199 protein-coding genes and 1 other RNA gene (2 of these 200 only partly in view) are annotated in these 230,686 nt (G+C 39.1%); 121 read left to right on the top strand and 79 right to left on the bottom strand.

What is annotated here, in order from left to right:
• A protein-coding gene (locus FBD94_RS17145; protein WP_136881112.1) for a hypothetical protein crosses the window boundary here: on the top strand, window positions 1-284 show its 3' portion. It extends 148 nt beyond the left edge of the window; 284 of the gene's 432 nt are visible here — the last part of the coding sequence; the start codon falls outside the window, past its left edge; it ends in the stop codon at window positions 282-284.
• Here FBD94_RS17145 and FBD94_RS17140 read toward each other — a convergent pair.
• From FBD94_RS17140 to FBD94_RS17100, 9 genes are all read right to left on the bottom strand, one after another.
• A complete protein-coding gene (locus FBD94_RS17140; protein ID WP_136881111.1) occupies window positions 281-1,234 on the bottom strand; it encodes a glycosyltransferase family 2 protein in 954 nt (317 codons plus the stop codon). The two genes, FBD94_RS17145 and FBD94_RS17140, sit on opposite strands and share 4 nt — an antisense overlap.
• Window positions 1,235-1,320: 86 nt before the next feature.
• Window positions 1,321-2,313, bottom strand: a complete 993-nt coding sequence (locus FBD94_RS17135) for a UbiA family prenyltransferase (protein ID WP_136881110.1) — start codon at window positions 2,311-2,313, stop codon at window positions 1,321-1,323.
• Window positions 2,306-3,472 carry a glycosyltransferase family 4 protein gene (locus FBD94_RS17130; RefSeq protein WP_136881109.1) on the bottom strand — a complete coding sequence of 389 codons (1,167 nt, stop codon included), beginning with the start codon at window positions 3,470-3,472 and terminating at the stop codon, window positions 2,306-2,308. The genes FBD94_RS17135 and FBD94_RS17130 overlap by 8 nt, the downstream gene beginning before the upstream one ends.
• Complete coding sequence (locus tag FBD94_RS17125) at window positions 3,469-4,539, bottom strand: prenyltransferase/squalene oxidase repeat-containing protein (protein WP_136881108.1); 1,071 nt, start codon at window positions 4,537-4,539, stop codon at window positions 3,469-3,471. Before FBD94_RS17125 ends, FBD94_RS17130 begins: the two co-directional genes overlap by 4 nt.
• On the bottom strand, window positions 4,536-6,287 hold the full coding sequence (locus tag FBD94_RS17120) for an ABC transporter ATP-binding protein (protein WP_235884531.1): 1,752 nt from the start codon (window positions 6,285-6,287) through the stop codon (window positions 4,536-4,538). Before FBD94_RS17120 ends, FBD94_RS17125 begins: the two co-directional genes overlap by 4 nt.
• A 191-nt stretch (window positions 6,288-6,478) precedes the next feature.
• Window positions 6,479-7,294, bottom strand: a complete 816-nt coding sequence (locus FBD94_RS17115; RefSeq protein ID WP_136881106.1) for a methyltransferase, TIGR04325 family — start codon at window positions 7,292-7,294, stop codon at window positions 6,479-6,481.
• A gap of 8 nt (window positions 7,295-7,302) precedes the next feature.
• Window positions 7,303-8,400, bottom strand: coding sequence for a DegT/DnrJ/EryC1/StrS family aminotransferase (locus FBD94_RS17110; protein WP_136881105.1), 1,098 nt, complete (start codon window positions 8,398-8,400; stop codon window positions 7,303-7,305).
• Window positions 8,375-8,749 carry a sugar 3,4-ketoisomerase gene (locus tag FBD94_RS17105; protein WP_131608673.1) on the bottom strand — a complete coding sequence of 125 codons (375 nt, stop codon included), beginning with the start codon at window positions 8,747-8,749 and terminating at the stop codon, window positions 8,375-8,377. The genes FBD94_RS17110 and FBD94_RS17105 overlap by 26 nt, the downstream gene beginning before the upstream one ends.
• Window positions 8,737-9,609, bottom strand: coding sequence for a beta-1,6-N-acetylglucosaminyltransferase (locus FBD94_RS17100; protein WP_136881104.1), 873 nt, complete (start codon window positions 9,607-9,609; stop codon window positions 8,737-8,739). Before FBD94_RS17100 ends, FBD94_RS17105 begins: the two co-directional genes overlap by 13 nt.
• A 344-nt stretch (window positions 9,610-9,953) precedes the next feature.
• Between FBD94_RS17100 and FBD94_RS17095 the strand changes: the two genes are divergently transcribed.
• Together FBD94_RS17095 and FBD94_RS17090 are read left to right on the top strand one after the other, a co-directional pair.
• Window positions 9,954-10,865, top strand: a complete 912-nt coding sequence (locus tag FBD94_RS17095) for a glycosyltransferase family 2 protein (protein ID WP_136881103.1) — start codon at window positions 9,954-9,956, stop codon at window positions 10,863-10,865.
• 7 nt (window positions 10,866-10,872) lie between these two features.
• Window positions 10,873-12,045, top strand: coding sequence for a glycosyltransferase family 2 protein (locus tag FBD94_RS17090; protein ID WP_136881102.1), 1,173 nt, complete (start codon window positions 10,873-10,875; stop codon window positions 12,043-12,045).
• Here FBD94_RS17090 and FBD94_RS17085 read toward each other — a convergent pair.
• From FBD94_RS17085 to FBD94_RS17045, 9 genes are all read right to left on the bottom strand, one after another.
• A complete protein-coding gene (locus FBD94_RS17085) occupies window positions 12,040-12,828 on the bottom strand; it encodes an FkbM family methyltransferase (RefSeq protein WP_136881101.1) in 789 nt (262 codons plus the stop codon). The two genes, FBD94_RS17090 and FBD94_RS17085, sit on opposite strands and share 6 nt — an antisense overlap.
• Before the next feature lie 3 nt (window positions 12,829-12,831).
• Window positions 12,832-13,665: a cupin-like domain-containing protein gene (locus tag FBD94_RS17080; RefSeq protein ID WP_131608668.1), complete on the bottom strand. Its 834-nt coding sequence runs from the start codon at window positions 13,663-13,665 to the stop codon at window positions 12,832-12,834.
• A 72-nt stretch (window positions 13,666-13,737) separates the two neighbouring features.
• The gene (locus tag FBD94_RS17075) at window positions 13,738-14,418 is read right to left on the bottom strand and encodes a 4'-phosphopantetheinyl transferase family protein (RefSeq protein ID WP_169472338.1); all 681 of its coding nucleotides are present in this window, start codon (window positions 14,416-14,418) and stop codon (window positions 13,738-13,740) included.
• Between the two features lie 26 nt (window positions 14,419-14,444).
• Complete coding sequence (locus tag FBD94_RS17070; RefSeq protein WP_136881099.1) at window positions 14,445-18,476, bottom strand: non-ribosomal peptide synthetase; 4,032 nt, start codon at window positions 18,474-18,476, stop codon at window positions 14,445-14,447.
• Between the two features lie 5 nt (window positions 18,477-18,481).
• Window positions 18,482-25,108 carry a polyketide synthase gene (locus FBD94_RS17065; RefSeq protein ID WP_136881098.1) on the bottom strand — a complete coding sequence of 2,209 codons (6,627 nt, stop codon included), beginning with the start codon at window positions 25,106-25,108 and terminating at the stop codon, window positions 18,482-18,484.
• Window positions 25,109-25,327: 219 nt separating this feature from the next.
• Entirely contained in the window at window positions 25,328-25,489 is a 162-nt protein-coding gene (locus FBD94_RS17060; protein WP_225874691.1) for a hypothetical protein, read from the bottom strand.
• Window positions 25,490-25,751: 262 nt separating this feature from the next.
• Window positions 25,752-26,309: a hypothetical protein gene (locus FBD94_RS17055; protein WP_136881097.1), complete on the bottom strand. Its 558-nt coding sequence runs from the start codon at window positions 26,307-26,309 to the stop codon at window positions 25,752-25,754.
• 329 nt (window positions 26,310-26,638) lie between these two features.
• Window positions 26,639-26,890, bottom strand: coding sequence for a hypothetical protein (locus FBD94_RS17050; protein ID WP_131608663.1), 252 nt, complete (start codon window positions 26,888-26,890; stop codon window positions 26,639-26,641).
• Between the two features lie 67 nt (window positions 26,891-26,957).
• Entirely contained in the window at window positions 26,958-29,138 is a 2,181-nt protein-coding gene (locus tag FBD94_RS17045) for a S46 family peptidase (RefSeq protein WP_136881096.1), read from the bottom strand.
• 190 nt (window positions 29,139-29,328) lie between these two features.
• On the opposite strand from FBD94_RS17045, the gene FBD94_RS17040 reads away from it, so the two are divergent.
• From FBD94_RS17040 to FBD94_RS17025, 3 genes are all read left to right on the top strand, one after another.
• Window positions 29,329-29,817, top strand: coding sequence for a GAF domain-containing protein (locus FBD94_RS17040; protein ID WP_136881095.1), 489 nt, complete (start codon window positions 29,329-29,331; stop codon window positions 29,815-29,817).
• A 780-nt stretch (window positions 29,818-30,597) separates the two neighbouring features.
• Window positions 30,598-30,885, top strand: coding sequence for a putative quinol monooxygenase (locus tag FBD94_RS17030; RefSeq protein WP_131608659.1), 288 nt, complete (start codon window positions 30,598-30,600; stop codon window positions 30,883-30,885).
• A 20-nt stretch (window positions 30,886-30,905) separates the two neighbouring features.
• Window positions 30,906-31,871 (top strand): cyclase family protein, encoded by a 966-nt coding sequence (locus FBD94_RS17025; protein ID WP_131608658.1) that lies wholly within the window; start codon window positions 30,906-30,908, stop codon window positions 31,869-31,871.
• A gap of 129 nt (window positions 31,872-32,000) precedes the next feature.
• Here FBD94_RS17025 and FBD94_RS25980 read toward each other — a convergent pair whose 3' ends face one another.
• The 7 genes from FBD94_RS25980 to pepE (FBD94_RS16995) form a co-directional block, all read right to left on the bottom strand.
• A complete protein-coding gene (locus tag FBD94_RS25980) occupies window positions 32,001-32,174 on the bottom strand; it encodes a hypothetical protein (protein WP_169472337.1) in 174 nt (57 codons plus the stop codon).
• 146 nt (window positions 32,175-32,320) lie between these two features.
• A complete protein-coding gene (locus FBD94_RS17020; protein WP_136881094.1) occupies window positions 32,321-32,866 on the bottom strand; it encodes a C40 family peptidase in 546 nt (181 codons plus the stop codon).
• Entirely contained in the window at window positions 32,785-33,156 is a 372-nt protein-coding gene (locus FBD94_RS17015) for a DUF4175 domain-containing protein (protein WP_136881093.1), read from the bottom strand. The genes FBD94_RS17020 and FBD94_RS17015 overlap by 82 nt, the downstream gene beginning before the upstream one ends.
• 72 nt (window positions 33,157-33,228) lie before the next feature.
• Window positions 33,229-33,876 carry a DUF6266 family protein gene (locus FBD94_RS17010; protein WP_136881092.1) on the bottom strand — a complete coding sequence of 216 codons (648 nt, stop codon included), beginning with the start codon at window positions 33,874-33,876 and terminating at the stop codon, window positions 33,229-33,231.
• Between the two features lie 168 nt (window positions 33,877-34,044).
• Window positions 34,045-34,500 (bottom strand): helix-turn-helix domain-containing protein, encoded by a 456-nt coding sequence (locus FBD94_RS17005; RefSeq protein WP_131608653.1) that lies wholly within the window; start codon window positions 34,498-34,500, stop codon window positions 34,045-34,047.
• Between the two features lies 1 nt (window position 34,501).
• Entirely contained in the window at window positions 34,502-34,834 is a 333-nt protein-coding gene (locus FBD94_RS17000) for a type II toxin-antitoxin system HigB family toxin (protein WP_131608652.1), read from the bottom strand.
• A 313-nt stretch (window positions 34,835-35,147) separates the two neighbouring features.
• Window positions 35,148-35,870: a dipeptidase PepE gene (gene pepE, locus FBD94_RS16995; RefSeq protein WP_131608651.1), complete on the bottom strand. Its 723-nt coding sequence runs from the start codon at window positions 35,868-35,870 to the stop codon at window positions 35,148-35,150.
• 70 nt (window positions 35,871-35,940) lie between these two features.
• Here pepE (FBD94_RS16995) and FBD94_RS16990 point away from each other — a divergent pair, with 70 nt between their 5' ends.
• Window positions 35,941-39,417, top strand: a complete 3,477-nt coding sequence (locus FBD94_RS16990) for a gliding motility-associated C-terminal domain-containing protein (RefSeq protein ID WP_136881091.1) — start codon at window positions 35,941-35,943, stop codon at window positions 39,415-39,417.
• A gap of 45 nt (window positions 39,418-39,462) precedes the next feature.
• Here FBD94_RS16990 and FBD94_RS16985 read toward each other — a convergent pair whose 3' ends face one another.
• The 7 genes from FBD94_RS16985 to FBD94_RS16955 are packed head-to-tail and all read right to left on the bottom strand — an operon-like array spanning window position 39,463 to window position 44,563.
• Window positions 39,463-40,146 carry a lycopene cyclase domain-containing protein gene (locus tag FBD94_RS16985; protein ID WP_136881090.1) on the bottom strand — a complete coding sequence of 228 codons (684 nt, stop codon included), beginning with the start codon at window positions 40,144-40,146 and terminating at the stop codon, window positions 39,463-39,465.
• Entirely contained in the window at window positions 40,146-40,601 is a 456-nt protein-coding gene (locus FBD94_RS16980) for a sterol desaturase family protein (RefSeq protein WP_131608648.1), read from the bottom strand. The genes FBD94_RS16985 and FBD94_RS16980 overlap by 1 nt, the downstream gene beginning before the upstream one ends.
• 2 nt (window positions 40,602-40,603) lie before the next feature.
• Window positions 40,604-41,071 carry an SRPBCC family protein gene (locus FBD94_RS16975; protein WP_136881089.1) on the bottom strand — a complete coding sequence of 156 codons (468 nt, stop codon included), beginning with the start codon at window positions 41,069-41,071 and terminating at the stop codon, window positions 40,604-40,606.
• 10 nt (window positions 41,072-41,081) lie between these two features.
• Window positions 41,082-41,540 (bottom strand): hypothetical protein, encoded by a 459-nt coding sequence (locus FBD94_RS16970; RefSeq protein ID WP_205945247.1) that lies wholly within the window; start codon window positions 41,538-41,540, stop codon window positions 41,082-41,084.
• Window positions 41,537-42,373 (bottom strand): phytoene/squalene synthase family protein, encoded by an 837-nt coding sequence (locus tag FBD94_RS16965; protein ID WP_136881088.1) that lies wholly within the window; start codon window positions 42,371-42,373, stop codon window positions 41,537-41,539. The genes FBD94_RS16970 and FBD94_RS16965 overlap by 4 nt, the downstream gene beginning before the upstream one ends.
• Window positions 42,357-43,865: a phytoene desaturase family protein gene (locus tag FBD94_RS16960; RefSeq protein WP_136881087.1), complete on the bottom strand. Its 1,509-nt coding sequence runs from the start codon at window positions 43,863-43,865 to the stop codon at window positions 42,357-42,359. The genes FBD94_RS16965 and FBD94_RS16960 overlap by 17 nt, the downstream gene beginning before the upstream one ends.
• Window positions 43,866-43,891: 26 nt before the next feature.
• A complete protein-coding gene (locus FBD94_RS16955) occupies window positions 43,892-44,563 on the bottom strand; it encodes a MarR family winged helix-turn-helix transcriptional regulator (protein ID WP_131608644.1) in 672 nt (223 codons plus the stop codon).
• A gap of 80 nt (window positions 44,564-44,643) precedes the next feature.
• Here FBD94_RS16955 and FBD94_RS16950 point away from each other — a divergent pair, with 80 nt between their 5' ends.
• On the top strand, window positions 44,644-46,062 hold the full coding sequence (locus FBD94_RS16950; protein ID WP_136881086.1) for an SDR family oxidoreductase: 1,419 nt from the start codon (window positions 44,644-44,646) through the stop codon (window positions 46,060-46,062).
• On the opposite strand, the gene FBD94_RS16945 is transcribed toward FBD94_RS16950, so the two are convergent.
• Both FBD94_RS16945 and FBD94_RS16940 read right to left on the bottom strand, forming a co-directional pair.
• Window positions 46,063-46,566, bottom strand: coding sequence for an LLM class flavin-dependent oxidoreductase (locus FBD94_RS16945; protein WP_235884529.1), 504 nt, complete (start codon window positions 46,564-46,566; stop codon window positions 46,063-46,065).
• Entirely contained in the window at window positions 46,556-47,764 is a 1,209-nt protein-coding gene (locus tag FBD94_RS16940) for an MFS transporter (RefSeq protein ID WP_131608639.1), read from the bottom strand. Before FBD94_RS16940 ends, FBD94_RS16945 begins: the two co-directional genes overlap by 11 nt.
• Window positions 47,765-47,837: 73 nt before the next feature.
• On the opposite strand from FBD94_RS16940, the gene FBD94_RS16935 reads away from it, so the two are divergent.
• The gene (locus tag FBD94_RS16935; protein ID WP_136881085.1) at window positions 47,838-48,134 is read left to right on the top strand and encodes a hypothetical protein; all 297 of its coding nucleotides are present in this window, start codon (window positions 47,838-47,840) and stop codon (window positions 48,132-48,134) included.
• A 196-nt stretch (window positions 48,135-48,330) separates the two neighbouring features.
• Complete coding sequence (locus tag FBD94_RS16930; RefSeq protein ID WP_136881084.1) at window positions 48,331-48,705, top strand: nuclear transport factor 2 family protein; 375 nt, start codon at window positions 48,331-48,333, stop codon at window positions 48,703-48,705.
• Window positions 48,706-48,726: 21 nt separating this feature from the next.
• On the opposite strand, the gene FBD94_RS16925 is transcribed toward FBD94_RS16930, so the two are convergent.
• Window positions 48,727-49,314 (bottom strand): DinB family protein, encoded by a 588-nt coding sequence (locus FBD94_RS16925; protein WP_136881083.1) that lies wholly within the window; start codon window positions 49,312-49,314, stop codon window positions 48,727-48,729.
• A gap of 128 nt (window positions 49,315-49,442) precedes the next feature.
• Between FBD94_RS16925 and FBD94_RS16920 the strand changes: the two genes are divergently transcribed.
• The 4 genes from FBD94_RS16920 (at window position 49,443) to FBD94_RS16905 (ending at window position 51,587) form a co-directional block, all read left to right on the top strand.
• Entirely contained in the window at window positions 49,443-49,994 is a 552-nt protein-coding gene (locus FBD94_RS16920; RefSeq protein WP_131608635.1) for a GNAT family N-acetyltransferase, read from the top strand.
• A 14-nt stretch (window positions 49,995-50,008) separates the two neighbouring features.
• Window positions 50,009-50,470, top strand: a complete 462-nt coding sequence (locus FBD94_RS16915; RefSeq protein WP_136881082.1) for an NUDIX domain-containing protein — start codon at window positions 50,009-50,011, stop codon at window positions 50,468-50,470.
• A 224-nt stretch (window positions 50,471-50,694) separates the two neighbouring features.
• Complete coding sequence (locus FBD94_RS16910) at window positions 50,695-51,261, top strand: hypothetical protein (protein WP_131608633.1); 567 nt, start codon at window positions 50,695-50,697, stop codon at window positions 51,259-51,261.
• Between the two features lie 2 nt (window positions 51,262-51,263).
• Entirely contained in the window at window positions 51,264-51,587 is a 324-nt protein-coding gene (locus tag FBD94_RS16905; protein ID WP_136881081.1) for a helix-turn-helix domain-containing protein, read from the top strand.
• A 40-nt stretch (window positions 51,588-51,627) separates the two neighbouring features.
• Here the strand turns inward: FBD94_RS16905 and pepE (FBD94_RS16900) are convergent, their stop codons facing one another.
• Window positions 51,628-52,185: a dipeptidase PepE gene (gene pepE, locus FBD94_RS16900; RefSeq protein ID WP_136881080.1), complete on the bottom strand. Its 558-nt coding sequence runs from the start codon at window positions 52,183-52,185 to the stop codon at window positions 51,628-51,630.
• A gap of 196 nt (window positions 52,186-52,381) precedes the next feature.
• Here pepE (FBD94_RS16900) and FBD94_RS16895 point away from each other — a divergent pair, with 196 nt between their 5' ends.
• The 7 genes from FBD94_RS16895 (at window position 52,382) to FBD94_RS16865 (ending at window position 60,122) form a co-directional block, all read left to right on the top strand.
• Window positions 52,382-52,906, top strand: coding sequence for an RNA polymerase sigma factor (locus FBD94_RS16895; protein ID WP_131608630.1), 525 nt, complete (start codon window positions 52,382-52,384; stop codon window positions 52,904-52,906).
• A gap of 88 nt (window positions 52,907-52,994) precedes the next feature.
• Window positions 52,995-53,939: a YihY/virulence factor BrkB family protein gene (locus tag FBD94_RS16890; RefSeq protein WP_131608629.1), complete on the top strand. Its 945-nt coding sequence runs from the start codon at window positions 52,995-52,997 to the stop codon at window positions 53,937-53,939.
• Window positions 53,940-54,112: 173 nt separating this feature from the next.
• The gene (locus FBD94_RS16885) at window positions 54,113-54,760 is read left to right on the top strand and encodes a hypothetical protein (protein WP_136881079.1); all 648 of its coding nucleotides are present in this window, start codon (window positions 54,113-54,115) and stop codon (window positions 54,758-54,760) included.
• Window positions 54,761-54,821: 61 nt separating this feature from the next.
• Window positions 54,822-55,478, top strand: a complete 657-nt coding sequence (locus tag FBD94_RS16880) for a DUF4142 domain-containing protein (protein ID WP_136881078.1) — start codon at window positions 54,822-54,824, stop codon at window positions 55,476-55,478.
• A gap of 662 nt (window positions 55,479-56,140) precedes the next feature.
• Window positions 56,141-57,019, top strand: a complete 879-nt coding sequence (locus FBD94_RS16875; protein WP_136881077.1) for a sugar phosphate isomerase/epimerase family protein — start codon at window positions 56,141-56,143, stop codon at window positions 57,017-57,019.
• A gap of 11 nt (window positions 57,020-57,030) precedes the next feature.
• Entirely contained in the window at window positions 57,031-59,712 is a 2,682-nt protein-coding gene (locus FBD94_RS16870; protein WP_136881076.1) for a PQQ-dependent sugar dehydrogenase, read from the top strand.
• A 101-nt stretch (window positions 59,713-59,813) separates the two neighbouring features.
• Window positions 59,814-60,122, top strand: coding sequence for a hypothetical protein (locus tag FBD94_RS16865; protein ID WP_136881075.1), 309 nt, complete (start codon window positions 59,814-59,816; stop codon window positions 60,120-60,122).
• 18 nt (window positions 60,123-60,140) lie between these two features.
• On the opposite strand, the gene FBD94_RS16860 is transcribed toward FBD94_RS16865, so the two are convergent.
• The 9 genes from FBD94_RS16860 to FBD94_RS16820 form a co-directional block, all read right to left on the bottom strand.
• Entirely contained in the window at window positions 60,141-60,857 is a 717-nt protein-coding gene (locus FBD94_RS16860; RefSeq protein WP_136881074.1) for a hypothetical protein, read from the bottom strand.
• Window positions 60,841-61,428 (bottom strand): hypothetical protein, encoded by a 588-nt coding sequence (locus FBD94_RS16855; protein ID WP_136881073.1) that lies wholly within the window; start codon window positions 61,426-61,428, stop codon window positions 60,841-60,843. The genes FBD94_RS16860 and FBD94_RS16855 overlap by 17 nt, the downstream gene beginning before the upstream one ends.
• A gap of 34 nt (window positions 61,429-61,462) precedes the next feature.
• A complete protein-coding gene (locus tag FBD94_RS16850; protein WP_136881072.1) occupies window positions 61,463-62,233 on the bottom strand; it encodes a LuxR C-terminal-related transcriptional regulator in 771 nt (256 codons plus the stop codon).
• A gap of 94 nt (window positions 62,234-62,327) precedes the next feature.
• A complete protein-coding gene (locus FBD94_RS16845; RefSeq protein WP_136881071.1) occupies window positions 62,328-63,896 on the bottom strand; it encodes a lipase family protein in 1,569 nt (522 codons plus the stop codon).
• 65 nt (window positions 63,897-63,961) lie between these two features.
• Window positions 63,962-64,981, bottom strand: a complete 1,020-nt coding sequence (locus FBD94_RS16840) for a hypothetical protein (protein WP_136881070.1) — start codon at window positions 64,979-64,981, stop codon at window positions 63,962-63,964.
• Window positions 64,978-66,516 carry an MFS transporter gene (locus FBD94_RS16835; RefSeq protein ID WP_136881069.1) on the bottom strand — a complete coding sequence of 513 codons (1,539 nt, stop codon included), beginning with the start codon at window positions 66,514-66,516 and terminating at the stop codon, window positions 64,978-64,980. Before FBD94_RS16835 ends, FBD94_RS16840 begins: the two co-directional genes overlap by 4 nt.
• 18 nt (window positions 66,517-66,534) lie before the next feature.
• Entirely contained in the window at window positions 66,535-68,550 is a 2,016-nt protein-coding gene (locus FBD94_RS16830; protein WP_136881068.1) for a hypothetical protein, read from the bottom strand.
• Window positions 68,547-69,590, bottom strand: coding sequence for a S8 family peptidase (locus tag FBD94_RS16825; RefSeq protein WP_136881067.1), 1,044 nt, complete (start codon window positions 69,588-69,590; stop codon window positions 68,547-68,549). The genes FBD94_RS16830 and FBD94_RS16825 overlap by 4 nt, the downstream gene beginning before the upstream one ends.
• Window position 69,591: 1 nt before the next feature.
• Window positions 69,592-70,764: a hypothetical protein gene (locus FBD94_RS16820; protein ID WP_136881066.1), complete on the bottom strand. Its 1,173-nt coding sequence runs from the start codon at window positions 70,762-70,764 to the stop codon at window positions 69,592-69,594.
• A 203-nt stretch (window positions 70,765-70,967) separates the two neighbouring features.
• On the opposite strand from FBD94_RS16820, the gene FBD94_RS16815 reads away from it, so the two are divergent.
• The 4 genes from FBD94_RS16815 to FBD94_RS16800 all read left to right on the top strand — a co-directional run bounded on the left by FBD94_RS16815 (window position 70,968) and on the right by FBD94_RS16800 (window position 73,829).
• Entirely contained in the window at window positions 70,968-71,651 is a 684-nt protein-coding gene (locus FBD94_RS16815; RefSeq protein WP_136881065.1) for a hypothetical protein, read from the top strand.
• 23 nt (window positions 71,652-71,674) lie between these two features.
• A complete protein-coding gene (locus tag FBD94_RS16810; protein WP_136881064.1) occupies window positions 71,675-72,568 on the top strand; it encodes a hypothetical protein in 894 nt (297 codons plus the stop codon).
• Window positions 72,569-72,595: 27 nt separating this feature from the next.
• The gene (locus FBD94_RS16805) at window positions 72,596-72,940 is read left to right on the top strand and encodes a hypothetical protein (protein WP_136881063.1); all 345 of its coding nucleotides are present in this window, start codon (window positions 72,596-72,598) and stop codon (window positions 72,938-72,940) included.
• Between the two features lie 448 nt (window positions 72,941-73,388).
• Window positions 73,389-73,829 (top strand): hypothetical protein, encoded by a 441-nt coding sequence (locus FBD94_RS16800; protein ID WP_136881062.1) that lies wholly within the window; start codon window positions 73,389-73,391, stop codon window positions 73,827-73,829.
• Here FBD94_RS16800 and FBD94_RS16795 read toward each other — a convergent pair.
• Entirely contained in the window at window positions 73,819-74,079 is a 261-nt protein-coding gene (locus FBD94_RS16795; RefSeq protein ID WP_131608611.1) for a hypothetical protein, read from the bottom strand. The two genes, FBD94_RS16800 and FBD94_RS16795, sit on opposite strands and share 11 nt — an antisense overlap.
• A 17-nt stretch (window positions 74,080-74,096) precedes the next feature.
• Window positions 74,097-74,738: a DUF6266 family protein gene (locus FBD94_RS16790; protein WP_136881061.1), complete on the bottom strand. Its 642-nt coding sequence runs from the start codon at window positions 74,736-74,738 to the stop codon at window positions 74,097-74,099.
• Window positions 74,739-75,096: 358 nt separating this feature from the next.
• On the opposite strand from FBD94_RS16790, the gene FBD94_RS16785 reads away from it, so the two are divergent.
• From FBD94_RS16785 to FBD94_RS16765, 5 genes are all read left to right on the top strand, one after another.
• The gene (locus FBD94_RS16785) at window positions 75,097-75,768 is read left to right on the top strand and encodes a Crp/Fnr family transcriptional regulator (protein ID WP_136881060.1); all 672 of its coding nucleotides are present in this window, start codon (window positions 75,097-75,099) and stop codon (window positions 75,766-75,768) included.
• A 2-nt stretch (window positions 75,769-75,770) separates the two neighbouring features.
• Window positions 75,771-76,406 carry a hypothetical protein gene (locus FBD94_RS16780; RefSeq protein ID WP_136881059.1) on the top strand — a complete coding sequence of 212 codons (636 nt, stop codon included), beginning with the start codon at window positions 75,771-75,773 and terminating at the stop codon, window positions 76,404-76,406.
• Between the two features lie 100 nt (window positions 76,407-76,506).
• Window positions 76,507-77,235: an ImuA family protein gene (locus FBD94_RS16775; protein WP_136881058.1), complete on the top strand. Its 729-nt coding sequence runs from the start codon at window positions 76,507-76,509 to the stop codon at window positions 77,233-77,235.
• A gap of 2 nt (window positions 77,236-77,237) precedes the next feature.
• On the top strand, window positions 77,238-78,746 hold the full coding sequence (locus FBD94_RS16770) for a Y-family DNA polymerase (protein WP_136881057.1): 1,509 nt from the start codon (window positions 77,238-77,240) through the stop codon (window positions 78,744-78,746).
• 6 nt (window positions 78,747-78,752) lie between these two features.
• Complete coding sequence (locus FBD94_RS16765; RefSeq protein WP_136881056.1) at window positions 78,753-81,869, top strand: error-prone DNA polymerase; 3,117 nt, start codon at window positions 78,753-78,755, stop codon at window positions 81,867-81,869.
• A 318-nt stretch (window positions 81,870-82,187) separates the two neighbouring features.
• On the opposite strand, the gene FBD94_RS16760 is transcribed toward FBD94_RS16765, so the two are convergent.
• Together FBD94_RS16760 and FBD94_RS16755 are read right to left on the bottom strand one after the other, a co-directional pair.
• Entirely contained in the window at window positions 82,188-83,273 is a 1,086-nt protein-coding gene (locus FBD94_RS16760) for an HNH endonuclease (RefSeq protein ID WP_136881055.1), read from the bottom strand.
• Between the two features lie 62 nt (window positions 83,274-83,335).
• Window positions 83,336-84,457 (bottom strand): AbiH family protein, encoded by a 1,122-nt coding sequence (locus FBD94_RS16755; RefSeq protein ID WP_136881054.1) that lies wholly within the window; start codon window positions 84,455-84,457, stop codon window positions 83,336-83,338.
• 391 nt (window positions 84,458-84,848) lie between these two features.
• On the opposite strand from FBD94_RS16755, the gene FBD94_RS16750 reads away from it, so the two are divergent.
• Both FBD94_RS16750 and FBD94_RS16745 read left to right on the top strand, forming a co-directional pair.
• Window positions 84,849-85,859, top strand: a complete 1,011-nt coding sequence (locus tag FBD94_RS16750) for a hypothetical protein (protein WP_136881053.1) — start codon at window positions 84,849-84,851, stop codon at window positions 85,857-85,859.
• Between the two features lie 10 nt (window positions 85,860-85,869).
• Entirely contained in the window at window positions 85,870-86,202 is a 333-nt protein-coding gene (locus FBD94_RS16745) for a nucleotide pyrophosphohydrolase (protein WP_136881052.1), read from the top strand.
• 154 nt (window positions 86,203-86,356) lie between these two features.
• Here FBD94_RS16745 and FBD94_RS16740 read toward each other — a convergent pair whose 3' ends face one another.
• Both FBD94_RS16740 and FBD94_RS16735 read right to left on the bottom strand, forming a co-directional pair.
• Entirely contained in the window at window positions 86,357-90,892 is a 4,536-nt protein-coding gene (locus FBD94_RS16740; RefSeq protein WP_136881051.1) for a restriction endonuclease, read from the bottom strand.
• A 119-nt stretch (window positions 90,893-91,011) separates the two neighbouring features.
• Entirely contained in the window at window positions 91,012-92,133 is a 1,122-nt protein-coding gene (locus FBD94_RS16735) for a PD-(D/E)XK nuclease family protein (RefSeq protein ID WP_136881050.1), read from the bottom strand.
• Between the two features lie 177 nt (window positions 92,134-92,310).
• Here FBD94_RS16735 and FBD94_RS16730 point away from each other — a divergent pair, with 177 nt between their 5' ends.
• The 7 genes from FBD94_RS16730 to FBD94_RS16700 all read left to right on the top strand — a co-directional run bounded on the left by FBD94_RS16730 (window position 92,311) and on the right by FBD94_RS16700 (window position 99,740).
• Entirely contained in the window at window positions 92,311-93,501 is a 1,191-nt protein-coding gene (locus FBD94_RS16730) for a hypothetical protein (protein ID WP_136881049.1), read from the top strand.
• A 1-nt stretch (window position 93,502) separates the two neighbouring features.
• Window positions 93,503-95,782, top strand: a complete 2,280-nt coding sequence (locus tag FBD94_RS16725; RefSeq protein WP_136881048.1) for a hypothetical protein — start codon at window positions 93,503-93,505, stop codon at window positions 95,780-95,782.
• Between the two features lie 446 nt (window positions 95,783-96,228).
• Window positions 96,229-96,474, top strand: coding sequence for a hypothetical protein (locus tag FBD94_RS16720; RefSeq protein ID WP_136881047.1), 246 nt, complete (start codon window positions 96,229-96,231; stop codon window positions 96,472-96,474).
• Between the two features lie 284 nt (window positions 96,475-96,758).
• Entirely contained in the window at window positions 96,759-97,265 is a 507-nt protein-coding gene (locus FBD94_RS16715; RefSeq protein WP_136881046.1) for a hypothetical protein, read from the top strand.
• A gap of 43 nt (window positions 97,266-97,308) precedes the next feature.
• Window positions 97,309-97,893 carry a hypothetical protein gene (locus tag FBD94_RS16710; protein ID WP_136881045.1) on the top strand — a complete coding sequence of 195 codons (585 nt, stop codon included), beginning with the start codon at window positions 97,309-97,311 and terminating at the stop codon, window positions 97,891-97,893.
• 139 nt (window positions 97,894-98,032) lie between these two features.
• Window positions 98,033-99,166: a DUF3800 domain-containing protein gene (locus FBD94_RS16705; protein WP_136881165.1), complete on the top strand. Its 1,134-nt coding sequence runs from the start codon at window positions 98,033-98,035 to the stop codon at window positions 99,164-99,166.
• 196 nt (window positions 99,167-99,362) lie between these two features.
• A complete protein-coding gene (locus FBD94_RS16700; RefSeq protein ID WP_136881044.1) occupies window positions 99,363-99,740 on the top strand; it encodes a ribosomal maturation YjgA family protein in 378 nt (125 codons plus the stop codon).
• On the opposite strand, the gene FBD94_RS16695 is transcribed toward FBD94_RS16700, so the two are convergent.
• Window positions 99,723-100,439: a DUF2071 domain-containing protein gene (locus FBD94_RS16695; protein ID WP_136881043.1), complete on the bottom strand. Its 717-nt coding sequence runs from the start codon at window positions 100,437-100,439 to the stop codon at window positions 99,723-99,725. The two genes, FBD94_RS16700 and FBD94_RS16695, sit on opposite strands and share 18 nt — an antisense overlap.
• A 75-nt stretch (window positions 100,440-100,514) precedes the next feature.
• Here FBD94_RS16695 and FBD94_RS16690 point away from each other — a divergent pair, with 75 nt between their 5' ends.
• The 4 genes from FBD94_RS16690 (at window position 100,515) to FBD94_RS26470 (ending at window position 104,009) form a co-directional block, all read left to right on the top strand.
• Window positions 100,515-100,943: a secondary thiamine-phosphate synthase enzyme YjbQ gene (locus FBD94_RS16690; RefSeq protein WP_136881042.1), complete on the top strand. Its 429-nt coding sequence runs from the start codon at window positions 100,515-100,517 to the stop codon at window positions 100,941-100,943.
• 248 nt (window positions 100,944-101,191) lie between these two features.
• Window positions 101,192-102,727 carry a hypothetical protein gene (locus FBD94_RS16685; RefSeq protein WP_136881041.1) on the top strand — a complete coding sequence of 512 codons (1,536 nt, stop codon included), beginning with the start codon at window positions 101,192-101,194 and terminating at the stop codon, window positions 102,725-102,727.
• 139 nt (window positions 102,728-102,866) lie between these two features.
• Window positions 102,867-103,613: a tetratricopeptide repeat protein gene (locus tag FBD94_RS16680; protein WP_136881040.1), complete on the top strand. Its 747-nt coding sequence runs from the start codon at window positions 102,867-102,869 to the stop codon at window positions 103,611-103,613.
• Between the two features lie 36 nt (window positions 103,614-103,649).
• Complete coding sequence (locus FBD94_RS26470; protein WP_136881039.1) at window positions 103,650-104,009, top strand: ribosomal maturation YjgA family protein; 360 nt, start codon at window positions 103,650-103,652, stop codon at window positions 104,007-104,009.
• A 249-nt stretch (window positions 104,010-104,258) separates the two neighbouring features.
• On the opposite strand, the gene FBD94_RS16670 is transcribed toward FBD94_RS26470, so the two are convergent.
• From FBD94_RS16670 to FBD94_RS16660, 3 genes are all read right to left on the bottom strand, one after another.
• The gene (locus tag FBD94_RS16670) at window positions 104,259-104,918 is read right to left on the bottom strand and encodes a hypothetical protein (protein WP_136881038.1); all 660 of its coding nucleotides are present in this window, start codon (window positions 104,916-104,918) and stop codon (window positions 104,259-104,261) included.
• Window positions 104,919-105,030: 112 nt separating this feature from the next.
• Window positions 105,031-106,356, bottom strand: a complete 1,326-nt coding sequence (locus tag FBD94_RS16665; RefSeq protein WP_136881037.1) for an SWIM zinc finger family protein — start codon at window positions 106,354-106,356, stop codon at window positions 105,031-105,033.
• A 7-nt stretch (window positions 106,357-106,363) separates the two neighbouring features.
• Complete coding sequence (locus FBD94_RS16660) at window positions 106,364-109,462, bottom strand: DUF6493 family protein (RefSeq protein WP_136881036.1); 3,099 nt, start codon at window positions 109,460-109,462, stop codon at window positions 106,364-106,366.
• A gap of 315 nt (window positions 109,463-109,777) precedes the next feature.
• Here FBD94_RS16660 and FBD94_RS16655 point away from each other — a divergent pair, with 315 nt between their 5' ends.
• A complete protein-coding gene (locus FBD94_RS16655; protein WP_136881035.1) occupies window positions 109,778-110,551 on the top strand; it encodes a hypothetical protein in 774 nt (257 codons plus the stop codon).
• Window positions 110,552-110,884: 333 nt separating this feature from the next.
• Here FBD94_RS16655 and FBD94_RS16650 read toward each other — a convergent pair whose 3' ends face one another.
• Entirely contained in the window at window positions 110,885-111,910 is a 1,026-nt protein-coding gene (locus tag FBD94_RS16650; protein ID WP_136881034.1) for a PAS domain-containing protein, read from the bottom strand.
• A gap of 108 nt (window positions 111,911-112,018) precedes the next feature.
• Between FBD94_RS16650 and FBD94_RS25975 the strand changes: the two genes are divergently transcribed.
• The gene (locus FBD94_RS25975; protein WP_169472336.1) at window positions 112,019-112,891 is read left to right on the top strand and encodes a TonB-dependent receptor plug domain-containing protein; all 873 of its coding nucleotides are present in this window, start codon (window positions 112,019-112,021) and stop codon (window positions 112,889-112,891) included.
• 11 nt (window positions 112,892-112,902) lie between these two features.
• Complete coding sequence (locus FBD94_RS26465) at window positions 112,903-113,289, top strand: ribosomal maturation YjgA family protein (RefSeq protein WP_136881033.1); 387 nt, start codon at window positions 112,903-112,905, stop codon at window positions 113,287-113,289.
• On the opposite strand, the gene FBD94_RS16635 is transcribed toward FBD94_RS26465, so the two are convergent.
• Window positions 113,272-113,988 carry a DUF2071 domain-containing protein gene (locus FBD94_RS16635; protein ID WP_136881032.1) on the bottom strand — a complete coding sequence of 239 codons (717 nt, stop codon included), beginning with the start codon at window positions 113,986-113,988 and terminating at the stop codon, window positions 113,272-113,274. The two genes, FBD94_RS26465 and FBD94_RS16635, sit on opposite strands and share 18 nt — an antisense overlap.
• A 75-nt stretch (window positions 113,989-114,063) precedes the next feature.
• On the opposite strand from FBD94_RS16635, the gene FBD94_RS16630 reads away from it, so the two are divergent.
• Window positions 114,064-114,492, top strand: coding sequence for a secondary thiamine-phosphate synthase enzyme YjbQ (locus FBD94_RS16630; RefSeq protein ID WP_136881031.1), 429 nt, complete (start codon window positions 114,064-114,066; stop codon window positions 114,490-114,492).
• 156 nt (window positions 114,493-114,648) lie between these two features.
• The gene (locus FBD94_RS16625) at window positions 114,649-115,218 is read left to right on the top strand and encodes a dihydrofolate reductase family protein (RefSeq protein ID WP_136881030.1); all 570 of its coding nucleotides are present in this window, start codon (window positions 114,649-114,651) and stop codon (window positions 115,216-115,218) included.
• A 3-nt stretch (window positions 115,219-115,221) separates the two neighbouring features.
• Here the strand turns inward: FBD94_RS16625 and FBD94_RS16620 are convergent, their stop codons facing one another.
• Window positions 115,222-116,409: a type 2 periplasmic-binding domain-containing protein gene (locus FBD94_RS16620; RefSeq protein ID WP_136881029.1), complete on the bottom strand. Its 1,188-nt coding sequence runs from the start codon at window positions 116,407-116,409 to the stop codon at window positions 115,222-115,224.
• 133 nt (window positions 116,410-116,542) lie between these two features.
• Between FBD94_RS16620 and FBD94_RS16615 the strand changes: the two genes are divergently transcribed.
• The 42 genes from FBD94_RS16615 to FBD94_RS16420 all read left to right on the top strand — a co-directional run bounded on the left by FBD94_RS16615 (window position 116,543) and on the right by FBD94_RS16420 (window position 177,409).
• Window positions 116,543-117,364, top strand: a complete 822-nt coding sequence (locus FBD94_RS16615) for an alpha/beta fold hydrolase (RefSeq protein ID WP_131608592.1) — start codon at window positions 116,543-116,545, stop codon at window positions 117,362-117,364.
• A 283-nt stretch (window positions 117,365-117,647) separates the two neighbouring features.
• Window positions 117,648-117,995, top strand: coding sequence for a helix-turn-helix domain-containing protein (locus FBD94_RS16610; RefSeq protein WP_136881028.1), 348 nt, complete (start codon window positions 117,648-117,650; stop codon window positions 117,993-117,995).
• Window positions 117,995-119,278, top strand: coding sequence for a type II toxin-antitoxin system HipA family toxin (locus tag FBD94_RS16605; protein WP_136881027.1), 1,284 nt, complete (start codon window positions 117,995-117,997; stop codon window positions 119,276-119,278). The genes FBD94_RS16610 and FBD94_RS16605 overlap by 1 nt, the downstream gene beginning before the upstream one ends.
• Before the next feature lie 12 nt (window positions 119,279-119,290).
• Window positions 119,291-119,572 carry a DUF6929 family protein gene (locus tag FBD94_RS26135; protein ID WP_205945901.1) on the top strand — a complete coding sequence of 94 codons (282 nt, stop codon included), beginning with the start codon at window positions 119,291-119,293 and terminating at the stop codon, window positions 119,570-119,572.
• Window positions 119,514-120,122, top strand: a complete 609-nt coding sequence (locus FBD94_RS26130) for a DUF6929 family protein (RefSeq protein WP_394347792.1) — start codon at window positions 119,514-119,516, stop codon at window positions 120,120-120,122. Before FBD94_RS26135 ends, FBD94_RS26130 begins: the two co-directional genes overlap by 59 nt.
• A gap of 21 nt (window positions 120,123-120,143) precedes the next feature.
• Window positions 120,144-120,758, top strand: coding sequence for an RNA polymerase sigma factor (locus FBD94_RS16595; RefSeq protein ID WP_136881026.1), 615 nt, complete (start codon window positions 120,144-120,146; stop codon window positions 120,756-120,758).
• A gap of 99 nt (window positions 120,759-120,857) precedes the next feature.
• A complete protein-coding gene (locus FBD94_RS16590; RefSeq protein ID WP_136881025.1) occupies window positions 120,858-122,021 on the top strand; it encodes a FecR family protein in 1,164 nt (387 codons plus the stop codon).
• A gap of 215 nt (window positions 122,022-122,236) precedes the next feature.
• Window positions 122,237-125,887 (top strand): SusC/RagA family TonB-linked outer membrane protein, encoded by a 3,651-nt coding sequence (locus tag FBD94_RS16585; protein ID WP_136881024.1) that lies wholly within the window; start codon window positions 122,237-122,239, stop codon window positions 125,885-125,887.
• Between the two features lie 19 nt (window positions 125,888-125,906).
• Window positions 125,907-127,400: a RagB/SusD family nutrient uptake outer membrane protein gene (locus tag FBD94_RS16580; RefSeq protein ID WP_136881023.1), complete on the top strand. Its 1,494-nt coding sequence runs from the start codon at window positions 125,907-125,909 to the stop codon at window positions 127,398-127,400.
• A gap of 102 nt (window positions 127,401-127,502) precedes the next feature.
• Window positions 127,503-128,438, top strand: coding sequence for an ABC transporter ATP-binding protein (locus tag FBD94_RS16575; RefSeq protein ID WP_136881022.1), 936 nt, complete (start codon window positions 127,503-127,505; stop codon window positions 128,436-128,438).
• Complete coding sequence (locus FBD94_RS16570) at window positions 128,438-131,260, top strand: Gldg family protein (protein WP_136881021.1); 2,823 nt, start codon at window positions 128,438-128,440, stop codon at window positions 131,258-131,260. The genes FBD94_RS16575 and FBD94_RS16570 overlap by 1 nt, the downstream gene beginning before the upstream one ends.
• A gap of 11 nt (window positions 131,261-131,271) precedes the next feature.
• The gene (locus FBD94_RS16565; protein ID WP_136881020.1) at window positions 131,272-132,603 is read left to right on the top strand and encodes a MutS-related protein; all 1,332 of its coding nucleotides are present in this window, start codon (window positions 131,272-131,274) and stop codon (window positions 132,601-132,603) included.
• Window positions 132,600-133,919 carry a MutS-related protein gene (locus tag FBD94_RS16560; protein ID WP_136881019.1) on the top strand — a complete coding sequence of 440 codons (1,320 nt, stop codon included), beginning with the start codon at window positions 132,600-132,602 and terminating at the stop codon, window positions 133,917-133,919. The genes FBD94_RS16565 and FBD94_RS16560 overlap by 4 nt, the downstream gene beginning before the upstream one ends.
• 22 nt (window positions 133,920-133,941) lie before the next feature.
• Window positions 133,942-135,078 (top strand): TlpA disulfide reductase family protein, encoded by a 1,137-nt coding sequence (locus FBD94_RS16555; RefSeq protein WP_136881018.1) that lies wholly within the window; start codon window positions 133,942-133,944, stop codon window positions 135,076-135,078.
• A 232-nt stretch (window positions 135,079-135,310) separates the two neighbouring features.
• Complete coding sequence (locus tag FBD94_RS16550; RefSeq protein WP_205945899.1) at window positions 135,311-135,475, top strand: hypothetical protein; 165 nt, start codon at window positions 135,311-135,313, stop codon at window positions 135,473-135,475.
• Window positions 135,476-135,488: 13 nt separating this feature from the next.
• Window positions 135,489-135,644: a hypothetical protein gene (locus FBD94_RS25970; RefSeq protein ID WP_169472335.1), complete on the top strand. Its 156-nt coding sequence runs from the start codon at window positions 135,489-135,491 to the stop codon at window positions 135,642-135,644.
• 86 nt (window positions 135,645-135,730) lie between these two features.
• Complete coding sequence (locus tag FBD94_RS16545; RefSeq protein WP_136881016.1) at window positions 135,731-136,306, top strand: RNA polymerase sigma-70 factor; 576 nt, start codon at window positions 135,731-135,733, stop codon at window positions 136,304-136,306.
• Window positions 136,307-136,401: 95 nt separating this feature from the next.
• Window positions 136,402-137,592 (top strand): FecR family protein, encoded by a 1,191-nt coding sequence (locus FBD94_RS16540; protein ID WP_136881015.1) that lies wholly within the window; start codon window positions 136,402-136,404, stop codon window positions 137,590-137,592.
• 319 nt (window positions 137,593-137,911) lie between these two features.
• Window positions 137,912-141,220 (top strand): TonB-dependent receptor, encoded by a 3,309-nt coding sequence (locus FBD94_RS16535; protein ID WP_169472334.1) that lies wholly within the window; start codon window positions 137,912-137,914, stop codon window positions 141,218-141,220.
• A 20-nt stretch (window positions 141,221-141,240) separates the two neighbouring features.
• Entirely contained in the window at window positions 141,241-142,842 is a 1,602-nt protein-coding gene (locus FBD94_RS16530; RefSeq protein ID WP_136881013.1) for a RagB/SusD family nutrient uptake outer membrane protein, read from the top strand.
• Window positions 142,843-142,876: 34 nt separating this feature from the next.
• Entirely contained in the window at window positions 142,877-144,382 is a 1,506-nt protein-coding gene (locus FBD94_RS16525; protein WP_136881012.1) for a TlpA disulfide reductase family protein, read from the top strand.
• A 465-nt stretch (window positions 144,383-144,847) separates the two neighbouring features.
• Window positions 144,848-145,048, top strand: coding sequence for a hypothetical protein (locus tag FBD94_RS16520; RefSeq protein ID WP_136881011.1), 201 nt, complete (start codon window positions 144,848-144,850; stop codon window positions 145,046-145,048).
• Between the two features lie 283 nt (window positions 145,049-145,331).
• Window positions 145,332-145,895 (top strand): RNA polymerase sigma factor, encoded by a 564-nt coding sequence (locus FBD94_RS16515; RefSeq protein ID WP_136881010.1) that lies wholly within the window; start codon window positions 145,332-145,334, stop codon window positions 145,893-145,895.
• Between the two features lie 108 nt (window positions 145,896-146,003).
• Window positions 146,004-147,173, top strand: coding sequence for a FecR family protein (locus FBD94_RS16510; protein ID WP_136881009.1), 1,170 nt, complete (start codon window positions 146,004-146,006; stop codon window positions 147,171-147,173).
• Between the two features lie 36 nt (window positions 147,174-147,209).
• A complete protein-coding gene (locus FBD94_RS16505) occupies window positions 147,210-150,749 on the top strand; it encodes a TonB-dependent receptor (protein WP_235884523.1) in 3,540 nt (1,179 codons plus the stop codon).
• A gap of 10 nt (window positions 150,750-150,759) precedes the next feature.
• Entirely contained in the window at window positions 150,760-152,676 is a 1,917-nt protein-coding gene (locus tag FBD94_RS16500; RefSeq protein ID WP_136881008.1) for a RagB/SusD family nutrient uptake outer membrane protein, read from the top strand.
• Window positions 152,677-152,702: 26 nt separating this feature from the next.
• Window positions 152,703-153,893 carry a DUF5000 domain-containing lipoprotein gene (locus FBD94_RS16495; RefSeq protein WP_136881007.1) on the top strand — a complete coding sequence of 397 codons (1,191 nt, stop codon included), beginning with the start codon at window positions 152,703-152,705 and terminating at the stop codon, window positions 153,891-153,893.
• 28 nt (window positions 153,894-153,921) lie between these two features.
• Entirely contained in the window at window positions 153,922-155,121 is a 1,200-nt protein-coding gene (locus FBD94_RS16490) for a DUF4998 domain-containing protein (RefSeq protein ID WP_169472333.1), read from the top strand.
• Between the two features lie 11 nt (window positions 155,122-155,132).
• A complete protein-coding gene (locus FBD94_RS16485; RefSeq protein WP_235884520.1) occupies window positions 155,133-157,358 on the top strand; it encodes an alpha-galactosidase in 2,226 nt (741 codons plus the stop codon).
• Between the two features lie 165 nt (window positions 157,359-157,523).
• The gene (locus FBD94_RS16480) at window positions 157,524-158,450 is read left to right on the top strand and encodes an NPP1 family protein (protein ID WP_136881005.1); all 927 of its coding nucleotides are present in this window, start codon (window positions 157,524-157,526) and stop codon (window positions 158,448-158,450) included.
• A gap of 125 nt (window positions 158,451-158,575) precedes the next feature.
• Entirely contained in the window at window positions 158,576-159,460 is an 885-nt protein-coding gene (locus FBD94_RS16475; protein ID WP_136881004.1) for a sugar phosphate isomerase/epimerase family protein, read from the top strand.
• Window positions 159,461-159,465: 5 nt separating this feature from the next.
• Window positions 159,466-162,129 (top strand): PQQ-dependent sugar dehydrogenase, encoded by a 2,664-nt coding sequence (locus tag FBD94_RS16470; protein ID WP_136881003.1) that lies wholly within the window; start codon window positions 159,466-159,468, stop codon window positions 162,127-162,129.
• Window positions 162,130-162,421: 292 nt separating this feature from the next.
• Window positions 162,422-163,228, top strand: a complete 807-nt coding sequence (locus FBD94_RS16465; RefSeq protein WP_136881002.1) for a helix-turn-helix domain-containing protein — start codon at window positions 162,422-162,424, stop codon at window positions 163,226-163,228.
• 155 nt (window positions 163,229-163,383) lie between these two features.
• Window positions 163,384-164,358, top strand: a complete 975-nt coding sequence (locus tag FBD94_RS16460; protein ID WP_136881001.1) for an NADP-dependent oxidoreductase — start codon at window positions 163,384-163,386, stop codon at window positions 164,356-164,358.
• A 400-nt stretch (window positions 164,359-164,758) separates the two neighbouring features.
• Window positions 164,759-165,274 (top strand): RNA polymerase sigma-70 factor, encoded by a 516-nt coding sequence (locus FBD94_RS16455; RefSeq protein ID WP_235884518.1) that lies wholly within the window; start codon window positions 164,759-164,761, stop codon window positions 165,272-165,274.
• Between the two features lie 102 nt (window positions 165,275-165,376).
• A complete protein-coding gene (locus FBD94_RS16450; RefSeq protein ID WP_136881000.1) occupies window positions 165,377-166,501 on the top strand; it encodes a FecR family protein in 1,125 nt (374 codons plus the stop codon).
• Window positions 166,502-166,856: 355 nt separating this feature from the next.
• The gene (locus tag FBD94_RS16445) at window positions 166,857-170,297 is read left to right on the top strand and encodes a SusC/RagA family TonB-linked outer membrane protein (RefSeq protein ID WP_169472332.1); all 3,441 of its coding nucleotides are present in this window, start codon (window positions 166,857-166,859) and stop codon (window positions 170,295-170,297) included.
• Between the two features lie 20 nt (window positions 170,298-170,317).
• The gene (locus FBD94_RS16440) at window positions 170,318-171,931 is read left to right on the top strand and encodes a SusD/RagB family nutrient-binding outer membrane lipoprotein (RefSeq protein ID WP_136880998.1); all 1,614 of its coding nucleotides are present in this window, start codon (window positions 170,318-170,320) and stop codon (window positions 171,929-171,931) included.
• Window positions 171,932-171,949: 18 nt separating this feature from the next.
• Window positions 171,950-172,456 carry a DUF1735 domain-containing protein gene (locus FBD94_RS16435; RefSeq protein ID WP_169472331.1) on the top strand — a complete coding sequence of 169 codons (507 nt, stop codon included), beginning with the start codon at window positions 171,950-171,952 and terminating at the stop codon, window positions 172,454-172,456.
• A 65-nt stretch (window positions 172,457-172,521) separates the two neighbouring features.
• Window positions 172,522-175,350, top strand: coding sequence for a M16 family metallopeptidase (locus tag FBD94_RS16430; RefSeq protein ID WP_136880996.1), 2,829 nt, complete (start codon window positions 172,522-172,524; stop codon window positions 175,348-175,350).
• A gap of 271 nt (window positions 175,351-175,621) precedes the next feature.
• Window positions 175,622-176,437, top strand: coding sequence for an SDR family NAD(P)-dependent oxidoreductase (locus FBD94_RS16425; RefSeq protein WP_136880995.1), 816 nt, complete (start codon window positions 175,622-175,624; stop codon window positions 176,435-176,437).
• A gap of 75 nt (window positions 176,438-176,512) precedes the next feature.
• Window positions 176,513-177,409 carry a helix-turn-helix domain-containing protein gene (locus FBD94_RS16420; protein ID WP_136880994.1) on the top strand — a complete coding sequence of 299 codons (897 nt, stop codon included), beginning with the start codon at window positions 176,513-176,515 and terminating at the stop codon, window positions 177,407-177,409.
• A 64-nt stretch (window positions 177,410-177,473) separates the two neighbouring features.
• On the opposite strand, the gene FBD94_RS16415 is transcribed toward FBD94_RS16420, so the two are convergent.
• The 3 genes from FBD94_RS16415 to FBD94_RS16405 form a co-directional block, all read right to left on the bottom strand.
• Window positions 177,474-178,337 carry a pirin family protein gene (locus FBD94_RS16415; RefSeq protein WP_136880993.1) on the bottom strand — a complete coding sequence of 288 codons (864 nt, stop codon included), beginning with the start codon at window positions 178,335-178,337 and terminating at the stop codon, window positions 177,474-177,476.
• A gap of 117 nt (window positions 178,338-178,454) precedes the next feature.
• The gene (locus FBD94_RS16410; protein WP_131608562.1) at window positions 178,455-179,039 is read right to left on the bottom strand and encodes a Crp/Fnr family transcriptional regulator; all 585 of its coding nucleotides are present in this window, start codon (window positions 179,037-179,039) and stop codon (window positions 178,455-178,457) included.
• Window positions 179,040-179,076: 37 nt separating this feature from the next.
• Window positions 179,077-179,958 carry a LysR family transcriptional regulator gene (locus FBD94_RS16405; RefSeq protein WP_136880992.1) on the bottom strand — a complete coding sequence of 294 codons (882 nt, stop codon included), beginning with the start codon at window positions 179,956-179,958 and terminating at the stop codon, window positions 179,077-179,079.
• A gap of 78 nt (window positions 179,959-180,036) precedes the next feature.
• Here FBD94_RS16405 and FBD94_RS16400 point away from each other — a divergent pair, with 78 nt between their 5' ends.
• On the top strand, window positions 180,037-181,224 hold the full coding sequence (locus FBD94_RS16400; RefSeq protein WP_136880991.1) for a YbfB/YjiJ family MFS transporter: 1,188 nt from the start codon (window positions 180,037-180,039) through the stop codon (window positions 181,222-181,224).
• A 50-nt stretch (window positions 181,225-181,274) separates the two neighbouring features.
• Here the strand turns inward: FBD94_RS16400 and FBD94_RS16395 are convergent, their stop codons facing one another.
• Complete coding sequence (locus FBD94_RS16395; RefSeq protein WP_136880990.1) at window positions 181,275-181,715, bottom strand: carboxymuconolactone decarboxylase family protein; 441 nt, start codon at window positions 181,713-181,715, stop codon at window positions 181,275-181,277.
• Window positions 181,716-181,781: 66 nt separating this feature from the next.
• Window positions 181,782-182,357, bottom strand: coding sequence for a Crp/Fnr family transcriptional regulator (locus FBD94_RS16390; RefSeq protein WP_136880989.1), 576 nt, complete (start codon window positions 182,355-182,357; stop codon window positions 181,782-181,784).
• Window positions 182,358-182,528: 171 nt separating this feature from the next.
• Between FBD94_RS16390 and FBD94_RS16385 the strand changes: the two genes are divergently transcribed.
• From FBD94_RS16385 to FBD94_RS16375, 3 genes are all read left to right on the top strand, one after another.
• Window positions 182,529-183,299: a DUF1223 domain-containing protein gene (locus FBD94_RS16385; protein WP_136880988.1), complete on the top strand. Its 771-nt coding sequence runs from the start codon at window positions 182,529-182,531 to the stop codon at window positions 183,297-183,299.
• Between the two features lie 152 nt (window positions 183,300-183,451).
• Window positions 183,452-184,240 carry a DUF1223 domain-containing protein gene (locus tag FBD94_RS16380; protein ID WP_136880987.1) on the top strand — a complete coding sequence of 263 codons (789 nt, stop codon included), beginning with the start codon at window positions 183,452-183,454 and terminating at the stop codon, window positions 184,238-184,240.
• 63 nt (window positions 184,241-184,303) lie between these two features.
• The gene (locus tag FBD94_RS16375; RefSeq protein ID WP_205945898.1) at window positions 184,304-186,568 is read left to right on the top strand and encodes a GAF domain-containing protein; all 2,265 of its coding nucleotides are present in this window, start codon (window positions 184,304-184,306) and stop codon (window positions 186,566-186,568) included.
• On the opposite strand, the gene FBD94_RS16370 is transcribed toward FBD94_RS16375, so the two are convergent.
• The 3 genes from FBD94_RS16370 to FBD94_RS16360 all read right to left on the bottom strand — a co-directional run bounded on the left by FBD94_RS16370 (window position 186,552) and on the right by FBD94_RS16360 (window position 188,864).
• Window positions 186,552-186,962: a cupin domain-containing protein gene (locus FBD94_RS16370; protein ID WP_136880985.1), complete on the bottom strand. Its 411-nt coding sequence runs from the start codon at window positions 186,960-186,962 to the stop codon at window positions 186,552-186,554. The genes FBD94_RS16375 and FBD94_RS16370 overlap by 17 nt on opposite strands.
• 95 nt (window positions 186,963-187,057) lie before the next feature.
• Window positions 187,058-188,338 carry an epoxide hydrolase family protein gene (locus tag FBD94_RS16365; protein WP_136880984.1) on the bottom strand — a complete coding sequence of 427 codons (1,281 nt, stop codon included), beginning with the start codon at window positions 188,336-188,338 and terminating at the stop codon, window positions 187,058-187,060.
• A gap of 94 nt (window positions 188,339-188,432) precedes the next feature.
• Window positions 188,433-188,864, bottom strand: coding sequence for an organic hydroperoxide resistance protein (locus FBD94_RS16360; protein WP_205945897.1), 432 nt, complete (start codon window positions 188,862-188,864; stop codon window positions 188,433-188,435).
• A 223-nt stretch (window positions 188,865-189,087) separates the two neighbouring features.
• On the opposite strand from FBD94_RS16360, the gene FBD94_RS16355 reads away from it, so the two are divergent.
• Together FBD94_RS16355 and FBD94_RS16350 are read left to right on the top strand one after the other, a co-directional pair.
• A complete protein-coding gene (locus FBD94_RS16355) occupies window positions 189,088-189,825 on the top strand; it encodes a hypothetical protein (RefSeq protein WP_136880983.1) in 738 nt (245 codons plus the stop codon).
• A 5-nt stretch (window positions 189,826-189,830) separates the two neighbouring features.
• Window positions 189,831-190,223: a DUF1801 domain-containing protein gene (locus FBD94_RS16350; protein WP_136880982.1), complete on the top strand. Its 393-nt coding sequence runs from the start codon at window positions 189,831-189,833 to the stop codon at window positions 190,221-190,223.
• 38 nt (window positions 190,224-190,261) lie between these two features.
• Here the strand turns inward: FBD94_RS16350 and FBD94_RS16345 are convergent, their stop codons facing one another.
• Window positions 190,262-190,936, bottom strand: coding sequence for a competence protein CoiA family protein (locus tag FBD94_RS16345; RefSeq protein WP_235884516.1), 675 nt, complete (start codon window positions 190,934-190,936; stop codon window positions 190,262-190,264).
• 117 nt (window positions 190,937-191,053) lie between these two features.
• On the opposite strand from FBD94_RS16345, the gene FBD94_RS16340 reads away from it, so the two are divergent.
• Window positions 191,054-191,395 carry an MmcQ/YjbR family DNA-binding protein gene (locus FBD94_RS16340; RefSeq protein ID WP_131608549.1) on the top strand — a complete coding sequence of 114 codons (342 nt, stop codon included), beginning with the start codon at window positions 191,054-191,056 and terminating at the stop codon, window positions 191,393-191,395.
• A 21-nt stretch (window positions 191,396-191,416) separates the two neighbouring features.
• Here FBD94_RS16340 and FBD94_RS25965 read toward each other — a convergent pair whose 3' ends face one another.
• The 4 genes from FBD94_RS25965 to FBD94_RS16325 form a co-directional block, all read right to left on the bottom strand.
• Window positions 191,417-191,575, bottom strand: coding sequence for a hypothetical protein (locus FBD94_RS25965; RefSeq protein ID WP_169472330.1), 159 nt, complete (start codon window positions 191,573-191,575; stop codon window positions 191,417-191,419).
• A gap of 13 nt (window positions 191,576-191,588) precedes the next feature.
• On the bottom strand, window positions 191,589-192,050 hold the full coding sequence (locus tag FBD94_RS16335; protein ID WP_136880981.1) for a DUF6934 family protein: 462 nt from the start codon (window positions 192,048-192,050) through the stop codon (window positions 191,589-191,591).
• A 173-nt stretch (window positions 192,051-192,223) separates the two neighbouring features.
• Window positions 192,224-192,832, bottom strand: coding sequence for a peptide chain release factor H (gene prfH / locus FBD94_RS16330; protein ID WP_235884514.1), 609 nt, complete (start codon window positions 192,830-192,832; stop codon window positions 192,224-192,226).
• Between the two features lie 11 nt (window positions 192,833-192,843).
• On the bottom strand, window positions 192,844-194,244 hold the full coding sequence (locus FBD94_RS16325) for an RtcB family protein (protein WP_136880979.1): 1,401 nt from the start codon (window positions 194,242-194,244) through the stop codon (window positions 192,844-192,846).
• Between the two features lie 430 nt (window positions 194,245-194,674).
• On the opposite strand from FBD94_RS16325, the gene FBD94_RS16320 reads away from it, so the two are divergent.
• The 6 genes from FBD94_RS16320 to FBD94_RS16295 all read left to right on the top strand — a co-directional run bounded on the left by FBD94_RS16320 (window position 194,675) and on the right by FBD94_RS16295 (window position 203,334).
• The gene (locus FBD94_RS16320) at window positions 194,675-195,157 is read left to right on the top strand and encodes a very short patch repair endonuclease (RefSeq protein ID WP_235884513.1); all 483 of its coding nucleotides are present in this window, start codon (window positions 194,675-194,677) and stop codon (window positions 195,155-195,157) included.
• 83 nt (window positions 195,158-195,240) lie between these two features.
• Window positions 195,241-196,554, top strand: a complete 1,314-nt coding sequence (gene dcm / locus FBD94_RS16315; RefSeq protein ID WP_235884512.1) for a DNA (cytosine-5-)-methyltransferase — start codon at window positions 195,241-195,243, stop codon at window positions 196,552-196,554.
• A 67-nt stretch (window positions 196,555-196,621) separates the two neighbouring features.
• Entirely contained in the window at window positions 196,622-197,866 is a 1,245-nt protein-coding gene (locus FBD94_RS16310) for an MvaI/BcnI family restriction endonuclease (protein ID WP_205945896.1), read from the top strand.
• Window positions 197,867-198,460: 594 nt separating this feature from the next.
• Window positions 198,461-199,768: a hypothetical protein gene (locus tag FBD94_RS16305; protein WP_136880977.1), complete on the top strand. Its 1,308-nt coding sequence runs from the start codon at window positions 198,461-198,463 to the stop codon at window positions 199,766-199,768.
• A 68-nt stretch (window positions 199,769-199,836) separates the two neighbouring features.
• Window positions 199,837-201,357 carry an alpha-L-fucosidase gene (locus tag FBD94_RS16300; RefSeq protein ID WP_136880976.1) on the top strand — a complete coding sequence of 507 codons (1,521 nt, stop codon included), beginning with the start codon at window positions 199,837-199,839 and terminating at the stop codon, window positions 201,355-201,357.
• A gap of 54 nt (window positions 201,358-201,411) precedes the next feature.
• Window positions 201,412-203,334 (top strand): TonB-dependent receptor plug domain-containing protein, encoded by a 1,923-nt coding sequence (locus FBD94_RS16295; protein ID WP_136880975.1) that lies wholly within the window; start codon window positions 201,412-201,414, stop codon window positions 203,332-203,334.
• On the opposite strand, the gene FBD94_RS16290 is transcribed toward FBD94_RS16295, so the two are convergent.
• The gene (locus FBD94_RS16290) at window positions 203,331-203,981 is read right to left on the bottom strand and encodes an oxidoreductase (protein ID WP_136880974.1); all 651 of its coding nucleotides are present in this window, start codon (window positions 203,979-203,981) and stop codon (window positions 203,331-203,333) included. The two genes, FBD94_RS16295 and FBD94_RS16290, sit on opposite strands and share 4 nt — an antisense overlap.
• A gap of 173 nt (window positions 203,982-204,154) precedes the next feature.
• On the opposite strand from FBD94_RS16290, the gene gatB reads away from it, so the two are divergent.
• The 5 genes from gatB (at window position 204,155) to FBD94_RS16265 (ending at window position 210,082) form a co-directional block, all read left to right on the top strand.
• A complete protein-coding gene (gatB, locus tag FBD94_RS16285; RefSeq protein WP_136880973.1) occupies window positions 204,155-205,618 on the top strand; it encodes an Asp-tRNA(Asn)/Glu-tRNA(Gln) amidotransferase subunit GatB in 1,464 nt (487 codons plus the stop codon).
• A 5-nt stretch (window positions 205,619-205,623) separates the two neighbouring features.
• Window positions 205,624-206,736, top strand: a complete 1,113-nt coding sequence (locus FBD94_RS16280) for a TlpA disulfide reductase family protein (RefSeq protein ID WP_235884511.1) — start codon at window positions 205,624-205,626, stop codon at window positions 206,734-206,736.
• A 105-nt stretch (window positions 206,737-206,841) separates the two neighbouring features.
• Window positions 206,842-207,531: a response regulator transcription factor gene (locus FBD94_RS16275; RefSeq protein ID WP_131608532.1), complete on the top strand. Its 690-nt coding sequence runs from the start codon at window positions 206,842-206,844 to the stop codon at window positions 207,529-207,531.
• Between the two features lie 30 nt (window positions 207,532-207,561).
• Complete coding sequence (locus FBD94_RS16270; protein WP_131608531.1) at window positions 207,562-208,284, top strand: RluA family pseudouridine synthase; 723 nt, start codon at window positions 207,562-207,564, stop codon at window positions 208,282-208,284.
• Window positions 208,285-208,297: 13 nt separating this feature from the next.
• Complete coding sequence (locus tag FBD94_RS16265; RefSeq protein WP_131608530.1) at window positions 208,298-210,082, top strand: chloride channel protein; 1,785 nt, start codon at window positions 208,298-208,300, stop codon at window positions 210,080-210,082.
• Window positions 210,083-210,123: 41 nt separating this feature from the next.
• Here FBD94_RS16265 and FBD94_RS16260 read toward each other — a convergent pair whose 3' ends face one another.
• Complete coding sequence (locus FBD94_RS16260) at window positions 210,124-211,530, bottom strand: sigma-54-dependent transcriptional regulator (protein WP_131608529.1); 1,407 nt, start codon at window positions 211,528-211,530, stop codon at window positions 210,124-210,126.
• Between the two features lie 70 nt (window positions 211,531-211,600).
• Window positions 211,601-211,979, bottom strand: an RNA gene (rnpB, locus tag FBD94_RS16255) — RNase P RNA component class A.
• A gap of 147 nt (window positions 211,980-212,126) precedes the next feature.
• Here rnpB and FBD94_RS16250 point away from each other — a divergent pair.
• Window positions 212,127-212,813, top strand: a complete 687-nt coding sequence (locus tag FBD94_RS16250; RefSeq protein ID WP_136880972.1) for a Uma2 family endonuclease — start codon at window positions 212,127-212,129, stop codon at window positions 212,811-212,813.
• A gap of 67 nt (window positions 212,814-212,880) precedes the next feature.
• Window positions 212,881-213,183, top strand: coding sequence for a pyrimidine/purine nucleoside phosphorylase (gene ppnP / locus FBD94_RS16245; RefSeq protein WP_131608527.1), 303 nt, complete (start codon window positions 212,881-212,883; stop codon window positions 213,181-213,183).
• A gap of 312 nt (window positions 213,184-213,495) precedes the next feature.
• On the opposite strand, the gene FBD94_RS16240 is transcribed toward ppnP, so the two are convergent.
• Window positions 213,496-213,993 (bottom strand): helix-turn-helix domain-containing protein, encoded by a 498-nt coding sequence (locus tag FBD94_RS16240; RefSeq protein WP_136880971.1) that lies wholly within the window; start codon window positions 213,991-213,993, stop codon window positions 213,496-213,498.
• Between the two features lie 116 nt (window positions 213,994-214,109).
• Here FBD94_RS16240 and FBD94_RS16235 point away from each other — a divergent pair, with 116 nt between their 5' ends.
• From FBD94_RS16235 to FBD94_RS16200, 8 genes are all read left to right on the top strand, one after another.
• Window positions 214,110-216,473 (top strand): TonB-dependent receptor, encoded by a 2,364-nt coding sequence (locus FBD94_RS16235; protein ID WP_136880970.1) that lies wholly within the window; start codon window positions 214,110-214,112, stop codon window positions 216,471-216,473.
• A 27-nt stretch (window positions 216,474-216,500) separates the two neighbouring features.
• Window positions 216,501-217,724 (top strand): DUF4374 domain-containing protein, encoded by a 1,224-nt coding sequence (locus FBD94_RS16230; RefSeq protein ID WP_136880969.1) that lies wholly within the window; start codon window positions 216,501-216,503, stop codon window positions 217,722-217,724.
• Window positions 217,725-217,770: 46 nt separating this feature from the next.
• Window positions 217,771-219,087 carry a PepSY-associated TM helix domain-containing protein gene (locus tag FBD94_RS16225; RefSeq protein WP_136880968.1) on the top strand — a complete coding sequence of 439 codons (1,317 nt, stop codon included), beginning with the start codon at window positions 217,771-217,773 and terminating at the stop codon, window positions 219,085-219,087.
• A gap of 169 nt (window positions 219,088-219,256) precedes the next feature.
• Complete coding sequence (locus FBD94_RS16220) at window positions 219,257-219,958, top strand: DUF4397 domain-containing protein (RefSeq protein WP_169472329.1); 702 nt, start codon at window positions 219,257-219,259, stop codon at window positions 219,956-219,958.
• 10 nt (window positions 219,959-219,968) lie between these two features.
• Window positions 219,969-222,776, top strand: a complete 2,808-nt coding sequence (locus FBD94_RS16215; protein WP_136880966.1) for a TonB-dependent receptor — start codon at window positions 219,969-219,971, stop codon at window positions 222,774-222,776.
• Entirely contained in the window at window positions 222,767-223,573 is an 807-nt protein-coding gene (locus tag FBD94_RS16210; protein ID WP_136880965.1) for a DUF4249 family protein, read from the top strand. Before FBD94_RS16215 ends, FBD94_RS16210 begins: the two co-directional genes overlap by 10 nt.
• 27 nt (window positions 223,574-223,600) lie before the next feature.
• On the top strand, window positions 223,601-224,671 hold the full coding sequence (locus tag FBD94_RS16205) for a sensor histidine kinase (protein ID WP_136880964.1): 1,071 nt from the start codon (window positions 223,601-223,603) through the stop codon (window positions 224,669-224,671).
• Between the two features lies 1 nt (window position 224,672).
• Window positions 224,673-225,380, top strand: coding sequence for a LytR/AlgR family response regulator transcription factor (locus FBD94_RS16200; RefSeq protein WP_131608518.1), 708 nt, complete (start codon window positions 224,673-224,675; stop codon window positions 225,378-225,380).
• 17 nt (window positions 225,381-225,397) lie between these two features.
• On the opposite strand, the gene FBD94_RS16195 is transcribed toward FBD94_RS16200, so the two are convergent.
• The 3 genes from FBD94_RS16195 to FBD94_RS16185 all read right to left on the bottom strand — a co-directional run bounded on the left by FBD94_RS16195 (window position 225,398) and on the right by FBD94_RS16185 (window position 227,206).
• Entirely contained in the window at window positions 225,398-226,042 is a 645-nt protein-coding gene (locus FBD94_RS16195; protein ID WP_136880963.1) for a hypothetical protein, read from the bottom strand.
• An 84-nt stretch (window positions 226,043-226,126) separates the two neighbouring features.
• A complete protein-coding gene (locus tag FBD94_RS16190; protein ID WP_136880962.1) occupies window positions 226,127-226,549 on the bottom strand; it encodes a c-type cytochrome in 423 nt (140 codons plus the stop codon).
• A gap of 3 nt (window positions 226,550-226,552) precedes the next feature.
• Window positions 226,553-227,206, bottom strand: coding sequence for an SCO family protein (locus FBD94_RS16185; RefSeq protein ID WP_136880961.1), 654 nt, complete (start codon window positions 227,204-227,206; stop codon window positions 226,553-226,555).
• A 103-nt stretch (window positions 227,207-227,309) separates the two neighbouring features.
• Here FBD94_RS16185 and FBD94_RS26125 point away from each other — a divergent pair, with 103 nt between their 5' ends.
• Window positions 227,310-228,329 (top strand): zinc-binding metallopeptidase family protein, encoded by a 1,020-nt coding sequence (locus tag FBD94_RS26125; protein WP_205945895.1) that lies wholly within the window; start codon window positions 227,310-227,312, stop codon window positions 228,327-228,329.
• 20 nt (window positions 228,330-228,349) lie between these two features.
• Window positions 228,350-229,675 carry a sigma-54-dependent transcriptional regulator gene (locus FBD94_RS16175; protein WP_136880960.1) on the top strand — a complete coding sequence of 442 codons (1,326 nt, stop codon included), beginning with the start codon at window positions 228,350-228,352 and terminating at the stop codon, window positions 229,673-229,675.
• A gap of 226 nt (window positions 229,676-229,901) precedes the next feature.
• Here FBD94_RS16175 and FBD94_RS16170 read toward each other — a convergent pair whose 3' ends face one another.
• Window positions 229,902-230,390, bottom strand: a complete 489-nt coding sequence (locus tag FBD94_RS16170) for a hypothetical protein (RefSeq protein ID WP_136880959.1) — start codon at window positions 230,388-230,390, stop codon at window positions 229,902-229,904.
• Window positions 230,391-230,483: 93 nt separating this feature from the next.
• Between FBD94_RS16170 and FBD94_RS16165 the strand changes: the two genes are divergently transcribed.
• Window positions 230,484-230,686, top strand: partial view of a DUF6141 family protein gene (locus tag FBD94_RS16165; protein ID WP_136880958.1) — the beginning only. It continues 301 nt past the right edge of the window; 203 of the gene's 504 nt are visible here — the first part of the coding sequence; its start codon is at window positions 230,484-230,486; its stop codon lies beyond the right edge, outside the window.

The following is a 230,686-nucleotide window of genomic DNA, read 5'->3' as shown; positions in this document are numbered from 1 at the left end:
GGAGCGTAGAGAAATATGTTAATGATTACTTTCAATACCCAAGTAACAACTTGATGGAGAAATTAAAATGGAAAGCCATGTATTACTTAAACATCAGGCCAGATAAAGCAAATTCCTATTTCGAGCTGCTCAAGTATTACTTATTGTCCACTGATTTTTTCATAAATAAAGCTGATGAAACTAAAATAGTTAAGTATTTAGGCTTGTACAGTCCTTATAAAAGCCCTGTTCCTAATCCTTTTTCTTTTGTACTTTATCCCCCGGATAAAATTAGAGAAGCTTAGCTTTTTATTTTATTTTGCAAACTTTTTAGCAATACGCTGGGGATAGTTTTTAAAGTGAAAGGAATATTCATAGCTAAAGACTCTCCAAGCAAGTTGAAAGATGTAAAAACCTTGAACCTACGAATTAGATTATGCTTTGAAAGTTCAACTAAACTTGCCATGTATCTTTCCTGAAGTAACTTTAATTCAATTTTAGTTAGCAAATGGTTAAACCTCGCCATTTTTCTTTTTAAATCTGCTACGTACAAAAATTCAAGCACTTCACTCCATTTTCTCCCATCATATATATTTATATCGTCAATTCTTTTATTCCACAGTTTCTCGAGTGTAAATGCGATATGACACTCTTTGCTTAAAATCATGTCTAAATACATGCACCAATCATCACCGATCTTAATTTTTTCATCCCAACCAGAGATTATAGAAGATTTACGCATCACTACCGAGGAAGAGGGAGAGGGACAGGCCTTAATATAAAGATCTCGGGTTTCACTATACTCTAAGTTAACCCACTGACCAATTTTCTTTTTGAAGTAAGGTTTTAGAAAAGGATCATTAATTAGAAAGTCCCAATTATTTCCTTCTCTAGTTTCCTGATTCCAGTTGGCAAATACAAAGTCTAGTTGTTCTGATTCTAATTTTTCTACACATTTAGTTAAGAAATCCGGATACCAAATGTCATCAGAATCAAGTGAAGCAATTATTGAACCCTTTGCATTTTTTAAACCAAGATTTCTTGCAGATGCCTGTCCTCCATTTTCTTTATAGTAATATTCAATCTCAGGGTATTTCTTTAATATTTCAACGGTATTGTCAGTTGAGCCATCGTCAATTACTATAATTTGCGTATGCTGATAGGTTTGATTTAACGCACTTTGTATTGCATCTGAAATTTTTGTAGCTCTATTATAGGTTGGAATTATTATGGTTACAAGTTTCTGAATGTCCATTAATATCTTAGTTAAGAGGGGGAGCAGCAATTTATCTTACTAAGATAGGAATATCAGCTATTACGGCAATGGAAAAACAGATAAAATTACCTCATGGAAAGCAGAATCTTTAAATCTTTTAAAGATGTGATTGTTTTTTTAGGGAATAAGGCTAAATGTATGATCAGTACAATAAAAACATATGGCTCATCTAAGGCTGCGGTACACAATAAGGATAGTGGGAAATACACTTGATAAAAATCAGCCATCAATATATGGTAGGGATGGTTTTCTGGGGCTATAATGATAACTGGGGTATAGCTTAGCTTATATGTTCTGCTAAATGCCACAAGCAGATAAACAAATAAGGCTATGATTGGGAGGAGATAGTGTATACAAAATAACATGATGGTCATTGCCAATAGCTCTGTAGTGAAAATGACGACTTCTCTAGTTCTAAACAGCTTTGGGTCAGTATATACCGCAAAGGTATTTAGCTGGGCTTGGATATCATTTTTCCGATCATAAAACTGATGCCATAGGATACCTCTTACCCCATAACATAATGCCCAAACTCCGGTACTTATAAACCATAACCAGTCAACGGATTGGTTCGTTATGAAACTAATGCTGCTGATCATGAGTAGACTTGTGAAAATATGTGAGCCACTAGCATCGGCCAAAACGCCCAATAACCCTCTGTTTTTCAATCTTATCGGCCGGAAAGAATACAAGCTGAAACAGATCCATGGTATAGTATATAAAAGGATAGATAACCAATCAGGATAAAGATAATAACAGCACAATCCTCCTGCTAACAAACATAATGTTGGAAATACCCATCTAACTTTTGGGTTAATCCTTGCAATCCTATTGGATTTTCCACTCGCTGCATCGTCATCAATATCCGTTATATCATTGATGATACTTACGTAAGCAGCGCCAATAATTAATGAAAATAAGAGAAATAAAAGATGTGGTATAGATTTTATAAATTGGCCATCAGATTTGATTGCTGTGGCATATCCAATAGCAAGTAGTGGTGGAAGTTTGTATTCCCACCATTCAGAAGACCGTATAATTGACAGGTTATTAGCCATCTAATAAGTTATTTATACTAGTCGCAAACTCAGTCTCCGGGGATGCAGGTAAATGATTTTTAATATGTAAATAAGCCTTTTTCCCTATTTCCGGCCACTCTTCTCGCATTTCCCATGCCTTATCCATAGCACTTTCAAAATCTTTTTCAGTTGCATCCCCAATAAAGCCATTTATACCATTGTCAATGATTTCTGCATTACCACCTGCATTACTTACAATAACGGTCCTACCTAAGGACATGGCCTCTATCATTGATAATGGAAGACCTTCGCTTCTGGAAGGTAAAATCAGTGCATGATAATTCTTCCATAAATCTTCAATATTGTCACTAAAGCCTACAAATTCTACCTTTTGAAGGTCTAAAAGGTTTGCCAGGTCTCTTATTGCTTGTTCATCATGACCAGATCCTATAAATGAAACGGTGATTGGTCGCTGCCTCCATTTTTCTGTATTCAGTATCCGTAAAAGAATATCTTGCCCCTTATCAATAATAAATAGACGTGCAACACAAGCCAGTCGATAACCGGTATCAATTGGTGGGAAGGGGATTATTTGACGTTTTGTTTTGATTGGATTAAAGACAACCTCACTATTTTCTAATCTGATACCAAATTGTTCTTCCGTAAGGCGTTTATTATGGTGTGATACGAAATAGCATTTATTGGCATTTACCAATGTTTTTCTCATATAGTCCCTATCAGTAGGATAGGGCCAGTAAAAATCAACTGCTTTTTGGGCTATAATAACATAGGGGATTTTTAGCAAATAACATTGATAAGCGTAAGATAGACCATCAAAATTTATACCTTGAGCAATGATAACTAGTTCAGGGATGGAATTTTTTATTTCATGATGAAATTTATACAAGCTGTGGTTGTCTCTGTACTCTTCTAAGCCAATTTTTTGTATGAGACGGCTTACCTTGCGCATTACTCTCTTTTTTAAGGAAAGTTGTGGATCCAATTCAATAAGCTCAATATTTTGATTAATCAGCTTGATGATCTCTGGATGAGACCTGTTTATACGGGCTTTATATAAGGTTAGCGAAGTCCCATTTTTAAGAAAAGGAATAGCCAGGGCCCAAAGTTCTTCACTTCCACCCCAATCATCGATGCAGAATGTGACTAGTGCTATTTTTTTATGATCTGTATTTTTCAAGTTAATTCTAAATAATCCGAATGGTTAATATTTCCTTCTTGCAATTGTAAATTATAAAGCGCTAAAGCCTCCAGGCAAAAACCTGTGGTCATTTCTTCTGATCCATAAGTCAATCGCTTTTTAGGCCCTCCGTAATAAACGGCCCATCTGTGCCAACCTCCCGAGTGTTTTTGTTGATCAATGATATATTCAATAGTCTTTTCTAGTAATATAGAATGGTATCCGCAATTGATCAGTGATATGACACCTAAAGCTGTGTCTAGTATACTTTCGCCAATTGAATGATCATTTTTTAATGTCGCAAGTATACGCTCAACTATTGTTTTTGCAGCAGGCTCCAATTCCTGGATCCCAGCTTTATAATTTCTGGAGAAAAAATAATAAATGGTAAATGGGTTGCAATACCAAGAATCGCAATCATTTTCTTTTTTCTTTGCGATGATATCCAACATATAATCAACAATAGGTGCTGTCTGCTCATTTAACCCCAAATAGTATAAAATATTTGCATTTACGGCAGCATCAACATCATATCTTGTGGCTTCTGTGTTTTTCCAGAAAAGGAAAGTTCCTATAGGATGTTTAAATTCCCTCAGAATAAGGAGCCAGTAATTCTTCATCCGGTTAAACTTCGGCCTTAATGTAAACCAGGTATAAAATAATCCTGTTTCATTACAGTTCGCAAGAATCAATTCTTTATTAGGATGATGATGTTTATCTAACTTTTGAAGTACCAAAGACGCACAAACGGTATTATCTACATCTGGTGGGCATATGCGAAACAATGGATTTAAAATAGTGAAGTTATTCCAAACACCGCCACGCATGGCCTGGTACTGCAGAAAAGCACAGGCTTTATCAAGGATTTCACTTGCTTCTGGGATGTGTCTTAAATGAAGTATAGAGTAGGAAATCAGTGAAGTAGGAAAGATATTGCTTTGTGTAATGCACATTTTCATCTCATCATCCTGTCCAATGTAACAACAGAATTCGCCATTAGGATACTGATGATCCTGAAGATACCGTATCCCTTTTAGAACGGAGTTTTCGATATTGCCCTTCGTCATACCTTAGACTTTGATTTATGTTCATTAAACAATTTGGCATAATCGCCATCCATTTCTAGCAATTGTTCATCAGTACCTTCCTGTACTATCGAGCCTCCAGAAAGTACATAGATATAATCTGCATGCTTAACGGCAGAGTGCCTGTGACTGATAATTAAGGCTGCCCGGCTTCCAATATGCTTTCTGAAAGCGTCAAACAATTCTTTTTCAGCAATAGCATCTAAAGCACTGGTTGCCTCATCAAGTATGATAAACCTAGATTCACTATATAATGCTCTGGCAATTGCTAATTTTTGCCATTGACCGATGCTTACTTCATGACCGTCTTCGAATAATCTACCCATCATTGTTTGATAGCCTTTAGGAAATTTTTCAATAAAAAGATGGGCCCCCGAGTTTTTAGATGCGGCAATGATATTTTCTTCTTCGTATTTTTTGTCAAGATCTCCAAATCTAATATTATCGGCAGCAGAAACATTATATTTAGAAAAGTCCTGAAAAACAGCACTCAATTGCTTTCTATATGCTTCCATTTCAAATTTTCGGATGTCAATTTTACCTAATTTTAAACTTCCTGATATAGGGTCGTATAATCTGCACAAAAGTTTTATTAAAGTGGATTTCCCGGCTCCATTGAGGCCTACAATAGCAATAATTTTTCCGGATGGGATTTTAATGTTGATTTTGCTTAGTGTAGGCTTTTTAGCATGTGGGTAAGTAAAGCTAACATCTTCAAGTTCAAGGTCAAGTTCCTTATCTGTAGGTATAGGCACCGATTCATCCGTATTTGTAAAGCTTGGCTTGAGATCAAATAGCTCAAAGATGCTATTAATGAATATATTATTGTGATATAGAATTGATATTCCAGAAGAGACGTTTTGAATTAGTGAGAATGATTGGGGAAAAATGATAAGAAACAAGGCGATGTCACCAACACTGGTTGTACCTCGGACAGTTCCTACCGATATATAGCCGATACAGGTGAAAAAGCCTATAGTTGCAATCGAGGAAGTGATAGTTTCATTTAATGTTCTCTTGTAAGTAAGTTTCAGTTTTTGATGTAAAACCTCGATTCTAATTACTTGGTATAGGTTTTTAAAGTAATAACCGAGATTAAAACTTCTTATTTCTTTAGCGGAGACATCAGAAGTAATTAGATTACTTAAATACGAAGATTTACGTTCAAGTTCAGTATGCTTTAAACGCCACATATTCTGCTTGTTGGCAAAATATATACGTACAAAAAGGGTTGGAAGTACAAAAATAACGAGAAGGGGAAGTAAGAACCAATTGATGGTTATAAATAGTGAGGCTACAGCAAAAAGGTTAAGCAGGTTTTTAGCGATTTCCATAATTGTCGTAATTACGAGGTTTGGCCGATCTGAACCAGCGTCCTTCGCACGTTTTAGGATATCGTAATAATCTGGGCTTTCGTAGCGGGAAAGATCCATCTCTATGGCCTTTTGATGGATTTTTTCATCCATATAGTTTGCAACCTTCGTAGCTTGAACTTCAGTTACATAAGCAGAAAAAGCCTTTGCAATAGCATACAATACAGAGAAAGCAGCAGCAATCACAACATGCTTTATTATTAATGCCTCTGAATTTTGAGCTATTGAATTGATATGAGCAACTTTATCAATCAGGATTTTTAGCGCATAAATAGAACCCAAAAACAAAAATGTTTCGACTACAATCATTGTTATTGAAATGATCATCCAACCCTTTGCTGCTTTCCACACTAACACAAGGGTTCTTTTTATGTTTAAATTACTCTTAAGATTCTTAAATTTCTGAGTTATTGATTCAATCATAAAAAGGAAAAAAAATGAAGTTGATAAAGTATTGATGAATGTTATTCTGTACTAACAAAGCTAATAAAAATCAATTCATATTTTTATTTATGAAAAGGCTGTCCTGGCATTCAGTAAGTGTTGCACTAGGTCTTTAACTGCCAAAATGACCCCTCATATCTAAATGGTTTAAGTCCTACGTAGTATCTTTCTTGTTCTGAAATAAAATCAAATGTTTTGGAATAGTTGGTTTTTAACTGAGATTCTAATTTTGATCGATTAAAAAATGTACAAGGGTAAGAGGCCTCAATGCCATAAAAAATGGGAGGTACATGCTGAACCGTGATTCTATCTTCAGCTTTATCATTATACCCAACTAAATCAAGCATAAGATTAGGGATGTCATAAGATTGGATTTTTTTTAGGAGATCATATGGTTTTGGTATATACTGCAGTACGCTGGATATCAATACTAAATCCGGGTTAGGGTGTTTAGATAAACATTCTTCTATTGAATTGAAAAATTTAACATGTTCATTTTCAAATGATTGTTTGCCGGTTTCTACAAATTTAGGTTGCTCAATAATACACCAGTTTAGGCTGGTTAAATGAGATAAATAACCAATGTTCTGATAGTAGGATGTCCCTAATGATCCCCCGAAGTCGATAACTGTTAATTTATTTCCATTTCCGGAAGAAACCAGAAGGAGCACATTCAACAAGTGGAAATTGATTTTTACCTCATCATAGATAATCCCATCACGCTCGTAAGCTGCTTCTCCTTTTTTTACCTTACTGGTCGTCTCAATTATCCTTTGTAAGATGTGATTTTCGTCATAGCCACTGCACTTTTCTTTTGCATCTTCGTAGGTTTTGTATCGTCCTTTCCATCCATATTTAAAGCTATACCATCTTAAGGTATTTAGGATGGGAGGGATAAACTCTTTTATCAGATAGTGCATACATTTAGTTATTTAAACTTATTTAGAACGTCAACTACTCTGTGTATATCATCCGTTTGGTGTGCAAAGGAACAAGGAAGGCTCAATGTCGTCTTATGAATCTCAGAAGAAATCGGATAATTTAAATGATTCATAGCCTTTAAGGCTTTTTGTCTATGCGGAGAAATCGGATAGTGTATTTCTGTTCCAATATGATTGGCAAGCAAGTAGTCCTTAAGTCTGTCACGTTCCTGGTGCCTTATATTAAAAATATGATATACATTTATAAAATCGCTATTGATTACGGGTTTTATAAAATCATTACTTAAACCTAAATGATAAATTGAAGCTAGTTTTTTTTTATGCGCATTAATCTCTCGTAGATGGGGTAGTTTTATTCTTAAGAAAGCAGCTTGTATTTCATCTAATCTTGAATTGTATCCCACTATACCATTGTGGTACTTTTTCTCGGATCCGTAGTTTCTAAGTTGCCTTAATGTATTATAATCATCCTCAGATTTACAGATGATTGCCCCTGCGTCGCCTAATGCGCCTAAGTTTTTAGTGGGATAAAAGCTAAAAGCACTAAAATCTCCAAATGTACCAGCAATCTGTCCCTTAAAAGTGGCACCATGTGCTTGCGCACAATCTTCTATTAATTTTAGGTTATTCTCTTTAGCGATCGAAGTAATAGCGTCCATGTCACAACATTGGCCATATAAATGAACAAGCATAATGGCTACGGTGCGCTTGGTGAGCGCCTTCTTTATTTCTTCAGGATTAATGTTGTAAGTGGCTATATCAGGCTCAACAAACACAGGTGTTAAACCGCAATGTAATATGGCCAGGATAGTAGCTATATAAGTGTTAGATGGAACAATAACTTCATCCCCTGTTTTAAAATTACAACACTTTAGCGAAAGTATAAGTGCATCCAATCCATTTGCAACACCTACTACATATTTTTCTTTATGAAAGTCGCCAAATTCCTTTTCAAATAAAGAAACTTCTTCCCCCAGAATATACCAGCCTTTATCCAAAAAATCCGAAAACTTTTGTTTTAACTCATCTTCAAAAGGCTTATTTAGCGTTTTTAAATTCTCATATGGGATTATCGTATGGTTCATAGATGTAATCTTTTGGATCAAATGCAGTAGAGGCTAGTACAAGTAAAATAGCATCAGTTGAAAAATCATGCATTATATGCCAATCCTCCGGTTTTAAAATTAAACATTTTTCTGGGGAGTCTAAATCAAATACTTCCGTTTTCTTACCATTATTATTAGTTATCTGGCAAGAACCTTGAATACATATGGCAGCCTGATAGGTATTGTGGTGTCTGTGGCCACCACGGTCAGAATTATCAACTGCGTAAATGTAAAAGAGGCGTTTAATTTCAAAATCAACAACCTTATCTAATACAGTTAATATACCTCTTGTATCCTTAAAGGTTGTAAGGTTAATTATATGTGCCATGTCAATACACCAAGAAGCGTTAAAAGATTACTGTCTATTAGATTCATTAGTTTTGAACTTTTAACCATATCCATTTTTCTGGCAAATAGCATGTTCGATTCTTGAATAGGTTTAAAGTCACCTTCATCTAAAATTTTTGGATTCGCACCACCTAAGGACCAATCTATAAAGCGGTAATTTTCGTTGATGACCTTATCCTTATAACTTGAGTTCATTAACACAGTTTGAAATACGAATTCGTCACTTCCCCAACAAAAAGAGAAGAATTGCATTAATTTTTTATCATTCTCAACTTTTTCAACAACGTACATTGCAGCCTCTGGACTAAGCATCCAGAACATAGATTTACCATAAGGATGCATATTGTACGGTATTTTTTTTGGCGGCATCACAAAATTGATAACCTTTTCTATGGTATACTTTCCTTTAAAATTATAATTTGAGAGGAAGTAGCGCTCCATTCGGATCAATCCTTCTTTCCAGTCATTCTTTATATCCTTAAAACTAATAAACTCTTTACCTTTATTTTGTTCAAAAAAAGTTACTAATTGAGCAGCCGGTTTGAGAGGGTAGTCCTGGCCACTTAATAGGTTAATGAAATCATATTTTTTTTCCGTAGCAATAATTTCTTTAATGGATGTAAAAGTTGCTATAACGGTGTTAAATCCAGCCCATTTAACATCTACTCTGTTATTAATGAAATAAACATTGGGTAAAGTCTTTAGGAACAGGTGAGGATTAATATCAAACTTCTTGTCAACATGAATGTAAAAGTCGAAATCTTCATGCATCATATTTCTGATCATCCTTTCAGTTTGGAATGGATTTGTATAAGTTAAAATAAGATGAGCAATGCGCATGGTTATTAATTAAAGATCTATTAGGTAGTAGATTGTAGCCCGTTGCGCAAAAGTAGGAATTAAATCATAATAAGAGGAACAATAATATTTATGAAATTGGTAATATATTAGTTACTTGTAACTTTTGGTTTAAATATTATCCTATTTATCTATATTATCGGTTTGCTTTATGAAAGTAATTTATTAGTAAAGTTTTTTTTATAGTTTTTTATGTAAATATTCCTTTAAAGCTCTAAATTCATATCGAGCATTAGGGGCTAGCGCTATCAAAATAAGAAATGATCTGTATTGCATCTTCAAATAGCTTACTGTTTTACAGCTAAAAGAATTACTTTTACTACAATATGAAAACCACTTCGATAATCACTGTAAATTTTAATCAGCCGCAGGTAACAATTGATTTTCTTAAATCTGTAAAAGCGAACACTGAGCTGGATAATGTTGAGGTGATCCTGGTGGATAATGGGAGTAGAGAGGATCATGAAAATGCCTACAAAGAGATTTATCCTGATCTTATCTATATTAAGTCAGCAGTTAATTTGGGATTTGCAGGTGGAAATAATTTAGGTGTTAAAATAGCTAAAGGCGATTATATTTTATTTCTCAATAACGATACTGAGATTGTTAAGGGGCTGCTTGAAACATTAATTACAGAATTTAAACAATATCCAGAGATCGGTATTATATCTCCTTTACTTCTATATTACGAGCAGCCTAATATTATACAGTACGCAGGTTTTACAGAAATGAATTACTTAACATGCCGAAATAAAGGGATAGGAAGCATGGAAACGGACCAAGGTCAGTACAATGCTGATAGTCGAGAAACTGGCTACTGCCATGGAGCTGCAATGATGTGCCGGAAAGCTGATCTGGAAAGTGTAGGGTTAATGGCCGAACAATTCTTTCTATATTATGAAGAGTTGGATTGGTGCGAGAAATTTAAAAAAGCGGGCAAAAAGATTTGGTTCACAGGAAAAACGAGAGTATATCATAAGGAGTCTATAAGTGTTGGCAAAGAAAGTAGCCTAAAAACATACTTTATGACTAGGAATCGGATATTATTCATCAGAAGAAATACTGGTGGTTTAAATACTTTTCTTTTTAGTGTTTATTATTCATTAATCGCGTGCCCCAAACAGATTATAATTTACCTTTTGAAAGGCCGATCAGATTTGATTAAATGGGTTTTTAAAGGTGTATTGTGGAATTTTACAAATTCAAAAAACAGTGATAAACTTGGTTTTAAAATATAAAAAATAAATGGTAGTAACTTTTTGGATCTGTCTTTCTCTTGTCGCATACACTTTTATAGGTTATGGTTTCCTATTATCCATCCTTGTAAAAATTAAACGGCTATTTGCAAAGCCATTTAATTTTGCGACAAATGTTAATTTACCAAGTGTAACCCTCGTTATTGCAGCCTACAATGAAGAAGACCTGATAGATGAAAAAATAACAAATTCGCTGCAACTTAATTATCCTAAGGATAAGATCAAGATTATGTTTGTTACAGACGGCTCTACTGATAGCACTCCAGATAAGGTGCGGGTGCATTCTGAGATTATCTTATTACATCAGGATTTACGAGCAGGGAAAATGGCTGCAATTAAAAGAGCGATCCCCTTTGTGACTAGCGAGGTCATTGTTTTTACGGATGCCAATACATTCTTAAATGAGGATGCAATTCTTGAATTGGTGAAGCACTATCAAAATCCCAAAGTTGGTGCCGTTGCCGGAGAAAAAAGGATACTCGTAGCAGAGAAGGCCGATGCCAGCTCCGCAGGCGAGGGCTTTTATTGGAAGTACGAATCCTTACTTAAAAAATTGGATTATGAGCTTTACTCCAATGTTGGCGCAGCAGGGGAGCTATTTAGCATAAGGACAGCTCTTTACCAACCCGTTGAGTCTGATACCATAATAGACGATCATATGATTGCCATGCGAATAGCTGAAAAAGGCTATATAATTGCTTACGAAGCTAATGCCTATGCTATGGAGACCGCATCAGAAAATACCAGCGAAGAATTAAAACGAAAAATTAGAATCGCTGCCGGGGGAATTCAATCCATTTTAAGGTTAAAAAGAGCTGCTAACCCATTTTATTACCCGGTATTCACATTTCAGTATATAAGCCATAGAGTATTAAGGTGGACAATTACGCCGTTTTTATTGATTATCGTTTTTATTTTAAATGCCTTAATCGCCTATCAAACACAAATTCTATTTTATCAGATTCTCTTTGCATTACAAGCCTCTTTTTATGCTTTAAGTCTGTTAGGCTTGTATTTTGAGCAAAGAAACATCAGGATAAAAGCACTATTTATCCCATACTATTTTTGCGTAATGAATTACGCTGTTATAGCAGGGATATTTAGATATTTTAGAAAAAATCAAAGCGCAGCCTGGGAGAAATCAAAAAGAAAAATGTTATAATTCCATCGACTTTAACTGATTGTAGACATCCTCGCGCACAAAAGTTCGTTTTAGCATGTAAGTAGAGTGCACTAAAACATAACCTGCTTTCTTAAGTTGGGTACAAGCTTTCTTTATTCTTAACTTATGTCCTAAGCCTTTCGCATGGTAGACTTCATCAAACTCGATCATGATGACTTTAATATCGAGTTTGTCTTTAACAATAGTATCAATAACAGTATACTCAGCACCTTCGATTTCAATTTTCACCAAATCTACTGTAGAATGATTAAATTCCTTCATAAAGTTAGACAGGCGATCTACTGGTGCTTCAATATATTCGGCTGAATCTTTAAAAAGATATACAGAATGAGATATGTAGTTTTCAAGATCTGGTGCATAAAACTTTAATATAGTATTCTCGTCCCAAACCCCTTTATTTACGTAGGTAATTTCTTCTAGTTGCTGAGAATTGATCCGGTATTGGAATACAGGGTCATCAAAAACACCAAATGTTTCTCCTCGGGCAACAGTGTCCTTTAGCTTTATGAAGTAATTGACACCTTCTGGCATGGGGTCAAAAATGAAAATTTTTGAATCATACAATACTTTTAATTCGGTATCAAATGTGATGTCCTCACCAGCTCCTATACAATAGCATATGGAGTCTTTATTTAAAAAATTATCTGGGACCTTGTAACCATGGTGTTCTGAGCCAACATGAATAAGATTTTTGAGCGGTTTAACATCTGTTTGCGGATGTAATTTTATTACCTTCTTGGCAAGTTCTTTTATAGCCTTCATATGTTATTTTAAGGTGTCACCCATCTTACAACCAAGCCATGCGTAACTGTACATGGTAATGGCTTTCATAAGGCCCTCTCTACGTTTAAACGACCAAACATCTTTTAAAAAATCTTTATGGTTTTTACTGTTCATTTGATCAAAAGCCACCGATATGGTCGATGTCAGTGAATAAGCAGAGTGCCAGGTGCCAAAAGGAATAAAAAGGGTTTCTCCCGGACCAACAGTAAAGTGAATGGGAGTCGCTTCTTTATACTTTGGAAATTTCTCATAATCAGGCTCAAAAATATTCACTTCAGAACGCCATGGATCGCCTGGCTTAGGATAGAGTAGATCTTCCTGTCCTCTAGGAAATACAGTAAAACGCTTCTCGCCATGCAATTGAGTTATCCAGGCATTAAGATGGTAATAATCTAAGTGTAAGTATGGGAATTTGCCACCTGGACCACCAATAAAAAGTTCAGTAGCGCTACCCCAATACCCCTTTTGAAACCATTTGGACTCTAACCAATTTGGACTAGCATAATTTAGATTAAGCGGGTTCAAGAGTGGTAATAGTTCAGGTATTTGGTCCGGTATATTAAATACTAAAGGATAAGGGGCTGGATTGCTTTCAGTGCTGGTTTCCACTAAATCCATGATTTGACTCATCGTATAAGTCTCGCCGTTTTTTTTAATAGTTCGTTCGCCATAGTTCGTTCTGAACCAGTCAGGACTAAATAGTCCATTGGCTTTCCAAACCTTCGATGCATTTTTAAAAACAACCGGAATCCCAGGTTCATAAAAATTAGTCATAAATTCGTGATGAGAGATGTCATCAACCCTTTGAATATCCATGAATTAAGCTGTTAAATTTAGAATTTTAATACCTATATAAAATATGAATGAATATACATGAAATATTGGAGATTAGAAAAACCAATATTCATTTTTGAAACATAAAGTGTTAATCGCCAAGCTGATTATGTGCGCTTCATCAAGTTGGTTACTCGTTAGTTTATAGTTAGCACCTGCTCTGGATACCGTATTTTCAGAACAATCAATGGCATGCAGATTATCAATTATTCCTTCACCACTTGCCTTAAGTACAGCTTCTTTTCTGGTCCAGAAAGTATAGAAATCAATTGCGTTTTTGATGTGCCCTAACTCCGATGTGGTAAAGCACACCTTTAATAAGGAATTAAAATCGAAATCATTTTTAATAAATTCAATATCTATCCCAATCGGGAGTGGACTTATGGCTATGATCGTAAAATTGCCGCTATGGCTAATGTTAAAATGTTGTGCTGCAATATGTGGTTTCTGATTTCCAATATGTGAAAAAAGAATAGCTGATGGTTCGATACCTAGTGTTTTTGAAAGAATTGTTCTCAGAAAAAACTTTCCAATAATATATCTTTTCGCGTCCTCTATATGCTTAAAGCGACCTGCTTTTTCAATTTCATCCGCTCGAAGAACAGTCGGATAGTGCGCTACTATTTTATCAAAATCAGCTATCGATATTTTGAAAATATGCGTGCATTTTTTGTCTATATAGCTATCACTAGTATAGTTACGCCAGGTAATCGGATGATCTATAAAATTTTTCAATCTATTTAGCTTATCATAAAGGCTAACTATGGCGTAACCTTGTTTAATTCCTCTTGCAATTTTGTCGAAAAAACGTGAACATGCTTAGGGTCGAAAAATTGTAAATGCGCTAACGGAATCTCAACAAATGTTAATTTTCCCCCCATGTAAGGAGCAAAACCATTACTTTGCATATTAGAAATGTAACTCATTTTTTTATCATTTGCTTTAAAAAGCGTCACATCCGTCTTATACTTTTTTAACCTATATTTTCGAAAAGCTTTTTGATGCGCCTTTTGAAGTCTATCTAAAACGTACAATGGATTTGATAAGTCCACCTTGATAGGGTTAAGTTTTTTATAGTAATTATATAATGTTCCGAGGGTGAAATTTATTTTATGTTCAATAAAGGCCTTTGGATGCATAGAAAAGTATAGAAAAGCGCAGCCAACAGATTTTATAGCGTGATTAAAAACTTCAGCAATCTTACCCTCTTTTATAAGACGGAGGTAACTATCTCCGTCATAATAAGTATCAAGAAGTGCTAAAAAGGAGACCCTTTTTCCCATTTCCAGCAATTGCTCTGACATTTCAAGCGCAATTGTTCCCCCGGAAGAATAACCCATTAATAAATATGGACCTTCGGGATTATCTTTAATGATTTCATTAATATATCCTGCAGCAATTTTTTCTACGGTTTTTTCAGGTTCGTCTTCAGGATTTAAGCCTTTAGGTTGTATGCCTAAAATTGGCTGGTCTTCGTCAATTTCATTTAAAAGGTTTTTAAAAATGATAATGTTCATTCCCTGCCCATGAATGATATAAAGAGGCGGTTTATTCCCCGTACTCTTAATCGGAATCAGGGAATCCCAGGCTAATTCTTGCTTGGGTTTAGTTAAGTTTAAAGCCAGTTTTTCTACAGTCGAATTGTCAAAAAGGATGGCAAGTGGAAGTCGAATTCCTGTTTGCTTTTCTATTTCAACCATCACTTTTATAGCGATCATGGAATGTCCACCCAGTTCAAAAAAATCATCAATAATACTTACCTGTTTTAGCCCAAGGTTTTCTGCCCATATTTTAGCAATTAATTCCTGTTCTTTATTTTGAGGAGCTACAAATGTATGCTCTTCAATAACATGAAGTAGATCACGTTTTGGCAGTGCATTTCTATCAATCTTTCCATTCGATGTTAATGGAAGTTCCGGTAACCTGATGAGCATACGAGGAATCATATAGTCAGGAAGCCTATCCCGCATAAAAGCGATAATATTTTCTTTATCAATATCAGTCTCTGTAACCAGGTAAGCTATAAGTTGCTTTTCATTATTCACCACATCTTCGGTCAAAACAGCCGACTGCTTAACATTTGGATGTTTTTGTAAAACATTCTGTATCTCGCCAATTTCAATTCTATTACCCCTTATCTTTATCTGATCGTCAATACGACCAAGGTATTGAATGTTTCCATCTGACAACCATTTTACTAAATCACCTGTTTTATAAATGATGTGATCGCCATTTTGCGGATTTGGATTAAAAATGAATGATTTTTCAGTTACTTCCGGGTTGTTTAAATACCCTCTTGCAACACCAGCACCACCAATGTATAATTCACCCGGCACACCTACAGGACAATATTTCAAGTCTTTGTTCAGTACATATACCGAGGCGTTGGAAAAAGGCTGGCCAATAGGAACGCTAGTCGGATATAATTTATCTTTATTAACAATATGAAGTAATTTTCCTATTGTAGTTTCAGTAGGGCCGTAATGGTTTACTACCGTGCAATTCACGTCAGATTCATTAATCTTTTTGATAAACTCCCCGGGTAAAGATTCTCCTCCAAACATTAAAAGTTTTTCTGGGAATAATTCCTGATCATCATGTATTAAAAATTTCCAATGCGAAGGAACTATTTTAAGAAAATCAATTTTGGTTTTCTCAAAATAGTCATGAATATAAGAGACGTGATTGAACCTGTCTTTAGCAAAAATATGAAGCTCAGCTCCAAGAGTTAATGCACTAAATAAGGTCGTATTACCTAAATCCGTAGATATTGCAGAACCAAGCGCAAAAGTCTTGCACTCATTTAAAATGGGTAACTTAGCTTTCAAACCAAAAAGATAATCCATAATCGAACCATGTTCAATCATCACACCCTTTGGTAATCCTGTTGAACCCGAAGTGTAAATAATATAGATCAGATCATTTGGGGTTACAATCACCGATGGGGTAGTGGTCTCAGTTTGCCAAACTTTACAATTATCCTCATCAATAGCTAAAATATTGATGTCATTTATTTCTTGTAATTTATTATAATTCAGTTGATCACTGATGATGATGTTACTTTTTGATTCCTCACAGAGGTGCTTAATACGGAATATAGGGTACTCTGGGTCTATGGGTACGTATGCCGCACCAGCTTTTAAAATACCCAAAATGGCTACAATCATCTCTAAAGAGGGTTGTAGACCGATAGGGATGAGGGAGCCCTTTTTAATACCCGAACTTATTAAATAATTGGCCAATTGGTTGGACTTCGTATTTAATGTATCGTAGGATAAAGACTTTCCTTCAATTGTAACCGCTTTATGTTGCGGATGCTTCTTTACCTGTTCTAAAAATAAATCAATGACTGTTTTATCTCCAGGGAAATCACAATATGCTGGTGTGATCTCAGGGAAAGGATTATCCTTCGCAAGGGCCTGAGAGATCAATACCTCAGGATTTGATGTTAGTGTTTTTAATAACCCACTAAAATCTTCCATCATTCTATTTATCGTCTCAGAAGCAAAAAGCTGGGTATTGTATGCCCACTCAAAAATCATAGCATCTTTTGAGCCGTTAACATTTAGCGAGATTTCAAAAGTTTGACAAACCCTGGGATTAGAAATAATTCTATGTGTTAAACCCATAAAATCAACATTGTCATCCATCCCTCTATCAACATTAAAAACTACTGGTACTAATGGGATATTAGCCTTGTTTCTTTTAATGCTTAAATTTTTTAGTAACTCGCTGAACGTTAATTTTTGATGATCATAAGCGTCATATATTTCATTTTTGCGTTTCTTTAAATACGCAATAAATGGAATGTCCGGAGTTATCTTACTTCTTAAAGGTAATAGATTCACACAATGCCCTACCAGATCTAAATGTTCAGTCGCTAGCTGCCCAGCAGATGGTAAGCCTAATACGATATCTTCTTGATTGGTTTGCTTATATAAAAAAACTTCGAATGCGGCAATTAAGGTAGATACTACGCTACAGATTGCTTTAGCAGATAGTTTTTTTATCGCCTCAAGAAGTTCACCGTCAAGCGTATAATCATTTCTTTTTCCTTCATAAGTTCTTGTTGGCGGCCTGTTATAATCCAATGGCATATTAAGTACAGGCACATCATCTTTATACTGGTCTAGCCAAAATTTTTGTGTCTCCTTATAGTGCTCCGTCGTATTAAAAGCAGCCTGTTCTAAAGCGTAGGTACTAATCTGCGCTGGAGGATCAATTCTAGGAATTTCATTCTTTGAATAAACATTATAGAAAGTACTTAAATCTTCCAGAATTATCCCTATTGACCAGCCATCACCTATAATATGATGTATGATAATGGTTAAATAATACTTGTCTTCACTTACTTTATGAAGGAAAAATTTAAAAAGAACCTCATTGTTAAGGTTAAAAGGGATTCCGATTTCATGATTAACAAAATCAGTTAAGTGTTCATTAACCGTAGCAGGATCCATCGAGGAAATATCTTCAAAGATTATTTCTGAATCAACCGCCTTATAGATGATTAGGCTTTCGCCATTATGAGAAACATTAGCACGCAAGGCTTCATGACGAAGAACGGTGTAGTTAACTGCTTTTTGAAAGGTGTTGATATCAAATTCACCCGTTAATTCAAGTGAAACAGATTCGTTATAGGCCAGACTGGCTGGCGTCCCGCCGATAATACAAGAAAGCCAGATTTCTTTTTGAGATTCGTTAAGGGCAATAACTTTTTCAATATCCTTTCCTTCTTCGAATGGATTAAAGTCAACTTCAATAAAATTATTACTTTTTAGAGCATCTACCATGATCACTAATTAAGTTCTATTTGTAGGTATTTCCCTTGTTGATTTGGATCTTCAATAAACCATGCAGGGTTTCCAGATTTGTCTTTTCCAAGTTTAGCGCCTTTAACAGGTGGATTATTTCCATCTATGACTACTGAAATTGATTTCTGGGTATCCATCGTTTGATCTAATGATGGAAAAAAGCCAGCATCAATCATTTCATCCATACTTTCAATAAAGCAACTGATCAGTTGATCTATTTCCGGGTAAGTCATTGCTTCCGTTAAAAAACATGGGAAACCATCCAAAATATGAATTCCCTTTTCTCTCATTAAAACAAACATCAATTCACTATAAGGCAACTCCTCATGATATTTAATTTTCCATAAGGACCCGTAATTGGCAACGTAAATTGGAAGTTGCCTTTTCTCAAATTCAGAATTCAGCGCTTTGGTTAAATAGGCACCTTTTTCATTTAAACCTTGTTGCAAAGCCGGACCTTTTTCCTTCATATAAGTTAAGGAAGCCTTTGCAGAAGCCAAAGCCAGGGGATGGCGAACAAATGTTCCTGCAAAATAAGTTACCCCAATTTCAGGATAGGACTGGTCTCCATAAGTCCAATTTCCACCATCTAAGGCATCCATTAGATAACTTTTACCACCAATCACACCAATAGGGACGCCGGCACCAATAACTTTCCCATAGGATGCTAAATCAGCTTCAATACCAAATAATGCCTGCGCTCCACCCGGATGCATTCTAAAACCTGTAATTACCTCATCGAAAACTAGTGCTATGCCAGCATCGGTGGTAATTTCTCTTACTTTCTTTAAAAAGTCTATCGGAACAAATTCTGGTCTTCTACTCTGAACAGGCTCAACCAGAACGGCCGCAATCTCAGTTGCTCTTTCTTTAATGATGGCAAGCGTTTCATCCGTGCCGTAATCTAAAACCAGAATATTTTGGACAGCCTCAGGCATAATACCTGCAGCAGCCGGGAATGATTTTAGTTTTTTAGTTCCTCTTACTAAAACTTCATCTATAATGCCATGATAAGAGCCGGTAAATGCAACAATTAAATGTCGACCAGTAACTGTACGGGCAATTCGGATACATCCCAACACAGCTTCAGAGCCGGTACTGCAAAGCGCAGCCCTATCGAAACCTGTAAATTCACAAATCAACTTACTTACATCGGCCGCAAGTTCATGTTGTGGACCAACTTCATAACCTTTTTCAATCTGCTCATGCATCGCATTCTTAATTACCTCGGGTTGATAACCTAGCATATTAGAGCCGAAACCATTCAAGGCATCAATGTACTCATTGCCATCAATATCCCAAAGTTTGCTTCCACTCGATTTGTTGATTACGATCGGGTAAACAAGCTCTTTTGTGGTCGGCCTAAAGCCAGACACAACCCTAGGGTCAGCCATAAATGGACGGCTGTCACTAGCATATGTTTTACTTTTAAGTGTTTTTTTATTGTACCGCTCAGTTAAGTCTTTAATAAAGCCCAATTGCTTTTCATCTAAATCTGTAGATAGACGCTCTATTTTTGGCGTCGCACCAAATGGTTTCTGGATTTCCGCCTTTTCTTCCTGTGATAGTTCTATATTGGCACTAATATCGGCAGGTTCTATTTTTTTTCCATTTACAGGAATAGGCTGCGGTGTGGCATGTTGGTTAACCGAAATAGGGGCTCCCTGCATCAACATGACTTGTTTTGATAATATTTCTAACTGCTGTGCAATCAAACCTAAAGCGCTATCGCCGGCAGCATTAAAATTACCGTTTTGGTGACCGTTGTTTGCGGTTTGAGCAACATAAGCAGGGTGTTGTACATGGTTTAATACAGGAGGAGCAAGGTCTTCCGTATGATTAACCACATCTTGAGGTGTATTTTTATCTAAATAATCTACTAAAGTTTCGATTGATGGATATTCCTCATTCAGTTTTCTAAAAGTTATAGGCAAGCTAAATTCCCTTTTCAATGAAATTGCAACTTGTGTGAGTAGCAAAGAGTCTAATCCTATTTCAAGAAAATTTCTATTTAATTCAATACCGTTCATTTCAATACCTGAAGCATCTTCTAATACTTGTTTAACTTTTTTGGTCAGGTTAGTTTTTCTCATCACAGCCGTATTAATTGGTATAATCTGTTTGGTTAGTTCTAGTGGAGTTTGAATCTCCGAAAAATCTGATTTCAAAGGTATCGGATTTACCCAATAACGATTTCTTTCAAACTGATAGGTGGGAAGATCAATAAATCTTCGTTTTTGGTTAGCGTAAAAATGATCCCAGTTAGGTTCAACTCCATTGTTCCATAACTGACCTAAAGCACTTAGTACAGAATCATGATCATTCTCTATATGATTAAGACTAGGTATTGCTTTTGCAGATAAAGCACTAAAACCAGCAATCTGTCTAATCAATGTTGAAGTCACCGTTCCAGGGCCAACTTCTAAAAATAAAGGTAAATCCCGATCAAGTATCGTTTCGATTGCCTTAGAGAATTGAACAGTTTTCCTTAAATGTGAGGTCCAATAATCTATACTGGTAGCTTCTTCATCACTTAATAAATCTCCGGTTACTGTAGAGACAATAGGAATTTTGGGAATGGAGAGGGAGACCTGGGCAACAACAGCCCTATATTCGTCCAGTATCGGATCCATCATCGACGAATGAAATGCATGGCTGGTAAATAAAAGCTTATTGGCAATTTCATTTTCGTCTAACAGCGCAGCAAATGCAGTGATCTGATCCGTTGGCCCTGCTACTACACAAGATTTAGCACTGTTTATCGCAGCAATGGATAGATCGCCTGATAAAAGCGCTGTAAGGCCGGTACTTTCCTTTCTAACCGATAGCATACTTCCCGAAGGAAGTTCACTAATCAATTTACCTCGGGTAGCGACCAATCTTAAGCCATCTTCTAAAGAAAAGATGCCCGATAAATATCCAGCTACATATTCACCAACACTATGACCGCATAACAATGTTGGACCAATTCCCCAGCTCATCCAAAGTTTTGCCAAGGCATATTCCGTAACAAATAATGCCGGTTGGGTATATCTTGTATCCTTTAATCTCGCATTCGCCTCATCAGATAGGATTTCCGGATATATGATTGATCTGATATCTTCATGAATGTATGTTCTAAGTATACCTGCACAGGAATCAATTGCAGCTTTATAAACGGGCTCCTGTAGATACAGGTCTAAGCCCATATTTAAATACTGGGCGCCCTGACCAGGAAATGTAAACACCATTTCTTCAGGTAATTCATGTAGTGTGTTTACGTTTAATGTGTTTTGTTTTTCCAGTGCCAATGATTCTTTTAGCGCTGTAATTGAATTTGAAACCAGAAATCTGCGGTATTTGAAATCATCTCTCGTTTTTCTAAGCGTATAACTAAGATCGGCCAGGTTAGTGTCCGGGTGCAGTGTTAAGTAATCATGAAGGGCAGCAGCATAAGCATCTCTACTAGTTTCTGAATTTGCCGACCAGGTAATCAGCGCTAAGGCATTATGCTCCGGTTGTTCTTCAATGGTATTTTCGTATCCTTCTATTACAACGTGAACGTTTGTTCCGCCTACACCAAAAGAGCTGATTCCCGCTATTCTTTTAGTACTCGTGTTCCAGTGTGTAAGTTTATCGTTTACGTAAAATGGACTATTGTTAAAATCTATATTGCGATTAGGTGTTTTGTAACCTAAAGAAGCAGGTATTTTTTTATGGTATAGGGCTAAGCTGGTTTTGATTAGACCGGCAACTCCTGCAGCATGCGTTAAATGGCCAAAATTGCTTTTTACAGAACCTATTGCACAAAATTGAGTTCTATTTTGATATCCGAACGCATCCACAAGACCTTCAAACTCAATAGGATCACCAATTGGTGTCCCTGTTCCATGCGCTTCAATGTAGCTGATCTCAGCAGCATCTACTCCCGCATCCGAAATCGCTGAAGCAATGGCATCGGCTTGACCTTCAGCGCTGGGTGCAGTAAAACTTCCTTTTCCAAAACCATCATTATTTATTCCAATACCTTTTATAACGGCATATATTTTATCACCATCGTTTATAGCAGCATCGAGTTTTTTTAAGAGTACGACACCGGCGCCATCACTAAAAACAGTTCCAGTAGCGCTATCATCAAAAGGGGTACAATGGCCATTGGCACTAAGCATACTTCCTTCCTGGTAAATATGGCCACTATTTATGGGGGAGGTCACACTTGATCCACCAGCAATGGCAATTTCACATTGATGAGCTCTCAAGCTATTTACAGCTTGCGCAATAGCGAGTAATGAAGTGGAGCAGGCAGAGTTTACACTTACAGCGGGTCCTTTAAGGTTTAGGTGATAGGCTGTACGCGAAGCGATATAATCCTTTTCATTTACGCTTGAAACCTGTATTTTACCCTGGTTTTCAATCAAGTTGGGATGGGAAAGTACATTGTTTTCATAATAGGTATTGTTACCGCTGCCTGCAAATACACCAACTTTAGCGCTATGTTTTGAGGGCAGATACCCCGTTTTCTCCAGGATTTCTCTGGAAATCTCCAGAAAAATTCGCTGCTGTGGATCCATTAGTTCCGCTAGTTTTGAATTTATTCCAAAAAAAGCAGGATCAAATTTATCTACATCCTTTATAATTCCCCGGGCTTTAACATACGAAGGATCATTTTTAAGCTGATCGGGGATACTTGGATCTATTTCTGAAGACGTAAAAAATGTAGTCGTTTCCTTTCCTTCAACCAATAGGTTCCAAAAGTCCTCAATTGTATTTGCTCCTGGAAATTTCCCCGCCATTCCAATAATGGCTATATCCCTTGAATGATCATTGGTAGATTTCTTAGGGGTTATTTTTTCTTCTGTAAAGTTTTTTTCCAGGTACATGGCCATCCCCGCTATGCTGGGGTATTGATATAGCTTTGTAACAGGTAAACTATAGCCAAATTGTCGTTTTAGTTCTGCAACAGTCTTTTGCGCTAATAAAGAATTTCCGCCAATTTCAAAGAAGCTGTCATTTACCCCAATTTTATCATAGCCGAAGATTTCTATCAAAATCTGAGCAATCTCGTTTTCTTTTTCCGTTGATGGCTTTTTATAAATGATATTGGTCTCTGGCCTTTTGGTATCTGGTTTTGGAAGGGCTTTTCTATCCACCTTTCCACTTGTTGTCTTCGGAAATTCCTGTAGCCAAACAAATGATACCGGTATCATATAATCGGGTAAAGACTGCGAAATAATCGTTCTTAGCTTGTTTCCGGTGTAAGTTTGTTCCTTCCCAATCAAATAAGCAACCAAGACTTTTCTACCTGGAAAGTCCTCACGAAGTAAAACAGCAACCTGAGCAATATCAGGTTGTTGGGTGATCACCACTTCAATTTCTCCCAATTCAACCCGATGTCCCCTAATTTTAACCTGATGATCAGCTCTACCCAGGCATTCTATATTTCCGTCAGACAGAAAGCGAGCATGGTCTCCGGTTCGGTATATTCGAGTAGTTGATTCTGGTAAAAAAGTAAACTTCTCAGCAGTCATTTCCGGCAAATTCAAGTACCCATCCGCTAAACATAGGCCACTAATGCATAATTCGCCTACTTCACCATGAGGTACCTCATTCCGGTTTTCATCAAGGATGAAAATTTTAGTGTTGTAAATCGCCTCACCAATACAAGGGAGCGCTGGCCATTGCGCTGGATCGCCTGATAACTTAAACTCGGTGACCACATGTGCTTCAGTGGGGCCGTACTGATTGTAAAGTGTCGATTCAGGTATTTGTGAGAAAAATTTTATAATTTGTGGAGTGATCTTTAGCTGTTCTCCAGCAGTCATCACCTCCTTTAATGCAATTGGGTATACCTCACTCGCTACAGCACTTTCCGTAATAGATTGCAAGGCAACAAATGGTAGGAAAATTCGATTTATACTTTGTTCGGTTATTAAATTCAATAGCCTTAGCGGATCTAGTCTTAAATCTTCAGAAATAAGGACTAAAGTACCACCGGTAGTTAGTGTGGCAAAAATCTCCTGAAAGGAAACATCAAAACTAAGAGGGGAGAACTGTAACGTTTTTGTTTTTTCGTCCGCAATAGATTTTTCTTTCTGCCATAGCAGTAAGTTAACCAAGGCGTTTTGGCCCATGCAAACACCTTTAGGGTTTCCTGTAGTACCCGAAGTATGTAAGATATAGGTTAACCTATCCTGTGCTGTTTCTAAGACTAAATTCTCATTCGATAGGTCTTTGGCTAGATCCAAAGCATCCTCAGTCAACAACAGTCTGTCCTGGAGATCATCATATAGCTCAGCGCTTTTTTTTGAAACTAAGACATATTTTGCTCCTGAATTTTCTGCTATAAAATGAATACGGTCTTTTGGGTAGCTAATTTCTATAGGCACATAGGCACTACCTGTTTTAATAATCGCTAATAATGCAATTATGGTGTCAATAGAACGGTCGGTCGAAATTGCGACCCTATCATTTGGTAACACATTTTTTTGAACTAAAAAATGTGCAAGCTGGTTTGACCTTTGGTTAAGTTCTCTGTAAGTAAGTGGAGCGCCTTCAAAAACAACAGCAATATTCTCGGGCACTTTATCTACTTGCTCAGAGAACAAATCAATAATTGTGTTTTTGTTAAGCATATAGAATAAGTTGAGCGTTTGATCCTAATTATACATTGTTTATAACGAAAAAAGTTACCGTTAAAGATATGAAATATATTTTAACAATTATTGCGGTTTATCTATGTTTGATTGCTTTTTTGTTTCAAAAAGCGGCGCTTAACTTCTTTAAGAAAAGCGCTTTAACGCAACAAGCCAATCCTACTCAGGATTGGCTTGTTTGTTATATACTATAAGGGCTTATTTTTTCTCTGGAGGAGTATTTACAATTTCTCCAAATTCATTTACCCAGGCCATCATGCTTTCTAGATCTCCACCAGTAGAGTTCTGTTGACGCTCCTGTTTACGTTGTTCTTTATCTTCTTTTTTCTTTTGTCTGTTCTTTTCTAGTTGCTTCTTCATGAAGGTTGCCTGAGATTTAGCCATAAATTCAATGTGTTAGTTAAAAAAATAACTTTTCTCTGCTCTTACCTGTTGTAGACTGCATCATGATTCAAGATCATTGTGGGTCTGGATATAATTTAATTCTCGGCGGCAACGGATCAGCAACCTGGAGAAATTGAAACCCAATCAAAGGATTAATTGGCAAGTAATATTAAGAGAATAGTGTAATAAATATCCCGTTTTGTGCAAATATAAGGATTTTTATGTTAGAAAACGACTCTTATTTAGATAGCGTAATTGTGTAGGTCAGTGTTCCTTTTACTTTCAACGGAGTGGTGGTGACTTTTTTCGCTTTAACAGCCATACTATAAGTTCTTGATGGGTTGATTAGAAAAGAATTGAAGTCACCGGGAAGAATAGTCGGGGTTAAAGCCAGACCGATAATTGTTGAAGTCGAAGGGATAGTGGTAACGGCTATGTTGGCCACTTTTCCACTTGCTGGAATTCCAAAATTTACAGTTTCCAGATTGCCAAAATTATTATTGACATCAAGCTTAGGTAGGGTATCCAACTTCAAATTCAAACTCGTGATTTTAGTTGCTTTGATATTTTCAATACCATAACTATTTGCACTTTTTTTGAGCTGTTCTTCCAGATTTAAAGTCGATACTATTCCCGATATAATTGGGGTAGATGTGATGTCAGCCAGTATGGGTATATTAAATGCGACGGTGTCACTAACGAAGATGTCTTCTTGTATATTCTCCGTTATTTTACTACACGAAGTATATAAAATGACAAAGCAGAATAGTGCGATATATATGGTTTTACTTTTCATGATTGTTGCAAGGTAGTCATGTTTATTTTAAACAAAAAATTCAAATCATATTCAGTGCTGAAAGGTTTTAAATTTGTATGTTTGAATAGGGGGTAGAAGGGGTTAAAAAGCTGCTGACTTATATTATATTTGGCGTTTTTGGCCTTCCGAATTATATTTTGTGATATTGTTTAACTAATTGTTTTTCAGCTTACATAAATCATTTCTTCTTAACTTTTAATTTACTGTAACGTTTTGTTTTGGGTTGATGACCATCTGAATTGCAGAATATAGTTTTGTTGCGGTTTTATTCGTGCTGTATTACAGTTAGTTAGTATTGTTTTGATGAACTAGTACTGTTGCCTGTTGTAAGCTTCAGAAAAATCAGACCTCATGCCTTTAAAACGTTCCACAACGGTGGCTATAAATGCCTCATCCAAGATCTGAAAAATCTCGTTTGCTCCCCCTCCGCTTAAGTCAAGTTCCGATAATTTGTAGCTTTGTTCAAGTGTGCCCTGTTCAAATTTTATGATGTATTTCTGGTTCATATTGAACAACGTGATTTTGCATTCTGGATGCGGTAGTTCTGCGATTACTCTCATGTATTTTTGTTTTAAAAAAGCCATCCTTTAAGGATGGCTTTCGTGTGTCGATTTTAATTAAATGGCGTTAAATCTTAACCCCTATTTCCTTCAAAAGGAAGTTTGCTTTGTCAATTTTAGCGGCTACCCACAATACATAACGAATGTCAACTCCAATAGATCTGCTGTAACTTTCATTCCAGGCATAATCGTTAATGGTAGCGCCATAAGCACGGTCAAAATTTACACCGATTAACTCGCCTTGCGCATTCATCACTGGAGAGCCGGAGTTACCACCGGTCGTGTCCATGTTGTATAGGAAGGCTACAGGCACATCCTTTAAATCTTTTTTAGCAAAGGGACCAAAGTCTTTAGCTTCCCAAAGTGCCCTTATTTGTGCTGGATAATCAAACTCAGGGTTTCCTGAGGTTCCTTTTTCCAGTATACCTTTGATGGTCGTGTAAGGGCGCATATAAGAAGCGTCAGCAGGCCAATATCCTCTTACGTAACCGTAGGTAAGTCGCAAAGTGCTGTTTGCATCCGGTATAAAATCCTTTTTAAGAAATTTCTCTTTCACATTTACATAGTCGCCCATTAATTTATTCAATACCCCATCACGGCGATCTTTTTCGGGTTTTAGTTCCGTAATCTGGCTGGCGATATCCTTTTCAAAAGATAAAAGCGGATCGCTGTAAGCTGATATTGATTTTGCGGATGCTAGTAAAGTGTTGAACACATAGGCTGTGTCTTTTAGCTTTGTCGTCCCAAAGATGTTGTTTACAACGTCATCAATTGCCTTTTCTTGGTCTGTAGACTTATTTGAGATTTTAGCAACTGCGTTTACAGGTTGGTCTGAAGAAAATTGGGCAGCATCCATAAGCATCTTTTTAAAGATCTTTCTGTCGGCATCAATGTCGTAAGCTTCGTAATTGCCTGCTAAAAATTGCTTTAAGCGTGGCTTGTTTTGATTAAAGAAAGCCTCTTTCTGGTTTCCTGGTTGTGCATCAAGCGCCATTTTAAACGCATTGATGTTTTTGGATACACCTAGTAAGCTAGTTGAATTGTACACTTGCGTTAACCAGAGGTCCCGCTTGGCATCACCGTTAATTAACTTGTAAAGGTTGTCTATGTCGCTCATTAAGTTGCCGTAGCGCGCTTTAACATCAACATTGTTGTTGATGAATTTAGCAAGTGCCGCATCTTCCGTCTTCTTTTGCGAAATGAGATCTATTCCTTTTAGACCTTGTAGCTTGCCACGGTAGTTTTTTAAAACATTGGCGTTTCTTTTGATTCTGGTAGCCAGTTTAATTTCAGTAGCCTTGTCTTTCTTGCCTGCATTTTCCATGGTTGTATTCTGGAAGTCGTATAAGTTCGATACATAAGGCAGTACAAACTGTTGCTGATACTCGATGAATTGAGCAGGGCGGTGGCGGAAAGTTCGTCCTGGGTAACCTAAAATAAATACAAAATCTTCTTCATTTGTTCCATTAGGATTTACCTTCAAGAATTTTTTAGGTGTATAAGGGATGTTGTTTTTAGCATATTTTGCTGGTTTACCATCTGGCGACACATAAGCACGCATAAAAGAGAAGTCTCCAGTGTGGCGTGGCCATACCCAGTTATCTGTCTCTCCACCATACTCGCCAACCTGGCGGTTCGGAACATATACCAATCTAACATCCTGTATAGTTTTGTATTTAAACAATACATACGTTTTTCCAATAAACATTTCCGAAACTTCTGCCTGTATGCTAGGGTCTTTTTTCTCCGCTTCAACGGCTATGTTTTTCATGGCATCGTTAATTAACTTCAGCCTTGATGATGGATCGGTGATTTGAGCAACGGCACCTAAAATACGATCAGATACGTCTTCATAACTATCAGTAATTCGACATGTTAGGTCTTTTGCTTCAATTTCTTGTTCATGTGTTGCGGCTACAAAGCCATTGGTTAAGTAATCGTGTTCAGGTGTACTGGCAAGCTGTACGGCGCTAAAGGCACAGTGGTGATTGGTGATGATTAGTCCTTGATTAGAAATGAAAGATCCGGTACATCCGCCGACGTTGACTAATGCATCAACAAGGCTGGTGCCATTGGGATTGTAAATTTCATTCTGATTGATTTTTAACCCGGCTTTTTTTAAATCCAGCTTATGGATTTCACTTAAAGGGAACATGCCTTCTTCCCAGGGCTTGTAGCCTGATTGCAAGACGCCCACAGTAAGTAGCGAGCATGTTAGTAGGGATGTGATTAAGGTTTTTTTATTCATTTATGATTGTATTTATTAATAGTTAGTTTCGAACAGCTGGCATCAATTCTGGAATTGATGGTTTGTTAAAAAAAATCAAATTTAATTATTTTAGCGGTTTAGCGTGTGAAATCCTCAAGATAACCTTAAAGCAGGAGCGTTAATGGTATTTGTCTAAGTTTCGTATTTTTGTAACTCAAGTAAATTTATAATGGCAGAAGATTTAGTGATAAGCAGAAATATAGATAAGGAATCTCAGTATGTATCCCTTATTCCTCAGGTAAAAGCATTGATCACCGGTGAAGATGATCTGATTGCGAACTTAGCTAATATTGCTGCGGCTTTAAAAGAGCAGTTCGGTTGGTTTTGGGTTGGGTTCTATTTGGTTAAGGGAGACGAGTTAGTCCTTGGTCCATTTCAGGGGCCTGTAGCCTGTACCAGAATAAAAAAGGGAAAGGGTGTTTGTGGTACTTCATGGCAGCAGAATGAAATCCTGATTGTGGATGATGTGGATCAATTTCCAGGCCATATTGCCTGTGCATCAGCCTCCAGATCTGAAATTGTTTTGCCGCTGCTTAAAGGAGCAGAAGTAGTTGGAGTTTTAGATGTGGATAGCGAATATCTTTCTCATTTTGATGATATTGATGCTAAGTATTTAAAGGAAATAATTAGTTTGCTTGATGGGACTAATTGCTATTAATTACGCTATGTTTAAAGCAAAACAGAAATGGTAAAAGGTAGGGACTTTCTTCAGCTAGTAAAAAATACCTGTCGAGTTCTTTTAGGAAGAGGTATGAATGCATGTTACGTCTATTTCATGGACAAAGAAACTGAACGGTACTTTAGAAGCAGGACTAGGAAAGCCAATTAGCATCTTAATAATCCATGGAATAACAAATTGTACTTTACTATTTCAGTATTTGAATTTATTTTAAAATACAACAATTCGGAAGTGGTATACTACTCTAAAGACTATATTCATGGGAATACTTGTTAGTCATATTCTGAAAAATGAATCGTACCTGATGGTTTGCATCAATATCCAACGTCAATAATAAATCATTAAGCCCTTGAATAATCGGTACGCGCAACTCCTCCACTAATTTATTTTTTAATCGTAATAGATGTATATTAATTAATTATTAGAATAATTATAATTGCTATGTCAGTAAATAATTATTTTATCGCCACGTTCTTCAGACAGAATCGTTCTTCTTCGTGATAAATTTCAAATTTTCTTCGGCTTCTTTTCTTGGCTCCTGATTACTTCTGGAAGTTTTTCAAAACTAAATGGTTCTATAGGCATTATTCCTCTTTTTCGACATATACTATCAATTTTCTAACTACAGCTATGTATTATCATTATTATGATACGTATGTATGAGTTGTCTTATTTTTATAATGCTTTTGTGTGGGCTATTTTTGCCTTCTCATTTTAATCAAAGGGGAGAAGGAAGAACATACTATTAAAAGAATTACTATGAAAATTTATATAACAGCCATAATTAAGGCAAAAGAGCAATATCGGGAAGAAGTGCTTTCGATTCTTCAGAATATGGTTGAGCAAACCCATAAAGAGGAGGCCTGCGAGCTTTACGTCCTGCATCAGGGTATTGACGACAAAAACCTGTTCACTTTCTATGAAATATGGAAAAATAAAGAGGGCTTTGATGCACACAATCAGAAACCGTATATCAAAGCCTTCGGCCAATTAGTCGAAGAGAAGCTACAGGAACAGCCAACAGTTTTATTGACGGAATTAATTTAAAAAGAGTAAAAATTACAGCAATGAAAATCAAAGATTATTTAAAAATAGGGGGACTGTTACTGGTAAGCGGAACGCCATTATACGCCCAAAGCCAGCATATAAATCCCAGAGATACCAGTTGGTACCAATCTGCCTATGGAGCCGGCGACGAGATCGGAGCTGCAAATCTTATAACGCCAGAGGTGGTTATGCAGGCTATGAAATTGGTGAAAAAAGGTAAGACATATCCTTTGGCGGTACCCTTGGATAAGCACTTACCAGCATATCGTCACCGTAGCTTCTACCTGTACAATATCCAACCAGGCCAGCAAGGAGGACAAACTTTGGGACCGAATAAGTTTAGCCTGAATGATGAATATGTAAGCGCGTGGACAGGAGTGGGGACCCAGCTTAACGGTATCGGCCATATCGGTATAGACAATGTGTATTATAACGGTAACAAGGCCGCTGATTTTGTAACAGTGGAAGGTGTGAAAAAGCTTGGTGTTGAAAAAGTACCACCAATCGTTACCCGTGGCATTGTATTGGATATGACCGCGTATTATGGTAAGGATATTGTGCCCAGTAATACTGAGTTTACAGTTGCAGACATCAAGGTGGTACTTAAAAAACAAGGTATAACTATCCGTAAAGGTGATGTGATATTATTTAATACCGGTTGGCTGGAATTGATCGGAAAAGACAACAAACAGTTCCTTGAAGTAGAACCTGGTATTGGTATGGAAGCTGCACAATGGCTGGCAGATCAGGGGATTGTTGCCTTCGGCGGTGATACTTGGGCTTCCGAAATATATCCCAATCCGAAAACGGATGACGAATTCCCGGTCAACCAGTTTATGCTTGCTAAAAAAGGAATATACAATCTGGAGCTGATTGATAGCCGGGCCTTGGTTAGGGATAAAGTTTGGGAATTTTTATTCGTTTTGGGGCAACCACTTTATAAAGGTTCTACCCAGGTTAACATCAATCCTGTGGCAATCCATTAAAAATATAGAAGAGAAGTTCTATAATCAACGTGTATCGAACTTCTCTTCTATAACTAGCGTTTCCAGTAAACAATCAGTGCTCCAATTAACAACAATCCAATCCCTGCATAAATCCATAAAACAGGCGGTTCAGATTCCTTTATCACCACATCTTTTTTTTGTAGTAAGCTGATCTGTTGTTTTTAAATCTACCGATTCGGTCTGGTCTACTCGTTCCCTGATGTTTTGATATTGATAAACCACACCGCTATCCCAATAGGTAAAAATGTTGGTTTCTTTATCCGCAGTTTTAATATTGAGCATGTTGAAATCGCTAAATTTTGAGCTATTCTGGGTATCATTTACCACCGTTTTAGTTGTTTTTTTTAATAGGCTACAGCTTTGCAAAAACAACAGTGTTAATGTTGAAATAAGGAGGAATACCTTTAAAGATTCAGACACATTTTTTATCATTTTGCTGGTCCTTTCTTTTGATGGTTATTCATCCAGTTTGCGTAGCGATAAATGGTTTTTACATGTCTTAGCTTCCTGTAAACCCCATCACCATCTCTAGACCCATTCAAGTTTGTATTCCCCTCAATTCCGGTTACCCAAGATCCTTTAACCCGCTCTACTATAACACAATGCGCTATGCGTTTTAAAGTAAGGAAGTAGATGCCAAATACGAGGCCTGGCGAAGGCGTTTTAACCTTTCTGTCTTCCGGAAAAAGGGCGGGCGACCAGCCTGTTCTTGGCTGATGATGTCCGGCCTGTTTAAAAACCCAGCTCAGGAAAGCTGCACACCAGGGTTCGCCTTTTTTTAAATCAGCAACAGCTAAATAAGCTTCTACTTCAACACCGTCGTTATTGCCCTTTGCTTCTTTAACCCCAACTTGTGATTGTGCAATAGCAATCAACATATCTGATTCTTGCTCTACAGTACTGCTGCTAAACAGCCTACTCCGGCCAGCAAAAGCAAGGCAAAGCAAGCAAAGTAAAATCCTAACTGTTGCCATAACTCCAAAAATTTAAATTGTGAAACCATTAACCCTAAACCGGGCAATCCCAAAGCCATCCAAAAACGCTGCAGTAGCCACCAGCAGGTCGCTAACAATACCAAGAAGGTGATCAGCGCCAATACGATCAGTAGCCAAATTGTAGGGTCAATGTAGCCTGTTGTCTCATCAAATCCCATTAGTTTTGGTAAGGCTAGCCATAGTAACAACAGCAATCCAAATAAGAGGTAATTGCTCAAGTGCTTAAACTCTGGTAAAAGCACTGGCTTTTTTATGTCTATCGTATTCATGTTCTTTTTTTTATTTGTTCCTAATTGGGAAAGAGCTTTGCATATGGCTGCTCTTTCCCTAAAAGGAAGCGGTTAAACTATTGGAATGTTACCTATGTATGAACTGTCACTTACCATTTTACCGTCTTCGCTTGCGAAGATCATGTAGCATTCTACCCTGTCTTGACTAAATTCAAGCGGCATGGGCATGGTGTATTTCAGTGCAGATCTTGGAATTCCCCCAACCAGACTTACATATTGATTCTTGATGGGGTTGTAGACTATAAATGTTCCCAAGTCAGTAAGTTTACTCGGACCATTGCCAGTTGTTTCTAAACCCCATTCAAATCGTACCTCAGCATCGTTCTCTGTTACCACTGCACGTTTGTTTGGTAAAGCCAATTTACCCTTGCTAAACATGAGTTTAGAAAAATCGAGGGTATAGTCTGGCGATACACCAGTAATGGCATTTTTGAGGTTGTAAGATACAGCTGCGTTCATTGCCGACTGTCCATTTACGGCTGCTTGTTTAAATCCGATCTTGATGATGTGACTAAACATGGCCAGAAAGCTGGTCATTAACGACCAACGCAATTGCACTTTTTCTTGTTTTTCGGTTGGTGCTCTTTTCACTTTGCGAGGCATCGCCTTAACTAAGTCCATCAGCCTCCAGAAACAGCCGTATGCTGTTCCTAATTGTCCCTGGAATCCACCCAGGAATCCTCTTGATAATTTTCCCATAATAATAGGTTTTTAAAACATTAATAAATCTGTTCATTCGTTGTTTCTTGCAAGTCAACGAGACAAACATATTGCGTTAAAAACCAGATTCCTAGCACTTGGGAGGCGCTTGCCGGACATTGCCGACACATTGCCGGAGGTATGGAAAAGGATGGGGGATAAATTTAACTAATGAATAACTAAAGGCAAATCTTTGGTGGTATTCATATCACTGGCATTCCGCAAATGTATATTTGCTGGAGATATTAATTTGTAAGGCCTATTAAATGCTTCTTGCCTTACTTTAAAGTAATCGGCTAACTTTCTAATTACTTCTTTTGAGAGTCCCTTTTTGTAATTTAGGATGTCTGAAACATATCCCTTGCTAATTCCTAAAATTATTGTCATATCCTGAGGTTTTAAATGATGATCTGACATGAATGACCGGAGCAGAGATATAGGATCTGATTCTTGAAAAGTATTGTTGTCTTCGTCGTATTTCTCTATCAATAGGGTAACTAAATCAATTTCATCCTGGAGGTCATTAGTGATATCTTGAGTTACCAGAACCTCTAATTGTTTGCAATAGTCATCATATTGACTTTTGGTTCTTATTATAGTATATTTTAATGCTACTGTTTTCATACTAATATATGTTGATCGTATACTGTTTATTCTGGTTACATATTTTGTCGTATGCTGAATGAACTCCCATCCAACAAATAAATAGATGTACTTGATTACCCCCAAATACATATTTGCAAATCATTCGAAAGTTGTTGCCACCAATATCAAAAACAACCCTGTTGCTATTTTTACCTAAAATATCAGCACTATTGAAAGTGTCTTTTATATTTATGGGGTGCCTCCAATCTGCAAGTCCTATCTTTTCTGTCCAATCATCCAATGGAGCTCTACTTGTTGGGTTTTTAATTACAAAATCTTCTAACGTTCGCTTTTTGATCAAATGTACCTTCATTTAATTATACAAATATAAGTTTTAGTTCTCTTTTCGTGAACTTTTGGTGTGATAATTTTATCATTATTATTAACTGCGGACAGTTAATAATATGTTACACTACAAACCTCTGTAATTATTTAAAGATAACCAAAAAGAAATAATTTGTTGTTTTAAAGAAAATATTGTAATTGTTAGCAATATTCTGATTTTGATCTGAAGGGAGTAATGCTCCATCTCAAAATTTTGTGAAATCCATCCAAAATATGATAAATTATCCCACCAAGAGGTTAGAGACACAGTTTATTTCCCAACTCGAATGATAAAGCCTACCTTATAAAGGATTTTGACGGGTTTCAAATGCACAAACAGTTCTAGGTTGAATTTCATAGGGTGGCAATTCTGGAAGAAATATTCTAGAAGGAAGCATGCCTTCTGTAGTAATTTTGTCTCCCTTTACGCGAATCCAGCTACCTTCTCTTAAACCCAATACAGGTACCTTATTGAAGACATGAAACTCTTTAATCCGGGTTTCTCTGGTCTCTCCATTGTGCTTTGAATTGGGGTCAGGATCGAGGTAATGTGCATTAAGATTAAAAGGAATAAGCCCTAGTGTATTAAAAGTTGGCGGATATACTATCGGCATGTCATTTGTGTTCTGCATATTTAAGCCTCCTATATTACTTCCAGCACTAGTACCTAAATAAGGAACCCCATTTTCAACCACTTCTTTTAAAACATTCATTAGGCGCTGTTCGTGCAATTGTTTTACCAATAAAAACGTATTGCCACCGCCTGTAAAAATGGCTTCGGCATTTTTCAATGCATGGGCCGGGTCTTCGAAACGGTGTAATCCCTTTACTTTGATCCCAATTGGTTCAAAAAAGACAGCTACTTTATGCGTGTATTCATCATGACTAATACCACCTGGTCGGGCATAGGGTACAAAAATAAGTTCAGAAATCCCTTGAAATAAAATTTCCACTTCTGATTTCAGATATTCAAGATAAGCTTCACCAAATAGACTTGATGTACTGGCTAGAATTACATTTTTCATATGGCGAAGCTAATAAAATGCAGATAATTCTGGTTAAATTAGTGGCCAATTTACATTTAACGCTTCCAGATTGAAACTAAGATTATTTCTGATATTTGTACTCCTATGTCAAAGCTATATCGCTTTTTCAGAGACAATTGAAGTAACCAGCAATGCTGATGATGGAGTAGGGACTTTAAGAGCCGCACTCACAAAAGCAGCTGCAAATGGTAATGCTGAAGTTGATTATATCAATTTTAGTTTGCCCGGAATTTCTCCTGCTGATCATACCATAAGTATTTTATCGGAGCTTCCCGAAATCACATCCGACATCGTAATTGATGGATCTACACAAACGGGTCAGGAAGCATCTGTTAATCATGCAAAGGTGATCTTAGATGGGACTTCCATGGTCTATTCACAGTACCGTTATTATCTTTTTAGTATTAATAATGTAGAGCGATTTGAGCTCTACGGTATGGTGATCAGAAATTTCTCATTTATATTTTTTGGAACACCCTCGAGTATTAGGGCGCTGGAGTTTTCCGGGATCAGTAAGAACGTGACCATTGGTGCTCCTGGAAAAGGAAATGTGATTTATAATGTTTACGGGATTAACATAAATTGGAGAACTAGTAATGCTGAGATCACAAACCTGACTTTAAAGAATAACTTTTTTGGCATAAAAGAGAACGGTTTGGATATTGTCACAAGCATTTTGACCGGAATATTTACTTATGGAAATCGCAACTTAATTATAGGAGGTCCTACAGCCGAAGAAGGGAATCTCCTCTATGGATCGGTTGAAATCAATTTTGGAGTTATAAATCAGCTGATCTCACAAAATATAGCTGTACTGGTCAAGAATAACATCTTTACTGCAAATAGGAATGCTGAGCGACTGGGAGCAACGGTTACCCGGAATTCTATTTATCATAGCTTTATAGCCGATGTCAGGCTAAACCATACAGGAACTATAAATATGGACGTTACTGACAATGTCTATGGTGCAGGTTTAAGCTTCCGTGGGCTGGATAATTGTAATATCAGGATAAACCGCAATTTCTTTGGAACCTCGCGCACAGGGAGTACCAGCTTGCCCATCCAGTCTGAAGCCCTCAGGTTTTACGATATGAACGGGAGGGTTCTGGTTGGCGGTTCGGCTACATCCGAAGGCAATGTGATCACCAATACCGGTGCTTTTCCGGTCTATCCGAAAGACCTATTTGCTATTTCTGCTGAAAATGTATCTAGCGTAGAGTTGAGCCACAATACTTTGTATTGCAACCCGGGAATACCTTTTTTATACAGTTTCACGGGACCTTTTAGCAAACCTCTGGAGGTATTTTTAAAAGAAAAAACAGCCACTTACGTTGCGGGGACGACAAAAGCAGGTGCCCGGGTAGAACTGTATTATACCGACCCTGAATGTACCAATTGTCAGCCAAAGCGCTATTTCGCTACCGTAACCGCCGATCCATTGGGTAATTGGAGGTATGATGGAGCAATTGAATCGGGGGTAAGTGTAATGGCTTCGGCAACTTTAAATCAGCTTACTTCCGAATTTTCTGACCCAAGGATCTATATGTTTCCTTACAATGAACCGAGATTTACAGTAACTCATCAAACCTGTGATGGTAACAAAGGTAAAATTGAAGGTGCCTTTACTGTTAATGTGGATAAGATAGAATGGTTAAATGAAGCGGAAGAGGTGGTAGGGACTACGCTTGATCTGGAGAATCAGCCGGCAGGTAAATATAAGTTAAGGGCCAATCAGTTTGGCTGCATTATAGAATCAGAATGGGTCATCATTGAAAACCATATGCCACAGCTGGCTTTTAGTGGAACACCCCAACTGATCCATCCATCCTGTGGAAATGCAGGGTCTATTCTAAATCTCTTTCCAAATCGTTTTGAGACCATACAATGGCTCAACGAAAATAATGAGCTAAAGGGGACAAGCAGAGAGTTAACCAATGTGCCTCCTGGTACTTATACTTTACGGCTTACAAACCAAACCGGTTGTGTTAAAGATTTTGGTCCTTATGTGCTGGTGAATGCTGCTGGCCCCAATATTGACCAGTCAGCACCAGACATTAAAGCCAGTTCATGTAATGCACCAACAGGATATATTAAGAATATACAGGTTACAGGATCAGGAACCTTAAGTTACAAATGGAGAAATACGGCTGGGGAAGTGCGGGGAACTAATAAAGAGCTTGTAAATGTAGCAGCCGGATCGTATACACTGGAAGTAAAGGATGGTAGTAGTTGTCCCCCGATAGTGTCGACACCCATCGAGGTGTCCGAAATTAATGGCATTACCATCAATACGGTAAATAAGCTAATCGATAAAGCTACATGTAACACCAGTAATGGCCGGATTACCGGGATTACAGTAAGCGGTGCTACCGACTACCAATGGTTGGATGCAGGCGGTAGCATTGTTGGCAGTTCAGTAGACTTAACAGATCAACCAGCTGGTAAATATCGTTTGGTTGCCGCTAACTCAGTATGCATTAAAACCAGCGAAGAACTCATTATAGAGCTGGCTCAATCTACCCGGAATTATTCCACTACAAAAATTATCACAGCTGCTACCTGTGGTTTGGCCAATGGAAAAATTGAAGCGATATTCACCAAAGATCAACCTCCTTCCTGCTTTTGGAAGAACAACGCAGGTATTAAGGTTGGGAATTCCCGGATATTGGAAAATCAGGGACCTGGGGCATATGACCTGTATGCTATTGATGATCTGGGTTGTGAGCGTTTTTTACAGCAGTACAGTATTGGCAACGTGATGGGGGCTTCCATTAACAGAGGGATGGAAAGGATACGCAACGACGAATGCGGCCTTGGAAAAGGTCAGATCAGCGCGCCGGGTTTGAGCGGGGGGCAGCTTCCTTATTTTTATGAATGGAAAGATACTGGGGGACGTACACTAGGATCGGGAGCTGTATTGGATGGAATAAAAGCAGGCGTATACCAACTTAGCATTGGAGATGCACTGGCTTGCAGCAGGCAAACAATTTCTTATACTGTTAATGATGAAAGTAGAACCTTGCCTGCACCGGTAGTAAACGATCTAAAAATCTGTGCTGCCGGTAATGCAGTGGTCCAGGTGCTACAACCGCTGAAGGGCAATTATCTGCTTTACAATGAAGGGGGGAGTATTGTCGATCAAAATAGTACGGGCTCGTTTAAAGTAAATGTTAGCAAAAGCCAGCGTTTTAGTGTGGTGCTACGACAGGGCGGCTGTGAAAGCATAGCTTCAAGCTGTAAGGTTACTATAGAAAATGACGGCTTAAGCAAGCTCGCTAATGCAATTTCTCCAAATAACGACGGTGTAAATGATGAATGGCTGATACCGGCAATGCAGAACTATCCTGAAGCTAAAGTAGCCATTTATAATCGTTACGGACATAAGATATTTGAATCTACAGGATATCATACTCCATTTAATGGCAGGGGGGATGGAAGCGAATTGCCAATAGGAACGTATTATTATATTATTGACCTCAAGAGAGGCTGCGGTTTACTAAAAGGTAGTTTAACGCTTGTTCGTTAACTCTGGGAATTAACAAATAGCATTTTATTAAATGGTAGGACTAAACTATTGTTTTTGAAACATTTTAAATAAGTAGATGTTGAGTAAGAACTGTGTATAGCCATACACGGCATCTTCTATTGGAATAGTAAGGATCCGAATATTTAAGAAACTCTTCGGATTGTAATTCACAATTGGCGACTCCAAGCCCGTACCTGTCAAAACACCATTAACAGGGAAAAATCCCAGCATCAGAATAGCAAAGACAAAAGATGCCTGACCGATCCAGGCTGCTCTTACTACAAAATGTAGATAAATTAGCGTTGCTGCTGTGACTATAGCGGTTACAAAAGTGTAGGACTTATCGAAATGCAATAATGCTATAACTGTGCATGTGATGATACTTACAAAAACAATGATGTTGTTAAAGGCACTTAGCCAGGTAAGATTGAAGAATTTGTCCAGGCAGAAATAAGTAAATACACACGAAAATGGGATACAGATAAAAAAAAGCCACTCTTCAACAGGCAATCCCAAAAGCATCAAGCCTGTAGTATAATCTGTATTGAACCACCATACCTGATGAGCGGTAAACCATACATCCCAGGCAATAAAAGGGATAGCGACTAAAATACTCGCTTTTAGAAAGGCTGGAAAATGCTTATTGAACTGAATTCTCTTATCAAAGGAGAAAATAAAGCAAATGCTGATGGTCAGTAAATTAATTAACAAGTAAGTGTAGGGTTTCATTACTTATTTTTTTTATAATACATTTTGAAATATTTCATTGGGACATACAAAAAACCAAAGCATTCACCTTCTTCTTTGCCCAGGTGTTTATGATGTTGTTTGTGCGCCCTGCGAATTGCCAGTAGGTACGGGTTTTGGGTATTTGCCAGATATTTAAAGCGTTGATGAATGAAGATGTCATGCACAAAGAAATAGGCCATTCCGTAAAGTGTAATAGCCAGTCCTATGTAAAACAAGTAATTAAATTGATTTAGGGAACCGAAATAGATCAACGCAATAGCCGGTAAAGCAAAAATCACAAAGAAGTAGTCATTTTTCTCAAAAGACCCCTCAGTACTGTGGTCGTGATGGTCATGATGCAATACCCATAAAAGACCATGCATGATATACTTATGGATAAACCAGGTGGCACCCTCCATCAATATAAATGTGATCAGTAGGATAATGAAATTCATGTTTAATGTTTTAACGGTATAAATATCTGTTCCAAGACCTGATTACGGTAGTCAAAAATATGTTCCAATTTTTTCTTTACCATCAAACTGTGCACCATCTTGCCAATGATACCAAATGGCAATTCATAATCTACTGTATCTATCATTAAAACACCTTTCTCGTTTGGGATAAATTCATGATGATGTCTCCATGACTTGTAGGGACCTTTTTTCTGAAAATCGGTAAAGCTTTTTTGGTAGTTAACCTCCGTAATTTGAGTCTGCCATTTCAGCGGAATACCCAGCACAGGAGAAACGGTATAATCGATAATCATTCCTTTATATATATCCGCCTCAGGTAGATCGCTTAATACAACAAAGCCCATTTCTTTGGGTGTGATACGCGAAAGATTGTGTGGGGAAGAAAAGAAAGCCCAGGCACTTTGCATATCACAATACAGTTGTTGCGTTCTTTTAAGTTGATAAATCATTTTTTTGTTTTTAGATAAGCGCTTCCATCATATTTCTCAAATGCGTAGACGTAATATTTTTATTGTTGGCTTGAATAAATTTTTGGTCCTCCTCAATGTTTTTATGGTATCCCAAAAATGCAGGACTGTTTTTCTGGATCGATAACCGCAGTATTCTGATTTCTACATTGATAGGATCGGCCATTACAGCAGCCTCAATCTTCTTTTTGCCCGTATTGAATGTCTTGAGTTTTGATATTGGATTGATAATGTGTTTTGCCCATATCATTTGAAATGCACCCAGGTAGGTTAGGTGTACTGAGCTTTCGGTACCCGTACTCAGTCCTTTGATCATGGTATGACAAAGTTTTTTGTCCGAAACAGCTTTTTGGTAATTGGCCCTAATGCTTTCTAAATCCATACTTTGCCCATAACAAGCCATACCAAGCAGGGAAAAGATAACCAAAATCATTGCTTTTTTTAAAATCATAGTATGGCCATCTTATATTGTACATAGCTGCTCATTGCCAGAGAGAATTTTTGACTGTTTGGAATACGTATCCTTTGGTTCATAATTTTATCTGCAGGCGTACTCTTTATTTTTTTAAACAATGATAGGTAATATTTGTAAGCCAGGTACACGCCGAATTTCGAAGAAACCGGTAACTTTTTTATCCCAATTAATGCTTCTTTAAACTCTGCTTCAATCTCATTTTCAATTTCCAATTTGATTTTGTTGTTGAAGGTTTTCATATCAATATTGGGGAAATAACTGCGGCCCAAAACATAATAATCGTCCTTCAAATCCCGTAAAAAGTTTATTTTTTGAAAGGCTGAGCCTAATTTCATAGCATAAGGTTTTAGATTATCAAATGCTTGTTTATTACCCTCTACAAATACCTGAAGACACATCAAACCTACCACTTCAGCCGAACCTAAGATGTATTCATTATACAAATCAGAATTGTAATCTATTTGCTGCAAATCCATTTGCATACTATGCAGAAACTGTTCAATTAAGGTTTTGTCGATGGAAAAATGGTTGACGGTGTCCTGAAAGGATTGTAAAATAGGGTTAAGGGAAATACCCTCTTCCAGGGCAGTCCAGGTTTCTAATTTAAAACGTTCCAGCAGACAAGCTTTATCATACTCATGAAAGCTGTCTACAATTTCGTCGGCCAGACGCACATAACCATAGATCGCATAAATGGCATGACGAATGGACGGTTTTAACGCCAGAATTCCCAATGAAAAACTGGTGCTATATTTTTCCGTAACCGCTTTGCTTACCTTGTAAGCCAATTCATCAAATAGTTTTTTCACGACTTTTTTGTTTAAGCTTATTTACTTCTTTTGCTACTATTTTACCGGAGATAATGGATGGGGGTACACCAGGGCCAGGCACCGTCAACTGTCCGGTATAAAATAAATTCGACAAATGCTTGTTTTTAATGCCGGGTTTCAATACTGCGGTTTGCGATAATGTATTGGCCAGGCCATAGGCATTGCCGCCGTAAGCATTGTAATCGCTGATAAAATCATCCACACCATAGCTTCGTTTGTAATTTAATTTTGATAATAAATCTTTTGCTCCGGTGTGTTTTTCTAAACGTTTAATCATATCCTGAAAATAGTGCTCACGCGTACTTTCCTCGTCATTAAGTCCGGTTGCCAGCGGCATAAGGAGGAACACGTTCTCATGTCCTTCGGGTGCTACCTCAGGATCTGTTTGGGATGGACAGCAAGCATAAAACAATGGTTTTTCAGGCCATTTTTTTTCTTCGTAAATGCTCTTAATGTGTTCATCCAGATCATTTTCAAAAAATAAGGTATGGTGTTTAAGATTGGGAAGCTTTTCTTTAAATCCTAAATAGTAAATCAGGCAGGAGGGAGCAAAGGTTCGGCTTTTCCAATACTTTTGATCGTAGTTACGCAGTTCACTGTTTAGCAGTGTTTCAGTATGATGATAATCTGAAGAGGCAATAATGGCATCACACTCTTTAAATTCCCCATTTACGACTATCCCGCTGGCAACACCTTCATCAGTAACGATCTTTTCTACGGTTTGATTAAAATGGAAAAGCGCACCTTGCTTTTCTGCTACTTCTTTCATCCCCAATACCAACTGGTAAAATCCACCCATAGGATACCAGGTACCCAAAGCGTAACCGCCATAGTTCATTAAGCTATAAAGTGCCGGAATATTTTTCGGAGAAGCGCCCAGAAAAATAACCGGAAACTCCATTAAGGTTTTTAGTTTGGGGTGTGAAAAATACTTGCTAACGTAGCTTCTGAAATTTGACAGCAGATCCAATTTTAAAGCACTGCCAGCAATTTTAGGGGAGACAAACTCCAGCCAACTATAACAAGGTTTGTTCACAAAATCCTGCATTCCAACTTCGTATTTGTACTTTGCGGCGCTCATGAAGGCATCCAGTTTTTTACCTGCACCTGTTTCTAGCTGCTCAAACAATTTTTTTAAATCCTCATAAGATTCCGGAACGGTAAGCAGTCCATCCTCAAAAACCATTTCAAACTGAGGGTTAAGAGAAATAAGCTGATAAAAGTCACTTGCTTTACAACCAAAATCGAGGAAAAAATTATCAATAATATCGGGCATCCAGTACCAGCTCGGGCCCATATCGAATACATAGCCATTTTCTGTGCTGAACTGCCTGGCTCTTCCTCCAGGCTGAGCATGCTTTTCGTAAACATGCACTTCATTACCAGCCTGAGCGGCATAAGCTGCGGCCGACAGACCGGAAATTCCAGCGCCAATTATGGCTATCGTCTTTTTTGAATCTGGCGCTTTCATAGAGAAGTTTTATTTATGGGCTAGCTTTAATTGTTTTTTAATAAAAAATCATTGTAAGCGATAGGGATAAGCTGATCGGGCTCTATATTTTTAGCATATATAGCTTGATGAAAGCGATCCAATTTCTGAAGTATTTTAATTAACTGCATTTTCTCCGTATCGCTAAGGTTTCCAGTCACAATCTGACTGGCCTGCCTTATTTTACCCATAATCTCTTCCAGTGCATCAATTCCTTTAGTGGTAATCGAAATGATTTTACTTCTTTTATCTGCTATAGAATCGCTTTGATCTATCCAGCCTTGCCCAATCAGTCGGTTGATAATCTGCATACCTACAGGTTTTTCCTGAAGGTTCCTTCTAATCAATTCCATTTTGGTCATTGATCCAAAGGCTTTTAGATTAATTAGGTATATAAAATCTTCCTGGGTGCTGAAGGGCGAATCGTGTATGGCAGACCTTGAATAGGTTTTTGCATATCTATTCATATGAACAATTAAGGTATTGATCTCGCTATCCGGACTTCGGCCATTTTCTTTTTCTTCCCAATCGATATCATTGGAGGGATGGTGCGCTTCCTTTTCAGCATCATAAATCCAGCGTTTGAAGCCGCTCAAATCTTTTGTATAAGATTTGGACTCTGCGCTAAGCTCAAAATTTTCCATGAGCTCAATAACTTCTTTGATCAATTGATAGTTCATAATGAAATAATCGCGTATATTAGTACACAAATATACTATAAATACTAAATATAGTATATTATAAATACTAATAAATTGATATGAGGATATTGTTAACAGGAGCGACTGGTTACATCGCTCAGCGATTGCTGCCTGTTTTGCTTGAAAATGGGCACCAGGTGATTTGTTGCGTTCGGGATAAAAGCCGATTTGATAAAAGTAAATATGCGGGGTTTGATTTAGAAGTTGTTGAGGTTGATTTCCTGAACAAGGAAAGTCTTGACCATATACCCGCAGCTATTGATGTAGCCTATTACCTGATGCATTCCATGTCGGCGACAAAGGGCGATTTTTCTGAAGCCGAGCTGTCGACTGCAAATAATTTTAAAAGCATCATAGAACGCACATCTACAAAACAAGTTATCTTTTTAAGTGGAATTGTGAATAGTGCGCATTTGTCGAAACATTTAAATTCACGCCTGAGTGTTGAGGAGGCCTTGCAATCGGATAAGTATGCCTTAACTACATTACGGGCAGGCATTATTGTGGGTTCGGGAAGTGCCAGTTTTGAAATTATCAGGGACCTTGTAGAGAAACTCCCTGTAATGATTGCACCTAAATGGATCAATACACGTTGTCAACCCATAGGTATTCGCGATGTACTTCATTTTCTTGAAGGTGTGCTGATGCAGGATTATGTTTTTAATAAAGCATATGATATCGGTGGGCCAGAGGTGATCACTTACAAGGCGATGCTTTTGCGTTTCGCTAAAGTGAGGGGATTGAAGCGATGGATTTTTACCATACCCGTAATGACACCAAAGCTTTCTTCCTATTGGTTATATTTTGTGACTTCAGTTTCTTATCCTTTGGCTGGCAGTTTGGTAGAGAGTATGAAGGTTGATGTGGTGGCAAAGCCAAATGATCTGCAAGAAAGGTTAAACATTAAGCCCGTTACCTATGAGCAGTCTATCGAATTAGCTTTTGGTAAAATAGATCAAAACCAGGTCATCTCCAGCTGGCGGGATGCGATGAATGGATATGTTTATCCTGATCGGTTTAAAAAACTCATTGAAGTTCCCCAGGAAGGCTGTTTTAAAGATGTACGATCAATGAAGGTAGATGACCCGGAACGTGTATTGAAAAATGTTTGGGCCATAGGTGGGGCAACAGGATGGTATTATGCAAATTGGCTTTGGGGTATTCGGGGCTTCCTGGATAAGTTGTTTGGCGGAGTGGGATTGCAAAGGGGGAGGACAAATTCCAATACACTATCGACCGGTAGTGTAATTGATTTCTGGAGAGTAATTCTTGCCGATAAAAAGGATAGGCGGCTACTGTTGTATGCAGAAATGAAGTTACCTGGTGAAGCCTGGCTTGAATTTAAAATAGATAAGGAAAATAGGTTTATACAAACGGCTACTTTTCGACCTTTAGGTCTCACAGGAAGGTTATATTGGTATGCAGTTTTGCCTTTTCATGCTTTTATTTTTAAAGGAATGATGCGGAATATTACATGATCATCGCCACCCAAGAGCAGGTGCCACATGCTCCAAAATAGCAGACAGTACATGGATGTTGTAATCAACACCCAAAGTGTTCGGTATAGTCAAAAGTACGGTATCCGCTTCCTGTATAGCCTCGTCCTGAGCCAATTCCCTAATGAGCTGATCGGGTTCTGCCGCATAGCTCTTACCAAAGACCGCCCGTTGAGTAGGCTCGATATAGCCAAAGCTATCAGCGCCCTTTCCCTGCTGTCCAAAGTAATACCTGTCCTGATCGTTAACCAGTGCAAAAATAGAACGGCTTACCGAAACCCTGGCATCACGGTCGTGTCCTGCTTTTTTCCAGGCATCTTTATAAAGTCTGATCTGCTCGGCCTGCTGGATATGGAAAGGCTTACCGTTTTCATCGAATTTTAAAGTAGAACTTTGCAGGTTCATTCCATTTTCGGCTGCCCAGACTGCTGTGGCATTGGATGCCGCTCCCCACCAGATGCGTTCTCGCAAGAGCCTATTGCTCATTCCTCATTAGATAATATAAGTAGGAGCAGCAAAGCAGCATACCACTGATAACCACCCAAAGTATATTATAACCATAATTTTCTGCGATAAAAAATCCTGCTGTAGGGCCAACAACTTGAGCTACAGACCAGCACAACATATATCCTGCAGCATACAGTCCGCGGTTAAACTCATTAGAGCGGTTCATCACAAACGTATTGATGAAAGGTAAAGCGAACATTTCTCCAATGGTAAATAAAACAATACACAAGGAACCTAATACTACAGGATGGCTGAAAGGCAATAATAACACAAGGAAACAAGCCGCAATAAAGAAAACACCTACAATGATGAAGTATATGGGTGACCGTTTTTTCTCGATTTTATGAATCATCACCATTTCGAACAACGCAATGATAATTCCGTTTAACCCCAGGATTAAACCAATCATAAACTCATCAATTTTCCATACTTCCTTAAAAAACACAGGGACCACTCTAAATACCAGGAATGCACAAATGATAAAAACTGTACTTAGTAATATAAATTTGATGAATACTGGGTCTTGCCATGGTTTTCTCACTACCAGATCTTTGGTTTTTTCTTTAATAGCTTTTCGATAACCCTTGATTTTTGGAAGAAACCATAGAATACAGAGTCCTGCAATAATGCTTACTATCCCATCTACAAAGAACAACATTTTGTAGTCGTAAGAAGCAATTAAACCACCCATACTTACACCTACAGCCCATCCGATGTTAGTAGCAAGGCGGTTTAATGAATAGGATCTTGTTTCTAAACCCGGCTTCGCATAAGCAGCAATGGCAGCAAAGTTTGCAGGGCGGAAGGCTTCAGAGAAAAAGCTGATTACAACAGCAAGTACACAAAGGGTATGAAAATGTGTGACATTTGCGAAAACCAGAAAGAATATGCCACTAACTATAGCTGCGACAACCTGTACTGGACGGAAACCGACCACATCAGTGAGCTTGCCACCGGCGGCAGAGCCCAGAATGGAACCCAGTCCGAAAAGTGTAATGATAAGCCCTGCATCCGAAGCCGGTCTATGCAATGACTGTGTAACAAAAAGTCCCATGAAGGGGACTGCCATGTATCCGCTTCGGTTTATGAGCATTACAATACTCAGTATCCAGGTTTCGCGGCTTAATCCAGTAAAAGATTGTTTATAGGTGTTAGAAATATCCTTAAATAGCGACATAATAAGTTAGTCCGGCAAAGATAGAGGAAATTGGAAGAGATATTTTAAATTTGGTACCCTATTTAAATATTGTATGCTAGATTTCTATTTGTTGGATGATGATGAAAATGCTCCGGGCTATCCTGAAGAAGCTGGGATAACTATTGTTGGTAGTATAGATTTTGAGACTTTTGAAAGACTAAAAGCAAAAAAGATCATTCCCGAAAGGTTTGATTATCATTCGGATTTTCGGTGGGATACGGTTTTGATCCAGCAAATCAGAAACAATATACAGGAGCATATGCTTAACGATAGTGATGTAGAGCCATTATTGCAATTGCTTGATATCGCTAAAGCGCATGGTAGCGGATTAATGGCTTTCGCTGATTGACGTGGAGCCGGTGTAATTGGTACTGGCCTGGTTTTGTTTTTTGTCCAGGGCGTTTGCATCATTGCTATGACTAGCCATGATGTAAAAATTGAAAAAACATTTGTTTTTAACTTAGAATACCTGTATATATAATTCAACAGTTTGTAATATAAATTTGCCCGGCTATAGAGATTCATAGTGGTATAAACAGCTAAACATGGATAATAAACTAACAGAAAACTGCATCCTTGAGCAGGAAAATAAGCTTTACAGCGCAATCAAAGATGGCAATATCACCGCGCTTGATGAGTTGCTGCATGATGATCTGTTGTTCATTCTCCCAAGCGGGGAAACAATAACTAAGGAGCAGGATCTGGATACCTATCGCGATGGAGCATTAAAGGTTGACGAACTTCTACCAGAAGTTGAAAAACTAAATATTATCGGTGATATGGCGGTGATCACATTGATCATAAAATTGATTGGAAAGTTTAATGGCGTACCGTTTGAAGCTGGCTTTCGCTATATCAGGTTTTGGAAAAAATTCGGTGAGGGGATTAAAGTAGTAGGCGGAAGCGGAAGGGCTATTTGATCGGAGTTACTGCTGATTACATTAGAAGCGCATCACATCTGTGTCTGGTGGAAGATGTCCGAGCAATCGGGACATGGTCATAGCCTGGCCTTTATGGTGAAACTCATGGGTAATGACATGTGTAAAAATACTGTAGGCATCAGTTTCAATGTATTTTTCCGTCCATTTATAACCTTTAACCGGCTGAGTTGGATCTGCGGTGAAATGCGCGATAAAACGGCCCATGATTTCATCAACCCCAGTAAACAGGTTTTTGATTTGGGATATATTTAGGGGCTTTTCCTGATCGTAATAGGGATAAGAGCCGTTCAAAGCAAAATTTCCTACCCAGGCTATATAAGTATTGGCGATATGGACATACATATAGGAGATGGTTTTGTCGTTAAAGATTGTAAGCGGCTTAGCCATATCATCCATAACGTTTTCTTCCAGGAACTGAAAAACAACAGCTCTGGACTGCTGAACCAATGTGTATTGCGCGTATAGTAAATCTGACTTCACAAGATGAATGTATGAAAAATTTATTTGAAGGGCTGCCTTTTTTGGTGGCTCTTTTTCGGTGATGGGTGCTACAAAGGGTTTTCCTTTGATTGGTTTGAAATGTGACATACGATTTGCTGCGTACCTGCTGTCGTTGTCGCCTGCTTCATAAAGGGTATCGGCATAGCCTAGTCATAACGATGAATGGATTTAGATGTTATGCTTATTTTTGTATATTATAAAACAGAAAACCGATTATGTTGACATTAAATTTTTCCGAATTTCCTAAATTGACTACTCAGCGGGCGCTACTGAGAGGTATTTGTGCTCAGGATCTTGAATCTATCCATCGATTGCGCTGCGACGAGGCTGTAAACATTATGGTTGGGCGGGAAACCCCCACTAATTTATCACAAAGCCGGGAGTTTATTGCAAAAATAGAGAACCTGGTTGAAAGGAAGGAAAGCTTGTACTGGGTGATTGCCTTGAAAGAGGAAAATAGTTTGATTGGTACTATTTGTTGCTGGAATTTTGATGTTCAAAATGAAATTGTGGAGATCGGTTATGAAATGCTTCCTGAATTTAGGGGAAGGGGGCTGATGAAAGAGGCTTTGAAAAAGGTTATTGAATATACATTCGATGGATTAAACGCAAAGTTGATTACTGCATTTCCGTCAGGTGTCAATGACCGTTCTGTCGGCCTGTTGGAAGCGCTTGGTTTTCAATTAGAGGATAAATCTTATAATAACAAGCATACTAATGTAACTGATATGGTTACCTATACATTAAAAAATCGAGTGGAAGGTTAGAAGAGAAGTAATTTATGGCTACACAAAGCGCAGGTTTATTGTTGTATCGGTTTACGGAAAAGAAACTTGAGGTGTTACTGGTTCACCCTGGAGGTCCGTTTTTTCGAAATAAGGATAAGGGTTGGTGGACGGTGCCTAAGGGGGAGGTGATGGCTAATGAGCAGGCTTTTGATACAGCTTTAAGGGAGTTTAAGGAGGAGACTGGTTATTTGGCTGAAGGGGAATTTAAGGCTTTGAAATCTGTGGTGCAAAAGGGTGGAAAAGTTGTGCATTGCTGGGCGGTTCTTGGTGATCTGGATGCTTCTCAGATTGCTTCTAATACTTTTTCAATTGAATGGCCGCCTAAATCGGGAAAAATGACTGATTTTCCAGAGGTGGATCAGGCTAGATGGTTTTCTTTGGCTGAGGCTGGGATTTATATAAATGAGCGCCAGCAATCCTTTTTAGCTGACTTAGAAAATGTGATTAAGCCCTAACTTAGGAGCAAAACCAAAATGCCGCCAACCTTCTTTGTATAGAAAAGGGCTGAGGCCTGAGTGTATTGTATCTGAGGATATTTTTTTTATTGGAATGAAATCCTAAGCTTTAACAAAATAACCAAATTGATTGTCCTGAGTGAAATTCAATGGGAATTCAGGCCTGATTATTACTAGCCAAAAGTTCAATTAAGCGTAAAAAAAGTAAACCTATAAGTTGATAAATGAAAATTATTTCTATATTTACAGTCTGTAAAGAAACGTTATACGCTGTAAGGTTTGATGATTGTGAAGACGATGAATTTGCAAGGGTTTTTGATCAGTGGAATGATGTTGAATATTTATATGATTTTTTTCAGGAGCATATAAAAGATTTGCAAAGTGGCTTCTACACTGAGGAGATTGGCAATATGTCTATCGATGAGGTGGTTCAGCTAACCTTGGATGAAGCTGAAGATCTCGAGGAGAGACTTGTGTACGCCGCAGGCCGGATTAAAAAAGGGGATAGTTTACAGGGTTATTTTAAGCCTTTAAGCAACGAGGATTATAAGTTAACTCCACTTCAGAAAAATAAGGCGATTGGATTGAACAGGAAAAGTTGGCTAAGGGTTTATGCAATCAGAATATCTGCAACTTGTTATGTGATTACTGGAGGAGCAATAAAATTGACACCAACAATGAATGATCGTCCTCATTTATTAAAGGAGCTTCGTAAGCTAGAAATAACCAAAAACTATCTAAAAGAGCTAGGAATATTGGATGAAGACGATTTTGAACTATTAGAATTATAAAAATGGTGGTAGAAAATTTAATAGACAAACTTGAAACTATAGTTTCAGAGGAAAAGTCGGGTTGGCCGGAAAAGGCGAAGTATAGAGCAGACAATCGCGATTGGTTGAAAAAATCTCAAGCAATCGCGATAAAAGTTAATGGTTTAATTCGTGATAAGGGGATAAGTCAAAAGGAGCTTGCACAGTTGTTAAAAGTTTCGCCTCAACAAGTAAGCAAGATTCTTAAGGGCCAAGAGAATCTGACGCTAGAGACAATTAGTAAGTTAGAAAATGCGCTTGAAACAACTTTGATTGCGATTGCAAAAAATACCCACAGTGTAGGTTAGAGACTCAGTTTATTTCCCAAATCGAGTGATCAAGCCTACCTTATAGAGGATTTTGACGTGTTTCAAATGCGCAAACACTTCCAGGTTGAATTTCATAAGGTGGCAATTCAGGAAGAAATACTCTGGAAGAAAACATGCCTTCTGTAGTAACTCTGTCTCCTTTTACACGGATCCAGCTACCTTCTCTTAAACCCAATACAGGTACCTTATTGAAGACATGAAACTCTTTAATCCGAGTTTCTCTGGTCTCCCCATTATGCTTTGAATTGGGGGCAGGATCCAGGTAATGTGCATTTATATTAAAAGGAATAAGCTCTAGTGTATTAAAACTTGGCGGATATACGATCGGCATGTCATTTGTGTTCTGCATATTTAAGCCTCCTATATTACTTCCAGCACTGGTACCTAAATAAGGAACCCCATTTTCAACCACCTCTTTTAAAACATTCATTAGTTGCTGACTTTTCAATGCATGTGCTGGATCTTCAAAACGGTGTAGTCCCTTTGGCAATACCTTTTTATTGGTAAAACAATTGCACGAACTGTTCAGTTTGTTCATATTTTCGGTCACGCTATTATACTTGGAGTCGCTGGACATAGATTGTGCCAGTTTTATGTCATCTCGCTATTTTTTATTTTGTTTAGAGAAATTTTAGGTTATTTGATGCCAGAGAAGCAGTTTTCGTGAATGAAAAAAAATATGGTAATTTTTTGGTATGGGTTTCCTGTTCTATTGGTATGGGGTTTGAAATAAGATGATTACCTATTCAAAAACAATTTAAAATCATCTATCTATGGAAAACTCAAAATTGAATTATCAGATCTGCACGCATCAGTCTTGCCTGGAAAAATTTGCTTTTAATTTTACTAAAGATGTAGAGAACGCCAATGATTTGGTTCAGGATACGCTGATTAAGGCAATTCGTTATCATCATCTCTACAAAGCGGGGACTAATTTACGCGGTTGGTTGTTTACGATTATGAGAAATACCTTTATCAATGATTATCGCCGAAACGGGAGAAAGAATGCGTTGATTCAAACTTCTGAGGATTTGAATTCTGTTCAGCTGAAGCAAAGTGCCGTTACCAATTATAGTGAAGGTAAATTTGTGATGGAGGATATTAATAAAGCAATGGCTCGCTTACAGCCTGAATATTCCGGGCCTTTTTTAAGGTATTTTGAAGGATATAAGTACCATGAAATTGCTGATGAATTGAACATTCCGATTGGTACGGTTAAAACGCGTATTCATATGGCCCGACAATTCCTTAAAAACGAGCTTAAAATGTATAATAAGCGGCTCGAAATGATGCATTAAGCTGCTTTTGGATGCCCGGAAATTCCGGGCTTTTTGCTTTCTGTTGCATATGCGAAATTGCCCGGAATGGATGTAAAATCATAACGATATGGAACACACACGGATTACATGGAAAGGGATCTGGAAGGTTATTAAAGAAACCTTTATAGGATTTAGCGATCATAAAGTAACCAAGCTGAGCGGCTCGCTCGCTTATTACACAGTGTTTTCGATGGCGCCACTGTTGGTGGTGATTATCTCATTATGTGGCATATTTCTGGGACAGGAAGCCGCACAGGGAGAGATTTATAGACAGCTGGCAGGTTTTATGGGTAAGCAGACTGCCATGCAATTACAGGAGATTGTTTCAAAAGCAGCTATTGGCGACAAGGATAAGTCTGCTTTCATCATCGGTCTTGTGACTTTGCTTGTTGGCGCTACAACGGTTTTCGCTGATATTCAGGAATCGATCAATACCATATGGGGACTTAAGCCTAAGCCGAAACGGGGCTGGTTAAAAATGTTGCAGAACCGGGTCCTTTCTTTTTCTGTAATCGTTAGTTTGGGTTTCATATTATTGGTTTCTTTGGGTATAACTGCTGTGCTGGATGGTTTTAGCAGCCGTCTTCAGGCCAGGTATGCTGATGTGTCTGTTGTATTGTTTTATATCCTGAATCAATTGCTTACCCTGGTTGTCATAACGCTTATTTTTGGAGTAATTTTTAAAGTATTGCCAGATGCGCGCATTAAGTGGAAGGATGTGTTGTCGGGAGCAGTGGTTACTGCAATTTTGTTCATGCTGGGGAAATTTGCGATTTCGATTTATATTGGTAAGAGTGATGTGGGGAGTACTTATGGAGCAACGGGATCATTGGTTATTTTGTTGTTGTGGACTTATTATTCTTCTATTATTCTGTATTTGGGTGCTGAATTTACCAAAGCGTATGCGGTTGCCTATGGTTCAGAGATTCGTCCGGCTCAATATGCGGTGACTACTAAAGAAATTGAGGTGGAAACTGGGAATGCCTCTGTGCAAGATAATGCTTCGTCCTGATTTTGTTCAATCCAAGTATCTCTTCCATGATCTTCTGTTTAGTTGTTTTCTAAACATATCTCACTATTTTCTGTTAATAGTAATGTTACTCATTTTTATCCATTTGGTTAATAGGCCTGAAATCGATTTTGGTCAATGTGCTAAGTTAAATATTCACCTAAATTATTATAAAAATGGAAACTGATGAAGAATACAATGGGCTGGGAGCTGCTCATGTACCTGCTCAGCAAACCGGATCGGAAATGAATGCAGTGGAGAAGATTGAACTGGCTTCTGAAGGCGAAGCGGTTCATTTTTTTAAAACGGTAAAGGATCGTCTTTTGGATGTAAACCGATGGACAGAAATTGCCGGCGGGGCGATGTCGGACTTTTTTCTGACTGATGAACATGGGAATTTGGTGCAACGAAAGGCCACAGGTGGGGACCACATCCGGATTGACATTCCCGGCCCCGGTACGCAAACGGGTGGTGGGTACGATTGGGTGACTATTGAAGAAATTAAACTGGAAGTGCTGTATGATACAGAGGTATTGAGCATGACAGCCAGACCATCTGCAAATCCTTTGACCGCAAGTGAAGATACCGCCCATTTTTTAACCAAGGCAGCTACTTCTACTTTTCAGGTGAAGCGCATTGGCAATACGATTTATGCTGAAGAGCACGGACGGAACGAGGTGCCCAATACCGATACGGAGCATACCCTGGATAATATCCGCAATACTTTTGTGGGCTGGGGTGCTAAAGTCGGGTTCTCTTATCCGCAGTGGAAGGCTTTGGTTAAAGGTTTGCTGAATCATGATCATCTTTATCCGTCTGCTTAAATTAGTTCGGTAATGATATGCTAAATTGAAGTTAATTTTCGACGATTTAAAATACAGACCTATGAAAATATACTGGAAAAATTTGGTGCCTGTTTGCGCATTAATTGTGCTTCAGGCATGTAGCAACCCGGACAGAAATGGTCGTGATGCAGCGGCAAGTCAGATCACGGATACTATTAGTGACACCACGCGCAGGGCACAAACTGTTACCGCTGATGTGGACTTAAATGGTGATGGTAAAGTCTTTGCGCTGAGCGCGGCGACTGGGGGAATGATGGAAGTAGAAGCCGCAGGTATAGCGGTTAATCGAAGTAAAGATCCTTCAGTTAAAGCATTTGCTACGCGGTTGTTGAATGATCACAGTAAAGCTAATGAAGAACTGAAACGCATCGTCGAAGAAAAAGGGCTTCAGGTGGCGCAGCGTTTGCCTGCTACACTTGCAGGTCACCTGGCTAAATTGAATACGCTTTCTGATCGGGCATTTGATGTGCAATATCTTCAGATGATGATCAACGATCACCATAATGCCCTGCAATTGTTTACCGATGGTTCACGATTAGCGGATACCCAGTTGAAGGCTTTTGCCGTTAAAACACTGCCACTTATTGAACAGCACTATCAGAAGGCTTTGGAAATAGGAAAGCGTTTGAATATCACTAATGCGAATAATGGTGATGATGTACTAGGCACCAGTCCTGCTAAGGTTGAAAAAAAATAGTTATGATTCCTGCCAGCTGGCATAAAGGTGTAGTTCCATTATTCTTCTTTAGTCACTGTCCAGCTGATGCAGGCAACCACGATCGCCAGGATAAAGAACCAAAAAGTATGGGTTTCCATAATTTCTTTTGGACGTTAAACTAGATGAATTTTTAGGTTTAACATCTCTTATAAAAAAATGTTTGGATTTTGCTGAAATTTGACAATTGTTTCTGGAATATCATTTTACCTGTTCAGACATGAATTCGGAACGTACTGTTGAGGAAACTGTAGATTTTGTGATTGATGAAGAGTCTGCTGAAGTGACTTTTACTTTTATAGATCTGACTACACGCGCTACTGCTGATGAGTTTTAGGCAGAAGTATCTACGATTACCACCATTATCATAGCAATACCTTAGCTAAAGGTGGAGGAGCTGTTGCTATTGTGAGTCGTAAATGATTAAATAGTCCATGTTTTGTAATGATAAATCCATTGTTCCGTAGTTAAGAAAAAGACAACTTTAAAAACCAAATATTTCAAATGACAAATGAAATTGAAACCTTCAATAGCAATTAGATTATCGGTATCTCTTTTATATCTGCCCTTGGCGGCTATCTTTTTGGATTTGATTTTGCAGTTATAAGCCATAAATCCATTATAAATACACAAATACAAATAATATGAATCTAAACAGAAACAAATTTCTTTTCTTCGCCTATTGCCTTGCCCTTCTGATGACAGTTATAGGTGCTTGTAAAACAATAAATAGTGGCGGCCATTCAAAAGCAAAACATCCTGAAGAAAAATTAGGATGGAAATTGGGCACACAGGCTTATACCTTTAACCGGTATACTTTTTTTGATGCTGTAGCAAAAGCAGATAGTTGCAATTTAAGCTACATTGAAGCTTATCCTGGACAAGAACTTGGTGGCGATATACCAGGTAGGATGGACTATAATATGGATCCGGATAAAAGAGTGAAGATATTGAACTTGCTGAAAGCCCGTAATGTAAAAATGGTTGGCTTCGGGGTAGTTGGTGCTGACAGTGAAGCGGATTGGATTAAGATATTTGAGTTTAGTAAGGCAATGGGAGTAGAGACAATTACTTCTGAACCCAATGAGAAAGACCTGCAATTGTTAGCTGATCTTTGTGATAAATACGATATTAATCTAGCTATTCATAACCACCCTAATCCTTCACATTACTGGAATCCTGATATTGTATTGAATGCGATAAAAGGTAAAAGCAACCGTTTAGGCTTATGTGCGGATATTGGTCATTGGCTGCGTTCCGGCCTTGATCCTGTGGAAAGCTTACAAAAAGCCAATGGACATGTGCTTCACCTGCACATGAAAGATTTGAATGCTAAAAGCGAAAATGCACACGATGTGCATTGGGGTAAAGGTGTAGCAAATATGGATGCCATCATTAAAGAGTTAAAAAAACAAAGGTTTAAAGGGGTGATATCAGCAGAGTACGAGTATAATTGGGATCGCAACAGGGCTGATGTAGCACAGAGTGTAACCAATTTCCGCGAATCTTTTATGAAGCCATAATCAGTTGATGTATGTTATTGAAATTTAATTTTAAGCTATTTTCGCTCCTATTGCTAAGTATGCTATGTTTACTGTTGAATGTACATGCGCAGAACGATCCCAGTCGGGAATTAAATAGATTTACAAAGATTGTTCTTGCTCAAAAACTTCAGGAACCAATGCAATTCCAGGTGCTGAAAAACGGAAAAGTGTTGTATGCGGAACGTAAAGGTAGGTTAAAGGTATATAATCCTGCGACAAAGCAACTCAGCGTGATTGCCGAGATTCCCGTGAGTACAGAATATGTTAGTAAAAGCGGGGAAAGATCAGAAGGGGAAGATGGTCTGCAGGGTGTGATACTTGATCCTAATTTTGAGAAAAACCATTGGATCTATTTGTATTATTCAGCAAAGGGAAACGAATCTGTGAATAGTTTGGTGCGGTATACCTGGACAGGAGGTCAACTGAACCTCGCATCTGCGAAGGTACTCCTGAAGGTACCTGTCCAACGAGAAGAATGTTGCCATGTGGGCGGTGGAATGTTGTTTGATCAGGACAATAATTTATTGTTGAGCACGGGAGACAATACCTTTTCCAGGTCTTCAGATGGGTTTGCGCCTATTGACGAGCGTAAAGGTGAAAGCCCTCGTGACGCCCAAAAGTCTTCTTCTAATACAAATGATTTGAGAGGTAAAATTTTACGTATCCATCCTGAAGCCGATGGCACCTATACGATTCCTGAAGGGAATTTGTTCCCGAAAGGTACCCCTAAAACGCGGCCGGAAATTTATACGATGGGTAACAGGAATCCATGGAGGATGAGCCTGGATAGTAAAACAAATTGGTTGTATTGGGGAGAGGTTGGGCCCGATGGTTCAAATGCCTCAGATTTAAGAGGACCGGTTTCTTATGATGAATTTAACCTGGCAAAAAAGGCAGGGAATTATGGTTGGCCTTATTTTATTGGTAATGAGGCTTACCGTTATTATGATTTTGCGACAAAAAAGTCAGGTGACTGGTATGATCCCTTTCGTCCTGTGAATAATTCGCCAAACAATACAGGATTAACTGTATTACCCCCAACACAACCTTCGTTAATCTGGTATCCTTATACTTCCAGTGAGAAATTTCCATTGATGGGAAGTGGTGGCAGAAGCGCAGTAGGGGGGCCTATATTCCGTCAGACAGACTTTAGCCGTACTGGGAAGGTTTTTCCAGCCTATTATGAGGGTAAATGGTTTATTACAGATTGGGTTAGAGGTTGGATACTGATCGTGACCATGGATGATGAAGGCAATTACAAATCTATGGAGCGTTTTATGCCCGATCTAACCTTAAGAGGACCAATAGATATGAAATTCGGGCCTGATGGAAGTTTGTATGTTTTGGAATATGGAAATGGCTATTTTAAAGATAACCCTGAAGCACAATTGATTAAGATTGAATACAATAGCGGCAATCGTAAGCCAATTGTCCAGGCTACCGCAGATAAAACCGCAGGCGCTTTGCCTTTAGTTATAAAATTGTCTTCCAAAGGAACAAAGGATTATGATGGGGATTCCTTAAAATATGAATGGCGCATCACTAAAAATAATGTGCTCAATTCTGTGCACCGCGGTGCGAATCCTGAGCTTCGACTTACAGCACCAGGCATCTATAAAGCCACCCTTACGGTGACCGATCCTGGGGGAGCAAGAAACAGTAAAACAGTAGAAATATCAGCAGGTAATGCGCCTCCAGTGGTGCAGTTTAATTTTACAAAGGGTAATTCCAGCTTCTATTTCCCAGGAAATACCATCAATTACGCTGTAAATGTCACAGATAAAGAAGATGGAAGTTTGGCAGATAAAAGAATTTTACCCGCTCAGGTGTCGGTGGCAATTAATTACCTGTCTGAAGGTTATGATATGACCACCATCGCACAGAGCCAGAAAACTTTTGATGCAACGGCTCAATTTGCAGCTGGCAAGGCCATAATCAAAAAAAGTACCTGTAACTCTTGTCACGATCTTACCGCGAAATCTCTAGGTCCGTCATTTACCCAGGTAGCGCTAAAATACAAAACAGATAAAAATGCAAAACCCAGGTTGGTGAAAAAAATTATCAACGGTGGTTCGGGAGTTTGGGGCGATGCCATGATGCCTGGCCATTCCACATTATCAAATAATGATGCAAATGCGATTGTAAGTTATGTACTTAGTTTAAGTAACAAACAAGCAGCTCCAAAAACTTTGCCGGTAAAGGGTAGTTATACGACCAATGTTCCAGCAGACCAAACTAATAAAGGTAGCTTCATTTTTAGGGCAGCTTATAAAGATAGAGGTGCTAAGTTTGCTGCAGCTCAGTTTACAGAGCATATGGTGTTACTGCGCTATCCTAGTCTTTTAGTTAATGATGCAGATCGAACTAATGGATTTGGGTTTAATGAGGACAGATCTATCGCTACTGTCCAAAGCAAAGGTGCCTATCTTCAATTTAACAATATTGATTTAACTGATATTGAAAAAATTGAAATTGTTGGGGATAGAACAGCACCTGATCATGTTGAGATTCGAATCGGTGCTGCTGATGGAAAAATCATCTCTCAAGCAAATGGGATCCGGGATAAGCGTAATGTTGTAGAAATTATACCAGTTAAAGGCAGGTTTGATGTTTACTTGGTATTTAAGGAGACAGCCTTAGATGTACGGACAATAAATGTGAAAAATCGTTAGCACCTATTGCGGAATTAACAAAAAAGCGATCAAGGATTTCTTGGTCGCTTTTTTTTGGATTTAAAACGTCAACAAGTTTAGTCTTAATCTCTTTGTGAATTATGACCTGGGTTTTGAAGATTCGCCAGACATTGCCGAAAGCCAACAATGATCCTTCAAGTATATTTCAGGATACCGCTGCTGCAGTTCTGAGCAATTACAATGTGCGACCAGCTTTACCTTCTACTAATAAGGTTAGCCCGCCAAAAGATCTCGGCATTTATATTCCAGATGGACATATTTCAAAAACTTGTCCCGGATGGGCGCTGCACTTCTTTATCCAATTAAAGTCTAATATTGATGAAGAGTCTGCTGAAGTGATTTTTACTTTTATAGATCTGACTACACGCTCTACAGCTGATGAGTTTTAGGTAGAAGTACGCTATCAATTAAACATCAATTTTAAATATCTCAGTGCTTGCGGAAACTAATTTCTTATCTGATTCAAAATTAAATCTGATCCTTATCGTATAGCAACCCATAGGGGCCATTCCAAAACTGGGGTAATAATTATCTGAGAAAAATCGTAGCTCCGCTCGGCCATTTGTATTAAATGTTAATTGCTTATCAACGGGATAAATTTTCGTTCCGATTTTATGGTTGAGGACAATATCATACCAAGCTAAGTTATTAATGAACCCACCGCCGCTGTATTCTTCGAAATTTATGGTTTCAACTGTAATGGATTGAAGTATATAAACTTTGTTTGATTTACCTATAAAATCAAAATATAATCTTGGAGCTAATGAGGTCGTTGAACTCGAGAGATAAGGATCATGCTTTTTTGTGTAATCTGAATAGAGTTTTTGAATTTTTGATTCATCCGGTTTGGTGGTCATAAATTTCTCCCAAAGGATATGGTGCCGTTCTGCAATTGGTTGAAATATATCGTTATAATCCCCACTTGGCGCAATAAAACGGTACAACTTCTCATTTTTTTTTCTTGGAGGATGAATAGCACTATTCTGACCTTTTGTCGCCGTTTTCTCTTCAAATAATAATTTACTTCCCTGCAATCCCCATTTTAGGGTAAGCTCTGATCTTTGGGCTTGAGCAATCTGCGCCCAAAACAATATTAATAAAAGTATTCTAAGGCAATAATTCATATTCGGCTTCGATTGGTAAAGAAATGCGAGTGAGTTCGTTTTCATTCCACAAGGGCAGGATAGAAACAGATGGGATTGAATTGATATGATTATCACCCAGTTTTTGATAGAAAAAATGACGATTTCCAATTTTTATCCTAAATGGAGTAATATCTCCGGGCTCAATAACACCGATGCGTATTTTCTCGTCATATTTATCGCTTTGAAAAAGTTCTACTTTTCCTTCTGATATAAATTCAACATTTCGGTAAAATGTTAAAATATAAGCAAGGTAACTGAAGACCCCTATCAATAAAATATTCGCCGGGATAACAAATAGGTACGAATCCAATAGTTTAGAATACCCCTTTCTAATTTTTTCCACTAGTTTTTCCTTAGAACCATGCTTTAAAGTGAGCACAACTAAAATTCCGGCCCACAGTGACGTTGTGGTGATCATAATTTTAGTAAGTCTTCTGATAATTTGATCTTGTTCATTTGAATTGCTTATCAGCAATACATATGCAATAACTACTAAGCCCATAAGCGTCCAATGAACATTTTTAGCAAGTGGTTTAAAGTTATTTATCATTTCCGGTAAAATTGAGAAGGTAGATTTAAATATTTCATATTTTGTTAACAACCATATTGATGGCTCCTGTCATATTACATGCGCCAGTTTTAGCAATGATGTTTTTTCGATGGCTTTTTATGGTTTCAATAGCTACAAATAGATGATTGGCGATTTCTTTTGTAGTATATCCAAATCTTACAAGTTCAAGTACTTGTTTTTCTCGCTCTGTGAGGCTAGTTTGATTCTCTGTAAATTCCTGTTCATAGCAAAGGGTGTAAGTGCCTGAATCAGAGAGTTGGTGGATGGTTAGATTGATGTTGTTGTTATATTTAAATCCAGTAATATCTGTACTGTTAGCGGATTCTATCGTGGGTTTTCCATCTTTTGTAAATTCAATAAAAGTACTTTGCCTTAAAATATGCACATAAGCATTGTTTGCCGTTTTTACTCTTAGGTTATAGCTAAATCTTAAGTTGGGCCGTTGTGATGGGGGGATGCTGTAATAGTATTTGAAGATGGCACAATGTAGCGACTTAAGTTTCAGCATATCTTCAGCATGAATAATACTAAGTGTAAAATTAAACCCTTTCTCTAAAAATGCCTCACTGTTATAACCTAAAATATTCTTAACAGAATCACTCATAAAGACGTATTGCATCGAAGACCAGTTGAAAATACACGAATAACCGTAGTTGACGATATTATCTAAGTTCTCGGAATCGAGATTTGGTTGAGGCAATTTGCTAGCGTCAACTTTTAACCTATCAGGATTACCTGCTAACTGACAAAGTTGGCTTGTTGTTAATTGATGAGATGCATTCATTATTAATTACTTAGATAATTAAATGTAACAAAATGTTTGTGTTTGGTCAAGGCTTTTAATCAGTCTTTTAGCATCTTTTAACTTGGGATATGTATTATTCTAATTTTTCACCCCAGGGGGCGGCTTCAATCCTAATGGTCCCATCGATAACTCCCTGTTTTAACGGTAAAGTATACCTGTTGTTCTCATCGGTTACCAGATCATTCCATCCAATTTCAGAAAACCAGCGATAGGCTGCTTTGTAATTTCCATCTTTCCCTGTATCAACTTTTACTTCCATGCTATCTGCGTATATTTGCCTTGATGGATATTTGTAGTCCCAGATAAAACCAGGTTCGATACGATATTCCAATATGTTAAATTTGAGTATAAAATAGGAATAGCCGTCGTCTCCGAGTTGAAGTGAGGAATTTAAGAAGCCTGTGTGCAGGTGTATGTCATGTGGGATATCGTCACGATTAAAACGTATGGCATTTTCACAGGGATCCTGCTCACGCCGATGTAGGTAGACTCCAGTGCCGCGTATAGATAAGGAAAATTCGAAATCATAAAAATACTCTAAGTTTTCAATTACTGGGTCAGTGAATTTAATGTCCCCTAATGATATTCTTACCATGAGGTTTCCAAATAAAAAGCGCTGGATATTTTCATACGTTTCGTAACTGTTTACTATCCCTCTATAGCCAGAATGTGCGCGGTGTACGTTGGCGTAATAAGCTACTTTTTTCTCATCATACCCTTTATCTTTTTCAGGTGCGGGACCTGCCACGATGTAAGCCGCATCCTGTTTTACCAGACCATCACTAAAACCACCGGTTGCATAACGAACCTTGCCGTACGAGTTATAGTCACTGCCAATTATACACAGACAGCGTTCTATAGGGAAGCCGCTATTTCCAAGGCTGTTAACGTCAAACTCTGTGGTTTGAGGTAGCTTCAGATAGTCGCGCATTCTTTTTTCATGAAATATACCTGCATCAAAAGGATTGAGTAGTGAAACAATACTTTTTTCTATAAAATCGGGTATATTTCCCATATCAATTCCTTTATGTGGCGTACCTATGGTGACTAATTTGTGGATCAAATCAAGTGGATTGTCTAACAAATTACCAAGTATAGAATCAGGATATTTTTCTCTTAACTGCGCTCCTGTAGATTGAAGGATATTTTGGATCAATGTACGACAAACTAGTCCACCCATGGAATGGGCAATGAGAATAACCTTGTATTCGGTTTCAATGTTAGTTACATTATGTTCCTTTAACCTTTTCGGTATATCTACCAGTATCATTTTTGCCAGATCTTCTGCATGTGCTTCAATTTCCCTTACTTTGCCTTTAATGTAATCCACATCATAAAATCTGCATACCCAAATGCTTCGTGATGGGGCGCCATGAAAATCTCGGAGGCCATAGTTTACAGAATCTGCATATCCATAGTCTTTTATTTTCATAAAGCGGATCATTTGGCCTTCAAAAATATCCGCTACTTCATAACCATTTGCTTTTGTGGCTTGTCTTTTTTCAACTGAGCTAGCTGAAAATCCATAGTAGGCATCATTGAAAGTTTCTTCTCTTTCATCAGATGTCATAGCATAACCACGAACGTAAATAATGGGATAATAGGGAGCTATGATTTGGCGTTTTTTTTCTTCTTCAGTCATTTGTTTAAGATTAATCGTTGTGCAGATATTTATCGCAAAAAAAGGGCAGGAGCTCTAGTGATTGATTATGTTTTAGGTATATTAATAGTTTGGGTGATTTTATTTAGCTTGAAACCAACTACGATCCCGGCTTTTGTGAGTGGCGAATATGAGGCACCGAAACCAAACCTACTCTGCTGCGGAAAGTAAATTAAGGAGGCTTTCCAACTGATATTGTAAGCCTCCTGATTGTCAAAATAACCTAAACCCGCCAATAATATCATTGATCTGTGCTGAACACCAGCAGAAAGAAATGCGCCGGTATTACGAAGTTTAAAAGAATCGAAGGAGGTTATGATTTCGGCTAATGCTGCAAAGGCATTTGGGGCCGATTTGTTTTTGGGGTTAAAGACTTGCAGGTAACTTAAACCGTAAACATTTTGATCATAGCCATGTAGATTTATGCTGTTTCTAATTGTGGTATCTCGCTTGTAAAGGAAATATTTAATGGAGTCCTGATTTGTTACTACGGTATTTGTAATGATTTTTTTTACTTGGTTCGATTGATTAACGACAGTATCCCGAATCAATTTTTTCACTTGGATAGATTGATTAACTACGGTATCCCGAATGATGGCTTTCAGCTCATTAGATTTATCATCTACCGTTTTTTTAAGCGAATCTTTGACCAGGGTGTCTACTCTTTTAATTGCCCTAAAGAGCGTGTGGTCATTTGACACGAATAATTGATCTTCAGATCTGTCAATTAAACTTTTGAAATTATGCCAGTGTTCTTTTAATCTCTCGTAATCTGCATAATTTTTTGGTTTTATGTTTTCGTAGATACTTAAACGGTCTTTAAGTTGGTTCCAATTTTTAACAATAATATTCCATTGCCGTATGTTAATTTCAGATGGCTTTTTATTTTTTGTAATTAATCTTATGTGACCATTAATTGAGTTAATGTTTTTTTGAACGGTATTTGAATTCTTAAAATTATCGAAGGAGCTATTTTGAATATTTTCATAACTTTTCTTGCAATCCTGGCTAAAACAGCTTATTGCACATATCATCGCTATAGTAGTAGTCCATATATTTTTCATCATTGCTGTTGTTTTGGGGATGTAGGGAAATCTTCCAGGAATTTCTTTCTATCGCTAGGATTATCTATAGCCTTTTTTCCAAGCTCCCTTATATGATTTACTACTTCCTCGTGAAGTAGTTTTAAGGAATCTGGATCAATAATCACCTTAATAATAGTAACTGCAGTATCTGGAGGAATGGGTTTGTGTTTGGCATTTCCATTTCTTTCTATCACATTTTTATCCGTCTTTATGAGTTCCTTTATGCCTATGTTTAAAAAGGGTTTTTCAAAGCTGATATTTTCTTCAGTAAAGGTTTTAAAAAATGGAATGATTAGCAGTACGATCAGGTAACTATAATCTTTTAGTGTATTGGCATTGTGTTGAATAGTGTTTTTTAATGCAGCAGATCTGGCGAGTCTGTCTTGTTTCCTGTAATGATATAATAGCGAAAACAGGATGAACAAAGTGAAGAAGAGCCAGACCAAGCCCTTGAACTGCAATTTTAACATATAAGGCAGCCACTCTTTTTTAAACTCCTTTTCCTTTTCTGAGATTTGGCTATTCCAGAAAAAAGAAATGCCATTTACATAGTCCGTATGAAACTTCATTTTTTTCTGCAAATATTCAATAGCAGCGGTGTCCAGGTAGGGTTTCTGAAATCTGCGGATCAAGGTATCAGCTTGTGCATTGAAAATACTTTGAACCTGCTTTAGCTTATCTATATTGCTCGAATCGACAGATTGTTTTGAAATGATATCCCTTGCCTTTGTATAATTTGACTTTATCAAAGTATCCATTCTTAGTAGGTCCTGATCAAGATTGACCCTATGCTTGTTTAGGGTGTTTATCTTTTTCTGTACTGGATATGGATAGTTTGCTACTTCCATATTGTTCTTTTCTGACCTCTTCTCCAAGCCTTTTATAACAGAATCTAGTTTTCCGTTGTATACTTTATCAGTCTTATACTTTCCTAAGATAGTACAGGGACTGTAATCTTTTTTTTCAGAATTCGGGTCTTGAATATTATCCTTTGGTAAATTATTATGGGAGTTTATAAGGAATGAAGTAATTAGAATAAGTAATAACGAGACGGTTATGAGATACTCTTTATCTTCCTCCTGACATCGTTTCCTTCTAATGATCTGATATGCAGTTATCGAAAAAAATATGACTGTGATCAAACTGATTAGAATAAGACCGACAAAAATAGGGAGAATGGTAAAAGCAAGATAAATAAACCCAAAGAGTAGAAAAGACATGAGTATGGTTACCAATAGAAAGCGGGGCTTAAATGGCCTTTCAGTTTTTAAGATTCTTTTCTTGATGAAATTTCTGTTTTGAATGATAAACAAGCAAACTAAAAATACGGGAACAATAAAGTAGAGAACAATAAACAAAATATAAGCCCACCATAAACCAATCCCCAAGAGTGTCGATGTTTCATTGATAAATGATTGGACGAATGTCAGGAAGCTAACAATTGCAGTAATAAATCCGATTAGTTTAGGTTGAAGATCTCCTAAAATGCTAAGGTTGTATTTTTTTTCTTCTGCCATGAGGATCGCGTTATTTGTCTATATTGATTTCTTGTTTTTTGATTTGTTTACCAGATTGAAGAAGGGGATATCAACAGCTAAAAACGCATTCCAGCGCCATTGGGGGTTATTGAAAACCGTTTTGCCTGACGACTCTATTTTAGATAGGCCAGGGCCATACTGCGCTCCAAAACCAAGTGATAATGGTATGTTTCCAAAGAAACCATAAACCACGTAAGCTCCGGGGGATATAATTTGTCCCAATTTAATTTTATAGTTCTTCGTAATTTCTTCCTGTGTAGCACCACTTGAATTGGTTACGGAGTCTTTTTTAAGCTGATAATCTACTATTGCTCCGAGATCAAAGAGGACAGCGAACAAGCTTAATGATCCGCAATTTTTACCAGGTCCTTTGTTAAAACCTCGACTTACGGATATACCGATAGGCGCAAATACCCCAAATTTGTCTGTCCAGGCGTTTCCATTTCCAGTACTACTTTTTACAGGGTTTGAAAAGCCGTAAGCCCCTAGGTATGATTGAACAGAAACGTTAAAATCGGTATTCTTTTTAATTGAGGAGCTCCCGACAGGTAGTATAGCATTGTCAAGAATGTCTCTTATTTCCTCTGGCTTATCTGTACTGGCGATGTTTGCCATAAATAGCCCGTATTTAGTTAATTTAGGCAGTACATCAGTCAATAATTTTAATGATTTTTTATGAGTTGTATCACCGGCCTCTTTGATCATTATACTTACCCCTTCAAGGATATCCATGCTATTTGACAAGGCCTGAGTAAATTCTTTTTTATAGAGGTGTCTGTACAGGTCATTTGATTTTCGCGCAATTAATGTGTATTGTGCTATATCTAAATCCTGGTCAAACAAACCGGCAATAGAAAAGCCGTAATCTACAATGTCAAGGGAGGCGTTGATATAGCTATAATAGTCTTCAGTTTTAAGTGCTATTTTCTCATCTTTTTTGTATTTTAAGGTGTCAGTCAACTTGTCTACTGTTTCTGAAAGCTCGATAAACTTGGTTAATTTATTCTCAAAAAGAAATAGGTTATCTTTTTGTTTTCCCATCAATACTGCAAATGAAATGGACTCTGTTTTTAAGGGCTTGGCTGTGCTTTTACACCATGTGATATTATCTATTACAACCAGTTGATAAACAAGACCAAGATATATTCTAAACGTTATTGTGTCTTTTACTAATTCTCTTATTTGTTTGATTGAGATCCAGGCTTTTACATCTTTTTCTTTTTTTACCGGATCTGGCATATACCTAAGACTATTTGAGAAAATGGCAGCGAGCTTTACTGAGCTTTTGAAATTATTAAAACCAATGGAAGAACTAGCAATTTTCCATTCTTCGAAGGCGGCAAATTTCGTTATGATTTCAGCGGCATGAGATTCGCCCGATTCTAATTCGTGGATTAATCGTATAGACCTTATGGTTATTTTAATTTCCGGGAATTTCTTGAGCAGTTCATTGTATCTCGGCAATTCCAGCACATCATCAAGATTATAGGTGATTTTATTTAAGTCGGCATAAAAGCCAGTGCGTAATGCAGGAAGCATTTCTGGATATTTATAAGCAAGCAAATTTTTTAAATTATCCGTTGTTTTTGGGAATAGGACCTTGAATTCAGGATTGTCCTCTGCAAATTTTTTAAACCTGTTAAAGAAAGTTACAGTTAGTTCTTGCTTGGCACGGTCTATCATTAACATGGCTACTCCATTTGCAATGGTTGTAACATCTACTCCTGCAACAGAACCAATGATGGAACTTAGGTTAAGGGTGGCTTTCTTAGCATCTTTATCTGATAACCCTTTTCCTTCACTTGTAAAAGGAGTTAAAAATGGGTTTATTGTGCCACTGTAATTATACAGTTTAAAAATACTAACTAAAGTGTCCATTTCTAAGCTATCAGCGGGGGCAAATATTTTATCGTCTGAAATATATTTTCTGAGTTTTAATGCATCATAATAGGGATGTTGAGCAAATGTTACATTAAATAGAAGTAGTGCGAGTAACGTAAAGATTATTCTCATAATGTTATTTTTTCATTTTTTATGGCGTAGTATTGAAACTGTTCCTTTTGCTTTAGCACTGCATGATCTTTTAATAGCTCCCTAAAAACTGCATAATTACTTTCAGCGTTATTGGCCTTCATCAATGCAGCTAAGCCTGCAATAAAGGGTGTAGCCATGCTGGTTCCACTTTTTTGTCCATAAGAATCATTTGGCAGGGTAGAGGTTATCAATTCACCAGGAAAGCAAATGTCTATTTTTGAATTTCTTACAGTCAGATCAGAAAGTTCCAGGCTGTTGTTTAGTGAACCTACTGCTATACATTCGTCAAACATAGCGGGATATTTTGCTGTACGATCCTCGTGAGTTACGTTTCCTATTGCGGCAACAATAATTACCCCTTTTTCTGCGTAAGCTTTAATCTTATCATGTAGTTCTTTATCATATTGATTAACGCCGGCTGATATTGAAATCACATCCGATTGATCTCCAACTTTATCCAAGGCTCTTATCATGCCCTTTACTGTCATCCCGGTAAAAGAGCCGGATGAAGTATTCATTATTTTACAAACATTAAGTTTCGCTCCTTTGGCAACTCCGCTTATTTTGTTTTTAGCTGTACCAATTATTATACCCGAGCAATGTGTTCCATGTCCATCTGCGTCTTTTGTTGGCTGGTTTTGACTTACTGCATTAAATTTTAAATTAACAGTGTCCTTTAAATCAAGATGCATCTCGTCTATACCCGTATCTAGTATTGAAATGCTGACATTTGAAAGCTTTTGCTGAAATTGTTGTTGAAGTAGATCTAAACCAAACCTTTTTAACCAAAAATTAGGCTCAACTGTGATTTTGCTATCATTATCTGCCCCGCTCCAAACATACCCACCTTCTTCCAACCTATACCATAAGTCATTTCCCTTATAGTTCTCTCCAATAACTGTTTCAGCTACATTAATAATATCTCCAGGAGAGAAGTATATATCCCTTGGATTGTTGTAAGGATGAATTTCTGCTAATTCTGTTCGCAGATTTACATAAGTATTGATCCTTACTTTCATTTTAGGCCTCACGTTTTAAAGGTGAAATACCGGAGGAATTATCAGGGCTATTTGTATCCTCTTTGTTTGATGCCCGTAATCTCATTAGTTTATTTAACAGGTCGAACCAAAATGGAGCACCGAGTGATATGGCTATTGCTGTGATCAGGAATCCAAAGAAATGGTTGTATAGGAGGACAAAGAAATAGCCCCACTTTTGGCATTGACTAAAACTTATTGGCCCATCTTCTGCCTTAGTTTGCTCTTCGGATAATGCCGAAGGGTCAATATTAGGTTTGTATGATCTGATTCCTGTTGTTGAATCTGTGGTTACCTTAATCTCTGTAGGTGGCCATCCTCCAGCGCCTAAAATGGTATGGGTTTTGGCAATGTCTGCATCCAATTGCTTTTTTACCTGAACTAGAGAATCAAGTGATTTATTATTTGCTCCCTTATCAATAGCGCCTGCAGGAGGAGCGTCTATACCATTTTTATGGTTTTGCGTATAGGCTATAGCCAAACTTACCATTTGTGCTCTGGCTTCCTTATCGTTAGAAAGCTTGTCGATGATGACCAGGGTATCAACATTAAAAAACCAGGCTAAAGAAAAGCCAAGCAGCAAGAGGATGAATTGTATCTTTCTTTTGTACCACTCGGTAGCCTGTTCCATGGTTCTGTCGAACCATTGCTCCAGCTGAAGCTTGAATTTCACTATATCACCATAAGATTCTTTCCATAAGCTATTTACATATTTTGCTGTTTCCATATCAAATACGTTTTTAGCATTATCTTCCGATGAAAAGCTGTTCAGTGTATTGGTAATTTGTTCCTTGTTTTCGGCACCATTACTAAGTATAAATACTATGGTTTTAGAAAAGCTAATGGCTTTAAAGCTCGAAGGGTTTTTAAAAATACCAGAACTGCCAAGATATTTTATTTCAGGATGATCATAGAATTGTTTTATACGCGGATTGTCAGGATTCTTTAGGACCATGAAGCTATCTTGGAATCTCGATAAAGGACCGGGCTCCTCTTTTTCATCATTTAGCATTCTATCTATAGCTTCTTTGAGATTTCTTGCGCGAATTCCAAGGTTTGTGGAAATTATTTCAGCAATAACTGTCGCGAACAAACTATACAATAAATAGATAAAAACAAGACCTATAATTACATCCAGAGCAGCGTTATTAAACATAATTTTTGATTAAATTATCCCTCAATTACGCTTCTAATGTAGCTACTATGTGAATATCAAAAAATCCCCCAAAAGGGTGAATATTCTACTAGTTCAGCATTTTAACCTCTACGAGATATCCCTCTTTAGAGTGATATTACAAATCTAGCCCATAATCGCTAAATATATTGGGTATTTTAGTATATATACTTTGACAATACAACATGAACCAGGAAATTATTGGTGCAGCTTTTAAGAATACTTTAGATTCGTTAGATACTTTTCTTAAGTGGTTTTTGTCTATTGCTGTAGTGATCTGGTGGGCGGGGTTAATTGAAACAGATACGATAGATGTGCTTGAACTGAAAATACCAAAAAGCAACGCCTTTCCTGTTATAGGCATTATTTTCGTTTTGTTTAATGTTGTTTTTTTACTTAAACTGAAGCGTTTGCATTTTTTACTTCAGGAGACGAATGTAGAAAAGAGAGAGGATATAGTCTGCACATTGTTCACACACGAATGGGTATTAAATCCCTTTGGTATGTTCCATGACAGGAGGAGCGTAAGCTGGCTCCATAATTGTCACCGATCACTGATTGTTATTGTCTGGTGGTTGTGCAATGCGAGCCTAATCAACCTTTACTATTCTTTTCAGGCTTCACAAATCCAACTCATCATCTGCTATGCTGGTATTCTGGGTGCATTTTTATTAATAGGCTTAATGTCACTTTCTGAAATCATTTCAATAGCGGACACTTTATACCAGTTCTCCGGCGATGTTAATAGTAGGCGTATCAAAGAAAGACTCAAATCGCTGCATGATATTATAAAACCTGTGATGATTATAGGCGTCATTGCCGGTCTTATCATTACGCTCCTTATGCTCAAAACTACCCTTAAATTATGAAAGAGCTATTGCTGTTCGGCGTTATGAGCTTATTGTACGGTTGTGGAAACAGATCTGATACCCGTGTTTTCGACTGTTCAAAGGCTAAATTCGACTTGCCCGACATTACCCTTTCCGACTCAGGACCAGATATAAAAGCAAAAAGAAACCTGTCTTTAGCAAATGTTCTGCTCTTTCAACTTTGTTTTTTAAATTGTGTGTCATCAAAAGATAAATTACCTTCCAGGAATAGAGGGGCTGAAAATACCAACCTGGATATACCGCTGGTACTGTCATCTGCTTCCGCATCAGTTGCGGTTCTTTCAGTTAACGACGCTTATTTAAAGTCTGTCCATATCAACCCGAGACTATCTTTAAAGCTTGATCCCAGAATTATCTCTGTAACATTAGCATTAAGCACGCTATCTTCTGCCAGTGCTCTGGCCGAGAAACAGGATCAATATAGTGCTGATAGCTTACGGTGCCTAGACCTGCAAGCGAGCATATTAAGGAATAATTACATTAATGCTGTGAATCAACGGTATGCAGACCTATTTGTCCTTTCTCCACTACGAGCTAGTGTACTCCACAGTAAACTTAAAGGGAGTATAGCAAGTAGTATACAGTCGAATGACTTTTCTTTTAATACGAACCCCCGCTATGTTCTTAATATAATAGAAGAAGAACGGATAGTAAGTCGAGATGAAATCCGGATTTTTGAAGTTCTGGAAGATCGTGTTTTCCAAAAGGAAGCCACCAGCCTGGGTGATACTTCTGTTGCTGTTAGGTTAATTGCTACAAGGGAGGAGATCATAAAGATGAGAAAGCTACTGGAGGAGCAGTTAGTGTCTCCCATAGATTCGGGGTTCGCAGTAAGATGCCGAATTGTGCTTGCCAGAAGTAAAAGTTTTCTCGTGCATACTCAATTTATTCTTTAAGTTTGCCGAAACTAATTTTATTCTACTATGAACGACCTTGAGGAAGTAGTATTTGGCGAGCTGGATCGATTGTTAAGCGAAATTGCTGATTATAAAAGAAAACTTCATGCAACAGTGAATCAACAGTTTTTTTTGATTAAAAAAACGTTATACAATACAATTTTTACTTATCAGTTGTTGGCAGATAAGCAAATGGATGGCTCCTATTTAAATAGGCTCGAGCAGCAGATCGCCGAAAAAAAATCAAAGATCAATACAGATTTAATTCCTTTGTTTGAGGACTTAGGTGATCAAGGAAGATTAAAGCTTGTTATTGGTTTTGTGGAGTCATTGGATAATTTGCAATCGTTAATTGACAGTAAGCCTAGGTGATGACATCTCAAAATTTTGATCATTCATCCAAAATATGATAAATTATCACAATAATTAATTTTGTAGAAATATTTGTTTTAATTAGTGTAATCTATGTATATTTGATAAAATTTAAATGTATGTAACAAGCTAATATTATATTTTTGCCAAATCTTCAAAATATTTGAAGCATTTAGCACTTAAGAATCTCGCCTTAGAAACCTAGGAAATTTCGACACAAACGAGAGGATAAGTGAAAAGTGCTCGCGCTAAAAGCGTGGGCCTTGCTTATTCGTTTGTGGGCTTCCTAGGGCCTCTATGGCAATAAGTGGGGTTCCATGCTTTTTGTTTAATAATTTCTGCCTAGCGCAGAAAAATTATGAATAATCATTCATAATATCTGTAAATATCCCCTCCTTAAGGATTCCATTTAGTATCAGCATGAACACAACTGAAAATGGAGAGCCAAATGAAAAAATCGACAAAGCCAACTGAACATGTATTGATTAAAGCCTACACGAAAAGTGATTGGGCTGGCGTCGAATTTGCCATTATACAGGTAACAGCATCCTGGAAAGCGCTTATTAAATCCCGCTTAAAGGCGATCAGTCAATTCAAAGCAGATCGTGATTTCAATTGCCATAGCTTTTGGGATGCATCAATTAGCTACTATAATAGCACAGATAAAGGCGCCCTGGTCAAAGCAATTTTAAGTCCAGATGAAGATTGGGCATATGTTACCTCGTTTCATAGTGAGGACCGCACATTTAAAGACCCAATAAATAGGTTAGAAGCAAAGCAGCTCTTAATCACCAAAGATGGCATAGCACGTTACAAAGCATATTGCAAATACACTGGCATAGAGATATGGACAGAAGAATTCGACTTAAATAAACTATTCATCCAGTAGTCCTTTCCAAAAAGTTCATGACACTGCTTTGAAGGTAGAAATTGGTGCCACCAATTTTTTTACTAACCAGCTTACCATTTTTGACATAGTTAAACAAGGTTCTGTCGCCCTTTCTGAGCATCAGTTTAACGGTCTGGCAATCTAGCCATCGTTCTTTGTCGGCTGCAATTTGCATTTGCAGCCGTTCCGCTCGTCGCTCTTCAGCGTAAGTTTCAAGCAATAAGAGTATGCGTTTTAAAATTGCTATCATAGATTGTGTTTAGGGATTTATATGACATGGTTACCTAGGTATGTACTGTTGCTGATGTTTTTTCTATCGTCGGCTATAAAAGACAAATAGGCATGGAGGTTTAGGCCCTTTACCTCGGCCGGCATTTCCATAAACTCTGTCTTTTCGGTATAACGTGCACCACTAAGTATGTTAATTGTTTTGCCGGTTTCTTCCACATGAACCAGCAGCATTACCTGCGCACGTCTGTCATCCCAGTTTAATACAGGGTTATAGTCCCAGGTAAAACGGATACCATTGCCTTCTATTACCGCTTTTGTATTTGTAGGCGTTTCAATGCTCCCTTGGGTTAACCGAACAGCAGGATAAAAAATACTAATCTCAGGGTATTCACCATGTAATGCATTGAGCAACTGGTACGATTTGGCGGCGTTATTGGGCGAGAATGGTTTGCCGATAGCTACGCCCTCAAAACCGATTCGCACGTAATCTGTCATGCTGTTGATGAAATGATTCACTACCGACATTCCTTTGCGGCAGGTAAGTCGTTTGATGGTTGGAGGAACTTTGGATTTCCTCTTTTTTGTTCTCACATAGGGTATTCCATAACGAACATAGCCCTCTACAGGGCCGATTTTGCCATTGATACCACCTAATATTCCATTGTTAAGTCTTGCCATAATTTTGTTTTTTTCCTAAATGTAGAAACTAATGATTTGATTGTCAAGTGGTACTGGTTCTGACTCTAGTGTTGTTAAAGGTAAATCCATTGAGTTCTAATTAACCAGTGTTCAGCGGATGTTGAACGGATCCAGCCGTTGAGTGTCCGATCAATGTCCGTTCAGTAGCCGTTCAAATGCAGTTCATTATTAAGACGTTTTTCCTTAACTATAACGAAACTATTGAGGCGGATGGCAGATCGGTAACGCTAAAAATATTTTAAAAAAGTCAACTATTTTTAATATATGTTAAAAATAATATTCTATTGAATTATTACGTTTGTGATAATCAACCCATATATAAACTAACGCTATCACAATGAAAGAGTATAAGAATAGTATTCTTGTTCGCAAGGATCTAATTAACCAGGCCTGCCAGGATCAGTTTTTTAATTACTTATCCCGCATTTCTCCGGAATCCATCCAGTATCACACACATTTAAAAGATAAATTGACAGGGTATTATAGCTTAGGTAATCCCAATTTGTTGAAAGCAGGTGAAATTTGCGATAAATGCTGGTTTATTAACAAAGGAATTGTAATAGCCTATTATTATGATCACGCCAATGGCTTTTCGGTATATGCTATTTTTGAAGCAGGTGAAATAGCCATGTTGCCGGATAGCTTTATGACAGGGATGCAGGGTAATGTTTTTTTAATGGCTTGTCCAGATACACACCTGATGGAAGTTAATGCTGTAGACGTGGAGGGTATTTATGAACGGTATCCGGAGATCGAACGGATTACAAAGACGATTCTTGCTTATCAGAGTCGAAAGTATCAGGAACGGGATCGATTGTTAAGGTTTATTGGTAAAGATCGGGTAAGAGAGTTCTATAGGATCTTTACCGGAGTGCGACTAGGGGATAAAAAGAAGGTAATGCAGAAAATAATCAGTTCATATTTGATGCTAACCGGCCCGACATTAAGTAGGCTTCGCGGAGAGATTATGGACGAACAAGAATTACAAGCTGTTTTAATGAGAGGATAATTATGAAAATATCGAGAAATGATACTTTTAATTTGAACCTCTGCATGAGAGGGCTGGGGGTTTTGGTGACCTATATGCATTCGGATATTTATGAATTTATCTATCATTTTACATTTAAGAAATCTATGAAATTATACGCCAAAGATTTTAAAGATCCCTGGAAAGATTCCATAGATCATCATGATTTCTTTTTTGATATTGATGATCCTCTTGTTCAAAATTGCGTTATCGCATTGGAAAGACTTATTGATTATAAGCATGAAATAACCTTAAGATTTGGGATAGATGAAGTGGAAGATATGAACGATGAATTCATTGCTTCGCAAGCATGGAGATTCGAATCATATCGTTTGGTTTATAAGCAATCTAAAAGTTATCAGCAGTTAATACCATACTATGATCGTACTTTATCCAGTGTTATACATAGCTTGTTTTTATACGCTTGTGCCTTAACTGCTCAGAGTTACAAAATACCACGTGTATTGAAATCTCAGGTAAATCTACCTGATGGAGATAATTTCAGACTAATGAATCACGATGATAACAATGTGGAATTACTCATAAACTTAATTGTAGAATTGAAGAAGAATCTTGAGGAATTTAGGGGCTTAGTTCTTACTCCAGATCCACATAAATGACATCTTTTTTATATTTTAATGATTGCTAATTATTTTAGTATTATCTTTGTTTGGATATTGTTATTGAGCTAATTTTGTTAGTAATCGTAAATAAGGAGTCATGGAAGCTAAACTAGAAATTCTAAACAAGCTGCGGCAAGATTTGCTGCTGTGGCAAGGTTTTAAGCCTGCTGAAGGGGAAGCTGCGGAGTGTGTTGGACTTGGTGAAATTGAAGCGGCCTTTCCAGCGGGGGTATTTCCCAGGAAGGCTATTCATGAATTTATTTGTGCAACGCCCGATCAAACGGCCGCCACGGATGGTTTTATTGCTGGATTATTGTCTGTATTGATGGCTGATGGGACGGGCTGTGTATGGATCAGTACGGCACGTAGACTTTTTCCACCCTCGCTAGCTGCCTTTAATGTCGAGGCTGACCGCATCATTTTCGTGGATGTACGGAATGATCGTGAGGTACTCTGGGTAATGGAGGAAGCACTGCGTTGTGAAGGTCTGGCTGCAGTAGTGGCTGAAGTAGATAGTTTGAGTTTAGTGGAATCTCGGCGCCTCCAGCTGGCTGCAGAACAGCAGGGCATTCCTGCAATGATTATACGCAAAGATCCCAAAAGATTGGTTGCCGGTGTGTCGACTGCACGCTGGAAGATTTCTCCATTGCCCAGTTCTGCTGAACCAGGGATGCCTGGGGTTGGCTTTCCACGCTGGCGGGTCGAGTTGTTGAAAGTCCGAAGCGGCAATCCAGGCTGCTGGACGCTGGAATGGGAGGCGGATAGGTTCTTGCAGGTTCCTGAGGAAAAAGTGCTTGTTCAAATGGTACAAGGAAAAGCTGGCTAATCATGCGCAGGAGGTATATTTCCATATGGTTTCGTCATTTACTAGCGGACTGGCAGGTTATACGGCGGCCGGAATTAAAGGACCTGCCCTTTGTTTTTGCTGTCCCTGATCATGGTCGGATGATGGTCACATCGGTCAGCCAGCTTGCCGCTGAACATGATATAACACCGGGAATGTCAGCAGCAGATGCCAAAGCGATTTGCCCAGGCCTGGAAGTATTGGATGATAAAGTCGGGCGTGCAGGGAAATTGCTTAAAGGATTGGGTGAGTATTGTATTCGTTACGCACCGATTGTCGCTATTGATGAATTCAGTATGGATGGCTTGATGCTGGAGGTAAGTGGTTGCGCGCACCTTTGGGGTGGCGAGCGTGAATATTTAAAAGAAATTGTTTCAAGGTTAAAAAGTAAGGGGTATACGGTTCGTCTGGCGATTGCCGATACACCTGGTGCAGCCTGGGCGGTATCGCGCTTTGGAAAGGTTACTCCGCTGGTTGCTTCAGATGGGCATGTCGAAACGTTACAGCTTTTACCACCAGAGGCTTTACGACTGGAAGAAACAACGCTTTCTAAACTTAGAAAGCTGGGCTTTTACCAGATTCGGAGTTTTATTGGGATGCCCAGATCGGTCTTACGTAGGCGTTTTGGTGAAGCATTTTTGCTGCGACTGGCGCAGGCGCTGGGAACGGAAGAGGAAGTGCTGCAATCCTTACGGCAGCCAGTTCCTTTCCGCGAGCGACTGGCTTCCCTGGAGCCGATCAAAACGAGGACAGGAATTGAGATCGCGATTACCAAGCTGCTGGAAGTATTGTGTAAACGTCTGCAAACCGAAGGCCTAGGTTTACGTTCCGGGCTATTGACAGCTTACCGGATTGACGGCAAAATCGTACAGATTGCTATAGGTACCAGCGGGGCTTCTCATAATGTGGAACATTTGTTCAAACTTTTTCAGTTGAAAATCGACCAAATTAAACCCGCATTGGGAATTGAACTTTTTGAGCTCGAAGCATTAAAGGTAGATCCAGTAGAAGTTCCGCAGGAAATCCTATGGAATAGCAAGGCGGGACTAAATAATAAGAGTATTTTACAGTTGATCGACCGGGTAAGCGGAAAGCTTGGTGCAGCTGCGGTACATCGTTACATACCGGAAGCACGTTACTGGCCGGAGCGGTCAGCAGGCAAGGCGCGTTCATTAACAGAACTGAGGTTAATGAACTGGAATATGGATAAACCCAGGCCTACTGAGCTATTACCCCGTCCGGAAGTTATACAGGTGATGGCTTTGACTCCGGATCATCCGCCAAAATTTTTTATTTATAAAGGTGAGCAACATCAGGTGGTCAAAGCCGACGGCCCTGAGCGCATCGAAAGGGAATGGTGGCTGGATGCTGGAGAACACAGGGATTATTATCGGGTAGAAGATGCCAGCGGTCGTCGGTACTGGTTGTATCGGTCGGGACATTATGGTGCCAATCAGTCTTTTCAATGGTTTGTTCATGGTTTTTTTGCGTAAAGGGTTATGGAATATAGTGAGTTACAGATTACGTCGAATTTTAGTTTCCTTCGGGGCGCTTCACATGCACATGAGCTGGTGGGGCAGGCTGCGATTTTGGGCTACCAGAAAATAGCGGTTACAGATCGAAATACTTTAGCCGGTATTGTTCGCGCACATGCTGCGGCGAAGGAAAAAGGGCTTGGTTTTATCCCGGCTTGTAGACTGGATCTGCTAGACGGCCCAAGTTTATTAGCTTATCCTACCGATAAGGAAGCTTACGGCCGACTGTCTGCCTTATTAACTAAAGGCAATCTGCGTGCTGAAAAAGGCGAGTGCCATATCTCCCGGGCAGATGTTTATGAACACGGCAAGGGGATGTTGTTTACCATAGTGACGCCTAATCAGCTGGATCGTAGGTTCAAATTTGAGGATGATTTTGTGAATGCGCTCGCACAGTATCGCGAGGCCTTAACTGGACAGTTGTATCTGTCTGCAAGTATGTCGTATTCTGGTTATGATGAAAAACTGATGTTTCGAATTCAGCAACTCTCAGATCGCTTTGGCATTCCAATGGTTGCTACCGGTGACGTGCATTACCATGATCCTTCCCGTAGGGAATTACAGGATGTACTCACCTGTGTAAGAGAGAAATGTACCATTCAGGAAGCTGGTTTCCGCCTGCATATGAATGCAGAGCGCTATATGAAACCAGTAGGAGAGATGCACCGTCTGTTTCGCAAATATCCCCAGGCATTACACAGTACATTGGAGATTTCGGAAGCATGCGGTTTTTCCTTAGATGAGCTCAAATATGTCTATCCGGTAGAAATTAACCAGAGTGGGCGAAGACCACAGGAAGAGCTGGAATACCTTTGCTGGAAAGGGGCACATGATTTTTACGGGGAGACTGTCCCGGAAAAAGTGCTGAAGATGATCGCTTATGAAATGGAGTTCGTAAAAAAAATGGATTATGCGAATTATTTCCTTTTCGTAGAGGACATTGTCAGAGAAGCACGTAGCCGTGGGATATTATGCCAGGGGCGGGGATCTGCAGCAAACTCGGCTGTTTGTTTTTGCCTGGGCATTACTTCTGTAAATCCCATGAAATTTGAGTTGCTGTTTGAGCGCTTTATTTCTTCAGATAGAAATGAGCCGCCGGATATTGATGTAGACTTTGAGCACGAAAGACGCGAAGAGATCATCCAGTACATATACGATAAATATGGGCGCGACCGTGCGGCTATTGTGGCTACGGTTACCCAGCTGCATCAGAAAGGGGCGATTCGTGATGTAGGTAAAGCAATGGGTTTATCCCTAGATACCATTAACCGGCTTTCCAATTCGATCTGGGAGTTTACCGATGAATGGTTTGAAGGCAAGCGCATTACTGAACTAGGTTTGAATCCGCGGGATCCGCATTTGAAAAAGACCCTGGAACTCACTTCGCAGATGATGGGCTTTCCCCGCCAACTCGGTCAGCATACAGGGGGATTTGTCGTGACCAACGGTAAGCTGACTGATTTATGCCCAATACTGAATGCGAGAATGGAAGACCGGACAAATATTGAATGGAATAAAGATGATATTGATGCATTGGGGTTTTTGAAAGTTGATGTGCTGGCCTTGGGTATGCTCACCTGCATTCGTAAGGGCTTCGATTTATGTAAACAGTATTATGGGCTGAACCTCACACTTGCCAATGTACCCCAAGATGACCCTGCGGTTTATGACATGATCTGTCTGGCCGATACGCTGGGCGTTTTTCAGATTGAAAGCCGTGCACAGATGTCTATGTTACCCCGTTTAAAACCCAGGAAATTTTATGACCTGGTTATTGAAGTGGCCATTGTCAGACCTGGACCGATTCAGGGTGATATGGTTCATCCTTATTTGAGGCGGCGAAATGGTGAGGAGGCCATTGATTATCCCTCTCCCGAATTGAAAGAGATTTTGGGCAGGACTTTAGGCGTACCCTTATTTCAGGAGCAGGCCATGAAAATTGCGATTGTCGCAGCCGGGTTTACGCCTGCTGAAGCTGATGGATTGCGTCGCAGCATGGCGACCTTTAAGTCCAAAGGGTTGGTGAACCAATACGAAAAGAAGCTCATTGATGGGATGCTGGAGAAGGGCTATACTGAGGAGTTTGCCAAACGAATTTTTAAGCAATTGGAAGGTTTTGGTAGTTATGGTTTTCCGGAAAGCCATGCCGCTAGTTTTGCATTGTTGGTTTACGTGTCCTGTTGGCTGAAACATTATTATCCGGATGCCTTTGCAGCAGGCTTATTGAACAGCATGCCAATGGGGTTTTACCAGCCTGCACAGATTGTCATCGATGCACAAAAGCATGGTGTTGAAGTTCGTGCGGCGGATGTTAATTTTTCGACATGGGATAATCTGTTGGAAGAAAAATCGGGAAGATATCATGCAGTTCGATTAGGTTTTCGTGAGATCAAAGGGGTTCGGCAAGATGAAATGGATGTTCTGGTAGATAACAGGGGGGAAGGTTATAAAACGATTACATCCTTGCGTGATGCAGGCATTAGCATCGGAACATTAGAACGGCTAGCGGATGCAGATGCATTTCGCTCTATTGGCCTTGACCGCAGGAAGGCACTGTGGGAGGTTTCTGCTTTGCAGGATATGCCGGTGGAGATTTTTAAAGGGCAACCTTCAGAAAGTGTACTCGAAGCACAGGTCGAATTGCCTTTAATGACACAAGCTGAGCATGTGGTGCAGGATTATGCGACTGTTGGCTTGTCGTTGAAAGCGCATCCAGTGAGCTTTGTACGGCCGCAATTGGAAATGCTTCGCATTTTGTCTACACATACAATCAACAATGATTCAACCAATGGGCAACTGGTCAAAGTAGCTGGATTGGTACTGGTACGTCAGCGGCCAGGTACTGCCGGAGGCGTGTGTTTTATTACCATCGAAGATGAAACGGGGTATTCGAATCTAGTGGTTTTTGAGAAACTGTTTGAGAAATATCGCAAGGAAATATTGCATTCCAGGTTGTTGATGGTGGAAGGGAGATTACAGCGGGAGGGGCTAGTGGTGCATGTGATTGTGAGTAAATGTGTAGACCTGACTAAAATGCTAGGAAAGCTTGTACAACGAGAAATGGTGTCTGAAACTACATGATCATATTTTTCAGAAATGGCAGAAGATTCAGCCAATAATCCAGTAGGCATAACCAATCTTATAATTTCAAGTCCAAACGCTTCATTTTTTGAATGGTTCTGTATTTCTATCTGCAGTTCATAATGATAGGTTCGATAGCCGTTTTGAGGGTGACGAGTCATGGTTGGATTTAAGGATGCTTTTACCACCAGCCTCGGTGCCTTTAGCCAAAAATAGTCTGTAAGCCATTTAACAAAAAAGCCAAGTACGGTTGCCAGTATCCCCAAAAGCCATGGAAACAATGTTTCTTGTATGTCTATCATATTTTTATGTTCTACTTTAAATATTGAGGTCTTCCAGATCAATTGAATGGTCACCCTTTGTCAAAAATATTTTTGTGATTTTATCCATTGTAATGGGCTTCTTAATAAATTGTTTAGCCTTGGTATCATATGCATCGGTGAAAAGACTACTTTCTGCCTTAAAACTGATAAATCCTTTTTGATTCTTCAATTGTTGGTTGGAGGATAAATCCAAGATTTCGTGCCGGAATTTTTGATCCTCTTTCCCCTCAAAAAATAGCAATGGTGGAGAAAATGGAATGTTGATGCTGGCGCTATAATCAAGATGAATATCCTGTTGATTGAATGGGATTAAAAGTTGGTAAGAAATATTTTCATAGACGAGATACATCATGTGCATGGGAACTTGATCTTGAATATTTCTTTTTTTAAATATTACACAATATGGTACTTCTGTGTAGAATTCAGTTGTCGTTTGCAAAACTTTTGCAAATGGAGTAAAATATGTAACGTGCTGATTTTCTAAAATAAATTCAAGTACTGGCTTATAGTGTTTGATCTCGTGTTCCGGCATCACACTTAATGCAATTTTTAACAGGCATTTATAAACATTTATAGGCGTATGAGGTTTTTTATTGTATTGAATTTGCCAGACTTCACGTTCAGTATCAAACTTGAAATGATCACCACTTTCATCAGCGATGGTAATGAAATTTTTATTTCCACCCTTACTAGTTTGGGCTGCAATAAGTGAATTCAATGGAGAGATGAATTTGGGAATCTTATTTCGGCCGACTGAGCTGATAGTTCTGATTAATCCCAGGTAATCTGCAAAGTGATTTTCTAGTGTGCCGAAATGATGATTGCATGTGTCACATTCAAAATCCGAGATGCCATAATTGTGTCCCAGTAAGCGGGGGATAATGTGGGGTTCATGTTTAAACTTTACTTCTCCTGCACCTTTACCACAAAATCGGCATACTCTATCTTTTCTCGGAATTCGTTCCCTAATGGGAGGATCGGGTGGTATATAAAGGGATTGGTTCGGATAGGCCTGGAAGAAAAGATCCAGTTTGTCTTTACAAGCTGGATAAGTAGTAACTGTTATGACCTGTTCTTCCATTTTACTTTACTTAATTTTTAGAAATGTGTTTGTATTTCATTATTACCACTCTATGGGCTTCATTAGTTGTTAGCCTGCGGCATTGGGAGTGATTTATTGAAGGAGACGATTTTTCTTCGCATTTTCTCTTTGTCTTTAAAATGTCGGGAAATCTCTTGGGTTAGTGCTCTATAGTTATTTCCTGTATTATTTTGATGATAGAATATTTTAATTGATCTACAATTTTTATGCTCGAATATCATGTTAAGCATGGTTCTGTCTGATAAACCACAAGAATGACCAATTACATAGACCTGGTAGTTTTGTGAATCAATAAAGCGGATGAGGTTATAGTAATTTGAAGTTTTGAAATATCCAAAGGATTTGATGTAATCCAGCATCCCTATGGTTTTATCCATTTCTAGTTTAGTATATTCAACGTCCAGTTCATCCCCAAAACCAAATATTATAGGGTTGTTAATATCGTTTAGTTTACCGTGGATATAATTAAGGTCGATATTGCTATCAAGGATACCTATGTCTCCGATATATTTCTCAATGGTTGAAGTATAATTGAAATTTAGAATATGGATAGCTTCGAGTTGAAGGTATTGGTTTAGATAAAGATCTTGGTCAACAAAGTCATCCTTATCAATTGGAGCATTTACTATGCCGTCATAAGCGCCTATCGATTCATGATTAATTCTGCTTAGGTAAACTTCTAACTTTTCAATTAACCATTTTAGACTTTCATTTAACTCTTTGATTTTAGCTATTTTTTGTTCACTAGATTTGTTTACAAGTATTGATTTGAGTTTCTCATAATATTCATTTTCAATATCAACCCAGTTGTTACAGGAACAATTTTCTAGCAGATGTTGTATAAAAGGTAGCTTTGAATTTATTTTAAAGATATTTCTAATTCCATGGCTACCGAAATAAAAATTCTCTTGATGAAAAAGAGCTTTTAAGCCATGTGTATGATATAGTTCTGTAATAAGTGAAGCCATAGATTCCCATCTTGAATTGGGGAAAGTATAAATGTATGTTCCGGTTTCAATTTTGAACGCTTCATCGATATAACTTTTCTTTTCAAGCGCTTCGGTTAAGCATTTGATCATATAATCTAAGATGAAATCATTGTAAGTGGTCTTCATGCCATGAGATAAGTCAAAGCCGTTTCCTAAGAGTATTAATCTGTTCATTTAGTCGGTTGTTGGAAGTGATAAAAGTAAAAAATATTTTTACGTTAGTCAGAATACACCTTGTTTTACTTCCTTTCAGAGGATTAGCGGAATAGCCTAAGCTTACTTATAGGGTTTAGAGATCTGTATTTAATCAACGTTCGAGTTTCAACACGTAAACATCTGCCTGCAACCCAGTGTAAAACTATTCATTTATCAGTTGATTTTAAATATCAATTTACGCACAAGTTGAAGATTGGCTCCGGAAAGATAGTTAATTATGCGGAGAGTATCTCTCAGTTGTTTTAGTTTCAAAATTCTGATCATAAACTTAATTTTTTATACATTTAACTCAAAATATTGGAAAATACCAAGCTATTTATATGGTATTCCAATAATAATTTGACGCTAAATGAACAGAGTAATTTTACAGCCAGCAGCCAATAAAGCTTCCAGAATCAATTATGAGAATACTGTTGTCAATTCTATAAGCATAGACAGTATTCTCAAATATATCAATCCAGAGCAGGAAGCAGAATTAAGAGGGATATACTCATCTGGGGAATTTAAGATCTGGGGAGTAGACAGAGACGCCAAAGGCAAATCTACGAAGGTGAACGATTGGAACAGAATTACGAAAGGGGATGTTGCATTGTTTGCCAAGGATAAGGAAGTGTATGCATCCGCTACTGTTACTACAAAATTCCGCAATGCCGAACTTGCTATATTTTTGTGGGGCTATAAAGAAGCTGATATTACATGGGAATACCTTTATTTTATAGATGAGGTAATGCCTCAAAATATACCCTATGCCAGTTTAAATGTAGTTATTCCAAAAGGTGATCTCCTAAAAAATGACTTTTACGATCCGAAAAACAATATCCAGGGCTTCCAGGTACTCAGTGATGTCCAAAGTGAATATGTATTCTCTGTTTTTGCTGATCTGGAAAGTGTAACCTATTTTGATGACACAATTGCAGGCAACAGAGATGCTGCAATAGCCAGGCTAAACAAGTTGGATGGCACCGATCGAAACCAAGTTACAAAAGCTCGTAAGGAACAAAAGATTTTAAAAGAATGGTTGTTTAGTAAAGGAAAATATGCAGTATGTGGAATCTGCAACAAAGAATACCCGGTTTCTTTGCTGGTTGTTGCGCATATCAAAAAACGATCAAAATCAAACCATGCAGAACGGACAAACCTTGATATCGTTATGCCCATGTGTAAATTGGGCTGCGACGAACTGTACGAACAAGGATACATTGGCGTTAAAGAGGGCAAGGTCGTAAGCATTAATCAGAAGTATACAACAGCAACCATCGAAAGCTTGAAAGAATCATTAAAGGACAATAGCTGTACCCATTATAATGATCAGACAAAAGGATACTTTGAATGGCACCTAAAAGAGAATAAATTTCAATAACTTTATCCTGATGAGCAACTGGAAAGAATTAGAAGAAGCCTTAATTAAATTCAGGAACGAACGTGACTGGGAGCAGTTTCACAATCCCAAAGATCTGGCTCTGGCTTTATCTATAGAAGCAGCTGAGCTAAATGAGCTTTTTCTTTGGAAAAAGTCAGAGGATGCCGACCAGGAAAAAATCAAAGAAGAATTAGCCGATGTACTGGCTTACGCTATCTTACTTGCCGAAAAGTATAATCTTGATATTAATGAGATTGTGTTGAACAAGATCAAAAGGAATGGGGAAAAGTACCCGGTCGAAAAGGCGAGGGGGACTGCCAGGAAGTACAATGAGTTAAAGTAACTGTGGTTTAAGCCATTCCATAAATATTCATTTTTTTGCCCGTAAGTCCGATTTATTATCTAGAATTACACTCAAATGTTCTAATGATTTTCATTGCCGATTGATATGAGGGCCTGTTTTATACAAAATCTAAACAGCTTATTTAAGTTATAAGTTAGTCTATCAATGTTTCCAAAATTTCACTTGTTTTACTTCTGAATCGGGTGTCTTTTAAAACCAGGTCAAATAGTCTGAGCAATTTCTTTTTAAGTTCAATGTGCTTAGTTTCCAAAACATTGTAGGCTGCAATGATGAATTTTCCGGCGCTATTGTGGTGCTGTATCTCGCTTAGTTCTTCATCTGTCAGTTTAGTCTTAGATGCAAGGGCGGCATCGAAAATATCTATGCATTTTTCAGGATGATCTGCGACATTTGATGTCAAGTAATCAAGAAAGTATCCTCCAATTCTAAAGCTCTTGGAATAGACATATTTTTCTAAAATAGGATAGATGTCAGAAAAGGTGATGTGGTCGATGTGAAGGAATTTGATTTTCAGCCGTTGACTTACTTTTTTCGAGGAGTCATTCATTACCATATCAATAATCTTATACGAAACGGGATCAGGCACATCATCATCGTTATAAAAATGTTTAATAGCTAAATCAAGAGCATGAGATCTGGAAACTTCAAAACGGTCGTAAAACGCCATAAATTGTTTTTCAGCACCTGAATATCTAAAGTACCAACAGGATAGCAGGATTGTTGTGAGATTCTTGACAAGTTTGTCGGAAATTTCAGAATGACTGAGTGCATGGTCAAAATAGGGGAGCACAAGTTCAAAATTGTAATTGACAATGAATGACATAGACCAGCTTACTTCTTCCATCTCTTTCAGGTCCTCCATATTATTCACCGCACCAGCAAAAAGGGATGCTGTCATTTCTGTGTCCATGGGCATAAGATATGCTAGCTGATTTAGTATCACTGATCTTGGTTTTGAAGATCCGGAAGATAATATTTGGGTTATCGCGGTAAATATCTTGTCTTTTAATTTTTTGTCCTTAACGTGGACCAAGGATTCTGCCGCTCTTTTTTGATTTGAATTGGTTTTCTTGTTTTCCGATGGTTGTTCGGTTGCTTTTTGTATTACAAAATCCAATAAGACTTCATCGCAATCCACATCCTGAACTGCCCGGTATAGTAGTTCTATCAAATGATAAATATCATTCTCGTCAGGTGTACGCTTGATCAAGTGCATTAGAAATTCATTTACAGGCAATTTCGCTTCTTGCATTGCAGAAAGACCTTTTATTGCATATGTCATCGGAACTTCGGGATCAAATACAGCAGTTTTGATTAAATTAAGGTGCGGTTCCAATCCAGTCTTGAGAATTTTCTCGAATCGCTCGGCATGTTCGATTTTGCCACCCTTGTAAAGATTATGCTCGTTTTTAATACCATTATAAGTCTTAAACGAGTTCAGCCAATTTTTCTCGTTCATAAATTTATAAGCGCGGTCATTGAGTGTCTGGTGCGCGGGACCAAAGTATCTTTTGGACTTAAATTCCTCCAGTTTAGGATAACGCCTTTCTACTTCTGCTCGTCGCTTTTTAACTTCCGGTTGTTCTGACAAAGATTGGGGCAAACCAATTAAAAATAAGCCCTGAATCTGTCCCCACCGAGTCCCCCAAAGTTCATCATTTGGAATGAACTTTTCGTGTAATGGCTGGAGCTCAGTCATCAGCTTTAGATTCAGAATCCTTCTGATCGTTATGGTCTGTTGATCAGTGTTAAAGAAAGGAAATGCCTTACTGATCAGTCGCCGGAGTGCTACACTTATTCTGTCGTTAACACCAAATTCATAGTTGTCGTTCAAATGAATAAATAAAGAAAAGACCTCAGGAGCATATTCTTTTGCACAAGGCTGCAGTGAATAGGTGAGCAGGCGGATCATCGGTGATTGCAAACTATGGAGATGATTGGCAAGAAAATCTAGAAAACAATTACTTTTTTGTTCTGCTTGCTTTCTAAGGCCTTCAGCGAGGGTTAGATAGATGTTCTGAGTGTCATTATGTCGTTCAGGCTTCAAACTGATATTTTCAAAATGATATTCCTGTATTACTTTTCCTCTCATTTGTGTATACCTGGCTTTTGTACACTCTTCGGTTACGATTGCTTCCAATTTCGGGATTACAATTTCTGGAATTTTTTCCATCAGCTTTTTAACTAGCGCTGATTCCCTGCGCTCCAAAGTGGATCTTCTATCTTCATGTTCAAAAGAGGTTAGCTTATCTTTAATCCGGTCAAACGCATATTCAGAATTCTGTTCTGCGATATCTTCTAGGACCATAAAAAAACCTTCATACTCCTGATTTGGATCATTAAATGCATACTCAAAGAGTTTATAAGCAATAGGATCCTCCCATTTCTTTAGGCTGTATAACAGCCAGCGTATAGTATTTACGGATCTGACTCTTGTTAAGAACTTCAGGATGAATGTCTCATTTCCTGGTAGGTTACGTTTAAGCAATGATGAGCAAGAATCTGAATAGTCATTTATGTTAGATACAGGGATTTTTTCAGAAAATAACTTTCTGTAAGCTGATTTTACGAAAGGTACATCACTGGGTAATAGATCTGTCTTAGTCAAGCAGTCAAGCAGTTTATTTTTGATCATAAATTCTACCCAGTTTCCACTGTTGACATATTCTGTAAAAACAATTAACAGATGATAATCTCTGCTGATTTGCATTAAAAGTAATTCTTTTTCTCCTAATGTCGGGGTCTGCTCTGTTGCTAACGCAGATATTATCAGATGTTTCAGGTGAAAGTAAATTTGATTGCTACTAAGTAAGCTTTTGAGTAGTTTAAGGTATTCTTGGTGCTTATCTTCCCTTAAGAAGTTAAGGATCATTTTTACTGCCGCCCGGGTCTTGATGGACTGGCCGCTTTCCTTAATGTATGCTTTTAAAGTCGTTTTGCCTTGAGTAAATCGTCTGGCGAAAAGGTAATCGTAAAAAGTTTGATGAAAGAACTGGATCTGACCTTCTTCAGATTTTAGCAAGTGTTCACTTTGAAGGTAGGTAATTTCTGGACCGTAATCTTCATATTTTCGTTCATTTACCGTGATCCTATGTTCCTGATACATGTCGTCCACAATTCTATAGAGAAGTTCAGAAAGCCGGTTATAATTTGTGCCAGACAAATTGGATTGCCGACTAATTTTGTCCTTCCAAAGTTCAGCGTACAACTTCTGCACTGAATCTATTCCCGAGAATTTGAGGCCTTTACGGTTTATTCTTGAAAATATATTCAAATTGTTCGGCGTACGCATTAGTTCAACAAATGAGCGGGAAAGTTGACGATCAGTCAAACCGAGCCTGTTCAGCTGATGTGTTGTTTGTTCAACTGTAAGTGGTTGAACTGTTACTGATTTCCAGTCTTTATATCGTCTCAAAGCAGGATCATAGAGGAGATCAAAAATTCTTACCGACATAACTAGTCGAATACTGGGATCATATTTACAGTATTCAATCAGCTGTGTATATGTGGTCAAGTATTCTCGTTTTACAGAAAGTGATTGTGAAAGTGCATCAATCTGATCAATTAGAAACACGGTCAACGGAAATTCTTGCTTACATTTATCTATGAATGCAAATACCGATATAGACAAACCGATTGTATCTTGAAGTTCCCTAATACTTGTTGCATACAATTTGTCTGCTTTTAAAGCTAGTACCGGTATTTCGCGGCTGATTAGCTCATCGTAAAGATCTTTAATGATCACTGTTTTTCCCATTCCTGCTCCCGCAGATAACAAACAGATGTTTTTATCTTTACCTTCTTTGTTCTTTTGGGCAGGCCTGACGATCCATTCGATAAGCTCAGAGGTTTCAACGCGTTCGATATGAGAATCTTTAATTCCCTCAAATTCGTTATGTTCACAAGAAATGCTAAAACTTCCGCCTTTAAGCTGTTTCTTCAGTTCTGCCTGATTTAACACAGCTGGTATATTTTGTTTAATTATCGCTGATAATTTTTGAATTTCAGTGTTGTCAGTGACTTTGGTAACTTTAAAAAATGCATTGATAATATTTGCGTTTTCGACTTTATGGAGGATCACATCCATATTTTCAGGCAGTATTTTAACTACTTTTATTTTGGTGAACAGTATCTTTATCTTCAATAATGGCGGATCCAGCCACAATTGTTTAAGTTCCGGCCTTTCCAACAGTTTACCAATCCAGGAATTTAATTGCGTTTCATCAATTGCCAGGTTGTTAAAATCATTTATAAATTCACTGCATCTGTGTTCAAAATTGGAGGTTACCGCAATGAAATATGTGAAGTCTTCTGGATCATGGATAAGTTCAGGATGTAACAAGCTATACATCGCAAATTTTGTGACCTCAATTCCTACATCATTGATTTTTAGGCTTCTATCGTAACGTTTGCATTGAATCAAACCGTAATTTTTACCATTTCTGGTCAATATGCAGTCCCGACCTTTGTCGCGACCACCTTTAAGTAAACTGATGTTATCAAATTTTTTGAAGGCACCGTTTCCAATTTCAGTGCTATAAATGGCATAGACAAGTGCTTCGAAATCGGAAGGCTCTATTTTACTATATGGAAAAGGATCAGTTTGATAGGAGTCAGGCTTGCTGATAATTTCTGTTAGAAAAGGTTTTTCATATAATAGTTCTTCCATCCCGTTGAGCGTATTTTATTTGGTTTAGTTTGTCTGATTTGATGTGTATCCTAAATTACATTAAATTTCTGCATGTTGTTATAGAATCAAATGTCTACCTAAATGGCTATAATTTTATTCTATCGCAGCTTTATAAATAGTAATCTCACAAATTCGTAGAGTTTGATATCAACAGTTTGAATTTTCTCAAATTGTTCCAAGCTAAAAATCTTATACATTCCGCCACCATTTCCTCCAAATTTAAAATCTTCAAATAACCCGATTGATTTTAGCTTTGTTGAAGTATTAAATTTTTGTATATCTTCTGGTTGGTCTGGATTCCAAAAATCTATTCTTGCACTTCCCTCGGTATAAAAGTGTACATCTAGCTTGAAAATTATTCCATTGTCATTGTAATTTTCAAAAAGCCAATGATTTGGTCTCCAGCGGTATATTTTTCTGAAAGGTAAATAATCGTTTCCAATTTTTGTTGCAAATAAATCTGCACGATATTGTTCTAAACCAGCAACCAATTGAGCGATTGCTTTGGTTTTTTGGAATCCATCTTCTTTGTTTATAATGTTGTAAAAATCCTCTTTAATTTGTTTATCCAAGCCGACTTGAGACAAGTGTTTAATCAATTTAATATATTGAAAGATAAACGAACGGCTATCATCATCCGTCGAATTTTCATAACATTCATTTAGCCAACCATGACATAAATCTGCCGGACTGTTTGTAAATGCCGGAATATTTATTGTTTTTTCGTTTAATTCTAATATGTCGGTAATCGGAGCTTTTTTATTTCCGTTTAGAGTCAAATAAACAACACTGTCGATTTCGAATCCTGAGGTTTTCGCATAATTAAAATAGGTTTCGAGTTGTTTTTTTTGATCGCCAGCGTTATTAATTTTATTTTCTATAATTATAGATTTTTTTGATGTATTATCCTTTATCCAAATGTCAATTCTTCCTTTTTCTCTTGTGATTTGGCAAAGAGCATAATCTTCCTTATTTAGGTTTACTCCTGATGTAATCAAATAGTCCAAAAATAGATTTAAATAGCAATTATCTTTCTTGTGTCTTTCGTCTGGATTTAATAAGATGGCAATTACATCACTATGGAAATTTTCTAGATAAGAGTTATACGATGAAATAGTAAATAAATTAAAACTATTCATTTGCATTTCGTCCTGGATACTTTGTAGACGTTTGTTGATATTATCAAATTCTTTTTGTTGAATAAATGATTCAATATTCATTTTTATAGCGTTTATGATGTAATTCGTTACTAAGCTATTTAAAAAAACACATTTTCAGTATGGCTAGTTCTGGCCTATACTTGAAAGAGTAGATGTTAATCAGAGTTGTTTACCCAATTAGTTTTTGAGAGCGGGCATAATTTGTTTTTTTTAAAGTAAAATGAATAGCTTTATCAAATGATTGAAATTAAGTCTAGCATAAACATTCAGCAGATAAATCACCTATATAGAGAGTTGGCAGATTTATCTGGTAAGCAAATTCAGATTGACTTAAAGCTTCCCAAGGCAATACAGAAGCGAAATTTCGGAGTGGTGTTTTCTCTGTTGCAGTTTATTTGCACCTGGATACGGAATGAGGATTCGGGAGCACTGATTTTACCAGTGTCTACAGATGCAGAAGCCATCGATTACCTTACCAATGAATTTGTATATCCGAGTGTTGTGCTTTCCTGGGAAAAACAAATCCGGAATATTAATGGAGAGAACATACGATCTTTTCTAAAAGCTCCCAGCCAAGAGTATTACCGTAAGCTCGATTTCTTTGAGAATAAAGAGCGTGATTCGATTCCGGTATTTTGCTTTGATCATGATCTGAGTAAAAGAGGGAAGTCCCGTGTATTTTATGATGCAGAAAATCAGTTGCTCAGTGAGGCTTACCTGGATTTCACCTTGCATCCCGCGTTGGTAAAATTATCTAATCATTTTAATAAAAGAGTATTCAAGTCAGCTGTTAAAAATGAACTAAACTCGATTTATGGGATCATAAGTGAACTATTTACAAATACCCATGAACATGCCCGTACCAATGAAAAAGGCTTTAACCTTTATCCAAATTTAAGGTCATTATATATTAAGTTTCATAAGGCGCCGGTTCAGACCTATTTGCAGACGTATAAAGAGCTTCCAGGTTTGGTCAAGTTCTTCAACTCAGAATTTAAAGTCAATGACCAGAATGAGCTTTATCTGATAGAACTTTCTTTTTTAGATAGTGGTCCGGGATACGTGAAGCGCTTTACGGGAAGGTCTGATATAATCATGCCAATAGAACAGGAGGTAGAAATTATCAAGCAATGCCTTAGTATTCACAAAACATCGGCCCCTGAGTCCAATAAAAGTATAAAAGGATATGGACTGGATCGAATGCTTGAGCTACTGAATGGTAAAGGTTTTTTAAGGATCAAAACAGGTCATGCAGATGTGTTCCGCGATATGAAAAACGTAGCCCATATTAAGGATATCAAAAAATCTTCTGATATCGTACTTTATGATTGGTCAACCAACTCTGATGATAATTTTACAGTGAATCAGTGGTCTGAAGGAGCACTCATTTCAATTTTCTATCCTTTAGATTTCCTGCCATATGACTAATATGCTATTTATTTTTCAGTATATGGATTCTGTACATTTTCAAAGTCCTAAAAGCGTCACGGTGGTTTTTATACATCAGGAAAGTCTGGATAATCAGGGGTATGTTGCAGATGAGATCAAGAAGTTTTTCCAAATTAACACACTATCTGACTATGTCCTCGTATTGTTGCCAGATTATTTTAAAGCAGAACAGCAAGCTTGGTTCACCTCAGATAAAGAAAACACTTTTAAAAGGTTACCCGGAAAATCTGCGGAGTATTTTGAAGATCATTATTTTGTATATACCTATGATCAATCTAGTAAAAAGAAGTCTGTTTTAAAACCCATTATCATGAATCACGATGGTTTTTTCAAAAAAATGTTCAGGCATGGAAGTACAGAAATTTTTATAAAAAACGGGGGATTAGTTGAATCTTCGGTTGATCATCATTTTGTCTTCCCTTCGAAGAAACATTGTTCTAAATTTATCAGGACAGGAAATGTCTTGGGCAATAGCTCTGAAGTTTTTTTTATTGCCTATCAATTGATGCCTTATTTTCTTGATCGGCAGACGGTGTATTGCGATACGTCTTCGATAAATGTCTTGCCGTTTGCGGTTTACGAGTTTCAAAGGAGATTTAAAATAGAATATCAGTTTCCAAATGTCCATAGTTTCATTTCTTATGAAGTGTTTGAATCTCGGAAAACTCCCTTTGGTTCAAATGACCTAATTTTGATTTCCAGTTCTACTTCTGGCAATATTATAGACCGGATGTTAAAGCAACGGCTTGCTGTCAAAGAACAAATGCTGCTAATTTATTATTTAGGTTCTTTAGAAAGGTATCTCGAGCATGAAAATAACATTATGTGCAACCTCAGCCAGGATGGGAAGAATTTTATAACTGGAATTGAACCTTTTGAAACCTATCCAAACGAGGAAGCCTGTCAGCTGTGCAAAAATAATTCTTATCCAATTAGTATAGAAGGAGATGTATTTCTAACAGTAAAACCAAAGCTTAAGAAATTATTACTGACCGCTACCGCTAAACATGTACCTAAATTTCTTAATGATTTTTTAAAGCAGTATAGGGTTAATAAATCAGCGGACCCTAATAAGGCAATAATCAGGGCTTATTATAAAGAAACGACTGACGATCCTGATGCTAATTACGAGACTTATATTGATACGTCTAAAATTTACGATACAGGTTGTTTTAAGGCAAAACTGAACCGTTTAATTAATAAGCATGTTCCAGCAAACACAAAATATTTAATACATCTTCCGGATGAGAGCTCAAAAAGATTAGCGGAAATAATCAAGAGCAGCGCTTCCTGGAAAGATGAACCCGATACACTAAAATTGGATAGTGAGCTGGCAAGGTCTCTTGTCAATAAGGAGGGATGTGCAGTAATTGTTGCATCATGTATCGTTACCGGGAAGAACCTGTTGCACGTAAGCAGGATGATGCGTGCTTTTGATCAGCTCAGTTTAGTTTATTTTATTGGTGTTTTAGGGACTAATAATATTGATTACCTTGACACACTTAAAAAGAACTTAACCAAAGGAAAGGATAATAGCCATGAACGTCAGTTTATTTCTGTAGAAACGATTTATTGTGCTCTCGATAAATACAACACGAACTGGGCTAGGGAGAAGGTATTTCTGGAAGAAAAGGTTCTTCCAGAAATGGACGATCAAGGGCCCCTCTATACTTTTTTTAAGCAACGCCTGGAAGTACTACGAGATAATAAGGAGTCGGTTGGTTTAGCAGAGACTATATTTCTACGAACTCATCAAGATGAGGTGCTTTATTTGCGGAAGAGCTTTGCATTTTGGGATTTTGATTATCATGAAAATGAGATATTTCAATCTGAGGTATTCTTTACTATCAATAGTATTATCAACCATCTAGAAAATAAGGAGATTACTTCAGACGAATCCCTTCAACAGTCTAATTATGTGAGAACCCTTTTGTCCACCGAAAATTTTCAGCGATTTAATGATGGCATTATACAAGCCTCCCTTTTACGTTCCTCCAAGCCGGAATATCTTGCATATGATCTGGACAATGATTCAAGCAAACAGATGTCAACTTTGATTGAAAGTCAGATTGAAAAACACGAGTCTGAACACAGCGAAGCTTTAATGGAGTTTTTATTAGCAATTGGAATGAAGACTTTACGGCTCTCTAGGATAGATACATCCATTGTCTTGGAAAAAGCAAAAAAATGTCCTAATCTCTTAATCAGCGAATTTGCCAATATTATAGTCAAAGAACTTATGAAGGAGCACTTATTGTAATTGGAACTAAAAGTGTTCGATATCTAATGAAAAAGTCGAAGTGGTCGGTAATGCAAAACGGTGTCTCTAAGTTAATTGTTTATTTAGAAATACACCTTGTTTTAGTTCTTTTCAGAGGATTTAAGGAATAACCTTGAAAGGGAAGTCCTTTCTTAATCTGTTTCTCGAAGCACCAAACTAGTTCTGTTTCGCGCCTTTTACATTTTCAACATTTGGCCCAAATTTGCCCCAAGAAAAACCATTTTGATTTTTCTTGTAAGTTTGCGATAGCAAAATTGTTTGGAAGAGATTGTGCGATTTTTTTAAGCTGTATCACCAGCTTGTCTTGCATGTTCAAGGTCAATAAATCCATTGTCTTCATGCCATATATTGAAAACTACATCTTAATTTATGATGTCAAGGTTAATACTAACCGTTCTATTTAAATTAATCTGCTGGGGTTTGATTTGACGATTGTAGTCGCATTTTTAACTGGTTTGATTGGATTGGGCTATGGTTATTATAGTTTTGCGAGTGATCCTGGTTATTTTACGGTTGGGCGGTATTTGCCTAAAAATCTGTTAGATGTCAGGGATTTTGTGGTTGTTGGCTCTATGCATAATTTTAGTTATATCGGTGGTGCTACGGAGTTACTACTTGCGATTTATTTTTCTATAAGGAGGAAGTGGAGCGGAGAATATCAGCAAAGCTGATTTGATTTTGCTATAGTTAGGTTTGAGTTATATGTAGTTTGTCCTTACAATTACTTTAAGTAGTATTGGTGAGGATTAACGCTTATTAAAAATGAGAAAACGGTACTAGTTTCGCTCTCAATACTTTCCTTGTTGTTTCTTCAGGTTGACGTTGTGCTTGTATAACTTATATATTTTTGATTTGAAATATTATGTGTATTTAATTATTAATAATTTTCTGTATTTTTATTAAAACAATACTAATGTACAGTTCTCAAATTCTACTTTACTTCCTACTATTGATCTTGTTAGGGTGCCGTAATAAAGATCAATCGGAATCATCTACCGTTAATCCAATCACATCGTCCTTAAGCAGAAGTAATAGCGGTGCGGAAGACAATGAAGACTCTTCCGAGGAATATCTTGATGGTGAATATTGCGCTTCTATCAATTATTATAATCCAGATACAGGAACTCAGTCGAGCTATACGCTAACAGTGGAAGTTAGTGGTGGGGAGTTAGTTCTTATTCATTGGCCAAATGGAGGCTGGCTAGATGATTCTCATTTTAACCCACCAACTTTGGAAAGTGATGGTTCTTGTGAATTTACTTCTTATGACGGCAAGCAATATGATATTCAAATTGAAGAAGAAGGTAGCTGTGGTAATTATTCAAAGGCACCTGTTATTGAAGAAGAGAAAGAAGGTGATGAGAACTTGTTGGAGAATACTGAGGAGGAGAATAGTGAAGAGGCGGAAGATAATGCAGTTGTTAAATATAATTGTTTAAAAAGGACTATTTGTCCTTGCTAAGCATTAATAAAATAGGATTCAAACATAATAATTTAGACTTAAGATGGCAAGTATTACCCCTAGAGCTAGAGTCATAGAAGATTCTGTACATCTTGAAAAAAATATATCAACGTATTTATGTTTGCTATTAGGAATAGATCTTAAGACAACGAAACTATTTAAATCGGAAGCCATGAGTTTTGACGTAAAGTTGAATTTGCTTCTCGAGTTAAATTATTTTGACAAACTTAAAAGAGAGAAGTTTAGGCGTTTTTCTGAAATCAGAAATAAGTTTGCGCATCTAGCAGATGTTATAACTTTTACTGATTGTTATGAACGACTAGGAGGAATCGAAAATCATTTTAAACGTTGGTATCCGAGCGCTGCAATTAAAAAATCAGGAGAAGATCTTAATAAAGAGTACTACAATTTATTAAAGACAGATTTATTTGAAGACATAACAGACTTTACTGAGTATTTCGATTCTACGAAGAAAAAAGAATTAGAAGTTAAGGAAAAGGCAGAAAGGTATAGCCTAATTCTTAAGGAAATGAACAAATTAGCCAAAACTGGAACAGAACAAAGGAGAATTTTTCAATATATAAAAAGAAGGGTTCAAGAAACAATGCGTAATTCTTTCGAATATTGAAATCTATTATTTTTTGATTTTCAATCACAACTTAGGTGGTCGTAATAGGATAAGACTACAATACGAATTTTATCGAATTAATATTTTTATATATTTATGTTTTAGCATCTTAACTCTAAGATAACGAATGACAAATCAAATGATCGCATTTGCAGATGAGTTTGGGAATAACTCATTTGAATTTTCCAGTCAGTCAACACACTTTATAGTTTCGAGTATAATTGTAGGTAGTGATAAACTCGACCTGCTAGAGAACCAACTTGAACAGATAAGAAAAAGATATTTTCAGACTGGTGAAATAAAATCAAATAAAGTGGGACCTAACCACAATAGAAGGTTGTTGATACTTAGAGATTTTTGTGAACTGGATTTTTCAATTTATGCCTTAATTATCGACAAAAAGAAACTCTATGGTGAAGGGTTTAGGCATAAGCAGTCCTTTTATAAATATTTAAACGGTCTTTTATATAAAGAACTGTATAAAACTTTTCCTAGTCTGATTTTATTTGTTGACGAGCATGGTTCTAATGATTACATGAAGAGCTTTAAGAATTATGTTAAAAAAAATCATATCAGTAATTTATTTGGAGGCTCTGAGTTTGAAATAAAAGATAGTACAGAAAAGATTGGAATTCAACTTGCTGATTTTATTGCAGGTACATTGGGTTATATTTATGATGAAAATAAAAAAAGTGATTCTAGTCCATTGCTTTTAAAAGCAATAGAAAAAAAAATTAATAGTATTAGTTCTTTTCCAAGAGAATATCATAATTATGAGCTAAATGGAAATGACAGTGATAATAGTTTCGATCCAGTAATTTCGCAGTTAGGACAAAGTAGAGCCATTGATTTTATTGAAAAGACTCGAGCAACTGGGCAAGAAGAATTGGATCAGGTGAATTGTGTAAAGTTACTTCTACTATATTATAGGACACACGATCATAAGAGGTTTATATCTACAAAAGAGATATTGAGCCATCTAAATATTAATAGAGAGAGCGAATTGAAGGAACAATATTTTAGGACGAAAGTTATTGGAAAAATAAGGGATAAAGGTGTTATAATATCGAGTAGTACTATTGGCTATAAACTTCCTAGCAGCACTGCAGATATAAAGAAGTTTATTAACCAGGGGAAAAAGATAATACTTCCAATGCTGAATAGAATTAAGATATGTCAACAAGCTTTGAAGTTGGCGACAAATAATGAAATTGACATATTAGATAATGATGATTTTAAAATGTTAAAAGAGATTATTAATGGGTGGAAATGAATTAAAAGTTAACTCGCTGTGTCTCTTTTACCGTGTACTTTCTGGTTTTATCTGTGTTAAAGCCATGATAAAAATGAAGATTTTTAAAGATATTTACAAAAGATACCGTAGAAAATGGCGAACCAAAAGGTTAAATTTAAGATTGAAGGTCGCCGCGTGTATGTAAATGCGTGGCAAGAGCACTGAAATGTTTTATATGGCGAGCTTGAAGAGTAATAGGATTATTTATGCACTATTAGTTATTGTTGTAATAGCGCTCGGTATTATATCCAGAAAAGTAACCGTAATACCATTAATTGTTGGCGATATATTATATGCGGTAATGATGTTTTTTTTGATAAAATTTCTTCTGATCCAATTGCGTTACTGGAAGGTTGCATTAATTAGTTTGTCAATCTGTTATTTTATTGAAATTAGTCAGCTCTATCATGCTCCGTGGATTAATCAGATACGAAATACGACCATAGGTGCATTGGTTCTTGGAAGAGGTTTTCTCTGGAGTGATATGATTGCCTACGCCGTCGGAACAGCTATTGTATACTTTACTACGCTAAGCTCAAGTAGAGGAGTATAACTTTTCACTTTTCCACTCATGCTCAATATTTGTCATTAACAAGGCATTGTCAAAGGTTACAGAACCTTTTGGGAAAACCTCTTCGTTTTCGAAGAAACTTGATTTTACTTTCAATACCTCTAGTGGCCGAACTTCCCAGTTGTATGTATTTAATTTAAGTCCTTCAAATTTGTCTTTGTTGGGTGAATAACCCAGTTCGCCACTTTTAAAGAAGTTAGATGCATCGTGTAGCGTCTCGAAAATAGAGTTATCGTTAAAAGTTTTAGATTCAACTGCATCAATCAGCGTTTCAGTATCATCTGAACTCTTGAAGTCAATATGATAATTTCCATTTCCTTCCTTTACATTGAACTTTGCATAATAATGTTTACCTGGAAATAGTCGACCACCTACAAGTGTATTGAATCTTAAAGAAGTATCTCTTCGTGGAATGTAAACGCCTGTTTTGGTTTCGCCATTCTCATCCCATTCAACTGCAATTCTGTGCGCCCCATTCTCTGAGTTTATTCCAACAAATGCCGGTAAGCCCTTAGGTTTTATATTTTTAAGTCTGATCAGACAAATCCCTACAATAGCCTTTTTTTTATAGATAATAGGTCTGAATGGAAATGGGAGGATTTCCTCTATTGTTTTAGGGTCAGCGGTAAAATTGATTAGAATTCGCCGCTCTATGTAGCCGTGTATGATTGGAATTTTCATTTAATTTTGGAGAAATAGGATGGAATGAATTCTTGAATATATGTATAATAACAGATATTTGAATCTAATTAAAGTATGAAGATATTTCAAACAACTATCGCAATAAGAGCAAGAAAGAGGGGATTTCATTTGATTACTGATGAGATATTTAGGGCCTTACCAGAAATTAAGACACTTAATGTCGGTATTTGCCAGGTATTTATCCAACATACCTCGGCTTCGCTCACGATAAATGAAAATGCAGATCCAACAGTCAGGAAGGATTTTGAAATGTTTTTCAATAAAGCTGTGCCAGAAAATGATCCTGATTATGAACATGATTATGAGGGAGCTGATGATATGCCTGCACATTTAAAATCATCTCTTTTGGGAAGCTCAGTAAGCCTGCCTATCAGTAAAGGAAAGTTCGCATTAGGTACCTGGCAAGGGATTTACCTTTGTGAACATCGTGATTATGGCGGAGAAAGAAAATTAGTGATAACAGCCTGGGGTGAGAATATATGATTAATAATCATCAAAAATAGCAACCACAAGACCCGTTCTATTGGGTTAAATTTAGTTGTTTTAAAGTCTAATCAAGAAGCTGTTTTAGGCAAGAATAATTTATTTACAGTGAGAGAGGTCGATGTAAGTGATGCGTATTTGTACTAGTTTTTGTTTTTATGAGATTAAAAAACAATATTTGAGCTAACCAAACCACCAATCGCTCTTACATGATTAAAACAGTAACGGGGTGTCCAGCTATTGGCACTATGAAAAATAAAATAAGCTATTCAAATTTTGTGAATGCTAAATGCACGCTATTCTTTACATTTTTTCTCTTTTCTCTTACTACCTTCGGCCAAAGTCAGAGTAATATAATTAAGAAAACAGAATGGAATGGTATGGTTTCTTTCGTCAGTAAATACGGTGTGATGTTTCAGAATCAATTTGGGCAAACACTGGAACTATCAGACAACAATACAGCGATGATCATTGGTACTCCCAAGGTAGATTTTGCTATTGTAAACATAGATGGAAAGCTTACTCAGAAGTGGATTACACCATTAAAAGGATATCCCTTAGGGATAGGAAAATTTCATGGAGCCATTTTAGTGATTGCAGCTGCGGATAAGGGATTTGCTAATAACATGACGCCCATATATAAGGCTTATGTGCTGGAGGAGCAGACAGGTAAATTGATTTCTGAAAAGATAATTTATGAAGGAAATGAAGATTATCTTGAAGATCATGATTTGTTTTTTGCAAAAGACGGAAGCTATTTTATGATGTCTGTAAGACATACAGAAAAGAAAAGGAAAGTTGGGATCTTCAATACCGAAAAGGCCGAGAGTGATTTTAAATCAACAACGAGTTTTACTTTAATAGATTTTGATCGTCAGTTAAACCAGCGGGAGAAAACCAATCCTGTTATCCCTAAAGGAGAGAGCTGGATGGTTTCAGATTATCAGAGTGGTCGTTTCTTAATTAGTGCGATAGATAAAGCGGCAGGTAAACTGAATGTGGCCACTTACGTAGCTAGTAGTCCAGATCCTTTAGTTACGGTTTCTATACCCATTGATCTTCATAAGTCTGGTGATATTTATTCGGCTAAAACAATTTCCGCTCCCGACTCTTTAATCAATTATATGGCTATAATTTATCTAAACCAAAATAGAGAAGTAGCTTTATCTGTGGCCAAAATCCACTTTAATACACGTACCTATAGCGTAATAAATGAGGTTTTTGACAAAAAACACATGAAAGAATTGAAAGACTCTTTCGTTGCATCAGATAAAAAAAATGACGATTTAACTTTCAGCTCGCCGAATTTTTTTGGGATAAGGTCTGTTGAGCTTTATGGAAACAAGTTGATGGTAGCGCTGTCATCAAGGTATGTGTCCAGTTATAATAAAATTGTAATCACAGCTGAGTCATCTATGTTGCTGAATGTTTATGATAAAAATCTGAAAAAACAATACCATCAATTTCTTCCAAGAGAATTTTATAACATGACAAATCAGGGGTTTGACGTTGCTTTTAACCTGAAAGGAAGTACGTTAAAGATGTTATATAATAAGAAGTCTAATGTTAATAGTGATGTAGTTCCTATTTATTCGGAAATGGATATTGAGAATGGAAAAATTTTAAAGATGAATAAAATAATGGGAGCAGAGACTAACGAAGACTACTTTATGAACACAAAATCAGTTAGTTGGATGGATCAATCCTGTGTAATTCCTTATCTAGATCGTCAACGTGCATTCTCTATTAAATTGGGAATGCAGATGCAATTGGTAAACCATTAAAATCGATTATCTTGTTTTTCTATTTAGTAAATATTAGCCGAGCTAAAATAGAGTTGGTTTAATGTATGATGTGTTCGCTGGTAAATCAAACCCAATGTTCCTGATTGTATATTAGAATTCAATTATGTAGTTTAGTCATATGAAAATTCGCTCTATTGTTTCAGTATTTACTATTTTCTTCAGCACAATCTTATTTGTTTCCTGCGATAATGCTCAGTCTCCTAAAGGCGCTGATACAACCTCGCCTTTTAAAAAGATCACTTACACGGAATGGAAAGAAGAAGCTAAAACTAACATTAGGCTTTTACCTAAATATGGTCACCTTCCTAAAACTGATGAGCAAAAAGATGCTGATCGAGAACTGATCGAGACTTATGTAAAACAGCAAGGAACGAGGTCTAAAGCCTCAGCTGTATTGATCGATTTGGGGTTTGATTATTTAGCTCGTATGGATATTAAAACTGCAATGTACCGATTTAACCAGGCTTGGCTATTGGATTCAACAAATGTAGATACATATTGGGGCTTTGGAGCTATATATCACACCTTAGGTGACTATAAGCGGGCAATGGAGCAATATGACATAGGGCTGAGCGTTGATCCTAAAAATCCTAGAATAATCACCGATAAGGCAACTGTTTATTTAGTTTATTATCAGCTCAACAATGATCTTAGTAACCTCATCAATGCTATAACGCTATTGGAGCAGTCGTATATTATAGATCCGCAAAATCAGAATACTTTATTTAAACTTTCCATTTGCTGGTTTTTAAAGAACGATTGCAAAAAGGCCAGGAGATATTATAAAGAATGTATGGATCTGGGGGGTAAACCAATTACATTGGAGTTTACTAATGCGCTCAAGGAAAAATGCAAAGAGAATTAATATCGATAAAGTACTTAAACGTTTTATATAGCAAGTTTGAAGAGTAAGAGGATTATTTATGCGCTATTAGTTATTGCTGTAATAGCTCTCGGTATTTTATCTAGAAAAGTAACCGTAATACCATTAATTGTTGGTAATATATTATATGCGGTAATGATGTTTCTTTTGATAAAATTTCTTCTGATCCAATTGCGGTACTGGAAGGTTGCATTAATTAGTTTGTCAATCTGTTATTTTATTGAAATTAGTCAGCTCTATCATGCTCCATGGATTAATCAGATGCGAAATACGACCATCGGTGCATTGGTTCTTGGACATGGTTTTCTCTGGAGTGATATGATTGCCTACACCATCGGCACAGCGATTTGTATACTTTATTATGCTAAGCTCAAGTAGGAGTACAGCTCTGTAAAATAGGATGATAATGATTATTCTACGTAAGTCTGAATATAGAATTAAAAGGAGGCCTCAGGCCAGTAAAATCAAAACTTATATCAATTAGAGAGGAAATGCAGTGCCTTAGTGATTTAATTGCGGGTTTACAATGAAATATTATCTTTGTATCAACGGATTAGCATTCATTATTCTTTAAATGACCTTTATCAAGTATCTAAATGGGTTTAGGGGGGGGGAATTAAGATGCTTTTATCGATTTTGTACGCTAAATAATTCACTTTCAAATAACGCTTTATTAATATCCGTTTCAGGTTTTAGGTATCTTAGTAAATATATACCCTGTGGTTCAACTTTATATTTTTGAAAACTGTCATTAATGTTCTTTTGAACATAAAACTCTATACTATAGATGGCATAAATCAATCTTGATTCGCCATATTTTACATAGTTTATGCCCAATGCAACAGGCATTTCTAATGTCAGGTAATCACTTTTATTATATTTATTGAACAATGAATCTAAATTGCACTTATAAGATAAATAGGTACTCATTGGTGTTAGGTACCACGTTTTATCATGAATTCGTATACTCGGATTATTTACAACGTTTTTTAGTAGTGGATGCCAATGTACTTTTGCAAATTGAAATAGCATATCTTCTGGAATTACATTATTCACTTTAAATAAGGCATTGTCTTTATCATGAAGCTTAAATGATAAAATAGGATATTGCTCTCCGTTGAATGTGTATATGCTTTGTTTGAGCGCAATATTTGAGGATATAATCTGGGAAAAAGTGAAAATTAAGCCTGTAAATCCAATTAAAATCGCAAGAAAATTTATTGCATATTGATACTTCTTTAATACCTCGTTAAATAGTTCAAAGTATCCTTTTTTCCTGCGACTCATATTTTTGTGTTTTGAGATGATGTCATTTTTAAAATTATTGACTGTTTATTTATTGCGTAAAATAGAGGTTCTCTTAATATCTGTAATAGGGTTCTGTTAGTGTTATGGCATTTTAAACTAACATCTTTAATGCAAGCACATGTTTGCAAATGCCCCTTTTACCCTGATAGGTTGTAAACCATTCACAAGTACATCTGTAGCCATTATGATCTATTACTACTTTGTGTACTACACCAGATCCTTTTACATTTGCTTCCACATATCCATCTTTTTTTTCTACAATTGTAACATCCGAATTTTCAATTAGCTTTTTAGCATTCTTAAGTCTAGGGTTCAAACTAAGGATCCGTTCTGTTTTAAATGGTAGTTGTCTGTAAAAATGACTTCTGGCCATCACGTCATAACCTAACAATCCGATAGACGACAAGCTTGATGTAAGCTGATCCATTGTACCGGAGTCAATATCATGCTCAATGGATAGCAAGGTTGGATCAAAGGTCTCGTTAGACTTTAACAAGCTGTTCAATCCGTACATCCATTCAACAGGTAGATTTTCGGTCATATGTTCCAGGGCTTTTCCCTCACCAGAAAAACCACGATAAGCATCTGGTGAAAATGCCATAAGTAATTGCATTTTACCAAATTCACATACTATTGCACAGGTTTCACGATCTGCTGACTCGTAGACATAGATCTTATCTACTATAGCTAGAATCCCTTCAAGCAAGCGTAACCTGTGCATGCCTCCAATACGAGCCCCATCTGCAGTTGCTAAGGTTGAAAACATGAATTTGCCAGCCCTTTTAGTAATGAAGAAATCTCCTTTCACATTGCCTTTTGGCAAGGTCTGAAAAAGCTGTATCGTCTGGATTTTACTCAGTTCAAACCTAAGGTCCGTATCTGCCAGGTAAAGCTGCACGCTGGTTAAGCCCTTTATCCAACGCATCGGCAAAGTCACCTTCTTCTCTGTCACTTTAGTGTTGGCCGTTATCACCTGCATATCCTGCTGGCCGACAGCAAGTGTCACTTTCTCATTCTTTTGAATACTGTTCAGTGCATTGAGCATCGGGTCGTTAAAATCAACATTGGTCGTGCCAGTCGCAATAAACTCCCCATCAATAGCTTCCGGCTTCATATCGAGCCTTACGTAAACACCATTACAGGAAGAGAAACCTTCAAAGCGGATTCTTTCTGTTCCTGCGGAAACAATTGGATCACGTAGACTTGCTGGGATAGGACCGAAGCTTGAACGAACCACCTTAGCAATTGTGCTCCAGCATTTAGCCGTTACGTAAGGATCGGTTAGGCTACCCCAAAAGAAACAGGGGATATTGTTTACGGTTTCGATTTCTGTTTGGTGAGCGAGCACCAGACTGCTTATGCCTTTGGATTTTGTATAGGTTGAAATGCCTTTATATTGAATTTGTAAGTCGGTCATGATTGGTCTATTTAATGATTTGTTTAATCAATGCCTTTAGTGTGGCATTGTCTTTCCATTTGTTGTAAAAAGCGATTGAGATAGCTGAAGGTTGTTGATTTGTTTTGTACAGCACATCAATATAATGCTCTACCATTTTCTTAAAGTTAACAGGCAGCTTTTCGACATCAGTCAGGTGTTTAAAAATACCTTCCATTAACTGTAGATAAGCAGAATTGTGTAATGGAGACACATCTTTTAAGGTACCAATACTATCTGCCAGACGTAAAAAAGCACCGTATTTGTTTGAAGAAAGATAACCTAACTTCTCCGCAAGCAACTCCAGATCGACAGCCTGTTGCTCTATCAGGTTAATGAGTACCTCGGCAGCCATTAAACGAATGTCTTTCTTGCTCTGGAAAAAGGTGCAGGCAAATACCAACATGGTCAAATCAGAATAGGGGAAGCCGCCCTTGTTCAACAGGTTTAAAAAACCTTTCAGTTCTTTCCCACCTTTATCTGCGTGGGAGCAAGAGGAGTTGATCAGGAAGCTAGACAAGGCATCCGCATTTTGTGGCATCAGGCTGTGCCAGTAGTATACATTTCCCTCACTGCCCATTATATATTCCCAAGAGTCCTTCTTGCCATATACATCCAGGCCGTACAAACAATAATCGGGTACATTTTGATATCCTGAAACATGGAAACTGAGTTCGTACCATGAAGGTGACCGTTCTTTTTGCTTTGTTTGGTAATTGATATATTCATTCCATCGCTCCTTAATTTCTAACTCCGGTTTAAAGGGCGCGACCACAAATGGATAGTCCTTAAGGTAAGTGTCTTCAAACTGTGAAAAAGTCTCTTGAGGATAATAAGTCCGTGCGGCTACACTCTTTATGCTCCTATAGTCAGTATCAGTATCACCTTTTACTTTAGAAACCAGTTTACCTAATATGGAGGCTGGCTTAAATGTAATCTCTTTAGTCGTTCCAAGACAAAATGCCATCAGATTCTTTAGTTCACCTGTAAGTTGGTTTAATAGCGGGATGGCCTCCTCTGTTTGTTCACGTGGCATCCTGCCGATAGCAATGTTTAGGTCCAGATAGTTGATCTTAATATCGTTCTGTTGCCGGGTAATCAGCCTTTCCATTAAAACTTTTGGCGCTATCCAATGTGGTTTGTGTGTTGGAAATGAAAGCATTGGTAGGTTTAGGTTGCTGTTGATTTGCTCTTGTGCTGCATGCAGCATCGGCTTGATTAGCAATAAGGTCCTGGTTTTATGGTAGGCATTATCCTTTATCTTGAACTGATAATTCATATCGTACATCTTTTGTTGCAGGAAAACACTGGCATAAGCCTTATGGATGCTTTCAAAATAGCTCTTCTCCAATTGCTTTTTATAGGGATCAAGCTGTGTGGAATAATCTGCTGGAAACAGGTGTTTTTGGGTGATGTAAGTATTTAGTAATAGTTCTGTGTCTAAAACTTCGTCTGAATTGATAAAGCTTCCAAATAAATAAACAATGTCGTTCCAGTCTTTGGGGAGTACCACTTCTTCTATTAATACTTTTTTTGTTGTAGCTGCAAAATGATATGTTTCTGATAAGTCGACATGTGCGGTCTGCGCAGCTTTTGGTAGCAGTTCTCCTAAGTTCAGAGGGATATTTCCTTGCATTAGAGAAGTGTAACCGGCTAGCTTTTCCTGTAGATCCTTGTCTTTAGCAGATGCGATTTTTAGCAGTACTTTGGTAGCCCTTTCTTGTAGATTCAGATCCGGGATAATATAAATATCAGCAATTAGGGAGCTGACTTTTTTATTCAGTTTCGGATACAGCTTATTCATTTTTTCTAAAACCGGAAGCACAGTTTTTATGGCAGCTTTATTGTCGTTCCCCATCATAACGGGCTCCAACCAATCCAGAAAAGATGAAGCATTGAACTTTTTGTGTTCATACATCTTTTTTACCAGTTCCATAGCAAAATTCACTATAGGAGCATAGGAATAGTGTAAACAAGCAAATATGCTTTCCTGGTACTGCATCAGCTCATCAGGTTCCAGGTTTAGGCTGGCTAACCTTTTTCTAAAGAAAGACTTAAGGTTATTGTTCCAGTCTTTGGTCTGCATCAAGATCGTTTCTGATATGAATTGCTTGCGGTCCAATTTACCTTCCTGCAGTAAAGCGTCGTAAATGATTTCCCAGGCGCTAAACTCATTGTATGCCTGCTGGTCATTATCCCTGAAAAATAGGTTGTGCAGATTGGTTTCATAGTTGAATAATTCTTGAACATCTCGTTCGTAAGCCAACTTATCGTTTGTGATATATTGTATATATTCTCTAATTTTAATCTTTGAGTTCCATTGATTAAAGTTCGAGATAGTTAATGCATATAATTCTGGCGACCAAATTAGCAACCCCTTGCTTTCCAGGAAACGGAGCACAAGATAGTCAAAACGCATCCATCCATTTCGACGGGATTTTTCCAGTATAAAATCTGCTATCCAGTTGGGTGAAGACCACTGGAGCACAGCTGTAATTTCTGGTTCCTCAGCTCTCTTTAAAAGCTCAAAGACCTCATCCCATGGATTTATATCAGTTTTATTGAAAAGGGCTAGGGCACTGAGTAGAATGATTTCCTTTTGATACACATCTCCACGAACACCCCATTGCGAATGGTGTGCTTGTGCTGGTTTGGCTCCGGGGTCCTTACTTAGGTCTACATAATCTACCCAGTAGCGTTTGCTTTTCCTGACCTGCTTTTTGAGTGCTTCCAGATTTCCTTTAGAATGTTCTTTTAAAAAGGGTAGGAGATCGGCTACCTTTCCGGATTTGACAAGCGCATCGTAAATACCAAGAATCTCATTGATATTAGTCGATGATGTGTTTTTGCTATTCGTAACTTTTGGACTAATTACTACATCGCCATTCTCGGAGTAACCTTTTTTTACTTTCTCGTTTAATAACTTTTCAGCTACTTTCAGGCATTCATCGCCGTCAGTAAAAGTTTTGGTTTGAGAGGTTCCGCTTGTACCATTCCTGCCGTATGTGACTGTGTATTCGGAGCCGTTTACTTCAATTTGCCAGAATTTATCTGAGGTGCCATCAATGTATTTAAGGTGTTTTTTCATATTTCCGTCGTACGCCAGTTAATACTAGAAATAGAGTTTCAAGGGTTAAAAGCGTTGTTAGTTTGTAATCGCAATTTAAGATTTATGAAGACATTAAGAAACCCGTAAATTTAAAAGATTGAATACTTAAAGGCGCATGTCGCTGGCATGGAATAGCGATACTTAATCATAGTTGTTTTCAGTGAGCGTAAGTTTATGCATGGTGTATGTACTAGGTATCTAAATTACAAATGTAAACTGAGAGTTATCAAAAAAACACTATTTTGGTTTCCTATTATATACTTAAATTAATAACGCTAATCATAGTCATTCTATATGGGATTATTCGATGTTTTCAAGAAAAAAGGGCAACCTGCAACTATTGATCAAACTCCGGTCAGGGAACTTTATCTTGGTGATTTGGAGAAAACTCAATTGATTTTTGAGTTGATTGATGTACCACGGGAGAATAGAGGAGAGGAATGGCAAAAGTCTTTTCTGGAGAACATTGTACACGCCAGTTTTCGATGTGGCGACCCGCAGGTTATTACTGGTCCAGACGGTTTTCCTTATTTTCAATTGTTTATGCCCAGGCCGAAGGAGCGTTTTCAGTGTTACGTGATCGACCGCATGAAAGATGATTTTTTACTAAAATCAGGGTATGGTGTGGTCATTAATCCTAATGATGGGCAACCCGACTGGGTTTTGTCGTACGGAGATATTCTCAATCTTCATCTTACAGGATCATTTTATACAACCGGACCAACACTTTTTTCAGGTGCTAAGGAAGATGAAACAATTCGTAAGGATGAAAAGGTGTTAGTTGGTCAGCCTTCTGAATTCGTATTACCAGAGACGGCAAGGACGATATTGCGGCAATTCCTACTTAATAATGGTGTTAAGTCTCCAAAAGTGTTGTTAATGTCACGAAATGGAGGCCCGGGTGAGGAAGCATCTCAAGATTTAGTATTTAATTTGACTCCGGAAGCATTTGAGACTGAAGAGCTATTCAGAAGTGTGACGCAGCATTTAGCTTGGTTCTTACCTCGTCATTATTCTTTTGCGGCTTTGAGTGAGAAGCAATTTAGTGATTGTTTCATGCCACTTTAACTTGTAGCAAGTTTGAAGAGTAAGAGGATTATTTATGCGCTATTAGTTATTGTTGTAATAGCACTCGGTATTATATCAAGAAAAGTAACTGTCTGGAGCATGGTCGATTTGTTTATTTTCGAAACAAAGAAAACAGGCTCCACTGACAACCTTATGGCAGTGTGATTTTTTTTTGGGCTGAGAAATCAGTAATCGATAATATGGCTATTTTCAAAAAGCTTTCCAGCTAGAATTTGAAGGAGTGTTCTTCAATTGCATGTTAAACTTCTTTATATTTTACCTTAGGTGATTACGAGCGTGCAATGGAGCAATACAAACCAGGCCAAAATGATCCTATCCTGCAGTTTTAATGATATCGCAAATGACTTTATCCAGATCCTTGGCACTTTGAATGATTGCCCGATTCATTGTATCTCGCTCCAATTGATCAGAAAAGAAGCTTTCGTCCTCAAATAGGGAAACGATACCCATAATATTTGCCAGCGGAGCTCTTATGATGTGAGATTGATGCCAGGCAATGTCCCTTAACTTGTCATTTTGCTGCGAAATTTTATGATCTTTCATCATTACATCGGTAATATCCTGGATGATGAAGATATAGTGCAACTTATCCCTGGTATGGAAACTACTAGAACTTAGCAAAACTTTAATTTTTCGGTTATTTTTACTTGTGCCGTCAAACTTCTCCTGGTAAAACAATGGCGTTTTTATTTTGAATCCCATTGGGTGTACGGTAATGCCTTCGCTCTTGCTGAACTTGATGTCATGGATCAGGTCTGAAAGTGAAAGATTAGTCAGTTTCCCTTTTCCATATTCAAACGTATTACGGGCCCACTTATTGAAATAGGTGATTTTAAGTTTTTCGTTTGTAATCAAGATTCCGATAGGAGCAAGGTTGGATATCTTTCTGAACCGATCTTCACTTTCCTTCAATCCGATCTCGTACTTCTTTCTGATTGTAATATCTTGAGCGCTTAATGCTACGCCAAGAAGGATGCCGTCGTCATCATATACCGGGGTCATCCGGTATTCGAACCAGATTGAAGTATTTTTACTTTCGGCAAGAGCCTGAACGGTAACAGACTCGCCATTTATCGCTTTATTGTAAGTATCTAGGTATAGTTGATGATCCGACTCTAGGACGAAATTCGGGTAATACAAATCGCCAACTTTGATTTCCTGCCCATGAAATTGCTTCAAAACATTCTGTATGGTCCGATTATAGGCGAGAATTTCGTGCTTCTTTCCAATAAGGATGACGCTCTCTGGACTGTTATCCAGTATAGCTTTAATGTAAGAGTTCCGCATACCTGAATCTACAAAATAATCGATAAATATTCCGTAAATCTGTGCAAGCATTTCATGGGGACGTCATTTTTTCCCCCGGACGAGGTATATCTATAAGTGCAAATTGAATTAAAGTATGGAAACCTGTGGAGTTTTGCATCTTGATTTAAAACAAAGACTATGAAAAGACTTCAACTCGTATTGACAAATCCCTGTTTGAAACAATGGGACGATCTACAGCCAGCAGCTAATGGTCGCTACTGCGACAGCTGTGAGAAACATATTGTGGATCTAACAGATAAATCAGATGCTGAGCTGATTGATTTTTTTAAACGTAAAAAAGGAAATGCATGCGGGAGGGTACTTTCCAGTCAACTGGGCCGTGAACTGTTGCTACCGCTATACAAACCAAGCTGGTACCAGTTGTTGCCCCTGGCCATCGGTGCGGTTATGGTTTCTCCTGCACAGGCAAAGCAATTGCAGCCTGCGACGGTGCAAAACGCAAAGCCACTTGATTTTCAAATGGCTTCATTTGAGACTACTTTGGATGCTCCTCTTGAAGTCGATACACTTACTGGAAGTATAAACGATGAAAGTACCGGTAATCCTTTGAAAGGAGTGAAGGTAAGACAGAAAGGCTTCGAAAATGTGCTAGCCATATCAGACAGTGCAGGTAGGTTTAAGCTAGAAAGGTCTGCTGCAGATTCTGGTGTTGTGTTCAGTTTTGAGTTGAATGGCTATGATGCCATTGAGTCTAAGCTGACTGATGGTATGGTGATTAAACTGGCACCTCGCCGAATGATCATGCTTGGCGCGGTATGTACGGTGCCTTTGGATCTTGCGCCCTTGTATTTGGTTTATTCGGGAAAGAAGAGCCGGACCATTGATGCTGCAAAATTAAAGGAGATTAATCCCAATTGGATCGAAAAACTGGAGGTGCTCAAAGATGCTAAGGCGACCGCACTTTATGGTTCCAGAGCAGCTAACGGAGTGATTTTGATAGAGATTAAAAAGGCCTATGCGAAAAAAATAAACTTTTCGAAGAAGGATTAGAAAATAGTGAAATGTTTTATACAGCAAATTTGAAGAGTCAGAGGATTATTTATGTGCTATTAGTTATTGTTGTAATAGCGCTCGGTATTTTATCTAGAAAAATAACCGTAATACCATTAATTGTTGGTGATATATTGTATGCTGTAATGATGTTTCTTTTGATAAAATTTCTTCTGATCCAATTGCGGTACTGGAAGGTTGCATTAATTAGTTTGTCAATCTGTTATTTTATTGAAATTAGTCAGCTCTATCACGCTCCATGGATTAATCAGATACGAAATACGACCATAGGTGCATTGGTTCTTGGACATGGTTTTCTCTGGAGTGATATGATTGCATACACCGTCGGCATAGCTATCGTATACTTTATTACGCTAAGTTCAAGTAGAGGAGTATAACTTTTCACTTTTCCACTCATGCTCGATATTTGTCATTAACAAGGCATTGTCAAATTTAATAGACCCTTTTGGGAAAACCTCTTCGTTTTCGAAGAAGCTTGATTTTACATTCAATACTTCTAGTGGCTTAACTTCCCAGTTGTAGGTATTTAATTTAAGGCCTTCAAATTTGTCTTTGTTGGGCGAATAACCCAGCTCGCCACTTTTAAAGAAGTTAGATGCATTGTGTAGCGTCTCGAAAATAGAGTTATCGTTAAAAGTTTTAGATTCAACTGCATCAATCAGCGTTTCAGTATCATCTGAACTCTTGAAGTCAATATGATAATTTCCATTTCCTTCCTGTACGTTGAACTTTGCATAATAATGTTTACCTGGAAATAGTCGACCACCTACAAGTGTATTGAATCTTAAAGAAGTATCTCTACGTGGAATGTAAACTCCTGTTTTGGTTTCGCCATTCTCATCCCATTCAACTGCAATTCTGTGCGCCCCATTTTCTGAGTTTATTCCAACAAATGCCGGTAAGCCCTTAGGTTTTATATTTCTAAGTCTGATCAGACAAATCCCTACAATAGCCTTTTCTTTATAGATAATAGGTCTGAATGGGAAAGGGAGGATTTTCTCTATTGCTTTAGGGTCAGCGGTAAAATTGATTAGAATTCGCCGCTCTATGTAGCCGTGTATGATTGGAATTTTCATTTAATTTTGGAGAAATAGGATGGAATGAATTCTTGAATATATGTATAATAACAGATATTTGAATCTAATTAAAGTATGAAGATATTTCAAACAACTATCGCAATAAGAGCAAGAAAGAGGGGATTTCATTTAATTACTGATGAAATATTTAGCGCGTTACCAGAAATTAAGACACTTAATGTCGGTATTTGCCAGGTATTTATCCAACATACTTCGGCTTCTCTCACGATAAATGAAAATGCAGATCCAACAGTTAGGAAGGATTTTGAAATGTTTTTTAATAAAGCTGTGCCAGAAAATGATCCTGATTATGAACATGATTATGAGGGAGCTGATGATATGCCTGCACATTTAAAATCATCTCTTTTGGGAAGTTCAGTAAGTCTGCCTATCAGTAATGGAAAGTTCGCATTAGGTATGTGGCAAGGGATTTACCTTTGTGAACATCGTGATTATGGCGGAGAAAGAAAATTAGTGATAACTGCCTGGGGTGAGGACATATGATTCATAATCATCAAAAAATAGCTTTGCGATTTGATATGGTTTTGGCTTAAACACCCCCTTCTTTTGTCGCGCATCGCCTTGCGGCGCTGGGCGCAGTATTCTATTTTTAACCTTTACGCAAACCAGATCAGAAAGATCAAATCTAAAATTATTTATATGAGAAAGATAATATCATTTATACACATATCGCTTGACGGTTTTGTGGCAGGGCCAAACGGAGAAATGGACTGGATTAAAGTTGATGAAGAAATTTTTGATGATGTCGCCAAGCGGATAAGTGAAAGCGACACTGCACTATATGGAAGAGTAACTTATCAGATGATGGAAAATTACTGGCCTACAGCAGCAGATAGTCCGACAGCATCCAAGCATGACATTGAGCATTCAAAGTGGTATAAAGACGTTCATAAAGTTGTTTTATCAAAGACAATAAAACACGAGGGCTTGACTAATACAACAATTATTAGCGACAACCTTTCCGACTCAATAAATGAAATAAAACAACAGGAGGGTAGCGACATCTTGGTTTTTGGTAGCCCAACAGCAACACATTCTCTAATTCAACTGAACTTAATTGATGGCTACTGGCTATTTGTGAATCCAATTATTCTTGGACAAGGTGTTCCGTTGTTTGTAGACATCAAAGACAAAATAAAACTGCAACTATTATCTACGCAACAATTCACTAGCGGGGTGACTGCACTGAGTTACACAGTGGATAGATAATCTTTAAGGAGTCTCTTTCCATGAATAAAGATTGGCTTTTTCAAAGTCTTTGGGCCAGACGATGGACTGTAACAAAAACTGGCGATCATTAGCGCTACGGCCAAGAATTTGAATACCGGTTTCAGCAAGCTCTATCGAGATTTCGGAGAGCGTGATTCCCTCACTTGGCTTGTAAATAGATTGCCAGGTTCCCACTCCTTTTTTGTGATCAAAGCGGAACTCTTTACTACCTATGAATTTGCCGGGTTGATTGGACTTGCCATTGAAAGTAAGGGTAAGTTTCTTTTGGGCCAATGTAAAGTTTGCCTTAGCGTATTGAAATTCGAAGGTTACAAGACTATCGATAGGTTTTGTAGCTAGAGGATTTGCCCATTTAGATGGTAGCAAAAGCTTAGAGATTTCCCCCATATTGATGTTGATCTTAGGGTCATTCATGTCCTCTAATTTTCTGTTCACATCATCATTGCTGAAATTACTCATGCTTCTAAAAAAGAGGTTGAGCTGTCGGTCGGTCGCTTTGTTGTCTTTCCCTAGGATAAAGGTGCGGAACATTACTTCCCTTATCTTTCCCTTTGTAAATTGATTATATAATAGTGTGGTCAATTTGTTGATATCAACTTCTCCTGATGGAACGGTTATAGCTGTTTTATTTACAGTATTAATGCGTTTGATAAACTCACGAGCTTTTTGATTGGCCTCTCCTTCAAGCATAAAGTTGAAAGTTTGGGCCAGTATTTGGGTGTCATCAAGGCGCATTACGCTGCAAGCCAAAATGAACGCATATTGCCTGTCGTTATAAATGAATCTGTCGGGGGAGTAGGCAAAATAAGCCTGCATTTCATAGGAGTAGGTTAATGAAATAGTTTTAGATTTTCCAATCCTGGGATACTTCACGTTTGGAATCCCAGATTGGGAAAGGGTAATACCTGTTAAAGGAAAGCTTGTTGTTAAAGGAAGTGCTCCAGTTTTTTGGAAGCTTAAGAACTTCTGGTCGCCCCTTTGAGAATCGGATTTCTGAAGCCCCGATATAAAGACCCTGGACATACCGATCCCCAGCCATTTAGTGATCTTTGGCATCCCCTCAGGGAGGCGGTTCGTCTCGACAAGGAAGCTGAGGTCAAGCTGGGCATTAACACTAAGTGGTAAGCTAAATGCCAGTAAAACAGTAATTGTGAAGAATGCGTTTTTCATCTGATCGTTTAAAGCTTTGAAGATAGTGCTTTAATTTATAAGCAGAAAGAAATCCAAATGGTCTGAAAAACAAATTGTTCGATCGCTTTGTTATACTCCCGAAATCGAATTAGTCACCATAAAATCAATTAAAATGAGTACAATCACGGTAAAAGACGGAACAGAAATCTATTATAAAGACTGGGGAAAGGGGCAACCTCTTTTTTTTCATCATGGATGGCCTTTATCAGGCGATGACTGGGATGGACAAATGATGTTTTTCCTTGAAAAAGGATTTAGAGTGATCGCGCATGATCGGCGAGGGCATGGAAGATCTAGCCAAACAGCCGATGGACATGATATGGATACCTATGCCGCTGATGTTGCTGAGCTGACTCAAGCACTTGATCTAAAGGATGCAATACATATCGGTCATTCCACCGGTGGTGGTGAAGTGATTCGTTATGTTGCAAAACATGGTAAAGGTCGTGTAGCCAAGGCAGTACTGATTAGTGCTGTACCTCCGATTATGGTACAAAACGAAAATAATCCGGACGGCATTCCTCTTTCTGTATTTGATGAAATACGGGAAGGTACGGCCTATAATAGAGCTCAATATTTTCAAGATTTCACCCTTCCGTTTTATGGGTACAACCGTGAAGGGGCGAAAATATCTCAGGGAGTTCGGGATAATTGGTGGCGTCAGGGAATGATGGGCGGTGTAAAAGCTCATGTAGACTGCATAAAGGCTTTTTCAGAAACAGATTTTACTGAAGATCTTAAAAGTGTGGATGTTCCTGTACTGGTTATGCACGGTGAAGACGACCAGATTGTTCCATTCCCACTTACCGGAGCAAAGGCAGTAAAACTTTTAAAAAATGGAAAGCTTGTTTCTTATCCTGGCTTCCCTCATGGAATGCCAACGACAGAAGCTGCTACCATAAATAAGGATCTCTTGGCTTTCATCAAATTATAGCACGAGTAAATTCCCTATAATATGTTTTATAGGGAATTTTATGGTTTTTATTAAAATTAAAGCACTGATAGAGAAAGGGGTGTCGGCAACATCAATGCCTCGACGAGTCCGTGACTATCTTCCTGCAGGCGATATCTATGGGAGGTATAAGTTGCTTAATCTCTACTTTGTGTGGTATTTTAGGGATTAATGTTGGAAAAAGACTACTTATTAGTAGTGTTAATTTGAAATTTGCATTTGTGTTGAAAAATACCGACATTAGTGTGGTATTTAAGTGTTAAAGATGGATATATCCGATTTTGAAATAAATGCCAAGAGTGACTTGGAGTACCTAAGTCAGATTGGGGAGTTTTTGAAAGGGACAAGGCTTGAGCTTGATCTCACCCAAAATGTTGTCGCAGAAAGAGCTGGTGTAGATAGGACAACGCTAATAAAGGCCGAAAGAGGGGACTCCATAAATCTCTTGTCGCTTATTCAGATTCTCCGTGCCTTGGGAAAGCTTAGGGTTTTGGAAAATATGAAATTTACAAGGCAGGTCAGCCCAATAAAAATGGCAGAATTATCCATGAAAAAGAAGAGAAGGGCAAGCGGTAACAAGCCCCCGGAAGATAAATCACAATCCGACTGGTAATGACCACAGCAATAATAAATCTTTGGAATAAACGCGTGGGTGCGGTGCTTTGGGATGAAAACAGTCAGTTGGCAAGCTTTGAGTATGATCCAGGTTTTATAAGTAAAAATCTGGATATTGCACCAATAAAAATGCCTATTGGGACGCCGGGACGTATTTATTCCTTCCCAGAGCTCGCAAGAAATAATACATTTAAAGGACTGCCCGGACTGTTGGCGGATATTCTTCCCGATAAATATGGTAATGCATTGATCAACGCCTGGCTTGTGGCCAATGGTCGTCGAGCAGATAGTATGAATCCAGTAGAAATGCTCTGTTTTGTTGGTAAGCGGGGGATGGGGGCGTTGGAGTTTGAACCGGCAACAGCAGGGACTGCAGATCGGGCTACCAAGATCGAAATTGAAGGACTTGTACATATTGCTGGAAAGATCTTGCAGGGCCGTCAGGACTTTTTGGTTGATATGAATGCCGACGAGCAAAAGGCGCTAATGGATATTCTTCGCATAGGAACCTCTGCTGGTGGGGCAAGGGCAAAAGCTTTGATAGCCTATAATGAACAGACTAAAGAAGTTCGTTCAGGACAGGCAAAGGCACCAGAAGGATTTACCCATTGGCTGATCAAGTTTGATGGTGTCCACGACAGCCAGTTTGGTGCTACTTATGGTTTTGGCAGGGTTGAGTATGCCTATCACCTCATGGCAGTTGCCAGTGGAATTGAAATGACTGAGTGTAGACTCTTGGAGGAAAATGAAAGGGCGCACTTTATGACTAAAAGGTTTGATCGCAGTCCAGATAAACAACACGTACAGACCTGGTGCGCAATGGAGCACCTTGACTTTAATAACGTGGGGTTATACAGTTATGAACAGTTGTTTCAGACCATGAGGGTATTACGTTTACCCTATCCGCAGGCAGAACAGCTTTTCAGGAGGATGGTATTTAATGTGATTGCCAGGAACTGTGATGATCATTCTAAAAACTTTGCCTTTATAATGGATAAAAGGGGTGAATGGGCATTGTCACCCGCATATGATGTATGCCACGCTTATAGACCTGGAAGTGTGTGGGTAAGCACGCAATCCCTAATGGTCAACGGAAAAAGGGATGGTATTGCACGTGCAGATTTATTGGAGGTGGCGCGGAAAATGAATATCAAATCAGCTGAGTCAATAGTAGCAGAAATCCAGGATAAGGTCGATAATTGGGAGGCTTATGCAGATCTGGCAAAGGTTAGTGAAAAGTTAAGAGAAGGCATAAAGACAACACTTTTAAAGCTATACTAAAATGAGAGATCAATGAATAGGTTTACAATTGAATTGTTATTTCACATTATAGGAATAGGTTCTTCATCTGGCTTGTTTTTAAAGGACAATTCGCTTTATGTGATTGGTGATAACAGTTCTTATTTCTATGAATATGAACTCAAATCCACAGCTTTAAAACGTTATGCACTTAGTGAATACCCAGCTGAAAATATAAATAAAAAACTGAAGCCAGATTTTGAAGCAATGACTTTTTATGGTGATTCATTTTATCTTTTCGGATCCGGCTCTACTGAGAGCCGAACCAACGACTAAAGAAAGGATTTCTGTTCTTGATTTATCTGCATTATATAAAAGCATGAAGGTATTGGCTGGATTGAACGCAGAAAACTTTAATATAGAAGGGGTAGTTCGTACCGGAGATACCTGGTATTTCTTTAACCGCGGGAATGGAAACACCGGAAGAAATATTGTTTTTACTGTCCATGGTAAGGATTTAATTGGAAATACTAAAATTACATTTACCGAATTAAAGCTCCCTGAAATTAGAGGTATCCAGGCTAGTTTTACGGATGCCATAGAAGTGGGGGATAAATTTTACTTTTTAGCAGCAGCGGAAAATACGAATTCGACCTATAATGACGGTGAAGTTCTAGGAAGCATTATAGGCTGTATTGACGTTAAAACAATGAAAGTGGTATTCACAAAAGAAATCTCAGACCGACATAAATTTGAGGGGCTCACTTTAAAGCATAACTCGGGGAAAGAACTATCATTCCTGTTGTGTGAAGATAACGATAGCGATCGGTTGGGGGCAGATATTTACCTATTATCTCTTGAATTAGCGGATAATTATAGATATTAGCCCTGCGATGTTCCCGGATAAATGAAAAATAGAATAAAAGATCAAGATGAATATTACTGGGTTCAGTGCTTTAAACAGGGAGATCCTGATGCGCTAGCTTATTTTTTTGATCTTCATTATAAAGCTTTATGCTACTTTGCCGAACGTTTGATTGGGGATGAAGCAGAAGCCGAGGATATCGTTGCGGATTGCTTTTTGAAACTCTGGAAAGGTGATCGGCAAATAGAGACTGCTCAAAATGTAAAAGCATTTCTATACATCAGTTGCCGAAATGCTTGTATGGACTATTTCCGAAAACTGAAAGTTAAGACCGCTGCCCAGGAGTATACCTACAGGCAATTGGAGCATGGTGAGGAGGGCATTTTTTATGAAGTCGTTAAAACTGATGTCATGGAAATACTGGCAGCAGAGATCGAGTCTCTACCAGAAAAGCACAAGGAGGTCTTTAAACTGATCTATTTCGATCAGAAGAAAACAGATGAGATTGCTAAAGAGCTTGGACTTTCGGTAAAAACCGTACGCAATTATAAAGCACTCGCTGTAGAAATGATTAAAAATTCAATCGTTAAAAAAGGCTTAACAGATGCGTTATATGTTGCACTGGTCCTGTTTTTAGAAGGTAGAAAAAATTTTTAGTATAAAATCGTATTATTTTTCGGGCCTTTTCCATCCTTGTTCGTATTTACTGAAATGAGCATATAAGTAATGCTTAACTTCATGTAATCAAAAACAGTCATGCTTGAAAAAGAATTCTATATTTCCCGATTGATCAGCTTGCAAATTAAGGGCGGACTTACGGTTGAGCAGGAAACAGAATTAAATAACTGGTTGGCAGAAAAAGAAGCGCACCGCTTATTTCTGGAGGAATTCTATGATCAGGAGAAATTCAAGTCAGAAATTGGCCATTATCTCGCAAAAGACAAAACTAACTTATGGAATAAGGTAATTGGTAACCTTGATAATCCGGAAGTTGTTCCGCTGAAAAATAAAACTTTGCTGCTCTGGTCGCGTTTCGCGGTTGCTGCATCAATTTTATTGGTCATAGGAATTGCTATATACTTTTTGAATAACCATGGCAGGCCGGTGGCTGATCATTCATCTGCTTATACCAATGACTTAAAACCTGGTTCTAATAAAGCCACACTGACTTTAGCGGACGGGCAGACCGTAACATTGAACAACCGTAACACAGGCGTAATCATAGCGGCTGAAAAACTAACTTATAATGATGGGACAGCGGTGATTGCTAATCACAATGGAAAAACGGCATTGCGAAATGAAAGGGAATTAAAAATCAATACCCCGCGCGGAGGGCATTATGAAGCGGTTCTTCCGGATGGAACCCATGTTTGGTTAAATGCGGCATCTACCTTAACATTCCCTTCAAAATTTAGTGGTAGAAATAGAAAGGTAGTATTAAGGGGAGAAGCCTATTTTGAAGTTGCTAAGGATAAGCAACATCCCTTTATCGTGAAAGCTGATCAGCAAGACGTGGAGGTGCTGGGTACACATTTTAATGTAAACAGTTATCGGGATGAACCTACTGTAAATACGACATTATTTGAAGGATCGGTTAGGATCAATGGAAACACCTTGCTTAAGCCGGGCCAGCAGGCCAATTTATACCCTACAGGCCAATTGGTGGTATCGAAAGGAAGTAATGATGTGATCGCCTGGAAGGATGGGAAATTCAAATTTGATGAGACCCCTTTGGAGGTTGTGCTCAGACAATTTTCAAGATGGTATGATGTCGACATTGAATACCCTAATGGAATTCCGAAGGAAAGATTCACAGGGTATATTGATAAAAATTTGCATGCATCTGATGCATTGGACATTCTAAAATATACCAAGATTGACTTTAAGATAGAGGGAAAAAAGATTATCGTATTGAAATAAGTTAAATATCATTAAACCTAATCCTATAACAACCAAAAAGATGAAAAGACAGCTACGAACGACAAACTGAAAATGATCAGGTAGCTCTAAAAAAGAAGCCGGAAAGTGTTCTAACCACGATCCGGCGGAGATTGAGTTAACCTTTCCCTATGGTCTAAACCGTTGGGATAAATAATTGGAAAACTATCGAATATCAACTCAACCAAACCAAAAGTATGAAAATAATTGCTTTTAACCTAGGTATGCCTGGACTTCGGCTACCTAAAAAACTATTATTGCTAATGAAGCTAACCACTTTTATATTGATAATAGCCCTGGCACAAGTAAGTGCTAAGGGATTTGGACAGAAAATCAATCTGAATGAAAGAAATGCGCCTTTAGAAAAGGTATTGCAATTGATTAAATTACAATCGGGATATGATTTCTTTTACAATGCTAAGGACCTTAAAGGACAAAAGGTAACCATTCAATTAGTTGATGTTTCTGTTGAAGAGGCGGTAAAGAAATCCATTAAAGACTTGCCTTTAACCTATAAAATTGTAAAGAAGAATATCGTTTTGACGCATACCGACCCATCTTTTATGGATAAAGTAAAGGGGGTAATTATGGACCTTGCGCTCGTTTCGGACTCTGTCCGGATTAAGGGAGTAGTTACCGATTCAGCAGGTACTGCGCTGGAAGGAACTACGCTTTATATTGCGAGAAAAGGAGCCAAAGGAGTGGAGGGGGGCGGTACAAGCACCCGATTGGTATTGGGTAAGGACGGACTTTTTGATATCAAAGCAAATGAAGGTGATAACATCATATTTTCTTATGTAGGCTATGCCATGGAAACTTTTGCGGTAACAAAACAAATGCCTTACCAAAAAATCATCCTGAAAAAGATTTCTACAGCCCTTAAAGAAGTCATGGTGCAAACAGGATTTCAAACCCTGTCTAAAGAAAGGGCTACTGGATCTTTTGGAAAAGCAGATTTGGAGGTGTTTTCTAAACGTACAGGTTCAACAAACCTCTTAACCCGACTAGAAGGACAGGTGCCGGGATTGTATATTGCGCCTCAGTCTCGTGTTGTTAGTTCGACTGGAATTGCCGAAGATCCTAAGACGATAGTAAGGGGCAGAGGAAGTGTCTTAAATCCTTCCAATCCTTTATTTGTAGTGAATGGAGTGGCTGTACCGAATTTCAACTCGGTAAATCTGGACGATATTGAAGACATTACTGTGCTTAAAGATGCGGCTGCGTCTGCAATATGGGGTGCCAGATCTGCGAATGGCGTAATCGTGGTGAAAACCAAATCTGGTAGTAACAATTCGAGATTGTCGATCAGTTATAACGGATCTTTAAATTATACAGGTCGACCGGATGTATATTATGGAAATATGCTGAACAGTCAGCAATATATCCAGGTTGCGAAAGAACTCTTTGACAATCCGGTTTACAGAACTGCTTATCCTTATGTGGCGCAGTCATTTCTGGCACCACATGATCGGATCTTGTATGATGGCTTACGCGGAAAACTGACCGAAGGACAACGTAATCAAAAGTTGGATAGCCTTTCTGGGATAGACAACCGGTCGCAAATTAAATCGATGTATGATCCGGCTTTTACCACCAACCATACGGTTTCTGCATCGGGTGGTAACAATTCTTATTCATTTTATGGATCAATGGGCTATGCTGGGATGAAGGGGAATGCCCCTGGAAGTAAGAGCAATACCTATAGTTTAAATTTAACACAAAACCTGAATGCAGGTAACCGTGTTAAAATTTCCCTGAATACGTCGTTGGTTAACATGACCGCTTCGAGCCAAAGTCCAATCTTACCGGGTAGTGGTTTTTATCCATATCAGCAGTTTCGCGATGCCGCAGGTAATCCATTGAACATGAATTTTATGGGTGGCTATGTGGATTCTGTAAGATTAGACTATCAATCCAGAAGCCGCATCAACCTGGATTACAATCCGATCAATGAAGCTGGATTAACTACCAATAAGACCGATAATCTCAGTATCAATGTAACGTCGAATGTTGCGGTAAAGATCTGGAAAGGTTTACGTGTTAGTGGGACATACGGTTATCTGAGGTCTCCTTCTTCTTCGAGGTCGTATGCCGACCATCAGGCAATTGGTCAGCGTAGGCTATTGGTCGGATTAACCGTGGCACCTACCGTAAATGATCTTCCTGTTTATTATTTACCAACATCTGGTGGAACATTGGGCGAAAGCACTTCTGAGAACCGCAGTTGGACTGTCCGCCATCAATTGATTTATGATGACAGTTTCAGGAAGGGAAAAGACCAACTGCTGGTACAGGTTGGAAATGACATTCAGGAAAACAGCGGAAGTCAGACGAATACAACGCTATTGGGTTATAATGATGCCTTGGGCAGCTTTGCGGAATTAGATTGGGCAAAATTGAGGAGTGGTATTTTCCCTACAGTAACTGGTTTTGGATCTTATTCCTATATTCCGATTGACCGGAGACCAAGAACAAAGAGTCGATTCCTTTCTTACTTTGCATTGGCCAGTTATTCCATTGAGCGCAAATACAGTTTAGATATCAGCTGGAGACAGGATTTGAGTAACCAGTTTGCCAGTGATCTGTCTAGCCAGAAGAAACCGGTATGGAGTTTTGGAGCCAGATGGCAGATCAGTAAGGAAAAATGGTTGAGTAAGGTGAAATGGCTGAATGACCTCGGCATCAGAGCGACTTATGGTATTACTGGGAATACGCCTTATGGACAGGTTTCGCAATATGACATTGTGAGTACCCTGAATCCGGCGACTAACTACTTTTACAATCAGATTGCAGGAGAAGCATTGTACCTCTCGGGTGTAGGCAATAAAGGCCTTGATTGGGAAAGTACTGACAATTATAACCTTGCAATAGACTATTCGATGTTTAACAACCGGATAAGTGGTAGTATCGATGCCTATAAAAGGATCACCACAGGTATGATCGGAAATGTGACACTGAACCCGTTGACAGGTTATAATTCAATCGCGGGCAACATTGGAAAGATGTTAAATGAAGGTATAGAAATGAGCATTCGCTCACTGAATATAAAAACGAGAGACTTTAGTTGGAGTACTACTGTTGGGGTAGGTTTTAACCACAACAAACTGATTTCTTATCAGACGCCAAGCAATAACAGCAAGACCGTTTCGGGGAGATTGCTGTCAGAATATGTGATCGGATATCCTATGAATGCGCTTTGGGCATATCGCTTTGCGGGATTGGATAATCTTGGGGATCCGCAGATCCAACTTGCGAATGGCACAGTGACTAAAAAACCAAATGCAGCCACTGTTGATGATTTGGTTTATATGGGAACTACCCAGCCCCGCGTTACTGGTGGTCTGGGCAATACCTTCAGCTATAAAGGATTTAATTTAAGTGCGAACATGATTGCTAACCTGGGGGGCGTGATGCGTAAATCTGTAAATACGTACTATAACGGAAAACTAGGAGGCACTGCAGGCTCATTTTCTGGAGGAAACATTTCGGAGTATTTTCTTGACCGATGGAAAAAGGCTGGAGATGAGGCCTTCACCAATGTCCCTTCTTATGAACCAAGTGCTGCATTAAATACTACCCGTAGAAGTATTGCTTATTATACATTTGCTGATATCAATGTGGTGAGTGCTTCGTATATCAAAATCAGGGATATTTCTTTGTCTTATGCTTTAGATACCAGGGTTTTGCAGTTTCTTAAAATACAAAGGGCTAGTGTGTTTGCTTCGGCTTCTAATTTTCTGATTTGGGCAGCAAACGAAGAGGGGACTGATCCGGAATTGCCGGGCTTATCCAATGGGGTAATGCCGATTAAGCACACTTATAGTCTAGGCATTAATTTTTCATTTTAATTTATTTTAAACAGACATTATGAAAAAGCTTATTATAATTTTCTTAGCAGTATTCAGCATGCTGACTTCCTGCAAAAGGACCTGGTTGGAGATTGTACCCCAGGGAGATCAGGTTACCGTAACCACTGAGGACTACGACAAACTGATGAATGATGGGGCCTTTTACGCTTATCACAGCATAGGTGGATACACTGAGGCACAGCTAATGGGGGATGAAGTGGCGCAAGTAAAACCATATTTCATCAATAAAAATGCGGTACGGGAACGCTTGTTCCAGTGGGCAGACGATGTTTATCCGGAACCTGCGGTGACTTCATTGGTATTGCGTACCACCATGACCCAGATGTACACGATTAACAAAATCATCGCCGAGGTCATGACTGCTACAGGTGGAACGGAGGAACGTAAAAAAGGAATCAGGGCAGAAGCACTGGCAACCCGTGCATTCAGTATCTGGAATATGGCCAGTCTTTACTGCAAACCGTATGCTGCGGCAACGGCAGGGACTGATCCTGGTTTCCCCTTTGTTGCTGTGCCGAATGTGAACATTCAGGATATTCCAAGAGGTACCCTTCAGCAGACTTATGATTTCATCATCAAAGACTATACAGAGGCATTAGCCAGTATACCAGCCAAACAAAATATCGTAACACGCATGTCCAGGCCTGCGGTAGAAGGTTTGCTGGGAAAGGTTTACCTGTTTATGGGCCGCTATAATGATGCGCTGCCTTTACTTAAAGCCGCGCTGGCAGATGTGATTGCGAACGGACAAACTTCCCTATATAACTACAACGAAACATTTGCAGCTGGAGGCGCTTTTTTACCAATCAGTGCTACAAATGGTCCGAAGTCTCCTTATCAGTTAATGGATGACACCAGAGAAGCAGTGGTTTCTAAAGTGTTTTACGCTGGGAAATCTGTTGGAAACATTACAGGAACGGATGGTCTGGTACTGACTAAAGCTGCACAGGCGCTCTACCAACCCACAGATCACCGTCTGAAATTTTATATCAATAAAAATGAGAACAATTCAGTTAACGCGGCGGGCTTGCTCCGTAAATATGGATTGAATTATTCAAGATTTGGTTTGCAGCTATCGGAGTTGTATCTGCTTTGTGCAGAGGCTAAAGCAAGGGCAAATGACCTGACGGGGGCCGTGACAGACTTGGAAACATTGCGGAAAGCACGCATCCGGGTTAAAAATGACAATGGAGATCCCATCAATGATGCCTTGGTGCCTGCTGCTACTGCGACCAATCAAGCTGCCTTGATTAAATTTATCATCGAGGAACGTATCCGGGAGTTTGCGGTGGAGGGCTACCGCTGGTTTGATATGCGCAGGTTATCTGTTGATCCACTTTTCGCTGGAGCAACCTTTACCCATACCGTATATGATCAGGATGCTGTTCCAACTGTGTTAGAAACCTATACCTTAAAACAACCTCAGCGCTTTGTAATGCGCTTCCCACGCAACATCATGGATGCAAATCCAAACATGCAGGACAACCCTTAAGCCTAAATAAGAATTCGAACCTACCTGTCTCTTTTCTACATTTTTTGTAGAGAAGAAACAGTTGGGCTAGGACAGCCTATACCCATAAATACTAATTTATCAATGAGTAATATTGTAAAAATTGAGCATTTGTCTCACAAGTACACCAATTCCTGGGCCATACGTGATATCAACATCGAAATCGGTCAAACAGGCATTGTAGGATTACTTGGTTCCAATGGCGCCGGGAAGTCAACCACCATGAACATCCTCTGCGGGGCACTCAACCAGACCGAAGGAAATGTTTACATCGATGGCATTAGCATGCGGGAACAGCCGCAGCTGGCCAAACAGCAAATTGGATTTCTACCACAGAATCCGCCTTTGTACATGGATCTGACGGTAGATGAATACCTGAACTATTGCGCCGGACTGCGGCTTGTACCTAAGGACAAAATGAAACAGGCAATTCTGGAAGCCAAGCAGCGTTGTGGCGTAGACCATTTCAGTAACCGCCTGCTCCGGAATCTATCCGGTGGTTATCGGCAGCGCGTAGGCATAGCGCAAGCCATTGTGCACAGGCCTAAGCTGGTTGTACTGGATGAACCTACCAATGGATTGGACCCTAATCAGATCATTGAAGTAAGATCATTAATCAAGGAGATTGCAATGGACAGAGCGGTCATCTTTTCGTCGCATATCCTATCGGAAGTGCAAGTATTGTGTAAAGACATCAAAATGATCGAAAATGGAAGGATCGTGTTTTCTGATACCATGGATGCGTTTAACAATTATGTGGAGCCACACAGTGTGCTGGTTGCTATGGAAAACCCACCTGCGATTGCTGAAATTGAAAAAATAGAGGGGGTAACCAATGTGGATGTGCTGACCGAAAGACAGATGCGCATTTATTTTAATGGCGACCAAAGCATTACCGAGCGCATCATTGCAGCCAGCATGCAGCATGGATGGAGGTTGCGCGAGATCACACTTGATAAAACGGCACTCGACGAAATATTCAAGCAATTATCCAATAAATCACCACAAGAAAATAATTAATGAAAACCATATTTAAAGTAGCCAAAACAGAACTTTTAACCCTGTTTTATTCTCCCATCGCCTGGTTCCTGCTGGTCGTGTTTCTGGTTCAGTGCGGAGTAATTTATTTTGGCAGGATAAACAACATTGCCATGATGCAGGAACTGAGTGGGGCAATGGTAACCGGCAATAGCAGGCTAACGGAATCTATTTTCCTGAGTCAGCGCGGGTTGTTCAGTACGGTGATGCAGAACCTTTATCTCTACATTCCACTGCTCACCATGAGTCTGATTAGCAGAGAAACCAGTAGCGGAACCATTAAACTGCTTTACTCTTCTCCAATCAGTGTGCGGGAAATTATTTTAGGCAAGTTCATTTCCATGATGGTCTACAGTTTGTTGCTGGTAGGCATCATTGGGATATTTGTTGTTTCCGGTATGTTTCATATTCAGAATCCAGAATCAGGGATGCTGCTTTCTTCACTGCTAGGATTTTACCTCTTGCTTTGCGCATATGCTGCAATAGGATTGTTCATGTCTTGTTTAACTACCTACCAGGTGGTAGCTGCAATATGTACATTTATCATGATCGGTGCACTAAGCTATATTGGTACTTTATGGCAAGGTATTGCATTTATCCGGGAGCTGACTTATTTCCTGGCGATGAATGGCAGGACTCAAAATATGCTGATGGGATTGATCACCACTAAAGACATCATTTATTTTATACTGATTGTGTACATCTTCCTTGGCTTAAGTATTTACAAGTTAAGAGATGGAATGGAATCTAAACCTGCTATTGTGAGGGCTGGACGATATTTTATGGTGGTAGCCAGCGCTTTACTGATCGGTTACATCAGCTCTATACCAGCTTTGGTGGGCTATTACGATATGACAAACAACCAAACCAGGACACTTACGCCGCAAGTACAGAAAGTGCTGGCCAAGCTTGGCGATGAGCCTTTGGAAGTTACCGCATATAATAATCTGCTGGGTAAAAATTGGTTTCTGGGAAGTCCGGAAGCTTATAATGAGAATCTTGCTCGCTGGGAACAATATCTCCGCTTTAAAAGCAACATTAAGCTGAAAACAGTACTTTATTATGATAGTGCGGGCGATAATCCGATGATTAAAGCGATGTATCCTGGAAAAACGATTAAGGAAGTTGCCGAACAGTACGCCAAAAATATGGATCTGGACATGAAGATGTTCAAAACTCCTGCGGAAATGAGTAAAATCATGGACTTGAAACCTGAACAGAACCGCTATGTGATGCAGCTGAAATGGAAGGGCAGGACAACTATGCTGCGGGTATTTGAAGATCCTGAAGTATGGCCTGGAGAAACCGAAGTTGCGGCCGCCATTCAACGCCTGCAGGAAGCTAAGCTACCTAACATTGCGTTTGTAACAGGAGACCTGGAAAGGGATATTAATAAAATGGGGGACCGCGACTATAGGGGGCTTACCAACCTGAGTATCTTTCGTAACTCATTTGTGAACCAGGGATTTGATGTGTGTGTCCTTTCATTGGAAACACAAGACATACCGGCTAGTGTTTCTACCGTGGTATTGGCGGACCCAAGGTTGTCGCTTAGGCCAAACACCTTGGCAAAACTGCAAAAGTATATCGACAATGGAGGAAATTTGCTGATTGCAGCTGAGCCTGGCAAACAAGCAATATTAAATCCTTTATTGCAGCAGTTTGGTGTACAGCTGATGAACGGTACGGTAATTCAGCGTAGTGCAGAGGATGCTCCTGATCTGGTTATTCCTGACGTGAGCAAATTTGCGACAACATTTAGCAAGATACTCGCAAAAAGAGTAGCAGAGGGCCGAAAGGTATATATGCCTGGTGCAGCCGGACTCAGTTACCGTAATGACGGTCAGTTTGTGGTTAGGCCTTTGCTGATGAGTACAGATACACTTACCTGGAACAGGATGTTGCCCCTGGGCGAAGACATGACCAATAGCAGTGCGGCAATAACACCAAGCCCTGATCAGGGCGTGAGTTCAAAGCGTACAACTAACCCGGGCACAGCTAAAGTAAGATCTGCGGCTGTTACAAGTACGGGACAGGCAGGCGGTTTAGATGCGGAAACGCAAAAAAGATCTGATGCATTGCGCGTAGCTATTGCAGCAATATCTGGAGGACCTGGAACGCCGGAAGAAAAACAGCAAAAAATGCAGGAGCTGATGGCTAAAGTAAGAAAGGCTGCTGAAGCAAGATTGACTCCTGAAATGAAAAAAAGTAGGGATTCTATTGCTGCAGAGATGACTAAGATCCTGAATGGCCCCGGAACAATGGATGAAAAGCAGCTGAAAATTAAAGAAATGGTAGCAAAGGCACAGGCGACTAAACCAACTGCTATTACTGCGGCAGAACCTGTAAAATCAGCGATTTCTAAGCCTGTTACGCAGATAGTGGCGGTTGCGAATGTGGCTTCATCGGGCAGTGCTCCCGAGGAAGATCGTACTGCTGCTGGAACGGTAGCTTATTCTCCTAAAGATGGCGATACCAAAGGTCCATTTACTACCGCATTGAGCTTAACCAGAAATATAAATGGGAAAGAACAGCGTATTGTAGTGACCGGTGATGCGGACTTTTTAAGTAATACGGAACTGGGAAGACCCAGAAGCGTTAACTTCTTATTCAATACCGCGGTGTTTAGCTGGTTAAATTACAGCAAATTTCCTATTGATACCTTCCGTCCGGAAGCAGAGGACAAACGCATCAATCTGACTAAAGATCAGGTGAATAGGCTTCGCATTATCTATATCTGGATATTACCTAGTATAATTTTTGCTTTTGGCGCAATTCTGCTGATTAGACGTAAAAGAAAATAAATAACCATATCATGCTATTTACAACAGACAAACAGACACTCGAGGATCTGAATATTTTTGGTAAACATGGTGGAGAATCCTTATACAATATTTTCAATTGCTGTGCCACAGGAGGTGGCGCAGCAATTCTGGAAGAAATGTTCAGGTATCCCTTGTCAGATGAGATGGCAATCAATAAGCGTTGTGGGACTTTTCTGTATTTTAAAGATCTGAACCTGAAATTTCATTTCGAAAGTGTGCTTTTTGATGCAGTGGAGCCTTATTTGGCCAATACAGATGAACGTACCAAGCTAAGTGCCCAGGAGTATTCTGTTGTTAAAAAACTCAGCAATATCATCGCTGTGGAAGTGGAAACTCAACAGATTTATGATGGGATCAATGCGCTGGTCACATTGTTAAAGAGATTACAGGCTTTTGTGGATGGTTTGGATATCTATCAAGCTCATCCCTATTATGCCGAAAAATCAGTGATTATGGGGATACTCGCTGAGCCTGTTATGGTAAATGTGCTGGAGCGCAAAGATAAATTGACTCAGCATAGGATGGTAGAGCTTGATGCGTTGTTGCGCTTTCAACATCGGGACTTAGTTCTGAAATTACTCCGTCATATCTACCTTTTGGATGTATATTTTTCTGTTGCAAAAGTTGCGAAAGAACGTGGCTTCGCTTTTCCAAAAGCCTTGCCGCGTGAGGAGCGTGTGATTCGTTTGGAGGGTGTGTATCATCCACAAGTGAAAAATGCGGTACCCAATCTTATTTCCATCAACCCAGCCTGTAATGTAATCTTTCTTACGGGTGCTAACATGGCGGGGAAGTCGACCTTTATGAAGTCGCTGAGTATTGCGATGTTCCTGGCGCATATGGGTTTCCCGGTAGCAGCAGCCAAGCTGGAATTTTCTGTGCTGGATGGGATATATACAACCATTAACTTACCTGATAACTTAAGTATGGGGGCCAGTCATTTTTATGCAGAAGTGCTGCGTGTAAAGAAAATCGCTCAGGAGCTGAGTCAGGATAAGCATTTGTTTATTGTTTTTGATGAGCTTTTTCGAGGGACCAATGTAAAAGATGCCTATGAGGCAACCATAGCCATTACCAAGGGATTTGCAACAAAGAAGAATAGCACTTTTGTGATTTCTACACACATTATCGAAGCTGGTGAGGTACTTAGAGCGGCTTGTCCGAATGTTCGCTTTGTATACCTGCCTACGCGCATGAATGGTAACCTGCCTGTGTACACTTATACACTTGAAAATGGCATCACAGATGATCGTCATGGCATGATCATCATCAACAATGAAGGCATTCTGGATATTTTAAAAAACGGAAGGAAAGGGATATGAGTTTTATAATTGATAAACAGACACTCGAAGACTTGAATTTAACCGGTAAATACAAACCGGGATCTATATTCAGCTTTTTCAATAGGGTAAAAACAGCAGGGGGAGAGCGATTGCTGGAACAGCTATTTAATAACCCGCTGACTGATGCTACAGAGATCAATCACAGAAGTGATATTTTCAAATATTTTGAGCTTAAGGCTTTAACCTTTCCATTTGGCCGGGAACAGTTTGAGCTAATGGAGAGTTACCTGAGTAGTAATGCAGAACGCAATTTATTGTTTGCCGGCATTGGAAATTTAAAAAAGCAGGTGTTGGGCTCAGTAGTCAGGGACGATCAATATGAAACATTGCAAAAAGGTATTGGGGCTACGATTGCGATTTTGAAAATAGCTGATCAATTTTTTAAGAGCCTGGAAGCTCAGTCAGACATTTACAATCCCTATTATGAGCAGATTCGGGTTGTTAAAGGTATTCTTAATAAGAAGCAACTCGAATGGCTTAGCAAAGAAAATGGGACACAAGCCATCCCGTTTCTCAAATTAACCAGATATGACCATTTACTGAGGCATACCTTACAGGATGTTTTGGGAGAATTGATTGGGATTATTTATGGTTTGGATGTATATATAGCTGTGGCTAACCTGGCGCGCACCAATGGCTTTACTTATGCATCGGCTTTACCGCGGGAAAGTAATTTTGTAAGTGCTGAAGGATTATCTCATCCCTCATTAAGTAATGCCGTGGGTAACCACATTTCTTTCCGTCAAGAAAGCAATGTTGTGTTTTTAACAGGAGCTAATATGGCGGGTAAGTCGACGTTGATGAAGACTTTCGGTATTTCCCTTTACCTGGCACATATGGGCTTTCCAGTAGCGGCAAAGGCGATGAATTTTTCGGTTAGAGCTGGCATATATTCATCCATTAATGTGCCTGATAACTTAAATATGGGATTGAGTCACTTTTACGCAGAGGTACTGCGTGTAAAGAAGGTTGCTGAGGAGGTTAGTACTGGTAAGGACCTGGTGGTTATTTTTGACGAATTGTTTAAAGGAACTAACGTTAAAGATGCCTATGATGCGACCTTGGCGGTTACAGCAGCATTTTCTGAATATACAAATTGTTGTTTTGTGATTTCCACCCATATTATTGAAGTTGGGGAAGCATTAAAGGAAAATGAGCAGATCCAGTTTTTGTATTTGCCTACCATTATGGAAGGGAATACGCCACGTTATACCTACAAATTGGAGAAAGGCATTACTACCGACAGACAGGGTATGATTATTATAGAAAATGAGGGTATTCTGGATCTTTTATAATACAGTTTAAAAATAAAATCAAATGAAAAAGATAACTTTTTTAGCGCTTACCATGATTCCATTTTATGGTTGGTCGCAAAATGCAAATTTTAATATAAAGGCGAAAATAGGTCAACCTAGCTCAACAGTAGCAAAAGTCTATTTGAATTATGATAAAGCTGGAGTTAGAATTATAGATTCTGCAGGAGTAAATAATGGGAACTTTCAGTTTAAAGGAACCTTAGAGGAACCGATTAAAGCCCAGTTGATTCTTGATTCGGAGGGAGTAGGGTTTGCAAAGCTTAGGTCTGGTGCTGATTTCGTGCTTTTATATCTTGAAAAAGGCGAAATTGTTTTGGATACTAAAGACTCTTTGAAAAACGCTGTAATTTCGGGCTCTCAGCTGAATGAAGACTATAAGAAGTTTCGAGCTTTACTTGTAGAACCAGGAAAGAACCTTGCTTTAATTCAATCGGAATTCAATTCTGCTTCGAATGAAGAGAAAAGCAATCCTGAGTTTAGAGGCAAGCTTGAATCCAGGTATGTTGCGGAAATGAAAGCCATTAAGGAGAGCCAATTATTTTTTATTAAAAATAATTTGAATTCATTTCTTAGTCTTGAGCTGTTGAAAGAAGCTATGACGCAGTCGGATGATTCAAAGGTCATTGAAAATTCTTTTAATACATTATCTGTTGATTTGAGACAAACAGCGACGGGAAAGGAACTTGCTACTTTGCTTTCGAAAGCAAAGCTTAGAGAAGTAGGAGCGATTGCTCCAGACTTTATCCAAAATGATGTAAATGATAAGCCTGTTAAGCTTTCTGATTTTAAAGGGAAGTATGTATTGTTAGACTTTTGGGCTTCTTGGTGTGCTCCATGTCGTGCTGAAAATCCAAATGTAGTGAAGGCTTATCATATGTTTAAAGATAAAGGTTTCACTGTTCTTGGTGTTTCGTTAGATCAACCGGGAAAGAAAGAGCAATGGTTACAAGCCATAAAAGATGACGGGTTGGAATGGACGCAGGTTTCAGATCTTAAATTTTGGAACAATGAGGCTGCGAAATTATACGGGGTACGTGGCATTCCTCAAAATTATCTGATTGACCCGACCGGTAAGATCGTCGCTAAAAACTTACGGGGCGATGAGTTGATTAAAAAGTTGGGTTCATTAATGTTGTAAATTTAAATACCTGTCAATATCTTTTTTAGTTAGTATTAGTTTTAAATGGTTGCGTTTGGAATAGTCCCAGGTAATCTGGGCTATTCTTATTCTTTAAAATTTGCCGATTTAAAAGATCTGTCGTTTCGTGAATTTCATCTACGAAATTTATAAATTTTCTATTTTTAGAATCTGAGTAAAATCAAATTTGAATATGGAAAATATCTTTAGTTATAAAATCGAGAGTAGTCAGATGCTACCATATGAGGTAGCAATAGAAAAAGAGGCGACCTCTATAGTAAAACTGCTATCCAGTTATTGGAGCGACTTTTTATCAATTGATCCTGTATGGAATAAAGAATCAATTGATAAAAAGATGCATGAAGATAATTTAGTTAATCAGAAATTGGTTGCTTGATCAGTACGAAATCATGGCTATTATAAAAGAAATCATTGCTTCTAATAAGGTTGTATGCCTTGAAGCGGTAGAACTTAATACTCTTCTTGATACCAAAGGAGACAAAATGGCTGAAACTGGTTTTGAAATATTGGAAGAAATTACACCTTGTATAGAAGATGCCTGCTAATACTTGTATTAGTGGGCTGTACTATTCAGGAAATTAAGTATCATTGCGCTTAAAAAGCTGTAAATTTGTAACATAGAAACCATCGTATGTCTGTTAAACTTCTAAAAACCGAAAGTGAAGAAATTTTGCTCCAAATGATCAAGAAGGGCGACTACTTAGCTTTTGAAGAGTTGTACTCAAGACATTTTCAAACAGTTTATGCGATGGCCTATAATATTCTTCGGGATCCTCAGCAAAGTAAAGATATTGTTCAGGACATTTTCGTGTGGTTTTGGGAACATCGGGAACAATGGAACCTGACATCCTGCCGGGGTTATCTGCTTACAGCTGTCAAATTTAAAACTGCCAATTATTTTAGGGAAAATAAGGTGAAGGAAGCTTTTTTTGCAGGTCTTTCGAAACAACAAATGGCTTCTGAAGACAATAGTGTGTTGATGGAAGTTCGCCAGTTGAATGACCTCATTCTTTCATTGACGACAGAGCTGCCAGAGCGCTGCCAGGAAATTTTCAGGTTGAGCCGTTTTAATCAGTTGTCTAATCGAGAAATCGCCGTTAAACTAGGGATTACTGAAAAGACGGTTGAGGCTCATATTACTTCTGCGCTTAAGAAATTAAAAGAGAAGTTGGGCAAAGGGCATATTTTCTTATATTTTTTAATCTGATAATCAGTAAGTTGTAAAATATTTAGCGTTATTTTTATTTTAGACTTAGGGTAAGACCCTGTTTTTGTGCTTTACACTATATTAACAATTGGGTAATGCAAAAAGAAGAATTCATCGCTATTGCAAGTAAAGTCTCCGAAGGACTGGCAACTGATCAGCAGAAACAACTATTCCTCTATCACTTGGGTACTTTCGCTAAGGAAAATCCAGAATGGGAAAAATTGGATCTAGAGTTTAGACAGCAAATTGAAGATGAAATCAAATCTGACATCCGAATACAAGTTTTTGGAGAGGCTGAACGGAAACCTAAAACTACAAAGCTTTGGCCTCGTATTGTAGCCATTGCTGCTGCGGTTGCTTTTATTGTTTTGGGAGTTTACTTCTTTAACTATAGAAATGATAAGCACTTGGACATTGATAATTTAGTGATGCAGGATGTTGGGCCTGGTAAAAATGGGGCTACACTAACTTTGGCCGATGGGAAAAAGATCTTATTATCAGATGCAGTGAAAGGCCAGCTTGCTAATGAAGCTGGGGTAAGCATCAGTAAAACCGAAGATGGACAAGTAGTATACAAAGTAGTTGGAACTAAAGCTAATGGAGCCGGTAAGAATAATACCATGACGACAGCAAGAGGAGAACAATGGGTTTTGGAGTTGCCTGACGGAACAAGGGTTTGGCTGAATTCAGCTTCATCTTTAACATATCCGGCATTTTTTGCTAAAACAGGTTCAAGAAAGGTGGAATTGATTGGGGAGGCTTATTTCGAAGTGGCAAAAGATAAACTCCATCAATTTATAGTAAAGACCAAAGGCCAGGATGTAGAAGTATTGGGTACGCATTTTAACATTAATGCATATCCCGAGGAGGAAAGCGTAAAGACCACTTTGTTTGAGGGTAGAGTGAAAGTTAGCCCAATCTCCACACAAGGGGAGGCTCTTTCAGAGGGTGAAAAGGCAACGGTGCTAAAACCGGGTGAACAGTCTGTTCTGGCAAATAATACCATAAAAGTATTACCTGCCAATACTGAACAGGCCCTGGCCTGGAAGAACGGTTACTTCCTGTTTGAAAATGAGAATATCAAAAGCATTATGCGAGAGGTTTCACGCTGGTACGATGTTGATGTGATTTACCAGGGCAATGTAGAGCAGAAGACAATTGAAGGAACGGTGTCTAAGTTTAAGAATGTATCAACAGTATTAGAAATGCTAGAAAGCACGAAAGTTGTGAAATTTAAGATAAATGGTAAACAAATCGTTGTAATGCCAGGGAAAGACAATAACTGAAATTGAATCATCGACAATGGGATTAACCATCCCTGTAACTAATCTAATGTATTAACTAAACTTAAAAGACCACATGAGAAAATCTTTACGACCGAAAAGCTAAGGGAATTACTGGTTGTTCAATAAGAAGCCGGGCAGGTGCTCGACACACCGACCCGGCAGAAGCTTGAGTTAACCTTTCCGGATTCCTTGGAGGAATCCGAAGAACAATTTTGTCAACTATTACCAATCAACTCAAACCAAAGTAAAAGTAATGAAAAAATATGCTTTTAATATTGGCATGCTAACTTTTTGGCTGCCAACTAAACTACTATTGATTATGAAATTGATCATAGTTTTGCTCTTTGCCTGCTTAATGCAGGTAAGTGCAGCGGGATTTGCGCAGAAGGTAACGCTAAACAAAAGGATGCTTCTAAAGGAGGCGCTGAGAGAGATACGCGTACAGTCTGGATACAATATATTGTATGATGCGGATTTGCTAAAAAATGCTACCAGGATAAATGTAAATCTTAAGGATGCTTCAATTGATGAGGCATTGAAATCTGTTTTGACCGATCAAAAGATCAGCTATGCAATCAAGGAGAATACCGTGATTTTAGAAAAGAAAACACCTTCGATTTTGGATAATATCATTGCCCGATTTCAAAACATCGATGTCAAAGGTCGTATCCTGGATCAGCAGAAAAATCCGCTGCCCGGAGCAACAGTCAAAGTAAAGGGAAGCAGTCAATCTGTAGTAACCAATGAACGGGGCGAATTCCTGTTAAGGAACATAAATGAGAACGCAGTATTGATAATTGCTTACGTTGGTTATGTTCCAAAAGAATTGAATGCCGCAAAAGATTTGGGAGATATTGTATTGTTGCTTTCAGATAATAAACTGGAAGAAGTAATGGTGGTGGGTTATGGTGTGCAACAAAAAGCCACCATGACATCAGCTGTTTCACAGGTTTCGGGTGAGGAGCTACAAAGAAACCAATCTCCAAACCTGTCTCAAAAGCTGGCTGGTGTGTTGCCGGGTATAACCGCATTTAATACCTCGGGCGAGCCGGGACAGGATGCGGCTACATTAACTGTTAGGGGCTTTAGTACGATAAACGGAGCCACCGGGACAACAAATAATAACGGTCCGCTGATTGTTATTGACGGGATTGTTCGGGCCAGCCTTTCTTATATTGACCCCAATGATATTGCCAGTGTTTCTGTATTAAAAGACGCTGCTGCGACCGCGGTGTATGGCGCACGAGCAGCTAACGGTGCCTTGCTGATCACAACCAAGCGTGGCAACGATGGTAATACCACAATCTCTTATACCGGTAATTTCGGCGTGCAGGAAGCCTCTAAGATCACTAAGACTAACGATGCCTATACTTTTGCCTCATTAACCAATTTGGCTTACCAGAATGATGGCACTTTTGCCCCTACTTATTTTGGAACTAGGGGTTTTAACGCCGAAGCACTTGCAGCAATACAAAGCGGCTCTGATCCTAACCGTTATGCCAATACCAATTGGTATAAACTATTTTATGGTACCTCTCCTAACCAACAATCACACAATGTTTCTGTTAGCGGTGGCACACCAAAGAGCCGCTATTTTGTGTCGGGGGGCTATCTCCAACAGAATGGTTTCTGGGCCGCTTCTGATTTTAAGCGCTATAATATCAGGGCTAACCTAGATGGAAAAATAGCTAATAACTTTGATTTTACCTTAAATATTTCCGGCCGCAGGCAAGTCTCCAATAATATTGATAATTTTAGCGGGCCTAATAATTATACCATTTTACAATCCCCATTGTCACCGGTACAATACACCGATGGTAAATACGTCTATTTCCCGTCCACGGGTGGGAATGTTTACCTGGATGCTACGGGGCAGGGGGGCTACAACAATGGAACCACAGATATTTTAGAAAGTTCTGCAACACTTTCTTATAAAGTGCCTTTTATTCCGGGACTTGCCATCAAAGGTTTATACAGTTTTGATATCACCACTGGTTTTACCAAGTTTTTTGTTAAACCGTATACTTCTTATTTACTGAATGATGATAATACACGGACGATACCGGCAAGTGTAGCGTCAGCAACTGCCTCGCTTACAGAGGCCATGACCAGGATTCAGAGCATTACTTCAGAGTTTTCGCTCAATTACAATCGTACCTTTTTGCAGGATCACAATGTAAGCGCCTTGCTGCTATATACAGAAACAAGTAATATGGCCGAAGGTTTGAACGCGAAGCGCGTCAATTTTCCTTCGCCGGCGCTTGACCAGCTAAGCCTTGGTAATACCACTGGAGCCACCAACGGTAATACGGCTCTCCAGAACGGAAGAAGAAGCATTGTTGGTAGGTTGACTTATAATTATAAGGAAAAATACCTGTTTGAGTTCAGTTCAAGGTACGATGGATCAGATCTGTTCCCTCCAGACCATCGTTATGGCTTCTTCCCCGCAGTTTCGATAGGTTGGCGTTTATCAGAGGAAAAGTTCATCAAAGATCATTTCAGTTTTGTAAGTAACCTGAAGATCAGGGGCAGCTGGGGTAAAGCAGGAAATGATGCTGGCGGTGCCTTTCAATATCTAAGTACCTATTCGATCCCTTCAAACAGCTATGGTTTCGGTGGTATATCCGGGCAAGTTTTAGTGCCTGGGGTAATTCCCAATCAGGTTTTTACCTGGGAAACGGCTACAACTACAGACATTGGATTGGAAGCTGCCCTATGGAATAACCTTTTAGGGATCAACGCAGATTACTTTTATAAACGAACTAGTAATATTCTTTCTACCCCCGCTGAGGCGGTTCCAGGTGTGTTAGGCGGCACCCTGCCTATCGGCAATTATGGTATTGTTGATAATAGCGGTTTTGAAATTGAGCTTACCCATCAAAATACGATCGGGCAGGTAAGCTATTATGCTAAGCCAAATATTACTTTTAATAAAAGTAAAGTGATTTATTATCCGGAAGCCGCAAGCACACCTGATGCAACACGTCTTACCGGAAAATCAGTGAGCCTAAATCCGGTGGTAGGCTATCTCGCCAATGGATTATACCAAAGCATGGCAGAAATTACCAGCGGCCCAACACCACTTAGTCCTGCCACCAAACCAGGCGATATCAAGTATGTGGATGTTAACCAGGATGGAAAAATCACGGCAAGTGATAAAGTGCTGCTTTCTAGCGGCCTAACACCGCATATTATTTTAGGCTTAAATACCGGGGCTAAGTACAAAAATTTTGATGTTAACATGATATTTCAGGGTGCCTTACAGGTACAGAATGTTTTGAATTTAAACATCATTCGGTCAAACCTGTTTCCATGGGCTACTGATAGCTGGACACCGACCAATCCGGGCGCTTCCCATCCCCGTTTAACAAATGTCAGTAATTTTGATAACTCCAGCCTGCAGGTTAGAAACGGCGCTTATATGCGGATGAAGAGCCTTGAATTGGGTTATACATTACCAAAAGAATGGCTCAGCAAATTGAGTATCGGAAATGCCCGCTTGTTTGTAAGCGGTACCAATCTGTTCACGCTTTCGCATTTAAAAGACTTTGCCGACCCCGAAAGTGGTTTGTTCGCGACACCTTTAATGAAATTGTATAATGTTGGGGTAAATGTGAAATTTAATTAGCCAGTTAAACAGAAGAAAATATGAAAAAGATTTGTTATATGCTGAGCGGCCTGCTTATTATAGCCTTCAGCGCTTGTAAAAAGGATTTACTGGATAGTAAGCCGCTAAGCCAATATTCTGATGCGACCGTGTGGAAAGACAGCACACTGGTAAAATTATATGTTAGCAATATTTACCGGGGGATGCCAAGTGAATATGAAAGTGCGTCGAGTTTTGATGCTTTGAGCAATTATACGGATGAAAGTACAGATAATCGTACCTTCGTTGCTTCTTATACCTATAATACAAATACGAATAATGCCACCAATGCCCCATTTAACAGTTTGTGGAATGCGTATTATGTACAGATCCGTAACTGTAACGTGTTTCTGGATAATATCGGATCTCTAAACGCTAGTGCGGGTTTAAAAAATAGGTTCACAGGCGAGGTTCGGTTTTTAAGGGCGTTGTATTATCATTATTTGTATAATTATTTCGGCAGGTTTCCGATCCTAACTAAAACACTCAATACAACCGATAATCTGTATATACCGCGTGGCTCGAATACTGAATGTATTAATTTTATCACTGCTGAGCTGCAGGCTGCATCCGATATGCTGCCAAAGTCTTACACTGGCAATGACAGGGGCCGGGCCACCAAAGGCGCAGCTCTGGCTTTAATGTGCCGTACGTATCTATATGGGGGGCAATGGCAAAAAGCGGCCGACGCTGCAACTGCAGTGATGCAGCTCAATTTGTATAGTTTGTATCCTGATTATCAATCAATGTTCTATACTGCAAATGAATACAATTCGGAAGTAATTCTCGATAAAGAATATCTTGCCTTATCCTCCACAAATCAGAGCACATCTTTTGATAACAGTACGCTTCCTCCCAATTATACCGGAAGAAGTAGCGGCGCAATCAACCCGAATGGAGCTCTAGTAGATGCATATGAAATGAAGGATGGAACCACTTTCGATTGGAATAATCCTGTTCATAAAGCGGATCCTTATGCCAACAGAGATCCTAGGTTTGATGCCAGCATTGTTCACGATGGAACGGTTTTATATGGTCTTCCTGTCAATATGTTTGTGGGTAGTACGGCTAATCCTGCCACTAGACCCTCTGCTACGGGATATTATATCAGAAAAGGTTTAGATCCAACTTATGACCCCAATCAGACCCTGAACTTTAGTGGTCAGAATTTTATCATGATCCGTTATGCGGAGGTATTATTAAATTATGCCGAAGCGCAGTATAATCTGGGCAATATCGAAGAGGCTCGTACTTATGTAAATAAAGTAAGGGCACGCACCTCGGTTAATATGCCGGCCATTCCGGCGATCAGTTTTACAATGGATAAACTTCGGCATGAGCGCTTTGTCGAACTCGCTTTTGAAGGATTACGTCTTTGGGATATCAATCGCTGGAAGATCGGCCCACAAACACGTGGAGCCGCCAGCCTCACTGGCGTAACCATTGGTGGAACGCTTGCAGGCCCGCATACTTACACACCTGTTGCGGTTAATGCACAACGTCAGTTTGCGGATAAGATGAACCTGTTCCCAATACCTTATACTGAGATTATCAAATATCCTGCCTCAACACCGTTGGTTCAAAATACGGGTTGGGAGCAGTAAGTTCCTGAGTTTATCATCCAATAAAATAAAAATTATGAAAACAAATGTAAAATATGTAGCATTAGCGCTGCTCATAATCCTCTTAAATATTTGGCAGCCTGCTTTTTCTCAGGAGATCAAAAAGTTGAAGGCTAATGTAGAAGCAGCACCTGATAGCCTAAAGACACACCAGTCCTATATCAAAGCCATGGGGATTAATAACCCGGAATTGGAAAAGCAATACAAGGTTTGGATGGATAAATATCCAAAATCGGCCATGGTCCCTTATTCCATAGCAAAGGCCTATCTGGATGAGGAGAGCCCCAAAGCCAAGCCATATCTGTTAAAGGCTGTAGCCATTGACCCTAAGTTTACCGAAGCCTGGGGAGGATTATGGTCGGATGGAGAACGGTGGGGCGATTTTAAATTATCAGCCGGCTACCTGGCCAAGGCTGCAGCATCAGACCCTTCCAATCCAACTTATGCATTTTATTATGCATCATCATTCAGTAATACCAATGAAGCAAAATGGAGGGACATGAGCCTTGATGTGGCCAGACGTTTTCCTGCCCATGAACGGGGGGCACAAGCCTTGTACTGGTTAGCTACCAAATCCAAAAAAACAGCCGACAAATTGAAATATTATGAGCTGCTACACAACAGTTATGCGCCCGAAAAGTTCAACTGGTCGGCTAGCGGAATGTCTGGTTATTTTGAGATCCTGCTTGCCGAAGATCCCCAAAAGGCAGTAGCACTGGCACAGGAAATGGCCAAAGACGAGAAATCGGAGAAGAAACAATCGTCTGCTCTTGTATTGCAGGCGGAAATCGTAGCCAAAGCCCGGATGCTGATGGACCAGAAAAATGGCGCAGAAGCTTTGGCTGTATTGAACCAGTTAAAGCTGTCCAAGTATTCGTCATTTAAAACAGATCTAGTCCTGCTAAAAGCAAAGGCCAATGAACTGTCTGGAAATACCAAAGCAGCTTATGACAGCTTAATCGTCACATTTGCTAAAACCCCCGCAGTTGCACTAAAAACCACAATAACCGACTACGGTATTAAACTGGGGAAAAATGAAATCGTGATTGATGCCGATATCTGGAGACATTTGGAGGCAGTTTCACAAGTTGCGACGCCATTTAATGGTTTAAAACGTTACCTGACGCCAGGGGCAGCGTCACTTGCTGATTACAAGGGGAAAGTGGTGTTGTTAACTTATTGGTTCCCAGGGTGTGGTCCGTGTAGGGCAGAGTTTCCGCACTTCGAAAATGTAGTAAAAAAGTTCAAAGGTCAGGATCTTGAATATTTAGGCATCAATGTCGTTTCCAAACAAAACGATTATGTGATCCCATTTATGAAAAACAGCGGCTATAGCTTCACACCTTTAGAGGATGTAGAAGGACAGGTAAAAGGAAACCTGGATAACCGCAATGCTGCGCCGATGAACTTCCTGATCGATAGAGATGGTCGCCTTATTTTTTCTAATTTCAGAACGGAAGCCGATAGTGAAGAGGATCTAGAGCTGATGATTGAAATGTTGTTAACAGGTAAAAAAGGTTAAATATAAATTAAAAAATCTAATACTTAATCATTAGATCGATAGGCATGAAGATGGTTATCTCATGCGTTTTTTGAAACTCGTAAGAGTAAATTTAGGATTAGTTAATTGCCTCAGAAAAGTCTGGATAGGCTTTCTGAGGTATTTTAATTGTTAAAAATACTTATTGTTTAATATTTAATACTTGCAAAATCTACCCTATATGATTAAAGCAATCTGAACTGGTATAAAGACTTCGGCTTTAAGCTATATGATCAGATTGATTTGGGATTCCCACTGCACTTTTACACATATATAACTAACCCTCAAATCATCCATCTTTATCACAATTGAAAGAAAGTATTACTAGTGACAGGAAGAGACAATCATAATTGAACGGAGAAAATTTTAGAAATTATTGGAGGAAATTAAGACGGAAGCCGTTCACAAACTGAACTGGATCGGGCTAAACAAAGCTATCTGAGTAGTATGGAAGCCATATTTAGTGAGAAGGATAAAACACTTTCAGAATCTTATGTTAAAGAATACTTGCAAAATTTCTTAAAACAAACGGCTGCCCCGGGTTTGGTAAAAGAAAACGATTTAGTACATCAATTTTTTCCAGGTATTACTCTTACTGAATTGAATATGATTAGTGCATCATGTATACAAGATACCAACAGATTTTAAGCATCTATTGTTAAAAATGCCCGTATATTTTTTGAAGAAGTATTGATCGGAGATAATGATACAGGCTTTGCCATAAATGGGGCTGGTACATTCAGATTTTATGAGGGGCCTTTTATTAAAACACTTTTATTCGCTGATTACGAGCTGAAATTGGGAAATGAGTTCGAAGAGCGAAGTAAAATTAGAATTATACCGATCAGCTGCTCGTTTAGAATTGACTTATTTAAACCAACTTAATTATATAGTTTTGCATTCATAACCAGGTATCAGATGCAACTACGGGATGAATAGTTATAAAATATTCAGTGATACGGAGCTTTGCTCTTTATTGAAGGAGGGTAATGAAGGCGCCTATACCGAAATCTATAATCGGTACTGGCAAACCGTTTATTCCATTGCCTATAACAGGCTGCGCAATCTCGAAACCGCGCAGGACCTGGTGCATGATACCTTCGCCAGCCTTTGGGTCAACCGGGAAAAGGTTGTTATTGAAAATTTGAAATCCTATCTTGCAGTTTCGATCAAATACCGGATCATTGAACTGATCCGCCGTGAAAAGCTTGCCAGCAAATTCGAGTTGCTAGCACCGGCAACCTATTTAGGTAACTTTAACGACGCGAGTGATGCCCTCCATTTTAAAAACATACTTAAGTTGATGGAGGAAGAAATCGAAAACCTACCCGACCGTTGCAAACTGATTTTTAAATATAGCCGCAACGAAAATAAATCTGCAAAGGAAATTGCCGCCGAACTAAGTATTTCCCAAAGTACGGTGGAGAACCAATTAAACAAAGCCCTGACCCGTTTGCGCCTCGTCCTTAAAAATCTGAATTCTTTCCTGTTTTAGCTCACAGGAACTCTGCTGTCCTAGTGCATTCCTTTATTTTAAAAAAAAAATCATTTCGGCGTAGGTGTAATGCCTGAGAAGTTGTACTTAACATACAAACAAGTATAAATGGGGATTTCGAGACCGCTTCTGAAAGCGATTGAAAATTATATAAATGGAAAGGTATCGCCTGAGGAGAAGCAGTTGGTAGACGACTGGTATCATACCTTTAATGACACCGAGGTGGTGATCCATACACACGAGAGGCAGTTAAAGGAGCTAATAGATGCCAAGCTCCGTGAACGCCTGGTACAGACAACTGGCGTCCAATCTTTAAAAGCTATTCCTGTCCACCAACTACATACCAGTTCATGGAGAACCTGGGCAGCCGTAGTTGCTGTGCTGGTTACTACCGCACTAGGCCTCTATTTATTTACTTCCCGGATTGACAGGCAGGATCTGCTGGTCACAACACCTGACTTTGCTCCTGCGAAAAATACAGCTATCCTCACCCTGGCTAATGGTAAGCAAATTAAATTGACTGACCAAAACCAGGGGCAATTCGCAAATGAGTCAGGAGTAAGTATCAGCAAAACGAGAGAAGGGGAACTGGTTTACACAGCCTTAGGGGATCATGGCTCAAAAGGATTGCCGGTGGGCGTCAATACCATTGAAACACCGCGGGGGGGAAAGTACCAGGTGAACCTGCCTGATGGCACCAAGGTATGGCTGAATGCGGGTTCCTTATTGCGATATCCAAACCGGTTTATTGGAAAAGAAAGAAGCGTTGAATTGAGCGGAGAAGCTTATTTTGAAGTAGCGAAAATACAGGACAAACGCATGCCCTTCTTCGTCCGTACGAAACGACAAACCGTCGAAGTCTTAGGAACCCATTTCAACGTAAATAACTACGAGGAAGAAGAAGAGGTGAAAACGACTCTATTGGAAGGGTCTGTACGGATAGGTTCGAAGAACGGAAAGAATGCGACGCTAAAGCCGGGTGAACAATCCGTTATCCAATCTAATTCCCTCCGGGTGCAGGACGCTGATTTATCAACAGAAATGGCCTGGAAAAATGGTGAATTTATTTTTACCAATAACGATTTTCGAGCAGAAATGCGCAAAGTCGCACGCTGGTATGATGTGGAAATCATATTTGACGAATCCCTGCCTAAGGATATCTCATTGGGCGGCTTCATATCCAGTGGAAAAAATATCTCAGCTGTGCTAAAACTCATCGCGCTGACAGGAAAAGTACACTTTAAGATCGAAGGAAGGAGGATTTTAGTAACGAATTAGACAATTCTACTTAAAGTCATTGCTGAAAAAAGACCAGTGTGCGACAACACAACTGGCCTTAATGATCCGGCAAAAGAAAATAAATACCATTCTATAACTTCTAACCAGACTAAACAAATGTATGAAAATTCCACCAGGAACCTCGGTGCGCCTAATTGGCATGTTCAAAAAATTCTACGTATTATGCGGCTAACAACTTTGCTGTTAATGCTTTTTATGGTTCAGGTGAGTGCGGCGGGCTACGGCCAGCGGGTTACGCTCTCACATAAAAAAGCAAGCCTTGGAAAACTTTTCAGGGAAATTCACAATCAGACAGGCTACGATTTTCTCTATGACGCGAAGAAAATCAGCGAAAAAGCCCCTGTCGATATCAACGTTACGGACAGAAAGTTGGAAGAAGTGCTCGACCTCTGTTTTAAAGGACAAAACCTGGAATATTCCATCGAAGACAAAGCGGTCATCGTTAGGGAGATCAAAAATTCCGCGAAGAAATTGATCCCTCTGAACATAGACAACAGACCTGCTAACTTACAAATTACTATTTCAGGAAGTGTGAGGGATACGCTTGGAAAAGGACTACCAGGAGTAAGTATCAAAATAAAACGAACTTCAAGAGGAGCCAGTACCGACCCCGATGGTAAGTTCAGTATCGTGGTACCGGGGCCTGAAAGTATTCTTGTAGTTTCCTATGTTGGTTTCATCACCCGGGAAATCACTGTAAGAGACGCCAAAATCCTGGATATCGTTCTGAAAGAAAACTTTGACGCCCTAGATGAGGTAGCGGTTGTAGCTTTTGGAACGCAAAAGAAATCCAGTATGGTGAGTTCCATTACGACCATCAACCCCAAAGAATTAAAAGTACCGTCCAGCAATCTAACCACAGCATTGGCAGGACGTCTTTCCGGTGTCATTGCTTATCAGCGAAGTGGTGAGCCCGGAAGGGATAATGCGGACTTTTTCATTAGGGGAGTTACTACATTCGGCTATAAAAGAGATCCGTTAATATTAATAAACGGTGTGGAAACCACTGCGCAGGAGCTGGCCAGACTACAGGTGGACGATATCGCTGCTTTTTCCATCCTGAAGGATGCCACGGCAACAGCGCTTTATGGTGCCAGGGGTGCCAATGGCGTGGTACAGGTGACCACCAAAGAAGGCGTACAGGGCAGTGCAGTCATTTCATTCAGGGCTGAAAACTCATTCTCTTCAAACACCAAGGATATTGAACTCGCGGATCCGGTTACCTTTATGAAAGCAGCCAATGAAGCGAACCTGACCCGGGATCCACTTTCCGGTTATGCCTATAGTCTGGAGAAAATAGATGGAACGATTTCTGGTGAAAACCCACTGCTCTATCCAGTTACTGATTGGCGTAAAATGCTCATCAAGGATGTAACCGCCAATCAGCGATACAACCTGAGTGTGAGCGGCGGTGGTGCGATTGCCAGGTATTACATCTCCGGAGCAATTAACCAGGATAACGGAAACCTGAAAGTAGATAAAACTGCCAACTTCAATAACAACATCAACCTGAAATCCTATCAGCTGCGTAGTAACGTGAATATCAACGTGACCAAAACGACAGAAATTATTGCCAGACTAGCCGGCAGTTTTGATGATTACACTGGACCGGTAGACGGGGGTGAGGCCACTTATAAAAAAATTATGAGGTCCAACCAGGTCTTATTCCCTGCGTTCTATCCGGCTTCGATGATGCCCTCGACTAAACACATACTTTTCGGGAACGCCAGTCGTGGTGATGCCAGTTCCGGAGCCAGCTACTCCAATCCATATGCAGATTTGGTTAAAGGATACAAAGACTCCTCGAAATCATTGCTGGAAGCCCAGTTTGAGTTGAAGCAAAACCTTGATTTTGTCACACCAGGTTTTTCAGCGAGCGGGATGTTCAATACTTCAAGATATTCCTATTTTGATGTCAATCGCTTTTACAACCCTTATTTTTACAACATCAGCTATTACGCCCCTCAAACCAATCAATATACCCTGTCCTTGCTGAATGAGGCTAATAACCCAACGGAATATCTGAATTATAACGAGGGTGGTAAAGAGATCAGCACGACGCTGTACCTCCAGGCCAATTTGATGTATACCCGACAGTTTGCGGGCAAACATGACCTCAGTGGCTTACTCGTTTTTCAACGCAGACAGCAATTACTGGCAAATCAGGGGACCTTACAAAAATCTTTACCTTACCGCAATCAGGGCTTATCGGGACGATTCACTTATGGCTACGACAACAGGTACCTTCTGGAGATGACATTTGGTTACAACGGATCCGAGCGCTTCGACCGTAGTCACCGTTACGGTTTTTTCCCAGCAATCGGCGGTGGATGGATAGTTTCTAATGAGAAGTTCTGGACCGGAATCAAAGAAGTCGTACAAAAACTCAAACTGAAAGGAACCTACGGTTTAGTAGGTAACGACGCCATTGGCGATGCAAATGACCGTTTCTTCTATCTGTCGGAACTGAATACCAGCGATGGCGGAAAGGCGTATACCTTCGGTGAAAATTACGACTACACTAAGAATGGATTTACTATAAATCGTTATGAGAACAGGGACATCTCCTGGGAAAAAGCCTACAAGACCAACATAGGAATAGAGGTCGGATTTCTGCGTGGATTCGAGTTCCAGGCAGATTATTTTTCAGAAACAAGAGAGAATATCCTGATGGATCGTGCCTCGATTCCTGCAAGTGTCGGCCTGGCCGTAAATCCAAGAGCGAATGTGGGCCGTGCGAAAGCAAATGGCCTGGACATGTCTCTTGATTACAATAAAAGCTTTAACAATTCCCTCTGGTTGCAAATGCGTGGCAATTTTACCTACGCACACAGTGAGTACCTTCAGTATGAAGAGCCGGCATACAATGAAAAATATCTCCTGCATGTAGGGCAGCCGATAGACCAAATATTTGGCTTGCTTGCTGAACGACTTTTCGTTGATCAATACGATGTGAACAATTCCCCTAGACAAACCTACGGAGAGTACGGCCCGGGAGATATCAAATACAGGGATATGAACGGAGATGGTCAAATCACTGACTTGGATAAGGTCCCTATCGGTTTTCCACGGGTTCCCGAGATCATTTATGGATTTGGTTTTTCAACTGGCTACAAGGGCTTTGACCTCTCCGCATTTTTTCAGGGTTCGGCAAGGTCAACCTTCTGGCTGGACGGAAGTAACACCTCGCCCTTTCAAAATGACATTCCCTTATTAAAGGCGTATGCCGATGATCACTGGTCTGAGCAAAACAGGAATCTCTACGCGCTATGGCCACGGTTTGACCCGAAGTATAATGGAAATAACCTTAGCCAGTACAGCACCTGGTTTATGCGGAATGGCGCTTTCCTAAGATTAAAAACCCTGGAGCTGGGATACTCCCTGTCTAAGGGCGTAAGCAAGAAGCTATTTCTTTCCTCCGCCAGATTTTATGCCAGCGGAAATAACCTGTTCCTGCTCAGCGGATTTAAAATGTGGGATATAGAAATGGGTGGAAATGGCCTGGGCTATCCGGTTCAGAAAGTTTTCAATTTTGGAGTACAAGTAAAATTTTAATACGACAACAATGAAGAAATTTAAAACCTTTATTATAGTGTGCTTAACCATGTTCTCTTTGTCCTCTTGCAAGGATTACCTGGATCTTGTACCAGACAATGTGGCCACATTAGACAATGCATTTGCCAACCGTCTTGAAGCGGAAAAATACTTGTTTACCTGTTATTCTTACCTTCCTTTGCATCAAAATGGCTTTGGAAATATCGGTTTGACAGGTGCCGACGAATTGTGGACCTGGTTCCCCCAACGCGGTGGAGTAAATAACTATTCCGCCTGGGAGATCAGTCGTGGCAATCAAAATGTCAACGATCCCTACATGAACTTCTGGGGTGGGCGAAACGGTGCACAGGCGCTATATCGTGGCATTCGGGATTGTAATATTTTCCTGGAAAATGTCACCGATGAGAATAAGGTGTTCGACTTGACACCCACCATGCGAAAGAGGTGGCTGGCCGAGGTGACTTTCCTGAAAGCTTACTATCACTTTTACCTCTTCCGGATGTATGGTCCAATTGTATTAGCCGACAAAAATTTCCCTGTAACCGCTGATGGTCAGGAACTGGAGGTTAAGCGTTCTACAGTCGACGAAACTGTAGCATATATATCCGGCCTGTTGGATATCGCAGCAGCAGATCTTCCCAACATCATTACTAACCGTTCCACAGAACTCGGTAGAGTAACCAAACCTGCAGCACTGATGCTTAAGGCTAAATTATGGGTTACCGCCGCAAGCCCCCTGTTCAATGGTAACACTGATTTTGCGAACTTTAGAGACAAGGATGGAGTAGCCTTATTCAACGCCTCCTTTGATGCTACCAAATGGGACAAAGCCGCAGAAGCATGTAAAGCGGCGTTGACCGCATGCGACCATGGCGGAATATCTTTATATCAGTTCTCAACATTCACCAAATTAAGCGATACCACTGTCACCCAGCTAAGCATCCGAAACAGCGTAACAGAGAAATGGAACACTGAATTGGTCTGGGGATTATCCGGCAGACAGGTTGGAGACCTCCAGAAGGATGTTATGGCCAGACTGGACCCAAACTACAGCTTGAACATCTGGGGCTCTAAAGAGCTGATGACACCCACTTTAGAGATTGCTAACCTATTCTATACCGATAAGGGTGTACCGATGAATGAGGACAAAACTTTCAACTACTCCGGTAGATATGATATGCGTACCGCCAGTCACGAAGAACGGTTCAACCTGATCGAAGGTTATGAATCTGCTTCGATCCAATACAACAGGGAACCAAGGTTTTACGCGGATTTGGGTTTTGATGGTGGAGTTTGGTATATGAACAATAGCAGAAGCGCCTCAGATGAAAACACCTGGGTGGTTAAGGCTAAAACAGGGCAGCCGCAATCACGCATTGGGGAAAGCAACGTCTCTATTACAGGGTTGTGGGCAAAAAAACTTGTCAACTGGAAGTTTGTAATCACCGAAAGAGATGCAACCTACGAGGCTTATCCATGGCCGGAAATGCGTTTGTCAGACCTATACCTCCTGACTTCCGAAGCACTTAACGAATCAGGAAACAGCGCGGAAGCCATCAGTTGGCTGGATAAAGTGAGGTCTCGCGCAGGGCTTAAAGGGGTTCAGGAATCCTGGACGAATTTTTCAAACAAGCCAGGAAAATACACGACCAAAGAAGGTCTTCGGGAAATCATCCAACAAGAAAGAGGAATTGAGCTCGTATTTGAAAACAGCAGGTTCTGGGACCTTAGGAGGTGGAAAACAGCGGGCAGGGTGCTTAACCAGGGCATTCACGGCTGGAGCATAGAACAGGAAGCAGCCGTAGGCTATTACCGCCCTAAACTACTTTTCACCCAGCGTTTTGTAGCCCCTCGTGACTACCTTTTCCCGCTTAGACAGTTTGACCTAATTGTTAATCCCAAACTGGTACAAAATCCAGGTTGGTAGTATACCGCTCATTAATCGTAGAACAGATGAAAACATTAAAGATTTTAATCATCACCGGTATCGTCCTCAGCGCATTTAGCAGCTGCAAGGAAACAGAACTCAAGCCCATTGAAAAAGATGGTACAGCGCCAGGCACCCTATCTAATCCTACAGTGGAAAGTTTGGCAGGAGCCGCAAAAATCACCTACAATTTGCCCGGAGACCCGGATATATTATACGTTCAGGCCAGTTACAAGAACCAGTCAGGTCAAAATGTAGAATTTAAATCTTCCTACTACAGCAACTTTATTGTCGTAGAAGGATTCGCAGACTCGGCTGCACATAATGTGGAAATGTATGTGGTTGACAAAAGTGGCAACCGGTCCGCATTAACTACCGTGTCGGTAACACCCAAAGCACCACCTTATTTAACCGCCTATAAATCGCTGGCTGTAGTTTCAGATTTCGGCGGTGCCTCCTTCAGCTTCAAAAACCTGAATAAAGCGGAGCTCGCAGTTGTGGTGTCCACACCGGATTCAACCGGTAAAATGCGCGTAGCAAGAACTTTTTATACTGCCCGCGACAGTGCCAACTTCTCACTCAGGGGTTATGCCTCTGAATCCCGCGTCTTCAACATCTTCGTCCGGGACAAATGGGGAAACAGTTCAGAAGTGTTGAGCAAGGAACTCACTCCAATCTATGAAGTTCAGTTGGATAAGAAGAAATTCCGGGAGATGTTTCTCCCTGGTGACGCCGTATGCAATTTCTGGGATGGCGCTATGCCCTTCGCATGGGACGGAAAAGCAGTTCCTGACCAAAGGGGTGCCGGACTGCATACAGGAAATGCGAGCACTGGCGTTCCAAAATATATCACATTCGATTTGGGGGTACAAGCCCAGTTAAGCAGATTCTCACAACAAACCATCCAGGACGAACGGCACTGGTATAACGACGTATCATTGAGAAGATACGAGGTCTGGGGAATAAGCCAGTATAATACAAATGGCTCTTTTGATGGTTGGACCAAACTAGCTACAGTAACCAACGTCAAACCCTCCGGACTGCCGACCGGTATCTTCACAGAAGATGACCGTGTTGCCGGCCGTATTGGAGATGAAGTCAACATCCCTGTGGACATGCCAAAAGTCAGATACATCAGGATTCGCTGTCTTCAAAACTGGTCTGGAAATACCAATATGTGTATTTCCGAAATGACCTTCTGGGGAAATGATAAATAATGTGCAGTCTAAAATTTCAATGGAAAAGATGAAAAATATAAAATATCTAGCCATCATTTTGCCCCTGGCAATGCTGGCGCTGGGATCATGTTCCAAAATGGATGATTACCTGAAATACACCGACGGCAAAGAGTTGCTGTATACGGGTCGAGTAGACTCATTGGTGGCCCATTCTGGCATCAACAGGGTGGTACTTCGCGGTCTATTGATTTCCGATCCCAAGATCACTAAGGTCAAAATTTACTGGAACCTACGTCAGGATTCCTTAATTGTCGACATCACACGTGGACCTGGTGTAGATAAGCTGGATGTACCTATCCCGCTTGCTCCCGGTAACTACAACTTCGAAGTTAAGACCTACGATGCAGTTGGTAACTCCTCAGTTACCGTGCTTGCCTCGGGAACCTCTTACGGTACATCCTACCAGGAATCCGTGCAGAACCGTCCGATCAAACGTGCTGAAAAAGTAGGCTCCGAAGTTACAGTCGACTTTTTCAGTGGCTCTGATAATTCGCCATATAGCAAGTTGACCTATATAGGAACCGACAACAAGGAACACACCTTAAAGGTCACCAATGATCTCCCGACCGTGAAACTGACAAATTACAAAAGCGCAACAAAATTCAAATTACAAAGTGTGTTCTTGCCGGACACTATGGCTGTGGATACCTTTTATGCCGCTATTCAGGAAATCGGTGTAGCGGAAGATGTGACAAACGCTTATCTCAAAAATGCCGGAGCCCCTATACTCAGGGGGGACACGGAGACCGGCAAATGGGGAACACCCAGGGACTGGCAGTTTAACTCAGCAGCGACCAATCAAAATAATGGCAGGGGTGGGGGCTGGTCAACAGACAATGGCGGCGTCATTCATTTTGAAACTAAAGATTGGGGAGGAGAGGGTGTAAACAACGGAAAGGTATGGCAAACGGTGCTGCTGCCTGCCGGCAACTATACGGTATCGTTTGAAACCGGTTCCTACGGCGGGGACGTTTACACCGTAGAGGAAATGGTCGCCAGCGGCACAAACCTTCCAAATATCGGGACCTCAACGAATGTACTAGCGGTATTTCATGGCAATAAAAACAATCTTTCGGGGAACCATGATGTCAAATTCGAGTTGACAGTTCCTACAACCGTATCCATCGGATGGGTCGTAAGTACCGGTCAATATGTTTACCTCCAATTTAAATCTATCAGACTCAGAACTACAGCAAGCGGATTTTAATCCCTTGCTGTATGAATACAATCAATTCTATGCTCAATTACAATAAGTCAGTACGGAACTTTACCATTTTTAATCTATTTATGTTCGCTCAACTCTTTGGTGCTGGGGTGTATGCGCAAAGTCGCATCATCCCAATCGTCACAGCAAATAATGCATTGGTGCTGCAGGTCAACGCCAATAATGACCTTAACATCATACACTTTGGAAAAAAGCTAAAGGCGACGAGCGAATACACCGGGCTGGCTTCTGCTTATCGTCAGGGCAGCGATTATACCGGACTATCCAGTTCTGCTTACACCCCCTCAGGTTCTCGTAACCTCCTGGAGCCGGCTATAAGCGTAACACACGCGGATGGAAACAACTCTCTGGAACTAAAATATGTAGATTATACTGAAAAGAAAATAGCCGAAAACGTAACACTTTTACAAGTCCGTTTAAAAGATCCGGTGTATCCTTTTGAAGTGACACTGTTTTACAGGTCCTTTTACAAACAGGATGTAATCGAGACCTGGGCAGAAATCAGGCATCAGGAAAAGGGTGCCGTGCAGCTCAATAAATTCGCCTCGGCCAACCTTTACCTTAAAGCTGGGAGTTTCTGGCTGAATCAATACCATGGCGACTGGGCCAAGGAGATGCAGCCTGAAGAGACTAAGCTGAGCCATGGTATCAAGACCCTGGACAGTAAACTGGGGACCAGAGCAAATTTATTTCAGCCATCGGTATTTATGATTTCATTGGATAAGCCAGCTACAGAGGATGAAGGAACTGTGATTTATGGCGCCATGGAGTGGAGTGGCAATTTCAAAATTGACCTGGAAGTCGACTACCAGGATAACCTCAGGGTGATCGCCGGTATGAACAATCATGCGTCTGCTTACCGGCTCAAAGCCTTAGAAGTATTTAAAACGCCAGCTTTCTTGTTCACCTTCTCTGATAAAGGAAGAGGTGAGGCAAGCAGGAAAATGCATGACTGGGCGCGTAACCATAAATTGCTAGATGGGAAAGGAAATCGACTGACCTTATTGAATAATTGGGAGGCCACCTATTTTGATTTCAATGAAGCAAAACTAGCAGAACTGCTAAAAGATACCAAAAAACTGGGAGTGGACTTCTTCCTGCTGGATGATGGCTGGTTTGGCAACAAATACCCCAGGAATGATGACCGAGCAGGCTTGGGTGACTGGCAGGAAAACAAAACGAAACTGCCAAATGGGATTGCCTCTTTGGTAAAAGAAGCCGGCAACACAGGCACACGTTTTGGGATTTGGATTGAACCTGAAATGGTCAACCCGAAAAGTGAACTGTATGAGCGGCATCCGGAATGGGTCGTGAAGCAGCCAAAGCGGGAGGAGTTCTATTTCAGAAATCAACTGGCCCTCGACTTGAGTAATCCCGAAGTTCAGGATTTTGTCTTCGGCATCGTAGACGGTATGTTTACCAAAAACCCGGATCTGGCTTACATCAAATGGGACTGCAATGCGGTCATCTACAATGCATATTCCGCACACTTAAAAGACCAGTCTCATTTTTACATCGAATACGTTCGCGGATTATATAACGTGTTGGAAAGAATCCGTGCTAAGTATCCGAAAGTACCCATGATGCTATGCTCGGGTGGTGGTGGACGTGTTGACTATGCCGCATTACAGTATTTCACGGAGTTCTGGCCAAGTGATAATACCGATCCACTGGAAAGGATATTTATGCAATGGGAATATTCTTATTTCTACCCCGCCCTGGCCAGTTCAAACCATGTAACAGACTGGGGGAAGCAGCCGATCAAATTCCGAACAGATGTAGCCATGATGGGAAAATTGGGATTTGACATTGTCGTCAGTCAACTACCTGAAAAAGACCTGAAGTTTTGCCAGGAAGCCATAAAGACCTACAACCAGCTTAAACCTGTCATCTGGCAGGGAGACCAGTATCGACTGGCTAATCCCCGTGAAGGCAGTGTAGCCTCCATGCTGTATGTTGACCCCGATAAAAATAATGCGGTGATGTTCAATTACCTCGTCAACTATCGCTATGGCTCCGTGAGCACATTGCCCATCAAATTCAAAGGCCTGGACGTCAATAAAAAATACCAGATTCAGGAAGTCAACCTCTATCCAGGGCAAAGCTCAACTTTGTCTCCGGTAAGCTACAGTGGTGATTTTCTGATGAACATCGGATTTAATCCCGATCTGAATTTAGACAGAACCAGTGTCATTCTTCAAATCTCAGCAATACAATGATGAATAAATCCTGATGTAATCCGGGTGGGAGATACGTATTATATCTATGTATACTTCTGCACACCCAACGAGGGATTATACCTGATTATTTCCATGTAGCATACTAACCACACTATGGGCTTCAGTTCTCTATCATTCGCAATTATTAACCAATTATAAAACCCAATGAAAAGAAAACCAATTCACTTCGTGATCGCCATGGCATGCCTGGTGTTCACCCAATGCACCAAAGAGAAAGAACTGGAAAACGGCTTGACAGAAGAAAAAGTCAGAAAGACGGCAGATGTTCAGGAGCGTGCGACCATGTGCACAGATTGCCAGGAAAGCTGGTACAAGATTACCGGTTCAGCAGCTTATAACCTGGCCTGGAACTACGCCCCTATACTCAAATTTGACCAGGCAGCACCCGACTATCCGACCGGTATTGAAGACATTTGGGCAAGCACAGATCCAGGCAGTATCGTATGCAACGGCACTTTAGTCATGGCGAATAGAAACGCCCCGAGGAGTAAAAATTTTCCTACCTATTTTGAAGTGCAGCGTCATCCAAACAACTCCAACAGAATATTTATCGACTATTGGTGGACTTATAAAACCCAGACTACCTGCTTCGCGAACCTGGGCGGGCATGACTATGACTGGGAACATGTCGTTGTACAGGTAAATACCCAAACCAATCGCATTGTTACAGTCACCTATTTTCAACATTCAGGCTGGTATACCAGAAACTGGCAAAATGTAGCCGCAGGCACACGGCCGCAGGTATTTGTAGGCAAAAAAGCCCATGGCTCCTATCACAATTCCAATTCAATCTCATTTCCCGGATACGACTGTACTTACTATGGCGATTACAGAAATCCAAGTGGATCCAACGACTTCGTGGAAACATGGAATACTAATCTAACAGAAATGACCTGCCAGAGTAATTACTTCAGCTTCAACGGAAATTTCGGCACCATTGGTAAGGGACCACTGTATCGCTACCGGGATTACTGGTATTTTTCCTCATGCAACGGAAGTGCTGGCATAACGGGTACGGATGGATGCAGTCAAAGTAACTATCCTTCAGGTACGCAGCTCGGAGGCATTTAACAAACGAGGCCGTATCATCATGATGATACGGCCTTACTAAAAGTTCAGGGTAATGGGTTATGTCCTTCGAACATAGAATTATACAATACGAACGTTTAGGCATTTTGTACATTAACACACAACATATGAAACAATTACACTTTACAAAAATCGCCGGCCTGGGTCTACTGTTCCTCGGCCTGGCTGTACTTTCCGCCTGCCAGGTGGCACAAAAAGGTAGCAGATCCAAACAATCGACCCATCCAGAGGCTAAACTCGGCTGGAAACTCGGATCACAAGCCTATACATTTAAAGAGTATACCTTTGCTGAGGCTGTCGATAAGATCGACAGCTGTAATCTGAGATTCGTTGAAGCCTATCCCGGCCAGACAATAGGCGGCGGAATTCCTGGTAGAATGGGTCCTGACATGGATGCGTCCACTAGAAAAGCTGTTCTGGAATTACTTAAAGTAAAAAACGTCCAATTGATGGCTTTTGGTGTAACCGGAGCAGACTCAGAAGCAGACTGGACTAAATTATTCGAATTTGCAAAAGCTATGGGCATCCAAACGATCACGTCGGAACCCAATGAGAAATTTTTGTCCTTCATCTCTAACTTATGTGACAAATACCAGATCAACCTGGCCATTCACAATCACCCCAATCCTTCACAATACTGGAACCCCGATATTGTACTGAAAGCTTCGCAGGAAAAAAGTAAACGCATTGGCGCATGCGCCGATATTGGTCACTGGGTCAGATCGGGATTAGATCCGGTAGCCTGCCTGAAAACTTTAGAAGGCCGGATTTTTCACCTGCACATGAAAGATTTGCATGAAAAGGGAAGAGACGGACATGACGTTCACTGGGGAGAAGGAGTTTCCGACATACCAGGCGTGATTGATGAATTAAAGCGCCAGAACTTCAAAGGGGGAATTTCAGCAGAATACGAATACAATTGGAAAGAAAACAGTAAGGATGTAGCCGCCAGCGTGGTCAATTTCCGCAAGATAATCAGCAGCAAGAATTAAGGAATATGAAGAGACTAATAGTATTGATTACGCTACTCACAGGTATCGGAATAGTGGAGGCCCAGGAACCCCTTTCAAGACCCGAAGAGAACCGGTTCACAAAAGTTGTTTTGCAACAGAAACTCGAAGAACCCATGCAGTTCCAGATTATGGCTGACGGTAAAGTCCTGTATGCTGAGCGTAAAGGCAAACTTAAATTATATGACCCGGTAAAGAAAAAGATGGATGTCATCGCTGAATTTGCAGTAAGCAGGGAATATGTGAGCAAAACCGGCCAGCGGGAAGAAGGTGAGGACGGTTTACAAGGCGTGATCCTGCACCCGGATTATGTAAAAAATCACTGGATATATGTTTTTTATTCCGCAAAAAATGCTTCAGTCAACCGGCTTTCCAGGTTTACCTGGAATGGAGGAAAGCTTAATATGGCAACCGAAAAGAAGATGCTTGATGTGGTAGTACAGCGTGAAGAATGTTGCCATGTTGGTGGAGGAATGGTATTCGATAAAGATAAGAACCTGTTGCTGAGCACGGGTGATAATACCTTTTCCAGGTCATCCGATGGTTTCACACCGATTGATGAAAGGCGCGGAGAAGGAGCCAGGGATGCACAAAAGTCATCTGGCAATACCAACGATCTCAGAGGTAAAATCCTGCGGATACACCCTGAACCAGATGGCACTTATACCATTCCTGAAGGAAACCTGTTTCCGAAAGGAACCCCTAAAACCCGCCCTGAAATCTATACCATGGGAAATAGAAACCCCTGGAGATTAACTGTAGACAGTAAAACAAACTGGCTATATTGGGGTGAAGTAGGTCCTGACGGATCTAACCCTTCTGACCTGAGAGGACCGAGATCCTATGATGAATTTAACCTGGCTAAACAGGCAGGAAATTATGGCTGGCCCTATTTCAACGGAAGAGAAGGCTATCGTTATTATAATTTCGCGACCAAAGAATCGGGTGCATGGTACGATCCCATGAAACCTGTCAATAACTCTCCGAACAATACCGGCATGACTGTCCTTCCAGCAGTCGTTCATCCCCTGATTTGGTATCCCTATGCCGCCAGTTCCGAGTTTCCGGAGATGGGCAGCGGCGGAAGAAGTGCCGTGGGCGGGCCTATATTTCACCAAAGTGATTTTAAAGGAGCAAACCATATATTCCCAGCTTATTACGAAGGGAAATGGCTGATCACGGATTGGGTTAGAGGCTGGATTTTGGCAGTGACTCTGGACAAGGATGGAAACTACGTTTCAATGGAGCGGTTCCTGCCCAACCTGACTTTAAAAGGACCGATAGACATGAAATTTGGCCCTGATGGCAGTCTATACGTGCTGGAATACGGAAACGGCTATTTTCGGGATAACCCTGAAGCAGAATTGATAAAAATTGAATATAACGGCGGGAATCGTAAACCATCTGTACAGGTATCGGCGAATAAGACTGCCGGCGCAGTGCCGATGAAAATTCAGTTGAGTTCAGCAGGCACAAAAGATGCCGACGGAGACTCTTTAATATTCGATTGGAAGATCACCCGCGCTGGGGTACTTAAACAAAGTAGTACTAAAGAAAACCCTGAAATTGCACTTACTGCGCCTGGTGTATACAAAGCAACACTGACAGTGACCGATCCAAGTGGAGCAAAAAATAGTAAATCAGTAGAAATCAGTGCCGGGAATGAAGTTCCGAAAGTGAAATTTAATTTTACCCAGGGGAATTCGAGCTTTTATTTTCCCGGGAATACAATTCGCTATGCCGTGACAGTAACAGATAAAGAAGATGGAAGCTTAACCAATAAGCGGATTCTACCCTCAGCCGTGTCAGTTTCCATTAATTACTTGTCTGAAGGATATGACATGACCGTTATCGCGCAGAAGCAAAATACATTCGACGCATCTGCTCAACACGAACTGGCAAAGGGATTGATTAAGAAAAGTGATTGCAATGCATGTCACGCACTGAACACCAAATCTTTGGGTCCGTCACTTACCCAAGTTGCCTTTAAATACAAAGGAAGCAGCACAGCCCAGAATTTCCTGGTCAAAAAGATTGCTAACGGAGGCTCCGGCGTCTGGGGAGATGCCATGATGCCGCCACATTCTACAATGCCAACTGCTGAAATCAGTGCAATTGTAAAATACATCCTGAGCTTAAGCAACAAAGAAGCCAGTCAGAAAAGTCTACCTGTAACCGGAGTTTATGTGACTAAAGTTCCGGCAAATGCAACGAATAAGGGAAGTTTCATTTTCAGGGCAGCATATAGGGACAGAGGCGCAAATTCTGCTCCTGCCCAGTTAGGAGAAGATATACTTATCCTGAAAAACCCAACCATACCTGTAAACAATGCAGATCAGTCTGCTGAACTGACGTTCAATGACGATCGCAGCATCGCGACTTCAAATAAATCCGGAGCTTACCTGTTGTTGCGGAATATAGATTTAAGCAGTTTAAAAAGTCTGTCAATAAATCCAGGTGCTGAGCGTGCTTCAGGGCAAATCGAAATTCGCACCGGAGCAGTTGATGGCAAACTGATTGGAACAGCTGCATTAGCTGAAGGAAATATCGTAACCACGACATTAATTCCCACAGCTGGCAGACAGAACCTTTACCTGGTGTTTACGCAACCGGGTTTAAAAATAAAAGAATTTACATTCAGTAATCGCTAATTAGCCTCACATCACTGAGAAGAGGAAGGATCTCATGACCCTTCCTCTTTTTCATTTTATAAACCTCACTACAAATCATAGCATTCCCGCTTCGACATTTAGACAAAGAAAATATGACATTTTAAACAAAGTAGCACTGATAAATGATTGGTACATTTGATATAATTTAACTATGAGCAATTGGGTAAAATTGCACTGGTTACAGGAGAAACCAAAGGTTTAAGCCAATTGATGAAAGGCTACTCTATGCTGGAGCAACAGTTGTTATTACGGATAGGAATAAATTAGTCTTATGGCAGAACAATATCGAAATAAATTTACAGACATTGTCTGGTTCGTTACAGAAGATAAATTATTTAAAGATGAGATCATTCTGGAATTTCACTCTTTTGTGAGAATCATTTCCGGTGAAATGAAAGTGATACAGGCTGATAAATCTTATTTATTTGCTGCCGGCGACACACTGTTGTTCCCCCGTAACCAGCTTTCGGCAGTCATTAAGCGGCCTAAAGATGGACGACCTTACAAGGCTGTTGTATTTGGCCTGGCAATTGAACGTTTGAAGACCTATTATACAAAGCATAAATTCTACAGCACCAGCCCTCATGAACAAAAGGTGAAAATTTATGATCCGCACCCGCTATTGGAGAGCTTTTTTGTGTCGTTGCTGCCTTATTTTGATCTCAAGGAAAGACTGCCTGAAGATATTGCAACTATAAAAATGGAAGAAGGTATTTCAATCCTTCGTAGTATTGATAAAGATATAGACAGCCTGTTAACAGATTTCTCTGAACCGGGAAAGATCAGCCTGCCGGATTTTATGGAGAAGAACTATATGTTTAATATGCCGATGAAAAAATTTGCTTACCTAACCGGACGTAGTCTGTCTACATTTAACAGAGACTTTAAAAAAGCCTACCACATTACTCCACAACGATGGCTCACTCAAAAAAGGCTGGAGTTTGCCCATTACACCATCACTAAAAATAATGTGAAGCCAAATGATATCTATTTAGAAGCAGGCTTTGAGAACCTCTCGCATTTTTCTTCTGCCTTTAAGAGGCATTTCGGTTATCCGCCTATAGAACTGGTAAAGTAAATAGCCAAATCGTATACCAGACGGGCTTTGATTACTGGCGGTCTTTAGATTAAGAACATGCTTTTTATGACTTTATGAGTAAAGCAAATTTGACTTTTTAAACAAAGCGAGGAACAATTCGCGTCGCTACCTTTATGTCATAAAATTTATAAAAAATGAGAGCAATAGTCTTGAAAGAAATAGGAGCACCCGAAAACCTTGTATTGGCGGATGTTCCAATACCTGTAATTGCGGATAATGAAGTTCTGTTACAGGTAAAAGCCATTAGCATTAATCCTGTAGATGCATATGTAAGAAGAACAAAGGAGGCACTGGATCAGGTATATGCCTATAAAGGTACCGAAGAATATATTATACTTGGCTGGGACGTTGCGGGCATTGTGACGAAAACGGGCAAAGCAGTAAATAAATTTAAAATTGGCGATGAAGTATTTGGCAACTTCAAATTTTTAGGTCAAGCCAATGCTTACGCTGAATACGTGGCTGCGCCAGAGAAAGAACTGGTATTAAAGCCTGGCAACGTTAGCTTTGAAAGTGCTGCCGGTGCTACTATGGCAGCATTAACTGCATGGGTTTCTATAGTAAACCACGGAAATATAAAAAAGGGCGATAAGATAATTATTCATGGAGCATCAGGTGGCGTAGGACATTATGCCGTACAACTTGCCAAATATTTCGGTGCATATGTCATAGGTGTTGCTTCTGAAGCAAACAAGGAATTTGTACTGGGCTTAGGAGCAGATGAGTTTATTGATTATAAAACACAAAAGTTCGAGGAAATCATTACCGATGCAGATATTGTTCACGATGCAGTTTGGAGTGAGGATTTAAATCATCTCGAGCGTTCTTTGAAAGCGTTAAAAGCAGGCGGAACTTTGTTAAGTTTAGTGATCTACCCAGACGAAGCGTTCAAGGAAAAGGCAAAAAAGGAAAAGAATGTTACCGCTCTGCATATAAGCGTAAGCCCTAATGAAACTTATGAACATGATTTGGAATTTATTGCCGGTTTATTGTCCACAGGAAAAATAAGGACACATGTTTCGCATGTGTTTCCACTAGAGGAAATGCATAAAGCTCATACGATGATACAAACTAAAAATACTGTAGGCAAAATTATCGTTAAACCCTAAAGGGAATCATATATAATATGGGTCGGTATATTCGACCTATATTATATATGTTTTTTTTAAAGACCTGCCCGGATTTTTTCGACTTTTCAGCTGTCTGGTATTTCGGGGGAGGTCAATTTGGATATTTCAGAATGAAGTGGGCAAAATGAATGACGAACTTCCCAGGCTAATGAAAAACTTCTTCCCATTTAATTTAGCGGTGGGTAAAACTATAAAAGCTAATATTATGTAATTGCCATTATTTGTTTATAATTGCATAAGCGTTGAATAGGCTTCGGTTGAAATTCGAGATTGAAACTATTTAGCTTTATTAAAAGTTTGCATTTTTAGCGCATTTATGACAATTTATAGTAAATTTTCAGATGTAGAACTTACGTCCTTTTTAGTAAAGGGGGACCATATGGCATATGAAGAAATCTATAATCGGTATAATGCGTTACTTTATATTCATGCTTATAAAAAGTTAGGTAATCGGGAGCAGGCTCAGGATATAGTTCAGGAAGTTTTTATAACTCTTTGGGCCAAGCATAAGGAGTTGCTTGATATTGTTAATATGGGAGGATTTCTGTACACATGCATATATCATAAAATTCTGGATCTGATTACACATCAGGATATAAACCGCAAACACATCTCTCAACTATCGACATATTTGCGGTCAAAAAATAGTAATACCGATTTTTTAGTGAGAGAAAAGCAGTTGACTGTTATTATTGAACGTGAGATTGCTGCGCTTCCTTCGAAAATGCGTCAGATCTTTGAGCTTAGCCGATTTAAACACATGAGCCATAAAGAAATTGCCGAACAATTGGATGTTAGTGAAGAAACTGTAAAGAAGCAGGTAAAAAATGCGTTAAAAATTCTTCGTAATAAGCTGGGGTTATTTGTTTATTTGGTATTCCTGTTGCGTTTTTAGGTGCCTTAATTCTTTTTAGTTTTTATTATTTTTTTTCTTACCCCTGGTCGATTTTGATTCGTCTTAGTTGTAAATAGTAGGAATTAATTATACCCTATAATTATGATTTACCAAGAATCTGAAGATATACTAGATAGATACCGGAAAGGGACAGCAACTGATGAAGAAATAGTTTTACTGCTTTCTTGGGTACAAGAAATGCAAGAGGTCGAAAATCCGACATTCACTATTGAGGAATTGGAGTCGAATAAATTCGAAATGTGGCAAAAAATAGTGGACACGAATAAGCGCAAATCCAAGAAATTGTGGCCAATAATTGCCGTTGCAGCTTCCTTTGCCATTACGATCAGTGCCGGACTTTACTTTTATGGAAATTCTACCAGAGAATTCAGCTTAAATGATGTTCCTCCTGGAAAAAATACGGCAACACTTACTTTATCTAATGGCAGCAAGCTCGATTTATCAGATGTAGTAAATGGAAAATTAGCCACACAACATGGCGTTACGATCTCTAAAATCAATGAGGGGGAATTGCGTTATCAAACGCAAGTAGAAAAACCAGGCCTTAAACCAGAATACAACAGTCTTTCTACAGCCAATGGACAACAATATGAATTGGTGTTGCCTGATCAGACTAAGGTTTGGTTGAATTCCACTTCCGTTCTCAAATTTCCAACTTCGTTCGCAGGATTAAAAAACCGTACGGTTGAGCTTTCCGGAGAAGCGTACTTTGAAGTTTCTAAAGATCAAGAACATCCATTTATGGTTAAAACAGAAAAACAGCTTGTAGTTGTACTTGGAACACATTTTAACCTGAGTAGTTATGCAGATGAACAGGTTACGACTACCACATTGTTGGAAGGCTCAGTGAAAGTAATGTCAGTATTCAATAGGATCGCTCAAACCATCAAGCCAGGCGAAAAAGCAATCAATACAGGTGATTCAATATCCGTTGAAACAGCAAATTTACAGCAGGCAACAGCTTGGAAAAATGGTTTTTTCCGTTTCACAGATGAAAGCCTGGAAAGTATCATGAAACAAATTTCCAGGTGGTATGACGTCAAAGTTGTTTACCAGGGGAACCGCAAAGATTTTGCAACCCTCACTTTTCTGGGGGTAATATCCCGGGACAAAAACCTCTCGACTGTTCTGAAAACTATAGAGAGAACAGATAAAGTCCGCTTTACGGTAAAAGGGAAGATTATTACTGTCCAACTAAAAAATTAAAACCCGCTCGAGAAATAGTCAATTATCAACAAACTAACCAACCAACTAGATGAAAAAGAAAGAAAAAGATCCTTAAAGGCGGGACAAATTCTGATCAAAAACAGGAGCGCTTGGAACGCTCCTGAATAAACCGATCAATGAAATGTGAATTAACAACATTCTAAAATTGCTGTGAAGTGACATTGCCCGATGAAAGGAAGGCACTTCCAGCTTAATCAGTATTCAAATGTATAAAAATTTTACAAAACCCCTTTGTAGGCTTTTGGGCTACAAGGAGAAATCTCTTCGGATGTTAACCCTTGTTAATTTACAGGATGTGAAACGACCGCGGAAAGGGTTGAATCTTATTCTAGCAATGAAATTAATAGCGGTATTATTATTAACCGGAATGGTACATGTCAGCGCTGCGACCCTGGCGCAAAAAATAACCATTAACCGGAAGCATGTAAGAATTGAAAATGTGCTCGAAGAAATCGGAAAACAGAGTGGTTATAATTTTTTTTTAGATGTAAAAGCCCTGAAAAATACAAAGCCCATATCCATTAATGTAAACAATGTATCAATCGAAGAAGTTTTAAATCAGATTTTAAAAGGGCAGCCATTGGCTTTTACTATCGAAGATAAAATTGTCGTGATAAAAGAGAAGGAGGTTTCTTTTCTTGACAGGCTCGTTAGTCACTTCAATGATATTGATGTCAGGGGCACTATCCAGGATCAAAACGGTAAGGCTTTACGGGGGGCAACGGTGACAATAAAAGGAACCAAACGTTATATTTCGACAGATGAAGAAGGTAAATTTTCATTAACTGGAGTTGATGAAAAGGCAATTCTTGTAATTTCTTTTGTTGGCTATAAAACAAAGGAAATTCCTGCCTCAAGTGTGAAAGGGCAGCTAACAATAAGCTTAGAATTGACCACTTCCAATCTTAAGGAAGTTGAGGTAACTACTGCATATGGCATAGTCCGCAGTAAAAAAGAGTTAGGCTATTCTGTTGCAAAAGTGACTGGAGAAGAAATTAACAAGGCAAACAGCGGAAATATACTGAATGGCTTGGTGGGAAAGGTTTCTGGTCTTAACATCATGACGCAAAGTTCTGAGATGTCACCCAAAATGAGGGTATTATTAAGGGGAATTCGTTCTTTTGGACAGTCGAGTAATAATCAGCCTTTGTTTGTGTTTAATGGTGCCCCACTATCCTTTGGTTCTGATGGGGAGTCGGCAGAACGTGCGATTGAATTTATCAATAATTTAAATCCCGCAGATATTGAAGATGTTACCGTGTTGAAAGGTGCCAATGGGACGGCAATGTATGGTCCTGAAGGGGTTAATGGGGTGATTCTAATCACTACAAAAAAGATAAAACAAGGTGAATTGGCTGTAAATGCAAGGGTAAATTCTTCCTATACGCGGATGGATTTTAGGCAAAGAACAGATCAGCGCACTTTTGGGGTTGGAGATGATGTCAGCTTTTTTGGTGGAAAGTCTGCTGAAAGCTGGGGGCCCGCCTATGATGGCAGGATCATTTCTATAGGCTATCCTGACAAAAATGGAGAGTTTCAGAAAGTACCTTATAAGGATCTGGACGACCGTTATAACTTTTTTAATGTTGCAAGATCCACCCGTACCAATGTTTCACTTGCACAGGGAGATGCCACATCTTCATTTTACCTTGGCCTTGGACATGTAGACCAAACTGGTTTATTACCTGGAGATAAGCAAAATCAGACTACCGTTCTGTTTAATTCCACTAAAAAATTGGGAAAGAATGCGGATTTTCAGGTCAACATCAATTATTCAAAAATGGCTAGCGACAGGGGAGGTGATGTAACCAATAAGGTTTTAAATACACCAAGCTTTATTCCTTTGCTAAGTTACAAGGACTACAAAAATTCTTATTGGGGTGGACTGGATAATTACTGGTCAGGTACTAATCCTTATGCTTCACTCGATTTGAGCAGGCAAAAAACAACAGACAATACTTTTACGGGTAGTTTTATAGCTAATGTAAAGGTGTTGCCCTGGCTTAGTGTTAAGGACCAGGTGTCACTCAATTATTGGGGTAGAAACCAGAAGAAGAATGCTGCTCCTGTAGTATTTTCTGATTTTGCAAGAGTAGATCCTTTTAAGGCACATGACGCTGAACCAAAAACCGAGGATTACCTGGGTACTACTTTAGGTTTCAATAATGATCTTTTATTGACTGCTATACATAAAACAGGTGACTTTTTGATCCGTGCAAACTTGGGGAATACTATCCGGGATAATTTTGAAAAGCAATTAAAAACTAACGCTACCTTAGTTATACCTGTTTATAACAACATCTTTTCCCGTTCTGATTTTGGTATTGGCTCAGACGAGGTAACCAGACAAACCAGGAGTATTTCCTTATTAGGGAATGTTTCCCTGGGTTATAAGGATAAGATATTCCTTGAACTGACCGGTCGTAATGAATGGGATTCTAAAAGAGCAAAGATAGCGCGGGGGAAAGACTTTTATTTTGGTGCAAATACTTCCCTGGTGTTGAAGGAAATAGTTCCGTTGTTAAAAGAACAAGCCTGGTTGAGTAATTTTAGGTTAAGGTTGTCGGCAACACATACAGCCAACATGAACATTGAACCCAATCAAAGTGAAAGGATTTTAAATCTGACCTTCCCTTATCCATTTACCAATCCAAGTACGGGTAAATCTCTTCTTGGTTACGGTATTTTGACCAATCCAAATCCAAATATTAAACCTGAAAAGGTATTTTCACAGGAGTATGGTTTGGAAATGGGGTTTCTTGAAAACCGAATTCGTTTTGACGGAGCTTATTATAACCAGGTCAATAACGGGGTAATTATGCAGGTTGGCGTTCCAAGCTGGAGTGGGTACCCTGATCTGGACAATGCGGGCAGGTTTAGAAATACAGGCTGGGAGTTTGATCTTGGGCTTAATCCATTGGTTGAATTTGGTGAGGACATTAATATTTCTTTATCAGGCCGCTTTTCTATCAATAAGAATAAGGTGCTGGAAGTTTCTGATATCTACAATGGAACTTTCATTGCAAGGGACCCTAGCGGAAATGCATTTTATGCAAGGGTAGGTCATTCTGCATTTGAGTTTCCGGTTACTGACTTTAAAAGAGACCCGGAAGGAAGGGTAATTGTAGATAAAAGCACGGGCATGCCTACTGTTGATTATCAAAATCCAAAAATAATGGGCAAAACATTACCAGTATATCAAGGTGGTGTTACACTTAATTTTACTTACAAGAGATTTTCATTAAGTACACAGGCGGATTATTCTGCAGGAAATGATCACGGCTTTGGTTCTTCTACCATAATACAAGGTACCAGCGCGCTTACGCTGCTCAATAACAGGGAGGTATTTGTATTCCCTAATTCTGTGATAGAAGACAGTCCTGGTCATTTTGTGAAAAATACAAATGTTGCTGTATCTAATGCAGGCAAGGAGCTTTTCTCCAAGTTTGCTGATGCGACTGTTCATTCTATTTCCAGTGCCAATTATTGGAAGATCCGCGAAATTGCCCTGCAATATGAGATGCCGATAAAATCTAAATTAGTCAAGAGAATGGCTGGTAGTATTTATGCCCGTGATCTTTTCTCTTTTTATCCGCATTCGAATATCTATGGCGACCCTGTATCGAGTAATGGTCCGGGACTTAAGACTAATCAGAACCAGGCCATTGGTCAAAGGCAACCAAGCCAGTCTAACAATGTTAGCGGAAGTGCTGCAGATACCAATGTTACCCCTGGGACAATTATTTATGGATTTACTTTTGGTTTATCATTTTAATCATTTAAAATTCAAAGAACATGAAACGAACTTATAAAATTATTATTATTTCAACCATTCTGATGAGTTCATTACTTCATAGTGGTTGTAAAAAAGGTTGGCTGGATGTAAATTATAATCCCCGTGAGTTAACTAATACCAATGCTACTCCGAACCTGATTTTACCACCTTTGCTGGAAGCGGCGGCTGCTATTCCATCCGATTTTGAAATACTTTCGATGTGGTTGGGTTATTGGGCAGGGCCTGCTTTGCCACCGGCATTGAATCTTACTAATTATACCAATATACCCAGTGGAAGCGTTCCAAGCCAGACGCTTCCTTTCCTGGAAGATAAAGCTACTGCTTTAGGACAGGATTTCTATTTGGGTATTGCGAAAGTACTGCGCGCCATAGCATGGAGCAGGTGTGTAGATAAATTGAATGATGTGCCGTATTCTGAAGCTTTTAAGCAATCTATTTTAAGACCTAAGTACGATGATGGAAAGTCTATTTACGAAGACCTGATGAAGCAACTGACTGCAGCAAGCGGATTGATAAAGAATGCGGAAGTTTCAAAGAATGAAAAGATAGCAGACGCAGATATTATGTTTCATGGGGATAAAGTAAAGTGGCTTCAATTTATCAATACGCTAAAGCTTCGCTTGCTGATCCACCAGGCTAACCGTTTGGAAAGAGCTGCTTATATTGCCAGTGAAATTCAGACGATAAAGGATCAGGGGTCCGGTTTTTTACCCATGGGAGTTGACGGTGCAGTGAACCCTGGCTGGAGTTTAACCATTAAAGTTTCTCTTTATTATGGATTATATTCGAGCAGTAATAACAGAGGCGGATCCAGGGGCGATCTTTTTTCAGGGATAAATAGTGTTGATCTTGCACATGCGAATGAATATGGGCTTAATTTATTAAAGGAAGATAATGATCCACGTATAGGATTTATCTATTCTTCAGTTGATAAAATTTTACCTATAGGTGCTCCAGATCCATTTCCTCAGCCAGGTCCTGACACATTTAGAGGCAGTAGGTTTGGATTGCCAATTAACTCTTTTCAATATCCTTACCAAAACAGACAATACCTCTCGGCAGTTGGAGGTTCTCGTAATACAGATGTAGTATCTGCTACCTCTGCAGGAATTATTAAAGGTAACAATATGGATGCCTGGGTAATTACGAGTGTAGAGAATGCCTTTTTACAGGCTGAAGCAGTTTTCCGTGGTTGGTTGTCGGGTGATCCGGAACAAACCTATAAAACAGCATTGAGGGAATCTTTCAGGTGGCTCAATGTTGGTGGAAACAGCAATAATCCTGCACTTTCGGATGCTATTTTTGATCGATGGTACGCTGAACAAGTCAGCAATCAGCGTGTAAACTGGTCTGCTGCTCCAGATAAATATAAACTGATTATGTTTCAGAAATATATGGCATTGAATGGAATTGATCCGATAGAAAGCTGGGTAGATTACAGGAGGAATGGACGTTTTCCCAATGTTCCGGTTTCAGTTGATCCGACAAGAATTGGGAATACAGTGCCCATCCGGTTTGTATATACCAATGATGAGATCATCACCAATGAAGCAAATGTGAAAGCGCTAGGTGAAATAAACATGTTTACAGGTAAAATCTGGTGGATGCCTTAATCTTTAAAAATGAACGCAATGAAAACTTATATATTGATGCTGCTTATGGCCTGCGTGCTAAGCAGCTGTCTTAAAACTGATGACGGTATTTTAGATTACCGAGGCATAGAACCTTTAGTCATTAATCCAAAAGCTAACTTTCCCTCGAAAGCAATTTTTGCAGCTCCGGCTATAGACAGTGCATTTGGGGTAACTAAGTTAAACTTAAGGGCCAAGTATTCCTTTCAAATGCCTGCGCCACGAGCGCTTAAAGTAACTTTTGTGCGTAATGATGCTTTAATTACCCAGTATAATCTGGTCAACGGTACCAATTATCTGCCTTTACCTACCGATAGTTATGAAATGAGTGGGACGCAAGTGGTTATTGAAGCCGGTTCGCAAGAAGGAGTACTTCCTATAAAAGTGCTTCCTGCTAAAATCAGTGGTGCAAATAAATATATTATTGCCTTTTCCTTATCGGATGCAGATGGGGTGAATATTGCAGAGAATTTTAAAAGTATTGTTTATACGCTAAAAGGCCAGTAAATACGAACTATCCACGAGGGGGTCTAATGAAGACGCTCTAATTTTTAATTACAAATATGAAACTAATGAAACTACAGAAATTACTGTTAATAGCTGTTCTATGCCTGTTTTCGGCAGCTTTTAATAAATCCTATGCCCAGCAATTGCTACTTGCGCCAGAAGTGGTTACCGGCAAACTACCCAATGGTTTTACCTATTATGTACAGAAGAACAGTAATCAGAAAAAACGGGTAACGTTATACCTTGCTAATAAGGTGGGGTCTATACTCGAAACGGAAGAACAGCGTGGTCTGGCGCACTTTATGGAGCATATGAGTTTTAAGGGCAGTACACATTTTCCAGCCGCTACCCTGGTCGATTTCCTGGAAAAGACCGGTGTCCGCTTTGGGGCAGATCTTAATGCCTATACTTCTTTTGATGAAACTGTTTACCAGCTGCCTATTCCTATTGATAATCCGGAAATGTTAAATAAGGGCTTGCAGGTAATTCGCGACTGGGCGGCAGAAGCAATCCTTGATCCTATTGAAATTGACAAGGAACGTGGGGTTGTACTCGAAGAAAAACGGTTAAGAAATGGTGCGCAGCAGAGAATTCAACAGCAAATTTTCCCTTATATGGTTAACCATTCCAGATATGCAGAACGTGATCCCATAGGTACAGAAGAAGTACTTAAAAATTTTAAACCTGAAACTATTCTTTCTTTTTATAAAGACTGGTATAGACCCGATTTACAGGCCATTATAGTGGTTGGAGATGTGGATGTTAAAGACATGGTACAGCGCATACAAAAACTGTTTTCTGATCTGAAGGCTCCAGCAGCGCCTAAACCAAGACCAGATTATAAGATAGAATTGAGTGGTAAAAATCAATTCCTGGCCGTTACGGATAAAGAAGTTCAAGGAACGAGTATGCAGATTATGATCAAGCATCCGCATAAAAAATTGCTTACTCATGCCGACTATCTGGATTACATTAAAAAGAATCTTTTTAACCAGGTTTTGGCAGCTCGTTTTCAATCCATTTCACAAAAGAACGCCAGCCGTTATATTGGTGTAGCGGTAGGACTTGCGCCATTGATGGCAAATGTTGAAGCTTTTAGCGCAAATATATCTGCAAGACCGGGTGAACTGGAAAAAGGGTTTGCTACATTCTGGACGGAGATAAGTAAAATAAAAAACCAGGGTTTTACAGCTGCTGAGCTGGACCTTGCCAAGATGCAATATCTTAATGGTATGCAGGCTATGGCAAATGAGGCTGATAAAAAACAGTCTGCGCAATTTGCTCAGGAATATGTTCGTCATTTTATTCAGGGGAATGCAATTCCAGGCATAGCTAAAGAGGCCGCGCTTACTGAGGCTTACTTACCTACTATTAGCCTTGGACATATCAACCAATTGGCAAAACAATACATCATTGATGTAAATAGGGACGTAATTATTGTTGCACCTGAAACTGCAAAAGCGAGCTTGCCTGATGAGCAACAAGTAAATGCTTGGTTTGAAAAGTATGAAACGGTAGTTACCCCTACTGCTAGTGCGAACGAGGAGAAAGCTGCGCAGGCAATCGCTAAAATACCGATGATTGCTGTTTCGCCAGTTAAAGGCAAAGTAATTTCTACTACGAAAATTAATGAGCTGAATATTACTGAACTAAAATTGAGCAATGGTGTAAAGGTAATCTTAAAGCCCACTACCTTTAAGAATGATGAGATCAGCTTTACTGCGTTTAGTCCAGGTGGTACCTCTATATATTCTGATGCTGACTTCCAGACTGCTTCAAATGCTACTTCACTAATTGTGGAAGGTGGTGTAGGAGATTTTAATTCAGAAACATTAAGGCAAAAGCTTAGTGGTAAGCAAGCTGGAGTAAGTCCGTTTATAGGGGAGCGTATAGAGGGAATATCTGGTTACAGCAGTGTGAAAGATCTGGAAACGGCGCTGCAGCTTACTTACTTGTATTTTACTGAGCCACGTAAAGATACTGCTGCCTTTAATGCAACAATCAGCAGAGCAAGAGCTACATTGGCAAATCCTGTAAACACTCCTGAAAAGCTGTTTAGCGATACTTTGAATGCAGTGCTGAGCAATTACCATTTACGTAGGAAGTCTGCTGAATTAGCAGATCTGGAAAAGGTTAATCTGGACAGGGCTTTTGAAATTTATAAAGATCGCTTTAGTGACGCGTCTGACTTTACGTTTATAATTGTAGGTAATTTTGATCTTGCAAAAATCAAACCATTGTTAGTGCAGTATCTGGGTTCACTTCCTGCTTTGGGCCGTAAGGAAAGTGCAAAAGATCTGGGTATAAATATTCCATCAGGTGTCATTAAAAAAACTGTTTATGGTGGTTCTGAGGACAAAGCTACTGTACAGTTGATTATTAGTGGTGACTACCAGTATAGTGAGGCAAATAACCTGCAGCTTCAGGCTATTAAACAGGTACTTGAATTGAGAATGCTGGAAAGGTTAAGAGAAAAAGAAGGAGGTGTTTACTCTCCAGGTGTATCTTTAAATGTGAGCCATACGCCAAAAACACGGTATGCTTTCGGGATTTCTTTTGGCTGTTCTCCTGCAAATGTAGAAATGCTGATTGCTGCAGTTTGGGAAGAGATTGCTAAAATTAAGGCCGAAGGAGCATTGCCGGAAGATCTGGCTAAGTTTATTGCTGAGAAGAAAGTGGGACTTAAAAATTCATTGGAAACCAATGGTTTCTGGCTTAACTACTTGAGCAATCAATACCAGGAACAGCTTGACCCTAAAGAAATACTGCATTACAATAAAAATCTTGAGGGGTTAAATTCAGCACAGCTTAAAACAGCAATCAATACTTATCTAGATAGTAAGAATTACATTCGTGTGGTCCTGATGCCTGAAGGCCAACAGCTTATTAAATAGATTTTTTAACCTTCAAATGTTCTAGCGGACTTCTAGGTACCCTTCCGTAAGTGCGAAAGCGCGTGTTTTTTAAAACACGCGCTTTTTTATTCTTATTTAAACAGATAAGTGAGGAATATACTCCGTGGAATGTATTGAAAAAACAGAACGAACTGGACAAAACAACTAATGGTACACCCTAAACGGGAATTTGTATCATACATTCCTCCTTTTGTATAAAGGTACCGCTGCATTGCTGCGGTACCTTTACATCATCAAAAAATATATACTGATGAAAAAGACAATTTTAATAACCGGAGCTTCACGCGGATTCGGAAAAATATGGGCAGAAGCCTTTTTAAAACGTGGCGACAATGTAATTGCTACTGCTAGAAATATTGACTCCTTAAAGGATTTAGCAGAAGCATATGGAAGTTCGGTGCTTACCCTTGAGTTGGATGTAACTGACAGGACACAAACTTTTGAGGTCCTTGGTAAAGCGCATGCTCATTTTGGTGTACTGGATGTGGTAATTAACAATGCGGGCTATGGTCTGTTTGGTACAATTGAAGAAGCCTCTGAACAGGAAGCGCGGGAGCAGTTTGAAGCTAATGTTTTTGGTACTTTGTGGGTGAGTCAGGCCGCAATACCGTTGATGAGAAACCAGGGGCATGGACATATCATTCAGGTATCCAGTGTTTTGGGCATAGCTTCAATTCCGAACCTGGGTCTGTACAATGCTTCGAAATGGGCTGTTGAAGCCATGAGTGAAGCGATGGCAGCAGAGATAAAGGCTTTCGGAATTCATACGACCTTAGTAGAGCCGATTGGATACTCTACTGACTGGTCTGGCGCTTCGGCTGTACATAGCAAACCTATTGATGTTTATGATGGCTTGCGAGCTGTGGTGTACGAAGAATTGAAAAATATGCCCTTCGGTAATCCGGATGCTACTGCCGATGCGATCTTAAAAGTTGTGGATGAGGAAGTGCCTCCTCTTCGTATTTTCTTCGGTAAGACTGCATTGCCTTGGATAAACCAGGTTTACGCGGATCGGTTAAGCCAGTGGGAAGCATGGAATGAAGTATCGGTGGCAGCACACGGTTAAGTAAATTTAAAGACAGTTTTAAGAAAAATCTATGTTGTTTGACGTAGGTTTTTCTTATTTTGTAAGTATAGGGCTATGAAACATTTTAGAACAATTAGTGAATTATACAGTTTAAATGGCTTTCCGCCACCGGAAAACCCTTTGTTAGGCCTGATTACCTGTTCGCAGTTAAACGCCTGTTCGCTTGCTTATAGTGAGTTTACAAGCGATTTTTATATGATTGCGCTTAAAAAAATGAAGTCGGGTACCTTTCTTTATGGTAAAACAAAATATGACCACGATAACGGCTCTCTATCTTTTGTAAAGCCAAGGCAGATTATTAAGCTCGAAAATATTGAACTGGAAGAAGAAGGTTTTATCATTTATATCCATGAGGATTTTTTGCTGAACCATGCGCTTCATGCGGAAATCAAAAAGTATGGGTATTTCGATTATGAAGTAAATGAAGCTTTGCATTTGTCGCCCAAAGAGGAGGAGATCATCTGGGATTTGTATCGCAAAATTCAGGGAGAATACAACAACAACCAGGATGAGTATACCAAAGACATCATGATTACTCATATTGACTCTATCCTGAAATATGCACAGCGGTTTTACAAGCGACAGTTTTTAAACCGGAATGTATTTTCCGGAACCATTATTTCTAAGTTCAACGATACTTTAAAGGCGTATTTTGAAAGTGGAAATCTGGAAAAGGAGGGACTGCCAACTGTTAAATATATGGCGGAGCAATTGAGTATTTCGGCTCGTTATTTAAGTGATCTGCTTAAACAGGAGACAGGTAAGGCAGCTTTGGATCACATCCACCTTTTCTTAATTAATGAGGCTAAAAATATATTGATGAGTACGGATAATACGGTTGCGCAAACTGCTTATCAGCTGGGCTTTGAAAATCCTCCTTATTTTTCAAGGCTGTTTAAGAAGGAAGTCGGTCTTACTCCGGTTCAATATAGGGAACAGTTTTTGAATTAAAATAAAACTATGTGGTATCAAACCCGCTCGCCCATGCCATGTTGACACGGACGAGCTAGTTGGTTTAGTACACTACGTTTCCATATTTGCCAGCATGAAAATCATGATAGGCCTCGGCAATTTCTTGCTCGGTGTTCATTACAAATGGGCCCCGTGCTACAACAGGCTCTGTATATTCTGCTCCGCCGAAGAGAATGATATCGATAGCTGATTGTGAAGTGTTGAAGATCTCAATTGTTCCCCGGTCCTTATCAAATTTAATGAAGTCGCCAGCGTTGAACCGGGTTTCGTTGATACTCGCGCCAGATTGCAAAAGAAATGCAGCATATTCTAGCTTTTCTTCCGTTTGCAGAACAAACTGTTTTCCAGCCTTCAAATTTACATGAAATAGAAATTGCTCGGAATAGCTGGGAATCTTAGAGACCATATTTCCATATGCTCCCGCAACAACTTTTATCCAACCGCTGTCCTCAGTCAGCTCCTGGTATGGAATTTCTGATGCCTGAACAGCCATATATTCGGGCTCTTCTTTTTTGGTTTTCGCAGGCAGGTTTATCCAGAACTGGAAGCCGTGTATGTAAGGACTTTTTGTTTTGGAATCTACATTCAATGTTTCGTCATGTATGATGCCATTAGCTGCCTTCATCCATTGTGCACCACCTGAGTATATGGTTGCCCGGTTGCCGCGACTGTCAAAATGTTCAGCTTCTCCCTGTAGTACGTAGGTCAATGTTGCAATGCCGCGGTGAGGATGGGCTTTACCCTCGTTGGCCCTCATTACCTCCTTTTTAACAACTGGCAAAACGTGGTCGAGAAAAACAAAAGGCCCAACCTTATTGGCATATCTGTTGGGCAAAACCCTGTTGATCACGATTTCACCAATATCAGCCCTTTCTCCTTGGACGTATGAAATTATCTGCTTTTTCATTTCTGGATCTATTAAATTATTTACTGTACAATAATAGACCAAGCAAGGTGCAGAAACGATGACATTTCTCATTTAATTCCGTTAACATTTGTCAACGTTTACTTATGAGGGGAGGGCTTATTTTTTTGCCTGCTGACTGCGGATCCTGCTCAGGGTTTCTTTTGTAATCCCCAGATAAGAAGCGATAATATGCAGTGGAAAGCGTTGCAGATATTTTGGGTAGGTCTTCTGGATTCTGTCGTAGCGCTGTTCAGCGGATAAGCTGATGTTGGAATTTACTCTGTTCAATAACGCAAATGCATTTTTTTCGTTTAGTACCTGTGTCAACTCCCGCATTGCCGGAATGGTATCCATATATTTTATGGAATCAGCTTTTGTGATGAGCAGGGCATCAGTCGGTTCCCAGGCATCAATGTAATAATTTGATGGGGTCAACATGGTAAAACTTTCTCGGTCAACCGCCCACCAGTTTTCCAGCGTTAGATAGGTAATGTGCTCAGCTCCTTTATCATCTACGCTATATTGCCGCATGGCGCCTTTAATAATGAATGCCGCGTATTTGCATATTTCGTTCTGTTGTAAAAGATATTCTCGCTTTCGAAAGTGCTTAGGGACGAATATTTCTTTGATCATTTCGACCTCAGCAGCTGTAAGTGGCGTTGTCGAGTGTGCTGTGATGTATTTTATCAGTTGTTCGTGCATACTATATCTATAGTAGTTCCTTGTTTATTAAACAAAGCTAGTAAATTTTATATCCCCCTACCATCATTTCAAAGAAGGTTTGGTATGCTTCGCTAACCATAATATCGTTTCTTTTGATAAAATAGGTAGTCACTTCCGACATTCCCTTTGGCAGGGGAAATACCCGCAGGTCCTTATAACGGTAATGCTTATGAATTAGCTCCTGTGGCAGGAGGGTTATTCCGGCTCCAGCTTCAGTCGCATTCAATATTCCCTCCAGCGTGTCATGTTCAATGACCGTTAGTTTTTTATTCGTATAGGCCTTTAGATAGGATTCAAATTGCCTGCGGTAAGAGCAGCCATCACTAAAAACAATTATCTTAATGGGTTTTTTACCCTCAAAGAGGCTTTCTATCGAGTCAATTAATGAAGAAGTTACAATGCCCAGCTGCTCTGTCACGATTGGTGTTACGCTCAGGTTCAGGTCATCTACCTGGCCAGCAACAAAAGCGCCATCCAGCTTGTGCGCTAGTACATCGGCCACCAACATGGCTGTTGTTCCGGTTTTCAGCTTAAAATCTACCTCTGGAAACTTTTCGTTGAAACCCGCCAGTATTCCCGGCAGTCTCAATGCGGCTGTGGTATGAATACAGCCTATTTTGATGAGGCCCTTCAGTTCCTGGTCAACATTAGAGATCGATTTTTTCGCCTTTTCGATCAAAAGCAGTATCTCTTTTGTCGTCTTTAAAAGCTCAATTCCCGATTCGGTGAGATTTATTTTTTTTGGCGTCCGCTCAAAAAGAGTGGTATTGAACTCGCTTTCAAGAAACTTGATCCTTGCAGTTACATTAGATTGCACGGTGTTGCTCGCTGCCGCTGCTTTGGTAAAGCTGCTGTGTTCGGCAACCGATTGGAAGATGATCAGATCGTTGATGTTCATTATTAATCATTTATAATGATACAAAGTTATCATTTTTAATCGTTTTTATAGGTTGTTTTGTGTGCGTATTTTTGTGTTATGAATACGATTACGACTAGCTTTAGCAACAAAATTACAGATTATCAAACTGGATTTACCGGCTTTGCAACCTTACTCATTGCTATTGGACTTGGCAGGTTCGGCTACCCGCCTTTAATTCCAGGATTGGTTGAGGCCAAATGGTTCTCTGTGGAACAGGCCGATTACATAGGTGCAGCAAATCTGACCGGTTATATTTTAGGCTCACTTATGGGGACCAGGCTAAATCGTATCGTTCCATCGATAACGCTGATAAGGATAATGCTTTTCTCTGTAATCCTATCTTTCGTATTGTGTGCCTTTCCCTTGGATTTTGGGCTTTATTTTCTGATCAGGTTGCTGGCGGGGCTTGCTGGTGGGGTGATCATGGTGATAACCGCACCAACGATTTTTAAGTATACTGCCGCGGATAAAAAAGGACTGGTAGGTGGCATCATCTTTTCTGGTGTAGGAATAGGTATAGTGCTGGCCGGCACCATCATCCCGCTGCTTGTTAAAAGTGGGCTTACCCTCACCTGGTTGTCGTTCTCGGCTGTGGCATTGCTGCTGATGCTGCTCAGTTGGTATGGTTGGCCTGAGGGAAGTAACCAGTTGCACTTAAAGTCGGCTCCTACTGGTACCGGAGGAAGGTCTGTATGGTCCAAAATGGTTATATTTCTGGTTATATCTTATGCCTGTAATGCGGTAGGCTTTGTTCCGCACACCGTGTTCTGGGTCGATTTTATCAGCCGCGGTTTAGGACGGGGAATAACCGCCGGTACCCAGTTCTGGATCATATTAGGGGCTTCAGCGGCGCTGGGGCCCGTGATAACTGGCTTTATTGCCGACCGGATTGGTTTTGCCAAAAGCATACGGATCAGTTTGCTGGTCAAAGCAGTGGGAGTGGTGCTGCCATTAATTTCTACCGCAACCTGGAGCCTAACCCTATCCAGTATTTTTGTTGGCAGTCTTGCACTCGGTATCACATCACTTGCTTCTGGACGAACCAGTGAGCTGGTTGGGCATGATCAGCAAAAACAGGTTTGGAGCATAATGACCATATATTTTTCGCTAACGCACGCCGGAACCGCATACCTGCTCACGTTTATCTTTTCTACTACTCATTCCTATTTACTACTTTTTGAGATCGGTGCTGTTACGCTGCTTATTGGAAGTGTTTTAGATTATTTGGCTTCCAGACAAAAATGAGCATATCGTATCCATTATCTCAAAAAGTAGGGTAAATAAAGGCTGTCGAATTATTTTGCGGGTTTCATCTCTGTGCTTATTGCAATTCTATTCCATGCATTTATGGTTACGATTGCCATAATAATTTGAGCGATGTTATTTTCATTAAAAAACTCGGTTGCTTTTTTGTAGGTTTCAGCAGATAAGCCTTGGTTATGAATTAATGTAATTTCTTCAGTCATGGCCAAAATTACTTTCTCTTCTTCAGTAAATAAATCTGCCTCGCGCCAGGCATTAAGTAGAAAAATACGTTGTGTGGTTTCTCCGTGTTTCAGCGCGTCTTTGGTGTGCATATCAATACAAAATGCGCAACCATTAATTTGAGAAGCACGAATTTTTATGAGTTCTTTTTGAGTTTTGGACAATTCGGTTGTTGCAAGATAACCTTCCAAAGCATACATAGCTTTATATGCCTGAGGCTGAATTTCATTGATGTCTATTCTCTTTTCCATTTTTATTTTGTTTTAAATTAACAAGACAAAATTGGGAAATAGAAAATCAAAAAATCTTAAACCAGTTTAAGAACGGTTTTTATTTCTGATTTCGCTTAAATATTCTGGGGTAAATCCTAAAAAAGAAGCGATTAAATATTGTGGCATCCGTTGTACAAATTCAGGTTGACTTTTACACAGGTGATGATAGATTTCCTCCTTAGTAAAGTCATACAGATATTTAATGCGTATCTGTGATGCCGCATAAGCCCTTTGGTAGATAAATCGGAAATAGCGTTCCATTTTTGGGAATTCTATCAATAATTTTTCCTGAGACTGGCGGTTAATGATTAAAATCTCCGAATTTTCTACTGCCTGAATATAAAATTCGGTCGGCAAGCCTCGTTCATAAGCAAAATTGTCGGTAATCCACCAATTTTCAATCGCAAAGTCAGTAGTTTGCTCAATGCCTTTTTCATTTATAAAAAAATTTCGCAAGCAGCCTTTAAGGACGAAATAATGCGATTTACAAATTTGCCCTTCAATAAGTAAATTCTCTTTCTTCTTGACAGTTTTAACCTGGAAAAAAGCTAAAATACCGGCGAACTCTTCATCGTTTACTTCAATAAATTTTTTTAAATGATTTTTAAATATTTCTGACATAATTATTTCTTCCTTCGCTGGAAACGAAGTTATAGAAAAAATCTTTTGTTCCTGTCTAATTCAAGGTCTGATATTCCTGCTTCCCATAGTATTATGCCTGAATCAACTGTTTTGGGCTTAATATTGAACTGCTTTTGAAATAGCTTTGGTAAACAAATAAGCATAAATGTTATGAAAACTTTCAAAATTCTAGGCGTGATATCCGGTCTTTTTATGGCTGGTATAACCGCATATGGTCAGTCTCCAACAAATGTTAAACGCGATGTTGCTAAGGGCGAGGGAAAAGGTTTCGCGGTATTGGAATTGTTTACCTCTGAGGGGTGTTCAAGCTGTCCGCCGGCCGACGACCTGATGGCCAGGTTACAACAGGAAGCAGCTGGAAAAGCCATTTATTTATTGGCCTACCACGTTGATTACTGGGACAGGCAGGGTTGGAAAGATACCTTTAGTAATGCCGCTTATTCAGAAAGACAGCGACAATACGGAGAATGGCTGAATAAACCGCAAATCTACACGCCACAGGTTATTGTAAACGGCAAAGCTGAGTTTATAGGATCTGAAGAGTCAACGGCTCGCCATGCCATTGCGAAACAGTTAAATACGCATTCAAGCGTTGAACTTAGTATTCAGGCAAAACAGGAAAACAACCACCTCAATGTACTATACAAGGTCGTGGGTGCGCCAAAAGGTAGTGCTCTGGTGATTGCTGTGGTTCAAAAAACTGCGCATAGTAAGGTAACACGTGGCGAAAATGCTGGTCGCTCACTTGCGCATGTCCAAATTGTACGAAAGCTCCAAATACAATCCTTAAATTCGAAAGGAATGGGGACGGTTAGCGTGGCCTTACCTCAGGATTTTGATACTCAGAATTTTGAGATATTAGGAATGGTACAGAATATCAACACTGGAGAAATCCTGAGGGCTGTTAAACCAAATGAATAACAAGAAACGCAGCATCCTTTCTGGTATAGTATCATTAATGATGAGTTTGATTTTTCTCAGCAGTCCGCCTTTCGAAAGGAATCCCCAGGACTGCGAGATGATCAGGGTAATAGGGAAAAAGAAAAAATAGTGGTCTTCTAATCAGAAAAATTATGAAAACAATTAAAATTTTAGGGTTATTCGTTTTCTATATAGCCGTTGGACTATTCCTTTTTGGATTTGTTGATTTAAATACTTTTCTGCCTAAAAGAGCTATTTCGGGGGCGAAGGGAGCAGGATTTGCTGTGGTAGAATTATTTACATCAGAAGGCTGTTCTAGTTGCCCACCTGCGGATGAAGTATTGGAAAGGCTACAAAAAGAGATTGGTGATCAACCGATTTATTTATTGGCTTACCATGTTGATTACTGGGACAGACTGGGTTGGAAGGATACCTTTAGCAGCTCAGCTTATTCGGATAGGCAAGGGGAATATGGACGATGGTTCAACTTATCAACGATTTATACACCCCAGGTAGTGGTTAATGGCAAGGAAGAATTTACAGGAACGGAAGAGTCGCGGATCCGCAAATCCATTCTTGCACAATTAGCGGTTATACCCAGTGCCATACTGACATTGGACACGCAGAAAGACGATATTGGTGTTAAGGTGGCCTATCATGCAGAAGGAGCAATAAAAAACACTAGTTTACTGATCGCTATTGTGCAGAAATCGGGGCATAGCAATGTTGTCCGTGGTGAAAATGCAGGGCGTGGGCTATCTCATGTACAGATTGTTAGAAGTATACAGATCGTAAATTTAAACGCAACAGGAATCGGGAATACTTCGATTAAACTGCCTAAAGATCTAGATGGTCAGCAGTGGGAGGTACTGGGGCTTATACAAGACAAAAGTAATGGTAAAATCTTAGGAGCGGCTAAAGTAATTGCCAGTGATAAATAGTAACTTAGCTTATGCAAATAAGCTATGACACTGATTAGTACCGACTTTCAAACCCCCTTTCAAATGCAATTTTCGTTTGAGCCCCTGATTCAAAAACTTGAGCAGCTGGCAGAAACAGAAAATGAATGGGATGCTATGTCTAAAAAACAACTTCTGGAGCGTGTTTTAGCCTTTCCTGAGCTCAGGGAGGGTATTTTTGATACCGCTATATTCGAAAATCAAGCTCCGTTAATCACTGACCTTTTAGCCGACTATTTTCCCGTTGGGCTTACACATAACGAGATCAAAGCAGTAGGTTTACCCTACAATAGTCTGGTTTTTAACCTGACGGAGCGCTTTAAATCTATCCTTAAGGAAGCCGGCCAGGAATTTGAATTTAGCATCAGAGATTTTGATGATCAGCAACTGTATATTATGAGCTGCTGTATCATCCTGAATAAATTTTATGGTACCCGACTTGATTTTGGAAAGCCATTGTTTTATGACATCCCTACGTCTGAAGGTATTATGAAGCATTACCGTATTTTGTATAATGCTGATTTTTTAGATATTATCCCTACAGATAAAGCGGTTCCGCTAACTAGTGCTGATGTGAATCAGTTAATCGATAATTACGATGAGCTGAGCTTGTGGCAGGCTAAATTTCCATTGGATAGTTATGTATTAAAGGGCTTCACCATCATTACGCTTTTTGATGCGACGATAGAAAATGCGGTTTCTATTTTCAAGGGGAAGCTTATAGATCTTGAATCAGAAGCGTTTCAGCAAAGCCTCAATTCAATTTTTAGCTCCATATTTCGTCTCCGTGATCTTAATGTCGGCTATGTGATGTTTTGTCATGAAGGAAATAGGTTCAGCGAAATGACGCTGGTCCAACGCAAACATTCTATTGTTTTGCCTACCAGGACTAATTCAGCGGAAGATTTCCTGGTGCTGGAGCAGTATTGGCAATTGATTTCTGATAGACAGTACCTGGCAATTTCTGATGTCGGGGAATTTGTTTCAAAGCATCCTGGTCATTCACTTGCAGGGCCCTTGCTGGATCATAAATCTGGTAGTTTAATTTTGGCACCGGTAATTAAAAATGGCATTATTCTCGGGGTTTTAGAAGTCGCATCGCCACATATCAAATTACTCAACAGCATTACTGCTCACAAACTTGAAGTGGTGATGCCTTACCTGAGCGATAAACTGGAAAAGATAGCCATTGAAATGGAAAGCAACATCCAGGCGATGATCCAACAGAAATATACATCGTTGCATCCAAGTGTTAGCTGGAAATTCCGGCAGGCGATAAAGGCAGGATTCAATGAAATACCCGGGGAAGGACAGACCATCGAACAGGAAATCACTTTCGAAAATGTGATTCCTTTATATGGACAGGTCGACGTAAAGGGATCATCAAAGTCCAGGAATCTAAGTGTAGAAAAGGACCTTGAACTTCAACTCAGTTCGGCGCTTTCCCTCATCCAAAGTATTAAAGAGGATCACAGTACAGCACATTATGCCCGTTTTTATAAGGAACTCAATGAGCTGTTAGTTGTCGTAAAATCCTTTTTTCGGGCCGATACGGAACAACAGGTTATTGAGTATTTAGGAGGCACCATTCAACCTTGGCTTATGGCTAATCGTGCTGATGATAATGAGGCGGCAATAGAAGAATATACAGAAGCCTTAGATAAACAAAAGGGTACGTTCCATACTTACAGGCGGAAGTTTGATCAGACGATCAGCCAGATAAACGGGTACCTGGCTGATGTTCTTGACGAAGAGCAGGTAAAGGCCCAGCGTATTTTTCCGCACTATTTTGAAAGATTTAAGTCGGACGGTATTGAACACAATCTATATGTCGGACAATCCATTTCACCTAAACTAAAATTTGATCCTTCTATGTTGTCTGATTTGAGAATCTGGCAGTTAAGGACCATGTGCAAGATGGAGTATATTCATCACTCAAATTTGTCAACACTGCCTTATCCATTGGAGGTTAGTTCTCTGATTTTGGTTTATAGCTCAGCAATAGCAATTCGCTTCAGATTGGATGAAAAACGTTTCGATGTGGACGGCACTTATAATGCCCGCTTTGAGATGGTTAAAAAACGAATCGATAAAGCACACATTAGACATACTACAGAAAGGATCTCAAAGCCTGGAACGATCACCATTGTGTACACTTCTGAAGGAGAACAAAGGGAATACCTGAAATACATTGGGATTTTGCAGCAAGAAGGGAAGCTCTCTTCAGAAGTGGAAAGTTTTGAGGTCGAAGACCTACAGGATATTACCGGTTTAAAGGCGCTACGAGTTGGGGTTATTTTTGCATTTTAAGCACCGGTTTCCCTTTTTCCACAATGTAAGTAGCCAGCTCAACCGCTTTACTATTGCCAATGTTCTTCGCAGCATGGATTTTACCTGTCGGGATAAAGAGCACATCTCCGGCTTTAAGGGTTACGGATGGCTGACCTTCAACCTCATATTCGAATATCCCTTCCAGAACATAGATAATCTCTTCGCCCGGATGGGAGTGTTTTCCAAATGATGCACCTTTTTCAAAATCTATGCGGACCTGAATGGCTTCGCGTCCAGGGATGCTGAGATCATGTCGCTGTAGCTCCGTGCGTTTTATTCCAGATTGTTGGGCTTTAGCCATATCTGGCGTAAATAATAGGGCAAGACTAAAAATAGTAATTGCGCTCAGTATTAAGTTTTTATAAGTTTTCATTTCTTTAATTTTTAACGATAAATAATTTGTTTAGTAGCGTAAATAAACTCTGTCCTTTGAGAAGGGCAGAGCATATACATTCCTCATTTCTAGCGTTACTTCAGCGATTTAAAAGCTGCCCTCAATTCTTCAGCAAAAAGCTGTGGTTGTTCCCATGCGGCGAAATGGCCACCTTTATCTACTTCATTGAAATAGATCAGGTTTTTGTATGCCTTACGTGCCCAGGTTTCGGGCGAGGCATAAACATCATCCGGGAATGTTGTGACTGCTACGGGAATGGTGATTTGATCAGATTTCATTGAGCCTGCACTAATGAGGCTTATGTTTCGGCTTTCCCAATAAATCCTTGAAGCCGAAGCAGCTGAACCTGTAAGCCAATAGAGCGAAATGTCGTCAAGGACTTGATCTTTTGTTGGTAATTGTTTCGGATCATTGCCATAAGACCAGTTGTCGAAACCAGGGTGTAAGAAAAACCATGCAGCTAGCCCTGTTGGCGAATCTGTCAGCGCATAACTTACGCCCTGTGGGCGTGTTTCCATCGTCGTTTTATAGATAAATCCACCGCCTTTGATTGCTTTGTTCAGTTGGTTAAAAGCAGCAGTTTCCTTTGCAGAAAAACCTGCAGGAACAGTATTTCCACCCAAAGCCTTTCCTGCTTCATTCGGTAATGTGGCGGGCAAATTACTGTGTATACCTAGTAATCCTTGAGGTGCTAGTAAAGCCATTGAATGAACAACTCCTGCGCCCCAATCACCACCCTGGGCAACATACTGTTTGTATCCGATACGGTCCATGAGTACAACCCATGCTTTTGCAATCCTGTCGATATTCCAGCCTGCTTCAGTTGGCTTGCCTGAGAAGCCGAAACCGGGTAATGAGGGGATGATCACATCAAAAGCATCTTCGGCTTTTCCGCCATAGGCGGTCGGATTGGTCAGGGGTTCAATAACTCCCATAAATTCAAATACTGATCCTGGCCAACCATGGCTTAGGATTAGGGGCATAGCATTTTTATGTTTTGATTTAACATGGATAAAGTGAATATCAACACCATCAATCTTAGTCATGAATTGTGGGTAGGCATTCAGTTTGGCTTCCGCCTTTTTCCAATTGTAATTTGTTCCCCAATATTTAATCAATTCCTTCATTTGGGCAAGCTTCGCACCTTGCGATTGATCGGTTACTGTTTCTTTGTCGGCCCATTTTGTCGCCATAACACGCTGACGAAGGTCTTTAATATCTGCGTCCGGAATACTTACTTTAAAGGGCCGGATTTGCTCATCTTTTTTTGCTTCGCCCTGTGCAATAGCAAATGTGAATTGCATCATTAATATTCCTGTGAATATCAATCGGGCTAAATTGTTTGTTGTTTTCATTTTGTTATTTTTTTAACTGCTGTAACTGCTTGTTCAAGTAGACGTTGATTTATTTTATGACCAAACAATTTATGTTACCTAAGGTTTTTTAAACCTAAAGGATCACGATCTCCACATCTATATTTCCCCTTGTAGCTTTGGAATATGGACAGGTTTGATGGGCAAGGTCTGTGATCGCTTTTGCAGTTTCAGGGTCAATTCCCGGAAGGCTTACATGGAGACGGGCTTGTAAAGAGTATTGTCCATCTAAAGCGCATAAGTCAACTTCTGTATTAACGCTTGTGTCGGCAGGCAGTCTTAGTTTCATGCCAGCTGCAGCAATACCCATAGCGCCAATGAAACATGCTGACCAGCCAGCAGCGAATAATTGTTCGGGATTGGTACCTTCTCCAGTTGAGCCTGGGGAGGTAAGTTTAATATCCAGACGACCATCAGAACTTTTTGAGGCTCCCTCACGGCCGCCGGTAGTTAGTGTTTTTGCTGTGTAGATTACTTTTTTCGGTTGAGCGATGTTTGTACTTTCCATTTTTTGTAGTTTTAATTTGTTTAACTTTTCTATTATTAAGCTGAAATCGTTTTGATTTCTTAGTCAAAAGTAGGGCGGTATCTCTGGATTTATAATCGATAATTAGCTGGAATGGGCAAAGTAATCCGTCGAATAGACAATCGAAGCTGTGAAGAATTTCAGCACTCTAGTGTAGCGTTTGTTAGTTTTGTTACGTTTTACACTAAAACCAACAACTCCTTTTATGACAAACTATCTGAACCCAACGCTCAAATCATTGACTATTGTACTGGCTGTAATGTTATTGTTTCTTGGCTGTAAAAAAGACGAAACTACAGTTACCCAATGGGGAAATATGGCTGAGGCCAAACTAACGGAAATTAAGACATTGGCATCTGACATTCCTTGCAGCCAGAAGGACAATGTCTCTATCCAAGAAATTTCAACAGGCTGTTCTACTTCATACTATTCAGTCAAATCATCAGATGTGACCAAGTTTGAGAATCTAAGAAAGGACTACTTCTATTTATTGGGTAAACAAACAGATGCCATGGTGAAAATGGGTATCATAATTGACCCATGTTATGAGTATATTTGGACAACTGAGCAGTCGATCCGACTAGAATGTAATGGTGATAAAGTGCGGTTGATCACTTCTGCAAACATCAGTATCGAAGAAGCTAAACCGCTTGCGATAAAGACTTATGAGGAGATTATGACTATAGTAAATGCACAGACCTGCACTAACGAATCGTCATGGATGCCTACCGCCTTATTAAAAGATAAAATTATGGAATTGGAATATATCCCTTATTTGAGGACACAAGACTATACTATACTTAAGAAAAAGGTTTCACTTTATAACGGGTTGAAACACCGGATTATTCAAGCGCAAGGTCCCGCCGATTACGTTCCTGTAACCATAAAAGTGGAAAAGATAGAATGCGTTAATGGCAAGCCGGTGGTCAAATTGACTAAGTAAATGTTATGAATAAAGACATACAGACTTATAATGATTCGCAATCAGCTACAGATAAGGAAATCTGTGATGTATTGTCAGCCGAAATCAACAGCAAGCTAATTGAAGAAGAAAGTAAAATATGGCATGCGCACCCGGTTTGGTTTATAGATGGGAACCCAATTGTTGGCTATAGTAAGCTTAAAGCGGGTATCCGTTTGATGTTTTGGAGCGGTGCTGATTTTGATGAGGTGGAGTTAAAGGTAAACACAGGTAAATTTAAGGATGCTTCTATTACCTATACCGCCGTTGAACAGATTAATCTGGATGATGTAGCACGCTGGATTGAGAAGTCGAAGAAAATACAATGGGACTATAAAAACATCGTCAAAAGAAAAGGCGTTTTATTACGATTGACTTAATAAATTCCCTTCTATAATCTGGTGTTTACTTGAACAATTTAAAGAAACCTTTCAACAAAGGACTTCCGAGGAATCATATGTAGATAAGCATAATTTCCTGAAAGCTGAGGCCGCTGTTTTAGTTGGTATAAGAAATGTCCACCGAGATCGACAATGATTGGGCATTTTGCCTGGTACCAGACAGCGTGGGGATGTTTCCAGCAAAAAGAATAATAATGAGAAGTGAGTTTGATTGTTTTTAATTCAGCATGATAAAAGTTTAATCTTTTCGCATTGCTACCTAATTGCAAATGGTCAGATCTGCGGACCATAGCAAGATGATCAGTATGACAAAACTCATAACCATCAAGTTTCGGATCATCTACATCTGGCAAGCTTTTAAGTACCCTGAATCCTTTAAACTTTTTACCGTTCAATATCCAGATCAGCTTCGGGTAAAAAGCTTCCCGACTTCTCAGTTCAGCCATGCTGATTGGTGAATTTTGAAATTCAAGTGTAGTACCACAGGGGGTATGTACATCTGCGCGGTGAAGATCTCCGGATGATTTATCTGGGAAACTGATCTCCCGGAAAGTAGGAGGAAAGGCAAGTTTCCAGTTTTTATGCCAAGGTGTTTCACCAGGATAATATCTGGGTAGTTGTGTATCCATTGGAGCTGTTATTTCTAACTCCTCAGGTCTTCCAATACTAAAAATATCCAAGTTTAAATTCATGTGAACCCTGCTAAAATACCGACAGGCTCCAAATTTATACTAAAATAATTAGTATTCAAAAGATTAGATAAAATCCCATATTTTTGGATTGTATTCCATAATAATAACCTACTAGCTATGAATATTGAAGATTTGCGTGATTACTGCCTGAGTAAACCCGGGACGACTGAAGGAATGCCATTTGGAGAACAAACGTTGGTATTTAAAGTAGGAGATAAGATCTTTCTGCTGATTGGATTAGAACAAGCCAACCGTTTTAATGTTAAATGTGACCCGGAACGGGCTATTGAGTTAAGGGAGCAACATCATGAAATTATCCCAGGCTTCCATATGAATAAGAAACATTGGAATACCGTTTATCTGGATGGGGGCTTGTCGCTGGCGCTGATCCGGGAATTGATTGATCATTCCTATGACCTGGTATTGAAAAGTTTGCCTAAAAAGCTACAGAGCTTATAACGTATAAACTCTTAATGATTTTTATTTTGTTTTTTTAAATCTTTCTGGCAAGCCAGCTTTTTTTAAAAAAGCTTCAGCATCCTTTTTCTTTTTTAAGAAAAAAGGAGATTGTGCGCTTAATGTGAAGCGTTCTTCTGCAGTGTATTTACTTCCAGGTATCTTTTTTACTATTGAGCTCATATTTCTCGTTTAGTTATTCAAATATAGTTAATTCTTTATGCATCAACAAAAAGGCTTCATAGTTGCGATTTGGTCTAAAACTTTCCCATTCATTGCTAATATAGCCGTCTACATTAAAATGCTCCCGTATGTCCAACCAAAAGGCCGCTATTCCCATCTGGTATAATCTTGTGCGTGATGGAGTACTGCCTCTTGCAATAATTTTTATGTTTCCGTTACCCTGCATAAAATCATAGACTGTTTTTGCTACCGTTTTTAAAATTTTTTGCCTATCTCCATCGTTGGTTTTGACATGATCATTTATAGTTCCATTTTCTTCGTCCCAATCACCAAATGCTAGATTGTACATGTTGTTGTGATCAGGTAAAGATTGAAATTGAATCATTTTTCTAATTGTACCTTTTGCTCCTTCACTAAAGAATTCATATTCATGCGCCTTAGAGTGTCTTTTAAAAGTATAACTGTCTTCTTGCATAAATGTGCATTTTTTTAACTAAATATATATTTTTTAAATATAGTTAAATATTAAATAGTTGTAATAAAGAAAAAATATTTTTTTGTGTGATATTTCAAGATGACGTCGAGATTCACGCAATCACGAATTTGCCACATTTGCGGTTGGGTGAATGATTAACTTGTCTTTGTTGATTAAAGCAATTCTGCTTTTATGGTTTTTACCGGATTGCCTCGTTCAAGTGCATTATGCTCTTGCCAATGACTATGCTGCTTTTCCATCAACTGTGCCGTTTGCCAAACCAGTAGTTTAGCTTCGAGCCTTTCCATGCAAAGCTTCTTGTTTTCCAGTTGGGACCGGGTATCCATTGCCATTACCTGTATGCCAGAGGGTAAGTGCGTTCCCCTTACCGCGGTTTCTACTTTATTCACATTCTGACCTCCAGGACCAGATGAGCGGCAGGTTTCTAACTTTACATCCTTAGGGTTCCATTGCATCAAATCCTGAACATCAAATGCAGCAACACCAACAAACCAGTTTTTACGTTTATGGTACTTTCTGTACGGACTTTGTGCTATCCATTGTATGGTACCGGCCCATTCAGCTATAAAAGTATCCAGGTTGCTTCCTGTGGCCATCATCGTTGCAGACAATAGCGTTCTGTTTAAATCAGCAGTCTTATTTTCCAGCACCTGCAATTCAATGCCTTGCTGTTTAGCCTGTTTCATCATCAGGCTTTGCACACAAGCTACAACCCGGCAGCATTCTGCCGGGCCTTTGCCTGATGTAATTTGTATCATCATCTTTCTCATGGCTAGTCCTTATTCATTCTAACGATCCGTGGAAAAAACTTACCTTGAATATCAACGAGCTTACGTTGAGCTGTGATGACAGCTTCGATGTCCTTATACGCTAAAGGATTTTCTTCAACCGTTCCACCAATTAAGCTGACACCTGCATTGGCCAGCAATTTCTTCATGGCAGAAACCGTCATGCTGTCTTTTGCTTTTTGACGGCTCATCGCACGACCTGCGCCGTGTGAAGCTGAGTACAAGGCATCTGCCGAACCTTTCCCTGAAACCAGATAGGCAGGGGTAGTCATACTACCTGGAATAATGCCCAACTCGTTCTCATGTGCTGGTGTTGCACCCTTACGGTGAAGAATCACTGATCTGCCGTCGGCAAGTTTGTCCTTCCATGCAAAATTATGATGGTTTTCTACAACATGTAAAGCCGTTAATCCTAATGCTTTTAACAAGTTAGCATGTATACGCTCATGGCAAGCTTTAGCGTAATCTCCTGCCAGGGTCATGGTGAGCCAATATTCCTGTCCAGCTTCGCTGTTCATATCCAACCAGGCCAATTGTTGTGCGTGGCGAGGAAGTTTACAAGTGTTCATGGCAATTTGGGTATAGTGCCTTGCAATGGCCGATCCCAAACCTCTGCTTCCCGAGTGCGTTAATAAAGCGGTATACCTTTTAGCTGGTAGCCCCAATGTATTGTCAGGTAGCATTTCAATCTCACCGAACTCTACGAAGTGGTTTCCATTACCAGAGGTTCCCAATTGCCTTACCGCCTTTCCGCGTAAGGGTTTTAAAAAAGGAATCTCATTAAATATAGCACTATCCAAGACTTCGTGTTCCTGTCTTATTTCCAGACCACCTTCCATACCGAAATGGGTATGGTTTTTTAAGGCCTGTTTGATCTGGTACTCAAACCGTTTCAGAAAGCCATCGCTCTCGTCGATAATAGAGAGTGCCATCCGACAACCAATATCCATTCCTACAGCGTAGGGGATAACCGCATTATCCGTAGCCAGCACACCACCAATTGGTAAGCCGAAGCCCATATGTGCATCGGGCATTAATGCGCCCTGTATGCTAATTGGTAACAGGTTGGCTAGCTCCATTTGCTTTTTAGCTGACGACTCGATATGCTTAGCACCATAGGTTTTACAAAATACGGGTTCATCTCTCAATTCATAAGTTTTGAAGGATGGTGTATTTATCTTGCCTATAATTTTTTCGGCTATTTTAGCCGTTAATTCATTATCCAGAAATGCTTCCGGATCGTTTTTTATATTCACTAACAGATCCAGCAATTGCTGTTTACTGTAGTGTTTAAAGTTTTTGGAGGCTATGCCAATAACCAGACTTCGCAGCTGATCATTGTGATAACCTATTTTACTTAAATCTTTTGTTCTTAAATTGCCCATGTGGCTTATATTTCTGATTCCAGGAAAGCTTTTTATGCGCCTACCCGGATATGTGATCAATTTGGTTTGTCCGTAGGACATCCAATTAATTTCTTTTAATAATTGATTTTTGATTTCGATTCGTCCTTGAGAAAGGATATACCCTTTTTTAAAAAGCTCAATGAAATCCAATGGATTGAAGCAGGCAAAATAAGTTATAGGGTTACTAATGTAACCGTCAACGCATTCAATAAAACACAGTCTTAACCTGCCTAATTAGGCAATGAGCGAAAGGGGCGATATGTAGATTTGCTCTGTCATGATTTCCTTGATATTTATTGTTAACAAATCAAGAATTAGCTGCAAATATAAAGAATTAATTTATAAAGCGTTATATGTTGGAGATAATTGGTGCTTTATTGAAATAGTTCTAAGGAGATATTATTTCTAATTGAAGTATACTGTAGGAATAACTCCAGAAAACAAAACTATGGTGTCAGCGTTAGTATTCATTATGGCTGATGTACATTCTAAAGAAACCCGTTCCTATAACATGAGCAAAATAAAAGGAAAGGACACCAAACCTGAACTTTTAGTTCGCAAGTTTTTGCATAAGAATGGATTTCGTTATCGTATTCATGTAAAGGATCTTCCCGGTAAACCAGATGTTGTGTTACCCAGATATAAAACGGTAATATTTATTAATGGTTGCTTTTGGCATGGACACGAAGAATGTAAATATTATGTGATTCCCAAGACAAGAACCGATTGGTGGTTAAGCAAGATAAATGGTAATATTGCTAATGATTTTTTAGCAAATGAGCAATTAACAAATAAAGGCTGGAAGGTTATAATAATCTGGGAATGTCAACTAAAAGAACGCCTGAAAAGTGAAACATTGGATTTGTTGCTCAGTACTTTGAAAGTTGTTTAGAGGTTTTTGGCTATAAACTAATTTACTTCTTGTATATTTGCTAATATTATTAGTAAGTGATATTGGGAACTATATTATTCTCCATGTTAGTGTGGAAAGATTTTAATAGGGCTGTATCAGATATTTTTGTTAGTTTGTTATTCAAAGGCAGTGGATTGAAAATGGAAGAAATCGTTTATAAAAGAAAAAATACTAAGAAAGTAAAAACTCAATTACCTGATGATCTCGATTTAGCGCTTTTAACACATTATCACTCTACAAATCAACCGGTTTATGGAGATGCACTGAATGTTGTGGACAAATTCGAAAATGAACTTGCAGAGCCAGGAGTAGAGTATTTATACAATGCTGTTCAGCGAAGTATGTTTCAAAACACGAATGTTCCCTTTCCAGGACCGGAGAAAGGGAAAGAGTTATTCACATTTATTGATCTCTTTGCCGGTATTGGCGGCTTTAGGATGGCACTGCAGAATCTTGGCGGCAGTTGCGTTTTTACATCTGAGTGGGATAAATATTCTAAGCAAACATATTTTGCAAATTATGGTGAATATCCATTTGGGGATATAACTAAAGACAGTACAAAACAATACATCCCAGAAAAATTCGATATCATTTGCGGAGGATTTCCATGCCAACCATTTTCTATAGCTGGTGTTTCTAAAAAAATTAGTTTAGGAAGAAGTCATGGTTTTGCTGATGAGAAACAGGGAAATTTGTTCTTTCATATAGCAGACATTATAGAGAAACATAGGCCAAAAGCTTTTTTTCTTGAGAATGTTAAGAATCTTGTGTCCCATGATAAAAAGCAGACTTTTAAGGTAATTAAAGATACCCTAGAAAGTCTGGATTATTCATTTGATCACAAAGTTATTGATGGCAGGCACTTTGTTCCTCAACATAGAGAGAGAACTTTAATGGTTGGTTTTGACAAGAGTGTATATGGAAATGATATTAAATTTGATTTTAGTACTGTTGAGCTTCCTGAGGAGAAACAAAGACTTAAAACAATTCTTCAGTCTGAAGTTGATACTAAGTACACATTAAGTGATAAATTGTGGAATTACTTGCAAGAATATGCAAAAAAGCATAAAGAAAAAGGTAATGGCTTTGGCTTTGGTCTTGCAGATCCAGAAGGTGTGAGCCGTACCATAAGCGCGCGATATTATAAGGATGGTGCAGAAATTCTTATTGCTCAAGATGGTAAAAATCCTAGACGTTTGATTCCTCATGAAGCAGCTGCACTGCAAGGGTATCCAATTTATCCAATTAACACCAATGATCCTAAAAAGAGCTTAGTTATACCTGTTTCGGATAATCAGGCTTATAGGCAGTTTGGCAATTCAGTTGTAATGCCATTGATTCAAGCAGTGGGTGAACAAATCCTTAAGAAGATATAAAATGCACCTTCAAAGTCTACTTCAGATATTTTCGGTTTACGGGTGTGATAAAATCTATGTAAAAAGTTTGTCACCTAATGACAATTCTAAAAATCAGATGTATCTCGCAGGTAGTTTTGATATACTCAATATTTTACCTATTAAAGAAATTAAGACGGTAGCCACCGGCGACTGGAGTAAGGAACGATTTAAGGCTTCTTTAAGCTTCAAATGGATAGGAGATGACTTTAATTTATATCCAGCTCCTAAATCACAATTAATATTATATCCGAAATATCCAGAAGTTAGGTTCTCCGGATTTTTAATCGGATGTCAAAATCCTCCCTCAGAATTAATGACTCAAAGGCTAGCTGGAAGATTGTTTTTCTTTGGAGTTGGAAGTGACGGTTCCGTCCTTGGCTATGTTGCAGGGCCACATTCTGAACTAGCAATCGAATATCAGAATTATGGATATAGTTATGAGTATGGAGTTTTTAAAGTTTTAGAACTGCCAAAGCTTGTTAATAATAAGCAACGTTTAATTAATGAACTAAAGAGAATCCATGATCTTGGATGGATTAAGTCAAAGCGACTTGATCGAGCAGGAAGAATCTTGCCCTGCTTGGCACCCAATTGTGGTGGATATACATTGGAAGCAGAGCTGGGAATAACTCCAAATGGATATTCAGAGCCAGATTTTTTAGGGTGGGAAATTAAGCAGTTTGGTGTTGCCAACTTTAATAGGATATCTTCCGCTGTAATTACCTTGATGACACCAGAGCCTACAAATGGAGTTTATGTTAAAGAAGGAACAGAATCATTTATAAGGCAATATGGTTATGAAGATAAAAGCGGTAAAGCTGATAGAATGAATTTTGGTGGTATTCATAGATTTGGATTAAGGCAAGCTCTGACGAGTTTAAAACTTGAATTAGTAGGTTTTGATAGATCTAGTGGTAAAATACGTAATTCAGATGGGAGAATAGTATTGTTGGATGTCAATGAAAATGAAGCTGCTTCTTGGAGTTTCTCCTCTATGTTGTTACACTGGAATCGAAAGCATAATCAAGCTTGTTACATTCCATCATTGTGCGAGAAAACTGTTGATAGGCAATATCGATATGGCAATAATGTAATTTTAGGCTCAGGTACCGATTTTCAGCTGTTTTTGTCTCAGATGGCTCTTGGGAACATATATTATGATCCTGGAATTAAAATGGAGAATGCTAGTTCAAAACCATTAATTAAAAAAAGGAGTCAGTTTAGAATAATATCAAAGAATTTACCTTTTTTGTATAAGTCAAATGAATCGCTTGATGTTAGTGGGATTTAATTAACCCATCCATTTTGCAATCAGACAATTAAAAATGGATAGGATGTTGTTTGAATTTCTTTTGGCAACTGTGTATCGAACGGTTTATCAGGTTAATAATCAACTCTGGTATGTAGAGTTCGATTTATATTGAATAAGACGGAATCATAGTGCCTCAAAATTCTGTGGATCCATCCAAAATATTATAAATTATTACAATAATTAATTTTATAGAAAAATATGTGTCAATATGTTTAATGTATGTATATTTGAAAAAATAAAAATGTATGTAACAAGCTAATATTATACTTTTGCCGAATCTTCAAAATATTTGAAGCATTTAGCACTTAAGAATCTCGTCTTTGGAACCTAGGAAATTTTAAAAGGCACGAGAGATAGGTGTAAGATGCTCGCGCTGTGGGAAGCGTGGGCTCTGCTTATCCGTGCCATGGCCTCCTAGGGCCTCAAAGACGGTAAGTGGGGTTCCACGCTTTTTGTTTAATAATTTCTGCCGAACGCAGAAAAATTATGAATAACATTCATAATACCTGTAAATATTCCCCTCCTTACTGATTCCATTAATATCAGCATTAACAACCCTGAAAATGGAAGAAAATGAAAAGATCAAGGAAACCAACGGAACACATATTGATTAAAGCCAACACGACAAGTGATTGGGATCGTGTCGAATTTGCTATTATATATGCAACAGCATCTTGGAAAGCGCTTATTCAAACCCGCTTACAGGCCATAAGCCAATTCAAAGCGGATAAAGATTTCAACTGCCATAGCTTTTGGGATCGATCCATAAGCTATTACAATAGTCCAGATCGGCGCATAGCAAAAGGAATTTTAGGCAGACATGAAGATTGGGCGTATATTACATTTACTCCAGAAGAAGAACTAACATTTATGCATCCAGAAAATCAAATCGAAGCCCATCAGCTACTGATCACAGCGAATGGCATAGCACATTATAAGGCCTATGCCAAACATACTGATGAATCGTATTGGACGGAGGAATTCAACTTAAATAAACTAATGCCTCATTCCCCTACATCCGAATCAAAAATTAATCCGTATATAGTACAATCTCCTGGTTATAATTTAATGCCTATGAACTGCAAAAACTTACTCGCTACATTAATCATTAGTTTGTTACTTGTGCTAAGCACAAAGGCTCAGCAAGTCAATGAAGCTACTTTTTTCCATAGATCCGAGCTCAGTAAATGGAGCAAGGAGATTACAATGGATAGGGATTATGATATCGAAAGAGGGGTTGTAACAGGTAAATACGCAACAAATGGAACGAGCCTGGCTGATCTTTACAATATAGCTTATTATGGGAAATCGCGCTGGACAGCTGTAGATTCGAATTTATATGGACGTGTGTATAAATGGCCTGTTCTACGATTGACTGATTTTGAACCTTTTAATAATGATGTCAATACGCAAAAGGGTTTTTATAACTACGCCTTATCGGTGCCAAATGAAAAGCAGAATAAGCCTTATATGCAATATGCTATGCAATGCGATTTAAAGAAATACTTTGGCTACAATGTAGAGGAGGAGCGACAGGATATGCCCTGCTGGATGTTAACTATGACGGAGAAAGCGGCCCAGGACCTAAGGAGCAAGGCTGTAACGAGCAGTATCAAGGGAAACAGTTCCGGTTTTGCCTTTAAGAAGGTAAAGATGGCTAGGGTGCTACAAGAAATAATGATGTACAATCAAAATGAGGACCCCATTTTGGATATGGCTAACATAACCTACGAAATAGACCTAACCATAAAAGCCGATATGACCAATCTTGAAGATTTGCGCAAGGTGCTGGCTCAACAAGGTATCATATTAATGAAAGCACGAAAACTAATGACTGTCCTGGTGATTTCTGATCCTTCATTCTTATTCTATAAAAGCTGAGTAATTCATTCCTTTGTCCTTTCCAAAAGAAGCTTTATATGCTATATTAGCGTATAATTGGTTTTTAAATGATAAAGAAATTAACCGTATTCGCTCTTAGTTTGTGTTTAACTAGCACATTAGTTGCGCAAGTAAAAGCCCCTAAACCTTATGGAGTTCTGCCTTCGGCAAGGCAGTTGAAATGGCATGAGACAGAAATGTACTGTCTGATTCATTTTACACCGACAACCTTTCAGAACAAAGAATGGGGCTATGGCGATGCGGAACCCTCACTTTTCAATCCTACAAAATTTAATGCATCGCAAATTGTGCAGGCTGCTAAAGCTGCTGGATTTAACGGGATAATAGCAGTCGCCAAACACCATGATGGTTTTGCCTTATGGCCTACAAAAACATCTGACTATAACATTAGTAAAAGTATTTGGAGAAATGGTAAGGGGGATCTGGTAAAGGATTTTCAACTGGCTGCAAAAAAGGAAGGACTGAAGTTTGGCGTGTACTGTTCGCCTTGGGATAGAAATAACCCTAATTATGGTACTCCGGCCTATATCGACGTCTACAGAAACCAGATAAAGGAATTGTATAGCAACTATGGCGAATTGTTTATGAGTTGGCATGATGGGGCCAATGGTGGCGATGGTTACTATGGCGGGAAAAAGGAGCAAAGGAAAGTAGATCAATCTAAATATTATGATTGGCACAATACCTGGGAAAATATAACGCGTAAAATGCAGCCTAATGCCGCTATATTTAGTGATGTAGGTTTGGATGTAAGATGGCTTGGTAATGAAAGGGGACTTGCGCCAGAGACCAGCTGGGCTACGATTACAATTGAAGGGAAAAATGGAAAACCGGCGATGCCTGGTTTTATGGATGAGGCTAATCTGGGTAGTGGAACGAGAGGCGGTAAGCAATGGATTCCTTTTGAAGCTGATGTTGCTTTAAGACCAGGCTGGTTTTATCATAAGGATCAGGATGATAAAGTGAAGTCTGTGGCGCAACTTTTTAATATTTATTGCAGTTCTGTAGGGAGAGGTGGTAGTTTGGATCTTGGATTATCGCCGACAACGGAAGGATTGCTTCATCAGAATGACGTAGATACATTGGCAAAGTTTGGGGCAATGCTTAAAAAAGTATTTGCAAATAATCTGGCAAAGCAAGCAAAAATCAGTTTATCAAATGTTCGTGGCGGGATGAATTTTTTATTGGGTAGTGGTAATCCATCGAATTTATTAAATGAGCGTAATAAGGGACTGGTTTTATTTGGAACGGCTAATTTAACTGACAGGGATCGTTACAGTTATTGGGCTACAGATGATGCGGTACATCAAGCAACAGCTGAACTTGAATTTATAAAACCGGTAAGTTTCTCCATCATCCAGCTACGTGAAAATATTAAACTGGGTCAAAGAATAGATAGCGTAGGCGTAGAGGTTTATAAGAATAATGTCTGGGTACAAATTGCAAAGGCAACCAGCATTGGTGCCAACCGTATTATCCGATTGCCGCAAGCAGAAACAGCAGATCGGGTTAGGATAAAGTTCTATGCGCCAGTATGTATAGCGGTAAGTGAATTGGGATTGTATTGAGAGATCTGTTGATTTTAGTGTAGAGATACTATATTTGCCGCTCGAAACTAAAATATGATGTCTTTAAAACGCGTTGCTTTTCCTGTAATATTGTTCTCAACGCTCTCAACGTTCTCGGCGCTCTCCATATGCTCCTCATTGTCTGCTCATGCACAACAACCTCTTAAATTAAAAGGGGATAGCGTTAATAAGCTGAATGAAGTCGTGGTAAAAGAAAACAGGCTTCAGTTGCCTTTTTCTAAGCAAAATAGAAACATTTGGATCATTGATCAGGAGGAGATTAAAACACTACCTGCACGATCAATCTCTGAACTTTTGAGTTATGTATCTGGTGTCGATGTTCGTCAACGTGGGCCGGGTGGTTTGCAAGCCGATATCAGCATAGATGGTGGTACATTTGATCAGTCGCTGGTATTGATCAATGGGATTAAGGTTTCTGATCCGCAAACAGGCCATAACATGATGAACTTGCCGATCAATATGGATGATATAGATCATATTGAAGTTTTGCGTGGATCGGCATCCAGGGTTTATGGCATTAACGCTTTAACTGGTGCGATCAATATTGTCACACGTAATCCTATAAAAACAGGTGTTTCGACAAATGTCTTTGCCGGTAGCAGTTTTAAGGACAATGCATCTGGTGATAAATATTATAACTATGGCGTACATGCCAGTGGCAATTTAGCACTAAAGGGATCAAGCCATTTATTGTCTGCAGGACAGGAAGCTGGCAATGGCTACCGTTACAATACTGCTTTCAACAATCAGAAGGTTTATTACCAGGGTAAATATGCTGTAGGGAAAACAGATGTAATAGATGTGCTTGCGGGCTATGTTCACAATAACTTTGGTGCCAATGGTTTTTACTCTTCGCCGGGTGATAAGGAATCTGAAGAAACAATTAAAACTGCGTTGGCCTCCATTGCTTATACCACTAAATTAACCGAAAACTGGACAATCGTTCCAAGGATCAGCTACAGAAATAATGTAGACGACTATTTATACATCAAACAAACACCTGAGAAGTTTCATAATCTACATAAAACCAATGTGTTTGATGCGGAATTGAACAATACCATCCAAACTAAAATAGGAACTTTCGGCTTGGGCTTAGAAGCCAGGACAGAACGCATTAACAGTACCAATCTTGGGAAAAGGAACCGTAATAATGCCGGTATGTTTGCCGAGTATAAATTTGAGCCAGTATCACGTTTATTGATCAATGCAGGTGTGTATACCAATTACAACTCTGATTATGGCTGGCAGGCTTTTCCGGGATTGGATGCAGGCTATAATTTTTATGACAATTGGCGGGTATTTGCAAACGTAGGTACCGGGCAACGCTTACCAACTTATACCGATTTATATTATAAAGGGCCAACAAATATTGGTAACGACCAGTTAAGACCGGAGAAATCGCAATATGCTGAAGGAGGATTGAAGTTTAACAATGAGCGATTGGCATTAAATGCAAGTTATTTTGTGCGTAGGATAGATAATTTTATTGATTGGATAAAGACCTTGCAGACCGATCCTTGGCAGCCACAAAATTTTAGCCGCGTAAATACTAAAGGCTTTACCATGAGCGCAGATTATAGTTTAGTACCTGCAGCAGAAGGCGTATTTAGTAAGGTGCGGATAGGGGCATCCTACACTAATTTAACCCCAAGCTTTAAAAAGACTTTGGCTACAGCTGTGTTCTCGCGCTATGCCTTGGAGAGCTTAAGAAATCAGTTGAGCAGTACGGTAAGTGCTGATTTTTACAAACTGTTTTCTTTAAGCCTAACCACTCGTTACAGCGAGCGCATCAATTACAAGGATTATATGGTAATGGATGCCAGAGTAGCTTTTAAACAGAAAAACTACAGCATTTATGCCGATGGTGCCAACTTGTTTAATGTACAGTATATTGAAGCGGGAGCAGTACCGATGCCAGGTTCGTGGTTTACATTAGGCGTAAAGACAAGCTTTTAACCTAATTCTTCTATTTGATCTGAATCATAAGTAAATATACCAGTTACTGGTTTTAAGGATTGCTTTAGCATAGCTGAAGCAACCTTTTCTATTTTTATGCTTCGGTATTTTTTTAACCCACCAATAAGCAAAGGATTTAAAAACCGCATCAGCCCAATCATGATGCCTTCTCCGGTACGGTGTTCCTTACGGTCGCCGACCAATAGCGATGGTCTGTAGATGTGTATGGCTTTGAAAGGAATGGTCTTAAGGTCGCGCTCCACTTCGCCTTTTAGTTTGGAGTAAAAGATAGAAGAGTCTGGATTGGCACCTAGTGCCGATACCAAATGGTACTGACTGGCGCCATTTTGCTGCGCAATAAATGCAATGTCCAATGGGTATTGGTAATCTATTTTACGGTATTGTTCTTTGTCGGGCGTTTTACTTTTGGTTGTGCCCAATGCACAAAATACCACATCGCCCTTGATATGTTCCTGATGGTTTTCGAGTCGATCAAAATCAACCACTACCTGCCGAAACTTAGGGTGCTGTAGGTGTATTTCGTTCCTAACTATAGCGGTAATCATTGTATAATCGGGGTGATCTAGTAGTTGGTGCAATAAACTGCTTCCAATTAAACCCGTAGCTCCTGCAATTATTGCTTCCATTTTATCCAAATATAGGAGATTAACAATTGGGTAGGGCGATAAGTTTTGCTTCGATAAAGCTTTAATGTGCCATTTGCAAGTATAATTATGGCGACAGAACTCCCTTTGTAAGGTATAAATAGTTATGTTTGTATATCAAATACATCAATTTTTAAGAAAATTATTGCCTATAAATGAGTACGAAAACTGCAGTTTCTCCATCAGAATTCGAATTGGTATCTGGTTTAGAGATCCATGTACAATTAAATACACAATCGAAAATATTCTCGTCTGATAGTGCTTCTTTCGGTGCAAAACCTAATGAACATATATCTCCAGTTTCTTTAGCCCTACCGGGTGCATTACCTAAATTAAATAAAGAGGTAGTTGCAAAAGCAGTGCGGATGGGCCTAGCCTTAAATTGCACCATCAATCAAGTCAATTATTTCGATCGCAAAAATTACTTCTATGCCGATCTGCCTAAGGGGTATCAGATTACGCAAGACAATAAGCCCATCTGTCAGAATGGTTTCATCAATGTAACTTTAAGCAATGGTGAAGAAAAACGGATAGGGATCAATAGGATTCACCTGGAAGAAGATGCTGGTAAAAGTTTGCACGATCAGGATGATAAATATTCATACGTTGACTTGAACAGGGCCGGTATACCATTAATTGAAATCGTAACAGAACCTGATATCAGGAGTGCAGAAGAAGCCTCGCTTTTATTAACAGAAATCAGGAAACTGGTTCGCCACCTGAATGTGAGTGATGGAAATATGGAAGAGGGGAGCTTACGTTGCGATGCCAACATCTCGATTCGCGAACAAGGAACCATTGAATTTGGAACACGCTGCGAGGTGAAAAATCTAAACTCGATCAGAAATGTACGCAGGGCAATGGATTTTGAATATGGAAGGCAGAAAGAAGTGATTCTGGCTGGCGGAAAGATTATACAAAGCACGCTTACTTTTGATGCTGATCATGGTACTACAGCACCAATGAGAAGTAAAGAAGAAGCAAATGATTACCGTTATTTCCCAGATCCAGATCTTGCTCCAGTACATATATCAGACGAATGGTTGGCGCAGTTGAAGTTTGATATGCCTGCTTTGCCACAGGAAATCGCCAAAAAGTTGGTAACGGATTATGGCGTAAGTGATTCTGAAGCTACAATGTTGGCAGAAGATCATGATTTGTTAAGCTATTTTAATGAGGCACTGCCTTTTGTAAATAACAAAAAGAGCTTGGTGAACTGGCTTACAGGTTCCGTTAGGGCCTTGTTAAACGAGCAAGAAATAGGAATCGCAGATTTTAAAGTGATACCAGAGCAGCTTGCCGATGTGATCAATATGGTGGAAGATAAGAAAATCACCCAGCAGATCGCCTTGCAACAATTGTTACCAGCGCTGTTTAAAGCACCGGCGGACAATGTGATGGAACTGGCCGCGAAGCTGAATCTGCTGATTGTAGAGAATAGCGACGAATTGTCGACCTTTGTAGATGACGTTATGTTGAAATATCAACCTCAGGTTGAAGCCTATAGAAAAGGAAAAAAAGGAGTGTTAGGGCTTTTTGTTGGCGAAGTGATGAAACTTGCCAAGGGAAAGGCTGACCCTCAGAAAATAAATGAATTGTTACAAGAAAAGTTAAAATAATGAAGATGATGGTAAAGAGAATAAGCTATATATTATTGATGTGCGTTGTATTTGCAGCATGTAAAGATAAAGGCAGTTTTGTAATAGAAGGACAATTTAAAAATGCAACTCCAGGTAGCAAAGTTTATTTGTTTGGCTTGCAGAAAGATCATCAAACGCCATTAGACTCTACCGTGTTTTCTGATAAAGGAGAGTTTAAATTTACGCACAGTTCATCTGCAGTTGATTTTTTTAGAATCTCTTCTGGTCACAGTGAATACATGATCATTGCCAAAAATGGTGATCAGATTAAGATTAATGCGGATTTGGCGGATAAAACCCTTGCTTATAGCATTTCTGGTGCTATGGAAGCAGATAAACTGGAAGAACTGAACAAAGTGAAAAATCAGTATATGGGCAAAATCTCTGATATTCAGAAGAAATTTGATGAGGCTGTAGCCGCTCAACCTGATCAAAGGGATGCGATTATGGAACAATTGAAACCAGCATATACGCAGGAAATTGATGGATTGAATAAAGCGGTGTTAAAGTTTGCACAAGGCAATACAACTTCTTTGGCTAGCTTTTATGCGATAAACCTTTTAAATCCGGCCGAGTATGAGCAGGAAATGTCGGATTATGCTGATAAAATCAAAAGTAATTTTAATGACAATGCCGCGGTAACTGAGTTTTTGGTAAAAATGGCTAAGCTTAAATCTGTACAAGTTGGACAACCAGCTCCTGAGTTTACTGTTGATGGTATCGATGGAAAGTCAATCAAATTGTCTGATTTTAAAGGTAAATATGTGATGCTTGATTTCTGGGCTTCATGGTGCAGACCATGTAGAGAAGAGAATCCTAATGTAGTTAAGGCTTACAACACTTATAAGGATAAGAACTTTACCATATTAGGTATATCCTTAGATAAAGATCCTGCAGCATGGAAGAGTGCTGTTATGGCCGATAAATTGACCTGGGCACAGGGCAGCGATTTGAAAGATTTTGATAGTCCTATGGCAAAGCTTTATGCGATCGAAGCTATACCAAGTTCTTTTATTGTAGATCCAAGCGGAAAAATCATCGCTAAAAACCTTCGTGGTGAACAATTGGAGGCTTTTTTGAGCAAGACTTTACGCTAAGCCTAAATCCATGTTAATATAGATGAGCTTATTAACAATTTGTTAACTTAGGTTTAACGCTACATTGTAATTGATTACTTAATTTCGTAACAAATAATTAAAGCTATGAGCACCGTAAAACAGAAGATACTTATTGTTGATGATGAACCAGATATTTTAGAGCTGATAGAGTATAATCTTAAAAAAGAAGGTTATCAGGTTTATTTAGCGTCAAATGGGCAGGAGGGAATTACGATTGCAAAGAAGGTACACCCTGATTTAATTATTCTCGATATCATGATGCCGAAGATGGACGGAATTGAGGCTTGCAGACTAATGCGTGCAATTCCTGAGTTTAAAAACACATTTATGGTGTTTCTTACTGCACGCAGTGAAGAGTACTCTGAAATCGCTGGTTTTAACGTGGGTGCAGATGATTATATTGCTAAGCCTATTAAGCCCCGTGCATTGGTAAGCCGTATTAACGCTATATTAAGAAGAAATTCAAGTGCCGATGAGGTATCTGACAATAAAGTTGAAATCGGAGATTTGGTGATTGACAGAGAAGCTTACCTGGTTTATCAGAGTGGTAAGAAAGTGGTATTGGCCAAAAAAGAATTCGAATTGCTTTATCTGTTAGCTTCAAAACCTGGAAAAGTATACACCAGAGAATCTATCTTAAAGAATATTTGGGAAGACTCTGTAGTGGTAACCAACCGTACTATTGATGTGCATATTCGTAAGCTCCGCGAGAAATTAGGCGAAACTTATGTGGCAACAGTTAAAGGAGTGGGCTATAAATTCGAACTTTCTTAGTACTTTTGCAGCTAAGAAATTCTTATCATATTGAAATATCCTTCCTTTAAAGATCTTATCCTATTTGAAAACGATGATTATATCGTAGTAAATAAACCGCCGTTTGTAGCTTCATTAGACGAGCGCGGCGGTTCAGGAGAAGTAAATATTCTTCGCCTGGCAAGGCAGTATTCAGCTGATGCTCAGGTATGTCACCGTTTAGATAAAGAAACATCTGGTGCCATTATTATCGCTAAAACGCCCGAAGCATATCGCAATGTGGCCATACAGTTCGAAAAGCGTAAAATCAATAAAACTTACCACGCCATTGTTGATGGTCAGTTTACCTTCAAAGACCTTTTTATTGACCTTCCGATCTTAAATGATGGCAATAAAAGCGTTACGATCGATCGAAAAGAAGGCAAACGCGCAGAAACTATCTTTAATACGATAAAACATTACAGACACTATACTTTGGTAGAATGTAAGCCCATTACCGGGCGCATGCACCAAATCAGGATTCACCTGGCCACGCAGCGTGCTGCAATTGCGGGTGATGATATGTATAGAGGTAAGCCGGTATTCCTTTCGAGCATGAAAAAAGGTTACCGCATTGCTAAAGACGACGAAGAGCAGCCTATTATGAAACGTTTTGCCCTACATGCCAGACACCTTGTATTTAAAGGGCTGGACGGACAGGACATCGTAATAGAAGCACCATACCCTAAAGATTTCGCCACACTCATTAAATTATTAGATAAGTTTGATGCCTAAAATTTAGCTGGAAATGTACGTTAGGTTAGTGAATTATGTAGACGCAATTAATCAGTACAGGAAAACAAAGATCTCTAACCGGAATTTTCTTGTCATTGCAGCACTAATTGTAGGTATCCTTGCTGGCCTTGCCGCATCTTTACTGAAAGCCATAACGCACCATATCGAAGATTTTTTGCAGACAGGCTTTCAGTGGCAGTACAAGTATTACCTATTTTTCTTCTTCCCTTTTATCGGAATCCTGCTGTCGGTCATGTACGTCCGACGCTTTATCAGGAAAGGGAAGTTTGAAACGGGTTTAACTCCAATACTGTATACGATTTCTAAAAAATCAAGTAAGATCGAACCTCATAATACCTACTCGCAAGTCATCACGGCTGCTTTAACAGTAGGTTTTGGAGGCTCTACAGGATTGGAGGCACCTATTGTAACCAGTGGGGGAGCTATTGGCTCTGTTGTTGGCCGTTTCCTGGGCTTATCTTACAGAGAAACCACTATGTTGTTGGCCTGTGGTGCAGCGGCAGGTATTGCAGGCGCATTTAATAGTCCGATTGCTGGAATGGTGTTCGCCATAGAAATTCTACTTCCAGAATTTACCATTCCCGCGTTTATACCCTTATTACTGGCCTCGGCTACCGCCGCAGTAGTCGCACGTTTGTTTTACAACGAACAGCTATTTTTCCTGGTTACAGAAGGCTGGAAAATGAATGCCTTGATTTATTATGTCTTACTGGCGGTATTGATCGGTATTTTCTCTATCTATTTTACAAAGATCAATGCTTTTATTAAGGGTTCTTTTTATAAGATCACCAATCCTTATAAAAAAGTAGTGGTAGGCGGCTTAATGTTGGGCTTGTTGGTGTTTTTATTCCCAACCTTATATGGAGAAGGCTACATCACTATCAAAAGCCTTTTAGGCGGTAATTACACGGCTTTACTTACAAATAGTATATTTTCTGAGTATAGTAGTCTACCATGGGTGATCATCCTGTTTACTGTCGTTACCGTCTTTGCTAAATCAGCAGCTACGTTGATTACTTTAAGCGCCGGTGGTAATGGGGGGATCTTTGCACCCAGTTTGATTATGGGTGGTTTAATGGGCTTTGTGCTTGCATTTTCTATTAATACGCTGGGTATCGCTCATTTGAATGTGGCCAATTTTATTGTTGCAGGTATGGCAGCATCGCTAAGCGCAATAATGCATGCGCCACTTACAGGAATCTTCTTAATTGCGGAGATCACGGGTGGATATGTTTTGATGGTTCCTTTGATGATTACATCGGCTATTTCTTATCTAATCAACAGGAATAAAAATCAATATTCTATCTATACCAAACCTTTAGCCGAAAAGGGAGAGCTCTCCTCATTGGAAGATAAGGATACCACAGTGTTGAATATGATGAAGTTAAGACATCTGGTCGAAACTGATTATTTGGTGTTGAATGAGCAAGATTTAATCTCAGCACGTTTGAACGAAATTTTGCAATCTAAAAGGAACCTGTTTCCAGTTATAGATGATGAAAAAGCCTTTAAAGGGCTGGTTTATGTAGAGGATATTTTAAGAAAGGGGACAAACCATGCAGAGGAATGGTCAGTTAACAACTTGATGCAGGCGGCCCCGGATGTAGTGGTTATTTCTGACCATTTGAAAATTGTCTTGCAGAAGATGGAAAAGGAGAATGCCTGGTTATTGCCGGTGTTGGATGAGGCAGGTCGCTATATGGGCTTTGTGTCTAAGACTGCAGTTTTCAATAAGTACAGGGCTTTGCTAAGCAGGCAAGCCGACTATATGGGGTAATGTATAAAAAAAAACTCCTGATTAAAATCAGGAGTTTTTTTTTATTCTGTTGCTCTTTTCAAGCCAAATTTCTCAATCTTACTATATAGATGACTGCGTTGAATTTCGATGTCATCTGCAGTTTTGGATACGTTCCAATTGTTTTTCTCTAGCTTAAATTTGATAAACTCTCTTTCCGCATGATCTTTATAATCCTGGAAGTTGTTGAATTTCTCATAGTCAATCGACTGACTGTTTTGCGATCCAGCATGACCATTGTTTGAACCCATAGCACCAATGTTTGTTCCTCCACCTGGATTGGCAAAAGAGATCACATCGTTTTCGGTGATGGCTTTATCACTTAAAATAATCAAACGCTCAATCATATTGTGTAACTCACGGACGTTTCCAGTCCAGGGTAAAGCTTGCAATGCGGCCATAGCAGCATCGTTGATCTTCTTAGCAGGCATCCCATAATCGCGACAAATTTCTTCAAGGAAGTTCAAGGCAATTTCAGGAATATCTTCAGTCCGTTCCGTTAAATGAGGAACATGTATATTAATTACATTTAAGCGATGGTATAAATCCATACGGAAATTACCAGCTTCAATTTCTTTCAAAAGATCTTTATTGGTCGCAGCAAGTACGCGAACGTTTACTTCCTGTTCTTTTTCGCCACCAACACGGGTAATTTTATGCTCTTGTAAAGCACGCAATACTTTAGCTTGTGCAGAAAGGCTCATATCACCAATTTCATCTAGAAATAGGGTACCACCATTAGCCAATTCAAATTTACCAATGCGTTGTTTTACAGCTGAGGTAAAAGAGCCTTTTTCGTGACCAAAAAGTTCGCTTTCAATTAATTCAGAAGGGATAGCAGCACAGTTTACCTCAATAAGCGGATTTTCAGCACGTTGAGATTTTTCGTGTAGCCAACGTGCAACCAACTCTTTACCACTACCATTTGCGCCGGTTATTAAAACCCTTGCTTCGGTAGGTGCAACGCGTTCAATCGTCTCTTTAATTTTGTTAATGCTATCAGAGCTACCAAGAATATCTCTTGTTTTGCTAGCTTTTCTTTTTAAGACCTTAGTTTCAGTAACTAAAGTACCTCTGTCAAGCGCATTTCTAACCGTAATTAATAATCTGTTTAGATCAGGTGGTTTAGAAATAAAGTCGAAAGCACCTTTTTTACTAGCTTCAATGGCCGTTTCAACTGTGCCATGGCCAGATATCATGATAAAAGGAAGGTCAGGACTAAAAGCTAATGCTTGTTCAAGCACTTCCATGCCGTCCATTCTATTCATTTTGATGTCACAAAGAACAAGATCGTATTTCTTTTTCTTAATGAGCTCTAATCCTTCAACACCATTGTCTATATCGTCAACTTCGTAGTTTTCGTATTCTAAAATTTCCCGAAGGGTGTTTCGTATTGCCCGCTCATCATCAATTATCAATAATTTTGCCATAGATATGCTAATCATTTTCGTGTTAGGGTACTAATATAATTTATATTATCAATAACCTCTTTATAAAATAAAAAAATGCAAGCCTATAAGCCGGGTTCTGTTCCCAATAAATTAGGATTCTACCATTAATCTACTATAAATGTTACCATTTATCTCTAACGACCTACCCACTAACATCGGACGAGCAGCCCTACATACGTTAGCCTATTTGGTCTTTCAACTCCCGGGGTTTACCACTCTTCCGGTCGCCCGGAAAAATCGTGAGCTCTTACCTCACGTTTTCAACCTTACCTGTGCTTAAAAGCCATCGGCGGTATATTTTCTGCGGCACTTTCCATAACTCAGGCATTCAGTCCTGAGCCTCTTCCCGTTAGGAAGCGAGATGCTCTGTGTTGCCCGGACTTTCCTCTTTCCCTTTTGATCGGGCCAGCGATAGAACAGCTTGCATTTTGCACAAAGATACAAAAACTTAATTTATATCTGCTTTTTTATAAAATTCTGTATTAAACTATAATATATTTTATTTCTTTATAAAATATATTATAGTTGTTATTGGATAATATTTATATCTTTACGGTGAATTAAAAATGCCAGATATGAACGAGAAGAAAACAGTTAAGCAGAAAAAAACAAAGCCCTATCAGACAGGAAACCCTATTGTACATCATTTCAATGAGATAGATCTTTCAGGAACTTATTCTTATGCCAATTATCTAAATTGGAAATTCGAGGAACGACTAGAATTAATTAGAGGTAAGATCTTTGAGATGAGTGCTCCGCTAACCTTTCATCAGGAAGTATCAAGGGAAGTTGCTGCAGAACTATATATTCATTTAAAAGGGAAAAAGTGCTCTGTTTTCTCTGCTCCTTTTGATGTTCGGTTTCCTAAAGGATCAAAAGACGATAAAAATATTTACACTGTAGTTCAGCCAGATATTTGTGTGATCTGTGACCTTCAAAAGCTGGATAGAAAAGGTTGTATCGGTCCCCCGAATATCGTGGTCGAGATTTTGTCACCGAGTAACAATCAAAAAGATTTGCAGATCAAGTATGAATTGTATCAGGAATTTGGGGTTAAAGAGTATTGGATTGTTGATCCCAACACCAAAACATTTTTAAAACATGTACTCAATGATTCGGGTAACTATGTCACCGCTCCACCATTTATCGTTGGCGACAAATTTACTTCTGATATATTACCCGGTTTTAGTTTAAACCTGGATGAAATATTTCAAACTGAAGTTCCGGTTCTTCCCGAAAGTGTTCCTGTTACAGTTGAGTAAGAAAAAACTGTTTGATTTCAATACATTTGCCTTTTTAATATTAACCTTAAACAATAGAACCAAAATCATGAGTAATTCAACCAATTCTCCAATAAGTCACAATGTATATTTCGAAGGGAAAGTTCAAAGCCTTGGATTGGAAACCGCTAAAGGCAAAGCTACTGTGGGTGTAATGAAAAAGGGGACTTATACTTTTGCGGCCTCATCACCTGAAAAAATGGTCATTATATCAGGTATTATGGAGGTAAAGCTAACCGCAGATGGAGCAATTAAAAAATATGCAGAACAAGAAGCGTTTGATGTGGCTGCAGGAACTTCGTTTGAAGCGACATGTAATGATGATGTAGCTTATTTATGTTATTACGGGTAATAGCATAAACACAGCGCTTTATCACCATATAATGAATTTACAAGGAGATAATAAGTGTCTCGATAAGAACATGGATTTAACTACAATGTAACAAGGAAGTACTGGGGATTTAACAAGGATTTGCCCCTGTTATGTCCCTGTTAAGTCCCTGTTTGATCCCTGTTATCTCCTTGTTTAATATTTCTTTAAACAGAGGGCTTCCCGAGCCTGTTAATAGCTCATTCAAGGTTTTGTTAACTTTTGGTTAATAATAAGGTCAGATGTTCAATTCTTTTCATCTTATGCTATGAAAAGATAGGTAATCCTCTTGTTTTAATCAATTTTTTTAAAGACAGAAGGGGAAACGTTAAATCTCTTCTTAAATGCGACAGAAAAATGATTGGAATGTCTGTAACCTAGCATACTTGCAATCTCCTTTAAACTATAGCCCTTATTTCCGGTTATCAAGTCCTTAGCACTTTGCATTTTCAATTCCTGCGTAAAGGAATTTATGGTTTTATTAAACACCTGTTTAAATCCAGCTTGTAATTTGGTACGGTTCATACCAACATGATCGGCCAACTCTTCAATAGAAAAATTCCTGGAAAGATCCTTGCTAATCAGTTCGATGATTTTATCAAATGTTTGTAGCTCTTTTTCTGTCCAAGCTAGATCAGTAGGGGGGAAAGCTGTGTTTAAAGTAATGGTTACTTTAAGCGTTTGGTTCTTTGCAATTATGACTGTTTTCTCATAATATATATTTTCTTTCGCCTGTATTTTTTCAGATAAGATCAATTTTCCAAACTTGTCTTTGATGTAAATATCTACCATATAAGGGCCTTTAAATTCTCTGCTTAATTCGTATGCATTACTGCAACTATCGTACAAAGTAACATATATTTTTGCGTCAATTAAGAATTAATCTAAATAAAGTTAATATATATAATATGCGAATTGCTACTCATTACAAGTACATATGGTTGATTTTCTTTCTTTTTATCGGATTTTTCGCCCAGGCACAGGAGAAATATACGATAGAAGGAATAGTAACATCTACTACTGGAGAGCTACTTATTGGAGCAGGTATTAAGGTTTTAGGAACCAATAAATCTACCCTAACAGATGCTGAAGGGAAATTTAAAATCCAAGAGATTGGAGCAGGCGACCATAAGATCAGCGTTCGGTATTTAGGTTATGTTGAATCTGTACAAAAACTAGTATTAGTAGGTACGCCAGCCATTAGACAACTCAAATTCAACTTAAAGTCTATTCATAATGACCTTGCAGAAGTTGTAGTGATGGGGCGTACTGCAGTTAAAGAAGTGAATAGGCAAGCCTTTAACGTAACTGCTGTGGATGCAACCAAGTTATATAATACAACAATGGACATTTCCAGCGCGCTGGATCGGGTTGCCGGTGTGCGGGTGAGGGAAACAGGTGGTGTTGGTTCTAGTTTTAATATATCCTTAAATGGTTTTTCTGGTAAGCATATCCGCTACTTTATTGACGGAATTCCAATGGACAACTTTGGTTCTTCTTTTCAAATCAACAACATCCCTATCAATGTCGCCGAGCGTGTAGAAGTATACAAGGGAGTAGTACCGATGTGGTTAGGTTCTGATGCTTTAGGTGGTGCCGTAAATATTGTGACTGGCAACAAGCACAGGAATTATGTGGATGCATCTTACTCATATGGATCGTTCAATACCCACAGGGGGGTGATTAATACTGCTGCTACCTCAAAATCAGGTTTTACTGTTCAGGTAAGTGCTTTTCAGAATTACTCAGATAATAATTACAAGGTGCAATTGCCTTCAAGACTTACAAATGTACAAGGGCCTGAAATTTCATTACCCAGGTTTCATGACGTATACCATAACGAGACTTTGATTGCAAATGTTGGTGTAATCGATAAATCTTTCGCAGATAATTTATTATTCGGGATCACGATGGGACAGAATTATAAAGAAATGCAAACCGGTGCACGTCCTGATGAAGTTTTTGGTGCATTCCACAGGCGTGGAAACATTGTGATGCCATCACTTAAATACAAAAAAACAAATCTGATAAAAGGGATGGATGTTACCATAAATGCTAACTACAACCTTGGATTTGAAAGGAATATAGATACTGCTCGTGCCAGTTACAATTGGTATGGCGTACGTACGCCAAAAGCCGCTTATGGTGAACGTGCGCATACCGACGCTAAATACTATAATCATAATGGTTTGGCAACTGCAATGGTTAGTTACAAGATCAGCGAAAGGCATTCGGTAGCCATCAACAATGTTTTTTCCACCTTTAACCGTGAAACGAAAGATTTATTGATCCCTGCTAACGATAAGCTTGATCCAGCTAAAAAGATGGATAAAAATGTACTCGGCTTTGGCTATAGTTATGATATTGATAATAAATGGAGTGCGAACTTTTTTGGGAAGTACATTTATCAGAACAATATCATCGAAAGCAAAAATCTTAACAACGTTACTGAAAAAATAGGTTATGGATTTGCTATCGCTTATTTTTTCAATCCAAACCTGCAAGTCAGAACTTCCTATGAAATGGCTAACCGGATGCCGGAAGCAACGGAAATATTTGGTGATTTAGAAAATCAAGATCCAAACCCGACATTGAAACCGGAAAAGAGCGATAATTTTAACATAGGAATGGTCTATGGATTTAGCCTCAATAAGGAGCATCGCTTTTCTGTAACGGCCAACGGGATTTACAGGTATTCTAGCGACTTCATTTATAACACAATTAATCTCCTGAGTAAAGCTCAAGGTAAAACCATCTCTAACAACAAAGAGGGAGTAAGTACAATTGGGGTAGATGGGGAAGTAAGATATTCTTATAAAAACTGGTTATCTATTGGTGGGACCATGACTTATCAATATCTGCAAAATTTGCAGAAATATGAAGATGGATATACTTCGGAAAGCGACGTCTATTTAGACCAGATGCCTAACATTCCATATTTGTTTGGGAATCTGGATGCAAGTGTGTCCTTAAGGGACATCGGAAAAAAAGGTAATCACCTGACGGTAGGGTACAACCTACTTTATGTCAATCAATTTTGGTTGTACTGGCCAAGCCTCGGCAGTAGTAATATGGCTGATAAAAACGGAATCCCCACACAGCTCGCACATGATGTTAACCTGGTATACAGTATGAAGAACGGTCGTTACAATATCTCATTAGAGGCGAAAAACCTTACGGATAAACCCCTGTACGATAACTTCAGTCTGCAAAAACCTGGTCGTGGCTTCTACTTAAACCTTAGATATTTCTTTAATAAAAATCAACAATAATAAATAACTCAATTAATAATGACTGATATGAAAACAATGATTGCCAAGGCACTATCCGTTCTGATGTTCGCCGCTGTTTTATCTTCCTGCAAAAAAAATAATAGAGAGGTTATTCCTGAAAACCCTGGAAATTATATACTTGCAGTTACCCCGGTTGCCCAAACAGGGAAAGCAGATTACCTGGTTACTGCAAGTAGCCTTGAAGAAGGTAAAGTATCCATTATCGGTAATGGTGTGGAGCAAGACGGTACTTACCGCTACTATGTTACCTCTGGTACAAAATTCTTTAGCATGCTTTACGGTCGTGGTAACCCTGGTGCGGTTACGGTTTATGATGTTAAAGAGGGAAAGATCAGTAAATTAAGTGATTTTACTGCGGCAACTGTTCATGCTTTCGCTCCTGTGAATAAGGATATTTTAATGGTAAAAGTACCAAGAGCTTATGCGGCTACTGGACCTACTTTAGCGAACTGGTATATTGTGAGCACAGAAACTAATGTACAAACTTCAGAGGGTACATTGGATGCTGTTGCTGCTTCTCAAAACGGAGAGATTGCTCACTTTAGTTGGATTAAGCAGGTAGGAACCAAAATTTTTGCTCCTTTTTTCAGCATTAAAAACAATAGTTTCGAAACAGACTATCCTGATTTCGCTGGTATCGCAGTTTATTCTTATCCTGCTATGCAGTATGAAAAAACAATTAAGGATACCCGTACAAGCTTTATCGGAAGGTACTTTACTGATGGTTTAGCTGTAGTTGAAAATGGGGATACTTATGCCTTTTCTTCTTCTGTAGCACAAAAAGGTGGTGTGCTGACTTCCACTAAACCATCGTCTATTACCCGTATTAAAGCTGGTACAACTGAATTTGACCAGACTTATTTAATGAACTTCGAAACGGCTTCTAATGGATATGTAATTACGAACTGGTTATATGTTGGTCAAAATAAATTCATTGCTAACCTGGAGGTAAAGGCTACAACTGGCGCTTATGTTGATGGTAAGCGCCTGGCTATTGTAGATGTGGTGAACAAGACCGTATCAATGGTAACTGGTTTTCCTGACGCTGCTAGCATCGTAAATGTGACTGTAAATAACTACAGCCCTAAAGATGGAAAAACTGGTTATATGGGTGTAAACCTGAAAGATGGCACTACCTGGGTTTACAAAGTGGATGCTTCTACTCACACGGCTACAAGAGGACTTAAAGTTGAAGGTGGATTGATTACTGCTATTCAGCACGTAAAATAATTCCTTCATCAAAAAATACAATTTATAACACCAAACGAATAAAACAATGATACCGGCAACTAAAAATACCCCAGCAAAAAAGAAGAGCAAAGATTCACTCTTCACCAGAATCAACAAATGGCTCCATCTTTGGTTGGGATTAGCTTCTGGAATCATTGTTTTAATTGTTTGTTTAACAGGTTGTATCTGGGTGTTTAATGAAGAAATTAATGATTTATTAGCGCCAGAAACAAAGATTGAAAAACAGGATAAACCTGTCATTAGCCCGGCACAGTTGTCGGCCATAGTTGCTCGTGATTACCCCGATAAACTGCCAGCTTATGCGAATTATCAGCAAGGTCGTACCATAAATCTGAATTTAAAGAATAAGGTTGAAAAGAAGGAAAAGGGAGCGCGTGGTGGCGGAAGAAGAGGTGGGGGGATTACCCTTAAAATTAATCCTTATACGGGTGAGATCGTGAGCAAGGAAGTTCGTAAAAAAGGTGAAACTGACTTCTTTAGGTTTATTTTGAATGGCCATCGTTTTTTATGGATGCCATATGAGATTGGTCGCCCCATTGTAAACTATGGAACAATGGTGTTTGTGGTATTATTAATTACTGGACTGATCTGGTGGTACCCAAAGAAATGGAACAAATCTACCAGCGATAAGAGCTTTAAAATCAAATGGGGGGCTTCTTTTAAGCGTGTAAATCTCGATTTGCATAACGTTTTGGGCTTTTACTCGCTATTGTTTTTATTGGCAATAGCGCTTACCGGAATGGTATATGGCATAAAATGGTATAGTGAAGGGTTGTACTGGGTAACTTCTGGAGGGGAAAAGCTAACCGAATTTAAGCGTATGGAGTCTGATTCCTTGCAAGCCAACAAGTTTTATACGCCAGAGCAGGTTATGGATTTAGCCTGGAATAAAGTAATTACAAAACATCCGAAATCTCAGGGTTTCTATTACAATTTTCCTGATACATCAGCTGCAAAAGCTACGATTAACATTACTGTGTATCCAAATACCGGACAATTTTATAATAGTCAGGGCTATACATTTGATCAGCATACTGGAACAGAACTTAAACGTGAAGATGTATACAGTACAGATTATGCAACCGCAGGATTCTCTACCAAATTGCGCAAAATGAATTTTGATATCCATGTAGGCAGCATTCTAGGATTTCCAGGAAAGGTTTTGGCTTTTCTGGCCTCTTTAATTGGTGCAAGCTTACCGATAACTGGTTTTTTAGTTTGGTACGGCAGGAAGTTTAAAAAGAAGAAGCCTGCGAAGAAAATTGAAAGCAATCCTATCGAAAAAGTAAAGCCACAGGAAGTTCCGCAGAAGACGGTAGAAAGGGTTGAATTGGTAGAGTAAGACTTATATTCTGCCGGGAACTTTTACTATTCTTCGCAAAAAATACCGGTTTAATCTGATTTTAGTGCCAGTTGATCTCAATTAACATTTGTTAACATCATATTTTCTAAAATTCGCTTCATCAACATGACGTTGAGTTTTATAAATGTTAACATTTAAACTAATTGCGATGAAAATTTCTACAAAAACCGGCATTAAAAAATTATGTAAGCTTATTATTGGGGCTATTTTCCTTTTTGGACTGACATTAGCATCTTGTTCAAAAGAAACTGAGTCTGTTGCCTATTCTTACCTTAGCATTGCAAATGCATCTCCTACATTAGGTACTTATAATATTTACCTTGATGGTACGAAATACAATACTTCCGGAGCAGTAGCTTTTGGCGGAGTAATAGCTTATAGCAGCCTTACCGCAGGCGATCATACTTTAAGTTTTACCACAGAAAGCAGCAGCAATGTATTAACGAGCAAAACAGTAAGTCTGGAAGATAATGAAGCTTATTCTGCATTTTTAATTGATAAAGGAGATAAACTGGAGGTTCTGCTGGTCAAAGATGAAATGACAGTGGCCTCGACAGAAAAGGCCTTTATCAGATTTATCAACTTGTCTCCCGATGCACCCGCGCTGGATTTATCAGTTAGTGACGGGGAAACGTTGATTAGCGATAAGGCATATAAATCGGCAAGTGCTTTTCAGGCAATTGACCCGAAAGTTTATTCATTTGAGCTTAAAGCTAACGGAATTGTTAAGGCGCTACTAGCAGACCAAACCCTTACAGCAGGGAAATATTATACCATAATTTCCAGAGGTCTTATAACGGTTGGCGAGATCGATCAGCCATTTGGAGCCCAGCTAATCACTAATCTATAATCAGATTAGGATGAGAAAAGAAATATGGCTTATAGTGATTACTATCCTAATTACCTATACAGCGAAGGCCCAGCGGCCATTAAAGACCGAAGCTACAATAAATGGATTTTATACCACCTCAATGGATAAGATACTGGATACCATTATGGCGGGTTCTGACATTAAAATTGTCTTTGACAGAAGTATCCTGAGTAAGTATGATGTGGTAGATCGTTTTAATAATGAAAATGTTAAAGATGTAATCTTCCAGTTGTGTAAAACGAATAAGCTATACTATTGGGTTGATGCAGATATGACCGTATACATTATCCGGGTTCCGGAAGACGTAGCGCGTTTAAAGAAAATGCGTCAAAGTATGGCGGCTCCCAATACGAAGTCATTTCAGATTCAAAAATCTGAAGAGCAGATGGTACAAACAACAACAGAGAAACGAAAAAATGAACCCTTTAACATCACAGGGCGTATTATTGATCGTGCTAGTGGAGAATCTCTTCCTTCCGCAATCGTTCGTGTCCAACACTCAGGTATTAGTAGTAGTACCAATGCCGATGGTTATTTTACACTTATAGCTGTTCCCTCTGATACCTGTAAGCTTGATGTAAATTATGTGGGCTATCAGCGTGAAACCTATTACCTTAATAAGGATAATATTAAAAAAGAGTTGATTATTGGTCTTTACCCGGCATTAAAAACACTTAATGAGGTGGTGATTACAGATAAGCGTACTGAGGGCTTAATGAGTACTGATAAGCGAAGGGTTAGTGTGTTACAAATTTCACCTTCAAAACTGGAGGAATTACCGAATATCGGAGAGAAGGACATTCTACGGTCTTTTCAATTGATGCCCGGCATCAGTGCCAGTAACGAATCTTCTTCAGGAGCATATGTGCGTGGTGGTACGCCTGATCAGAACCTGGTTCTTTTTGATGGTTTTACGGTGTACCAGGTCGACCATCTTTATGGTTTTTTTAGTGCTTTTAACAGCAATGCAGTTAAAGATGTCACCATGTATAAGGGCGGTTTTTCTGCGAAATATGGTGGAAGGTTATCCAGCGTAACTGATATTGTAGGCAAGGAAGGCAATAGTAAAGAAACTAATATTGCGGGTGATTTAAGTCTACTGAGTGCAAATGTTTTTGTTGAAAAACCTTTGAATGACAAATCAACATTGTTATTGGCCTATCGGCGTTCTTACCAGGGACCTTTGTATGATAAGATCTTTAATAAATTTAACACGAGTACAGCTACGGCAGGCGGGAGTGGTGCTGCAGGGGGAGCGGGGCTTGGTAGGCCTCCAGGTGGTGGTGGTGGTGGTTTTGGCGGAAATGCAGCTTCTGTAAGCACCCCATCATCTTATTTCTATGATCTGAATGCAAAATATACTTATGCGCCTGATCAGAAAAACAGATTTTCCTGGAGTATTTATCAGGGAAATGACAACCTGGATAACAGTAGAAGTTTGACGCTTCCATCTGCAATAAACAGTGGTAGGGATATAACCATGTCAGATAAAACCACGTATGGTAACCTTGGATCCAGTTTTAAATGGTCCAGTAAATGGAGCTCCAAATTGTACTCAAATACATTGCTCAGTTACTCAACTTACCATAGTGACAGAGACAATAGTTCCAAAGTGACTGTTCAGGATGAGGATGGTAATGATGAGGAAATTAGTACAGGTACTTTTGAAAAGAATAAACTAAAGGATTTTAGTTTAAAGTCAGATTGGGAATACCAGATGGGGGCAAAGGTTAAAGTTTTGTTTGGGGGCTTTGCATCGCGGCAACATGTTACCTACGAAAGCAGCCAAAGTGATACCAGTAAGCTGATTGACCAAAACACTTCAGCAATAACCTCTGGGGCCTACGGAGAACTCGAAAGTGATCTGACCGATAAAATTCAGGTAAAAGGAGGATTGAGAAGTACGCTATATGATCAGACAGGTAAACTATATTTTGAACCTCGTTTTTCGGCCACTTATACTTTAACGGATAAATTAACTTTAAAAGCATCAACAGGCAAGTTTTATCAATTTACCAATAGGGTACTCAGAGAAGATATTCTTTCCGGAAGCCGTGATTTCTGGGTACTGTCAAATGGTACCTCTATACCTGTAAGTTCGGCGAACCATTATATAGCGGGTCTGAGTTATGAAACAGGTCAGTTTTTAGTTGATATTGAAGGTTATTATAAACAACTGGACAACTTATCTGAATATTCACAAAGACTGACTGGTAGCCGTAGACCGGGCCAGAATGTTACGCTTGAAGAGCATTTTTACAACGGTAGCGGTTATGCCAAAGGCCTCGAATTTATGCTTCAGAAAACAAGGGGAAAGTATACGGGATGGATCAGTTATACCTTAGCCAACGCAACCAATAATTTTGATGCTTACGGTGGTGAATTTCCTGCAAGCCAGGATACACGCCATGAGTTTAAGTCTGTAAATCTATATCATTACGGTAAATGGACTTTCTCTGCAACCTGGATCTTCGCGACAGGAAAACCTTATACAGCACCATTAAGTAGCTATACGGTTGATGATTATAGTGGTAATAGTCGTACTTTTTTAACCATCAGTGGAAAGAATGCTTTGCGTATGCCGGATTATCATAGGCTGGACGCTTCAATTACCTATGACCTGATTAAGGTAGATAGTCGTAAGACCGGCAGTATTGGATTCTCCTTATTCAATATTTACAACCGATCTAATGTATGGTACCAACAATATAATGTTGTAAATAATCAGGTGGTTACCTCCAATGTAAATTATTTAGGTCTTACTCCAAACATTACACTTAGCTTAAAATGGAAATAATAAAATATATTAAATGTAGCACTGTCGTTCTTATAATGGCATTTAGCGGTCTGCTAGCCTGTAAAAAGGAAGATGCAGCAATTGCAGATTATGCTCGTCCTGTAGTGCAGGCTTACCTTAGTCCCGGAGTTCCTTTACTGGTGAAAGTATATTATCAGAAATACCTGGATGATACGATTTCTTATGGCTTCCCCATTAAAGATTTACAACTCAAAGTATCTGACGGTACGAATACGGTTGCGCTTACTGAAAGCGCAGATGGGGTATATGAATATGCTGATGCAGGGTTTGTAAAAGATAAAGGAACCTATTCTTTAAGTTTTAGCTATCTGGACAAGACAATCAGTGCGCAGACGACCATGCCAGACAAACCGATAGGCTTTACGGTGTCGGCCAGTAGCCAGAAAGTACCCGTATTTTCCTTTGGTACAGAACCGGAGGCATTTGTGCCGGTTACCTTTAAATGGAATAACAACGACGGAGGTTATTATATGATGATGATGAAAAACACAGATACCTATCCAACGCGTATTAATACCCGTGATAGCAGGCCATATGCTGATTCGGAAGCGATTCTGGGTCAGGTATCTACCTATCAAACTCAGCAGATGATGTTTAATTTTTCGGGAAACTATAAGGTGCTGCTCTTTCGGATCAATAAGGAATATAGTGATGCATTGAATAGTGGTGGTGGGACTTCTCTAAACCTAACTAATCCATATACAAATGTTCAGAACGGTCTAGGTATTTTTACTGCTATGCAGGCGGATACGCTGGATTTGTTGGTCTATCAATAAATTATTATTTTACATTTGAGCAGTTTAATGGAAAAATCAAGATACAAACGTTTACTGAATGCTTTAGTTCCATTATTGTTGTGGTTGGTTGTACTGAGTCTGCCATTTTTCTCTAGGGTAGTGAATTTACCTCCTGAGATGCGAAATGGTTTTCTAAAAAGCCAGCTTGTAACAAACAGCCTTTTAGTGGTTGTATTTTATGTTCATACTTACCTCATCTACCCGGTAAGAGAAAAGAAATATGGAACATTGATTTATCTAGGATTATTACTGGGGTGTTTAGGTCTGTTTATTGTGGCTAATAACCTTTTAATGCCAGAAATGCCCAGGTTTGCCAGACCTAATTTTCCACCGTCAGGAATGATGCCACATGGAAGAATGGGACATGGGTTTATGCCTGGACCACCAATTGCTTTATTACCTTTTGCTTTTGTGATTATGGTTAGTTTTTGCTATAGGCTATATACGGATAAACAGGATCGTGACAGGCTGATCGAAGAGCGGGAACGGATTCACTTGAAAACAGAGTTGGAGTTTTTATCTTCACAGATCAGTCCTCATTTTATGTTTAATTTGTTGAATACATTGGTTTCGATGGCCAGGAAGAAGTCAGAATTGTTGGAACCTTCGCTGATCAGGCTATCTCAATTGATGCGCTACATGTTATATGATAATAATGCACCTCAGATCAGTTTGGCTAATGAGGTGGAGTATCTTAAGAATTACATTAATCTACAACTGCTCCGTTTTGGTGATGATGTGAAAATTAATCTCTATCTATCCGGTGCTTTTGAACGTTATACAATTGCTCCAATGCTGCTGATCCCGTTTGTAGAAAATGCATTCAAGCATGGTATAGGTACACTTGAAGATCCAATTATTGATGTTTTGCTTTCTATTCCGGAAGATAAAGATGAGTTACATTTGATGGTTGTAAATGGTATTGCTCCGCAAGGTATCTCTGCTCAGGAAAGTTCATCAGGTATAGGTTTAGCTAATGTTCGCCGAAGATTGGAACTGCTTTATCCCAATCACCATTCATTTACCATTGTACAAACGGAAGATACTTTTACCGTTAAACTTCAAATAGATTTATAGCATGAATTGTATATTGATAGATGACGAGCGTCCTGCCTTGGATTTGTTGGAAGATAACATTAAACAAATTCCTTATTTGAATATTGTTGCTTCTTGCCGTAAGCCTATGGCGGCGCTGGAGATATTAAAAACACAAAAAGTTGATTTGATGTTTTTAGATATACAGATGCCTGGTATAAATGGCCTGGATTTGTTACGTTCTATAAGTAATCCGCCGATGGTTATACTGGTAACTGCCTATGGTGAACATGCCCTGGATGGTTTTAACTTGGATGTGGTAGATTATCTGGTAAAACCTGTTCCTTTTTCCAGACTTTTAAAGGCTGTACAGAAAGCCCATGATTTATTTCAGCTGAGACAACCTACAGGCAGATTATCTGTTCAGGAAAATGATCACTTTTTCGTAAATGCCAACTACTCATTGGTTAAGATCAGAATACAGGACATCATGTTTATTGAAGGCATGAAAGATTATGTCCGCATAAATGTTGAAGGAGGTAAGCCTGTAATTACCAGGATGGGCCTGAGAAATATAGAAGAACGCTTAGGAACAGAACGTTTTATGCGGGTGCATAAATCATACATTATTGCACTTGATAAGATAGAATCCGTACAAAAGTTGCAGCTGGTGGTAGCGGGAATAGAAATTCCGATAGGGGAAGCCTATCGGAATTCTTTGCAAACTTATATAGCCGACAAAAACTTGTAGGCTAGTTTTTAGATATTTTACTTAGCGTAAGGGAAATTTTTGACAGGCTTTTTAGCAACGCGCTCTATCGTGTCCATAGTCGAAAACACATCGAAGTCGCGGTCATTTGTGTAAAATCTCCACAGCAAATTTCCAGTTGTGCTGTCATTTAAGAGCACTGTTAAAGTCGCGGAGCCTGTAACGTTTGCAGGTGCTGCCAAAGCTGATGGTCTTTCTGTAGGACCAGGGTTTGTGCGATCTGGCCTTGCATTAAAATGTTCCAGCTCGTAATTTTCCGAAACTACAGCGTCAACACCCAGCGCTTTTGCAATTTCATCTTTGCTGAAGCTTTTAAGACTATCTATCATTCCAGCTCTTTTTAGTAGCAAATTAGTTTTCTCCAGGTCTTGAAAACCGATAGCGCTTTTCATTTCACGCTCTAGCAAAAAGGTATAGAGTGCGGATTGTACTTTGTAGGCCAGTTCGATTTCTTTATCCTTGTTGGCCTCATAGTCGAAATATCTGGGTTGGGCCTTGTAGGTAATTTTTACATCAGCGGGTAAAATTGCTATCAGTTTGTGCTGACTACTCAGCTGTTTGAAATTAGGGTTAGTGTAAGGTTTCTGCGCATAGCAGAAAGTGCCAAAAGCCGTAGCGATGGCTAATAGAAGTAGTTTTTTCATGATGTAAATGTTTCATTAGTGTGTAAACCAATGATAGAGAAAAAAAATGATTTACTGTGTAATAATTAGCATACACAGTTTTTTTTATTTGCAGTTTTTAAGCACTGCAGACACCTCTTCGGCTGTATACATACCTTGCTTATTACCAAACGAATTAGTGATGTAAACCATTACCTGGGCGATATCTATATCATACAACTCTGGAAAGGCAGGCATAGAGCCTTCATATTTTATCCCATTTACCACAATGGTGTCTTTTATGCCATTTTTAATAAAGCAGGCCAATTTTTGCCTGTTGGATTTTAGGAAAACAGAGTCGGTAAGCGGAGGGGTTAGGCTGCCTAAACCTTCGCCTTTGGCACCGTGGCAATTTTGACAATGCTTAATGTAAAGGTCTCTGCCATTCACATAGTAAACATCTTGTTTAATCTGTCCGGCATCCTGACAAGAATAGATGATGGTAGCTAATAGAAATAGAAATAACGTACCAATCAGGAACCTGCGCATAGCTTATTTTTTATCTTCTGACAATAAAACTGGAATGTCTTTCATCAATTGAGCAACTTGTTTATTATCTGTACCATCATAAGCACCGCGGATGCGTTTTTGCTTGTCGATCAATACCAACCAACCTTGGTGTATATAACCCTCTTTAGCAGTACTGTCTTCAATAACGGCTACCAGGTAATCTTTTTCAGCAATTTTATAAACGCTGTCTTTACTACCATGAACAAATTGCCATCTGCCGTCATCTACGCCTAGTTTCTGCGCATATTTTTTCAGTACAGAAGGGGTGTCGTATTTAAAGTCGATGGTATGCGAAAGGTACATCACTTCTGGATTGTCTTTGTATTTCTCAAATATTTCCTTCATGTTTCTATGCATCGTAGGGCATATGGTGCTGCATGAAGTGAAAAAGAAGTCGGCAATGTAAATCTTATCTTTAAACTTATCGTTCGTAATAACTACTGAATCCTGATTTAAAAAGCTAAATGCAGGTATAGTTTTATACACCGTATCTGTACCGGTAGAGCCATCAGGTTTTTTAACTGTTTCTACAGATCTTGGGCCTAATATAGGCAACTTTTTTTCGCCCTGACAAGAGCTGAATAATACAATGGCTGCAGCGAATAAAGATAGCGGGATAGAAAATTGTAGCTTCATAAGAATAATGATAATTGAAGAAGGGCAAATGTAATTAAAATGAAATTAACCCTACCGTTTTGATAAGGTATACTATTGCCATAAAAGCGTCATGAAATAAATTATGGACCTTTTTAGTAGCACTGAAGCTTGTTTTGAAATTGTGGCACAATTGGGCATCTACTTTGAACAGGCTGCTGATAAAAATGAACTTATCATGGAAAATCAAATGATTTTTGTGCGTGTTGCTACTTTAAATGATGCAAAGTATGCGGCCGAGATAGCGAAAGAGACAGAGGAGTCGGCCATAGCGCGCGGCTCGGGTATATCAAAACGTAGCCCGGAATCGCTCGTCACTAAAATGCGGGAAGGGAAAGCTGTAATTGCAGTTACTGGGATAGGTGAATGGGTTGGTTTTTCTTATTTCGAAGTTTGGGAAGGGGGTGCTTATGTGTCCAATTCGGGATTGATCGTTGCACCAAAGTTCCGTAATGCAGGTGTTGCAAAAGCCATTAAGGAAAGGGTATTCCGGATATCGCGTAGGATGTATCCTGAGGCTAAAGTTTTCAGCATCACATCGGGGGCAGCCATTATGAAGCTAAACAGTAGATTGGGATTTGAGCCTGTCAGCTTCGCTGAAATCACGCAGGACAATAGTTTTTGGGAGGGTTGCAAGAGCTGTGTAAATTACGATATCCTTGAAAACAAGAAACGATGCAATTGCTTGTGTACAGCCATGCTTTTTGACCCTCAAAAGGAAAAAGCTGAGCTAGCTGCAGAGAAAAGAGCTACAGAGGAATTGATCATGGTATTGGACTGCGTAGCCTATCCAAGGCATAGTTTGGTGCCTGATGCTATGGGAACAAATGCCCTATGTACTGCGTTAACAGATATTAAGTGGTTTAATGAGTACGTTTTCCCGATAGAAGGGAACCTTCCTAACCCGGTAAAGATGAAGGTTAGTGGTGGACTGTATAATTTTACGGTGGAGATTAGTTACGACCACAGCTATACTGCAAAGGAAATTTTAAATGTAATTAAAAACCATACCTGGTGTAAATTCACAGTTAGAAAGGAGGCTTTTAAATTGCCATTAACTGATGATGGCGTTTACAAGGACTGCTTTGTCTCGAATAATTACTAATATTGTTGAAATTATCAGCTATGCAGCACACGGTTCTAATTATAGATGACGAGAAAAAGATTTGCAGCCTTCTGGCGCGCATTATAGAACTGGAAGGCTTTAAGGTTTTTCAAGCTGGCACGGGGAAAGAAGGACTAAAGATACTGGCCAATAATGAGGTTTATGTGGTGATTAGTGATGTAAAACTTCCTGATATTAATGGTGTGGAGCTGGTTAAAGAAATCAAGAAAATCAGGCCTTATGCTGAGGTGATTAACCTCACTGCTTTTGGTACCATTGCTGATGGGGTAATGGCTATGCGAAATGGGGCTTTTGATTACATCACCAAAGGTGACGATAATGATAAGATCATTCCACTAGTTTATAAGGCGCTTGATAAAGCAAAGCTTCAATATAGAGTAAGCGAATTGGAGACCAAAGTGGTTAAGAAGTACAGCTTTAGTGGCATATTAGGACAATCCAAAGCGATACAAGAGGCAATAAATCTTGCTCAAAAAGTAGCCTCAACAGATACGACGGTGCTTTTACTGGGAGAAACTGGAACTGGAAAGGAAGTCTTTGCCCAGGCCATACATTACGAAAGTTTGCGTAAACTGAAGCCTTTCGTAGCCGTAAACTGTAGTGGCTTTAATCATGAGTTATTAGAAAGTGAATTGTTTGGCCATAAGGCTGGCGCTTTTACGGGTGCCATTAAGGATAAAAAAGGATTACTTGAAGAAGCCAATGAAGGAACGATCTTTCTGGACGAAATAGGAGAGATGAATCTGGATTTACAAGCTAAATTACTGCGGGTTCTCGAAAACCAGACTTTTATTAAGGTCGGAGATACGCAGACCAGCAAAGTCAATGTACGGATTATAGCAGCTACGAATAGGGGGTTAAAAGAGGAGGCTGAGGCGGGTAGATTCAGATTAGATTTGTTTTATCGCCTTTCCGTATTTTCTATTGAATTGCCACCTTTATCACAACGTAAATCTGATATACTATTACTAGCTAAACATTATTTAAAGGAGTTTGCTAATAAAGTGAATAAGCCCGCCTTTACGATGGATGAAGAGTTTGAGGAGTTACTGTTGAAGCATTCCTGGAAAGGTAACATCAGAGAGTTGAAAAACGTAATGGAACGGGTGGTGATTTTGGCCGAAGGTTCTTTACTTAGTGCAAATTTGCTGCCGTATGAATTTCATGCAACGGAATTGGCTACCGAAGGGGATATGATGAAATTGGAAAATGTAGAGAAGCAGCACATCGATAAAATACTCAAGTATACTGGGGGTAATAAAACTGAAACGGCTCGTTTGCTGGGGATTGGCTTGACGACCTTGTATAGGAAAATTGAGAAATAATGGAGAAAAATAACAGGAAAAATAACCATTCTCTTCTGCGTCTGGCATCTGTTGCTGAAGGGCAACAGCGCCTGAGGCCGCTTCAGAGAAGGTAATTTTTCTTTTAAAAAAATACCTAAAAAAACAGCCCGTACTAAACTAATAGTACAGGCTGCCAATTAACGCTCTCAACACAAATATAAGTCATTTAAAATGAAGATTTGATGAAGAAGGAGCAGATATAAGATTATTTTAAAGAGAATGGCTCATAACGAACATCAAAGCGTCCCTTGAAAACATTAATTTCTTGGGAGGTATTTTGTTTGCTTCTTTTAAGATACAAGGTAAAATCCCCCGCTACGCGTTTCTCAGGATTGTCAATGATGAGTATTTTAAGTTGATTCGCTTTAGTTGTATCAAGCATATAGCTATCTGAAATAACGGCACTGGCTTTGTAAGGTGCAATAGTAACACCCGACGAAAAATCTTTCATTATTCCATTAACGGGAATGCTACCTTTTTTAAATGAGATTGTAAAAGACTCATTGTCTTTTCCTGACATGACATGAACAAGATCGTCATCCACATTATAGCTGGCATAAACGCCCTCACTTTCCCAAGCTGTGTCGTTCTTTTTTACGGTGATTTTTGATTCTGGTTTCATGGGTGGAGCAGCTTGTTTACTGCAATTGGTTAGCAAAAAAGCGCTTAAGGCGAGCAAAATAAAGTATTTCATAATTGTTTTTATGCTTAAGAGATAATTAATTTAGGTGTACTTTAGCATAAATGTAACAAAATATTGTTCTAGGATTAAAAATTAACGCTGAATATGATACAACAAGAAGTTCTCTTTACAGAAGATCAAAGGTTTAGGCAATGGTGGCTTTGGCTTATTATATTAGGTGCAGATGCTGTTTTTCTATTCTGGGTTTGTAAGCAAATCATGTTCAAAGCTCAGATTGGCGGCTACCCAATAAGTGATTCTGTCTGGCTAGCATCAGGAGTAGGAATTATTTTAACCAATGTGCTGCT

Source organism: Pedobacter hiemivivus, from assembly GCF_005144565.1.
In the GTDB taxonomy this organism is placed as follows: Bacteria; Bacteroidota; Bacteroidia; order Sphingobacteriales; family Sphingobacteriaceae; genus Pedobacter; species Pedobacter hiemivivus.
This window is presented reverse-complemented; position numbering and strand designations above follow the sequence as displayed.

Coding starts and splice junctions, on each gene's coding strand:
- FBD94_RS17125 (WP_136881108.1), bottom strand. CDS start 4,539: ATGACGAAGGGCAATATCGAAAACTCCGTTCTAAAAGGGATACGGTAT.
- FBD94_RS16785 (WP_136881060.1), top strand. CDS start 75,097: ATGAAAGAGTATAAGAATAGTATTCTTGTTCGCAAGGATCTAATTAAC.
- FBD94_RS16805 (WP_136881063.1), top strand. CDS start 72,596: ATGAACGACCTTGAGGAAGTAGTATTTGGCGAGCTGGATCGATTGTTA.
- FBD94_RS16725 (WP_136881048.1), top strand. CDS start 93,503: ATGCTATTTATTTTTCAGTATATGGATTCTGTACATTTTCAAAGTCCT.
- FBD94_RS16335 (WP_136880981.1), bottom strand. CDS start 192,050: ATGCAAGAAGACAGTTATACTTTTAAAAGACACTCTAAGGCGCATGAA.
- FBD94_RS16590 (WP_136881025.1), top strand. CDS start 120,858: ATGCTTGAAAAAGAATTCTATATTTCCCGATTGATCAGCTTGCAAATT.
- FBD94_RS16655 (WP_136881035.1), top strand. CDS start 109,778: ATGGGATTATTCGATGTTTTCAAGAAAAAAGGGCAACCTGCAACTATT.
- FBD94_RS16870 (WP_136881076.1), top strand. CDS start 57,031: ATGTTATTGAAATTTAATTTTAAGCTATTTTCGCTCCTATTGCTAAGT.
- FBD94_RS17070 (WP_136881099.1), bottom strand. CDS start 18,476: ATGGTAGATGCTCTAAAAAGTAATAATTTTATTGAAGTTGACTTTAAT.
- FBD94_RS16905 (WP_136881081.1), top strand. CDS start 51,264: ATGGTGGTAGAAAATTTAATAGACAAACTTGAAACTATAGTTTCAGAG.
- FBD94_RS16325 (WP_136880979.1), bottom strand. CDS start 194,244: ATGGGCAATTTAAGAACAAAAGATTTAAGTAAAATAGGTTATCACAAT.
- FBD94_RS16210 (WP_136880965.1), top strand. CDS start 222,767: ATGGAAATAATAAAATATATTAAATGTAGCACTGTCGTTCTTATAATG.
- FBD94_RS16500 (WP_136881008.1), top strand. CDS start 150,760: ATGAAGAAATTTAAAACCTTTATTATAGTGTGCTTAACCATGTTCTCT.
- FBD94_RS16605 (WP_136881027.1), top strand. CDS start 117,995: ATGACCACAGCAATAATAAATCTTTGGAATAAACGCGTGGGTGCGGTG.
- FBD94_RS25980 (WP_169472337.1), bottom strand. CDS start 32,174: ATGCTCAATATTAAAACTGCGGATAAAGAAACCAACATTTTTACCTAT.
- FBD94_RS16625 (WP_136881030.1), top strand. CDS start 114,649: ATGAGAAAGATAATATCATTTATACACATATCGCTTGACGGTTTTGTG.
- FBD94_RS16910 (WP_131608633.1), top strand. CDS start 50,695: ATGAAAATTATTTCTATATTTACAGTCTGTAAAGAAACGTTATACGCT.
- FBD94_RS16290 (WP_136880974.1), bottom strand. CDS start 203,981: ATGGAAGCAATAATTGCAGGAGCTACGGGTTTAATTGGAAGCAGTTTA.
- FBD94_RS16635 (WP_136881032.1), bottom strand. CDS start 113,988: ATGAAAATTCCAATCATACACGGCTACATAGAGCGGCGAATTCTAATC.
- FBD94_RS16775 (WP_136881058.1), top strand. CDS start 76,507: ATGGAAGCTAAACTAGAAATTCTAAACAAGCTGCGGCAAGATTTGCTG.
- FBD94_RS16670 (WP_136881038.1), bottom strand. CDS start 104,918: ATGAGTCGCAGGAAAAAAGGATACTTTGAACTATTTAACGAGGTATTA.
- FBD94_RS17050 (WP_131608663.1), bottom strand. CDS start 26,890: ATGAGAGTAATCGCAGAACTACCGCATCCAGAATGCAAAATCACGTTG.
- FBD94_RS16890 (WP_131608629.1), top strand. CDS start 52,995: ATGGAACACACACGGATTACATGGAAAGGGATCTGGAAGGTTATTAAA.
- FBD94_RS16680 (WP_136881040.1), top strand. CDS start 102,867: ATGAAAATTCGCTCTATTGTTTCAGTATTTACTATTTTCTTCAGCACA.
- FBD94_RS17065 (WP_136881098.1), bottom strand. CDS start 25,108: ATGCTTAACAAAAACACAATTATTGATTTGTTCTCTGAGCAAGTAGAT.
- FBD94_RS16565 (WP_136881020.1), top strand. CDS start 131,272: ATGCTATTTACAACAGACAAACAGACACTCGAGGATCTGAATATTTTT.
- FBD94_RS17110 (WP_136881105.1), bottom strand. CDS start 8,400: ATGAACCATACGATAATCCCATATGAGAATTTAAAAACGCTAAATAAG.
- FBD94_RS17060 (WP_225874691.1), bottom strand. CDS start 25,489: ATGAAGAAGCAACTAGAAAAGAACAGACAAAAGAAAAAAGAAGATAAA.
- FBD94_RS16350 (WP_136880982.1), top strand. CDS start 189,831: ATGAATAAAGACATACAGACTTATAATGATTCGCAATCAGCTACAGAT.
- FBD94_RS16695 (WP_136881043.1), bottom strand. CDS start 100,439: ATGAAAATTCCAATCATACACGGCTACATAGAGCGGCGAATTCTAATC.
- FBD94_RS16265 (WP_131608530.1), top strand. CDS start 208,298: ATGTACGTTAGGTTAGTGAATTATGTAGACGCAATTAATCAGTACAGG.
- FBD94_RS16515 (WP_136881010.1), top strand. CDS start 145,332: ATGAATAGTTATAAAATATTCAGTGATACGGAGCTTTGCTCTTTATTG.
- FBD94_RS16960 (WP_136881087.1), bottom strand. CDS start 43,865: ATGAAAGCGCCAGATTCAAAAAAGACGATAGCCATAATTGGCGCTGGA.
- FBD94_RS17025 (WP_131608658.1), top strand. CDS start 30,906: ATGAAAATCAAAGATTATTTAAAAATAGGGGGACTGTTACTGGTAAGC.
- FBD94_RS16185 (WP_136880961.1), bottom strand. CDS start 227,206: ATGAAGCTACAATTTTCTATCCCGCTATCTTTATTCGCTGCAGCCATT.
- FBD94_RS16700 (WP_136881044.1), top strand. CDS start 99,363: ATGGCGAGCTTGAAGAGTAATAGGATTATTTATGCACTATTAGTTATT.
- FBD94_RS16765 (WP_136881056.1), top strand. CDS start 78,753: ATGGAATATAGTGAGTTACAGATTACGTCGAATTTTAGTTTCCTTCGG.
- FBD94_RS16895 (WP_131608630.1), top strand. CDS start 52,382: ATGGAAAACTCAAAATTGAATTATCAGATCTGCACGCATCAGTCTTGC.
- FBD94_RS16685 (WP_136881041.1), top strand. CDS start 101,192: ATGAAAAATAAAATAAGCTATTCAAATTTTGTGAATGCTAAATGCACG.
- FBD94_RS17015 (WP_136881093.1), bottom strand. CDS start 33,156: ATGAATACGATAGACATAAAAAAGCCAGTGCTTTTACCAGAGTTTAAG.
- FBD94_RS16555 (WP_136881018.1), top strand. CDS start 133,942: ATGAAAAAGATAACTTTTTTAGCGCTTACCATGATTCCATTTTATGGT.
- FBD94_RS16170 (WP_136880959.1), bottom strand. CDS start 230,390: ATGAAATACTTTATTTTGCTCGCCTTAAGCGCTTTTTTGCTAACCAAT.
- pepE (WP_136881080.1), bottom strand. CDS start 52,185: ATGTCCAGCGACTCCAAGTATAATAGCGTGACCGAAAATATGAACAAA.
- FBD94_RS16980 (WP_131608648.1), bottom strand. CDS start 40,601: ATGAATTTCATTATCCTACTGATCACATTTATATTGATGGAGGGTGCC.
- FBD94_RS16360 (WP_205945897.1), bottom strand. CDS start 188,864: ATGGAAAGTACAAACATCGCTCAACCGAAAAAAGTAATCTACACAGCA.
- FBD94_RS16825 (WP_136881067.1), bottom strand. CDS start 69,590: ATGAAAGTAAGGATCAATACTTATGTAAATCTGCGAACAGAATTAGCA.
- FBD94_RS16540 (WP_136881015.1), top strand. CDS start 136,402: ATGCAAAAAGAAGAATTCATCGCTATTGCAAGTAAAGTCTCCGAAGGA.
- FBD94_RS16780 (WP_136881059.1), top strand. CDS start 75,771: ATGAAAATATCGAGAAATGATACTTTTAATTTGAACCTCTGCATGAGA.
- FBD94_RS16480 (WP_136881005.1), top strand. CDS start 157,524: ATGAAAAGAAAACCAATTCACTTCGTGATCGCCATGGCATGCCTGGTG.
- FBD94_RS16595 (WP_136881026.1), top strand. CDS start 120,144: ATGAAAAATAGAATAAAAGATCAAGATGAATATTACTGGGTTCAGTGC.
- FBD94_RS17140 (WP_136881111.1), bottom strand. CDS start 1,234: ATGGACATTCAGAAACTTGTAACCATAATAATTCCAACCTATAATAGA.
- FBD94_RS17085 (WP_136881101.1), bottom strand. CDS start 12,828: ATGAAGGCTATAAAAGAACTTGCCAAGAAGGTAATAAAATTACATCCG.
- FBD94_RS16365 (WP_136880984.1), bottom strand. CDS start 188,338: ATGAAAACAACAAACAATTTAGCCCGATTGATATTCACAGGAATATTA.
- FBD94_RS16740 (WP_136881051.1), bottom strand. CDS start 90,892: ATGGAAGAACTATTATATGAAAAACCTTTTCTAACAGAAATTATCAGC.
- FBD94_RS16215 (WP_136880966.1), top strand. CDS start 219,969: ATGAGAAAAGAAATATGGCTTATAGTGATTACTATCCTAATTACCTAT.
- FBD94_RS17095 (WP_136881103.1), top strand. CDS start 9,954: ATGAAAACCACTTCGATAATCACTGTAAATTTTAATCAGCCGCAGGTA.
- FBD94_RS16340 (WP_131608549.1), top strand. CDS start 191,054: ATGAATATTGAAGATTTGCGTGATTACTGCCTGAGTAAACCCGGGACG.
- FBD94_RS16950 (WP_136881086.1), top strand. CDS start 44,644: ATGAGGATATTGTTAACAGGAGCGACTGGTTACATCGCTCAGCGATTG.
- FBD94_RS17090 (WP_136881102.1), top strand. CDS start 10,873: ATGGTAGTAACTTTTTGGATCTGTCTTTCTCTTGTCGCATACACTTTT.
- FBD94_RS26465 (WP_136881033.1), top strand. CDS start 112,903: ATGTTTTATACAGCAAATTTGAAGAGTCAGAGGATTATTTATGTGCTA.
- FBD94_RS16970 (WP_205945247.1), bottom strand. CDS start 41,540: ATGATTTTAAAAAAAGCAATGATTTTGGTTATCTTTTCCCTGCTTGGT.
- FBD94_RS16400 (WP_136880991.1), top strand. CDS start 180,037: ATGAATACGATTACGACTAGCTTTAGCAACAAAATTACAGATTATCAA.
- FBD94_RS16615 (WP_131608592.1), top strand. CDS start 116,543: ATGAGTACAATCACGGTAAAAGACGGAACAGAAATCTATTATAAAGAC.
- FBD94_RS17115 (WP_136881106.1), bottom strand. CDS start 7,294: ATGCACTATCTGATAAAAGAGTTTATCCCTCCCATCCTAAATACCTTA.
- FBD94_RS16800 (WP_136881062.1), top strand. CDS start 73,389: ATGAAAAAATCGACAAAGCCAACTGAACATGTATTGATTAAAGCCTAC.
- FBD94_RS16885 (WP_136881079.1), top strand. CDS start 54,113: ATGGAAACTGATGAAGAATACAATGGGCTGGGAGCTGCTCATGTACCT.
- FBD94_RS16470 (WP_136881003.1), top strand. CDS start 159,466: ATGAAGAGACTAATAGTATTGATTACGCTACTCACAGGTATCGGAATA.
- FBD94_RS16945 (WP_235884529.1), bottom strand. CDS start 46,566: ATGAGCAATAGGCTCTTGCGAGAACGCATCTGGTGGGGAGCGGCATCC.
- FBD94_RS16465 (WP_136881002.1), top strand. CDS start 162,422: ATGGCAGAACAATATCGAAATAAATTTACAGACATTGTCTGGTTCGTT.
- FBD94_RS17135 (WP_136881110.1), bottom strand. CDS start 2,313: ATGGCTAATAACCTGTCAATTATACGGTCTTCTGAATGGTGGGAATAC.
- FBD94_RS16835 (WP_136881069.1), bottom strand. CDS start 66,516: ATGGCAGAAGAAAAAAAATACAACCTTAGCATTTTAGGAGATCTTCAA.
- FBD94_RS17105 (WP_131608673.1), bottom strand. CDS start 8,749: ATGGCACATATAATTAACCTTACAACCTTTAAGGATACAAGAGGTATA.
- FBD94_RS16475 (WP_136881004.1), top strand. CDS start 158,576: ATGAAACAATTACACTTTACAAAAATCGCCGGCCTGGGTCTACTGTTC.
- FBD94_RS16220 (WP_169472329.1), top strand. CDS start 219,257: ATGAAAATTTCTACAAAAACCGGCATTAAAAAATTATGTAAGCTTATT.
- FBD94_RS16455 (WP_235884518.1), top strand. CDS start 164,759: ATGGCATATGAAGAAATCTATAATCGGTATAATGCGTTACTTTATATT.
- FBD94_RS17040 (WP_136881095.1), top strand. CDS start 29,329: ATGGCAGAAGATTTAGTGATAAGCAGAAATATAGATAAGGAATCTCAG.
- FBD94_RS16550 (WP_205945899.1), top strand. CDS start 135,311: ATGCTACCATATGAGGTAGCAATAGAAAAAGAGGCGACCTCTATAGTA.
- FBD94_RS16410 (WP_131608562.1), bottom strand. CDS start 179,039: ATGCACGAACAACTGATAAAATACATCACAGCACACTCGACAACGCCA.
- FBD94_RS16345 (WP_235884516.1), bottom strand. CDS start 190,936: ATGAATTTAAACTTGGATATTTTTAGTATTGGAAGACCTGAGGAGTTA.
- FBD94_RS17030 (WP_131608659.1), top strand. CDS start 30,598: ATGAAAATTTATATAACAGCCATAATTAAGGCAAAAGAGCAATATCGG.
- pepE (WP_131608651.1), bottom strand. CDS start 35,870: ATGAAAAATGTAATTCTAGCCAGTACATCAAGTCTATTTGGTGAAGCT.
- FBD94_RS16195 (WP_136880963.1), bottom strand. CDS start 226,042: ATGAAAAAACTACTTCTATTAGCCATCGCTACGGCTTTTGGCACTTTC.
- FBD94_RS16935 (WP_136881085.1), top strand. CDS start 47,838: ATGCTAGATTTCTATTTGTTGGATGATGATGAAAATGCTCCGGGCTAT.
- FBD94_RS17055 (WP_136881097.1), bottom strand. CDS start 26,309: ATGAAAAGTAAAACCATATATATCGCACTATTCTGCTTTGTCATTTTA.
- FBD94_RS16915 (WP_136881082.1), top strand. CDS start 50,009: ATGGCTACACAAAGCGCAGGTTTATTGTTGTATCGGTTTACGGAAAAG.
- FBD94_RS16230 (WP_136880969.1), top strand. CDS start 216,501: ATGAAAACAATGATTGCCAAGGCACTATCCGTTCTGATGTTCGCCGCT.
- FBD94_RS16495 (WP_136881007.1), top strand. CDS start 152,703: ATGAAAACATTAAAGATTTTAATCATCACCGGTATCGTCCTCAGCGCA.
- FBD94_RS16375 (WP_205945898.1), top strand. CDS start 184,304: ATGCAATTTTCGTTTGAGCCCCTGATTCAAAAACTTGAGCAGCTGGCA.
- FBD94_RS16795 (WP_131608611.1), bottom strand. CDS start 74,079: ATGATAGCAATTTTAAAACGCATACTCTTATTGCTTGAAACTTACGCT.
- FBD94_RS16450 (WP_136881000.1), top strand. CDS start 165,377: ATGATTTACCAAGAATCTGAAGATATACTAGATAGATACCGGAAAGGG.
- FBD94_RS17100 (WP_136881104.1), bottom strand. CDS start 9,609: ATGCGCATTGCTCATCTTATTTTAACTTATACAAATCCATTCCAAACT.
- FBD94_RS16445 (WP_169472332.1), top strand. CDS start 166,857: ATGAAATTAATAGCGGTATTATTATTAACCGGAATGGTACATGTCAGC.
- FBD94_RS16690 (WP_136881042.1), top strand. CDS start 100,515: ATGAAGATATTTCAAACAACTATCGCAATAAGAGCAAGAAAGAGGGGA.
- FBD94_RS16770 (WP_136881057.1), top strand. CDS start 77,238: ATGCGCAGGAGGTATATTTCCATATGGTTTCGTCATTTACTAGCGGAC.
- FBD94_RS16610 (WP_136881028.1), top strand. CDS start 117,648: ATGGATATATCCGATTTTGAAATAAATGCCAAGAGTGACTTGGAGTAC.
- FBD94_RS16280 (WP_235884511.1), top strand. CDS start 205,624: ATGATGGTAAAGAGAATAAGCTATATATTATTGATGTGCGTTGTATTT.
- FBD94_RS16760 (WP_136881055.1), bottom strand. CDS start 83,273: ATGGAAGAACAGGTCATAACAGTTACTACTTATCCAGCTTGTAAAGAC.
- FBD94_RS16620 (WP_136881029.1), bottom strand. CDS start 116,409: ATGAAAAACGCATTCTTCACAATTACTGTTTTACTGGCATTTAGCTTA.
- FBD94_RS16260 (WP_131608529.1), bottom strand. CDS start 211,530: ATGGCAAAATTATTGATAATTGATGATGAGCGGGCAATACGAAACACC.
- FBD94_RS16175 (WP_136880960.1), top strand. CDS start 228,350: ATGCAGCACACGGTTCTAATTATAGATGACGAGAAAAAGATTTGCAGC.
- dcm (WP_235884512.1), top strand. CDS start 195,241: ATGTTAGTGTGGAAAGATTTTAATAGGGCTGTATCAGATATTTTTGTT.
- FBD94_RS26125 (WP_205945895.1), top strand. CDS start 227,310: ATGGACCTTTTTAGTAGCACTGAAGCTTGTTTTGAAATTGTGGCACAA.
- FBD94_RS16880 (WP_136881078.1), top strand. CDS start 54,822: ATGAAAATATACTGGAAAAATTTGGTGCCTGTTTGCGCATTAATTGTG.
- FBD94_RS16430 (WP_136880996.1), top strand. CDS start 172,522: ATGAAACTACAGAAATTACTGTTAATAGCTGTTCTATGCCTGTTTTCG.
- FBD94_RS16875 (WP_136881077.1), top strand. CDS start 56,141: ATGAATCTAAACAGAAACAAATTTCTTTTCTTCGCCTATTGCCTTGCC.
- FBD94_RS16840 (WP_136881070.1), bottom strand. CDS start 64,981: ATGATGAAAAATATATGGACTACTACTATAGCGATGATATGTGCAATA.
- FBD94_RS16820 (WP_136881066.1), bottom strand. CDS start 70,764: ATGTTTAATAACGCTGCTCTGGATGTAATTATAGGTCTTGTTTTTATC.
- FBD94_RS26130 (WP_394347792.1), top strand. CDS start 119,514: ATGGTGATTCATTTTATCTTTTCGGATCCGGCTCTACTGAGAGCCGAA.
- FBD94_RS16755 (WP_136881054.1), bottom strand. CDS start 84,457: ATGAACAGATTAATACTCTTAGGAAACGGCTTTGACTTATCTCATGGC.
- FBD94_RS16225 (WP_136880968.1), top strand. CDS start 217,771: ATGATACCGGCAACTAAAAATACCCCAGCAAAAAAGAAGAGCAAAGAT.
- FBD94_RS16385 (WP_136880988.1), top strand. CDS start 182,529: ATGAAAACTTTCAAAATTCTAGGCGTGATATCCGGTCTTTTTATGGCT.
- FBD94_RS16975 (WP_136881089.1), bottom strand. CDS start 41,071: ATGATTTATCAACTTAAAAGAACGCAACAACTGTATTGTGATATGCAA.
- FBD94_RS16860 (WP_136881074.1), bottom strand. CDS start 60,857: ATGAATTATTGCCTTAGAATACTTTTATTAATATTGTTTTGGGCGCAG.
- FBD94_RS17005 (WP_131608653.1), bottom strand. CDS start 34,500: ATGAAAACAGTAGCATTAAAATATACTATAATAAGAACCAAAAGTCAA.
- FBD94_RS16435 (WP_169472331.1), top strand. CDS start 171,950: ATGAAAACTTATATATTGATGCTGCTTATGGCCTGCGTGCTAAGCAGC.
- FBD94_RS16420 (WP_136880994.1), top strand. CDS start 176,513: ATGAAACATTTTAGAACAATTAGTGAATTATACAGTTTAAATGGCTTT.
- FBD94_RS16650 (WP_136881034.1), bottom strand. CDS start 111,910: ATGCTTGCACAGATTTACGGAATATTTATCGATTATTTTGTAGATTCA.
- FBD94_RS16440 (WP_136880998.1), top strand. CDS start 170,318: ATGAAACGAACTTATAAAATTATTATTATTTCAACCATTCTGATGAGT.
- FBD94_RS16415 (WP_136880993.1), bottom strand. CDS start 178,337: ATGAAAAAGCAGATAATTTCATACGTCCAAGGAGAAAGGGCTGATATT.
- FBD94_RS16295 (WP_136880975.1), top strand. CDS start 201,412: ATGATGTCTTTAAAACGCGTTGCTTTTCCTGTAATATTGTTCTCAACG.
- FBD94_RS16920 (WP_131608635.1), top strand. CDS start 49,443: ATGTTGACATTAAATTTTTCCGAATTTCCTAAATTGACTACTCAGCGG.
- FBD94_RS16485 (WP_235884520.1), top strand. CDS start 155,133: ATGAATACAATCAATTCTATGCTCAATTACAATAAGTCAGTACGGAAC.
- FBD94_RS16710 (WP_136881045.1), top strand. CDS start 97,309: ATGGCAAGTATTACCCCTAGAGCTAGAGTCATAGAAGATTCTGTACAT.
- FBD94_RS16460 (WP_136881001.1), top strand. CDS start 163,384: ATGAGAGCAATAGTCTTGAAAGAAATAGGAGCACCCGAAAACCTTGTA.
- FBD94_RS26135 (WP_205945901.1), top strand. CDS start 119,291: ATGAATAGGTTTACAATTGAATTGTTATTTCACATTATAGGAATAGGT.
- FBD94_RS16930 (WP_136881084.1), top strand. CDS start 48,331: ATGGATAATAAACTAACAGAAAACTGCATCCTTGAGCAGGAAAATAAG.
- FBD94_RS16850 (WP_136881072.1), bottom strand. CDS start 62,233: ATGAATGCATCTCATCAATTAACAACAAGCCAACTTTGTCAGTTAGCA.
- FBD94_RS16925 (WP_136881083.1), bottom strand. CDS start 49,314: ATGTCACATTTCAAACCAATCAAAGGAAAACCCTTTGTAGCACCCATC.
- FBD94_RS16865 (WP_136881075.1), top strand. CDS start 59,814: ATGACCTGGGTTTTGAAGATTCGCCAGACATTGCCGAAAGCCAACAAT.
- FBD94_RS16735 (WP_136881050.1), bottom strand. CDS start 92,133: ATGAATATTGAATCATTTATTCAACAAAAAGAATTTGATAATATCAAC.
- gatB (WP_136880973.1), top strand. CDS start 204,155: ATGAGTACGAAAACTGCAGTTTCTCCATCAGAATTCGAATTGGTATCT.
- FBD94_RS16530 (WP_136881013.1), top strand. CDS start 141,241: ATGAAAAAGATTTGTTATATGCTGAGCGGCCTGCTTATTATAGCCTTC.
- FBD94_RS16490 (WP_169472333.1), top strand. CDS start 153,922: ATGAAAAATATAAAATATCTAGCCATCATTTTGCCCCTGGCAATGCTG.
- FBD94_RS16300 (WP_136880976.1), top strand. CDS start 199,837: ATGATAAAGAAATTAACCGTATTCGCTCTTAGTTTGTGTTTAACTAGC.
- FBD94_RS16545 (WP_136881016.1), top strand. CDS start 135,731: ATGTCTGTTAAACTTCTAAAAACCGAAAGTGAAGAAATTTTGCTCCAA.
- FBD94_RS16525 (WP_136881012.1), top strand. CDS start 142,877: ATGAAAACAAATGTAAAATATGTAGCATTAGCGCTGCTCATAATCCTC.
- FBD94_RS16235 (WP_136880970.1), top strand. CDS start 214,110: ATGCGAATTGCTACTCATTACAAGTACATATGGTTGATTTTCTTTCTT.
- FBD94_RS16750 (WP_136881053.1), top strand. CDS start 84,849: ATGAACAGAGTAATTTTACAGCCAGCAGCCAATAAAGCTTCCAGAATC.
- FBD94_RS16845 (WP_136881071.1), bottom strand. CDS start 63,896: ATGACTGAAGAAGAAAAAAAACGCCAAATCATAGCTCCCTATTATCCC.
- FBD94_RS16205 (WP_136880964.1), top strand. CDS start 223,601: ATGGAAAAATCAAGATACAAACGTTTACTGAATGCTTTAGTTCCATTA.
- FBD94_RS16535 (WP_169472334.1), top strand. CDS start 137,912: ATGAAATTGATCATAGTTTTGCTCTTTGCCTGCTTAATGCAGGTAAGT.
- FBD94_RS16665 (WP_136881037.1), bottom strand. CDS start 106,356: ATGACCGACTTACAAATTCAATATAAAGGCATTTCAACCTATACAAAA.
- FBD94_RS16790 (WP_136881061.1), bottom strand. CDS start 74,738: ATGGCAAGACTTAACAATGGAATATTAGGTGGTATCAATGGCAAAATC.
- FBD94_RS16380 (WP_136880987.1), top strand. CDS start 183,452: ATGAAAACAATTAAAATTTTAGGGTTATTCGTTTTCTATATAGCCGTT.
- prfH (WP_235884514.1), bottom strand. CDS start 192,832: ATGATGATACAAATTACATCAGGCAAAGGCCCGGCAGAATGCTGCCGG.
- FBD94_RS17010 (WP_136881092.1), bottom strand. CDS start 33,876: ATGGGAAAATTATCAAGAGGATTCCTGGGTGGATTCCAGGGACAATTA.
- FBD94_RS25970 (WP_169472335.1), top strand. CDS start 135,489: ATGGCTATTATAAAAGAAATCATTGCTTCTAATAAGGTTGTATGCCTT.
- FBD94_RS16250 (WP_136880972.1), top strand. CDS start 212,127: ATGAACGAGAAGAAAACAGTTAAGCAGAAAAAAACAAAGCCCTATCAG.
- FBD94_RS16810 (WP_136881064.1), top strand. CDS start 71,675: ATGAGCTTATTGTACGGTTGTGGAAACAGATCTGATACCCGTGTTTTC.
- FBD94_RS16855 (WP_136881073.1), bottom strand. CDS start 61,428: ATGATAAATAACTTTAAACCACTTGCTAAAAATGTTCATTGGACGCTT.
- FBD94_RS16955 (WP_131608644.1), bottom strand. CDS start 44,563: ATGAACTATCAATTGATCAAAGAAGTTATTGAGCTCATGGAAAATTTT.
- FBD94_RS16730 (WP_136881049.1), top strand. CDS start 92,311: ATGATTGAAATTAAGTCTAGCATAAACATTCAGCAGATAAATCACCTA.
- FBD94_RS16630 (WP_136881031.1), top strand. CDS start 114,064: ATGAAGATATTTCAAACAACTATCGCAATAAGAGCAAGAAAGAGGGGA.
- FBD94_RS17020 (WP_136881094.1), bottom strand. CDS start 32,866: ATGGCAACAGTTAGGATTTTACTTTGCTTGCTTTGCCTTGCTTTTGCT.
- FBD94_RS16395 (WP_136880990.1), bottom strand. CDS start 181,715: ATGGAAAAGAGAATAGACATCAATGAAATTCAGCCTCAGGCATATAAA.
- FBD94_RS16575 (WP_136881022.1), top strand. CDS start 127,503: ATGAGTAATATTGTAAAAATTGAGCATTTGTCTCACAAGTACACCAAT.
- FBD94_RS16940 (WP_131608639.1), bottom strand. CDS start 47,764: ATGTCGCTATTTAAGGATATTTCTAACACCTATAAACAATCTTTTACT.
- FBD94_RS16240 (WP_136880971.1), bottom strand. CDS start 213,993: ATGGTAGATATTTACATCAAAGACAAGTTTGGAAAATTGATCTTATCT.
- FBD94_RS16390 (WP_136880989.1), bottom strand. CDS start 182,357: ATGTCAGAAATATTTAAAAATCATTTAAAAAAATTTATTGAAGTAAAC.
- FBD94_RS16745 (WP_136881052.1), top strand. CDS start 85,870: ATGAGCAACTGGAAAGAATTAGAAGAAGCCTTAATTAAATTCAGGAAC.
- FBD94_RS16355 (WP_136880983.1), top strand. CDS start 189,088: ATGACAAACTATCTGAACCCAACGCTCAAATCATTGACTATTGTACTG.
- FBD94_RS16200 (WP_131608518.1), top strand. CDS start 224,673: ATGAATTGTATATTGATAGATGACGAGCGTCCTGCCTTGGATTTGTTG.
- FBD94_RS25965 (WP_169472330.1), bottom strand. CDS start 191,575: ATGAGCTCAATAGTAAAAAAGATACCTGGAAGTAAATACACTGCAGAA.
- FBD94_RS16830 (WP_136881068.1), bottom strand. CDS start 68,550: ATGAGAATAATCTTTACGTTACTCGCACTACTTCTATTTAATGTAACA.
- FBD94_RS16510 (WP_136881009.1), top strand. CDS start 146,004: ATGGGGATTTCGAGACCGCTTCTGAAAGCGATTGAAAATTATATAAAT.
- FBD94_RS16190 (WP_136880962.1), bottom strand. CDS start 226,549: ATGCGCAGGTTCCTGATTGGTACGTTATTTCTATTTCTATTAGCTACC.
- FBD94_RS25975 (WP_169472336.1), top strand. CDS start 112,019: ATGAAAAGACTTCAACTCGTATTGACAAATCCCTGTTTGAAACAATGG.
- FBD94_RS16570 (WP_136881021.1), top strand. CDS start 128,438: ATGAAAACCATATTTAAAGTAGCCAAAACAGAACTTTTAACCCTGTTT.
- FBD94_RS16815 (WP_136881065.1), top strand. CDS start 70,968: ATGAACCAGGAAATTATTGGTGCAGCTTTTAAGAATACTTTAGATTCG.
- FBD94_RS16560 (WP_136881019.1), top strand. CDS start 132,600: ATGAGTTTTATAATTGATAAACAGACACTCGAAGACTTGAATTTAACC.
- FBD94_RS17045 (WP_136881096.1), bottom strand. CDS start 29,138: ATGAATAAAAAAACCTTAATCACATCCCTACTAACATGCTCGCTACTT.
- FBD94_RS16660 (WP_136881036.1), bottom strand. CDS start 109,462: ATGAAAAAACACCTTAAATACATTGATGGCACCTCAGATAAATTCTGG.
- FBD94_RS16275 (WP_131608532.1), top strand. CDS start 206,842: ATGAGCACCGTAAAACAGAAGATACTTATTGTTGATGATGAACCAGAT.
- FBD94_RS16425 (WP_136880995.1), top strand. CDS start 175,622: ATGAAAAAGACAATTTTAATAACCGGAGCTTCACGCGGATTCGGAAAA.
- ppnP (WP_131608527.1), top strand. CDS start 212,881: ATGAGTAATTCAACCAATTCTCCAATAAGTCACAATGTATATTTCGAA.
- FBD94_RS17080 (WP_131608668.1), bottom strand. CDS start 13,665: ATGGATATTCAAAGGGTTGATGACATCTCTCATCACGAATTTATGACT.
- FBD94_RS16705 (WP_136881165.1), top strand. CDS start 98,033: ATGATCGCATTTGCAGATGAGTTTGGGAATAACTCATTTGAATTTTCC.
- FBD94_RS16370 (WP_136880985.1), bottom strand. CDS start 186,962: ATGAAAACTTATAAAAACTTAATACTGAGCGCAATTACTATTTTTAGT.
- FBD94_RS17000 (WP_131608652.1), bottom strand. CDS start 34,834: ATGAAGGTACATTTGATCAAAAAGCGAACGTTAGAAGATTTTGTAATT.
- FBD94_RS16405 (WP_136880992.1), bottom strand. CDS start 179,958: ATGAACATCAACGATCTGATCATCTTCCAATCGGTTGCCGAACACAGC.
- FBD94_RS16985 (WP_136881090.1), bottom strand. CDS start 40,146: ATGAAACCCTACACTTACTTGTTAATTAATTTACTGACCATCAGCATT.
- FBD94_RS16580 (WP_136881023.1), top strand. CDS start 125,907: ATGAAAAAGCTTATTATAATTTTCTTAGCAGTATTCAGCATGCTGACT.
- FBD94_RS16305 (WP_136880977.1), top strand. CDS start 198,461: ATGAAAAGATCAAGGAAACCAACGGAACACATATTGATTAAAGCCAAC.
- FBD94_RS16585 (WP_136881024.1), top strand. CDS start 122,237: ATGAAAATAATTGCTTTTAACCTAGGTATGCCTGGACTTCGGCTACCT.
- FBD94_RS16520 (WP_136881011.1), top strand. CDS start 144,848: ATGGAAGCCATATTTAGTGAGAAGGATAAAACACTTTCAGAATCTTAT.